The sequence below is a fragment of the Altererythrobacter epoxidivorans genome (assembly GCF_001281485.1).
Lineage (GTDB): Bacteria > Pseudomonadota > Alphaproteobacteria > Sphingomonadales > Sphingomonadaceae > Erythrobacter > Erythrobacter epoxidivorans.
In genome coordinates this window covers 335,473-560,303 of record NZ_CP012669.1, presented here as the reverse complement: position 1 = coordinate 560,303, position 224,831 = coordinate 335,473, and the positions used below count along the sequence as shown (strand labels likewise).

Sequence of the window (224,831 nt, the reverse complement as noted above, 5' to 3'; positions counted from 1 at the left end):
GCGGCTTCCTTCTTCGGAGCAGCCTTCTTGCCTTCGCCAACGTCGGTGATGCGCAGCAGGGTCATCTGCTGGCGGTGACCGGCCTTGCGGCGGTAGTTGTGGCGGCGACGCTTCTTGAAAACGACGACCTTCTCGCTCTTGGCCTGCGCGATGATCTCCGCCGAAACGGTGACCTTCGAAGCATCGGCGACATTGTCGCCTTCGCCAGCGAGCAGAACGTCGCCCAGCGTCACGGTATCGCCCGCTTCACCAGCGAGTTTTTCGACTGCGATCTTGTCTCCGGCGGCAACCCGGTATTGTTTGCCGCCCGTGCGCACTACTGCGAACATGGTGGTAATACTCTCAATCTAAAGCTGTGCCCCCTTCCCATGAAGAAGGCGCGCCCGACGCACCGCTTATCAGCGGGCTGCCGGAAAGATGGGTGCCGTTAAGGGAAAGGCGCTGGCAAGTCAACGCCGGAATCGGGCGTTTTTTGCAGCAACCCTATCTGGCGCCCTGCTGCAACGGTGCTATGGGAATGCGGATGGGAAGGCAATATCGTCCTGCGATTTTCGCAGCCTTGCTCGGCGCGTTCGCCGTGAGCGGCTGTGCGTCCGGTTCCGGCGACTACCCTTCGCTCGCAATCCGCGAAGCGGAACGCGTGCAGGGGACATTCCCTGTCGAAGGCGCTGATGGCGCCGCAACCACGCCTGCGGGACCGGCCCCGGTCGATGCCAGCACGCTGGAAAAGGCCGCGATTTGGCTCGACCAGGCAAAGGCATCGCATGCCCGCTTCCTGGAGGCTGTGCCGCAGGCGCAGCGCACGGTCGCGAATGCCGGCAGCGGTCCCGACAGCACCAGCTGGGGCAGCGCGCAAGTCGCCCTCGCCGATCTCGATTCGCACCGCAGCGATACCGCCATCGCGCTGGGCGATCTCGACCTTGCCTATGTCGATGCGACGCTATCCTTCGTGGAGCGTGAACAGATCGGGCAGATTCGCGAGAGTGTCGTCGCGCTGATTGGCGAGGAAGACGATGTCCTCGCCCGCCTGAGGGGGGCCATGCCGCAATGAACCTCGTTTGTGCCCAGTGCCCCGTCCGCGATAGCGCCGCCTGTTCGGTTCTCGAAGAAAAGGAGCGCGATGCCCTTTCCACAGTCGGGCGCACCCGTGTCCTGAAACGCGGCGAGATGCTGTTTGCAGCCGGCGATGACGAGGCAGCCTGCGCCACGCTGGTGAGCGGCGCGATGAAGATCGCCGCCGTGGACCGCGACGGTAACGAGCAGATCCTGTCGCTCGTCCATCCTTCGGGCTTCATCGGCGAGATGTTCACGCCATTTGCCCATCACGATGTCGTCGCGCTGACCGAAAGCCGCCTGTGCGTCTTCAGTCGCAAGGACATGGAACGCGCGATCGAGGATTATCCTGCCCTTGCCCGCGCCCTGCTCCGCCGCAGCCAGGAAGACCTGCACGCGGCACGGTCGATGATCGAGCTGACCGCGCATGGCAGCGCAGAGGCACGTCTTGCCGCCCTGCTCTACGATTTTGCCCGCGCAGCCAGTGATTCGCCCTGCCATCCGGCGGGGGAATTCGACCTGCCGCTGTCGCGCGGAGAGATCGCCAACATGCTCGGCCTGACGATAGAAACCGTCAGCCGCAAGCTGGGCGAACTGGAAGATGTCGGCGCCATCCGGCGCAAGGGCAAGCGCGGGATCGAAATCATCGACCCCGCGCACCTGCTCGCGCTGTCCGGGAAGGATGAGAACTAGACCGCGGCTATCGTCGTCACCGCGAGTCCTCTGGGAGTTTCAGCCCGGCAGGCCCGATCCTGTTCTGGTCAAGAACAAGCCGGACCGCATTGATCGATATCAAGCAGGCGAAATCATTCGGACCAGCGGGCAAGATCGCCGTGATCCTGTTCGCGCGGCTCGATCCAGTGCCAGCCGTCCGCGCGTTTTTCCCGCTTCCAGAACCACGCCGCGCTTTTGAGGTGGTCCATCATGAAGTCGGCCGCCTGGAAGGCGTCGCGCCGGTGCCTGGCCGCAGCTGCCACGAGCACGATTACCTCGCCCGGGGTCATCACCCCCACACGGTGCCATGCAAGCAGGCCGTCGAGCGCGAATCGCTCCATTGCTTGGGCGGCGAGGTTTTCCATCCCCGCCAGCGTCAGCGGTTCATAATGCGTCAGCTCCAGCGCAAGAGCGCCATCACCGCCGCGCACCTTGCCGAGGAAATTCACGATACCGCCCGATTGCGGGTTGGCTGCGTTGAAGGCGGCTAGCGCTTCGCCAGCCGACAGCCCCTTTTCCAGCAGGCGCACATCGACCGGGGTTTCGATAACGAGCCTAGCCACCGCTCACCGGGGGCAGCAGCGCGACTTCGTCGCCGTCCCTTGCCATCAGTTCGGTCTTGTCGGCCAGCACGCGGCCCGCGCAGGCGACATTGACGCGCGCCTCGCGCAATTGGTCGGCGACCTCCGCTCCCACCATATCGAGCAAACCGTTCCAGTCGAGCGGCGCCACGGCTTCCATCTCGTCCCGCCCGGCAAGTTCGCGCAGCGGGCCCAAGAAAACGATCGTCACGGCCATCTCAGCCCCCCGTCACCGACATGTGCCGTGGCTGCGCAGGATCGGCCCCACGTTCGGAAATATCGAAGTGGTGCCGCTCAGGCTTGATCCGCAGTGCCTCGTCCAGGGCCGCCTGCAGGTTTTCGTCCGGCGAATCGGAGCGCAATGCGGCGCGAAGGTCGACCCGCTCGCCTCCGCCGAGACAGGGATAAAGCTGGCCGGTTGCGGTCACGCGCAGGCGGTTACAACCGGCGCAGAAATTCTCGGTCAGTGGCGTGATGAAACCGAGCCTGCCGCCGGTCTCCGCAATATCGACATAGCGCGCCGGACCGCCGGTCGCATGGGCGCTTGTTGTCAAAGTCCAGCGGCTCTCCAATTCCTCGCGAACCTGCGACAGCGGCAGATAGTGATCGACCCGGTCGCCCTCGACCTCTCCCAGCGGCATGACCTCGATCAGCGTCGCATCGTGCCCTTCTGCATGCGCCCAGCCGACAAGATCGGCAATCTCGCGCTCGTTGATACCCTTTAAAGCGACGGCGTTGATCTTGACCGAAAGGCCGGCCTTTTTCGCTGCGCGTATCCCTTCGAGCACCTGTGGCAATGCATCGCGCCGCGACAATTGCGCGAATTTTTCCCGGTCGAGTGTGTCGAGCGACACGTTGATCCGCCGCACGCCAGCTGCGTAGAGCGCATCGGAATGATCGGCGAGCTGTGTGCCGTTGGTGGTCAGCGTCAGTTCGTCCAGACCGTCGCCGATCTTGCGGCCCAGCGCCTGGAACAGTTCGACGATGTCGCGCCGTACCAATGGTTCGCCGCCGGTGATCCTGATCTTGCTGACACCTCGGGCAATGAAGCCGAGCGACAGCTTGTAGAGCTCTTCCAGGCTCAGCACTTCCTTGCGCGGCAGGAACTGCATGCGTTCGGGCATGCAATAGGAACAGCGTAGGTCGCAGCGGTCCGTAACCGAAAGGCGCAAATAGGTGATGCTGCGCTGGAAACCATCGACGAGCGGCGCGCCTGCCAGCTCGTTGGCCCCTTCGGGTAACAGGACATCGCGCACCCTAGTCATGCGTGGGAAGATACTGCCCGGTGATGCCGGGTGCACCCCCTAAATATTCGACCAGTTTTCCGGTGGCCCGATCGCTGCCGCGGGCAATCACATTGACCCGCTTGGGCGCAAAAGCCCTGCCGAGATCGCGTGCGATCGCCCGGCGCCAGTCATCGTGGTCCTTTGGTGCGGGCGGAAGCACGACAACCAGTGCGGCGGCATCGCCGGACAGCAAGTCGCGGATGGGCTGGAGATGGCTCTCCTGGAACGCTGCTGCGGCATCGAGCGGCACGGCAGGCAGGTCGTCGATGGAATAGACCTCTGCCAAGCGGCTCACTTGCGCTCGCGGTGGAGGGTGATGCCGATCTTCTCGTTCGCCTCGGCAATGGCGAGCTTGACGATCTTGACCGTGACCGCCTCGACCCGCCTGTCCTGCACGAACAGCGTTTCGCAGATATGGTCCGCCACTGCTTCGATAAGCTTGAAGTGCACCCCTTCGGGCAGCGCGTCGGATGCCGCGAACTTCAGGTCCATGTAGTTCTTGCTGGCTTCCAGCGGCGTATCGGGGTCGTACCGGTCGGCCACCTGCATGCGCGCCCGGATCGTGATCCTTAGCGGCTGTGGCTTGCCGGTTTCTTCGGAATAGATCCCGGTGAGCACGTCGTGCTCGAAATCGGCCACTTCGAGGATGAGCGAATCGGTCATGCGAGGGCCTTAGCGCGGATTGCTCCAGCGTGCGAAAATTGCCGTCGGCAGCAATCGCCCGCTTTCTTCCTGCACCGACAGGTCGCCATGTTCGATTATGCCTGGCAGGCCGGCAAAGACCTCCTCCAGCAGTCCGCCAAGAGCGAGCGACGACATGCGCACGGCATAGACGGTCAGGAACAGGAAATTGCTGTCCGCATCGAGCAACTGGCGGCAGTCGGAAACGAGTCCGGGCAGCCCTTCCTCCAGACGCCAGACCTCGCCATCCGGCCCGCGCCCGAACTTGGGCGGATCGAGGATGATGCCGTCATAGCGCCGACCGCGACGCACCTCGCGCGCAGTGTATTTCATCGCGTCTTCGACCAGCCAGCGGATCGGGCGGTCGTCCAACCCTGCAATCGCGGCGTTCTCTCGCGCCTGGGCGACCGATTTCTTCGACGCATCGACATGGGTAACGCGGCCGTACCGGGACAGCGCCTGCGTGCCGACACCGGTATAGCCGAACAGGTTCATCGTTTCGGCATCGGTGCGGCTGCCAAGCTGTTCGCCCATCCAGCTCCAAACCGGGGCCATGTCGGGAAAGAAACCCAGATGCCTGAATGGGGTGCATTGCGCCGTGAAGCGAACCTCGTTGCCCCAGCCGAGCTCCCAGCCGTTGTCGGGCACAGGTTTCGAGAACTGCCAGCGGCCACCACCATCCTCGTCGCTGCCGGGCACGAATTCGCCATGCGCATCCCAGCTGTCGAGCCGCGGCGTCCACATGGCCTGCGGTTCGGGGCGGATGAAGCGGTAATCGCCATAGGCCTCGAACTTGCGGCCATGGCCGCTGTCGAGCAGGCGATAGGCATCCCAGCCCTCGCCCACCATCAGCACGGGATCGCGTTGCAGATCGGCCATCAGGCCGCCGGAGAAGCGTGTTCTGACACGAAATCGCGCACCGCGTTATAATCGCCGGAAAGCTCGGTATAGGCTTCCTCACGCGCGAAGAGGTCGCCGATCCGCGAAGGCAGCACGGGGCGCGAACCGGTCGCACGCTCCACCGCATCGCGGAACTTGGCCGGGTGGGCCGTCGCTAGCGTCACGATGGGGATTGCGGGATCGAGGTCGGACTGCTGCGCTGCATGCAGGCCGATCGCGGTGTGCGGGTCGATCGTCTGTGCTGCGTGCTCATGCGCCCAGCGGATCGCGCGCGCCATGTCGTCGGCATCGGCGCGGGCGCTTGTAAACAGGCCGGAGGCCCCTTCGCGCTGGGCATTGGTCAGCTGCATCGCCTTGGTCGCTTCGAAGGCGTGCATCTGTTCCGCCAGCGCAAGGCCGTCGCGGCCGCCCACGTCGAACAGCAACCGCTCGAAATTGGACGATACCTGGATATCCATCGACGGGGCCGCAGTCGGCGTGACATTGCCGGTCGAATAGTCGCCGCTCGACAATGCGCGGTGGAGGATGTCGTTCACATTGGTGGCGACGATCAGCTGCGCAATCGGCAGGCCCATCCTGGCCGCGACATAGCCCGCGAACACGTCGCCGAAATTGCCGGTCGGGACGCTGAAGGCGACTTGCCTGTGCGGAGCGCCAAGCTGCACCGCGCTGGCGAAATAATAGACTACCTGCGCCATCAGGCGGGCCCAGTTGATCGAGTTGACCGCACCGATGTTGAACCGGCTGGTCATGCTTTCATCGGCGAACATGCGCTTCACCATCGCCTGCGCATCGTCGAAGCTGCCGTCGATGGCGATGTTGTACACATTGGGCGCGCGAACCGTCGTCATCTGGCGGCGCTGAACATCGCTGACGCGGCCATTGGGGTGGAGCATGAAGATATCCACGCCCTCGCGCCCGGCGACCGCATCGATCGCGGCAGAACCGGTGTCGCCACTGGTCGCACCCACGATGGTCAAATTGCTTTTGCGCCGCGTAAGGAAGGTTTCGAACAGCAGGCCGAGCAATTGCAGCGCCACGTCCTTGAACGCGAGCGTCGGGCCATGGAAGAGCTCGAGCAGCCAGTTACGCTCGTCCAGCTGGGCAAGCGGCGTGACCGCATCATGCGCGAACCGGCCATAGGCCTGCCTGCACAGGTCGAGCAGTTCATCCTGCGTCAGGCTGTCGCCGACGAACGGCGTCATGATCCGGGCGGCAAGCTCGTGATAGGGCAGACCGGCCATAGCGGCGATCTCTTCACGGCTGAAACTCGGCCATTCGGCAGGCAGGTACAGCCCGCCATCGCTCGCGAGACCCGCGAGCGTGACGCCTTCGAAATCGAGCGTCGGCGCGCTCCCCCTGGTAGAGATATAGTCCATCAGGCCTCGGCGGTTAGCCTCGCACGCATCGCAGGGCAAGCAAGCACGGCTTGAGGGCGCTCAAGCCTGCTCTTTGATCCGCTTGCGAATGGCGAGGAAGTAGATGACCAGCGCCGTCAAAGCGAAGAAGAACCACTGGCCGGTATAGGCAAGGTGATTGTTGGGGACGTCCGCCGGATCGGGCGCAGCCACCTGCTGCAATCCGGCCTGCGGCGGGTTTGCGACGATGCGCGGCCCCGGTGCGATCATGCCGGTCACTTCGCCGCCATCCCATACGGGCGATTGCGGGTCCCGCGACCAGCCGATGACGACATCGGCGACCGCATCGGTTCCGGCGATGGCGCAGCTGGCATGGTGCGCCCATCCCTTTGCCCCCTTCGCGCTGGTACCGGCACGGGCGGTGATACCCGTTACCTTGTCGCAAGTGACGGTAGTCTGCCGGAAAAGGGACGCTTCGGCGTCTTCTGCATCGAGCGGGAAGGCGATGGTTTCGGTGGAACTGACAGCCGCCGCATATTGCGCCAGCAACGCCTTCTTCTCTTCAGCCCTGCCTAGCTGCCAGAAGCCGAGCGCGATCATGGTCGCGACAGCCGCGAACACGATGATCGTAGGAATGACGGGAAGCTGGCGAAGCGTCACTGCGTATCGTCTCCGGCGCTGGATGACGCGGCGTCGCTGCCGCCCGCCTCGCGCGCCTTGTTGTGATATTCGGCCTGCAGCAGCCACGCCTTGCTGACCCGCAATCCGCCGACGACCGCAAGCGCGGTGAAGGGTATCCAGATCAGGGCATGGACCCAGAACGGCGGCCTGACTGCAGCGTCCAGCCATAGCGCAAGGCCGACGACGACAGCCCCGATGATCAGCGTCAGGAACGCTGCCGGCCCGTCACCCACATTGAAGCGGGACAGGTCGAGACCGCAGCTGCGGCACCTTTCGGCAAACATTACCGGGCCATCGAATAGCGTGCGCGCCCCGCATTTGGGGCACAAACCGAAAAGGGCAGCCTCGGCCCCGGAAACCCCGGAGGCGGGCTGCCCCTTTTCGTTTGGCGGACTTTCGTCCGGACTCATCCGTGAACCGCTGCGCCCCAGCCGCCCCAAACATAGACGACAACGAAGAGGAACAGCCACACGACGTCGACGAAGTGCCAGTACCACGCAGCCGCTTCGAAGCCGAAGTGCTGGCGCGGGGTGAAGTGGCCCTTGTACGAACGAACCAGGCAGACGATCAGGAAGATCGTGCCGACCAGCACGTGGAAGCCGTGGAAACCGGTCGCCATGTAGAAGGCCGAACTGTAGGTGTTGCCGCCGAATTCGAAAGGTGCGTGGGCGTATTCGTAAGCCTGGATCGAGGTGAACACGAGGCCGAGAATGATCGTCGCCCAGAGGCCCTTCTTAAGGCCGTCACGATCGCCGTGGATCAGCGAGTGGTGCGCCCAGGTTACCGTGGTGCCCGAGCACAGCAGGATCAGCGTGTTGAGCAGCGGCAGCGAGAACGGATTGATGACCGCTTCGATCGCCGTCGGCGGGAACTGGCCGCCGACCACTTCGGAAATGGTGCTGGGGAACAGCGAGAAGTCGAACCAGCTCCAGAACCAGCCGACGAAGAACATCACTTCGGAGGCGATGAACAGGATCATGCCGTAACGCAGGTGCAGCTGCACGACCGGCGTGTGATCGCCGCGCTGCGCTTCCTTTACGATATTGCCGAACCAGCTGAAGAAGGTCGCGATCAGGCCCATGACGCCCAGACCGAGGACGATCTGCCATGCACTCGGGAAATCTTCCTGGTGCATGAACAGCACCATGCCCGTCGTGAAGGTCAGCGCGGAAAAAGCGCCGATCAGCGGCCAAACATCGGGTTCGAGAATGTGATAGTCGTGGTTGACTTTGCCGGCCATAACCTAGTTGTCCTGTTACCTGTTGCGCCTGCCCTTAATCGCGGTTTCTGCGCGGGTCCAGAGTGGATGCGCGCTTAGTTCGCAGATGCGTCCTTCGCGCGGTGGAAAGTGTAGCTGAGAGTGATCTGCTCGACGCCCTTCATATTGGGATCGTCGAGCGCCGCCGGATCGACATAATAGAGCACGGGCATGTGCACTTCCTGTCCCGGCTGCAGCGTCTGTTCGGTAAAGCAGAAACACTGGATCTTGTTGAAATACCTGCCGGCCTGCGCCGGTTCGACATTGTAGGTTGCCGTTCCGGTAATCGGCACGTCGCTGTCGTTACGTGCGACATAGGTCGTCATGTCGCGGATGCCGATCTGCACCGTATCGGTCGGCTGCGAGGGACGGAAGGTCCACGGCATGTCGCGCGCAACCGAAGCGTCGAAACGCACGGAAATCGTCTGGCCACCGGCGCTCTGCGCAAGTCGGGCGGCCACATCGGCGTCGCTTTCGCTCGCACGCTGGGTCGTTCCGCCGAACCCGGTCACGCGGCAGAACAGGTTGTAGAGCGGCACGGAGGCATAACCGAGGCCGAGCATCGCAAGCGCACCGAGAATGGCGAACATTGCGGTTCGTGCGTTCTTCCGGTCGAGCGTTGCGGTCGTCATCGTCCTAGTCCGTCATCTTCACGATGGTGATGGCATAGAACAAAACGACGAAGAACAGCAACACGCCGCCAAGCACGAGATTGCGGCTTTTCTGACGTTTCTTGAGTGCGGTTTCTTCTTCGGGGGTCATTGGATCAATCCTTGGGCGGCGGCAAGGCGGTCCGCCACAAGCAGGGCGAACAGCGCAAAGAGATAAAGGATGCTGAAGGCGAACAGGCGCTTTTCAGGCTTCATGCCATCGCCTTCGCTCGCCGTGCGGGTCGCGACAGGGATCGACAGCAGCAGGAATGCACCCGACAGGACCAGCGCGCTGATGCCGTATAGCGCGCCCGTGCCACCGATGAACCACGGCGCGGCGGCGACCGGCAGCAACAGCAGGGCATAGACGAGGATCTGGCGGCGGGTCGACCGTTCGCCCTTCACCACCGGCATCATGGGGATGCCGACGTTGGCGTAATCGGTCTTCACGAACAGCGCGAGCGCCCAGAAATGCGGCGGCGTCCACATGAAGATGATCGTGAACAGCAGGATCGGCATCAGGGTGATATCGCCCGTCACCGCGACCCAGCCGATCATCGGCGGAAAGGCCCCTGCCCCGCCGCCGATCACGATGTTCTGCGGCGTGCGCGGCTTGAGCCAGATCGTATAGACGACCGCATAGTAGAATATGGACAGGGCGAGAATGGCCGCGGCGAGCCAGCCCACGGCAAGGCCCATGACCCCGACCGAGGTCGCCGACAGCATGATGCCGAAATCGCGGGCATCGGTGCGGTTCATCCTACCATCGGGCAGAGGACGCGCCTTGGTCCGTTTCATCCCGGCGTCGATATCCGCTTCCCACCACTGGTTGAGCGCCGCCGCCCCGCCCGCGCCCAGCGCGATGCAGAGAATGGCCGCAAAACCGATGACGGGATGGATCGAACCCGGCGCAGCGAGCAGGCCGCACAGACCGGTAAAGATCACCAGGCTCATCACGCGCGGTTTTGTCAGCGCGTAGAAGTCGCGCCAGTCCGCCGGGAGCTGGATGGGTGTTGCCTGTGTCATGGAATCGGCGTGCATATAGAGGCTGGGTGCCCTCGCGCAAAGCCCCTTACTCGGGCCCTGTCGATCGGCCCCTTTCTCAGAGGCGCTGGAGCCAGTCGATCAGAAGGCGGTTGACCTCTTCTGGCCGTTCCTGCTGCGTCCAGTGGCCCACGCCGTCGAGGATGTGCCCTTCGACCTTGGGCGCCGACATGCGCATCATCCCAACCGGATCGGTCACGCCGCCGAAAAGAAAGGTCGCAGGGTCGCGCGAACCGCCGATGAACAGCGAAGGCTGTTCGATGCGCTTGTCCTTCCAGCCCTGAAGCCATTCGAAATCGCGCTCGTGATTGCGATAGCGGTTGAGCGGCCCGCGAAATCCCGAAGCCTTGAATTCGCCTTCGTAGAAATCGAGGTCCTCTTCGGTCAGCCAGTCGACCGGCTGCGGATCGGGCAGTCCTTCGAGGAAGGTCGCACCGTATGGCTTTTCCCAATAGGCGCCCGGCGGCACGTCGCCGCTGATCGAATACATCATGCGGTGAACCCAGTCGCGCGGATCCTTCTCCGCCTCGGCTTCGGCCACGCCCGGTTCCTGGAAGTATTCCTGGTAGAAGAACTTGCCTTGGCTGGTGAAATGTTCGCGGAAGACCTCCGTGAACGGCCGCTTGGGCACGCCTGCGAAGGGGACGGACAATCCGGCCACGGCGTGGAAATGTTCCGGATGGGTCAGCGCCGTGTTCCAGACGATCGGCGCGCCCCAGTCATGGCCCACGAGAATAGCGGGCTTGTCCGGCTGGAGGGACTGCTTCAGCCCGACGAGGTCGCCTGCGATCTTCTCCAGCGTGTAATCGGCAACCTCTGTCGGTTTGTCCGAACCGCCATAGCCGCGCACATCGATGGCGCAGGCGGTGAATCCAGCATCGGCCACCGGCCCGATCTGGTGCCGCCAGCTGTACCAGCTTTCCGGGAAGCCGTGGACCATGATGACCAGCGGGCCTTCGCCCTCAATGGCGCAGCGCAGCGAAACCTCGCCGGTGTCGATCATTCGCATCTCAGGCATCGTTTTCCTCGTCTCCAAATGCAAACGGCCGACCCTTGCGGGCCGGCCGGAAGCTGACAGTCCTGTCCCCGGCCTTATGCCGTGGCGGGACGGTGATCGTGGTAATCGTGGTGATCCTCGATCACGGGAAGCGTTTCGTACTGGTGGTACGGCGGCGGGCTGGACAGGGTCCATTCCAGCGTGGTCGCACCTTCGCCCCAGTAGTTCGCCGGAGCCTTCTTGCCGACGGTGTAGGCATAGACGAGGTTGGCGAAGAACAGCAGCATCGAAGCGGCCATGATGTAATAGCCGAGCGAGCTGATGTGGTTCCAGTATTCGTAGGCCGGGGTGTAGTCCGGATAACGGCGCGGCATGCCCTGGAGACCCAGGAAGTGCTGCGGGAAGAAGATCACGTTCACGCCGATGAAGAAGCCCCAGAAGTGGAGATGCGACAGCAGTTCGCTGTGCATGCGGCCGCTCATCTTCGGGAACCAGTAGTAGAACCCGGCGAACAGGGCGAACACAGCACCCATCGACAGCACGTAGTGGAAGTGCGCGACGACGAAGTAGGTGTCGTGCACGACGTCGTCGATGCCGCCGTTGGCGAGATAGACGCCAGTCACGCCGCCGACGGTGAAGAGGAAGATGAAGCCCAGCGCCCAAACCATCGGGCTCTTGAACTCGATCGAACCGCCCCACATCGTGGCAATCCAGCTGAAGATCTTCACGCCGGTCGGAACCGCGATGACCATGGTGGCGGCCGTGAAGTACATCTTCGTGTTTACGTCGAGGCCGGTGGTGTACATGTGGTGCGCCCACACGATGAAGCCGACGACGCCGATCGCAACCATGGCGTAGGCCATGCCGAGGTAGCCGAACACCGGCTTGCGGCTGAAGGTCGCCACGATCTGGCTGACGATGCCGAAACCGGGCAGGATCATGATGTACACTTCGGGGTGGCCGAAGAACCAGAACAGGTGCTGGTAGAGAACCGGATCACCACCGCCCGACGGATCGAAGAAGGTCGTGCCGAAGTTACGATCGGTCAGCAGCATGGTGATCGCGGCGGCAAGAACCGGCAACGCGAGCAGCAGCAGGAATGCGGTGACCAGCACCGACCATACGAACAGCGGCATCTTGTGCAGGGTCATGCCCGGCGCACGCATGTTGAAGATGGTGGTGATGAAGTTGGTCGCACCCAGGATCGAGCCCGCACCTGCAAGGTGGAGCGAGAAGATCGCGAAGTCGACGGCAGGACCGGTCGAACCATAGGTCGAAAGCGGCGCATAGACGGTCCAGCCCACGCCCGCGCCGTTACCGCCGGCACCGCCGGGGACGAACATCGAGAACAGGAGGCTGAGGAAACCGACGACGGTCAGCCAGAAAGAGATGTTGTTCATGCGCGGGAACGCCATGTCCGGCGCGCCGATCATCAGGGGAACGAACCAGTTGCCGAAGCCGCCGATGATGGCAGGCATGACCATGAAGAACACCATGATCAGGCCGTGGGCGGTAATGAACACGTTCCACATGTGATAGTTGGCGTCCATCGAGGTGCCGTCGCCGCCCAGCAGGTCGACCCAGAAACCGAGGATCTGGATACCTGGCTGCGCGAGTTCGGCACGCATGATGCCCGAAATCGCACCACCGATGATGCCCGCGAGGATCGCGAAAATCAGGTAGAGCGTGCCGATGTCCTTGTGGTTCGTGGACATGAACCAACGGGCGAAGAAGCCCGGCTTGTGGTCGGCATGATCGTGATGATCGTCATGGTGAGCCTGGAATTGGTCGGCGGTAGTGGCCATCGTTAGATCTCTCGGCTTCGTATATCAGTAATTGCTAATATCAGGGAGCGCCGCTGCGGGCAACGTCGCTCGCTCCGTCAACTTACTCTGCTGCTTCCGCTTCTGCGGCCGCTGCGACACCTTCGGCATCGCCTGCTGCAGCCGCATCGTCGGCAGAAGCTTCAACTTCGGCAGTTTCTTCACCGCCAACGGTGCCGCCCTGTGCGACGACCCAAGCTTCCCACTGGTCGCGCGGCAGGGCCTCGATCGCGATCGGCATGAAGCCGTGCTTGATGCCGCACAGTTCCGAACACTGGCCGTAATAAACGCCCGGCTCGTTGATGGTCAGCAGCTTTTCGTTCAGGCGGCCCGGTACGGCGTCCAGCTTGAACCAGAGCGAAGGCACTGCGAACGAGTGGATGACGTCTGCCGCAGTCGTCTGCAGGCGGATCGGCGTGTTCACCGGAAGGACCAGGCGATTGTCGACAGCGAGCTGCGGAGGTTCGCCATTCGCGATTGCGTCGGCTTCGGGCAGCATGTTCGAAATGATTTCGAAGTCGCCATTGTCGGGGAAATTATAGCCCCAGTACCACTGATAACCGGTCACCTTGACGGTCACGGCGTCTTCCGGCGGCGTTTCATACTGCTTTGCCAGCAGGCTGATTGAAGGCAGTGCGATCCCGATCAGGACCAGCACCGGAACGAGCGTCCAGACGACTTCGAGCAGCGTGTTGTGCGAAGTCTTCGAAGGAACCGGATTGGCGCGCTTGTTGAAACGCACGACCACGTAGATGAGCAGGCCCAGCACGAAGATGCTGATGGCGAACATGATCCAGACGAGGCCGGTGTGCAGGCCCAGCGCGGTGTCGCCGATCGGCGAGAACTGGGTTTGGACATCGAGCCCGCGATCGACCGGCATGCCCTTGCCCGGCGTCGGTGCCATGGCGGCGGGTGCCGCTGCAACCGCTTCGGCTGCGCCATCGGTCGCTGCACCTTCGGCGGCATCCTGTGCCAGCGCGAATTTCGGTGCAAATGCCGCAAGAATTGCGACTGCAATCGTGGCGAAGAGATAATGTGCCCGCTTGAGGGTATGACCCAGAATCATCAGTCTGACGCTTTCCGCTTCGTTTATGTCCCGTGCCCTTTGCATCCCCGAACGGAATTGCGCAAGGCAACCTTCCACACCCTAGCACATGGCCCGGGTTTGGGGCGCCCTATAGGCGCGCTTGCTCACGGCCTCAAGCGCTTCTAGGGAGATTTTTGCGCGGTTACCCGACAATCGCATCAGTTTTTGCAATATGAATGGAAATCCCAGACCATGACCGATGAAGAGGTGCTCTCAGAGTTCCGCGCCAGTGGCGCCCTGCTCGAGGGTCATTTCAAGCTCTCCTCCGGCCGCCACAGCGCGCATTACCTTCAGTGCGCACGCGTATTGATGAATGCGGAACGGGCCGGAAACCTTGCCCGCGCCCTTTGCCAGAAGATCCCGCGCGAGATTCGCAGCCAGATCGACGTCGTTGTCTCGCCAGCCATGGGCGGTCTCATCATCGGGCACGAGATGGGCCGCGCTCTGGGCAAGGATGCGATGTTCCTGGAACGGCCCGACGGCGTTTTCCACCTTCGACGCGGTTTCGCGCTCGAACCGGGTGCAAAGGTCCTGATGGTCGAAGACGTGGTCACCACCGGCCTGTCTAGCCGCGAAGCGATCGATGCGGTCGGCCGCGAGGGCGGTGAAGTCGTTGCCGAAGTCGCGCTGATCGACCGGTCGATGGGCGAAGCGGACCTCGGCGTTCCGTTCTTCCCCCTGATCGACATCAATTTCCCCAGCTATGCCGAGGACGAAGTGCCGGCAGACCTCGCAGCCGTGCCCGTCACCAAGCCGGGCAGCCGCAGCTGACATGAGCGAACGCCTGCGTCTGGGGGTCAATATCGATCACGTTGCGACCATTCGCAACGCGCGCGGCGGCGACCATCCCGATCCGGTGCGCGCGGCGGAAATCGTCGCCGCTGTCGGCGGTGACGGCATTACTGCCCACCTGCGCGAGGACCGGCGCCATATCAGGGACGAGGATCTCGCCCGGATCCAGGCGGCAACCGACCTGCCGCTCAACCTCGAGATGGCCGCGACCGAAGAAATGCTCGCGATTGCGCTGCGGCACAAACCGCACGCGGCGTGCATCGTCCCTGAAAAGCGCGAAGAACGCACGACCGAGGGCGGGCTGGACGCTGCCGGGCTGCACAACCAGCTGGCACCGATCGTCTCTCGCCTGTCGGACGAAGGGATCAGGGTCAGCCTGTTCATCGAGGCAAGCGAACGCCAGCTCGACGCCGCGCGAAAGCTGGCGGCACCGGTGGTGGAGTTTCACACCGGAGAATATGCCCATGCCGGGCTCGACGGGGACAAGGAGCGGGAAACGCGCGAATTGCAGCGCATCGCCGATATGTCGCGACTGGCGCGGGACATGGGGATCGAACCCCATGCAGGCCACGGCCTCACCTATGACAACGTCAAGCCCATCGCCGCCATTCGCGAGCTCGCCGAACTCAATATCGGCCACTACCTGGTCGGCGAGGCTGTGTTCGTGGGCCTCGAAGCCGCGGTTCGCCGGATGCGCGACCTGATGGACGAAGCTCGGGGCGGGACCCCGTCATGATCATCGGCCTCGGTTCCGACCTCTGCAATATAGAGCGTATACAGAACTCGCTCGACCGGTTCGGCGAACGGTTCGAAAATCGCGTCTTCACCGAAATCGAAATCGCGAAGGCGCGCCGACGCCCCTTCACCATCGCCGGCACCTACGCCAAGCGGTTCGCGGCCAAGGAAGCATTCAGCAAGGCGGTCGGCACCGGCTTTCGGCGTGGCGTCTTCATGAAGGATATCGGCGTCGTCAACGCCGCGTCGGGCGCACCCACGCTGGCGCTGTCAGGCGGGGCCGCAATTCGCCTTGCGGAATTGACCCCGGATGGCCATGAGGCGCTCATTCATCTCACCCTCACCGACGACCATCCATGGGCACAGGCCTACATCATTATTGAGGCCCGCCCCCTGTGAACAGCATAAGCGGCACCCCCGAATTGAGCACGACTGAGAAAAAAGACGACGAAAAGGTCAACTGGCTCGCGGAAGTGCGCGGGTTGCTGTGGATGCTGCTCGCCGTGCTGGCGTTTCACAGCCTCGTCGCCAAGCCGTTCTATATCCCTTCGACGTCGATGATGCCGACGCTTTATGTCGGCGACCGCCTGGTGGTGAGCAAATATCCCTATGGCTGGTCGTGGGCCTCTGCCAGCTTCCACATCCTGCCGCGCGGGGACTGGCGCATCCTGCCCGATACGCCCGAATATGGCGATATCGTGATCCCGGTCCATCCGGAACGGGACGAGGATTACATCAAGCGTGTCGTCGGCCTGCCTGGCGACCGGATCGAAGTGCGCGAAGGCAAGATCATCCTCAACGGCAAGGCCGTGCCGCAGGAAATCGTCCCGCCGGTCAAGATCCCGTTCGAGCCGGAGCTGGATTGCTCGGGCGCGCCGTGCCTCACCGCGTTCGAACAGTACCGCGTGCGCGAGGCAAATGGCGACCAGTATTACGAGCCGCCGACGTACCGCGAAACACTGCCCAACGGGGCAAGCTACCTGATCATCGATCACATGGACCAGTATCTGGACGACATGCCGGAAATCACGATTCCCGCTGGCCATGTCTTCGTGATGGGCGATAACCGCGACCATTCTGCTGACAGCCGCGCTTCCATCGGGGAAAAGGGTTTGGGCGGTCCCGTACCGCTCGAAAACATTGGCGGACGGGCCGAGTTCATCACCTTTTCCCTAGACGGTTCAACGACCTGGAACCCGGTGAGCTGGTTCACAAGCTTGCGCGGAGATCGCGCTTGGACCACTCTGCGCCCGGCAATTGCCGAAGGGGGCGCAACCAATGAGCGAGACTGACCACGATTCCGACAGGCGGATGGGCGCCAGCCCTACCCGTATCGGCAATGAACGCCTGAGGTTCGAAGCGGCGCGTGCGGCTATCTGGGCCGGGGTGATCGGCCTGTTCGTGCTGGTGATCTACCTCGCGCAGTCGCTGCTGGTAATTTTCGGCGCACTGGTCTTTGCTGCCATGATCGACGGGGGCGCGCGCCTGCTAGGCCGCGCATTGAAGATCGGCCGTACCTGGCGGGTTGCGATCGTCCTGATCCTGACCACCGCGTTCTTCGCATGGCTGGTGATGTTTGCCGGAGCGACGATATCCTCCGAAGCAGCCGCCTTCCCGTCGATCATCGAAAAACAGCTCATGCAGCTCTTCGCCTATCTCAGGTCGAATGGGCTCGATATCAGCGTTGTCGATTTCAAGAGCGTGGCAGGTTCGCTGACCAGCGGCGTCGGCACGGTGACCAAGGCGATCGGCGGCCTGTTCGGCGGGCTCACGACGATGGTGCTGATCATGATCATCGGCATCTATCTCGCGCTCGATCCGAATCTTTACGAGCGCGGCGTCGCATGGGTCGTGCCCGAGCGTCACCGCGATGCCTTCTACGACACGGTCAGCCACCAGGCTTACACCATGCGCAGGCTGCTGGCTGGTCGCCTTGTCGGAATGGTCGCAGAAGGTATTTTCACCTGGGCATTGCTGATGTTCTACGGCGTGCCGATGGCCGCCCTGCTCGGCCTGCTGACCGGCCTGCTCGCCTTCATCCCCAACATCGGCGCGCTGATTTCCGGCGTGCTCATGGTGCTGGTCGGGTTCTCGGGCGGGACCGAGATGGGCCTCTATACCATCTTCGTCTATTTCCTCGTCCAGAACTTCGACGGATATATCCTGATCCCGCTCATCGCGAAGAAGACGGTCGACCTCGCCCCTGCTCTTGTGCTGTCTGCACAGCTGATCTTCGGCGTGCTGTTCGGAATCCTGGGCCTTGCGCTGGCGGATCCGATGCTGGCCATGATCAAGGTCGGGCTGGAGCGCCGTGCAGCGCGGTTCGACGAAAGCGACAATGCCGAAAGGACCGCAGAACTTGGCGCGTAAATTCCTCTACCTGATCGCGATCATCATCGTCCTGGTCATCGCCGGGCTGATTGCCCTGCGCATCTGGTCGCGCGAACTGACCGAGATCGCTTTCGTGCCGAGCGCCGAATTCGTCGAACAGAGCCCGCTCGACGACAATGCATATCAGGACCCGGCGCTGTGGTATTCGCGCCCGGGCATCGGCATCGACGATCCTGCGCGCTGGCAACCCGCCATGGCCGACGGGTCCCGCGTCCTGCCGCAACCGGCCGACCAGGCCCCCGGCAATTTCGCGGTCTTCTTCATCCATCCCACCAGCTACGTGAACCGTAGCGCCTGGAACGCCCCGACCGGCGATGCCGAGGCAGAGCGTATTGCGCGTATCTATGTCCGCGGCATGGCGAGCCCGTTCAACAAGGCGAGCGAGATCTGGGCTCCCAAATACCGTCAAGCGACGATGGGCGCTTTCCTGACGGACAAGCCCGAAGGCCAGAAGGCTCTCGATGCGGCCTATGCCGATGTCAAACAGGCGTTCGAAGTGTTCAAGGCTTCGATCTCGGACGATACACCGGTCGTGCTGGTCGGCCACAGCCAGGGCTCGCTGCACCTGCTTCGCTTGCTCGACGAGGAAATCAAGGGAACGCCGATCGCCGACCGTCTTGTCGCGGTCTATGCCGCCGGCTGGCCTATTTCGGTCGAACACGACCTGCCCGAACTGGGCCTTCCGGCCTGCGCTTCGGCCAACCAGACCGGCTGCATCATGAGCTGGTCGACCTATGCCGAACCGGCCGACCCCAGTGACATGATCGAAGCGTTCGAAGGGACGACCGGGCTGGACGGGCAACCGCGCGCGGGTAGCCACATCCTGTGCACCAATCCGCTGACCGGCCGCGTCGGCGGCGAAGCTGCCGCTGACCGCAACCTCGGGGCGCTGGTTCCCGATGGCGATCTTTCGAACGGCAAGCTGGTGCCCGGCGCGGCGCCCGCACGGTGCGACGACCGCGGCATCCTGCTGATCGGCGAACCGCCGGAAATGGGCAATTACGTCCTGCCCGGCAATAACTACCACGTTTACGACATCCCGCTGTTCTGGTCGAACCTGCAGGCCGATGTCGCTGCGCGCAGGGCAGCATGGAACGCGGCGGAATAGTCACCGACAGCAAGATCGATTTCGCAGAGCGTCTGCCTGATGGTGGCGCTCTGCTCGGAATCGATCTCGGCACCAAGACCGTTGGAATTGCGACGTGCGACGCAGGCTGGCGCTTTGCCACTGCGGGCAAAACCATTGCGCGCGGCAAATGGGGTCGCGATCGTGAAGTGCTGGGCAAGCTGATCGAAGAGCGCAGCTTGGCCGGCGTCGTCATCGGATTGCCCCGCAACATGGACGGCAGCGAGGGACCGCGGTGCCAGGCGAGCCGTGCCTATGCCCGCAACCTCGCCGAGGCATTTGTCCTGCCCGTCCTGCTGTGGGACGAACGCTGGTCTACGCAGAGCGCGGAAGCAGCAATGATCGGGCAGGACATGAGCCGGGCGAAGCGCGCCGAAAAGATCGACAGCCACGCGGCTGCCGTCATCCTGCAGGGCGCGATCGATGCGCTGGCTGGCAGCGCATTCTAGGCGGCCAGCATCGCCCGCTTCCTGAGCGCAATCGCTTCAACCATCCTGCTCCCCGATCCCTCCGCCTCGCGCCACAAGGCATCGCGCTCTTCCGCACTTTCGCACAGCATCGACCGCGCTTCGTAGCTGGCGAGCCGCAGACGGTCGCTCGGATGCGAACGAGCGAAGTGCTCGGCAAGGTCGATCGCGTCTCCATGACCGGTTGCAACCGCGGCGCGCAGGAACGTCTCGGTCGAATTCGGGCTGAGCACGCGCGTCACGGTGCCGCTTTCGAGATCGAAGCCATATTGGTCGAACCACGACTGGGCGGGATCGATGTGCATTACGTTGAGCGATACCGACAGGCTTTCGGGCGGCAGTTGGCTGTGGATGTCGAGATGTGCCCGATAGAGCTGCACCTTGCCTTCGTGCAGGGCCGAACGCTCTATGAAGCGCAGCGGTACCTCCTCCCCTGCGAACCCCGCAACTCCGGCGTAATCATACTCGTAGTAATCGCTACGATAGCCGGGGCCGAGATAGCCTCCTGTCAGGAAGCTGAAATTGTGATCGTGCGGCACGCCGTAGACGAAGCTTTCCGCGCCGCTCGTGGCAAAGCAGTGATCGCTCGGCGAAGGCCAGATATTGGCCCTGAGGAAGACATTATCCTGCAAGGGGCTGAGGACGATCGCCTGCGGTCCGTATCCGCTCTCTATCGAAGTCTCGCGGTGCAAGGGTTTCAACTGCTCGATCAGGATGTCGCCAAGGAAGCGGCGGTTCGCCATCAACCGGCCGAGCCATCGGGCAACGCCTGACACGCTCGCATCGTCTGAAGGATCGAACCCGGCCCGCGCGATTGCGTCCACGGCATCGCCCAAGGTGCATGGTTGCTGCGGCTTCTGGTCGATTACGCGGGGCAAGGCGCTGTCTCCATCCGAGCAAGCTGCGGGTGTGCGGCGACAAGGCTGTCCGTGAGATTTTTCGCAGGGCCTGCGAGCCTTTCGTGGGGGGAATTGCCGATTTCGTGCAGCGCCGCGAAGCCCTGGACCGGATCGAGCGCGAGCGCGTGACGCACCGCCTCCCAGCGTAGGTGATCCGCAGCATCGGACGCTGCAAGGCGCGCAATCGTCGCCGCCGCATCGCTGCGGTTCATTGCGCCCAGCACGGCCAGAGCCATTTCCTGTCGGCTTGCCGACTTGTTGCCACATGCGCGCCGCAAGACGCGTCCGCTCGCGATGTCGACTGTAAAAGAGAGATCAGGCCTTTCGGGCACACGCGACAGCTGCAAGATCACGAGCCGACCTTCGACGCCCTCTATCTGCCGGGTCGACTTCGAGCCCCGCAGTTTGATCATGCTACCGGCGACGAGAGGTTCGCAAGTCTGGATAATTTGCTGGTTCTCGATGGAAACACGGCGTGCCTGCCCCTTCCCCGCAATCACGATTTCATGGATTTCGCGATCGACGAACATCGCCGTCGGCGCGCTATGCGCAGCTTCCATGGCTTCATAACCGAGCAGGCTGAGCGATGCCCCGTCGGTCGTAGCGATCTGCATCGTAACCAGCTTGTCGCTCTGACTGTGTCGAAACGGCACCTGCGCCAGCATTTCCTCCCGTAGCAACGTGCAAAACACGCTGACCCAGCGATCGACAAAGCTGCTTGCGACGCGAGGATCGCTCACCGTCCAGGCAAGGTTCGGCAACTCCTCGAGCGCAGCGCCTTGCGCGAATTTCTGCAGGTCCAGCAGGACTGCTTGGTTCTCTTCCCGCCAGCGAGCAATCGCTGTGTCCGCCGCATCGGCGCAGCGACGCTGCAAGGCCGGTGAGCCCTGCAACGCCGCGATCCTGTCATCGATATGCACAGGCCCTTCCCTCAGATGATCGAGGGCGGCGGCGCGATGTCGTAGATATAGACCATGATGTCGACGATCGTGTCGTCATAGCCGACCATCTCACGCAGGCTTCCGAACAGGCCGACGGAAGTTTCCAGCACCGGCAGGGTTGCAAGGTCGATCGATGGGATATTCATATGTTTTCCTCCACTTAGCGGGCGGTATCCACGCCGCCCGGGAAACGCACGATGCCCATCGGAAGCGTCTGAAAAAAATTAAAAAGTTGTAATATCGCGGCCCTATCCGCACAGGATCGCGCATGGCGAACGACCTGCCTCCTTTCGATCCCGAACAATCGGCGAGCTTCTTTTTCAGCCATGGCCATCCCGGATGGCTGGGCATGAAATATTCGGCGCATGGAGACGACTGGGTCCAGCTCGAACTTCCATGGCGCGAGGACCTGCTGGGCGAGGAGGATCGCCATATGCTGGCATCAGGCCCCATCATCAGCCTGCTCGACATGGCTTCGGGCATGAGCATCTGGACGAAAACGAAGAGGTTTACTCCTGTCGCGACGCTGGACCTGCGTGTCGATTACCAGCGTCCGGCGCGGGAACGCGCCTCGGTCTTCGGCAAGGTCGAGTGTTTCCGGACAACGCGCTCTGCCGCATTCGTTCGCGGCATCGCCCATGACGGCGATCCCGACGATCCCGTTGCCACCATGGCAGGGGTTTTCATGACCATCGCAAGGGATCCGCGCAGTGCCCGATAACAGCTCCGCAGCCCTGACCGCCTATGCCCGTTCGCTGGGCATCGAAGTATCGGACCACGAAGACGGCGTCCCGGTGCTGACTGTCGGGTTCGGCCCGGTGATCGAAGGGAGGCCGGGGGCGTTTCACGGCGGCGCGACCAGCGGATTGCTGGAAACGGCAGGCTATGCCGCCTTGCGCGCCCGGCTCGCCAGCGACGGCCGCGATCCACAGCTCAAACCGATCAACATAACGGTCCAGTTCCTGAGCGCGGGCAAGCAGAAGACCACCTACGCCAAGGGGCGGATCACCCGGCTCGGCCGACGCAATGCCAATGTTTCGGTAGAGGCGTGGCAGGACGACCGCGACCGCCCGATCGCCACCGCCATCATGAATGTGCTGATGGCCGACCGCGAGGGCTAGCGCCCCGCTTCCTGTAATTGCTGCTCAAGCTCCCGCGCCGCTTCTTCGATGGCGCGCGCCTGTTCGCGTTCGATCTCTCGCTGGTCGATTTGCGCCTGGCGCTGTTCGATCGCCCGTTCCAGCCTCTCGGGATCGATCCGGACACCCTCGTCGTCGAGAACGATGTCGAGCGGGATCCCGCTTTCGTCGCCCGAGAAGATGAGCTGCCCGTTGCGGACCTGCAGGCCGAACGGAATGTCCCCGAGTTCGGGCACATCCATCGGCTGCACGGGACCTTCCGGATCGGGCCGTTCTTCCGGCACCGGACCGTTCGCGCCGCTGAGGGCCGAACGCATGAAATCGCGCCAGATCCGCGCTGGCAGACCGCCGCCGCTGATGCCCTTCAACGGTGAATTGTCGTCGTTCCCGATCCACACGCCCACCACCAGGTCGCCTGCATAGCCGACGAACAGGGCGTCGCGATTGTCCTGCGTCGTACCGGTCTTGCCGAAATTCGGGACCGAGAGCATGGCTGCTCTTCCGGTCCCCTTGTTGATCGAAGCGCGCAGCAATTGTTCGACATACTGGTGCTTGCGCGATGACAGCGATTTTTCGCCGCTCGTCAGCCAGTCGAACCATCCGCGCTCTCCTTGGGGGAAGGCATGCGCCTTCACCGGGAAGGTATTTCCGGCAATCCCTGCATAGGCGCTGGTCAGTTCGAGCAAGGTCATGGTCGAGGTACCGAGCGCAAGGCTCGGATCCCCGCTCGGCAGCGGCGACGTCACACCGAGGTCGCGCGCCGTGTCGATGATCTTTTCGCCGCCGAGATCGTAGTAAAGTCGCACCGCTGCGACATTGCTGGACCGCGCGAAGGCATCTTCCAGCGTAATGCTGTCCGAATAGCGTCCGGCTGCGTTCTTCGGGCGATAGGCGCCTTCCGTGATCTCCGAATTGTCGATCAGGTCGTCGGGCTCCATCCCTGCCCGAATGGCCGCGACATAATCGAACAGCTTGAACGTGGAACCCGGCTGGCGCTTGGCCTGGGTGACGCGATTGAACGGCGATTTCGCGTAGTTCCTGCCGCCGATCATCGCCACCACTTCGCCATTCGGCCGCATCGCGACGAGCGCGATCTGCGCGTTGCCAAGCGGGGCATTGGCGACGACGCGGCTGGCAATTTTCTGCAGACGCGAATCGAGCGTCGTGGTGATCGTCTGGCGGGCATAGCCGCGCTCGAGTTCCTGGCGGGCGATCGGCAGCGCCCAGTCGGCGAAATAGGTGCCTGTCGGGACGTCGTTTCGCGCCCTGACATCGAGACGCGGCGCAGGCAGTCGCCGCGCTTCCTCTTCCGTCATGTATCCCGCCGCCACCATCGACCCGACGACCAGCTTCATGCGCTCACGCGCGAGGTCGTAATTCTTGGTGGGGGCAAGTCGCGAGGGCGCTTTCAGCAAGCCGGCGAGCATGGCCGCCTGTTCGGGACGCAATTTTTCAGGCTGGCGATAGAAATAGTGCAGGCTGGCTGCGCGAAGTCCGTATTGGTTGTCGCCGAAATAGGCATTCGACAGATAGCGTTCGAGGATTTCGTCTTTCGTCAGCCACGCTTCCAGCCAGAAAGCTATCAACATCTCGCGGCCCTTGCGGGTCAGAGTCTGTTCGCTGTCGAGGAAGGTGAACTTGGCGAGCTGCTGCGTGATCGTGCTGCCGCCCTGCGTCGATCCGCCGGTCAGGTTGGAAAGCGCCGCGCGCGCCAGGCCGCGCGGGTCGATACCCCAATGGTCATAGAAACGGCGGTCCTCGATGGCCAGGAATGCCTCGACCACGTGGTCGGGCAGTTTCTCGACCTCGACCGGCTCTTCCACCATCGCGCCGCTTCGCGCGATGGGCGTGCCGTCCGATGCCAGCAGGGTGATCTGGGGGGATGCGATCGGCTGGAGCGACTTCGACAGCGGAGCCGTCAGCGCCAGCCAGGCGATGATGAGGATGAATAGTGCGAAGATGGCCGCGACGATCCGCACCGCCCACCAGCGCTTGCGCCGTCCGCGCCAATGGGCGGGACGCCACCAGGGAAGCCTGCGCCTTTCCGTTTCGCCCAGATGGTCGTCGATCCGGTCCAGCCGGTCGTCCCAATCGGCGAACCGTTCGCTACGGTGCGTGGAACGCTCGTCGTCCCAGCCGCGGGGCCAATCATCGGCATCGTCCCACGCGCTGCCGTACGGCTCCTGCAGGGAATAGAATCCTGCATCCCCTTCGCCATCCGCACCCGAGTGCGCCGGGTTGCGGCGCGAAGATCGAAACCAATTGAACATAGCGCTGTGTTATCCGATTAACACAGTAATGGCGAGCGCTTTTCTGGAACCTGAACGGACCGGCACGGGCCGCAGGTTAATTCGCGGACTTCGCCGCGCCAGAGGGGAGATCCTCGCCGAAGACGCGCTGATAGTATTCGCCCACCAGGACACGTTCCGCCTCGTCGCACTTGTTGAGGAAGCTCAAACGGAATGCGAAACCGACCGAATTGAAGATCTCGGCATTCTGCGCCCAGGTCATCACGGTACGCGGGCTCATCACGGTCGAGATATCGCCATTCATGAAACCCTGGCGGGTCAGGTCTGCGACCTTGACCATGTCGGCAATGGTCTTTCCGTCGGTTTCCGGGCTCTTCGACTTGACGATCTTCTGCTCTACCTCGGGCTCGAGATAATTGAGCGCGACGACGATGTTCCAACGGTCCATCTGCGCCTGGTTGATCGCCTGCGTGCCGTGATAGAGGCCGCTCGTATCGCCGAGGCCGACCGTGTTTGAGGTCGCGAACAGGCGAAAGAACTTGTTCGGCGTGATGACTTTGTTCTGGTCGAGCAGGGTCAGTGCGCCCTGCGCTTCCAGCACGCGCTGGATCACGAACATGACGTCGGGGCGGCCGGCGTCGTATTCGTCGAAGGTCAGCGCGACGGGGTGCTGCAGCGCCCACGGCAGGATGCCTTCCTTGAATTCCGTGACCTGCAGGCCGTCGCGCAGCACGATCGCATCGCGACCGACAAGGTCGATACGGCTGATGTGCGCATCGAGATTGACGCGAACGCTGGGCCATTTGAGGCGCGCTGCAACCTGCTCGATATGGGTCGACTTACCCGTACCGTGATAGCCCTGGACCATGACCCGGCGATTGTGCGCGAAGCCGGCGAGGATCGCGAGCGTCGTATCCGGATCGAAGACATAGCCGTCGTCCTTTTCAGGAACGCGCTCGTCCGCGAGGCTGAATGCAGGGACCTGCCAGTCGATATCGATACCGAACGTGTCGCGCACGTCGAGCGTCGTGTCGGGGGCATCGAACAGCGTCTTGGCCGTTCCGTCGTAGTCGGATTCCATCAGGTTCTGAACCATGAAGCGACGCCTATACAGGTGCGGCACGCGCTGCAAGCATGCGAAGCGCAACATTTTCATTAGGCGCAATCACCCTATATTGCGGCAATGGCCGATCCGATCGAACTGTTGCGTGGCAAGCTGGTTGAACAGGTGCGCGGCGTCTTCAACGATATCGAAGGCGGTCAGCAGCCCGTTCCGGTGTCGGACGAAGCGCTGTTCGAGCGCGATTCCCCGATCCGGATGGTTCACGCCGATATCATCGGCATGATGGTCGGCGGCATTCGCGGCCTGCTGCTCCAGATGCTGCACCCGCACGCGTTGCAGGGCGTGCTCGACCACTCCAATTTCCGCTCCGACATGCATGGCCGGCTGCGCCGTACGGCTCGCTTCATCGCGGTGACGACCTTCGGGCACAGAGACGATGCACAAAGCGCGATTGAAAGGGTCAACGCGATCCATGCAAAAGTCGGCGGCACCCTGCCCGACGGATCCCCCTATTCGGCGACCGATCCCCGAACCCTCGCCTGGGTGCATGTCGCAGAAGCGACCAGTTTCCTTGCCGCCTACCTGCGTCACGTAAGGCCCGACATGCCGGGCCATGAGCAGGACGAATATTATCGCCAGTTTGCCGTGGTCGCGCGCGCATTGGGAGCAGATCCCGTTCCGCTGAACCGCGTCGAGGCCGAGCAGCTATTCAGGGAACTGCGGACCGATCTTCGGACATCGCCCGAAGCGCGCGAGATCGCGCAACTCGTCCTCACTCAAAAGCCGGAAGGGACACCGCCCGGCGTGCAGGCGATGCTAGGCGCGGAAGCGGTCGCCATCCTGCCGAGCTTCGCCCGGTCGATGCTCGGCCTGTCGCGCCCAGGGTTGGCCGCGTTTCCTGCAAGGGCAGCGACCTGGGGTGTCGGCAAGACGCTGCGCTGGGCATTTCGCCAGCGCTAGGCAAGCTTGTCAGGAAGTTCGAATATCCCGGCAAAACGCATGGCGGTTTCGCGGTCGCCTTCGATGACGAGCCCGGCGTCGCGCTCCAGCTCTTCGGCGGGCACCCCGGCATAGAACAGGCCAGCGAGTACAGGCGCAACCGGAACGCGGAAGATCGCTTTTGCTCCGCCGGGATCGCCGCGGGTGATGGGCAAGGCTCCATCGGCCAGCCGGGCCACGAAACCCTCGCCCGCTATCTCGAAGCCGATCGTCGCGCTCCATCCAGCAGCCTTTGCCGGGTCGAACATGGTCCGTAGCGAGAGCATCAGCGATACAGGAGAGAGCGGCAACAGAGGGTCATGCCCTGACGACATCGCGGCCCAGCGCCCCAGTTCCTGGATTGCCGGTTCGGCGCGATAGCCCCACTTGGTAAGTTCGTAGAGATGCGCGGGCACAGGGTCTGTGACCTTGCGCTTCACGACCACACCCGCCTCTTCGAGTGCAGTCAGGCGTTCTGTCAGCACTTTGGCCGAAATTCCGGGCAGGCTGGCGCGAAGGTCGGAAAATCGCCTTGGTCCGAGCATCAGTTCGCGCACGACGAGCATCGACCAACGCTCGCCCAGGAGTTCGAGCCCGAAGGCGGTTCCGCAGGCATCATTGTACCAGCGGCCATGCGACTTTGTCTTATTGGTTTCTTTTTGTAACTTCACGGTTGCTTTTAGTAACTGATTGCCTCAACACATACAAGCTTTCGAGTCGCACGATGAGAGGAGAGCATTGATGACAAAGATGATTTTCGTGAACCTTCCGGTTGCGGACCTCGCGAAATCCATGGCGTTCTATTCCGCCGTCGGCTTCACCAACGAACCCAAGTTCACCGACGAGACCGCGGCGGCCATGCAGCTTTCGGACACCATTGTCGTCATGCTGCTGACACATGACAAGTGGAAGGGATTCACGACCAAGTCGATCCCTGATGCACGCAAGAGTGCCCAGGTCATGCTGGCACTCAACAGCGAGAGCAAGGAAGAGGTCGACGATCTCGTCAGCAAGGCAGCAGCCGCGGGCGGAACTCCGGACTGCAACCCGCTGCAGGATTACGGCTTCATGTATGGCCGCAGCTTCGAAGACCCAGACGGTCATGTCTGGGAAACGTTCTGGATGGACGAGTCGGCAGTCGAAGGCGGACCGCCCGACATCGCCTGAACTCACAAGAAAGAGAGGAAAGAACCCATGTACATCAACGGATTCATCGTTCCCGTGCCCGAAGGCAACAAGCAGGCATATATCGACGTGGCAGAGAAGTTCTGGCCGCTGGCCAAGGAATTCGGCGCGCTCAGCCATGTCGAATGCTGGGAAGCCGATGTGAAGGACGGCAAGACCACCGATTTCCGCCGTGCGGTAAAGGCCGAAGAGGGAGAGAAGATCGTTTTCAGCTGGGTCGTATGGCCCGACAAGGAAACGGCCGAAGCCGCTGAAACCAAGATGGTGGAAGACCCGCGCATGGCCGATTTCGGCGAGATGCCGTTCGACGGCCCGCGCATGGTATATGGCAGCTTCGTACCCGTCGTCGAATTTCACGCCTAGGGCTCAGCCGAGGGAGAGCACGCATGGCCGACTTCACTTTCTTCACCAATCCGATGAGCCGCGGCCAGATCGTGCGCTGGGCACTTCACGAAGTGGGTGCCGACTATGCCACCGAACTGGTTGACTGGGAGGCAAAGCCGGCCGGCTTCCTCGAAGCCAACCCGATGGGAAAGGTGCCAACCCTCGTCCATCATGACGGCGATCACATCCATGTGGTCACCGAATGTCCGGCAATCTGCCATTACCTCGCCGAAACGCATGCCGCAGCGGACCTCCTTCCCCGGCAGCACGAGAAGGCGGACTATTATCGCCTGATGTTCTTTGCCGCAGGGCCGGTCGAGCAGGCCGTTACCAGCCGCGCGATGGGATGGAGCGTCGAAGACCCGCAGAAGGAAGGGATGCTCGGCTTCGGAAATTACGACCGCGCCATCGATACATTCGAAACCCTGCTTTCGGGGCGCGACTATGTGTGCGGCGACCGTTTCACCATGGCCGACGTCTATGTCGGCAGCCAGGTCGATTGGGGCATCAGTTTCGGCTCTATCCCCACGCGCAAGGTGTTCGAAGACTATGCGAACCGCCTGCGCGAACGCCCTGCCTACAAGGAAGCAAAGGCAATCGACATGAAACTGATCGCGGAGAAACAGGGATGAGCGCCGCTGCTCCCAAGGCGACCGTCTGCCTGTGGTTCGACAAGGATGCAGAAGAGGCCGCCCGCTTCTATTCCAGCATCTTCCCCGACAGCGAACTGGGCGAGATCCAGCGTGCGCCGTCCGACAACCCTTCGACCGGCGAAGGCGACGTCCTGCTCGCGACGCTGACCATTTGCGGCATTTCCTACATGCTGTTGAACGGCGGCCCCAACTTCGCCCCCGACGAAGCGTATTCGCTGCAGATCCACACCGACGACCAGGAAGAGACCGACCGGCTCTGGAACGCCATCGTCGGCAATGGCGGCCAGGAAAGCGCCTGCGGCTGGTGCAAGGACAAGTGGGGCGTCTGCTGGCAGATCACACCCCGCGTCCTGACTGAGGCACTGTCGACCGGCGGTGAAACTGCACAACGCGCCTTCGAAGCGATGATGACGATGCACAAGATCGACGTCGCTGCCATTAATGCCGCTGTCAAAGGGACCTAGTCCATGGGGCGAAGGATCATCGGTGCGGCCTTCCTCACGCTCGATGGCGTGATGCAGAGCCCCGGCGGGATCGAGGAAGATTTCACCGGTGAATTCGACCAGGGCGGCTGGGTGTTCAAGCTGGGTGACGAGGGGCTAGGCGAAACGCTGGGCCCGCTGTTTTCCGGCGATTACGGGCTGCTGCTGGGGCGACGAACCTACGACATCTTTGCCGCCTATTGGCCCTATGTCGGCGATGCGGACGGCGGACTGGGCATCGCATTCACCAACGCCGACAAATACGTCCTGACGAAGGGCGACCAGCCGCTCGAATGGGAAAACAGGCACCGGCTCCGCGGGATCGAGGACGTGGCAGCGCTCAAGGATACCGACGGTCCGGACCTGGTGATCCAGGGTTCGAGCACGCTCTACCCAGCCCTTCTCGAAGCCGGCTTGCTCGACGAGCTTACCACCATGACCTTCCCCGTCCTGCTCGGGAAGGGGAAGCGCTTGTTCGGCGAAGGTACGCCGGTTCGAATGCTGGAGGTGGCAGAGCACCGGATCACCGACAAAGGGACGGTTATCACCAAATACCTGCCAGCGGGCAGCCTCCCGCCATATCCCGACGACGCCCCCGGACAGAGCACCAGCGAACGCGAAGCCGTTCGCCAGCGTCTGATGAAATCGGGCCGCTGGTAGGACTGGCCGGTCCGGCCTAGCTGAGCGCGCTGGATTTCCGCAGGAGCTGGTAGGCTTCGACCACGCGGGTCAAACGTTTCTCGTACTTGCGATCCCCGCCGTTGCGGTCGGGGTGATAGCGCCTAACGAGTTCGGAATAGCGGCGGCGCAATCTGTGCCGGTCGATATCCAGGCCCAGCCCCATAGTCTCGAGCGCACGCGCCTCGTCGCGGCTGAACCTGCCATCCATTGCCATCACCGCTTCGCGCTGAGCGCGGCTCTTGATACCGTTTGCCCGCGCGCCGATTGCATCGAGCGGATCGTTGAAGTCCGCCCATCGCGGCATGCCGTCCACGCCCGCAGTCGGACGGAAACTGGGGCTTTCCGTGCGCCAGCCCGAAGCGGGAGATTGCGCGTTCAATATCTCTTCCGCGCTCATCCCTTCGAACCAGTCGTATCCTGCGTTGAATTCGCGCACGTGTTCGAGACAGAACCAGCGATATTCGCCCGGCCCGTCGAACCCGCCCGAGCGAAAACCCGGCGCGCGGAATTCGCCCGCCTCCCTGCATCCCGGTCGCTCGCAAATGCGATCGGAATCTTCGAACCGTCCGTGAAATCTGGATTGAGACACCCCATAAGGATGGGCATGGACAAGCGAGAAGGGAACCCCCAAAGCATGCAAATGGCCGGAACAATCGCACAGGAAATCGAAACGATACTGTCGGAAAACTTCGAGCCTTTGCTGCTCGAAGTCATCAATGACAGCGCCAGGCATCACGGCCATGCGGGCGACGACGGCAGCGGGGAATCGCACTTTACGGTCGTGATCGAGAGCGCGGCTTTTGCAGGCAAGTCGCGGCTGGACCGCCAGCGCATGGTGATCCGCGCCCTGGGCGACATCCCCGGCCAGCGCGTCCATGCCTTTGCCATTCGCGCACGTGCACCGGGCGAATAGATGATCGAACAGGTCATCACGCCGGTCACGCATGACCTTGGCCAGTTCGAGGTTCGCCGAGCCTTGCCGAAGCGCGAGCGGACAATGGTCGGCCCCTTCATCTTCGTCGATGAATTCGGCCCGGCTCAGCTCGATATCGGTTCAGCGATGGACGTGCGCCCGCATCCGCATATCAACCTCGCCACGGTAACCTGGCTGTTCGAAGGTGCGATCGAGCACCGCGACAGCCTGGGCAGCTTTGCCACCATTCGTCCCGGCCAGGTCAACCTGATGACTGCCGGACGCGGCATCGTCCATTCCGAGCGCAGCCCGGCCGAGGACAGGGCCACCGGACCGAAACTATACGGCATGCAGACATGGCTCGCCCTGCCCGATGGGCAGGAGGAGATCGATCCCGCGTTCGAAGCAATCACCGACCTGCCGGTGGTCGAGGACAGCTGTGCCAAGGCGATCGTCATCATGGGCGAGCTCTGGGGCAGGCGCGCTGCAACGACCACGCATGCCGGAACGATCTATGCCGAGATCCTGCTCGCCCCCACCGGCTCCATGCCGATAGAGGCAGAGGCCGACGAACGCGCGGTCATGCTCGTTGGCGGCGAGGCGAGTATCGATGGCACGCCGCTCGGACTATACGAGCTGACCGTCCTTGCACCTGGCCGCGAAATGGCCTTGTCGAGCGAGCGCGGCGGACGGATCATGCTGCTTGGCGGCGAAGCCTTCAGGACGCAGCGCCATGTGTGGTGGAACTTCGTCAGTTCCGACCGCGATCGCATCAGGCAGGCACGGGAAGACTGGAAAGCCGGCAATTTTCCGAAAGTGCCGGGTGACGAGGACGAATTCATTCCTATTCCCGACGGACAACCAAAAACGGTGAGCTATCCATGACCAACACGACCGAACAATTCGCTGACAAGGCAGTGTGGATTACGGGGGCGTCTTCCGGGATCGGCGCGGCTCTCGCACGTGAATTTGCGGCGCGCGGCGCCAATATCATCCTTTCGGGCCGCGACGAGGAACGCCTCGCAGAAGTCGCCGCCGATTGCTCTTCCAGCCTCGTCTTGCCCTTCGACGTTCGCAATGACGATGCCCTTGCCGGTGCAACCGAGAAGGCCATTGCATGGAAGGGCGGCGTCGACATCGCCTTCGCCAATGCGGGAATTTCGCAGCGCAGCCAGGCGCTGAAGACCGACATGCAGGTCTATCGCGACATTATCGATGTCGACCTGACCGCGCAGATCGCCTTCACGCAAGGGCTGATCGGGCACATGGCCGGGCGTGGCAGCGGTGCCCTCGCCTTCATCAGTTCGATCGCGGGCAAGGTCGGCGTGCCGATGCGCACCGCCTATTGCGCGGCCAAGTTCGGCCTTGCAGGTTATGCCGACGCCTTGCGCGCCGAACTTTCGCAGAAAGGCGTGTCGGTCCATGTCATTTTCCCCGGCTCGATCGCGACCGACGTCAGTCGCAACGCGCTGACTGCAGACGGGTCGAAACGCGGCCGGAGCGACGCGATCATCGATCGCGGAATTCGCCCGGGCGATGCTGCCAACACGATGATCGATGCCATGGCTGCCGGCGAACGCGAGATCATCGTCGCCGACGGCATGGAAAAAGCGATGGGCGAGATGCGGCGCACGCCCGACCAGCTCTTCGACCAGGTCGCGGCCATGGTGGCAGACGGTTACATCGAACGGATGGAATCCGAAGGCTGAGCTTGGCCTAGGCGCCCAGCCACTCGATATCGGCACCATGGGCGTGCGACCAGCCTAGCTGTACTTCTTCATCACCGCCCGGCCAGTATCGGACCTTCAGCACATGGCGGTGCACGGTGCGGTCCGCCTCGACCGAAACCCACGCCAGCGGTGTGTCCGCGCTCGCCCTCGCCCCTGCTTTTTCCATCGCAGCGACGATCCGCTGTTGCTGGTCCTTGGGCACATATTGCCAGACGATGGAGTGCATCAGCACCCGCGTGGTGCCTTCCGCCTGCGGCTTTGCCAGTTCGGCCTCGACGAAAGCGGCAGCATTCATTTTCAGAATGTCGGGCTTCTTATCGCTCGCCGCGCGGATGGCAGCCTCTATCCGTTCGAAGCGAACCGTATGTTCGGGCCAGATGTAGGCTTTCAGCCGTAGTGCCTGCGCCGGATCGGTGAGATCGACCGGCGCAACGTCGCACCCCTTGGCCGAAACGATTTCGATAGCCTCGTCCGGCGGCGGGTTGCCTTTCCATTCTGGCTTGAACGTCATCACGGGATTGGCCGGTCCGACCTCGACACCGCCGAGGTCATAGCCATATCGATCCAGCATCAGGTTGATCCCCGCGCTCGACCCGAGTTCCAGGCACTCGAACCTCGCCGGCAAGCCTTCTGACGCCAGCCAGAGCATCGCGGCGATAAAATTGGACGATCGCCCAGCTTCGTTCGTTTGCGGTGGTCCATCCAGCCACGGAAGCAGTTGCGCCTCGTGACCGAAGATCACCTGTTCAACGATATCGGTGTCGGCAGCGGGGATACCGCGATAGATCGGCATAAGTTCGGGCGCGTCGCCGGAAAGGTGCAGCGAATGGATGCCGCCGGCAACGCGCAGCGGGAGTGCATCGGCAAGCGGCGCCCCGTGCCAGCCGCGAATCCGCTCGATCAGTGCGTTGCTCCTCTCGCCTTCGACCACGGCAAGGATCGCGGCGACGATGCGCGCCGTAATCGGGGCTCCATTCGCCTCGCAATAGGCTACCTGATTGGTAAAGGCGGTGCGGACCGCCCCTTCGCCCGACGAATCCATGTCGACGAATTCGTATTTCGGCCGATCGTCGGAGGTGCCCATATCCATTGCCCTTTCGCTGCCCAGGTCTTAAGTGCCGCGGCGAAATGACCGACAACACATCAGACCAGCTGACGTTTGCCATTCCGAAGGGGCGCATCCTTGACGAAGCGCTGCCGGTGATGGCGCGCGCAGGCGTGGTGCCGGAAGACGGCTTCCACGACAAGGGCAACCGCTCGCTCAGCTTCGCGACCTCGCGTGCCGACATGCGCCTGATCCGCGTGCGGGCATTCGATGTTGCGACCTTTGTCGCGCACGGTGCGGCGCAGATCGGTATTGTCGGATCGGACGTGATCGAGGAATTCGATTATGCCGACCTCTATGCACCGGTCGATCTCGACATCGGTCACTGCCGCCTGTCTGTTGCCATGGTCGATGGCGACACCGGCGATGCCCAGAGCATGAGCCACCTGCGCGTCGCTACGAAATACCCAAACCTGACCCGCCGCCATTTCGAGCGGCAGGGCATCCAGGCCGAGTGCGTCAAGCTGAACGGTGCGATGGAGCTTGCCCCCTCGCTGGGCCTTGCGCGCCGGATCGTCGACCTCGTTTCGACCGGGCGGACGCTGGCAGAAAACGGTCTCGTCGAAACCGATCGCATCGTGGACATTTCCGCACGCCTCATCGTCAACCGCGCAGCGCTGAAAACCGATCCACGCGTCGGCGAACTGGTGAGTGCATTCCGCAACGCGATCGAGCAGAAGGCCGCCGCCTGATGCAACGCCTGCTTGCCACCGATCCCAATTTCGCCTCGCAATTCCGCAAGGTCGTGAACGACCGCCGCGAAAGCGATGCCGACGTTGCCATGCAGGTCACCGATATCCTGCGTGAAGTTCGCAACCGCGGCGATGCCGCGCTGAGCGAATTTTCCATGCGTTTCGACGGTCACGCGCTTACCCGCGACGACGACTGGATCATTTCGGCCGAACGCTGCCGCGAAGCATACGAAAATCTCGAGCCTGCACTGCGCGACGCGCTGGAACTCGCTGCCGCGCGCATCCGGGCCTATCACAAGGACCAGATCCCCGCTGATCGCGACTATGTCGATGGCGATGGCGTGCGCCAGGGCGCAATCTGGCGGCCGGTCGACGCTGCGGGACTTTATGTTCCGGGTGGGCGGGCAGCCTATCCTTCTTCTCTGTTGATGAACGCAATCCCGGCGAAAGTGGCCGGGGTCGAGCGGCTGGTAGTGACCACGCCGACGCTCAAGGGTGAAAGCAATCCCCTGGTCCTCGCCGCAGCACATATCGCCGGTGTCGACGAGATGTGGCGCGTCGGCGGTGCCCAGGCGGTCGCAGCGCTTGCCTATGGCACGCAGCGGATCAGCAAGGTCGATGTGATCACCGGTCCCGGCAATGCCTGGGTCGCAGAGGCCAAGCGCCAGCTTTACGGTGTGGTCGGCATCGACATGGTTGCAGGGCCCAGCGAAATTCTCGTCATCGCGGACAAGGACAACGATCCGGACTGGATCGCTGCCGACCTCCTCAGCCAGGCGGAGCATGACCCGTCCGCCCAGTCGATCCTCATCACCGATGACAAGTCCTTCGCCGCGCAGGTCGAAGACTGCATCGACCTGCAGCTGGCAACGCTCGCGACCGGCAAGACTGCTTCGGCAAGCTGGCAGGAACACGGCGTGGTCATCGTGGTCGATAAACTCGACGATGCAGCAGCGCTCGCAAACGAGCTGGCAGCAGAACACGTCGAACTGGCGGTTGCGAACCCCGAGCCGCTGCTCAAATCGATCCGCCATGCGGGCAGCATATTCATGGGCCGCGTCACGCCCGAGGCGATCGGCGATTACGTCGCTGGCCCGAACCACGTCCTGCCGACCGGGCGCCGAGCGCGCTTTGCCAGCGGCCTGTCAGTCCTCGATTTCATGAAGCGCACCAGCTTCATTTCACTGGGAGAGGATGCCCTCGAGAAGATCGGCCCGGCCGCCGTGGCTTTAGCCCATGCCGAAGGGCTTCCCGCACACGCAAAATCCGTTGAATTGAGACTCAAATGACCAACACCCAACCTCCCCAGCGTTCGCTGGCGCGCTCTGCTGCCCGTCTCTCGGCGGTCCAGGCGCTGTACCAGCAGCAGATGGAGGGAACCAAGCTCGCCCGCCTGCTCGATGAATTCCACCAGCACCGCCTGGGCAAGCAGATCGACGAAGACCAGTATGCCGACGCCGAGGTCGATTTCTTCGACGATATCGTTGCCGGTGTCGATGCGCGCCGCGACGAGATCGACAATACGCTGGTGAGCAAGCTCGCCGAAGGCTGGACCCTTGCACGGCTCGACAAGACCATGCTCCAGATCCTGCGCTGCGGCACCTACGAACTGATTGCCCGCGCCGATGTGCCCACCGGCACCGCGATCAACGAATATGTCGAGGTCGCCAAGGCGTTCTTCGACGATCGCGAAGCCAAATTCGTCAACGGCGTACTGGATGCCGTTGCCAAGGATGTGCGGTCATAAGCGAAAGCAGCTTCATCGAGGCGCTGCGCACACTGCCGCTCCACCCCGGTGCGCGTAATCTGGAAGACGACTGTGCGGTCCTGGAGATCGGCTCCGAAACACTCGTCCTGACCCATGACATGATGGCCGAAGGGACCCACTGGCTCCCCGGAGCCGACCCTTTCGACATCGCGTGGAAGCTCGTGGCCGTGAACCTTTCGGACCTTGCGGCAAAGGGCGCCGAGCCGCTCGGCGTGCTTCTGGGCCACTCGCTGGGTGAAGGCGACGATCGTTTCCTCGAAGGCTTGAATGCCGTTCTCGCCGAATATGACGTGCCGCTGCTGGGCGGAGACACGATCCGCGCCGAAGGCCCGCGCACGCTGGGCCTGACAGCGATCGGTCGCGCCACCCATACACCTGTCCCTTCACGCAGTGGCGCGCGGGATGGCGACCATATTTATGTCTCAGGCGAGCTCGGACGCGCCATGCTCGGCTTCGAAGCCCTCAAAGATGGGACTGGTGGGGATCACGAGGCATACAGCCGCCCCCGTCCCTTGCTCGATGAAGGCCGGGCTCTTGCACCTGTCGTTTCTGCCATGATGGACGTTTCGGACGGGCTCTTGCTCGATTGCTCGCGCATGGCTTGCGCCGCAGGTTCCGTTGCGTTCGAGCTCGACAGCGCGGCCATTCCGGTCGCCGCCCCCGCCCGCTTCGACGAATGCATTCGCTGGGGCGATGATTACGCATTGCTCTTCACGGCTGCGCCCGGGGTGAAGCTGCCCGTCTCCTCCACGAGGATCGGCAGTGTCCGGACGGCCGGACCGGGAGAGGCAAGGCTGACTATCGACGGGAAGCCGGTTTCCGGCACGCTCGGTTACCAACACTAAGCCGCTTCAAACCCACCAATACCGACGAAACGGGGGCCAAAGCGCGGTCTCCCGGCAAAGGGGCCTTGTCAGTCCAGTGCCATCCCTATAGCCATCGCATCACGTGCCTCCGTCCAAGGAGAGGCCGGATAATAATATTCCACGTTTGGAAGAGGGGATTGTTCGTGGATCTAGTTCTCATATCAATTGTGCTGGGCTTGCTCGCCGTCGTGTACGGCGTCTTCACCAGCAGCCAGGTTCTCGGCGCCAGTGCCGGGAACGAGAAGATGCAGGAAATTGCAGGCGCCATCCAGGAAGGCGCCAAGGCCTATCTGGGTCGCCAGTACCGCACCATCGCAATGGTCGGCGTGGTCGTTGCAGTGCTGGTCGGGGTTTTCCTCGGCCTGACGTCGGCCATCGGCTTCGTGATCGGCGCAGTCCTTTCCGGTGTCGCCGGCTATATCGGGATGAATATCTCGGTGAGGGCGAACGTCCGGACCGCAGCAGCTGCTGAAAAGGGCCTGCAGGACGGCCTGACCATGGCGTTCCGCGCCGGTGCGATTACCGGCCTTCTGGTCGCCGGTCTCGCCCTGCTCGCCATCGCGGTCTTCTATTACTACCTCACCCGCGTTCAGGGCATGGCGGTGAACGATCGTACAGTGATCGACGCGCTGGTCGCCCTCGCCTTCGGTGCTTCGCTGATTTCGATCTTCGCCCGTCTGGGCGGCGGTATCTTCACCAAGGCTGCCGACGTCGGCGCCGACCTCGTCGGCAAGGTCGAGGCCGGTATCCCCGAGGATGATCCACGCAACCCTGCGGTTATCGCCGACAACGTGGGCGATAACGTCGGAGACTGTGCCGGCATGGCTGCCGACCTTTTCGAAACCTATGTCGTGACCGTCGGTGCAACCATGGTGCTGATCGCGCTGCTGGTTAAGGGTGCAGGCGAAGCGCTCGCCCCGCTGATGGCGCTGCCGCTGTTCATCGGCGGTGTCTGCATCGTCGCTTCGATCATCGGTACCTACTTCGTGAAGCTGGGTAGCTCGAACAACGTCATGGGCGCGATGTACAAGGGTTTCGGCATCACTGCCGTTATCTCTGCATTCCTGATCTGGTTCGCCACCGACTATGCGCTCGGCGGCATGGAAACCGAGATCGGCGATAATGGCTACACCGGCCGCGCGCTGTTCTACTGCTCGTTCCTCGGTCTTGCCATTACCGGCCTGATCATCTGGATCACCGAGTATTACACCGGCACGAACTATCGTCCGGTGCGCTCGATCGCCAAGGCTTCCGAAACGGGCCACGGCACCAATGTGATCCAGGGTCTCGCAATCTCGCTCGAAGCGACTGCGCTGCCCACGCTGGTGATCGTTGCCGGTATCATCATCGCCTACCAGCTTGCCGGTCTGATCGGTATCGGCTTTGCCGCTACCGCGATGCTTGCACTCGCTGGCATGGTCGTCGCGCTCGACGCTTACGGTCCTGTCACCGACAATGCCGGTGGCATTGCAGAAATGGCGGGTCTCGACGAAAGCGTTCGTGAAAAGACCGACCTGCTCGACGCAGTCGGCAACACGACCAAGGCCGTGACCAAGGGTTACGCGATCGGTTCGGCAGGTCTTGCTGCGCTGGTTCTCTTTGCTGCCTATACGACCGACCTTCGAGAGTTCTTCCCGAATGTCACCGTCGATTTCAGCCTCGAGAATCCGTACGTGATCGTCGGCCTGCTGCTCGGCGCCCTGCTCCCGTACCTGTTCGGTGCGATGGGCATGACCGCCGTCGGCCGCGCTGCCGGTGACGTGGTCAAGGACGTTCGCGACCAGTTCGCCAACGATCCGGGCATCATGGCCGGCACCAGCCGTCCGAACTACGCCCGTACCGTCGACCTGGTGACCAAGGCTGCGATCAAGGAAATGATCATTCCGTCGCTGCTGCCGGTGCTCGCACCGATCGTGGTGTACTTCGTGATCAGCTGGATCGCCGGAGAGGCAAACGGCTTCGCGGCGCTCGGCGCACTGCTGCTCGGCGTGATCGTCGGCGGTCTCTTCGTGGCGCTTTCCATGACGGCCGGTGGCGGTGCATGGGACAATGCCAAGAAGTACATCGAAGACGGCAACCACGGCGGCAAGGGCTCTGACGCCCACCACGCTGCGGTGACCGGCGATACGGTCGGTGATCCCTACAAGGATACCGCCGGCCCCGCCGTGAACCCGATGATCAAGATCACCAACATTGTTGCGCTGCTGCTGCTCGCAACGCTGGCAGGCGGCCACGCCGCGATGTGATCCGAAAAATCCCCGTCTGCGGGATATGAAGCCCCGTCCGGAGCGATCCGGGCGGGGTTTTCCTTTGATCATGGTTAATGCGGTGCTTTCGCCGCGTTGAGCATTCCTTAGCTAGCGGCTGCTAACCCGCATTTCCGCGCACTCCTGCGCAAGTGCACAAGGGTTAACGGCGATCATGGCAACTGCGCCGCTCGCGATCTACGAAACAACCTCTGCCGAGGAGCTCTACGAGACCGCTCCCGAGCAGGAGCTCGCCCTGCGCGAAGAAGGAATCCATTTTCTTACGGCCGGGCAAGCTTCGTGCGAGAAGTTCGCCGCCGAATGGCAGGCTCTGGTCGCGCGAACAGGAGAACCCAATCCTTTCTTCGAACCGTGGTTCCTCTTGCCGTCGCTGGCGAGGTTGGATTCGAAGGGGCGCGTCGAGATAGCCGCCTATTACCTTGGTGGCGAACTCACCGCGCTTGCCCCTCTGACACTGAGCTCGAATTACTACGGCTACCCCCTGCCGCACTGGGAGGTATGGCTGCACCCCAATGCCTTTTGCGGGTCACCGTTGATCGCACGAGGATATGAGCGGCATTTCTGGCGAACGCTAACAGGCCAGTTGGGCCATGAACAGGATGGCGCCCTGTTCCTTCACCTGCCCCAGATTGCTGTCGACAGCCCGGGATACCGCGCGTTGCAGGCAGAGATTTCGTCGCATGACCGGCCTTTCGCTACGGTCGGCAGTGTCGAGCGCGCCATGCTGCGCTCCGACCTTTCTGCAGAGGAATATTTCGAAGACGCCATGCCGAACAAGAAGCGCAAGGAATTGCGGCGGCAGGCCAAGCGCCTCGGTGAGGAAGGGCCCGTGACCTTCGAGCAGCATAGCGACGATACCGATGTCGCAGCCTGGTCGGCTGAATTCCTGACACTGGAAGAGGCGGGCTGGAAGGGCGACGAAGGATCCTCCCTCGCGAGTGACGCGGCGACCGCAACCTTGTTCGAGGAGGCACTGGTCGGCGCAGCTGCCAGCGGCAAGCTCGAGCGACTGACAATGCGGATCGATGGCAGGCCGATTGCGATGCTCGCCAATTTCATCACCCCGCCCGGCGCCTTTAGCTTCAAGACCGCTTTCGATGAAAATTACGCGCGTTTCTCGCCCGGTGTCCTGTTGCAAAAGGAAAACCTCGCCCTGCTCGACCGGTCCGATATCGAATGGTGCGACAGTTGCGCCGCCGAAGGCCACCCCATGATCGAACGAATATGGCGCCAGAAACGCACGATCGCTTCGTGCAACGTCGCGCTGGGTGGGCCCTTGCGCCAGGCAATCGCGAAGCAATTGTTTCGCCGCGAAACCAGGGAGCGAAGCTGAACATGAACGCACCGACCACATTTGGCATCGACACCAGGACGCGGACAGAACCGGTATTTCCGGCAGAAGCCCGCTCGCAATTTTCGGCCAATTACCCCGAGGTCCCGCACAAGCTGCACCATACCCTCGACCGGCGTGAATTGCTGACGCTCGACGCCTTGGCCGAGTTGGCTGGCCGGATTCCCGAAACCTCGATCGAGTACAATCGCGGCGACCTACCGATCGGGATCGATGGCAAGCCGGGCGCGACCGGCATGAGCATTGAGGACACGATCCGCGAAATCGCCAAGGCGAACAGTTGGGCCGTGCTGAAGAACATCGAACAGGACGAACGCTATCGCGGCCTTCTGCTGAGCTTGCTGGCCGAGCTGAAACCGCAGATCGAGGCGAAGACCGGTGCGATGATGCGGCCGCAGGGCTTCATCTTCATTTCGAGCCCCAATGCGGTCACTCCCTATCATTTCGATCCCGAGCACAACATCCTGCTGCAGGTCACCGGATCGAAAGTCATGACGCAGTTCCCGGCCGGCGATCCGGCCTTCGCTCCTGACGAGATCCACGAAACCTATCACTCTGGCGGAGCACGCGAACTGGTCTGGAACGATGGCCTGATGAGCGGCGCGCGCGAGTTTCCTCTTGCGCCGGGCGAAGCAGTTTTCGTGCCGGTGATGGCGCCGCATTTCGTGCGCGTCGGTCCGGAAAGCTCGATCTCGCTCTCGATCACCTGGCGCAGCGACTGGAGCTTCGCCGAAGCGGACGCACGCGGATTCAATCGCGTACTGCGCGGCGCCGGAATGACCCCAAGGGCACCGGGTCGTTGGCCATCGGGCAATTACGCGAAGGCATTTACCTATCGGGCCATGCGAAAGGCTGGGCTGGTCGGATAACCGACACGGGATGAGATTGACGTTTCCGTAAAGTCGCAGCAAAGCGCTGCACATGAGTGAAACGCCAATCGATCCCCAACGTCTTGTCGACGGACTCGTCCGACTGCTGACGGTCGAGCAGAAATCCGATTTCGAGTTTACCGGCCGCCCGCAGAAGGATGGCGTCGGCCGGGTTTTCGGTGGCCAGGTGATCGCGCAGGCGCTTCAGGCGGCCAGCGCAACCGTCACCGATGGCAAGGAAGCGCACTCGCTTCATGCATATTTCCTGCGCGGAGGCGAAGAAGGACCGGAAATCGACCTCAGGGTAGAGGCCGACTTCGACGGACGCAGCTTCGCCAACCGCCGCGTGGTGGCTAGCCAGGGCGGCCGGCCAATCCTGAACCTGACAGCGAGCTTCCAGCAGCCCGAAGACGGTCTGGCCCACGACGAATATGAAATGCCCGATGTCGCAGCGCCGGAAGACCTGAAATCGGATCAGGAAATTCGTCGCAAGATCGTGGAGCATGCAGGCGACCGGATGAACGAGGCGCAAAAGGCGACTGTCACTCGCCCCCGCCCGATCGACATGCGCACGGCAGGCCGACTTCACTGGATGAACAGCGAGCCGAGCGAGCCGGTGGCATACACTTGGTTCCGCACCGTCGCACCGCTGCCCGACGATCCCGCAATCCACCGCGCCATTATCTCCTATGCCAGCGATTTTACGCTTCTCGGGACGAGCGCGCTGCCACACGGCCTCAGCTGGATGCGCGGCGAACTTGTGGGCGCTAGCCTCGACCACGCATTGTGGTTCCACCGCGAAGCACGCGCCGACGAATGGCTGCTCTATGCCACCGACAGTCCGTGGTCGGGTGGCGGACGCGGGTTCAACCGTGGACGCATCTTCAACCGAGATGGCCAGCTTGTCGCCAGCGTCGCGCAGGAAGGCATGATGCGCAAACGGATCAAGAAGGCAGACTGACGCCGCCCGCTTGCTTGTCGCGGCGCTTGGGCTAGTCTCCCTCGCGGAGAGGACAAGCGATGCAGATCACCCGCGAACCGGCGCTCAAATATACGCTGGAACCGTCGAACCATCCCTACCTTTCGGGGGCATGGACCCCCGTGCACGAGGAGGTGACGGTCGATCAGCTTGAGGTGATCGAGGGCGAAGTCCCAACCGACATCGACGGCATCTACCTTCGCAATACGGAAAATCCGGTCCACCAGCCGCTCGGTCGGCACCACCCTTTCGATGGCGATGCGATGGTCCACCAGGTCGATATTCGCGATGGCAAGGTGGCTTACCGCAACCGCTTCATCCGCACGCATTGCTTCATCGAGGAGCAGATCGCAGGGCAGTCGCTATGGGGCGGTCTGATGGACCCGCCGGGAACCGGTAAACGACCCGGCTTCGGCGCGCATGGCGGGCTGAAAGATACCGGCAGCACCGACATCGTGGTTCACGCAGGCGTGGCATACGCGACCTTTTACCAGTGCGGGGAGGCATGGATGCTCGACCCGGTCACGCTGGAAAATCTCGGCAAGGCACCGTGGGGTCCGATCGACGGCATCTCCGCCCATCCCAAAGTGGACGAGGCGACCGGCGAGATGATGTTCTTCAATTATTCGGTCCACGCCCCCTACATGCATTATGGCGTGGTCGATCGTGCGGGCAGGCTCGCCCACTACGTACCGATTCCGCTCCCCGGTCCGCGCCTGCCGCATGACATGGCGATCACTAAAAACTGGTCGATCCTGAACGACATGCCGCTGTTCTGGGATGAAGAGGCCCTGAAACGCGATATTCATGCGGCGCGCCTGCACGAAGGGCTGCCGAGCCGCTTCGCCCTGATCCCGCGACATGGGCAGCCGGAAGACATCCGCTGGTTCGAGGCCGAACCGACCTACGTGCTGCACTGGACCAATGCCTACGAAGCCAGGAATGAAGATGGTGAGGACGAGGTCGTGCTGGAGGGCTATCACCAATCCTGCCCCATGCCCGAACCGCTGCAGGAACATGGCCGCTATGCGCACATGATGGCCTATGTCGACGAGCACAGCTTCCAGTGCCGCCTGCACCGCTGGCGCTTCAACCTTTCGACGAGCGAGACGAGTGAAGAGCGCCTGTCCGACAGGATTGTCGAATTCGGGATGATCAATCCCGATTATGCCATGCGCCGCAACCGCTACACCTGGTCGACCACCAGCAAGCCCGGCTGGTTCCTGTTCAACGGTTATTGCCGCCATGACAGCGAAACAGGCGAGGAACAGCTCTACCAGCTTCCAGAAGGCGTCTATGCGAGCGAAAGCCCGGTGGTCCCCAAACAGGGAGCGACGAAAGAAGATCAGGCATATCTCGTCACCTTCCTGATCGACGAAAACAAGGGCACGAGCGAATTCGCTATCCTCGATGCAGGCGATATCGCCAAAGGCCCGATCTGTCGCCTCGCCCTGCCGCACAAGATTTCCAGTGGCGTGCATTCGACTTGGGTTGCACGGGAAATGCTTGGGTCCTGAAGAGCGAACCCACGCTTCTACAAGTGCGGACAGACCTCGGACGTTGCGGCATGAATTTCCCTTGCTGCGACATTTCATTTCGCAATTGCAAAATAAAACAAGCCAAAGCGCCAGATTTGCGCTATAGCGTCGTCAAATAGGCGACCGCAGTGCAAACCGACTGCGCGCCAGGAGCGCGGTTTTGGACGCGCCCGACGTTATCCCCCTGCCCGTCCGCCTGGTTTCGCGGCCCCACGAGTTCACATGCCTTTTGAAAATCTTGCGCCGGTAATCGGCGATGCCCTCAATGATCGGGGCTATACCACGCTTACTCCGGTGCAGACCGCAGCGATCGCTCCCGAATCGCAAGGCCGCGACCTCATCGTTTCCGCACAGACCGGCAGCGGCAAGACCGTTGCTTTCGGACTTGCCTTGTCGGACCAGATCCTGGCCGAAGTGCGCGGGACCCCACTGGTCGAAGCGCCGCTGGCACTGGTAATCGCGCCGACCCGCGAACTGGCCCTGCAGGTCAGCCGCGAGCTTGGCTGGCTGTACGAAAAGGCCGGGCTGCGCATCGCGACTTGCGTCGGCGGCATGGATCCGAGCAAGGAACGCCGCGCCCTGCGCACCGGACCGGCGATCGTCGTTGGCACGCCCGGGCGCCTGCGCGACCATCTTGAGCGTGGTGCCCTCGACCTTTCGGCACTCGTCGGTGTGGTGCTCGACGAAGCGGACGAGATGCTCGACATGGGTTTCCGCGAAGATCTCGAGGAGATCCTCGACGCGACGCCCGAAACGCGCCGCACGCTGCTGTTCTCGGCAACAATGCCGCGCGCCATCGTGCGCCTTGCCGAACGATACCAGCAGGATGCGCTGCGTCTTTCGCTGGTCGGCGAGGACCGTGGTCATGGCGACATTGCCTACCAGGCCATTTCCGTCGGTCCGTCGGAAATCGAGAACGCGGTCGTGAACCTGCTGCGTTTTCACGAGGCGGAAACCGCCATCTGTTTCTGCGCCACCCGTGAAAGCGTGCGCCGCCTGCACACCACCTTGCAGAACCGCGGCTTTGGCGTCGTCGCCCTGTCGGGTGAACATTCGCAGAGCGAGCGCAATCACGCCCTCCAGGCGCTGCGCGACCACCGCGCCCGCGTCTGCGTCGCTACCGACGTTGCCGCTCGCGGTATTGACCTTCCCTCGCTCAGCCTCGTGATCCACGTCGAAATCCCCCGCGATGCCGAAACCTTGCAGCACCGTTCCGGTCGTACCGGTCGTGCGGGCAAGAAGGGTACAGCCGCGATCATCGTGCCTTATAACCGCCGCCGCCGGGTCGAAGGCATGCTGCGCGGTGCGAATATCTCTGCCGACTGGATCGATGCGCCCACGCCCGAACAGATCGCGGCGAAGGATCGCACCCGCCTGATGGAAAAGCTGACGGAGCCGCGCGAATACGACGATGCAGATCGCGATCTGGCCGCGGACCTTATGAAACGGATGCCGCCGGAAGACATCGCCGCGACGCTCGTCAGCATGCATCGCGAACAGCTTCCCCAACCGGAGGAAATGCTCGCAAACACGCCGGATGGCCGTGAAAAGGCAAAGGCTGATCGCCATCGCCCCGGTTTCGAAGATGTCGTCTGGTTCAAGATGGGTATCGGCAGGCGCCAAAACGCCGAGCCGCGCTGGATTCTGCCGCTTATCTGTCGCCGCGGCCATGTTACCCGCAACGAAATCGGCGCGATCCGCATTGGCCAGCATGAAACGTGGTTCCAGATCCCATCTGCGCAAGCAGCCAAGTTCACCGACGCTCTCGGTCGCACCGCTTCCGCCGACGACGATCAGGATGCGATCGTGATCGAGGCATCGCCCGAGGGCCCGCGCATCGAAGCACGCGAAAACCGCAAGCATGGCGGCAACAAGGTCCATGCGAAACCGTTTCGCAAAGGCGGAGGCGACAAGGCTCGTCCGCCTTTCAAGCGCGACAACAATGACGGACCGAAGCCGGGCAAGAAGTTTGGCGGCAAGCCTCAAGCGAAGGGTAAGTTCAAAGGCAAGGCAGCAGGTCGACCAAAGTCTGGCGGACCGACTCGCTAAGCCCTTCCCGCCGGAGATTCGGACCGCCTGAGGCGCGTCCGTTAGCCCCCGGCGTGGTAGAAATCGTAGATCTTGCGCGCGACTGCGTCGCTGACACCCGGCGCGCGTTGCAGATCCTCGAGAGCGGCTGCGCGCACTTTGCTCGCCGTCCCGAAGTGCAGCAGCAAGGCGCGCTTGCGCGCCGGACCGATACCGGGGATTTCGTCGAGCGGTGATGCGCTGATCGCACGGCTGCGCTTGGCCCGGTGCGCGCCGATGACATAGCGGTGCACTTCGTCGCGCAGGTTCTGCAAATAGAACAGCAAAGGCGAATTGGTAGGCAGGGTCTTCTCGCGCCCGTCGGGGAAATGGAACACCTCGCGGCCATCGCGGCCATGATGCGGCCCCTTGGCGATGGCGATCAGTGGCACGTCCTCGATCCCCATTTCCTCCAGCGTGTCGCGCACAGACGACATCTGTCCCTTACCGCCGTCGATAAGTACGAGGTCCGGCCAGTTGTCGTGATGGGTGCCCCTGTCGGAAGCTGTAACGTCCTCGTCCCGCTCGCCTTCGGCCAGTTTCCGAAACCGGCGGCGCATTACCTCGCGCATCATGCCGAAATCGTCATTGGTCTGCGCTTCGCGGATGTTGAACTTGCGATACTGGTTCTTGATGAAGCCTTCCGGCCCCGCGACCACCATTGCGCCGACAGCCTTCGATCCCTGGATATGGCTGTTGTCGTAAACCTCGATCCTTTGCGGCAGCCCATCGAGTTCGAGAAATTCGGCAAGCTCGCGCTGGATTTTCGCCTTGGTCCCGCTTTCGGCCAGCCGCCGCTCGAGCGCTTCCACGGCGTTTCGCTGGGCTTGTTCCATCAGCTTGCGACGATCACCGCGTTGCGGAACCGAAAGGACGACCTTGCGCCCGGCAAGTTCCGATAGCGCCTGCTCCATCAATTCCGCTTCCGGCAATATTCGATCGACCAGTACCGTGGGCGGAGGCGGCACTTCCTCATAGAACTGGAGGATGACGTCGGAGAGGATCTCCGCCTCTTCGACATCCTTGGTGTGCGTAGGGAAGAACGCCCTGTGCCCCCAGTTCTGGCCACCGCGGATGAAGAAGGACTGGATCCCGACCTGCCCGCCCTTCGACGCCAGCGCGAATACGTCGGCATCGCCCACACCCTGCGCATTGATTGCCTGGCTGCCCTGGATGAAGGTCGCGGCTCTCAGCCGGTCGCGCAGAATGGCGGCAGTCTCGAAATCGAGATCCTCAGCCGCCTTGGCCATCTCGGTTTCGAGGTCTTGTTGCACCTTGCTCGACTTGCCGGCGAGAAAGTCCTTCGCCTGCCCGACAAGTGCCGAATAATCTTCCTTGCTGATCCGGTCGACGCACGGCGCGCTGCAACGCTTGATCTGGTAGAGCAGGCACGGGCGATCACGCCTGCTGAAGAAACTGTCTGTGCACGATCTCAGCAGGAACAGCTTCTGCAACGCGTTGATCGTGGTGTTGACGCTGCCCGCGCTGGCAAACGGGCCATAGTAATTGCCCTTGGCCCGGCGTGCGCCGCGATGTTTCATGATCCGCGGAAAGTCGTGCTCCGCCCGCAGCAGGATGAAGGGGAAGCTCTTGTCGTCGCGCAACAAGACGTTGAACGGCGGGCGGAAGCGCTTGACCAGCTGCGCCTCCAGCAGCAGCGCCTCGGCTTCCGAATTGGTGACGACGATTTCCATCGAGCGGCACTGGCTGACCATGCGCTGCAGGCGATTGGTAAGCTGCTTTACCTGCGTGTAATTCGCGACTCGTGCCTTCAGGCTGCGGGCCTTGCCCACGTAAAGGACTTCGCCCCGTGCATCGAGCATGCGGTAAACGCCGGGGCGTGGCTTCAGCGTCTTTACCGTCTCGCGGATGGCAGTGACGCCGGCCTCGAGATCGGGTTGCGCGCTGGCGACGGTATAGGTCGCCCGCTCCTCGTTGAAGCGTTCGGCTCCTCTTGGATCGTGGGGAGTGCCTGCCGGGGTGCGCGCCATGAAAGGCAGATAGGAGGTAGCACGCGCATACTCAATCACTTGCGCTTCCGCCGGATCCGGATCTTTCCTGAGAAGGACGGTCACGGTCCGACATTGCGTAACACGTGACCGTCCAGCGCATCCGCGCGGGTTTTCCCGGCGACTGTCGCCGCGGAACCCGAGTAGCCCCAACAATGCGAACCGAAGGGCTCAGATATCCGCTCGCCCGCCCGATGCACTCGCGCCAGTGTCCGGTAAAGTCCCCCGACTCCCCGACAAGTGGTTAAGGCAACGCCTAACGGGGGCTGGCGCGTATCACGCCCAACGTCAAAGCGCGCACCGATGCAGAAGTCCGGTCGGTTACTCCCAGCTTCTCAAATATCCGCGAGACATAGACGTCGACTGTCGATGCCGAGATGCCGAGGATCTGCCCAATTACGGCGTTGCTTTTGCCTCGCGCAATCCACTGCATGACCTCGTGTTCGCGCTGCGAAAGGCGCGGGTTTTCAAGGTCAGAAAGGCGGCTGAGCTGGAGGTGACGCTGGAAGGATATCTGGCCCAGTGCACTCACCTTCAACATTGATTCTGGCGTGATGCAGTCGTCGGAGACTGGCAGGCCGACGCCGATGAAGGTTCGCCGCGCACCCGGCCCATAGCAGGGCATCCCGATGCCGTCCCCTATCCCGAACCGCTCCAGTAATTCGAAATATTTCCTTTGCCGGCGCGACAGGCGGAGGATCCGGTCGATCTCGCTCCACCGGAATGCGCTGCCATGGCGCAGGGCTGCGCGCGGCAAGGGATCGACCAATGCCAGCCGCCCGGGGTAATGCCGCTCCCAGACCTTGGGGAATCCCAGGTTGAGCAGTCGTCGCCCAATCCGGGCATCGGCAGCGACCGGGTTCAGGAAATATGCGGCCCTGAAGCCGAGAGTCCCGATGACCTCAAGGAAGGCGGAGCGTATCTCCGCATCGCTTTTCGCCTCGGAAATTTTCAATGCTTCTGCCCAGAAGCGATCATTCACCGACGTCATGGAAGCCAGCGTCCTGCACCAAATTTCCGCGAGAGTGCGGAAAAACCCAGAAAAATCCGAGCGGTGCACCTGCGAAGTGAGTCGAGGCCAGCGCGCTGGTAGAACCGCAATTTATTATCGCCCTCGAACTGCAACAAGCGAAATCAGCGTGTCGGTCTCTTTATAACGCGCAAGGTCCGGCATCCGGCCCTTGCGCTGTCAGGTCTTGCAGGCAATGGGCAGTCCGTGAACGACAATTTCGATACGATAATACTTGGCGCAGGAGCTGCCGGATTGATGTGTGCCGCGCGTGCTGGCCAGAAAGGCGCGCGTGCACTCGTGCTCGAGAAGAGCGAGAAACCGGGCAAGAAAATCCTGATATCGGGCGGTGGCCGGTGCAATTTCACCAATATCGGTGCCGGACCCAACAACTATCTCAGTTCAAATCCGCATTTCGCCAAGAGCGCCCTCGCCCGCTACACCCCGCGCGATTTCCTCGATCTCGTCGAAAGCCACGGGATTGCCTGGCACGAAAAAACGCTGGGCCAGCTATTCTGCGACGGATCGGCGAAGCAGATCGTAGAGATGCTGCTGTCCGAATGCGCACGCTCGAATGAATTCGGCGGTGACGTCGAAATCCGTTGCGGCGAAGAAATCGCATCGGTCGTGCATTCAAATGGCACTTATACCGTCACAACGCAGAACGGCGCCTATTCCGCACCGGCATTGGTCATCGCAACGGGCGGGCCATCGATCCCCAAAATGGGTGCGACAGGTTTTGCCTATGAGCTTGCGCGCCAGTTCGGGATGAAAGTCGTCGAACCGCGCCCTGCCCTCGTCCCGCTGACACTCGGCGGAGAAGAGGTGCTGTTCCGCGAAATCTCCGGCGTTTCCGCCCCTGTCGTTGCGACCGCCAACAAGTCGAGCTTCGCAGAAGCCGCCCTCTTCACCCACAAGGGCCTGTCAGGACCGGCTATCCTCCAGGTCAGCTCCTACTGGCGGCCGGGCGATCCGATTACGATCGATTTCATGCCCGACAGGACCGAGGGATGGCTGGTCGAAGCCAAGCAGGCGAATCCGCGCGCAACCCTGAAATCCGTCCTTCGGGAGGCGTTGCCGGACAGGCTGGCCGAAATACTCGTCGATAAAATCGGCCTGCAGGGCGAACTCGGCAATCTCTCCGACAAGGCGCTTCGATCGGCGGAGACAAGGCTGTCGCGCTGGACCTTCACCCCGAACGGCAGCGAGGGATTTGCAAAGGCAGAGGTGACGGTTGGCGGGATCTCCACCGCCGAGCTCAGCTCCAAGACGATGGAATCGCGGAAGAATCCCGGCCTATATGCGATCGGAGAAGCCGTCGACGTCACCGGCTGGCTAGGAGGTTACAACTTCCAGTGGGCCTGGGCGAGTGGCGTCGCAGCGGGCGAGGCCATCGGCGCAATGGCGTGCAGCGGCGCAGAGTTACGCTAGGTAACCGGTTGACCTAGGCGGCAAGTTGACCGCCGCTCGTCCTCTGTTAGCTTCTGCAACATGGTATCGGGAAGACCCGGATCTGCACGCATCGGCCTTGAAAATTGCCCATACGTGTTTCGGCAGGAGAGGATATTGCGCTCGCCGCGCCCCATGCGGACAGCGCGAAAGGATTTCGATGCGCCAGTTACAGGGCATGGATGCCAGTTTCGTTGCGATGGAAACGCGCAACTCGCCGATGCACATCGGCTCAATCCTCATTTACAACCCTGAAACCGCGCCCGGCGGCTTCGTCCGGTTCAAGGACATCCTGAGCTTCTTCGAAAGCCGCCTGCAATTGAGCCGGACAGTCCGCCAGCGGATGGTGCGTGTGCCGTTCGATCTCGATTATCCTTACTGGATCGAGGATCCCGACTTCGATCTCGAATACCACGTCCGGCACGTCGCCCTGCCCAAGCCCGGCGACTGGCGGCAGTTGTGCATCCAGGCGGCGCGCATTTTCGCCCGACCGCTCGATCTCGACCGACCGCCGTGGGAATTCACCGTCGTGGAAGGGCTCGACAATATTCCCGGCGTTTCCAAGGGCAGCTATGCGATGGTGACCAAGGTCCACCACGCCGCAATCGACGGGATGAGCGGGATCGACCTGATGGAAGCGATGCACACGCTTCGGCCCGATGCCCCGCCGCCCGATACCGAGGACAAGTGGCAGCCGGAGAAGATTCCCAATCCTGCCGAACTGCTGGGCAAGAGCTACCTTCACGCGGTCACCAATCCGCTCAAGCAGCTGGAAGTTGCGGCCAAGGCTGCACCGGGCCTCGCGAAGACGATCAAGGGCCTGATCTCCAAGGAGTTCAACCTCAGCGGCGAAATGGTCGCGCCGAAGACCCGCTTCAACCGCGTGCTCTCGCCGCACCGCGTCGTCGAGGGACGCAGCTTCAAGCTCGACGATATCAAGACGATCCGCGCGCTTTCGCCCGGAAGCAAGGTCAATGACGTTTTCCTGACCATCATTGGCGGGGCGATGCGCAAATACCTGCTGTCGAAAGACGACCTTCCCGCCAAGACGCTGACCGCAATGGCCCCGATCTCGGTTCGCTCGAAGAACGAGAAGAACGACATGGGCAACCAGGTGGCGGCGATGATCGCACCGCTCGGAACGCATCTGGAGGATCCGACCGAGCGTTTCGCATTCGTCCACTCGCGCACGACCAATTCGAAGGCCTTGAGCGAGGCAATCGGCGCCCGGAACATGACCGAAATGAGCAAGGTCAGCCCTGCGCTCTACATGGCTCTCGGTGCGCAGTTCTACACGCGCCTCGGTCTCGCCAATCGCGGGGTCGGCCCGATTTTCTCGACCGTGGTCACCAATGTGCCTGGCCCGCCGGTCCCCATCTATTCGACCGGCGCGCGGCTCGAAAGCATGATGGGACTGCTTTGCCTCAACGACGGACTTGGCCTTGGCCACGTGGTCCAGAGCTATTGCGACGAGGCCACAATCGCGTTCACCGCCTGCCGTGAGGCAATGCCGGACCCGGAATTCTACGTCGAATGCATAGAGGAAAGCTTCGGCGAGCTGCTTGCCGCGGCCAAGGCGCTGGAAAGCTGCAAGAACGCGGACGCTCCGCAAGAAAAGGCCAAGGCACCGGCAGCGAAGAAACCGGCAGCGAAGCCGGCGGCCAAGAAAGCCGCTGCGACAAAGCCCGTTCCGCGGCCCAAGACCCAACCGAAGCCCCAACCCAAGCCAAAACCGAAGGCGAAATCCGCTGCCAAGGCGGACACAAAGCCAGCCAAGGCCGTTAAGCCCAAATCCGCAACCAAACCTGCCGCAAAGAGCGCAAAGCCGGCGGCACGGAAAACCACCAGAAAATCGTAAGGGAAGCACCAGTGGCGAGCATCGCGATGACACACGAAGAATTCGAACTCGAGAGCAGTCTCAGTCCGTCGCCCCCAAGCCCGCTCTGGACGATGTGCGAGGGCCGCGCATTCTTCGAACTCGGCGCGTTCTATTTGACGCGCCCCTTCCTTAGTCAGTTACCGAAGGGCGACGGGCATTCGGTCATGGTCCTGCCGGGCTTCATGGCATCGAACAGCTCGACGGCTCCGATGCGCCGCCTGCTGAAGGACCTGAATTACGATGCCCATGGCTGGAACAGCGGTCGTAACCTCAAGGTCGATCATGCGCTGCTGCATCGCCTCGAAACGCAACTCGCCAAGCTGAACGACGATAGCGGCGAAAAGGTCTCGCTCGTCGGCTGGAGCCTCGGCGGTGTCCTCGCCCGCGAGCTGGCCAAACTCCACTCGGACCGCGTGCGCTTCGTCATTTCGCTCGGCAGTCCGATTTCGGACGACCGCGCGCATACCAATGCTGCCAAACTGTTCGAGTTCTTCAACGGCAAGGAACCGGAAGTCATGGTTGGTGGCCGGTTCGAAGGATTGAACATCGCGCCCCCGGTACCCACGACCTCGATCCTGACCAAGACCGACGGAGTCGTCCACTGGCGCGGGTCGGTCCAACACCCGAGCAAGTCGCCGACCGAAAATATCGAGGTTTACGCCAGCCATTGCGGCCTCGGCGTCAATCCTTCGGTCATGGTCGCGGTTGCCGACAGGCTTGCCCAGTCGGAAGACGATTGGGCGCCTTTCGATCCGTCACCCGCACAGCAATGGATGTTCCCGAAAACGGGGTTCGGCGCCTGACCGCACCCCGTCAGAACATCTTGCGGATGTCGATACCCAGATAACGTCCGGTCGGGTCGATCAGGAACGGCTGGTAGCTGATCGGAACCGCGCCGGTTTCATCCGTCACCTTTCTCCGGCCGTCGAAGATGTTGTCGGCCCGGAACGACAGACGCAGGTTCTTCAGAAAACCTTCTTCCTTGTCGAAAACCTGCCCGAGGTCCGCAAATACGCGCAGGTCCAACGTCGCAAGATCGCTGAAGAACAGGTCGCTGCTACCCGGCAGTCCGGTGCCGTCGATTCGCGCCTTGCCGGTATAGCGGCCCGACAGGCGCATACCCTTGCCCTGGCGGAAGATGCCGACCTCGAGACTTGTCGAATGGCGTGCCTGGCCGGTCTCGCCGGTGGCATCGCCATCCAGCAGGTCCAGTTCGGGCAAGCCTTCCGCAATCAGCACGGTGTTTTCCAGCTCGAGAGTGTGGGACAGGTTCACGAAGTAACGACCGCGGCCGTCATCGCCGCGACCGAACATGGCTCCGCGACCGCCGCCGCGTCCGCCACTCGGTGCGCCGCCACCCGATGGAGCGGACGCCGCAGTCGTGCCGCCAGGTGCGCCCCGCCCCATGGCCGAGGGATCGAAACTGCAAAGCCTTTCGCGAAGCTGGGCCACGCGTGCGGGGTCGATCTTGCCGTCTTCACCGCGCAGGCGGGACACCATCTGCGAAGCGCGTTCGGCATCGAAGCCGGGAAAATCGACGGACAGATCGTCACCGCGATCGACCGCCTCAGCGAGGCGCATCAGCATGTCGGCACCGTCATCGGCGCAAACACGTTCGCGGAAACGCATGAAAGCTGCACGTTGCTCTTCGCTCGGCATGCCGCCTGCACCGAAACCCGGACCACGCCGCTGGCCCGCCTCGGGCGCGCTTTCCGCTGCAGCAGGTGCCGGACGCGATGGCGCTTCGCTCTCTGCCGCCTTTGCCTTGCCAAAGCTGCCGCGGGTGGTCAGGCCGAAAACCAGTCGCTCCGCCTTGCCGCGGGCAAAGGTTACCGGTCGGCGGTCGATCTGGACAAGCTGGCCCGTGTTATCGCGGGTTACGCGATCCGGAAAAGCCTGCTCGATGGCGGCGGTCAGCACCGGGAAGCTGCTGCTAACATTGCGTGACCGGTTACGGATATAATCGACTGAAAGCGATGTGCTTTCCCAGAAGGGAAGCTCCCAGGTCGCGTTGAACTTCCAGTCGCGCTGGCTTTCTTCGACCAGGTCGGGATTACCGCCCGAGATTACTGTCGCGAGCACGGTTTCACCGTTGACGAAGTCATACACCGGCACGTTCAGCGTCTCGACGACAGGGTTGCCGAGCTGCGAAATGCTGGGCGCGGAATCGGCCGCGATGTAGGTGCCCGACAGGGTTAGGCCGTCGGTCAGGCTCCAGGTCAGGCCAGCGCTCCAGTCATAGAGCATCCCGAAGTCGGAAAGGTCCTCGAACCCGGCGCCGAAATTTGCACTCAGATCACCGATTGCGCCCCAGGCGGCGCCCGCTTCGGCAATCGGCACAACGACGTTCACGCCGGAATTCAATCGCCTGCGCGTAACGGAGGAATCACTCAGCGTCCTCGTGTCGGAGCTGTCGATGCGCTTCCAGTCGAAGCCTGCATCGAAGGTTGCCGAAAGTTCGCCTGCAGGCAGGTCGGCAAGGCTGCCGCGAAGCGTAGCCTTGTTGACGGACGTATAGATCTTGCTGCCCGAAACATCGTAGCCGTTATAGGCATCCACGGGCAGAGCGCCGTCGAGCGCCAGGTCACCTGCGAGCGCAGCGTCCTGCAGCGCGGTAACATCGGCGCGGCGGTCGATTTCGGTCTTGGAGTCGGTGTAAACCGCGTCGCTCGTGACGGTCATCTGGAAGTCGCCGAGCGGCTTTGACCAGCTGGCTGCTGCGGAGAAGGAATCGCTGCTGGAGCGGCGTTCCAACGGGTCATTTGCGCCGAAGGTGCGGAATGCCTGTGCGTTGTTCGGATCGGTAAGGATCACCGAATTGAGGCCAGACAGGCTCGTGCTGTCCGAATGCTCGTACGTCGCATTGAGGCTGAGCGAAGATCCGCTGTCCATCAGCGCCTTGGCCCAGTTGCCCGTCAGTTCGAATTCAAAACTGCGTGGGACGAGCGTGCGGTAGTCGGCCGGATCGGGGTCGCCGGCGATGTCGGATTGCGTGCCTTCCGCCTGGAGAACGTCGCGCTCACCTTCGGTCAGCGCCGTTACCTCATTGGCGGAAATATTGACGTTGAACCGGCCGCCATCCTTGATCCGCAGCAGGGTCGCTTCCTGCTCGAAGGCATTGTAGCCACCGCGATCGGGTCCTTCGAATTCGAGTTCGATTTCGTTGCTGGCGAAGTTTTCCTTCAGGATCATGTTCACGACCCGGCGGTCAGGCGGATAGCCGAACTTCTGCGCCACTTCCTCCGGCATCACTTCGACCTTGGCGATCGCCTCGGGCGGGAAAGAACGCATTTCGCGGAAACTGCCGATGCGGATGCCGTTGAGCAGCAGGACAGGCGGCGCACCACCACCCCGCCCGCGGGACGAACCCGTCTGCGGGGAAATCGCTTCGAGAAGTTCCTGGATCGAGGTCGCACCAACGGCTGCGATATCTTCCTCGTTCAGTTCGAGGACGGGTGCCTGTTCGACCTGCAGCTGACCGCGCAGGCGTTCGCCAGTGACGACGATTGCGTTCGACGGAAGCGTATCGTCATCGACTGAGGAATCATCCGCAGTAGTCTGTGCGTACAGAGCAGGAGAGGAAAGAGACGCGAGCGCAGTACCCAGCGCTAATCGGGTTTGCCATTTCATGACCAGTGAAATCCTAGAAAGCCGTTCCTCGCACAAGCCTCTGAAAGGTATCGGATTGCATCAGGATGCGACGAACCGACACATCGACGAGGCCGCCGATCGTTTGTGCCCTAACGCACAAGACTTTCCTTTTATCCTCTCTGCCGCTATGGGCGCGCGACACAGTTCGACGAACAACATCAAACAAGGACCTACATGGCTAAAGAAGAACTCCTCGAAATGCGCGGCAAGGTGGTGGAATTGCTGCCGAACGCGATGTTCCGGGTTGAGCTCGAAAACGGCCACGAGGTGCTTGGGCACACCGCGGGCAAGATGCGCAAGAACCGCATTCGCGTACTCGTCGGTGACGAAGTTCTGTGCGAACTGACCCCGTACGACCTGACCAAGGCTCGTATCACCTATCGCTTCATGCCCGGCCGCGGCGGCCCCGGCCCGCAATAAGCGGCGGCGGGCTTGTCCGCGCCTTCCCTGATCCTCGCTTCGGCCAGCCCACGGCGGCGGGAGCTACTTGCGCGCCTGTCGGTCGAGCCGGCAGCGATCGCACCTGCCGATATCGACGAAACCCCTGCCAAGGGCGAACTGCCCCGCGACTATGCGAAACGCATGGCCCGCGAGAAGGCGCAGGCTGCCGCATCATCTGACGGTCACGTGCTGGCAGGGGATACGGTTGTCGCAGTCGGGCGGCGCATCCTTCCCAAGGCAGAGGACGAGGCAACTGCACGCCGCTGCCTGGAACTGTTGTCTGGCAGACGCCACCGTGTCCTGTCGGCGATCGCCCTTCTGTCACCCGATGGCACCCTGAGGGAACGCCTGAGCGAGACTGTCGTCGTGTTCAAACGCCTCTCGGATGATGAAATCTCGACCTATCTCGAAGGCGGGGAATGGCACGGCAAGGCAGGCGGTTATGCCATCCAGGGCGCAGCAGAGGGCCTGATCCGGCGGATCGACGGCAGCCACTCGGGCGTCGTCGGACTGCCGCTTTATGAAACACGATCATTGCTGAAAGCAGCAGGATTTCCCGTTGGCTGAGTGGATCGTCGAACAGGGGATCGGAGAGGAACGCGCTTTCCGGCTGAGTTACGACGGTATCGAAGAATTGCGCTTGCGCTGGACCGATGCCGGGCTTCAGGCAGGCGAAATCGACGATGCGATCTTGCTCGAACAACCGGCTCAAGGTGGCCGTGCCAGAGTGCGCTTCCCCTCGGGGCAGGAGGCTTTGGGCCGCAACATTCCGCGCTCGGCCAGTGTGGGTTCACCTGTAAGGATGGAAGTCACGCGGGAGCCCGTGGCAGAGCGCGGACGGCTGAAGCTGGCACAGGCCCGTCATTCGACTTCCGATCTTGCAGGCGCTCCTTCCCTCGCCGATCAGCTTGTCCGCGAAGGGCACGAGGTCGAACTCGCCACGATACCCTGGGCTCAAGCCGATTGGGACGCGCTTTGGCTCGATGCAGCGAGCCGCGAGGTCGATTTCGAAGGCGGCAAGCTGCTGCTGGCAGAAACACCGGCAATGACGCTGATCGACGTGGACACCACCAATTCCGACCCATCGGCCGCAACCCGCGCGATTGCCCGCACCTTGCGCCGGTTCGATCTCGGCGGAAATATCGGGATCGACTATCCAACCCTGTCGGCAAAGGCGGATCGCAAGCTGGTTGATGAGCAACTTGGCATGTTCCTCGAAGACTGGCCGCATGAACGCACGGCGATGAACGGCTTCGGGTTTGTCCAGATCATCCGCCGGCTGCAGCGCCCGTCGCTGCTCCATCGCATTGCCCGCAATCGCAAGGAGGCAGCAGCCCGCCTGCTGCTTCGCCGTGCCGAGTTGCTGGAGGGGGCCGGCATGATCGCGCTTTATGCCCAGGCGCCCGTTCTCGATTACCTCAGCAAAGACTGGCTCAACCAGTTGCGGCGGCGGACGGGCCGACAGATCGCGCTGCGTCCCGATGCGGGGATTGCCTTCGATGCTCCCCATGCCCAGATGGTGCCGCATGAGTAAGAACTGCCCGATCTGCAAGAAACCTCGCGCCGAGGAATTCACACCATTCTGTTCCAGCCGATGCCGCGACCGCGACCTCGCACAGTGGTTCGGCGACGGATATGCAGTCCCCGGACGCCCCGCCAGCCCAGATGAAATCGCGGGCGAGATCGTCCGGGAAGACCGCGACTAAACCAGAGGGCAATTTCGGCCAATTGGCCCTTGCCAAAGGGCGCGGGCTTCGCCATAGGCCCGCACTCCAATGCACGCCGATCCTTGTGAAGGGTCGCTTGATGCTGGAATGCCTCGGTAGCTCAGTTGGTAGAGCATGCGACTGAAAATCGCAGTGTCGGTGGTTCGAATCCGCCCCGAGGCACCACTTCCCCCAGGAATGTCCATTCGCCAGCCAGGCTGAACCTTTGCGCGACCGCGCCGCGAAGTGAATGGCGCTCGGTATTGCCAGACGAACCCGTTAGCCCTTCAATCGGGCAGGTTCAGGTAACGGCCTGCCTGATCGTATCGATGACGCTGGCATCCTCGATCGTCTGCGGCACGGTGACCTCCTTCCCGTTGATGATGTCGCGGAGGAGATTGCGCAGGATTTTGCCCGATCGCGTCTTGGGAAGGCCATCGACGAAGTAGATGCTGCGCGGGCTGGCGATCGGTCCGATATCGCCCCTAACCGATGCCACGAGCTCGCCATGAACCTTCTCAAGATCCTCGCAGCCGGGGCGCGTGACCACGAAGCCGACCGGCATTTCGCCTTTCAGATCGTCCGCTGCACCGACCACGGCGCATTCGACGACCTGCGGGTGGTTCGCGACGACCTCTTCCATCTGGCCGGTCGACAGGCGGTGACCTGCAACATTGATGATGTCGTCGGTCCGGCCCATGATGTGGATGAAGCCATCGGCGTCGATCATCCCAGCATCGCCGGTGGTGTAATTTCCGGGAAAATCGACGAAGCCTGCGGCGAACCGTTCGGGATTGTTCCAGAGTGACCGGAACGCTCCGGGTGGCAAAGGCTGTTCGATCAGCAGGTTGCCGACGGTGCCCGCACCCACTGGATTTCCGGCATCGTCGAGCACGCGGAACCTGTACCCCGGGACTGCGTGCCCCGCACTTCCTGCACGGATTTCGCTCTCGCCAAGCCCCAGGCAAGTCGCGATCGCCGGCCAACCGAGTTCGGTCTGCCACCAGTGGTCGATCACCGGTTTGCCCAGTTTGTTGGCTATCCAGAGCAGCGTATCGGGATCGGCCCGCTCGCCGGCGAGGAACAATGCACTCAGCGATGAAAGCGACGCACCATCGATGAATGTTCCGTCGGGATCCGACCGGCGAATGGCCCGAATGGCGGTGGGTGCGGTGAAGAGGACCTTCACCTGATGCTTGTCCACCAAGTTCCAGAAAATACCTGCATCGGGCGTGCCGACCGGTTTTCCTTCGAACAGGATGGTCGCGCATCCTTTCAGCAGCGGACCGTAAACGATGTAGCTGTGGCCGACGACCCAGCCGATATCCGAGGCGGCCCAATACGTATCGCCTGCCTCGACGCCGTAGATATTGCGCATCGACCAGTGGAGCACAGTTGCATGGCCGCCATTGTCGCGCACGACGCCCTTGGGCGTACCGGTCGTGCCGGACGTGTAGAGTATGTAGAGCGGATCGGACGAGGCGACGTCGACGCACCCGGCCGGTTCGGCGGCCGCAACGGCTTCGGCCCAATCGCGGTCCCGCCCGGGGACGAGATCGGCCAGCAATTCCTCGCGCTGGAAAATGATGGTGCCCGGCGGCTTGTGGCTCGCCAGGTCGAGCGCCTTGTCGAGCAAGGGCTTGTAAGCAATCGTTCGCCCCGGTTCGAAGCCGCATGATGCGCTGAGAACAAGTGCGGGCGTGCAATCTTCGATGCGCTTGGCAAGTTCGGGCGCTGCGAACCCGCCGAAAACGACCGAATGCACCGCGCCAATACGGGCGCAGGCAAGCATGGCGAACACCGCCTCCGGGATCATCGGCATGTAGATGATCACCCGGTCGCCCTTTCCCACACCGGCGGAGGCGATCATCCCTGCAGTGCGGGCGACATGGTCCTGCAATTCAGCAAAGGAATAGGACTGCGCGCGGCCCGTGAACGGGCTTTCGTAAATCAGGGCTTCGGCATCGCCGCGACCGGCTTCTACGTGGCGGTCCACGGCATTGTAACAGGTGTTCAGGACGCCATCGGGAAACCAGACGTCGCCTGCCTCGTCATGGGCGGTCTCGGGAAATGTGCTCCAGTGGAGCCCACGTGCCGCTTCGAGCCAGAATTTTCCGGGATCCCTTGCCGCGGTTGCTGCGACTTCGGTGAATGACATCGGAATTTTCTCCCTGTTCCTGACGACAGTTCAGGTGGCCACGAAGGACCGCCCGAACCTTTCGAGACCCTCTCCCTTAAGGGGGTCAGAAGCTGTACTTGGCGCCCAGTTGGACCTGCTGCAGGCTACCATCCTGCCCGGCTTCATTGGTACGCTCTGCATACATGTATTCCAGACCGATATCGAGTTTGGGCACCGGCGAATAGATCAGGTTAGCAAGTACGTTCCAGACCTCGTCGGTCGGGCTGCCACCGGTCAGCGCAACCGGATTGTCGGCCTTGAAATAGCTGCCGGCCAGGGTCGAACGGGCCTTGGGGCTCCACACATGGCGGAAGGCGGCAAAGCCCGAATAGGTGGCGATGGGATCGAGGTTGCCATCCGCATCGATGGCCGCATCGTTGACGATGTTGGCGCCCATGTAGCGGCCAAGACCCTCACCCACGGTACCCATGACGCGGAAGTCGTCGCCGCCGCTGCCGATCGGGAACTTGCCCGAAACGCTGAGGCCGTAGCCCAGTGCGCTGTCACCGCCGCTAGCCAGGATCGCGTCCGAAGCGGTCAACTGGCGAACAATGCCTGCAATTGTGAAGCCCTTGCCATCGTAGCGGGCGGTGATGTCAGGCAATTTGTCGTCGGTCGGCAGGATGCGGCCACCGGTGGAATTTGTCAGTGTCGTTTCCGGGTTCTCGACCGAAACGGAAAAGCCGCTGTTCGATTTGTACCGGATCAGGGGCTGCCGAACGAACACCGTTCCCGGCATAGTCCCGACGAAATCGACCGAATCCGGCAATGCGCCGACGTTCTGGAAGTTCGACCACGCCTGGCCGAAGGTCCATCCGTCATAGGTGATGAAGGCCTGGCGCATGCGCGGGCTGTAGCTGTTCGAAACGCGCTGGTCCCCGCCGGACGTGACCATGAAATCCATTTCGAGGTGCGTGCCCACCGACTTGTCGCCGACCGGTGTGCTGGTCTTTACGATCAGACGGCTCTGGCGGCCGTGGAAATGCGTGTCCCAACCGGAAGACGATCCTCCGACGGGGATCAGGCTGGGGATCAGGAAGTCCAGCCCTGCCGAACCGCTCGGCAATTCGCCGCCGCTCGTGCGTAGCGATTTTGCGTCCAGCTTGACGTAACCGCCCAGGCTGACGTTGGTATTGCCGACACGGAAACCGTTTCCGGCATCCTTTTCGACCTTGGCAACACGTTCCTGCGTTTCGGCCTGCTGCTGGGCGAGCTCTGCATTCTGAGCGCGGGTTTCTGCCACGGCAGCGCTCAACTGGCTTACCGTTTCACTCTGGGCTGCGTTCGCCTGCTGACCGGCCATCTGCTGTTGCAGCGACATGATCATCGCCTCGAGCCGGTCGAGCCGTTGATCGACCGTTTCCCTGTCCGATGCATGCGCCGCTGCCGGCACCATCATGGTCGCAGCCAGCAAGCCCGCGGTCAGGCGCATGCGCCGCTGTCCGGATGAAATCCTTGCCACTGAATGTCCCTCCCATAACATTTTCGTTGAGAGGAAAATCGCAGCATCGCGCGGGCTTATCTATGAGCGGATGGTCTATACTACTAAGGTCGTAGCGCATTCGATCAGTTGGTAGGATAATCACCAACACGAAAAACAAGCATCCGTAACCGATCAAGCGGAGAGGAAAACCCATGACCGACCAAGCCGTGCAACAAGAATGGGTCCGCATGCCCGCAGCCGCCGCCGACGGCGCCGCTTGCAATGCCTCGCAATACGAAGCGATGTACGCTCGTAGCATCGAGGACGCAGATGGCTTCTGGGCCGAACAGGCTGCGCGACTCGACTGGTTCGAAAAACCGACGAAGGTCGCCGACTGGTCATTCGATCCGGTCGACATCAAGTGGTTCGAGGATGGCAAGCTCAATATCTGCCACAACGCAGTCGACCGCCATGTCGATGCGGGGAATGGTAACCGCGTCGCACTGATTTTCGAGCCCGACGATCCCGAAGGCGAAGTCCGCCACATCACTTATGCCGAGTTGCAGGGCGAAGTCGTGCGCATGGCCAACTCGCTGAAGAAGCTCGGTGTGGCAAAGGGTGACCGCGTGACGATCTACATGCCGATGGTGCCCGAAGGCGCCTTCGCCATGCTCGCCTGCGCCCGTATCGGCGCAATCCACTCGGTGATCTTCGGCGGGTTTTCGCCCGACGCCATCGCCGGCCGCGTCGAGGACTGCGAAAGCGACTGGATCGTGACCGCGGACCAGGGCCTGCGCGGGTCGAAAAAAGTCCCGCTCAAGGCCAATGTCGATGCCGCTCTGGAGAAAGTCCCGGCCAAGGGTGTCCTTGTCGTCAGCCACACGGGTGCCGACGTGGCGATGACGGAAGGTCGCGACCACTGGTACCACGAATATTCGGCCGACGTTGCCGACGAATGCCCGTGCGAGCCGATGAATGCGGAAGATCCGCTGTTCATCCTCTACACCTCGGGATCGACCGGGAGCCCCAAGGGCGTCGTCCACACGACCGGCGGCTACTCGGTCTGGACCGAAACCACCTTCCGCTATGTGTTCGACTATCGGCCTGGCGAAATCTACTGGTGCACGGCCGATATTGGCTGGGTCACGGGGCACAGCTACATCGTTTACGGGCCGCTCCAGAACGGGGCCACCGCGCTCATGTTCGAAGGTGTTCCGAATTATCCCGACCACGACCGTTTCTGGGCGGTGTGCGAGAAGCACAAGGTCAATATCTTCTACACCGCGCCAACTGCCATTCGCGCCCTCATGCGCGAAGGCGAAGGCCATGTCGCAAAGCACGATCTTTCATCGCTGAGGGTCATGGGTTCGGTGGGTGAGCCGATCAATCCCGAGGCATGGCGCTGGTACCACGAAACCGTAGGCGGCGGGACCGTTCCAATTGTCGACACATGGTGGCAGACCGAAACCGGCGGGATCATGATCACCACCCTGCCCGGCGCACACGACATGAAGCCCGGCAGTGCCGGCAAGCCCTTCTTCGGCGTCTGCCCGCAACTTGTCGACAACGACGGGGCAGTCCTGGAAGGCGCAACCGAAGGCAATCTGTGCATCACGCGCAGTTGGCCGGGCCAGGCACGTACCGTTTATGGCGACCACGATCGCTTCATCCAGACCTATTTCAGCACCTACAAGGGCAAGTATTTCACAGGGGACGGATGCCGCCGCGACAAGGACGGATACTACTGGATCACCGGCCGTGTCGACGATGTGATCAACGTGTCCGGACACCGCATGGGCACGGCAGAAGTCGAAAGCGCGCTGGTCCTGCATGCCAAGGTTTCCGAAGCCGCGGTCGTGGGTTACCCGCACGACATCAAGGGCCAGGGCATCTATTGCTATGTCACGCTCAACGCCGGTGAAGAACACTCCGACGAGCTGATGGGTGAATTGCGGCAATGGGTGCGAAAGGAGATAGGCCCGATCGCTACGCCCGATCACCTGCATTTCACCCCTGCGCTCCCCAAGACGCGGAGCGGCAAGATCATGCGCCGCATCCTGCGCAAGATCGCGGAGAATGATTACGGTTCGCTCGGGGACACCTCCACGCTCGCGGATCCCGGCATTGTCGATACGCTGATCGACGGGCGCATGAACCGCTGACGCCGATGGCCCGCAGCATCCTCATCGCAGACGATCATCCGCTGATGCGCGGTGCAATCCGCGCTGCGGTAGAAAAAGTCTGGCCTTCCCACGAAGTCAGGGAAGTCAGCGATGTTGCGTCGGCACGCACCGAGATGGAAGCCGGCAATGTCGAACTGGCGACGCTCGACCTGCATATGCAGGATTCCAACGGGCTTGCCGCCCTGCTCGAACTGCGCAAGCTGTGTCCGGCCGTTCCGATCGTCGTCATTTCGGCGAGCGGGGACAGTCAGACCATTGCCAAGGCCCGCGAACTGGGCGCTTCGGGCTTCATCGCGAAAACGGCTTCACTTTCCGACATGACGCATAGCCTGCGACAGATCAGCGAAGGCGAACTGGTCTTTCCCGAGACTTCGCAAGAGAGCGACGCTGCCGCTTCAAGGCTCGCCAGCCTTACCCCGGCCCAGACCCGGATCTTGCGTTACCTTTCCGAAGGCTTGCTCAACAAGCAAATCGCCTACGAAATGGATATCAGCGAGGCGACCGTCAAAGCACATATCACGGCGATCTTCCGCCGCCTCGGCGTGACCAACAGGACGCAGGCAGTGCTCGTCGCCAAGGAACTCGATATAAACGAGCCGACATCAGGCCTCGATACGTAACAACGACCCGATCAGTGCCCGCAAGATGGCAGGGCTGGCAGGCTTGATCAGGCGATGCGCGCCGATTGTCTGGGCGGCGAGTTTCGTTTCCTCCGTTTCCTCTGCCGTAAGCAGGATGATCGGCGGAAGTGATCCGAATTTTTCTTCCAGGACAGGACACGCATTGTCTCCGGTCAATCCGTCGTCGAGGCGGTAATCGAGGACGATCAGAGACGGAGCGCAATCGGTCGGCGCCTCGTCCGGATGATGTGCCCCCACAGCATCCAGTCCCCATCGCTGGAGCAAGGCAACGATGCCTTCGCAGCTGGCCCTGTCGTTATCGATGCACAGAACGCGCGCGCCAGATGCGGGCATGGCCTGACCTCGCCCTTCCTCGACGCGCGTCTGCACTTCACCCGGCTCCACCACCGGCATGCGGAAGGAAAAAAAGCTGCCGACCCCCGGTTCGGATTCAACCACGACCTGTGTGCCGAGCATGGCGGCAATGCGTTTCACGATAGCAAGACCCAGGCCTAGCCCCTCGCTTTCGTGCTTGCGGTCAAGCTGGGTGAACTCTTCGAATATCCGGCCGAGGTCCTGTTGCGGTATTCCTGGCCCTTGGTCGGCCACGACGATCTGGACCTTTCCGCCGCGCCGCTTCCCACCGATCAGCACCTTGCCGGCATCGGTGTAGCGCACGGCATTGGTGACGAGGTTCTGGAGCACCGAAACGAACAGCCCGCGGTCGGTTTCGATCCATAGCCCGCACGGCTGGACAATCAGCTCGACACCCTTTGCCTCTGCCTGCACTTCGAACTCGTTGCGAATTTCGGCAAAGGCGAGATCCAGCGAGAAACGCGACTTTGCGACGTCGACCTTGCTTCCGTCGAGGCGCGAAATATCCAGCAGAGCGCGCAGCAGCCGGTCGGCGGTCCTGATCGAACGGTCGATCTGACCAAGCAACTGTTGCTCTCTTCCACGTTCTGTGTCGATTTCTTCGCTGAGGGCGCTGGCGAACAGTCTTGCCGCGTTCAGAGGCTGCACCAGGTCGTGGCTGGCGGCGGCGAGGAACCGCGTCTTGGACCTGGTCGCGGCTTCCAGCGCAGCGTTCGATTGGACAAGCTGCTCCGTGCGTTCGTACACCTTTGCCTCTAGCGCCTGTTCGGCGACACGGTCGGCGGTCACATCGGTATAGCTGGTGACATAGCCGCCATTTGGCGCGGGATTGCCGAGCACACGCAGGATGCGGCCATCCGAAAGAACGCGCTCCGTACTGTGACGACTGCCCTGGCGAAGGTACTCGAGCCGCTTCGATACCTCGGCATCGATCGTATCTTCGGGGAACCGCAACGACCGCATGTTGAAACGCAGCAAGTCGGCAATCGGGCGCCCTACTTCGACGAGTTCTTCGGGCAGATCGAACATCTCGACATAGCGGCTGTTCCACGCGACCAGACGCTGTTCGTTATCAACCACCGAGATGCCCTGGTCGATGTTCTCGATCGCGATCTGGAGCAGACCCGCACCGAATTGGAGGCGCTGCGTCGTTTCATCGAACATCGCGACCACATGTTCGAGCGATACGGATTCCCCCTCGAGCGTCGACTGGATCAGCGCCTTGGCCGAAGAACTGCCGATAATCGCGCTGATCATCCGCTCGCAGGCATTGCGCAAAGCGGCGTCGGCACGGTCGGCATCGCGGTAGTTCCGACCCGTCTCGAGCCTCAGGGCGTTGAGCGCCTCTCGCGTTCGTTCTTCGCCAACGAACTGTTCCATCAACAGCCGGAAATCCGCGACTTTTACCTCACGCGAGATGTCACCCGGATCGGGCAAGGCGGCCTGACGGTCAACGAAGGCGACGGCCTGCACCCTGTCGGACAGCGATGTTTCGCTGGTGAGCGAGAACAAGACGAACAGCGCCGTGTTGATGCCGAGGCTGATGATAGTGCCGGAAACCAGCGCATCGTCACCGATCAGGACGGGCAGACTTTCCGGCACGAATACCGGGAAAGCGAGCAGGACCATCCAGGCAACGAAGCCACCGAGCAACCCGGCGATCATGCCGGCCCGGTTCGCTCGCCGCCAGGAAAGGCCCAGCAAAAGACCCGGCGCAAATTGCGCCACGCCAGCAAAGGCGATCTCGCCAAGTCCGGCTAGGCTCAGGCTCTCGCTGGCTGCCCTGACATAGAAATAGGCGAATGCCAGCAGTCCGATAATTGTCAGACGGCGGACCATGATGAGGACCGGCCCCACGTTCTGGCGGTCGACGCTCTGCCGCAGCCTGTCCCTGAAGAACAGCGGCAGGATGAGGTCGTTCGTGATCATCCCGGACAGTGCAATGCTGGTGACGATGATCATGCCGGTCGACGCCGAAAAACCGCCGATGAAGGCAAGCATCGCCAACAGGTCGAAACCGAATGTCTGCGGCAGGCTGAGCACCAGCATGTCGGCCTGGCTTCCCGGCATCAGGAGCGAGCCTGCCACAGCAACGGGCACCACCGCAGCGCAAATGATCACGAGATACAGCGGGAACAGCCAGCGCATCGATCCGCGCAGGCGATCCTCCTGCGCTTCGACCACCAGCATGTGGAACTGGCGCGGCAGGCACAGCACCGCCATTGCCGCGAGGAAGGTAAGGGTCACGAACCGCGCATCTATCTGCGCGAACGAGAACGTATCGCCAGCGCGCTGGAGCGAGGTTTCCAGAGTGGCCTCGCTCAACAGCAGATAGGTCGCAAGCAACGCGACCGACCCGAGTGCCACCAGCTTGACCATTGCTTCGACCGCGATCGCGAGGACCATGCCGCGATTGTGCTGCGTAAGGTCGAGCCTTCCCGTTCCGAACAGGACAGCGAATGCTGCCATCGTCCCTGCCACGGCCATCACGATTTCATCGGCGTGGAGATATCGGGTTATGTCGGGCGAAAGCGCGACGAGCGTCTGGCTGACGGACTTGAGCTGCAGCGCCATGTAGGGAAGCGCGCCGAACAGTGCGATCAGCGTGACAAGTGCGGCCACCCAGGCGCTCTTGCCATAGCGTGCGGAAAGGAAGTCGGCGATCGAAGTGGAATGCTGCGTCTTGCCGATCTCGACGACCCGGCTCACGAAACCGGGAAAGAACAAGAACAGGACGATCGGACCGAGATAGATCGGGAGATACCTGAGCCCTGCACCAAGTGCCGTCCCGACCGCGCCGTAGAAAGTCCAGCTGGTGCAATAGACCGCCAGCGACAGCCCGAAAATTGCCCGGGAGTGCCGCCTTGCCCAATGGGTAATCGCAATGCGATCTCCCATGTGCGCAATCCAGAACAACAGCGCCGCATACGCGGCCGCGACCATGACCGGAATGGACCATGACGACATGCTCGGCCTCTCCCTCTCCCGCCGGGCAACCTAGCCATAAAACGAGGAAGGGGCGACAGTTTCCTGCCGCCCCTTCCCCGAGACCCTCACGAATGGAGGAGAGTTAGTGCGCGTGGGCCTCGCCCGCTCCGCGTGGAACGCGGATCGATTCCACCAGGGCATCGATTTCGGCAGGCGGAGCGGAAGTCATTTTGGATACGACGATCGCCACGATGAAGTTCAGCACCATGCCAACCACGCCGATGCCTTCAGGCGAAATGCCGAACAGCCAGTTTGCCGCCGTGTTCATCGCCGGATCCACCATCAGCTTGAAATAAGCGATGTAGATAAATGTGAAGGCCAGGCCCACGACCATACCTGCGATCGCGCCTTCCTTGTTCATCTTCTTGGAGAAGATCCCCATGAAGATTGCAGGGAACAGCGATGCCGCGGCCAAGCCGAACGCGAACGCAACCACCTGCGCCACCCATCCCGGAGGATAGATGCCGAGATAACCGGCCACCACGATGGCGGCCGTCGCTGCCAGACGCGCAGCAAGCAATTCCCCCTTTTCCGATATGTCCGGCTTAAAGGTCGATTTGAGCAGGTCGTGACTTACCGCCGTCGAAATGACGAGCAGCAGGCCCGCCGCAGTCGACAAGGCTGCCGCAAGGCCGCCTGCCGCAACCAGGGCAATCACCCACCCGGGAAGATTGGCGATCTCCGGATTGGCAAGGACCATGATGTCGCGGTCGACATAGACCTCGTTGGCATTGTCGGTGACCACCTCGTTGGAAACCACCTGCTGGCCGAGCGCACCGGTTTCACCGGTGTATTCGGGCGCACCCACGAAAGCGTCGCCAGCAGCAATCTGCATCACGCCGTCGTCGTTCTTATCGACCCAGGCGATCAGCTTGTTGGTTTCCCAGTTTTTGAACCAGGCGGGCGCTTCTTCGTAAGACGTCTGATTGATGCCGTCGTTGAAGTTCAGGCGGGCAAAGGCGGCAACCGCGGGCGCGGTCGTGTAGAGCAGTGCGATGAAGATCAGCGCCCAGCCGGCCGACTTGCGAGCGTCGGAAGCCTTGGGAACGGTGAAGAACCGTACGATGACGTGCGGCAGGCCGGCAGTACCGATCATCAGAGCTGCGGTGATGCAGAACACGTCGATCATCGATTTGCTGCCGCTCGTGAAGGCGCCGAAGCCCATCATCTGCAAGCTCTCGTCGAGTTTTTCGAGAACGTACATTCCGGACCCGTCGTTCACCATCGAACCGAGGCCGAGCTGCGGCACGGGGTTACCGGTGATCATTAGCGAGATGAAGATCGCAGGGACGAGATAGGCGAAGATCAGCACGCAATATTGCGCGACCTGGGTGTAAGTGATCCCCTTCATCCCGCCGAGAACGGCGTAAACGAACACGATCGCCATGCCGATGATGACGCCCATCGTCACGTCCACCTCGAGGAAACGCGAAAACACGATCCCCACGCCGCGCATCTGCCCGGCGATATAGGTGAAACTGATGAAGATGAGGCAGATCACTGCAACCGTGCGCGCCACGTTCGAATAGTAACGCGTGCCGATGAAGTCGGGCACGGTAAACTGGCCGAACTTGCGCAGGTAAGGCGCAAGCAGGAGCGCGAGCATGACGTACCCGCCGGTCCAGCCCATCAGATAGACCGAGCCGTCATAGCCCATGAATGCGATCAGGCCCGCCATGGAAAGGAACGACGCAGCGCTCATCCAATCGGCAGCCGTTGCCATTCCGTTGACGACAGGATTGACCCCGCCGCCTGCGACATAGAACTCTTTCGTCGAACCGGCGCGCGACCAGATCGCAATGCCGATGTAGAGCGCGAAGCTGATACCGACGAAGATGTAGATCAGAGTTTGTGTTTCCATTTCACCCTCCTCAGTCGTCGAGATCGAATTCGCGTTCGATCTTCTTCATCTTCCACGTGTAGTAGAAGATCAGACCGATGAAGACGTAGATCGAACCCTGCTGGGCAAACCAGAAGCCGAGCGGAAAACCGCCGATCATGAACTGGTCGAGGAATGGCCGGAACAGGATCCCGGCGCCGAAAGACACCACGAACCAGATGGCCATGAGAGTGACGAGCAAGCGTATATTGGCTTTCCAATATGCTCCTGCGGCAGTGTTTTTGGGTTCTTCGTCAGACATGTTGAACCTCCCCCTCCAATGCGATTGTTGATGCCGCAGATGCTCCACGGTCCATCATCCAGACTAGAGAGTGACCGCCGCTTTCACAGCGCGACTTTGGTCTAATGCTTGGCGAGGTTCAGCGACGCAGAAGGTCCATTATTGGCGCTTGCTGGCGACCTGCGCTGGCCAGTTGTGCAAGCAGCAATTCGCCGCACGCCACGGCATCCGTCAGACCGTCGTGTGCTCGATAGGTCGGGAGGCCGTATTGCGATCTCAGCTTGCCGAGGCGCAGGCCGTCATGCGCGCGCTGCTTCTGCACCCAGCGCATTTCCAGCTGCATGGTGCAAATGAAGGGAGCGACCAGCGGCGCGCCATAGAGTTTGCGCGATGCGGCATCGAGGAAGCCGGCCTCGATCTCGGCGAAATGCGCGACGAGAACCCGCCCGGTACAAAGCTTCAATATCTGCGCGAACGCCTCTTCCAGCGGCAAGGCTTTTGCCGCTTCGTCGTCGGTGATGCGATGCACGACAACTGCGTCGGCGTTGAGTCCCCTATCTGGCCTGATGCGAATGCGGCTGGCGCTGTTCGCCCCGATCAGTCCGCCAAAGATCTCGATGCTGCCCGATTCGAGGATGCTGTCGGTTTTTGCGTCCAGCCCGTCCGTTTCGAGATCGATCGCTGTCAGCGGCGCATTGCCGACCGGCTGGCTCAGATCGGGCAAACCGGCGGCATAGAAGTCGGCGAGCGGTCCGGGCGGCGCTGCCTTGGCCGCTTTCTCGAATACGCGAACCAGCTTGGGTCCGGGACCGCCGAGCAAATTGCCCAGCATGTCAGGTCAGGCCGCCTGCGAGGTCGGACCGCAGCTTGTCGAGCTGGCCGCGGATGAGCTTGAAGGCATCGCGCAGGTGTTCGCGGTCGAACCGCGACAGTTCGCCCGGGTCGAGCTTGTTCGATGGCCTCTCGCCGCGGCATATCTGTGCGGCCTGATGGCGGAAGCGAACGTCCCGCACGAATTCGAAGCAGGCGGCAAGGTCGCGTGCAGCCTCCGGATCGAGCGATCCGCTCGCAGCAGCAGCCTCCAGCCGCTCTATCGTACTCGTCGCCTCTATACCGCCAGCTATGGCGTGGGTCCTGGCGAGGTCGATGATCGGAGTGATCGCCTGTGATTTGAGGTCGAGCACCTTCCCCTCGACCGCGTCCTTTTCGAGCAGGAAGTTGCGAAAGAAGCCGAGCGGAACCGCAGTCACGGCAGCTGCCCGGGCAACGAAGGAAAGAAAGATCCTGTTCTTCGCTGCAGCCCGGAACGTCTCCTGCCGCATCTCATCAACCAGCGCCGCTTCGCCCGCCACGGCGCGCATGTCGAAGAAAATTCCGCTTTCGAGGATCGCCTGCGGATCAGGGCTATCGATCCACCCCCTGAACCGATCGATCCATTCCGGCGCGGTACGGCGATATTCGGGGTTCGAAGCCATGATATCGCCGGGACAATAGCGATATCCCGCGCTCTCCAGCCCATCGGCCAAGCGCCGTCCGAGTTCGGCGAAGTAGTCGTCATGCTCCTCGCGAACAAAACCTTCCCCGAACACGAAGCCGTTGTCCTGGTCGGAACCGAGCGACAGTTCGTGACGCGCAAGGGAACCAAAACAAACGAGGGCATAGGGAACGGGCGGCGGCCCGAGTTCCTGCTCGACGAGGTCGAGCAATCGCTTGTGCGACACCTCGCCGATTGCGCTGATGTAACGGGCAACCGGATCGGCATCGACTCCCGCCTCTACCAGGCCGGCGACCGCACGGGGCAAGTGGCTCGTTGCTTCGAACAGTTCCGTCTGGCTGCGCGCCATCTGCACTTCGCGTGCGAGGTGAAAGGTGTTCGAACCCAGCTGCGCAAGAATGTCGGACGAGGATACAATTCCGGACAATCGCCCGGCATTGTCGACCACGGGCAAGTGCCGGATATGATGCGATGTCATTGCCAGCAAGGCATTGAGGACAGTCTGGCTTTCGCCGATCGTAATCGGATCTGGCGTCATGACCCGGTTCACAGGAGTGCCTCCATCGAGGCCCGGAGCAAGAACACGGCGCCGCAAATCCTTGTCCGTCAGGATGCCGACCAGCGCGTCTGCCTGCAGAATGGGTAGGACCGAAACGTCCTTCTCAGCCATCAACCGCGCCGCATCGCCGATGGCTAGATCGGGGCTGCAATGGACGACCTCCCGGCGAGACATGACCGATGCTAACGGAACATGGACACCAAATCCGCTACCGCCCTCCTGCCCACCTTGCGGACCGTCCTCGCGAAGCGAACCCACCGCCCGCCGCAATCGCGCGGCTTCGTCGATGTCGAAGAAATGCCGGAATTGCTCGTTTGCGTCGCGCAGCTTGTGAAACGCATCATCGGGTAGGCGGTAAAGGAGCGTATCCTCGCAGGCGATCGCCTCGTTCTGGGCCGGACCACGACGGATAAGCGAGGGATAACCGAAGCAATCCCTTTCACCCAGCCTCGCATGGAGTTCGGTCCCGCCGAGCCTTAGTTCGACGCTGCCCGACCGGATGATCGAAAGATGCCGATTGTCATCTCCCGCCTGCGTTACGGGTGCCCCGCGCCGAAAATAGGCAATTTCCATCCGGACCGCGACCGAATGGCGCGCAGCATCGTCGAGGAAGGCGAAAGCTGGCACCTCGCGAAGGAAGTCATCGACCTCGTGGATTAGCGCCGGATCTATCGACATCGCTCTACCTTCTACGCACCATCGGGCAGGTCAAGGCAGAGGATAGTCGCATATCGCGCGAATTACAGGCGGCTAGCCACCGCGCCACGCCCGGAATGACGGGTAACCCGGCTGGTCCTTTTCGATCTTCTCTATCGTGGTCGCGATCAGGTGACCGACGAGTTCATCGGAAATCGCAATCTCGCCTGCCGCAATCATCGAGGCGAGCCGGGCATTCCTCGCCGCCAGATCCCCCTCGCTTCCGACAAGCCTGGAAAGGCGCTCGCTTTCAGCGGCATCGGTGCGCGGCCCGTCGACCAGTTCGCGCTGTGCAATGCTGAGCGCATTTGCTGCTACCTTTTGGGGGAAGCCTGCCGCGAGCCCTTCCTGAAGGGCCTTGGACACTTCTTCGATGATGAGCGGCGGCGGCGGGTTATCCTGCATGGCGAAGTTTCTCCCACTGCGGGTGTTCGGGCGCGAGCAATCGCATCAGGTCGAATTCCGTTTCAGAGGCACGCCGCGCGATCACCGCGCTTTCGACGGTACGGTTCCCCTCCATGAATGCCTTTGCAACACCTGCACACATTGTTCCCCAGTTCATGGTCTGGAAGACTTCCCAGGCGTGCAAGTCGGCGGGATCGACCGGGGTTCCGCCTGCCTCCGCATATCCGGCAAGTAAGTCCTCCCTCGACCCGAAACCGCCCACGGGCAGGTCCGGCCGCTGAAACCGCCAGCTGGTGACGCAAAGCCATGACAGGTCGTATGCAGCGGGCCCTATCAGCGCGAGTTCCCAATCAAGCACCGCGCGGATCCCCTCCGGCCCGACCACCAGATTGCCGTTGCGGAAGTCGCCGTGGAGGAGGACGTGATCGCCGCCCGTCTTCAGGTTTTCCTTGAGCCAGCGAAGCGCAAATTCGAACACTGGCCGTTCGCGCCCGGTGTCGCGGTAACGCGCTTCGAGTGCCTCAAGCGCCTGGGCCGCGCTCTCTTCACGCAGTCCCAGCGTTTCGTAACCCTTGGCCCGATGCAACCGGGCGAGAATTTCGCCGCAGCGACGCGCCATGCCTTTACGGGCCTTTTCAAGCTCCGGCAGTTTGAGAACCCTCACGCCGACGGTTTCTCCGTCGACCCGCTCCATCGCGTAACCATCCCCCCCGGCCGACCCTTCCGGCAGTTCGAAAGCGACCATCGGTACGGGAATATCCTGCAGCCTTGCGAGCCGCGCGATCGACGCTTCCTTGGCCACGCTTTCGAGACCCTGCGAACTGAACCGCCTGCCCGGAGGCTGGCGGCGCAGAACCAGGCGCTGTGTCTCGCCATTCTCCAGCACGAGGTCGAACGCCCAGGTTTCCTTGCTCGCACCGCCAGACAGCCGCTTCAGGTTTCCGACCGACTGCGCGGGCATCCCGGCCTCGCATGCGGCTGCAAGGATCGCGTCCCCGAGGATGTCGAGCGACTGGTCGTTCAAGGCCGGCACCTGTGCCGAATATCAAACATGATTTCTCTCCCGTGCCGGACCGGCCCGATGAAGGCTAGCAAGCCTGCCGCCCGGTTCAAGCAGCGGCAGCAAAAAAGTTTCAAAAACGCACTTACCATGCGCCGTCATTCAGTTATGACTATGGGCAAGACGGCCACAAGGCCGCGAATTCATGCAAGGGAGAGTTACACGTGGATTTCACGATTCCCGCCGACCTTCAGGCCTATCTCGACGAGTTGGACGCTTTCATCGCTGCCGAAATAAGGCCGCTCGAACAGCAGGACGACAACATCCGTTTCTTCGATCATCGCCGCGAATGGGCGCGGACCGATTTCGAAAATGGCGGCCTGCCTCGCCACGAATGGGAAGACCTGCTGCGCGAGGCGCGCAAGCGTGCTGACAAGGCCGGGCACTGGCGCTTTTCGGCCCCCAAGAAATACGGCGGCAAGGACGGCAGCAACCTTTGGATGGCGGTGATCCGCGACCATTTCGCCCGAATGGGCCTCGGCCTCCATAACGACCTCCAGAACGAACATTCGATCGTCGGCAACTTCCCCTTCGTCGCCATGTTCGAACATTTCGGCACCGAGGAACAGAAGCAGGAATTCATCCTAGGCGGCTTCGAAGGCACGCGCCGCGTCGCCTTCGGCCTGACCGAACCGCATCACGGTTCCGACGCGACGCATATGGAAACAAAAGCGGTGCGCGAAACCCGTGACGGGGTCGATGGCTGGCGGATCGACGGCGAGAAGATGTGGATCACCGGCATGCATGTGGCGACCCATTGCGCCATGTTCGCCCGCACCAGCGGAGAGGATGGCGATGCCCGCGGCATCACCTGCTTCCTCGTTCCCAACCCCACGCCGGGTCTCGAGATCGAAGAGTGGCTGTGGACCTTCAACATGCCGACCGATCATCCGCGGCTCAGCGTCAACAATGTCTGGGTACCTGACGAAGCAATTCTGGGGCGCGAGGGATACGGCCTCGCACTGGCGCAAAGCTTCGTACACCAGAACCGCATCCGGCAGGCGGCAAGCAGCCTCGGCGCAGCGCAGTTCTGTGTCGATGAAAGCGTCAGATATGCGCGCGAGCGCAAGCCGTTCGGGGAGGAACTGGCCCGCAACCAGGCGATCCAGTTCCCGCTGGTCGAACTCAACACCCAATGCGAAATGCTGCGCCTGCTGATCTACAAGACTGCGTGGGAGATGGACAACATGCCGCACGAGGAGATCGAGAAGACGATCTCCGACAAGGTCAGCATGTGCAACTACTGGGCCAACCGGCTTGTCTGCCAGGCCGCCGACCGCGCGATGCAGGTGCATGGCGGCATAGGATATTCGCGGCACAAACCGTTCGAGCACATCTATCGCCACCACCGGCGCTACCGGATCACCGAGGGTGCGGAGGAAATCCAGATGCGCAAGGTCGCCGCCTATCTCTTCGGCTATCTCGGCCCCAAGAAGGGGATGTATGGCTGAAACCCGCCGCCCCGGGCGGTTCGGTTATGCCGGTGAAAGGTTGGCCGATAGGTAGCCCGCGAGGTGGCTGTAATGCGGCCAAAGGGCAGTAGCACCACGCGACTGGCCAAAACATCGTTCGATCACCGCACCACTGCCGCCTTCTCGAGCCAGGGTCGCGAGTTCCGGCCCATGAGGATCGTCGACGAAGCGGCTGTCCTCCAGGTGCCATAGCCACGCATCGAAACCGGCAGCAATCGCGCTTGCTGGCCGTTCCTGGGCCATCAGCGCGCTTGCCGTATCGAGCCATCGCTGGGGGATCTTCTGGGTTCCGTCCATCGCGATCTGCGACAGTCGGTGACGCAGTGCAGGATCGGCAAAGCGGGTCAGCAATTCGTCCGCGTAGGCGGAAAGGTCTTGCCCGGCCGAGGGAATGATCGTCGCCATTGCCTCTTCACGCATCAGGTGGTCAGCCAGAGCGCGAAGCTGCGGATCGGCAACGGCTTCGTGGACGAATTCATGGCCGGCACGAAGTCCGCAATAGGCCAGCAGCGAATGCGCGCCGTTCAGCATCCGAAGCTTTGCGGTTTCATAAGGCGCGACATCGTCGACGATCTGCGCCCCATGATCTTCCCAAGTCGGTCGGGGGCCCGCAAAATTGTCCTCGATCACCCACTGGCTGAATCGCTCGGTGAAGACCGCCCCTGCATCTTCCATGCCGAGTACATTCTCCAGATAAGTGAGATCCTCTTTACCGGTGCGTGGAACGATCCGGTCGATCATTGTCGACGGCACGCGGCAATGATCTGCAAACCAATCGACAAGATCGGGTTTTTCCGCTTCGAGCCATTGGCGCATCAGCGCTTCGAGCACATGGCCGTTGTCGGCAAGATTGTCGCAGCAAAGGAGGGTAATGCCGGGTAACCCCGCCTGCTTTCGCAGCTCAAGTCCACGGGCCAGCAACGGATAGAAGCTTGCTTGCGCCAACTCGAGGTCGAGTTGGTCGCCCTCTCCTCTCGCATAGCCCTTTTCTGTCACTGTGAAGCTCACGATCTTGCAGGCCTGATCGGCGATACGTGACATGACCTCCTCTGCCTGTTCAGGTGCGAACAGCACTTCGGCAACCGATCCGATCAGCCGCGTCGACGCACTGTCGCCGCTCCGTTCGGTCAGGGTGTAAAGGCCGTCTTGGGGGGTGAGCTGGTCCGCGACGGAGCGCGACCGCATCGAGACGCCACTGATCAACCAGTCACGCTCGCCCGCGCTCATCGCAAGGTCGGTGTACCATGCCATATGGGCACGGTGAAATGCGCCGATACCGAAGTGGACGATCCCTATCGACTGGTCGTCCCGATCATAGGAATATCGCGCTACATTCTCTGGCAATTCCCCGGCCGTCAGGGAGTTCAACCTCACAGGCGATACGCCTTCTTCACCAGGTTGTAGGCGAGGTCCTGCGCAACCTCTGCAGCTTCCCAGTCTTCGATACGATGTTCAGCCACGAGCTGTGCGAGGAATCCGCAGTCGATCCGGCGTGCAACATCGTGCCGCGCCGGTATGGACAGGAAGGCCCGCGTATCGTCGTTGAAGCCTACCGTGTTGTAGAAACCGGCGGTCTCCGTCGTCATCAGGCGGAACCGGCGCATCCCTTCCGGACTGTCATGGAACCACCACGCCGGGCCGAGCTTGAGGCACGGATAATGACCTGCGAGCGGCGCCAGTTCGCGTGCGTAGCTGCTTTCATCCAGGGTGAAGAGGATGATCGAAAGGTCCGCCTCATTGCCGAACCGGTCGAGCAAGGGTTGCAGAGCGTGGACGTAGTCGGTTCGCGTCGGAATGTCTGCTCCCTTGTCTCGCCCGAAGTTTTCGAACAGCCAGCGATTGTGGTTGCGGAAACTGCCCGGGTGGATCTGCATCACGAGTCCGTCGTCGAGACTCATGGCAGCCATTTCGGTAAGCATCTGGCCACGAAACAGCTCTGCATCCTGCGAAGACGCATTGCCCGATTTCACCCTGTCGAACAGCGCCGCAGCCTCCGAAGCGGAAAGGTTGGCTGTCGTCGCGGTCGGATGCCCGTGATCGGTGGATGTTGCCCCCATTTTGGCAAAGAATGCGCGGCGCTTGCGATGGGCAGCCAGGTAGCCCGACCAGCTTTGCGTATCTTCGCCGGTCAGGTCTGCAAAGGTGGCGAGGTTCTGCGCGAAACCTTCGAAATCGGGATCGACCACAGGGTCCGGGCGGTAAGCTGTGATAACCCGGCCGTTCCATCCGCTTTCGCGGATCGCCTTGTGATGCGAGAGCGTGTCGATCGGGCTTTCGGTCGTCGCGAGGACCTCCAGCCCATAGCGGTCGAACAATGCGCGCGGCCGAAACGCGTCTGTCTGCAACGCCTCGGTGATCGTGTCGAAATAGAAGTCTGCGGTCGAGCCATCGAGGCGCACATCGATCCCGAATGCCTCGGCAAACACCCAGTCCAGCCACATGCGCGAAGGCGTGCCCCGGAACAGGTAATAGTTCTCGGCCAATATCCTCCAGGACTCCCTCGGGTCGGCGTCGCGACCGGCAATACCGAGCGCATCGAGCGAGATGCCCTGCGAATAGAGCATCCGGAACAGGTAATGATCGGGGTGCAGGAGCAGTTCGGTCGCATTGCCGAACGGTTCGTTCGTCGCGAACCATTCCGGATCGGTATGCCCGTGTGGCGAGATGATCTGCAGACCGGCAACTTCGCCATACAGCTGGCGCGCGATCGATCGCACCCCCGGATCGGCCGGAAAAAGCCGGTCGGGGTCTAAGTGAAGTGGGCGGCTCATTCTCTCTCCATTCGGAATATCCGAGCAAGGCAGATTGTTCTGTCGATAAGGTTATGGTAACCGGTGTCAAAGAGAGTATCTGCCGCGTCGGATGCCTTAAATCAAGCGCGCCGGAGCGGGCATACGAAAGCAGACCGCAAAAATGTCGGATCAGGAAGTACTTGCAGTCAAAAGTGGCCCTTTTGCCTGGAAAATCCACCCACGCGATAACGTGGCCGTCGCTTTGGCGGACCTGAGCAGCGGGCAGCATGTCGAAGTTGCGGGTGCCATCGTCCGATTGGTCGACCCGGTCCCGCGCGGACACAAGTTCGCGCTCGCGCCGATCGGACAAGGCGATGCAGTCCTGCGCTACGGCGAACAGATCGGCCTTGCGACCCGGCAGATCGAAACGGGCGAACACGTCCACTCGCACAATCTGAAGACAGCGCTGTCGGGCGAAGTGTCTTACGCATCGTTCGACAGGAAGCATGACGAAGGGGTCGGTGATGCTCCGCTCGGGACATGGCTCGGTTACCGCCGCGACGATGGCCGTTACGCGACCCGCAATGAAATCTGGGTTTTGCCCACTGTCGGCTGCGTCTCCCCGCTCGTTGAGATGGTCGCACGCGAAGCGTCCGCAATGCATGCGGGGCATGTCGACGGCATCGTCGGTTTCGGGCACCCGCATGGCTGCTCGCAACTTGGCGACGACCTTTCCGGAACGCGTGCCGTGCTCGCCGCGCTTTGCGACAATCCCAACGCCGGCGCCGTCGTCCTCGTTGGCCTGGGATGCGAGAGCAACCAGCTAGACCAGCTCGTCGAAGCCGTCCCCGAGCGCAGCCGCGCCAAATTGCGCACCATGCGTGCGCAGGAAGTCGGCGACGAGAGGGAAGCGCTCCATTCTCTGATTGCACAACTGGTCGACGAGATCGGCAGACAGTCCCGGGTCGAGGCGCCCGCTTCGGCTCTTTGCGTCGGCCTGAAGTGCGGAGGTTCGGATGCACTTTCCGGCCTTACCGCCAACCCCCTGCTGGGCAGGTTCAGCAATCGTGTCGATGCGAGCGACGGTCGATTGATCCTCACCGAAATCCCCGAAATCTTCGGTGCCGAGAGGGCTCTTTTCGCGCGGAGCGATACTCCGGAAATACTCGCAAGCGCAGGTGCATTGCTCAATCGCTTCAAGCGTTATTTCCTCGAACAGGGACAGCCAGTTTCCGAAAACCCCTCACCCGGGAATATCGCGGGCGGGATCACGACGCTCGAGGAAAAATCCCTCGGAGCGGTACAGAAAGCGGGTCAAGCGCGACTGAGCGACGTCATCGATTACGGCGGCGTGGCCTCGAAACCGGGTGTGACCCTGCTCGAAGCACCCGGCAATGATGCGGTCTCATCGACCGCACTGGCAGCCGCCGGTGCGACGATGATCCTTTTCACGACAGGTCGCGGGACGCCGCTCGGCTTTCCCGTTCCCACGGTCAAGGTTTCGTCGAACTCGCAGCTTGCCAATAACAAGAGCGGCTGGATCGATTTCGATGCCGGCAGGATGCTGGCGGAAGATCCCGACGCCGTGGCAGACGACTTCGCCGCTTACCTGCTCGAGGTTGCCAGCGGGAAGGAGACCAGCGCCGAGCGTTCGGGCCAGCGCGTGATCTCGATCTGGAAGCGCGGCGTAACGCTCTGATCATTCTGCCAGCACCCCGGGCAACCACAGCGACAGGCCTGGGATGTAGGTGATCAGCATCAGCGCCGCGATCAGCGTAAAATAGAACGGCCAGATCGTCTTCACCAAGGTGGTCACGGGGATCTTGCCCACGGCAGAGCCCACGAACAGGACCGAACCCACCGGCGGTGTCACGAGACCGATGCCCAGATTGAGCATCATGATGATCCCGAAGTGGACCGGATCGACGCCGACCCCCATTGCGACCGGCAGGAAGATCGGCGTGGTAATCACGATCAGCGGGGCCATGTCCATGAAGGTCCCCAATGCCAGCAGCATGATGTTGATGATGAGCAGCGTCAGTAGCGGATTCTCGGTAATGAACCCGATCAGCGATGCCAGCGCGGCGGGCACTTCGAGCAATGCGAGGGCAAAGCCGAAAGCGGTCGCCGCGGCGATGATGAACAGCACCATCGACGCCGTCCGCACCGATTTCTGGGCAGCTTCCCAGAATGCCGTCCAGCCGAGGCTGCGATAAACGAGCACACCGACCAGGATGGTATAGATAACGGCGATGGCCGAGCTTTCGGTCGGGGTGAAAATGCCGCTCAGGATGCCGCCCATGATGATTACTGCGGTAAGCAAGCCGGGAATGGCAAACACCGCAGCCCGCATGAATTCACGCCAACCCGGGAAAGCGCCATATGGCAAGGCGCGCCTCCGCGCGACGATCCAGGCGGTCGCCATCAGCATCAGGCCGGTGAGCAGGCCCGGGATTACGCCTGCGACGAACAGGTCACCGATCGAAACGCCGATGCCCGATGCCGCCGAATAGATGATCATGTTGTGGGACGGCGGGATGAGAAGGCCCACGATTGCCGCCGTGACAGTCACGTTCACCGCATAATCGCCGGGATAGCCCTTGTCCTTCATCAGCGGGACCATGCTCGACCCGATGGCCGAGGCGCTGGCAATGGCAGAACCGGAAACCGCGCCGAACATCATCGACGCGCCGACATCGACCAGTCCGAGGCCGCCGCGCACGCGCCCGACGGCGGCATCGGCCACCCTGACCAGTCGTTCCGCGATACCTGCGCGATACATGAGGTCGCCGGCGAAGATGAAGAACGGGATCGCCATGAGCGTAAAGACGCTGATCCCTGCTGCCACCCTCTGCACGGCGACGATGGGCGGTATCCCCATCACCCCGAAGCAAGAAAGCGCGGATCCGAGCAGGGCGTAACCGACCGGTACACCCAGCGCGAGCAGGAGGAATAGGACCCCGAAGAGGACGAGCAGTTCCATTATGCTTCCTCCTCATGGGCCGGATAGGGCGCGCCGCTGAAAACCCTTGGCAAGGCGAACAGCGCCATCAGCAATCCGGATACCGGCATCGGGAAATAAGCCACCGACCGGCTGATGCCGAGCGATGGTACGACATTTTCCCTTACCAGCCAGCAAAGCTGTGCACCGTAAACGAGCAATACGAGGCCGAGCACCATGACGATGGCCGCGACCAGTCTGCGTGCAGGCGCTGCACGGTCGCCGAGCTTTTCCTCGAGCAGGGCAATGCGGATGTGGAAGCCTTCGTAAACGCCGGCTGCCGCAGCAAACATGACGTACCAGATCATCAGGATCAGGGACGCCTGTTCGGTCCAGGAGGGGCTGGAATTGAGGACGAAGCGCCCGAACACCTGCCAGCCGATAATCGCTGTCATGGCCACGAGGCCAAGGGCTCCGAGTTTCACCAGCAACATGCTGATCCTGTGGGCCATCTTACTGCCCTCCCATCGCGGTAATCCGCTCTACAATCGACTGTTGCTGCGGCGTGGTTATGAATTCGCTCCAGACCGGTTTCATCAGGTCGGCAAACGGCTGCTTGTCGACCGAATTGACGACGACATCGGAGGCCGCAATCGCAGCTTTCGCCTCTTCGACCTTGGCGTCCCAGAGCTCCCGCATCTTGATCACCGATTCCTTGGCCGTCCGAGCGACGAGGTCTCGATCGGATGCATCGAGGCGATCCCAGCTTGCCTTGCTCATCACCAGCGCTTCAGGCGTCAGCAGGTGTTCGGTCAGGCTGAAATAATTGATCGCCTCGTAATGGCGTTCGCTAACGAGGGTCGGCCAGTTGTTCTCTGCCCCGTCAATCACGCCCTGCGTCAACGACTGGTAGATCTCGCCAAAAGAGATCGGCACTGCGTTGGCACCCAGTGCATTGACCATCGCCACGTAAAGATCGGATGCAGGCACGCGCAGCTTCATCCCCTTCATGTCGGAAGGGGAATTGATGGGCCGCGCCTTGTTGTAAAAGCTGCGTGCGCCGGAATCGTAAAAGCACAGTCCGACCAGCCCATGCGGTTCCAGCGAGGCAAGCACTTCGTCGCCAATCTCGCTGTCCACTACGCGCCGCATGTGATCGACCGAATCGAACACGAAAGGCAGCGAAAGCGGTAGCGTCATCGGCTCCATCGAATTGAGCGGAGCAAGGTTGACGCGGTTGAGGTCGAGCCCGCCGAAGCTGGTGATCTCCAGCGTGTCAGTCTCGCTGCCGAGCTGGCCGCCGGCATAAAGCTTGATGCCCAGCCGTCCGCCCGTCCGTTCAGCCAGCAGTTCGCCCATGTAGGACACAGCCTTGCTGGTCGGATAATCTACCGGATGCGCATCGGCACTGGTCAGCAACCCGGACATGCGCCGTTCGCAGCCGCCGAGCATACCCATTGCACCTATGGCAGCGGTGCCTGCCAGGAATCCTCTTCGCCCTATCCGGCCTGTCATTTTCATTGTCTTGCGCCCTCTCCTGCCGCGCACTCTAGTCCGCCAGGGCGGTAAAGCGAAAGTCGCGAAAACGTGCTTCGCCCGGTCCGGCAGCGTAGAGCCCCGGACGCAGCATCAGGAAGCCGCCGCGAACATTGTGGTGATAGCCGGACACTTCCATCCCGCGGTCGAACCGGTGCCAAGTCCGGCCGCCGTCTCCGCTGGTGTCGAATGTCACGATATGCTCACGATTGGTCACCCGCATCCGCATCCGCCGACCATGGGGATTGGCAGGCCGTGCGCGTTCGATACCGTATTGGTGGGTGACGAAACGTTCGCCGTCGAAGCCGAGGCCGCAATATAGCTTGTCGTCGTAGAACAGGATCAGGCCCGCCCTGCCACCATGCGCGCATTCGATATCGCATTCGAACACGTAGCTGCGATCGCCAGCCGTAATCAGCAATGGCGAACCGGAAGAGGGTGCTTCGCCCTTGCCCGCAAGGTGCAGCGTGTTGTCGCTGATGCGGATGCGATCCTGCTCGTCGTGGTCGGGGCGGAAGAACGCCCATTTCGAACCGAGCTCGAGCGGTCCGGAAAAATCGTCCGACAGCGCCATGCCATGCGGCTGCACCTCGCCACCTTTTGGTTTTGCGATCGGCGCGGACAGATCGCCGCCGGTCATTTCGAACCAGCCGTCGTCGGTGAAGCGAACCGGATCGAGCAGGCACTGGCGGCCAAGGGTCCAGAAATCATTCTCGAAACCGTGATAGAGCGACCACCAGCTCTTGTCGGGTGCCTGCACGAGCGATGCATGGCCCCGCGACCACCAGGCCTCCGCAACCGAATTGGTCCGGACGATCGGGTTGGCGGGATGATGTTCCCACGGGCCGTGCAAGGACCTCGACCGAGCCGCGATTACCATGTGCCCTGTCGGTGGACCTGCTGTCCCACCGACAGCGGTGATCATGTAAAACCAGTCGCCGATGTGGTGGATTTTGGGCCCTTCGGGAGAAAATCCTTCGACAATCCAGTCGGACGGATAGCGCCACGGATCGTAAACATGTTCGACTTCGCCGGCGAGCGAGAGATTGTCGTCCGAAAGACGCACCCGATCGCCGCCGGACAGGAACAGCCAGCGACTGCCATCTTCGGCAACCGCATGGCATGGATCGATATGATTGGGCAGGCCCAGCGAAATCGGCTCGCTCCACGGTCCCTCGATATCGGTCGCCCAGCTGACAAAGATGTCATTGCTCGGCTGCGCCTTCACCGGAATATAGAGCAGGTACCTGCCACGATCCTTGTGCAGGCTAGGCGCCCAGACCGACCCGATGTTGTTGTGCAGAGCCGCCTCAAGCGGCCGCCAGTTGACCAGGTCGCGCGAGTGCCAGATCGTTAGCCCGGGATAGGCATCGAAGGTGGAGAAGGTGAGATAGTAATCCTCTCCATCCTGCAAGATTGCCGGATCGGGCCTGTCGCCCGAAACAACCGGGTTGAGGAACGTCCCATTGCCGAGGTCGGAGATACGCTGGTTGTCGAAACCGCGCGCATAGGTGCTTGGCGTTGCGTTCTGCGAGATCGCGCCGGACTGATCGGACTTGGCAACAGCCACGCCGGGCAGCGTGCCTGCCAGGCCGAGCGCGCCTGCTCCGCGAAAGAAGTCCCTGCGATCGGCCTTCATGCGAAGCCGATCGACCGGGTCCAGTTGCGCCAGAGCTCCGGCCAGATTGCGACCGGCTTGCCGATCGCCTTGCGCAGGCCAAAACCATGACCGCCATGTTCGAACAGGTGCGTTTCGACGGAGATTCCCTTCGCCTTCAGCGCAGCGCGCAACAGCAAGGCATTTTCCACCGGGACCACATCATCGTCTTCCGCGTGAAGGATGAAGAATGGTGGCGCATCCTCCGGAACATTCTTGTCCGGGGAATGCGCCTTTACGAGGTCGGAGGGAGGAGCCGACCCCAGCAATTTCTCTCGCGATCCGGGATGGGCGGGTCCGCTGGCCATCGAAATGACCGGATAGATGGGTGCCGCGCAGAACGGTTTCGCGCCTAGTTCGTCGGCTTCATCCGTCCTGGTATATGTTTTCGCTGCGAAACGCGTGCCGAGGTCGGCGCAAAGATGGCCACCAGCGGAAAAGCCCATCGCGGCTACGCGCTCGGGATCGACAGCGAACTGTGCATGGCGGTGGCGAATCAGGCGCATGGCGCGCTGAGCGTCCGACAGGCAGACGTCGGGACCGGCGGCCCAGCCGTCATAGGGCAAACGATAAAAAAGGACGAAGGCGGTAAAGCCGCGCGCCGTCAGCCAGCGCGCCATCTCATAACCTTCCTTGTCGACGACGACATGCTTGTAGCCGCCGCCCGGGATCAGGAGCACCGCCGCACCGTTCGGCCTGTCGGGGCGAAAAACCGCCATGCGAGGAACGGTGATCCCCAGCACCGCACGGTCGGTAACCAGCGCATCGGTCGATCGCTCGGTGGTCTTTTCAACGGGTGGGCTCGAAGGAAACCCGGGCGCCCCATCCGGCCAGAGATCGATCGTCTCGGTCGGTTGGGGCAACCCGGGCGGGAGAAGCCCGTCTGCCATGGGAGGTGCGGTTTGCGCCGCTGCGCTGCCGGCCCCCAGGGCTGAAATAAGCAGGCCCGCGGTAAGTACCGATCTGCGATCGCTATTCATTCCGCGGGCCCTTCATTATTCATTCGATCGAAAGCCCGATCACATTTCGATACGGGCACCGACCATGATGATCCGACCGAAGTGGTTGTTTTCGTAGTTCCGGCGAGCGAACTCGTCGGTCCAGCGATAACGATACTGGTCGGTCAGGTTGTTGCCGTCGATCAGCAGCTCGACCTTGTCGGTCAGCTTGTAACGGATCGACGCATCCAGGTTGAAGGTCGAGTCGAAGCCTTCGAGGAAGTTGCCGTTGCCGCTGTTGCCGGTGTTGTAGTCGCTACGATATGCGCCCGAGACGCGAACCGAGAAGCGGCCGTTGTCGTAGTACACCGTACCGTTGGCCGAATACTTCGACACACCCGGGAAGCTTGCATCGTAAAGCGTGCCGCCGAAGTTCACTTCCTGGTTGCTGTCGACGTAAGTGACGTTGCCAAGGACACCGAAGTCCGAAAGCGCACCCGAGGTGAAGGCAGAGAACGGCAGGTTGAGGCCGAGCTCTACGCCCTTGATCGTGGCGCCTTCGCCATTGGTGGTGGTGCGGAATTCGAACTCGCGGTTCGGATCGGTTCCGTTGACGATGGCGTCATAGACCGGCGTACCCGAAGTAAGAAGCGAGTTCGGCAAGCCGCTCTGTGCCCAGGTGATCTGCAGCGATTCGCCAACCGGGAAGCTCTGCACGTCCTTGATGAAACCGGCCAGCGAGACGATCGCACCCGGAGCGAAGTAGTATTCGAGCGAAACGTCGTAGTTCCATGCACGATACGGATCGATGAACGGGTTGCCCGACGTGATGCGGAAGTTGAACTGGTCGACCGAACCGCCCGGCGTCAGGTTGCCGAGCGAAGGTCGGGTGACCACCTGCGCAATCGCACCGCGGATGATGAAATCATCGCTCGGGAAGATGTTCAGGTTCACCGCCGGCAGGAAGTCGTCATAGTCCCGCTTGATGGTGACATACTGACCGCTCACGAAGCCCTGCGATGTCTGCTTCGTCTTGGCATAGCGGACACCGAAGTTACCCGTCATGCGAACCGGGGTTTCGATCTCGAAATCGGTCTGGAAGAAGCCACCCATGGTCTTCTCGCGCACACCGCGTTCGTCGCCCTGTTGGGTCGTTGCGGTGCGGTTGTAGAGATCGAGGAATGCCGTCGTCGCATCGAGATCCGGAACCACCCATGCGTTGGTGTTGCCGCTGGGCTGACCGGCATCGCCGAGCTCGAACAGCTCAGCGAGGTCGGATGTAACGGGCGCGCCATAGGCACCGGTCGCACAGGTGAAGGCCGAACAATACTGGCTGTCACGACGCGCGCTGGTGGTGAAGTAATCGAACTGACGGAAGAACGGACCAGTCGAAATCTTCAGGCCGTCAACCGGTTCCCACTCGAGATCGAGCGATACGGTCTTGAACTTGTTTTCGACCGAGCTCGGACGATCGCGGAATTCGGCGAGCTGGAAGTTCGTCGGATCGGTGACGTCCGTGTTGAAGACCAGCAGCGGGAAATCCATGTTGGAATAATCGTAGCTGTAGTCGCCGTCGCGATCGTCGAAGATGATCGTGGTTTCGACCGGAATGGTGGCATCCGACTTGGAGAAACCGCCCTGCAGCGTGGCAGTGAAGGTGTCGCCGAAGCTCTGCTCGAGGCGGCCCGAAATCTGGTAGAAATCGGTTTCGCTTTCGCGGTGGTAACGCTCGTTGCGGATCCAGGCATTGGTCAGATCGGCCGAGATGACGTTGTTGTCCCCGTCGATCGTGTAGTTGGAAAGGTCGATGTTGCGCTCGTTGGAACGCAGCAGGACTTCACCCCAGTATTCGTCGCGATCTTCCTTGAAGTTCGAATACAGCGCATCGATTTCGATGTCGGTGCTGTCGCTCGGGCGGAACTGGATAGCTGCGGTCGCGCCAAGGCGCTCACGGTCGTGGTTCACCAGGCCGTAGCGTGGGATACGCGGGTGGAAGGCATTGCGCACTTCGACACAGCCGACATCGGCCGGGCTGGTGGTGCAGTTGACGCCGTCGACCGAACGGAAGGTGGCATTGTTTGCCCAGCGGACCGAGTTGTTGCCGAGTTCGGGCGTTTCGTATTTCGACCATGCAGCCGATGCCGAAAGTCCGAAGGTCTCGTCGGCATTGTTCCATGCGAACAGGCCGGCGATGCGCGGCGAAATGTCGTCGTTCAGGTCGTTGTAGCGACCCTGCACGGTGGCAACGACCTTCGTCCCTGCACCATATGCCAGCGGGTTGCCGGTGTTGAGGTCGATGACCGCACCAAGCGAACCTTCATCGAGCGATGCCGACGCCGTCTTGTTGACGACGATCGAGTTGAACAGCTCGGATGCGAAGACGTTGAAGTCGAACGCGCGATCGCGGTTGAACGATGCACCGTCGACCGAGGTCGCGATCGTTTCCATGCCGTTGACGCGGACACGCGTGAACTGGGCACCGAGGCCGCGAACAGTGATCTGGCGACCTTCGCCTGCATCGCGTTCAATCGCGACACCGGGAATGCGCTGAAGCGATTCCGCGAGGTTGGTGTCCGGGAATTTTGCGATGTCTTCAGCGACGATCACGTCGACCTGGCCAACCGCTTCGCGCTTCGCTGCGACAGCAGCGTTCAGCGATTCGCGGAAGCCGGAAACGATGATGACGTTTTCATCGTATTCGCCCACGCCGTCTTCAGCGACGGTGCCGGCTGCATCCGCATCCTGCGCCATGGCGACTGCGGGCATGAACACGACGCTGCTTGCGAGCAGCGCAGACTTGAAACGGGAAACTCGAAATACCTGTGACACGAAACCTACTCCCCTACGATGTTTCGGGAGGAGTGACACCGGTTTCCTTCGCAGTCGTAAAGCTACTGCGCCGCGCCACCATCATGTCCTCCCCCGATTTTGGTAACCGGTGTCATTATTGGTTGCCACGCTCCGGTCATTCTGTCAAGAAACTAGGAAATAAATCGGGAGAGTAACGGAAATGCGTGGTTTTTTTGCAGTTTGGGCAGCATTGGCTCTCCTGGTTGTGTCCGCACCACAACAAGTTTTCGCCCATCCGGCAGATCCGACGCAGGGCGGCAACGGCGGCCGCATCGTCAAGGTAACCACCTTGGCGAAGGATGGCCCGGGCAGTCTTGCGGCCGCGCTGGCCGAAAAAGGCAAGCGCGTGATCGTGTTCGAAGTGGGCGGCGCCATCGACCTTGAACGGTCCAGCCTCTCGATCGCCGAACCCTATGTTACGATCGCGGGGCAGACGGCCCCTTCCCCCGGCATCACGCTCTTGCGCGGCGGGATCGACGTCAAAACCCATGACGTGAAGCTCCAGCATCTGCGCGTGATCACGGGCGCCGATGGCCAGGCCAAGCGTAGCGGCTGGGAAGCCGACGCCTTCTCGACCGCAGCCGCAGCCCGCGTGGTGATCGAAAATTGCACCTTCATGTGGGCGATCGACGAAAACATGTCGGCATCGGGCCCACGATTCACCGGCAACACTGTCGAGGAATGGCGTGCCGGAACCAGTCACGACATCGTTTTCCGTCTCAACCTCGCAGCTGAAGGTCTCGCCGATTCGAGCCACCCCAAGGGCGAACATTCGAAAGGCTCGCTGGTCCACGACAATGCGACCGGGATCGTGTTCGATCGCAATATCTGGGCCCACAATGTCGAACGCAGCCCGCTCGTCAAAGGCGGCGCCCAGGTCCTCATGGTCAATAACGTCATCTATAACCCGCAGCACCGGGCCGTGCATTACAACCTGATGGATCTCGAGTGGGCGGGACATGAGCCTGTGACCGGCGAAATTACCGCAGTCGGCAATGTCATGCGCGGCGGAAACGACACGGACGACGGCTTGCCCTTCCTGATGCTCGGCGGTGTGGGCGACCTCGCCTGGTACAGCCGCGACAACCGGGCGGTCGATCGTCACGGCAACCCTCTCCCGATGTTTGGCCGTTATGGCGAAACAGGCGCTGAACTGATCGAATCCGAAGCCCCTCTCGCATCGCTTGATGGATATGACATTCTTGCGAGCGGCGATGTCGAAACCACCGTGCTTGCCACGGCCGGCGCGCGTCCCTGGGATCGCGGCGCCGAGGAAATTCGCGTACTATTCTTCATTGCAGAGGGCCGCGGCGATATCATCGACGATGAAAGCGAAGTCGGTGGCTATCCCGTTATCGAAAGCAGCGCTGCACCCTTCGATGCCAAGGCATGGGACCTCGCCACCATGACCCCGAAATCGCGGGTCTATCCGGGTCAGAAGGCAGGGGCACAAGAGCATCTTTCGCCGCGCGATCGGCTGATGCGCACGAGCGGCCAGTGATGCGTTTCCTCCTTGCCTCGCTCGTCGCCGCTATCACTTCGGCATGCGCGGCATCGGCCACTCCACCACCTGGAACGACGGCTTCGGCAGCGCCGCCCATGGTGGTGGTGAACGAGCGGGACGTCATGGTTCGAGAGGCCCCGCCGCATGGCGCCATCGGCATGTCCACCGCATACCGGATCAGCGATGTGGCCCCTCAGCCACGGACGATGGAGTTCCGTCGCCGCGTTTTGGACGTGGGCGCTGCGGTCGGAGAACATCCGATCTCGCATGATGAAGTCTATTACGTCACGTCCGGCACGGGCGTCGTGGTGTCCGATGGGGTCGAAGCGGAACTCTCGGCCGGCATGGCGGCCTATCTTTACGAAAATGCCGTAGTCGGTATCCGCCAAACGGGTGACGAACCCCTCTCGATCATCATCGCCTATCCCGTTTCGCGCTGAACTGTGCGCAGCGCTCAGCTGCCGGGCTGGATATAGGGCACGCGCGAGAACAGTTCGCGCTCCCACGCTCTCGGGTTGCTCTCGACCCGACTGACGTTGTCGAACACCATCGTATTGCGACTTGCCAGGTCATAGGTGGGCCAACCCGGATTGCCGGTGCGCGCAAAACGCACGAATGCATCCATCACACTGTCACTCATCGCCTGTTGCGCTGCGGTCGGAGCGACAACGGTGCCGAAGGACAAGGCAATGTCGTCCGTATGTTGCGCGTCCTCGAAGTCGAGCTGGTAGACCCAGGTGCGATCCGCCGCAGGTGACCCGGCGCTTGCCCGGGCTTCAGCTTCTTCGACCTGCCCGCGCCAGCTGCGCGCGGCGGTCACGATCCGGTGGAACAGCTCCAGCGCGGCGGCATCCGGATAGCGTTCGCGGAACTGGGCCACGACCCAATCGGGTTCGATATCGACGCGCATCTGCGGCGCGATCCGTTCCGCAAGGTTGTCCATCGTCAGTCCGGCGATGGGCGGCTTCTCGGTCGAATAGAATGCCCGCGTTTCCATCACCGTATTGCCCAGCATCATCGGGATGTGGTTCGATTGCGGCGCTGCGTCCGGCCAGAACGGATGCCGCAGCAGGTTCCGCATATCGAGCACAGGCCCCATGTACACACCTCCGCCAAGGATGGGGTCGGTCGCGGACATGGCAGCAATCAATTGCTCGACCGGGGCGGTGGCCGGATCGACGCCTTCACCGAGCGCGGCAAGGAAAGCCTCTGCGCGTTTCGCGGCGTTCAACGGGCCGCTGGCGGTAACCTGCTGACCGCTCATCGTGATGGCCTTGTGAAACAGACCTGCTGCAGCAGGCATCGCCATCAGCGTCGCAATCTTCGCCCCGCCGCCCGATTGCCCGAAGACGGTGACATTGCGAGGGTCTCCACCGAAAGCAGCGATGTTGCGCTGAACCCATTGCAGTGCAGCCACAAGGTCCAGCTGACCGTTGTTGCCGCTGTCGGGGTAGCGTTCGGGCAAGTAGAGGTAACCGAGAGCATTCAGCCGGTGATTGACCGTGACGACCACGACATCGCCGCGCTTTGCCAGTTTCGCTCCGTCATTTACCGGATCGCCCACGGAACCGTTCGAATATGCGCCGCCGTGGAAATAGACCATTACGGGAAGCGGCTCGCCATCGGTGCGCGGCGTCCAGACATTCAGGAAATGGCAGTCCTCGATTTCTGGTGAATATCGGTCGGACGGCTGCGGACATGCCGGGATGGCGCTCCACCTGCCCGTTAACTGCTCCGCCGAAGTTACCGGTACAGGTGGTTGGAAGCGGTTAGCCCGGGCATATCGGATCAGTGGGTAGGACCATGCACCATCGCAACTGCGCGCCTCGTACCAGCCGTCAGGCGCGTCTACCGGTCCATGGCAGAGCGGCATTGCCAGATCGTGAGCCAGGGCTGGAAATGACGCCGCGATGCCGCCTGCAATGCCGGCGCCGATCAGTGTACGCCGGTCAATCCCATTAGCGACTGACATCGGCACCTGCAGGGTCGAACGCGTCGAGTTCCGCTCTCGAAACCGACAGATTATCGCCGACAATCCCGTGCTTCATGGCTGCGAGAGAGAGGCCGGTCTTCGCCATCTCCTGGGCGCTGCCACCCTCGAGCCATCGCAGCAGGACGCCTGCGGCAAAGGCATCCCCCGTCCCAATCCTGTCGATGACCGGATCGATGCGCACCTCATCAGTCTGCCAATGGCTTTCGCGAAGGTCGATGCGTGCGGCCAGTCGCTGGGCAGTCGAGCTTTCGACATGGCGCGCAGTCGATGCGATCAGTTCGAGATTGTCGAACGCAGCGAATGCGGCCTCTGCCGCTTCCCTGCGCCGATCCGGCCCTTCGCCCGAAAAGTCCTGCCCCAACAAGAGCGAGATGTCCCTGTGATTGCCGATCAGGACAGTCGCCTGCGACACGAGGTCGGTCAGGATCGTGCGTGGATCGCTGTCCCATCCTTCCCACAGGTTCGAACGATAATTTCCGTCGAAACAGATCGGTACCTCTTGCTCGCGCGCCGCTTTTACGGCTGCGCGAGCGAGCGCGACGCCCGAGGGCCCCAGTGCAGGGGTAATTCCGGAAAGATGAAGCAGGCCTGCGCCATCGAGGATTTGCGACCAGTCGAAATCGTCCGGAGAGGCATTCACGAATGCGCTTCCGGCGCGGTCATAGGTAACGCGGCCGCCGATCGGTCCGGACGGCGGCTCGAAGAAATAGAGCCCCAGACGCCCCTGCACGCTGACGCAAAAACGCGTGTCGACGCCCGCTTCACCAAGCGCGGCACGCGCACGTCGGCCAAGCGGGTTGTCGGGCAAAATACTCGCCATGCGCGTAGCCTGGCCGAGTCCGGCGAGCGCAATCGCGACGTTGGCTTCGGCCCCACCCACATCGAGCGCAAGCGCGTCGGTCCGGGCGAGCGGTGTTCCCGATGGCGGCGAAAGACGCAGCAGCATCTCGCCGAAACAGACGACCGGCTTGAGCCCGGCCCCGGCGCTCATCGTGCGAGCCACCCGCCGTCAACCGCGAGGATGTGGCCCTGGACATAATCCGCAGCCTTGCTGGACAGGAATACCGCCGCACCACCGATATCCGCAGGGTCACCCCAGCGCCCTTCGGGAATACGTTCCATGATCTGGCGATTGCGGGTCTCGTCAGCCTGCAAGGCAGCGGTGTTGTTCGTCGCGATGTAGCCGGGGGCGATGGCGTTCACGTTGATGCCCTTGGGAGCCCACTCGTTTGCGAGCAGCTTCGTCAGACCGCCTACACCGCTCTTGGAAGCGGTGTAGCTGGGGACCCTGATCCCGCCCTGGAACGTCAGCATCGATGCGATGTTGACGATCTTGCCGCGATCGCCGTCCTGGCTCGACCAGCCGACCATGTGCCGGCCGACAGCCTGCGTCAGGAAGAAAAGCGACTTGAGGTTGGTATCGACCACCGCGTCCCAGTCTTCCTCCGAGAAATCGAGCGCATCTTCGCGCCGGATGATCCCGGCATTGTTGACGAGGATATCCACGCGGCCGAGCTGATCGACAGCTTCGGCGACGACATCGCCCACCGGTTCGATCGAGGAGAGGTCTGCCTTGATCTGTATCGCCTTGCGACCGGTGTCGCTCACCATCTTTTCGGTTTCGGCTGCCGCGCTCCGCCCGACGAGCGCAACGTCGGCGCCGGCCTTCGCCAGCGCCAGGGCAATCCCCTGCCCGATTCCGGTGTTGGCACCGGTCACGATCGCCTTGCGACCCGACAGGTCGAATGGACTGGAAGTCATCTGTCTCTCCCGCTCATTGCGCCGGGGTTACCCCGGTCGCTCAGCCCGTGATCCCGCGAAGGTATTCGCTGATCGCCTCGTCCTGCGAATTGGCATAGAACAGTTCGGAGAATTTTTCGCCAGCGACTGCTGCCTTGAGCAGGTCCTGATCGACGTTCTTGAGTACGGTCAGCATGTCGTTGCACGATGCCGCCTTAAGGTCCTTCAGGATGCCGCGGTTCTTGGCCATGACCTCGGCGCGTTCCTTGGGGTAACCGGCACCGCCTTCATTCTCGAAGATCTTGCGATAGCAGTCCTGCAGGTTCAGTTCGGCCGCCCAGCCGAAGCCCTTGGCATAAGGCATCGACATGCAGTTACCATCGTTGATCTGGCTGAACAGGAACGCGTCGGTCGGATCGATCACGAGACCGCAGAAAACGCCCGGCATCGAGTTGCACGCCAGCATCGAACCCATGCCCGTGCCGCATCCGGTGACCACGAAATCGGCCGCCTTGGAATTGAGCAGGATACCGGCGAGCAGGCCATTCATCACATAGGTCAGCGATGCATCGTCTTCTGCCGAATACATCCCGTAGTGATGAACTTCATGGCCGAACGATCCAGCGACCGAGCTCAACGCGTCATGGATGATCTCTGCCTTGGCGGCCTGGCTGTTCTCGATGATCAGGGCAACTTTCATAAAAACCTCTCTTCGGCCGTCAACGGCACTTTCAATCTCGAATTTCGCGGTGTCCAATGCAATTTAGGAAACCGGTGTCATTTACTGACATAGCGGCAAAAGCGGGGCGAGTTCAACCACGCAATGCAATTAATCCTTCGCGGGCGATGCGACCGAAGACCGATGAACCAGTTGCGCGGGGAATATCGCCTTCTCGGCCTCGTCGTTCGATGGATCGACAATCTTCAGCGCGGCCGCCTTCGCCATCTGGCGAATCGGCCAGCCGACCGTCGTCATCGGAGGCCAGATATGAGCCGCGATCGGGGAATCGTCGAACCCAATGATCGAAAGGTCGGCAGGAATGGAAATCGCTCGCGCCCGAGCCGCATGCATTGCACCAGCGGCCATTTCGTCATTGCTGGAAAAGATCGCGGTCGGGCGGGGTTCTTGCGAGAGCAGTTCTTCGGCAGCCGATATGCCTGAATTGAACCGATAGGTGCCCTGCGCCATGTAACCTTTCGGCACCTCCAGCCCGTGCCGCTTCATCGCACCAAGGAAACCTTCGCGGCGCTCCTTGGCGGAGCGGAAACCTTCCGGCCCCTGGATGATGGCAATCCTCGTGTGCCCCTGCCCCACCAAATAATCGACCGCGCTTTCGACCATTTCTCGATCATTCGATGCGACCATGTGATGATCGTCATCGAGGGCGGCGGAACCCATTCGCACATATGCGCATCCGACTTCCTCGCACAGGGCGGCAAGCTCGTCGTTTTCCGAGATCGGCGGAAGCAGCAGGACGCCGTAGAGTCGCTGCTGCTCGAGGAAATTGCGAATGTCGTCGAGCATTTCGGGAGAGTGCCGATCGACCGGGCGGACCACCAGCGCAAACTCCGTATCCCGAATTGCGTCGAGCACGCCCTCCTGGAAATTGAGCACCGTCTGCGCGTTCGGATTGTCGTGCAACAGCCCGATCAGGAAGTTGCGACGCAGGGCCAGAGCACGCGCCTGGGGGTTCGGAACATAGCCGAGTTCAGCGATGACGGATTCGATCTTCTCGCGCGTATCCTGCTTGATCAGCGGCGAACGATTGATGACCCTGCTGACGGTCTTCTTGGACACGCCGGCGACACGCGCGACATCGTTGATCGTCGGTGCCTTGCCCTGTTTTGCCATGCGTTGCCCACCACTCCCTTCAAGCTTGCCCGCGTTCTAGTCGGCATTCGCAGGAATGCAAAAATCTACAAACATTCGCCCCTGACCTGTCCGCAAAAATCATTTTGACACCGGTTACCTTTTTCGTCAAAGACACTTTCCAGAGGGGATTTTTGCGAGGGGTTCGGGTTTGGTTGCCGCGGTTCAAGACATTGCTGATGCCTTCGTCCAGGCGCGGCGAACCGGCGAAGCCATTGCGACATATCCGGGGCCGAAACCTGCCGATCTGGCGGCTGCCTACGCCATCCAGGACGCAGCGCTTTCCATTTGGGACCGCACTGTCGGGGGATGGAAAGTCGGCAAGATCAATCCCCCTTCCGACGCGCTGCTTGGCGCGAACCGCCTGATCGGACCGGCCTTCACCGACCAGATTTTCGAAGAAGGCGATCCGAAAGCGCATTTCACCATTTTTCGTGGCGGCTTTGCCGCGGCAGAGGCGGAATTCATGTTGCGCCTCGCGCCCAAGGACGGCCCCTTGCCGACAAATCGCGAAGAGGCGATGGAATGGGTCGACGAGGTGCGCATTGGGATCGAACTCGCGTCATCGCCATATGCAAACATCAATGTGGACGGCCCATGCGTGACTGTTTCCGACCATGGGAACAACGCCGGTCTTCTGCTGGGAAAGCCAGTGCCGAAAGCCATCTGGCCAAAGCTCGACGAGATCGAGGTTTCTCTCGAAATCGAAGGCGAGATTGCTGGCAGAGCGACCACCGCGACAATGCTGGATGGCCCGTTCGGTGCGGTCGCCTTCCTGCTCGGCAATCTGACGAAGCGTAACATTCCGCTCGAGGCAGGCTGGTGGGTATCAAGCGGCGCCATCACCGGCGTTCACGACGTCAAACTTGGCGACAAGGTCGTGGCACGCTTTGCAGGGCTCGGCGAAGCATCGCTCATCGTAGAATAGCCAGCGGGCTTTCAGCTTCGAATTGACGGGGACATTGCGGGAGTTCCATCCCGCATATCCGGCGCATCCCCGTCCCAACAACGGCGGATCGCGGCTTCGCGCAAGCAACGAACGCAGCAATCTTGCCCGTTTTCAAAAATACGGTATGCTTCCCTCAACGAGCGCAGAATCAGCGCCGATGGGAGAGTATGGTATGGCCTGGGATTTCGAAACCGATCCCGAGTTTCAGGAGAAACTCGACTGGATGGAAGAATTCGTTCGGGAGAAAGTCGAGCCGCTCGGAATGCTCGGCATCCACCCCTACGACGTCAAGAATCCCAAGCGTAACAAATTGGTCCGCCCCCTCCAGCAAGAGGTGAAGGACAAGGGGCTTTGGGCCTGCCATCTCGGCCCAGAACTCGGCGGACAAGGATATGGCCAGGTAAAGCTGGGCCTGATGAACGAGATCCTTGGCGGCGCCACTTTCGCACCGATCGTGTTCGGCTGCCAGGCACCCGATACCGGCAATGCCGAGATCATCGCACACTACGGCACACCCGAACAGAAAGAGCGGTATCTTGAGCCGCTGCTGGAAAACGAAATCGTTTCCGCCTTCTCGATGACCGAGCCGCAGGGTGGCTCGGACCCGACGAACTTCGTTACCAAGGCTGAACTCGACGGCAATCACTGGAAGATCAACGGTGAGAAGTGGTTCTCCACCAATGGCAAGTGGGCAGACTTCCTGATCGTGATGGCGGTGACCGATCCCGACGCCGAACGGCACAAGCGGATGAGCATGTTCATCGTGCCGGTCGATACGCCCGGGGTGGAAATCATCCGCAACGTCGGCGTCTATGGCCAGCAAGACGGGTCGGAAAGCTACGTTCGCTATACCGACGTCCGTGTACCGGCCGATCACCTGCTCGGCGAACAGGGCGGTGCATTCGCCATTTCACAGACCCGCCTCGGCGGTGGCCGCGTCCACCATGCAATGCGGACGGTCGGCAATTGCAAGCGCCTGCTCGATGCCATGAGCCGCCGTGCAGTCAGCCGTAAGACTCGCACAGGCGTCATCGCCGATTACCAGTCGGTCCAGATGCAGATCGCCGACAGCTACATCGAGCTAGAGCAGTTCAAGCTGTTCGTGCTCAAGACGGCATGGATGATCGACAAGTACCAGGACTATCGCAAGGTTCGCAAGGACATCGCCGCGATCAAGGCCCTGATGCCAAAGGTTTATCACGACATCGCCTCGCGCTGTATTCACATCCACGGTTCGCTCGGCGTTTCGAACGAAATGCCCTTCGTCGGCGGGCTGATCGGCTCGATGGTCATGGGCATCGCTGATGGTCCGACCGAAGTGCACAAGGTTACCGTCGCGAAGCAGCACCTGCGAAAATATCGCGATGTCGAAGATCCGATGTTCCCCGAATATTCGCTGATCCACCGCCGCGAAGCGGCCAAGGCGATGTACGATCCGCTGGGCGAACTAAGTAACGCGATGGAGCCCGCCGAATGACGGCCGCCACCATGGGCGCGACGCCGGTCAACGAAAGCGAAATCCCGCCGATCAGCGCTCGTACGCGGCACGCCTACGGCTTCGGTGCGGTTTCGATCGGCGTCAAGAACGCTGCATTCTCGACCTACCTCCTGCTGTTCTACAACCAGGTGATAGGCGTTCCGGCTGCGATCGTTTCGACCGCGATCGCCCTGACGCTGCTAGTGGATGCGTTCGCAGATCCTTTCATCGGGCGTTGGTCCGACATCACGCGGTCGCGCCTCGGCAGAAGGCATCCTTTCATTTTCGGGGCGGCAATCCCGACGACCTTCTTCTTCGTGCTCGCCTGGTTCCCGCCATCCGGGCTGACCGATTTCCAAATGGGTGTCTGGATCTTCGCCCTCGCATCGCTGACCCGTGCATCGATCAGCTGCTTCGAGATTCCGAGCAGCGCGATGAACCCTGAGCTCACATCAGATTACGCAACCAGAACCAAGCTGTTTTCGCTGCGCTATTGGTACGGGTATGCGGGAACCTTCGGGTTTACCGCTTTCAGTCTTGCCGCGTTCTTCGTGGCGACAGAGGATTATCCGATCGGCCAGCTCAACCCTGAAGGATACGTCAAGTTCGCCATGACCGGCGGCGCGCTGATCTTCATCGCAATCCTGGTCTGCGCGTTCGGCACTCGCAACCGCATTCCCTACATGCGGCAAAGCGAAGAGCCGGAGGGAGGGAGCGGCGTGAGCAATCACGTGAAGGAAATGCTGACCGCATTTTCGCACAAGGGCTTCCTCGCGATTTTCGGCTTCGGCGTATTCAAATACACCGCAATCGGCCTCTACAGCGCCACAACGCTCTATTTCAGCACCTATGTGTTCGACTTGTCCGCAAAACAGATCGCGCTGCTGACGTTCGATTCTTTGATAGCGGCGACGATCGCTGCTCCGCTGGCGCCCTATTTCTCGCGCAAGCTGGGCAAGCGGAACACGTCGATGATCATGGCCTTGCTTGGCATTTGTCTCGGGATATCGCCGCTGATTCTGACGTATCTCGGGCTATTCTTCCCGGTCGGCCATCCCATGCTGGTGCCGACCCTGTTCCTGATCGGCGCATCCTACGGAGCTATGATCGCGATTTCGCTGATCAACACCAGTTCGATGCTCGCAGACGTGGTCGAAGATCATGCAGTCAAATCGGGCAAGCACAGTGCGGGCGTGTTCTTTTCCGCGTCCAGCTTCATGCAACAGTGTTCGTCGGGCCTCGGCATTTTCAGCGCGGGCCTGATCCTGACGTGGTCGGGTTTCCCGGAAAAGGTCGATCCGTCAGCGGTAACCCTAGCGATGGAGCAGAGCCTGCTGATCCACTACATCCCCGTATCCCTGGGGCTATGGATAATCGGCTGCCTTTTCCTGTTGTTTTACCCTATCACCGAACAGATCCATCGCGACAACGTGGAGCGCCTGCGCGCGCTGGAAGCGGAAGCCCGCGAGCAAACGGTTCGTGACAGCGCGCTGGGTGCACCGGCACGCTGATCGAATATTGAAGGAGTGGAGAGAATGGCAACGCAGACTGAACTGCAACCGGCCGATACGACGGACGCATTCCGCGAGGAAGTGCGGCAATTCCTGGCGGATAATTTCCCCGAGGAACTGAAGGGCAAAGGCAATGCCCTCGCAGGCGTCGAAGGACCGACGGCAGAAACCGAACCACAGCGCAAATGGCGCGAGGCGATGGGCGCGAGGGGATGGGGCACGCCCACCTGGCCCAAGGAGTATGGCGGCGGCGGGCTGAACCGCAAACAGGCCGCGATCCTCAACGAGGAACTGGCCAAGGCCGGTGCCTATAACCCGATCGGCGGCATGGGCGTGATGATGTTCGGCCCGACCCTGCTCGAATACGGCAGCGAAGAGCAGAAGAAGGAACATATCCCTCCGATCTGCCGCGGCGAAGTCCGCTGGTGCCAGGGCTATTCCGAACCCAATGCCGGTTCCGACCTTGCTAACCTTCAGACCACGGCGGAGGACAAGGGCGACCATTACCTCGTCAACGGCCAGAAAACATGGACAAGCGGCGGCCAGTGGGCGGACAAGTGCTTCTGCCTCGTCCGCACTGATCGAAGCGACAAGCATCGCGGGATCAGCTTCCTGCTGATCGACATGGATTCGCCGGGCGTCGAAGTTCGCCCGATCCAGATGATCAGCGGCATGAGCCCGTTCTGCGAAACCTTTTTCACCGATGTGAAGGTGCCGAAGGAAAACCTGGTCGGCGAAGAAGGCCAGGGCTGGACGATCGGCAAGCGCCTGTTGCAGCACGAACGGACGAACCTGTCGGGCGGCGGCAGCATGGCGCGCCTGATGGGCCAGAGCGTGTCCGACGTCGCCAAGAAGTACCTCGAACTCGATGATGGCGGCGAGATTGCCGACAAGGTCATGCGTGACCGGATCGCCGATTTCGAGATTCGCTGGGGCTCGTTCCTGATGACCGCGCGCCGTGCGACCGAAGAGTCGAAAGCGGCTGGCGGCGTCTCGGAAATCAGCTCGGTGCTGAAGAAGTTGGGCACCAAGCTCGGGCAGGAACGCGCCGAAATGCTGATCGAGATCATGGGGCTGCAGGGCCTCGGCTGGGAGGGCGAAGGCTTCTCCGAAAGCGAACTGGCAGGCGTGCGCGCCTGGCTGTTCGGCAAGGCCACCACGATCTACGGCGGTTCGACCGAAATTCAGAACAACATCATCGCCAAGCGCGTGCTTGGCATGCTCGACCACCAGTAAGAGGGGCGCGAGGAAAATGGCAGTTCTCAACGAAGAACAGGAAATGCTGCGCGACATGGCGCGCGAATGGGCCACCAATGAAAGCCCTGTGACCGAATTCCGCAAGGTTCGCGCAAGCGGCGAACCCGAGGCATTCGATCGCGGCGCTTTCGGCAACATGGCCGAAATGGGCTGGACCGGGGTCATCATCCCCGAAGAGCACGGTGGTTCGGACTTCGGCTGGCTTTCGGCCGGTCTGGTGGTCGAGGAACTGGGCAAGACGCTGACGGCAAGTCCGCTGATCCAGACCACGATCGCAGCTGCTGCAATCGTGCTTGGCGGCAGTGACGAGCAAAAGGCGAAATACCTGCCCAAGCTCGCCAGCGGGGAGATGATCGGAACGCTCGCCATCGATGAAGGTGCGCGTCACGATCCTTCGAAGATCGCGACCAGCGTTTCGGGCGGCAAGATTTCGGGCACGAAGGCCTTCGTCCACGAAGCGCATGGCGCCGATTTGTTCGTGGTCGCTTCGACCGACGGACTCTATCTTGTCGAAAAGGGCGATGGCGTTTCTCTGTCGACCCGCAAGCTGACCGACCAGCGCAGCCATGCCGACGTCACCTTCGACGGTGCCTCGGCAGACAAGCTGGCAGGTGGCGGCGACAGCCTGCTCGACGATGTGCTCGACAGGGCACGCATCCTCACCGCTTGCGAGATGCTGGGCATGGCGCAGCAGGTGTTCGACACCACGCTCGATTACCTGAAGCAGCGCGTCCAGTTCAACCAGGTGCTGGCGACCTTCCAGTCGCTCCAGCACCGGATGGCGGACCTCTTCGGCGATCTTGCCATGATGCGCTCGGCCGTCGAAGGCGGGTTGCAGGCGCTCGACAGCGGATTTGGCGTCGCCCGTGCGGCAACCATCGCCAAGGCGGAAGCGAACCGGGTGCTCCACACGATGAGCCGCGAGGGTGTGCAGCTTCATGGCGGTATCGGGATGACCGATGAGTATGACATCGGCTTCTACCTGAAGCGTGCCCGCGTCCTCGAGGCGAGCTTTGGCAGCACGTCTTACCTCAAGAACCGCTTCGCCAAGCTCGGCGGCTATTGATCGCTTGGATCCGCTCGAGGATCCCGATGGAATGACAGTGGCAGCCAGCGCACAACAACGTGCGCTGGCTGAACACGCGCGTTTCGTCGACGAAAACCTGCCACGGAACTTTCGCGCCAACTTCATCCACGGCGTCCTTGGGATGACCGGTTTCCGGCTCATCTATGCGCCGACCATCATTCCCGCATACCTGCTGCTTCTGACCGGAAGCACTGCTGCGGTCGGCCTTGGCGCAGCCTTGCTGCAGCTCGGCGCGACGATCAGCCCCATTGCCAGCGGCGCGCGGATCGAACACCGCAGCCACATCCTGCCCTACGCCATACGCGTCGGTTCGATGATGCGCCTCATGATCCTGTGCCTCGCGCTCGCAGGCTGGTTCCTGACCGGCAGCTGGCTGCTGTTTGCAACCTTCGCCAGTTTCCTCCTGCTCGGCTTCTTCACCGGCGCACAGCGCGTCGCCTTCCAGATGCTGATGAGCAAACTCATCCCGATCAGGCAACGCGGCAGATTGCAGGGTTATCGCAACTTCGCAGGCGGACTGATTGCCGCCGTGCTGGCCTGGGTTGCCGGCAATTACTTCATTGCAGACGAGTGGCTGGGCAACGGTTACGCGACCACTTTCCTGTTCGCCTTCCTGCTGACGAGTGCAGGTCTGGTCGTCCTGAAGACCATGATCCGCGAACCGGCAGCGCCCGTTTCGCGGCCGCAGATGCCCATGCTCGAACGCATGCGCCAGTTTCCCGAACTACTCGAAGACCGAGCTTTCGCAGGTTTCCTTGTGGTGCAGAGCTTTGCCACTCTGGCACGGGTCGGCGGGCCGTTCTGGACGGTCTATGCCGGTACCCTGCTCGGCCTCGACGGCGCACTGATCGGCGGGCTCAGTTTCCTGTTCCTGGGATCGGATACGGTCTCGAACATCTTCTGGGGGCCAATGGGCGACCGGTTCGGTTTCAAGATCGTCTATGTTTCGGCGCTGGTGAGTACGATTGCGGGCGTCGTCCTGTTGATCCTGGCGAACACCGCCCTGCCCGTTTACATCGCCTTCGTGTGCCTTGGCGTGGGTGCATCGGGATGGATGCTCGCCTCGACCACCATGGTCCTCGAATTCGGCAAGCAGGAAGATACGCCGATGCGCCTGGCCTTCGTCACGACGGTCGAGGGTGCAATCGCCGCTATCGGGCCGATCGCCGCCGGCGTTCTGATCGGGATCACGGGGTTCATCCCGCTATTCGTCATCGTCCTGACAGCACTGATCGCAGCGCTGGCCGTGCTGGTATTCAAGGTGGATGAGCCGCGCCACAGGGCGCCCTCCTGACAATTCCGACGAAAGTCAGGCTTCGGGGGCCAGGCCCTCTGTCAGCGCCGAAACGTAAGTTTCGATAGCCATTTCGCGATTGTCGAAACGCTGCGCCCAGCGGCGGGCTTCATAAGCGCCGTTCAATGTCGACATGATCAACTGGCTGGCGATCAGCGGGTCGATCGGGCGGACCGATCCGTCTGCCACCCCATCGATCAGCATCCCTGCAAAACGACGCGCAAGACGGTTCGAACGGGTCACCACGTCGACCTTGTGTTCGCTATCGAGGGCTTGCAGCGCGGTCGTGCGAAGCAGCGGCATCTCGTCGAAGAACTGGACCTCGAGCAAGCCGTTGAGCACGCTGGACAGCTGGACCCAGCAATCTCCGTCGACATCCTGTCCTGCCATCTGGACCGCCGACAAGCGGTCATAGCTGCGCTGGAAGCATGCCAGGACGAGATCGTCCTTGGCATCGTGATGGTGATAGAAGCTGCCCTTGGTCACGTTCAGCATTTCCGCAATGCGGTTGACCGATGCGCCGCGATAACCGCGCTGGTTGATCATGATCGTCGCGGCGCGCAGGAATTCGTCGTTCTGGGTCGGCGTCCCTGCCGGATCGGTGCCCCAGTCATTCCCGGCAAGCGGCATCGGCTGCCACCGTCCCCGTTCAGCCGGGATGCCGTTGACGAGGATGTCGATCATGCGTTGTTCGACCCGCGGGAAGTCCAGCGTCGAATAGCGTAGCGACCAGACCGGCCACCACATCATCGCTTCGAGCAGGATGTGCGCACGGGCCGAGAACAGCGAACGCTCGTTCGTGTCCTTTGCTTCGCCGAAGAACTGGCGGATCGTTTCGACAATCCCGGCATAGCGGGCCAGCAATGGTTCCTGCCGTTCCGGGTTCAGGGTCCTGATTTCCGAAAGCGCCGTCACCAGCCCGCGCTCTCCGCGACGGATGCGCGTCCGCAGCTCGACATGTTGCGCCACATATTTCGCAATTCTTGCGGCAGGTGTGTCTTCGGCCAGCGCTTCCTGCGCCATCCGTTCCATCAGTTCCAGCGTTTCGTCATAGACCGCGACGACGAGCTGGTCCTTGCGCGAGAAATAATAGGTGATGCTGGTTGCGTTTAGACCGATGGCCTGCGCCACTTCCGACAAGGTCGTCGCCTGCACACCGGCGTCATTGATCAGCACCGACGCCGCATGCACGATCGCCTGGCGCTTCTCGCCGAATTTCTTCGTGCTCGCGGTTTTACTTGCCATCGGCTCCCCCATGAACCTGCACTACACCAGCAAATGCACACCTGCCAATGCCGCAACCGGCAACATCATCAGAACATCGACAGAAGATCCTTCTTCAGGATTTTGCCATTCGCATTTCGCGGTAGTGTGTCCTTCGTAAAGACGATCCGTACCGGCACCTTGAACTTGGCCAGACGGTCGGCAACCCACTGCTGGAGTTCCGCTTCCGTCGCGCTGGTTCCAGGCGCGAGATGGACCACCGCAGCGGGCTCTTCGCCCAGTTGCGTATGCGGAAGTCCGATCAGCGCCGCGTCTGTCACCGCAGGGTGGTCGTAGAGTACGTTCTCGACCTCCGACGAGTAGATGTTTTCGCCGCCGCGGATCACCATGTCCTTGGCACGGTCGACGATGTAGCAGAATCCCTCGTCGTCCAGACGGGCCAGGTCTCCGGTGCGGACCCATCCGTCGATGAAGGTTGCTTCAGTCGCTTCGGGATTGTGCCAGTACCCCTTCACCACCATCGGGCCCCGCGCCCACAGTTCCCCGACCTCGCCGGTCGGCATTTCCTGCGTGCCGTCCTCGTTCATGATCTTGAGGTCGGCGACTGCCACAGGCGGGCCGCAGCTATCGGGACGGTTGAGGTAATCCTCGCTCGAATGGCCGGTCACCGTGGCCATGGTTTCGGTCATCCCCCAGCCATTGCCCGGGAGCGCGCCAAATACTTCGCGGATCTTGCGCACGAGTTCGGGCGCGGACGGAGCACCGCCGTAGGCAATCGCTTCTATGCTCGAAAGATCATAGTTCTTGCGTTCGGGGTGCTCGATCAACTGCCACGCGATCGTCGGAACGCCGCCAGTCGAATTGACCTTCTCGCGCTCGATGATCTGGAACGCCTTCACCGGGTCCCACTTGTGCATGAAAATCAGCGTATTTCCGGCAGCGACATTACCCATCAGTCCGGCCGAACAGGCGGTGACGTGGAAGAGCGGGATTACGGTCAGCCCGACCTTCGGCGTCGGTTCGGGAATTTCCTCCCCACGGCGAAGGACCGCGCAAGCCGCATTGTAGCCGCTCGACAGGATATTGGTGCAAAGGTTGCGATGCGTGCCAAGCGCGCCTTTGGGCTTGCCGGTCGTGCCGCTGGTGTAAAAAATCGTGGCGTCGTCTTCGGGCGCAATTTCTACTTCAGGCAGGTCGCGCGAAGGGAGGCTTGCATACTCCATCGGCTTGCCGATGACGGATTCGAGCGCTTCGGCGCCACTAAGCGAGCCTTCCGCCCGTGTGACGAACACCGTCTCGAGATCGGGACAGTCGGCGCGGTTTTCCGAGACGCGCTCCCACCGCTCCTCGTCGCATACGAGTAGCTTGGTCCCCGAATTTGCAAGGCCGTAGGCAAGCTCAGGCCCAGTCCACCACGCATTGAGGGGGACGCAAATCGCCCCGATCGTGACAGCCGCAAAGAATGCCACCGGCCATTCGGGCAGGTTGCGCATCGCGACAGCAACACGGTCGCCCTTCTTCACCCCGCGGGCCTGGAATTCATGCGCCAGCGTAGCGACTGCGCGGAACCAGGCATCATAGGTCACGCGTTCGTCTTCGTAGACCGTGAACTCACGATCACCATGCATCCGGCCGACCATGGCGATCGCGCGCAGGTTCGGCGGAGCATTCTTCCAGACACGGGTCGGTATCCCGCGAATGTCGATTGTCTCCATTTCGAACCGCTGACCGGGAGCCGTCAGAATTTCGCGGCATTGATCGCGCGAGATCACGGGCCAGCCGGCAGGAGCTGTCCAGCCGATCGCGGAGGCGAGACTGCCTGTCTCGGATTTCGTCTGCGTCGCCATGATCAGAGTACCTCGAACAGGCCCGCAGCGCCCATCCCGCCACCGACGCACATCGTGACGACGACGTATTTCTCGCCGCGACGCTTCCCTTCAATCAGCGCGTGGCCGACGCAGCGGGCACCCGTCATACCGAAGGGGTGGCCGATCGAGATCGAGCCGCCATTCACGTTCAGTTTTTCGTCGGGGATGCCGAGCTTGTCGCGGCAGTAGAGCACCTGCACGGCAAAGGCCTCGTTGAGCTCCCACAGGCCGATATCGTCCATGCCGAGGTCGAACCGCTGGAGCAGCTTCGGAATGGCGAATACGGGTCCGATACCCATTTCATCAGGCTTGGTGCCCGCGACCGCCATGCCGACGTAGCGGCCCAGCGGCTGGAGGCCGCGCTGTTCGGCGACCTTCGCTTCCATGAGGACGCTGGCCGACGAACCATCCGCCAACTGGCTCGCGTTGCCTGCTGTTACGGTGTGCCCTTCGCCCATCACCGGATCGAGCGATGCGAGCCCTTCGAGGGTCGTGTTGGGGCGGTTACAGTCGTCCATCGAAATGGTGACCTCGCGCTGCGAAATCTTGCCGGTTTCCTTGTCCTTCACCGCCATGGTGGTGCTGACTTCGATGATTTCGTCAGCGAGCTTGCCCGATTGCTGGGCTGCGGCAGTGCGCTGCTGCGACTGGAGCGAATATTCGTCCTGCGCTTCGCGGCTGATGCCATAGCGCTTGGCGACGACTTCGGCGGTGCCGATCATCGGCATGAAGATATCGGGATGCATTTTGAGCAGTTCTTCGTCGCGCTGGGGCGGCTGGCCACCACCGGAGCGTAGCGAGGTGATCGATTCGACCCCGCCAGCGACACAGATATCCATGCGATCGACGATGATCTGCTTTGCTGCGGTTGCAATGGACATCAGGCCCGAAGAACACTGCCTGTCCATCGTCATGCCTGAAACTTCGACCGGGAGACCGGCGCGAAGCGCGATCTGGCGGCCCATGTTGAAGCCTTGCGCCCCGCCCTGGCTGGCCGCGCCGATGATCACATCGTCGATCTCTCCACCCGAAAGACCTGCGCGCTCGACCGCAGCTTCTACCGACCACGCACCCAGTTGGACCGGGTGAGTCGCGTTGAACGCCCCACGCATGGATTTGGCGAGCGGCGTACGTGCCGTCGATACGATAACTGCGTCGCGCATGGCGATATGTCCTCTTCCCAAATTTGACCTGATTTTCTTATGTGGCAATTTAGGCAGATGCAGGGCCGCGTGACAAGCCGGAAGATTGAATCTTAGAAATTGAGGTATGAGGGTTCACTCACACGCAATTTCGTATAATAGCTGGTTTCAGAACAGAAGGTATGGCCCGCAAAGGGCACCTGTACGGGAGTGGACATGGTTGATCTGAGCGACCCGGCCGGACTCGGCTTCGATTGCGAGCGGCTGAAGCGAATCGATAGCTTCGTTGAAAAGAATTACATCGACAGTGGTCGGCTGAAAAATGCCCAGGTTCTCGTCGCGCGCGAAGGCAAGCCGGTTCATTTCGCACAGTTCGGCACCCTGCGCGAAGATGGCACGCCGATCCGCGAGGATGCCCTGTTCCGCATCGCCAGCATGACCAAGCCGGTCACTTCGATCGCCTTCATGCAGCTTGTCGAACGCTGCGAAGTCGCGGTTGACGATCCGGTATCGCGCGTTCTTCCCGAATTCGCGAAGCTGGGCGCCTACAATGGCGGCGGTGGTGCCTTGCCCTTCATGCCGATGCAGCGTGGGAAGCCGATGCGTTTCGTCGACCTGCTGACGCACATGTCCGGCCTGACTTACGGCTTCCAGAACCGCAGCAGCATCGATGCCGCCTATCGCAAGGCCGAACTCGACCTGTCGCGCGGCAATCTTACCTCCGACGAATATATCGCGACCTTGTCTCGGATCCCGCTGGAATTCGAACCCGGCAGCAGATGGAACTATTCGGTTTCCACCGACGTGCTCGGCGTCGCGGTGGAGCGGATATCCGGAATGCGGCTGGGAGAATACTTCCAGAAATATATCTTCGAACCGCTCGGCATGGTCGATAGCGGTTTCTCGGTCGATCGCAGCAAGGCCGACCGGCTGGCCGATGCCTATGGCTATCGCCCCGGCAAGGAACCGCGACAGGTCGACGATGCAACCACCAGCAAGCTGTTCGACGATGCCAAGTTCCAGTCCGGAGGCGGCGGTCTTATTTCCACCATCGCCGACTATCACCGCTTCTGCGCGATGCTGGTCAACAAGGGCGAACTGGACGGTGCGCGCATCATCGCGCCCAAGACGCTCGACCTGATGACTGCGAACCACCTGCCTGGCGGGGCAGATCTCACCGAAATGAGCCAGAGCCTTTTCAGCGAGGCGAACAATTCCGGCACCGGCTTCGGCCTCGGTTTCGCCACGGTCATCGATCCGGCAAAGACGCTGATGCCCGCCAGCAAGGGTGAATTCTACTGGGGCGGTGCCTATTCGACTGCCTTCTTCGTCGACCCGCTCGAAAAGATAACGATGGTCTTCATGACCCAGCTTTATCCGTCATCCACCTATCCGATCCGCCGCCAGCTCAAGACGCTGATCTACTCGGCATTGAACGACAGCTACGCCTGAAGGAGCCCGCAATGACTTCCCCCATTCGCACCGAACGCCACGACAACGTCCTGGTCATCATCTCCGACAATCCTCCGGTCAATGCGCTCGGCCAGGCCGTGCGCCAGGGCCTCGCCGACGGCATCGAACAGGCGCTGTCCGACGACGGCGTCGAAGCGGTGGTGATCCGTTGTGATGGACGCACCTTCTTTGCCGGCGCGGACATCACGGAATTTGGCAAGCCGCCGATGGGACCCAGCCTTCCCGATGCGCTCGACAAGCTCGAAGCCAGCAACAAGCCGGTCGTGGCGGCGATCCACGGTACAGCGCTGGGCGGCGGGTGCGAAGTCGCGCTCGCATGCCATTACCGCGTTGCCGTGCCGAGCGCGAAGATCGGCCTGCCCGAAGTCAAGCTGGGCCTCATTCCCGGTGCCGCTGGCACCCAGCGCCTGCCACGGCTCGTCGGGGCGGAAGCCGCCCTTCCCCTCGTCGCGGTCGGCAATCCGATTTCCGCCAAGAAAGCGAAAGACATCGGCCTGGTCGATGAAATCGTCGGCGAGGACAGCCTCGAAGCCGACGCAATTGCTTTCGCCAAGTCCAGGATCGGCCAGCCCGTACCGCGCGCGAGCGAAGGCACCGCGAACCAGGACGGCGTGCGCAATCCTGACATCTTTGACGAGTTTCGCGCCAAGAACGGCCGCAAGATGCGCGGTTTCGACGCGCCCAACGCCGCCATCGAAGCGGTCAAGGCAGCGGGCGAGCTTTCCTATGTGGACGGGGTGAAGAAAGAGCGCGAGCTGTTCGGCAAGCTGATGACCGGCACGCAATCGAAGGCGATGCGCCACTACTTCTTCGCCGAACGCGCCGCCAACAAGATCGACGATGTACCGGCAGATACCCCGCTGATCCCGATCAAGAAGGTCGGCGTGATCGGCGCTGGCACGATGGGCGGCGGTATCACGATGAACTTCCTGTCGGCGGGCATCCCCGTGACCATCTTGGAAATGCAGCAGGACGCGCTGGACCGCGGCACCGGCGTCATGCGCAAGAATTACGAGAATACTGCGAAGCGCGGCCGCATGACGATGGAACAGGTCGAAGGCGCGATGGGCCTTCTCACCCCGACGCTCGACTACGCCGATCTGGCCGACTGCGACCTTGTGATCGAGGCGGTCTATGAAAACATGGACGTTAAGAAAGAGGTCTTCGCCAAGCTTGACGAGGTGGTGAAGCAAGGTGCGATCCTCGCTTCAAACACCAGCTATCTCAACATTGACGAGATCGCGACCGCGACCAAGCGGCCCGGCTATGTCATCGGTCTGCACTTCTTCTCGCCTGCCAACGTGATGAAGCTGCTCGAAGTCGTGCGGGGCGAGAAAACCCGCGACGACGTGCTCGCCACTTCGATGAAACTGGCCAAGAAGATCGGCAAGGTCGCGGCAGTTTCGGGCGTTTGCCCGGGCTTCATCGGCAACCGCATGCTCTCGCAGCGCCAGCAACAGGCCAACAAGCTGATTATGGAAGGCGCGAATTACTGGGACGTCGATGACGTCCTGCTCGAATTCGGTTTCCCGATGGGGCCGTTCCAGATGGGCGACCTCGCCGGTATCGACATCGGCTGGCACCGCGATCCGAGCAAGGTCACGACAGTCCGCGAGGCGCTGTGTGCAGTCGGTCGCTTCGGCCAGAAAGCTGGCAAGGGCTTTTACGACTATGACGAATCCCGCAACCGCACGCCTTCGGACGAAGTGAAGAAAATCATCGCCGACTTCGCGGAAAAGGAAGGCACGCCCCAGCGTGAAATCTCCAAGGACGAAATCCGCGAGCGACTGCTCTATCCGATGGTGAACGAAGGCGCGAAGATCCTCGACGAGAAGATGGCGCAGCGCGCAAGCGACATCGATGTCGTCTGGATCAATGGTTACGGCTGGCCGCTCTACACCGGCGGCCCCATGTTCTGGGCGGACACTATCGGCCTCGACACGGTGGTCGCGGGCCTCGAAAAACATGACCTCGAAGTCAGTGACTACTTGCGTAACAAGGCAAAAGCTGGCGAAACCTTCAACTAGGCCGCCCAAAAGGTCGTGATGAAAGGACGGGTATCCGGCGATAAAGCCGGAACCCGCGGGGAGAGAATTTGATGGCAAGCCAAGCACCGGCGCAATCGCCGGCCACCTCCGTTCCGTTTCAGGAGGTATCGCCGCGGGCGCGCCAGCTGACGCTGTTCCTGCTCACCGCGACCTATTTCTTCAGCTACATGGATCGCCAGATCCTTGCGATCCTGCTGGAGGACATCAAGGCCGACCTGCTCCTTTCGGATACGCAGTTGGGCCTTCTGTCCGGCTTTGCCTTCGCGATCTTCTATGCGACGCTGGGCATCCCGGTTGCGGCGCTTGCCGACCGCATGAACCGGGTCAACATCATCTCGATTGCGCTTGCGCTCTGGAGCGGCATGACGGCTGCTTGCGGCCTCGCGCAGAACTTCGCCCACCTCCTGCTCGCCCGTATCGGCGTCGGCATCGGCGAGGCTGGTTCCAGCCCGCCCAGTCACTCGATCATTGCCGACCTCTATCCGGCCGAAAAGCGCGCACTTGCGCTTTCGATCTATTCGCTTGGCGTCACTCTCGGCGCAGCAGCCGGACAGATATTCGGCGGTAACCTCACCTATTTCTTCGACTGGCGGACGGCCTTCATCGCGATCGGATTGCCGGGCGTGGCACTCGCCATATTGGTGAAGCTGTTCGCCACCGAACCGATGCGTCGTGCAGAACCGGGCGCAGTAGAAAGCGAAGAAACACCCTCTGTCTGGGAAGGCTTCCGCACGATCTTTGCCAATCGCGCCGCCGTCTGGCTGGTGGCCGGCGTAACGCTGACCTCGATGATCGGCTATGCGCTGACCGGCTGGACCCCCGCATACCTGATACGCTCGTTCGGGCTCAACACCTTGCAGGTCGGCAACATCGTTGCCCCCTTGCTTGCCATTGCCGGTGTCGCCAGCGGCCTGGGGAGTGGGTGGCTCGCCAACCGGCTTTCCGAAAAATACGGTATGCAGGCACAGCCCCTGATGGTGGCCGCGCTCAAGACGATCGCCCTGCCCTTCCTGATCCTGTTTTACGTTGTCGACAGCGCGTGGATGGCCGTCGGGATCTACTTCGTCGCCGTGCTTTTCCAGTCCTGCTATCTCGGTCCGACATTCGCCATGATCCAGACCCTCGCTCCCATGCGAATGCGAGCCGTCTGGGCAGCGGTGACCCTCCTGATCATCAACCTCATAGGGCTCGGACTTGGGCCGACGATGGTTGGCGTCCTGTCGGATATCTTCGCTGCGGATTATGGGGAGCAATCGTTGAAGCAGGCGCTTCTCGTGATCGCGTGTTTCACTCCGGCAGCGATCTTCTGTTACTGGCGTGCAGGCGTCGCCCTGCGCGTCATGGCGGCAAAGAAAGCCGCCGCCTGATTGGCGCGGTCCGCCAGGGACCGCGCCTCCACTCAGACTACTTGCCGATGGTCCGGATGCTTGCTTCCGGATCGTCGACTACACGCGGTTCCAGGTCGAGCTCCATCACCATGCGTGACTTCGCCGAATAGGGCTTCCATTCCGGTAGAAGATCGCTCGACGGCGTGCCCGTCTTGGCAAAGCTGATCCAGGCATCGCTCATCATCTCAGCCATCTTCGCCGGATCATCCCCTGTGCCGACGAGGGCCGCACTTTCCACGGCATTGTCGAACATCAATGGGATATCGAGCGTGTGCGGTGACTTCAGCACCCCTCCACCGACAGGCGTTTCCCATGTCAGGCGATAGACATAGACGGGCGCAGTGGCCGTCCGCGACTGTTGGTCCGCCAGCAGATATGTCCCCTGCACGAACCGCGCACCCATCGCGTTGGCCGCAATATGCGACGGCGAATAATCCGGATGCATCTTGCGATATGCTGCAACGGCCGCGACAGCATCCGGGCCCATCATTGCAGACATCCCGGCAAGCTGCGCCTCGTCGATCCGACCAAACCACGGCTGCGAAGCAACGAAGAGCGTCATCTCGTCCTTGTTGTAACCGATCATCAGGGGAATCCCGCGGCTTTGCTCCGGCGCGGCAGGCACAAACGGATCGCGCGGCAGGATCGTACCATCCGCAATCGGGCCAAGGCTTGGCCCGCGGCCAAAGCCTGAATTGGGCGGCGTCGCCTTGCGCACGGCAATCAGCAGCTCTTCGGCCGGAAGCGTGCGAAGCTCATCCACGGTTGAAACACCCGCAGCCTCTAGGATGTCCTCGGCAAAGGATGCAGCTTCATCCGGCTTGCCCGAAGTAACCCCGGGTCCGGACTGCACCACCGCCTTGTGAAAAAGCCCCTTTGCCGATGGCATCGCCATCAGGTGACTGACCTTCGATCCTCCGCCGGACTCGCCCATGATCGTGACATTGCCGGGATCGCCGCCAAAGGCTGCAATATTGTCTCGCACCCATTCGAGCGATCGCACGAGATCGAGATTGCCGACATTCCCCGACGCAGCAAAATCGTCTCCGAATTTATCGGCGAGGTTGAGATAGCCGAACGCGTTCAGCCGGTGGTTGACCGTCACCACGACTACGTCACCCTTCTCAGCCAGGTTCCGTCCGTTGTAGGCAGGCCATCCGCCCGATCCATAAGCATAGCCGCCGCCGTGGAACCAGACCATGACCGGGCGCTTCCCGCTCGATGCGTCGGGAGTCCAGACGTTCAGGAACAGGCAGTCCTCATTGTCGATCTTTGCCTCGGTCGCGGTCGGGAAAATCCCCTGCATCTGCCGCGTGAGGTCGGTTTCGTTGGGGCCACTGGGTGTATAGAGCTGCATGCAGGGCGCACCCATGCCGGTGGCATCCCCGATACCGCTCCATGCCTCAGGGGTTTGTGGAGGCTGGAAGCGCAGCTCCCCCGTTGGGGGCGCGGCATAACGGATCCCGAGGAAGGCATCCACGCCCCCTTCTTCCAGACCCTGGACCTTGCCGCTTTTCGTCTCGACGATCGGCGTGACCACTTGCGCAAATGCACCGCCCGCAAGGGTCGTCGCGATAGCCGCAAGGCCGACACATAATTTCCTGCTGTTTTTCATCACCTTCTCCCCGATTGGCGTCCTGTCATGCAGGAAACTCTTCAAAAACAGAGAAGCGGCTTTGCTAACGAGGCGCAAGAGCATTTTTTAAATATGCGGTATGCAACTTATTTCCGTTTCAATCGTAACCGGATCAGACAGCCGCCCGAAGTCGAAAACGAGACTTGAGCGTGACCAAGGAAAACTCTCCCAAGCCAAAAATGCGCTGACGAGCCGGCGAGAACCGCGGTTTTTGTGACACAGATTGTAACATTAATGCGCAAATCCGCGGAAACCTTGGGCAAAAGACCTTGACAGAAGAGGCAATAAAATCGCACTTTTTCGACTTCTGGGTATGTCCAAAGAATGACACCCTGGGAGAGGAGAGGAAAATGAGGAAACTGAGTTTGCGCCATACGTGCGCCCTGCCAGCCCTTGCGGCCGGTATTTTCGCTGCAAATCCGGCCATCGCACAGGACGCTGAAGAGGGCGCTGCTCCGCAGCCTCGTTCAGAGATCGTCGTTACCGGTTCGCTTATCCGCGGCACTCCGGAAGACGCCGCGCTGCCGGTCGACGTGGTCTCGACCGAAGAACTGCAGAACAAGGGTATCACCTCCCCGCTCGAACTGATCAAGGAACTCCCCTCGGTCGGCTCGGTGCTCGGCGATACCAACCAGTTCTCCGCCGCCGCCCAGGGCTTCCAGGGTAACGGCTCGATCAACCTTCGCGGCCTTGGCGCCACCCGCACCCTCGTTCTCCTGAACGGCAAGCGCACGATCCAGGCACCGGGCGACGGCTTCAGCGATACCAACCTCATCCCGCTGTTCGCGCTCGAGCGCGTCGAAATCCTGAAGGACGGCGCAGCCGCCACCTACGGTTCGGATGCCATCGGCGGTGTTGCCAACTTCATCACCCGCAAGAACTTTGATGGTGTTGAAATCGCTGGCGATTACACCTTCATCGACGGTTCCGATAACAACTACAACGTGAGTGCGCTGATCGGTAAGAACTTCGGCAGCGTGAACCTGCTGGTTGGCGCAGGCTGGCAGCACCGCTCCGAACTCGCCACGACCAAGCGTGATTACACGAGCCAGACCTATGACGTGAATGCGTCGGGCTATTCGGCTCTTGCGACGCCGGGCCTGTTCGCTGTCACGTATTCGGGCACGGGCACGACCTTGCGGCCTGACCTTGGATGTAACGACCTCGGCGGTTTCCAGACCGGCGCAGTCTGCCGCTTCACCTACATTCCGTTCGACAACATCACTGAAGATGAAGATCGCTATCAGGTCTATGCACAGGCAGAAGCCGATCTTTCCGACACGGCTCGCTGGCATGCCGGCGCGCTCTGGGCGAAGACCGATCTCGAAAGCCTGAACTATTCGCCGGCCTTCCCGCCGACGCAGGGCCCGAAGGGTTCGGGCTTCGTGAGCGCATTCAGCACTTCGCCCAACAACCCTGCAGTCGCGGCATTCCTCGCCCAGCAGGGCTTGCCGCAATCGGGCGGTGCAAACGGCACCGTACTCGCGGTCACGAATGTCTATTACCGTCCGTTCGGCTTCATCGGGAATCCGGTGGATCCGGAACGCGGCTCGGGCACCGGTCTTGCGAAGAACAACGCATGGCGGGTCAACACCGGCTTCGAATTCGATGTCGGCGATAACCTCGTGCTCAACCTCGACGGCACCTACTGGCGCTCGTCTCGCAAGTTCTACTCACCCGGTATCGTCGGTTCGCGTCTCCAGGCTGCCCTGAACGGTTTCGGCGGCGAAAACTGCGAAGGCACGACGGCTGGCGCCAATGGCTGCCAGTGGTTCAACCCGTTCGTCCTGGCAGGACCGTCCAACCCGACGCTCGGAATTACGAATCCGTACTATGTCCCGGGTTACGAGAACGATCCTGACCTCGTCCGCTGGCTTCAGGTTCCGAACGGCACCTTCCAGCGCGAAGAGCAGTTCATCGTCGATGCCGTCCTTGCTGGCGGCACGGGCTTCGAACTGCCCGGCGGTGAAGTCGCTTTCGCTATCGGTGCCCAGTACCGTAAGAACAACTTCATCAGCCGTCCGCTGCGCGATGAATCGAACCTCGACGTGAACCCGTGTTTCATCGAAGGCGATCAGAGCTGCGTCGGCACGCCGACCGAAGGCGTGGGTCCGTTCATCTTCCTCGGCGGCACCCGTCCGACGAGCTTGAGCCAGAGCGTCTACGCAATCTTCACCGAATTGCAGTTCCCGATCCTCGACACTCTCGAGGTTTCGGCTGCCATCCGCTACGAAGATTACGGTTCGCCGATCGGTTCGACCATCAACCCGAAGGCTGCGCTTCGCTTCGAAGCAACCGACTGGCTCACGCTTCGTGGCTCGATCGGTACGACCTTCCGCGGTCCGCTCGCCAGCAACGTCGACGATAACTTCGTCACCGCGCTGCAGGGCCTGACGGCAGCTGGTGGTAACTACAAGTCGGTCGACATCTACGGCAATCCGGCGCTCGATCCTGAAACCGCGCTTACCTACAATATCGGTTTCATCATCGACACCGGCGCATTCACCTTCAGTGCCGACTACTGGACCTACGATTTCAAGGACCAGATCGTCATCACTCCGGCTGATGCGATTGCCAGCTTTGTCGGTAACGGACAGACGAGCGGTACCGCCGCAGTCGATTGTTCCAGCGAACTGGTCGACCTGATCACGTTCTCCGGCAACGCCTGTGTCCAGGGAACCACCACCGGCCTCGATATCGCCCGTGTCCGCACGCAGTATGTCAATGGTCCGGACGTTACCGTCCGCGGCATCGACTTTGCAGCGAACTACGACATCGATGCAGGCTTCGGCGTGGTTTCGATTGGCGGTAACGCCACCTGGAACATCGAGTACACCACGGACGACTTCTACGTGAACGATATCCTGGTGACCGAATCGTACGACGCTGTCGGCTTCGGCAACTACTTCCGCGATCCGGGCACGCTGCCCGAATGGCGTGCCAATGCCTACCTCAACGTCAACACCGGCGGTCTGAACGCACGCTATTCGATCAACTACATCGACGGCGTGACGGACGAGCGCTGCACGGGCGATCCGTGCTTCGCAATCTCGGGTGTTCCGGCGGGTAGCAGCTTCGGCCGCGAAAGCGGAAGCTACATGCAGCACGACTTCGTGCTCAACTACACGCTTCCGGTCCAGTTCGCCGATATCCAGCTGACCGCTGCGGCGCTGAACCTGTTCGACGAAGAGCCTGCAGACGCTTACCTGCCGCTGGGTTACAACCCCTTCATCGGCAATGCGATCGGTCGTAACTTCCGTCTCGGCATCCGTACGCGCTTCTAAGCGCCCCTGGATAGCAAACGAAAAGAAGGGCCCGGGATCTCAGGATCCCGGGCCCTTCCTTTTGTGCCGACGGTGTCTGATGCGCGTCGAATGGAGCGTCGGAGAATTCCACGGTAGCGGGTAAGCTTGGCGCCTTTTCATCTCTTCAGAAACAAGTGGGGGAGCCGGCATTCCCCAATGACCGACTCCCCCTTGGGTCGGGCAGCCACAAAGCCGCCCATTCGCTTCGGAGAGGTTAGAAGCGAACCTTGCCACCCAGTTTGAATGTCCGCCCCAGTGCGCTGCCGATATACGGATCGTAGCTGTATTCGAGGCGCGCCGCCGGTGGGTCTTTGTCGAAGATATTTTCGACCCCGCCGGTCAGCTGGAAGTTCACGCCAGCCATGTCGATGTCGAACGACGCTAGCAGGTCATGCTGGCTGTAGTCGCCGACCTCCCTGCCGAAATTGGTGTCCCCGAATTCGGGAGTGGAAGCACACGGCCCGGTGGCGGGGCAGCGGTTGTCTGTCACACCCTGGATGTAGAGCACGTTGTAGGTCAGGTTGAGCTTGCCGATGCCGAATGTCGCAAAGGCATTGCCGCGCCACTGCGAAACAGTGCCCGGTGCCCGGTTGTAATTGGCAAAGCCGGCAGCATCGTAACCGGTGCTGAAAGTCAGGCCTTCGTATTCGAAGTCGCTGTATTTGTATTTCAGCACATGGGTTGCGTTGGCCCCTGCATTGAGGCGCACCCCGCCCAGGTCACCGCGATAGTTCAGGCCGAAGTCGAGGCCGCTGATCGTGGCTTTCGGACCATTCACCACGCGGGTCTGGATACGCGAGATATCGAGCCCGATAGTGCTTGAATCGCAAATGCCGCCCTGGAACACCACGAACTGCGTGAACGGGCTGCTGCAATCGACCGACTGCTGTCCGTCGGTACCGCCGGGCGCAACCGCCGCGGCGATTGCCTGGATCGGCAGATCGACGAAGAGGTCCTTCAGTTCATACGTCCAGTAATCGACGGAGAAGGAGAAGCCGCCGCCTTCGAGCATGGCACCGATATTGTAGGTCAGGCCCGATTCCGGCTTGAGGTTCGGGTTACCGAAGTTGTCGGTCGCCTTGTAATTGTTGCCGAGCACATCGATCCCGGCAACGGCGCTCGGTCCGCCCGGCGTAAGATCGCCGGGAAGCGGACCACGGAAAGTCGTACCGATGGAACCGCGCATCGCGAACCAGTCGGTCAGCTGCCACCGGGCCGATACCTTGGGATCGAAGGTCGAGCCAACCGAGCCGCCATAATCTTCGAGGCGAACCGCACCATTGATTTCGAGACCGTCGACCGGCTCGATTTCGACTTCGGCAAATACTGCATAGATGTCCTGCGAAAGGTCGGCCGCCGGGTACTGGCCCAGGAAGGTGAATGCACCAACCGGGAAGTTCGCATCATCGGGATCATCGAGGCAGGTGAAATCGCCTTCGATCGCGCATGGATATGCATCGGGATCGCTGAACTTGTTGAGCGGCCGCGAAACGAAGTGGTTGTTACGGAACTGGCCGCCGACAGCGTATTTTACCGGCAGGCCAAGATCGAATTCGCCGCTCACCACCAGGTCGACGATGAATTGCTCCTCGAAAGCCTTGGTGCCGTTCTTCGCGCGCAGCCATTCTATCAGCTCCGGATCATTCTCGAGCCCGGGAACATAGGCCGGATTGACCAGGCCGAGCGCCGGATTGCCCGGTCGCGCGTTCGTGAACGGGTTGAAGTACATGCACCCGTTGGCACCGGCGACAGTGCCTTCGCAGTTTTCGCCGCCAAAACCGTTGAGGGCGCGCTGCAGTCGATCGCTCACGATGTCGTAGGAATATGCCTTGCGGTGACTGCGCAGGTAGGTGGCATAAAGTTCGGCCTGCAGATTGTCGCCGAGTTCTTTCTCGAAGCCCGCCGTGATGCGCCAGGCATTGTTATAGGCCCCGCCCTGTCCTGCACCGCGTTCGTCGAGCGGGTTTCCGGTCAGGCCGAACGGACGGTTGAACAGGATGCTCGCATACCCAGAGGCGTAGGGGAATGAACCTCCCGGAGCCGTGGGATCAAAGGTCTGCTGCAGGAAGGTTGCGTAGCCGGGATTGGAAGCCGGAACGAAGAATGCCTGCGCCGTGCCCGGGCCGCGCGGACCCTGCGTCGGCGGATAGCTGGGCGAATAACCCAGCTCCGGCACGTCGGTATGCGAATAAAGCGCATCGGCCACGAAGCGCAGCGTATCCGACAAATCGACGTCCATCTTGGCATAGGCCTGATAACGGTTCTCCTCTTCGATCAGGTTGACGAAGGGGATGTAGGAATAGCGACAGACCGGAAATACCGACGCGCCCGACGGGAAGATGCCGTCGATACCGCCAAGCGATTCACAAGCGTCCAGCAAGCGTCCATCGACCCCGAGGCCGAGTGACCTGCCTGCCGTTCCCTGGCTGATCGGGCCGAGCTTGGGAATGTAGGTCCCGACATCGTTCAGGAACGACCAGCCCGACGGATTGTCCGCATATGATTGCTGGGTGAAGCTACGCTCAACCGTCGCGAGTTCGGAACGGTGCTGATAGCCGAAACCAGCCATGAGGTTGGCCGAGCCAAGGTTCTTCCCGACCAGGATGCTGGCCTGGTAATTGTCGTCCGATCCGTTGACGAATTGCCAGTTGCCCGAAATCTCCACGCCGTCGAAATTGCGACGCGTAACGAAGTTCGCGACCCCGGCGATGGCATCGGAGCCGTAAGTTGTGGCGGCGCCATCCTTCAGCACTTCGACCCGTTCGAGAGCAAACATCGGAATGAGGTTCGTGTCGCTGGCCCCATCGCCCGGTTCAGGGAAGAACCGGCGGCCATTCATCAGGACCAGAGTGCGCTCGCGGCCGAGGCTGCGAAGGTTGATCGAACCTACGCCCTGGCTGCCGCCGGCAGCATACTGGTTGGATTCGCCAAGCGTAATGCCGACCGACGGGAGAGTGCGGACGAATTCGAGCGGACTGTCGATACCGCGCTGGTCGAGCTCTTCGGTTCGGAAGACATCGACCGGCAGCGCCCCGTCCTCCGACTGACCGCCGATATAGCTACCGGTGACGATGATTTCTGCATCGTCCGCGTTATCTGAAGCGGAGCCATCATCCTGCGCAAGCGCGGTACCGCCAGCGAACGTCGCCAACGGCATCGCCAGCATGGATCCGATCAGGAACCTTGTCTTGAATTTCATGGCATCTCTCCCCTTGGTGCGATGCAGATCTCAGCTGCAAACGCTTGTGTTTTCATCGATTATTGCTGTGGTGGGCCATCAGGATACTCGCGCGAGTCCACCATCTTGGGCCCGTCCGACGTGAAAGCGGCTGTTTCCCCGCCATTCGCGTAAGGCTTCCAATCGAAACCGCCCGCGCATTCGAGTGAGCGCGCACCGGCCGCCGATTTGGCAAAGGCGACCCAGCATGAGTTCATGCCCTGCGCCAGTTGCCGATCGCGATCGTCGGCACGTTTGCCGCCCCAACTCGACCGGTCGATTGAATCGAACGCGAACATCAGTTCGGCTGAATGGATCGGCCCCTGTTTCCATTCGTCGCTGCGGAATGCAGGGACATGCTCGAAACGATAGAGATAGGCTGGCGCACCGCTGTCGCCGGAGAGGCTGGCCAGCGTGCGGGCGCCATTGAAGCCCTTCTCGCCCGAGTTCGTGCCGACCATGACCGGCACGTCGAATTCCTTGCCCGCTTTCAAGGCCGCGATCGTTGAGACCGGTTTGAAATCCGGATCGCTGGTGAAGAAAAAGCCTGCGCGTAGCGGCATGGATGCAGCAAAAGTCTGTGCCGATATCGCTCGCAGACCGTCCGCATCCACGCCTTCGTCGACGCCAATGGACTTGAGCGCGTCGACCGCCATCTTGCTCGCTTCGGCAGGGTCACGGTCGGGAAGCAGCAAGCTACCCGATTGCACGATAGCCTTGTCGAACAGTCCTTCCGCCGATGGCAGCGAGAGGAGATTGACCACGATACCGCCACCGGCCGATTGCCCCGCAATCGTGACGTTATCCGGGTTGCCGCCAAATGATGCGATGTTGTCGCGAACCCATTCGAGAGCAGCCACGCTGTCTTGGAGGGCGTAGTTGCCTTTCGGCTCATCGGAATGTTCTACTGCGAGCGCCGGGTGAACGAAATTTGCCAGCGCCCCCAGGCGATAATTCACACCGACGGTGATCACACCCTGTTTCGCATTCGCGGTGCCGTCGTACGAACCGAGGTGTCCTGCACCGAGGAAGAATGCCCCGCCATGAAACCAGACCATGACCGGTGCATCCTTCACGCCTTCGGGAGCGTAGATGGTGAGGTAAAGGCAGTCTTCCGATTGTGCGCCGTTCACACCGCCGAAGTTCGCAATCGTGGTGTCGAGATCGACCGGCTGGGTGCAAGGCGCATCGTGAGCCGATGCTGCCCTTTCTCCCGGCCACGGCTTCACCGGATGCGGAGGGCGCCAGCGCAGGTCACCGACCGGCGGCGCCGCATAGGGGATTCCTCGAAACACAAGTATGCCGTTTTCGCGGGAGCCGGACAGCTTGCCCGCATCCACTTCGACGACCGCCGAATCGACTTCTGGCGGCATCTGCGAATAGGCAGCTGATGCTGTAAATACGGACGCAAATGCGCCGAAAAGTGCCCATGACGGACGTTTCAAATTCTCTCTCCCTCTTCCCACAGACGAAGGAGTATCGCGAAATTAACAATCTAACAAGTAGTGTTTTTGAAGTCGGGGTATGAGCTGAGGGTGAGAGTGGTCCAAGACCGCGCAGAATGGACAAAGGCGCGTTCGGTGCGCTAGTCATTCAGCATGCAACTGACGCGGTCCCAATTGTTCGATCAGATCTGGCAGGAGCCGATGGGCAAGGTTGCAGAAACCTATGGCCTCACCGGAAACGGCCTCGCAAAGATTTGCGACCGGCTGAATATCCCGCGCCCCAGCCGTACTCATTGGACACGGGGTCAGGATGCCCGGGAGAGGCGCCCGGCATTGCCGCCCCCTCCGATCGGCCTGAGCGAGGCGGTCGCCATTGGCGAAAGGCAAGCCCGTCAATCACCCGGAATGCGCAAGCGCATGGACAGCGAAAGCCGGCGTGACCAGATACTCGACGCGAGCGCTTCAATCGCCCTCGAGGAAGGTTTGTCTGCGCTGACCGTCAGGCGCATCGCTCGCGATCTGGGGATCAGCGAGACACAGGTGAATAACTGCGTAGGTGGCAGGAATGACCTGCTGAGCGCCCTCGCCCGCCGCGAGATAGCCCGGCAGGAAAGTCGCAGGCGCAACCGTGTCGGTCGCAATTCCGACAGGCACACGCGAATCGTGCTTTCGACGATCGGATATCTGCACGAAGCCCAGCAGCGCGGCCCTCTATTGCAGATGTTGTTGCGCAATCCGGAAGTGAAAGCCTCGCTTCGCGAGGAGCGCCGCGCTCAGGTGGAAACCGGTCGCGCACCGATCCTCCGCCACCTTACGGGCACAGGTGCGATGAGTATGGAGTCGGCCAGGGCGACCACTGCTGCGCTAACCGGCGTGTCGCTCAAGGCTGGCGGTATCGTCGCATCACGCCGTGCCCCGCTTGCGATGGTGGAGCAGCTTTGCCTTACCGTCATGATGGCTGGTGTCGTCAGCGATGAAGAACTGATGGCCGCGGGATCCGGTCAGTCCTGATCGACCTCCATCGCAGCCACGGCTGCGGATACCAGGCGCGAGCAGGTCTGCTCGGCAACCTCCGATGAAACCTGGTCCTCGCGCACCATTTTTGCGAGCGATTCAGGGATCGCCGCCAGCAGCTCCAGCAGCACAAAAGATTCCCTCGGACCAAGGTTCAGGTTCTGCGAAACATCTCTGGCAAGGTGGTGGAGCACGCGCCTGAATAGCCGCGAGCTTTCCTCGCTCAGCGGACTGTCCTGTTTACGCTCGCGAAGGATCAGGGATGCGATAGGGCCGCGCTCGACGAGATGCGCGAGGTAAGAGAGGAAGATGGTATCGATCCGGCGCCCGAAATCGGGTTCTCCGGCTTCGGTTACCTCGATCAGGGTTTGCAGTTCGGACACGCGGCGGCGGAACAGTTCGTCGACAATTTGCGGGACGCCATCGTAATAGGTGTACAACAGGCTCCGGCTGACACCGACTTCCGCAGCGATGTCGTTGAAAGAGATCGTGGCAGCACCGGACTGAAGCATGATCCGCTCAGCTGCGGCGAGCACTTGCTCACCCCGGTCCTGATCCTCGCGCCGCTCTTCCATCATGTCCGTTTGGCCTCGCGCTGTTCGAATGACAAGGCGGGAGACCCCGGTTTGCCACTTCCCTCGCAATGAAAAAGGGCGCGGAATGTAGCCGCGCCCCTGATCAGTGCAGGCTGGTCGGCCTATTCGGCAGCCTCGGCCACTGCTTCGCTCTGGCGAAACATCATGTGGTCGTAATTGGTGCGATAGAACATGTCCTTCACATGCTCGTCGAAGCCATCGAGCGATGCCTCGAACTTGCCCAGCGGATCGCGTGTGCCCTCCGGATGCGGATAGTCGCTGGAGAACAGGTACAGCTCGGGCGCGCTATCGCGGATCATCCGGCCCACATCCTCGTTCGGGAACGGCGTGAAGCGCACTGCCCGCTTGATGTATTCCGAAGGCATCATGTCCATCGCCTGCAGGTACTGGTCCGTCTTGTTGAAGGAATACCAGCCGTGGTCGAGCATGCGGAGGAATTCGGGCACCCAGCCCGCACCGCTTTCGATCACCCCGCCGCGAAGGTCGGGGAAACGCTGGAAGACGCCGTCATAGACCATCGCCGTCAGGAATTCCTGCGGGGCATACCAGAGGCAGAGGAAGTCGGCGAAACGCAGGTTTTCGCCCCCGCCGTGGAGGTCGGCGGCGCGTTCCCGTCCATTGTTCATGAACTTGCTCGGCTGGCGCTTTGTGCCGGGGCCGATGTGCAACATGAAGGGAATGCGATTGTCCTGGAGGAACTGCCAGAACGGATCGAAATCCGGATGGCCGGGGCTCTTGTCGCCGGCCGGACCGGAACTGAACATCACCGCGCCCGCACCTGCCGCAACAGCGCGCTTGGCTTCCGCAAGACCGCGTTCTGGATCGTCGAGCGGCGTGAAGGCGACACAGATCATCCGCGGATCGGCATTGCAAAAATCCTGCTGTGCCATGTTGAGCGCACGAGCCGCTGCATAGCGCTGGTCATCGTTTGCAGCCTTGGTAATCGCGCCGAGCCCGAAGGTCGGGAAGACGAGCTGGCTCTGGAAACCCAACCAGTCCAGCGCCTCCACACGTTCTTCCTTGTCGAAACCGCCGTAGCCCAGCCAACCTTTCGCACCTTCGATCGGGTTCTCGGCCGCCTTTGCGCGCGCTTCGGGGTCGTTTTTTCGCGCTTTTGCGAGATCGATCATCTTGGTGATCCGTTCCCCGCCTTCGCGCTTCGAATACACCTCGGAATAGATCTCCTTGTACTCGCCCTCCAGATAGGGGGCGAGCCAGTTCTGTGTCTCCATAGTGTGCGCATCGGCGTCGTTGACGATCCGGCCGTTCGTATAGGTCATCCGTGATTCTCCTTCCGTTTGAACCGAACATCTCACACTATTTGTTAGATTGTCAATCTTTTCGAAAAAGCGGTTTGACCCTTGCGTTAAGCGCACCGGCTCGAACAACCTGCCGCGTAGAACCGACGCGCGTGAAGCGGTTTTCCGCCAGGCTTGCCACGAGATTGAAAGAATCCGCTTTTCTTCATTTGAATATTGAGTATGCCAGTTACCGGGAGAGTTAGTCATCGATCTGGTAGAACTTCTGACTCCGCGAAACGCGGGTAACGGTCATTGGTCCGGGGCGCCCGGCCCCGCCATGGGGCCACGCATGTTCGGCGGGCAGGCCCTTGCACAGGCACTGCTGGCAGCGAGCGACCAGGAAACCGGCGGAAGGCTTGCCCATTCGCTTCATGCCTATTTCCTGAAAGCGGGCAGCGCGGTGGATCCTGTCGATTATTCGGTTTCGCAATTATCCGAAGGGCGCAGCTTCGCGACGAGGAGGGTGGAGGCCAGCCAGGGCGAAACGCTGATCTTCAGCATGATCGCATCGTTCCACGCACCCGAAATAGGGTTCGAACATACGACGCCTTCGCCCTTTCCCCTCGACATCGACGCAGCATTGCAGTCGCTGGAAGCGTGGGTGGAGCACAACGTACAGGCGTCGGAATCCCCGATCCTGGACCGGCTGCGTCATCGTCCGATAGAGATCGTGCCGCTGGACCCGGGATCCTTGTTCGGCACCCGTGCACGCGAGCCGATCACCGCATCGTGGATGCGCCTTCGCGATCCGGCCAAGGCTGACCCGGCAATGCAGCGCGCGCTGCTCGCCTACGCTTCTGACATGATGTTCCTGCGCAATGCCCTGCTGCCACACGGCGTCCGTCCGGGGAGCCGCGAGGTCCAGGCTGCCAGCCTCGACCATGCAATCTGGTTCCATGAAACGCCCGATTTCGACCAGTGGCACCTGTTCGTTACGTCCAGTCCGTGGGCCGGTGGAGCACGGGGGCTGAACCGCGGACACTTCTATCGCGAGGATGGAACCATGGTCGCTAGCGTGGCCCAGGAGAGCCTGATGAGGCCCAAGGGCGACGCGCTCGAACGGATCGAAAGCCAGAAGAATGCCTGAAGCAGTTCCCGAACCCGATTTCGATGTAGCCTCGCTCCGCAAATGGATGGTGTCCGAACTCGGGTCCGGCATCACGATCGACAGCGTCGAGAAATTCCCGGGCGGCCAGTCCAACCCGACCTACCGCGTCGACACGAGCGAAGGCGCGATGGTCCTGAGGCGCAAGCCTTTCGGCAAGCTGCTTCCCTCTGCCCATGCGGTGGAACGCGAGTACCGGCTGATCGATGCGCTCCATCCCACCCCCGTCCCGGTCGCACGCCCCATCGCCCTGTGCGAGGATGCAGAAGTAATAGGCGCGCCGTTCTACCTGATGGAGATGGTACAGGGGCGCACGTTCTGGGCAGGCGCCCTTCCCGACTGCGATCCGGCCGAACGTGGCGCGATCTATCGCGAGATGATCGAGGCACTTGCGAGCTTGCATGCTGTCGATCCCGAACAGGTCGGGCTTGGCGATTATGGCGCGCCTGGCAATTATTTCGCCCGCCAGGTGGGACGTTGGACCAAGCAGTACCGGGCCGCCCAGACTGACGACATCCCCGAAGTCGAGCGCCTGATCGAATGGCTTCCCGCAACGCTGCCACAACAGGACCGCGTGTCGATCATCCATGGCGATTATCGTATCGACAACATGATCTTCGCCCCCGATCGCCCCGAGATTCTCGCCCTGATCGATTGGGAATTGTCGACGCTTGGCGATCCGCTGGCCGACTTTGCCTATCTCGCGATGAACTGGGCGATGCCCCATGGGGAGCGCGGGGCGCAGCTCGGCGGGCTGGACCTGCCGGCGCTTGGAATTCCGACGCTGGAAGAGGCGACCGAACATTATTGCTCGCTTACCGGGCGCAGCTCGGTGCCGGACCTGAACTGGTTCTTTGCCTACAACCTGTTCCGGCTTGTCGGCATCATCCAGGGTATCAAGAAGCGCGCAATCGAAGGCAATGCTTCGAGTGCCAATGCCGAGGCCGCAGCCGCACGTATCGTGCCTTTGGCGCAGCAGGCCTGCGCCTTCGCCGATCGCGCCAGGATCTGAAATTCGAGAGGAGAAGGAAACATGTCGCTTTTCGACCTGACCGGAAAGGTCGCCATCGTCACTGGATCGAGCAAGGGGATCGGCAAGGCGATCGCGGAAGAGCTTGCCGCACAGGGCGCCCGCGTCGTCATTTCGAGCCGCAAGCAGGAGGTTTGCGACGAGGTTGCCGCTGCGATCAACGCCGAGCACGGCGAAGGAAGCGCCATCGCCATAGCGGCCAGCATTTCCGACAAGGCGCAGCTTGCCGACTTGTTTGCCCGCTCGCGCGAGCAGCTTGGCCCGGTCGATATCCTCGTCTGCAATGCCGCGACCAATCCCTATTACGGTTCGATGGATGGCATAGAGGACGACCAGTTCCGCAAGGTGCTGGACAACAATATCCTGTCCAACCACTGGCTGATCCAGCTCGCCCTTCCCGACATGCGCGAGCGCAAGGACGGAGCGATCATCGTGATCAGTTCAATCGGAGGTCTGCGCGGTTCGCCCACCATCGGGGCCTATAACGTTTCAAAGGCAGCCGACTTCCAGCTGGTGCGCAATTATGCGGTCGAGAACGGGCAGCACGGCGTGCGCGTGAATGCGATCGCACCCGGCCTGGTCAAAACCGACTTCGCCCGCGCCCTCTGGGAAAATCCCAAGGCGCTGGAAATGACCGAGGCTCGGCTGCCGATGCGGCGCATTGGCGAGCCTCGCGATATCGCCGGAGCTGCGGTTTACCTGGCATCGCCGGCAGCCAAATGGACGACCGGGCAAATGGTCGTAGTCGACGGAGGAGCCACGATATGAGCGAACGTTTTTCCGGCAAGGTCGCAATCGTGACCGGTGCCGCTTCCGGCATCGGCAAGGCGACTGCACTTCGGTTTGCGAAAGAGGGGGCGAAGGTCGTCCTGTTCGACAAGACCGATGGCGTTCATGAAGTCGCCGGACAGATCAATCAGGCGGGCGGTCAGGCCTATGCCATGACCGGTGACGCAGGCGACGAAGGCGATGTCGAAGCACTCGTCAAGGAAGCGCTTTCACGGTTCGGCGGCCTCAACGTGTTCTTTGCCAATGCGGGCATTACCGGCGGAGTGCGCGGCGGATATTTCGACGCCACGCCGGAACACTGGGCAGAGGTGCTACGCGTCAACCTCATCGGCCCGTTCCTTGCGGTCAAGCATTCCGCCACGGCGATAGAGGGCAGCGGTGGCGGCGCCATTGTCTGTACCGCGTCTGTCGCCGGCCTTCGTTCGGGCGCTGGCCCGGCCCAGTATTCCGCCAGCAAGGCAGGCGTCATCAACCTCGTCCAGACGGCGGCCCAGCAGCTTGCCGGAACCGGGGTTCGCGTGAACGCAGTCCTCCCGGGACTGACCGAAACGGGCATGACCAAGCCGATGTACGACGGTGCCAGAGCCGCCGGAAAATCGCACATGATCGGCCAGCTGAACCCGATGCTGCGGGGCGGCGAGCCCGAAGAGATAGCGGCTGCAGTGCTGTTCCTGGCGAGCGAGGACGCAAGCTACGTCAATGGCCAGGCACTGGCCGTGGACGGCGGCCTGTCGTCCTCCCATCCGACTTCCCGCCCTCCCGGCGATCCCAACCGTCCCAGCTCATGAGGTTCAAATGACCGACACTGAAAACCCCGCCCTTTTCACCTTCATCAAGCTTACGGTGAAGGACCTGGACGCGATGACCAGGTTCTTCGTCGATGGCTTCGGCATGAAGCACGTCGATACGGTCGACACCCCCGGGTTCAGCGAACACATGATGGCTGGCAAGAAAGGGTCGGCGACGATTGTCCTGTTCCACTGGAAGGACGGGCGCGAAATCGAGATCGGCAATGGCTGGGGGCCGGTCGGGATGATCACCCGCGATGTCGACAGCGATGTCGGCCGTGCGGTCGCAGCGGGCGCCACGCAGAAGGGCGAAACTGTCGCCTTCGGCAAGGCACGCATCGCATTCGTTCTGACCCCGGAAGGTCACGAAATCGAGATGATGCAGCTCGGCTGATCAGGAACGGTGGGCTTGCCCGCCGCCTAAACCGCCAGTTGGCCAAGCAGATTGGTCAGGCGCTGCTCGCTCCAGGCCGCATGCCCTTCGTATTGCTCGCGCAATTGGCTGTCCTGCGTCCAGTTCCGGAGTTGCAGAAGCGCACTTTTTTCGATGTGGCTGAGCTGGCGCCAGTCAGAGAAGAGGTGCTCGACCTTGGCGCTGCCCAACCCAATATCGCGCCGCCGCCCGTCTTTCTGGACTCGGACAATCTAGCTTTTGCCACCGTTCTTGCCGATAACAAGCCAGAGGCCGTCACCGTCACCATAGCGCCCCGGCTCCCTTGCCGCCTTCACCGCCGTTGCTGTTAGCTTGCCCATGCCATGCGCCTCCAAGGCATTTACCCACACTCTTTCCCACATCGTAGCGCGGCTGGCGCGGAACGGCAAGGTTCGGATAGGTTCGAGAAACGCCCTAAACCGCTAGGTTTTAAGAGATTTATCGGGAGAGGAGGGGCGCCCAGAAAAGGGTAGGTGGCGGAGCAGGAGGGATTCGAACCCTCGATACGGGGTTACCGTATACACACTTTCCAGGCGTGCGCCTTCGACCACTCGGCCACTGCTCCGCACACTTGCCGCCGCGCGCTTTGCGTGCGCAGGTCGGACAAGAGAGCCGCCCCTAGCGACGTAGCGGAGCCTGCGCAAGGCAGAGAGCGACCCGGACGCAGCGCATCGCCGATTTTTGTGCTATATCGGCTCGTGCGAGCGGTGCTGCGCGGTTAGGCATCCCCTGGCGAACGCCGCACGCGAGGCCCCTTTCCGCCCCCAAAAACGCGTGGAAAGGGGCTTTCGATTCAGCCCGCGCCGTGGCACCACCCCTCCCATGAACAAATCGCTGATTTCGCTCGCCGCCGCGCTCGCGCTCGCATCACCAGCCTTTGCCGTAGGAGAGGAAGAGGAAAAACCGGCCCCCTCCCCTGGCGAAATCGTCGAGAAAGCTGCGGCGTCAGACTGGGTGCCGATCGCGCCGGAAGACCTGATGGTCATGACACTCGCCCCCGATGCAGAAGGCAATCCGCGCGAGGTCGTGATCCAGCTAATGCCAGCTCCTTTCAGCCAGGGATGGATCGAAAACATCAAGACCCTCACCCGCAGCGGATATTACGACGGCCTCTCCGTAATCCGCGTTCAGGACAATTACGTCACGCAGTGGGGCGACCCTTCCGGGGACGAAGAAGGCGCCAAGCCGCTGCCCGAGGGGCTGAAGGTGATGGGGGAGGACGAGTATGTTTCGGCAATCACCGGAGACGACCTCCTGGCACGTACCCGCTATCCCGATCCCTACGCGGGCTGGACCGCACTACTTGGCGGTTGGCCGACAGGGCTAAGGATGCAGACTTCGCACACACTTGAATACCAAGCTTGGCCCACACACTGCTACGGCATGGTCGGTGTCGCGCGCGGAATGTCGCCCAACACCGGCGACGGCAGCTCGCTCTACACAGTGATCGGCCACGCACCGCGCCAGCTTGATCGCAATATCGCGCTCGCCGGACGCGTCATCGAAGGCATGGAACACCTGTCTTCGCTTCCCCGCGGCAAGGGTACGCTCGGTTTCTATGAGGATGCCGAGGCAGACAAACGCACGTCGATCCTGTCGGTTCGCATCGCCAGCGACATGCCGTCAGGAGAGCAGCCGCAGTTCGAATATCTTTCGACCGAGAGCGAGATTTTCGCCGACTATGCCGACGCTCGCGCCAACCGGCGTGACCCGTTCTTCATCGTTCCAGCAGGCGGCGTGGACATTTGCAATATCCCGGTGCCGATCCGCCGCGTGAAGGGCGAGTGACGGAAGAGGTCGCCGCGCACGTTGCCCTCACGCGCTGGCAGGGGGAACGCGGAACATACCACCTGGTTACTTTTGCAGGCGAACCCGCCGAAACGATCGCCATGCACGAGCGATTGCAACGCCTCGAATTCGGGTCTCGCCGGGGCTTTGGCTCGGTCAAGGTGATCGCGCAGATCGGGGATACGCGGTGGAAGACTTCGGTCTTCCCGCAGAGGGCGCGATCGGAATGGATCCTGCTTGTCAGCAAGAAGGTGATGAGGGAAGAAGACCTAGCCGAGGGCGATGACCTGTCGGTGACGCTGGAACTGCTCTAGCCGACCAGGGTCGGCCAATTTCTTGCGGCGCGGGACCTCAAGCTGCCTTGATAGCCGACTCGTCAGTCTCGAGGTCGATCGCCGACCTACGAACATCCGCGATGAAGCTGTTCGCTTTCTCTCGCAGGTCCTTCGCATGGGCATCGAGCGCGTTCGCACTATCGACGACATCATCGGCAGCCGATCCGGTCTGATCGCTCGCATTGCGCAAGGCCTTCAGCTGTGTCTCGACTTCCATCGAGCCAGACGCAACCGTATCGATATTGCGCGCAAGCGCCTCGCCCGAAGCCGATTGCTGGTCCACCGCGCTCGCAATGGCGACTGCGGCCTGTTCCAGATCGCCAATGCTCTTCACGATATTGGTCAGGTCGCTGACGCTCGATTGCGTGGAATTCTGGATCGCTGCGATCTTCTCGGTCACGTTGCTGGTCGCACGGCTGGTTTGCATGGCCAGCTCCTTGACCTCGCTTGCGACCACGGCAAATCCGCGGCCCGCCTCGCCGCCGCGGGCAGCTTCGATCGAAGCGTTCAGCGCGAGCAGGTTCGTGCGCTGCGCGATCGTCTGGATCACCTCGACGATTTCGCCCACCTCGAGCGCGGCCTGCGACAGCTCCGTCATTTTCGAGTTTGCGTCTCCGACCATCCCGCTGGCATGACGAGCCAGTTCCGCCGAAGCCGACGCCTGGCGATTGATCTCGCTGATAGAGAGCGCGAATTCATCGGTCGCTGCAGCAGCCGCAGTGATGTTCTCGGTCGCCTCTTTCATGGCTTCACTCGCGTCTTTCGCCTGATCATGCGAATTGTCTGCGAGATCGACCATCTGACGCGACGTCGCCTTCAACTGATCCGACGCTGCCGAAACTGCGGTAATAAGGTCGCCTACCGAGATCTCGAAACCATTCGCGAGATCTTCAAGCAGCTGGCCCTTTTCCTTGCGCAAATGGCGCATCTGGTCACTCAGCGCCTTCTGCTCCTCGAGTTTGCTTTCTGCCTCCCGAGCACGCGCATCTGTCAGGTTTCGCAGTTCGAGCGAACTGGAGCGGAACACGGCTAGCGCCCGTGCCATCGCGCCGATCTCGTCCTTGCGTCCACGCCCGGGGATCGATGTGTCGATCTTGCCATCGGCGATCTCTTCCATCGAATTGGTGATACCGGAAATCATGCCGACCACGTGGCGGTTGAGTACACGCGCACCGATCAGCGAAACGGCGACAGCGATGATCACGAATATGATATCGACGATCAGCACCTTGTCGATGCCGTTGAACAAGTCCCTCGCCGCAGGTGCGAGCGTTCCGCGGAGCGAGCGCGCGTATTCTGCAATCTCGGCACGTAGCTGGAGCAGTTCGGTCTCGAATGCGGCGACTTTCGATGCGCTGGGATTATTTGAAATCTCTTCCCAGCGCGCGTTGAGCGACACGAGCTTATCGTCGAACCGTGCGACGATGCCATGCGTCTCGGGCGGCATTGCGTCGCTGATCCAACTGCGGGTGTAGGCAATGTTTTCCTGCGCAGTCGCAAGCGCCGGGGCCACTTCATCCAGCGCGCCGCGAGCGTTTTCTTCACGGAAGTCGCGGATGGCGGTGGCCGCATCGTCGATGTCCATGACCGCATGGGTTGTGCGCACTTCCAGGCCTGCGACATCGGCGACAAGGCGTCCGGCGCCCGAGTAATAGGCCACGGTTGCAATGACCATCGAGGCGATGAGGAGGATGATCGCTGCCGAAGCGATCCCGGCAGCATTCATCTTTGCCGCGAGGGAAAAGCGATCGAGCCAGTGCGGGGTTTCGGATTCCTGATGTGCGTCGACCGACGCAGAAGCGGGTGCGGCATCCCGAGAGATGTCGAAGTCGAAATTATGCGCGGTCAAAACTCTTCACCTTCCCGTCGTGCCTTGCGATTTTTCGCATGGGCACACAGCTCAAGTTCCATTTCCGGGATGTGACTAAGCGATATAGTTTAAACGCCAGTAAACTTTGGCGAGGTCGGATCAGACCTTTTGCATCAGTTCGATGCGGTTCCCGAAGGGATCAGAGACGTCTCCGCGCCTGTAGCCATCGAGCGGCTTGCCCGGAGTGAAAGGATAACCGTTCTCTTCGAGCTTGGTTACCAGCGAGGGCAAATCGTCGACCAGTAGCGCTGGATGGGCGCGCTGCGCCGGCATGAAGTCGTGTTCGACACCGCAATGGATATGCGCATTGCCACTGGTGAACCAGCAACCGCCATTGATAGCGAGATGGGCAGGCTTGCGAATTTCTTCCATGCCCAGGACATCGACGAAAAATTCGCGCGCTTCGTATTCGCCGCCATGGGGCATGGCGAGCTGAACGTGATCGATACCGATAACTTTCATGGGTTCGGCTGTATCAGACGCGTTCCGCCTGCGCCACGGCATCGCTCGCTCGCATCGCGCTCAGGATACGGGTGAGGTGCGCCAGATCCTGAACCTCGACATCAATCTCGTAGGTCGTGAACGGATGGTCGAGTTGGACCTGTTCCAGGCTGGTGACGTTCGCGACGTTCTGCGCGAAAATGCCTGCCATTTCGGCAAGCGTACCCGGGCGATCGTAGATCGTGACGCGCAACCGCCCTGTAGCACCCTGCGAACGCTTGCCCCACGACAGGTCGAGCCAGTCATTGTCGATCCCGCTCGCCAGTTCGAGGCAATCGATGGCGTGCACTTCGACGCCCTCGTCCTTCTTGCGCAGGCCTACGATCCGGTCACCCGGAACAGGGTGACAGCAGGTCGCCAGCTTGAAACCGACACCAGCCGTAAGTCCGCGGATCGAAATCGCGTGGTCGCGGCGGGACCAGTCATGATTGTCCGGCAGGTCGGACGTGCTTCCGGGGACCAGCGCCTCCATGACTTCGCGATCGGTCAGCTTGGCCGCGCCGACTGCGAACATCAGGTCTTCCTCGTCTTCCATCTCGAGACGCTTTACCGCTTCGCGCACCGCCTTCTTGCCGATCTTGGCAGGGACGCGGCCGGCAATTTCGTCGAACAGCTTGCGGCCGATTTCGGCGACTTCGGCGTGTTCCTTCAACCGCACGGCGCGGCGGATCGAGGCTCTCGCCTTCCCGGTCACGACGAACCCCAGCCATGACAGCTGCGGTTCCGCATTCTTGCCCTTGATGATCTCGACCACGTCGCCGTTGTTGAGAGGCGTGCGCAGCGGCATGTGCCGACCGTTGATCTTTGCCCCCACTGTCTGCGCGCCGAGGTCGGTATGTACCGCGAAGGCAAAATCGACCGGCGTTGCGCCCTTGGGAAGCTGGAACAAGCTGCCCTTTGGCGTGAAGGCAAATATGCGATCCTGGTAGATCGCCATGCGTGTGTGCTCGAGCAGTTCCTCGGCGTCGTGGCTGGCATCGACGATTTCAATGAGGTCACGCAACCAGCCGACCTGCCCGTCCGGCCGGTCTCCCTGCTTGTAAGCCCAATGCGCAGCCAGGCCGAACTCGTTGCGCTGGTGCATTTCGCGGGTACGGATCTGGACCTCAACTCGCATCGAATTTTCGTACATCAGCGAGGTGTGTAGCGAGCGATAACCGTTCGATTTGGGGGTCGAGATATAGTCCTTGAACCTGCCCGGTAGCGCCTGCCAGGTGGTGTGAAGCACCCCCATGGCGGCATAGCAGTCAGCTTCGGTATCGCACACGACACGGAATGCCATGATGTCGGTGACCTGTTCGAAGCTGACATGACGCTCCGCCATCTTGCGCCAGATCGAATAAGGATGCTTCTCGCGACCCGAAACTTCGACCTGCAGGCCCGCTTCTGCCAGCGCCTGCTTGATCGCGAGCGCGATCGCATCCACCTGACCGCCGTCCTGGCTGCGAAGTTCTTCGAGCCGCTTGGTGATCGTATGGAACGCTTCGGGCTCCAACTGCTCGAAAGCGAGCAGCTGCATTTCGCGCATGTATTCGTACATGCCCACACGCTCTGCCAGCGGGGCATAGATATCCATCGTCTCGCGCGCGATGCGCCGGCGCTTGTCGGGTGACTTGATGAAATGGAGCGTGCGCATGTTGTGCAGCCGGTCCGCCAGCTTCACCAGCAGGACGCGAATATCCTCGCTCATTGCAAGGAGGAATTTGCGCAGGTTCTCCGCGGCCCGCTCGTTCTCGGGCATGGCCTCGATCTTCGACAGCTTGGTCACGCCATCAACCAGCTGCGCTACCTCGGTCCCGAAATTGGCTTCGATATCGTCGATCGTCGCCAGCGTATCCTCCACCGTATCGTGAAGGAGCGCGGTAATGATCGTTTCCTGATCGAGCTGTAGATCGGTCATCAGGCCGGCGACTTCGACCGGATGACTGAAATAGGGATCGCCGCTGGCGCGCTTCTGCGTGCCGTGTTTCTGGACTGTATAGACGTAGGCGCGATTCAGCACCGCCTCATCGGCGTCGGGGTCATAGCCCAGGACCCGTTCCACAAGTTCGTACTGTCGCAGCATCACCGGAAATGTGCGGTTTCGCGCAGCTTATTGCAATCGCAAAAGCCACGAATTGGCAACCAGTTGCAATTAATGGCCCCTTCAAGGGCATCAGGCATCCGGGGGAAGGGTTATGAAGCGAGCAGTCGCTGCGCTAATAGGATTTTTGGCACTCACGCTGGGGGCTTGCGCGCAAAAACCGGCGCTAACCCCGCAAAGCGCGATGTGCGATTTCCGGACGATCCCGCTCGATATTCCCGTGCCAGGCCAGTCAAATGCCGAAGACCCAATGCGGTTGGAACTGGAGAATAGCCTGCGGGCCTATCCCTCGCGCATGCCCAATTCGACCAAGCCGCCGATGATGCTGTCGTTTTCGGGCGGAAGCGAGCACGGTGCCTATGGCGCGGGGATCCTTGCCGGTTGGGGCGGGACCGGCGACCTCCCTGATTTCCAGGTGGTGACCGGGGTTTCGACCGGTTCGATCCTTTCGACCTTTGCATTCGTCAACGAACCGGAAAAGGCGGTTGCCGGATACACAATCAATTCGGAAAGCGAACTGGCCGACGTTTATGCCAAGCCGAAGGACGGAAAGCCCGATCTCGCAAACTTCGAAACGCTCGTAAAATACGGCTCTTTCGCCAATCTCGACCCGTTGAAGGAACGGCTGGGCCAGTTCATCACCGACGATGTCCTGTTGCGTGTCGCGACCAAGCACGACGGCGGCGCGCGCCTCCTGATAGGAGCGACCGATCTGGATAGCGGCAGGCCGGTCGCATTCGATCTCGGTGACATGGCGACCCGCTATATCGCGAGCCAGGTCAGCGGCGACGGTAAGGCCGGCCAGTGGAAAAGCTGCTATATCGCGGCGATCCTGGCGAGCTCTTCAGCGCCGTTGGCCGCGCCCCCTGTCTTCATCGACAACACCATGTATGTCGATGGGGGGATGCGTTTCGGCATGTTTGGAGATCCGACGGCGCTGGTCCAGATGGCCCATTGGCGCGGAGATGCACCCGACCTCAAGATCGAAGACGACATCTATGTGCCCGCCCCGATCACCTATGCCATTATCGACGGAACGCTCGACCTGCCGACACCTTCGTGTCCAAAGGCGGATGCCTCCCTTTGCACCAAGGACAACCCGATGGGCGGCAAGGAAGGAGTGCACAAGGACTGGAACATCATGTCGCTGGCGATGGCGAGCGAAAGGGTGCTGGTGAACCAGGTCTATCGCTTTTCCGCGCTTCAACTCGAAGACGATGCCTGCGAGGAATCCGGGTGCTTCAACTTCCTGAGGATCGAGGATGATGTCGCAGACTTCGACTTCACCTATCTCGACCCTGCGAAGTCAGCGCCGGAAACGCTGACCTGCAACCAGTGGCAGCAAATCGATATCGAAACCGATGACCCGATCGAATTCCAGAAACGCTATATGCGCTGCCTGATCTCGTACGGAAAAGCCAAGGTTGGCGAGGCGGGCTGGGGCAGCTGAGCCCAACCCGCCCTCACGTCGGTTACCCTTCGTAGCCGACGATCTTGTCGACCTTGCCGCGGGTATAGCTGTGATAGCCGTCACGCGTTTCTGCGTAGAGCTTGGTCGCGATAGGGCGACCCCAGCTTCCCGTGTCCCAAAGCGCAGTGAACAGCGGCGACACGAACTTGTTGCGACCCACGCGGGCCAGGAACTTCTGGGCCTGCGGAATTGCCGGATCATATTCGTTGCGCAAGGCAGCTTCGAGCCACAGGAACAGCACTTCATTGTTCCCGGTGGCAGAAAGCTCGAGCCGGTCGTTCAGCGCGGCAAGTTGGGCGTCATCCAGCTCCTTCGGCAGCTTCTCGAGGAACCGGCGCTGTTCTGCGGCTGTCCAGCCCTTCCAAGCTTTCGTTTCGGGCAGCGTGCCGTCCTTCGCATAAGCGGCAGCCGCTGAATCGACCGCAGCAAATGCAGCCGCATCGGGCTGTGCAGCGTTGGCGGGAATGCCGGTGCCATAGACCCATTCGTCGAGCATCAGCGCCTTCTCCAGCTCCGCATCGCCCTTGATCAGGTTCTCGCGCAGGTCGGCAAGGAACATCTCCGAAGTGATCGGCTGAAACGCGTGATTGTCGAACCATGCGGTCAGCCACGCGTCGAACTTCTCGCGGCCGACAGTCTGTTCGACAGTGCGAAGAAAGACCGTGCCCTTGTCATAGATCGCTTCGCCAGCGGTTTCGAACGGGCTGATTTCGGCGGGCGTACGCATGGCGGTATTGGGATTGTCCGAACCATTGGTCTCGACCATTTCAGCGAGACCAGCATAACTCAGCGCATATTCCTGTTCGGCCCGGGCCTTGCCATACACTTCTTCGCTGATGCGGCTTTCGATGTAGCTCGTGACGCCTTCGTTGAGCCAGCCGTCACGCCAGCTCGCATAGGTGGTCAGGTTGCCCGACCAGCTGTGGGCCAGCTCGTGTGCGACCAGCCCGTTGTTCGAGCGATCGCCCGCGATGAAGGTCGGCGTAAGGAAGGTCATCACCGGATTTTCCATCCCGCCATACGGGAAGGATGGCGGCAGCACGATCATGTCGTAACGGCCCCAGCGATAATCGCCGAACAGCTTGCTACCTGCGTCGATCAGTTCCTCGGTATCGCCCACTTCCTTGGCAGCCGCCTCCAGCGTCTCGGGCTCTGCCCAGACACCGGAACGGGGACCGATTTCGGCGAATTCGATATTACCGGCAGCAACGGCGATCAGGTACGGCGGAACGGACTTGTCCATGACAAAGCTGTGCGCCCTGGTTCCATTGCCAAGATCTTCAGGCTCGCCCTGCTTGATACCGCTCATCACTACATTGAGCGCTTCGGGAGCGACGATGCGCGCTTCCCACGTCTGTCGGATGCCCGGGCTATCCTGCGTGGGGATCCAGCTGCGGTTGAGGATCGCCTGACCCTGGCTGAACAGGAACGGCTGCTTCTTACCGGCAGTCTGTTCCGGTGCCAGCCACTGCAGGGCCTCTGCATAGGGCGCGCTGGCATAGGTGATCAGGATACGTTCGGGCGCCGTGACCGCACCATCGGTTTCTGCAAAACTGATCTTAAGCGGCGCGCCCTTCTCGGCTACGCTTTCGCCCAGTTCCCATGCGAGCTCTACGCCCTCGCCATCGGTCACATGCGTGATCGAAAGACCATTGCTGTCGAGGACGATTTCCTTCGCTCCTTCAGCGGCAACGACATCGAGCGTCGCGGTGCCCTCGACCAGTTTCTTGTCGAAGTTCAACACAAGGTCCAGCGCCACATGGCTCACGCGCGCTTCCTGCGGACGGGCATAGGTGAACTCGTCGAACGCCTGTTCGCTCGTCAGGATCGGTGCGACAACGGGTGCAGCGTCCTCACCAGCCATCGGGTTGCAGGAAACGAGCAGCAAGGCTGCCAGCGGTGCGAGATAACGCATCGGGAAACTCTCCAAAAATTCCATCGGCCTGCGAACCGTCGGCCCGCGTTCATGTCGACATCCTATATCGACCCTGAACTCTTGCGCCACCCTGAAGCGATGCATTCGTTTGCCTTCTGGTGAATTCGCGACACTTGGTCTATGTGAACGTTATCAGAAGACATAAGCGTTCCCGGGAGAAAGAAATGAAGTCGCTCAGCACGGCTATTGCCGCAACCGCATTGGCCCTCGCCGCACCGGCGCTTGCTCAAGACCTGCCGGCGGCAGGCGAGCAAGCCACAGCCGACCGCGATCTACTCTTCTCGGACGAATTCAACGGCGAAGAGCTCGACCGCGCGAAGTGGGGCGTCATCGGCGCCGACTTCTGGGTCAATGACGAGCAACAGGTTTACGTCGATTCGAAGGCGACGATCGCAATCCTCGACGACATGTCGGGCGCCGACGGCGGCGTCCTGATGCTACGTCCTGTCTTCAAGCCGGGGATCGACCCGAACAAGAATCGCCTTGCCGATTTCCTTTCGGGGCGGGTCGAAAGCAAGGACAAGTTCGATTTCACTTATGGCCGCGCAGAAGCTCGCATCCGAATGCCCGATGCAGTCGGCGTCTGGCCGGCCTTCTGGCTGCTTGGAAACGGGAAATGGCCCGACACCGGCGAGATCGACATCATGGAATATGTCGGCGAGAAAGACTGGACCGGCGTTGCCCTGCACGGCCCCGGTTATTCAGGCGAAACGCCGCTGGTGAACAAGTTCTTCTTCCCCGAAGGCGTCGATGTCACGCAGTGGCATAACTACGCCGTCGAGTGGACAGAGAACCAGATCGACTTCATCGTCGACGGCCATGTGACCTATCGCGTCACGCGCCCGATGGTCGAACATTATGGAAAGTGGCGCTTCGATACGCCTAAATATCTGATCCTGAATTTCGCGCTCGGTGGTGCCTATCCGGTCAAGACCAACGGCATCAAGGAACCCTATACGGGTGTGCCGCAGGCAACCGTCGATCAGATTAAGACGGGCAACGTCGCGATGCTCGTCGATTGGGTTCGCGTCTATGCGCCGGAGGGCATGAGCAAGGAGTGATCAGCTCCAGGTCGCTTCTGGCGGCAGGCTCATGAGGATGGCATCGACATTGCCGCCGGTGCGCAGTCCGAACAGAGTGCCACGATCGTAAACGAGGTTGAATTCGGCGTAGCGTCCGCGCCATTCGAGCTGGCGCTGCTTGTCTGCGTTGGTCCATTGGGTCTCGACGCGGCGGCGAACGATCTTCGGGAAGATGCCCAGGAACGCCTCGCCCACATCGCGGGTGAACTGGAAGTTCCGCTCGAATGCGTCGGGATCGGCGCATTCCATGTGGTCATAGAATATCCCGCCTACGCCGCGATGGACACCGCGGTGCGGGATGTAGAAATAATCGTCCGCCCATTTCTTGAACCGGTCGTAATAGGTCGGATTGTGAAGTGCACAGGCGGCGCGAAATGCCGCATGGAAATCGGCCGTGTCTTCCTCATACGGAATCGGCGGATTGAGATCCGCACCACCGCCAAACCAGGCGGCTTGGGTCGTAAGGAATCGCGTGTTCATGTGCACGGCGGGAACATGTGGATTGGCCATATGGGCAACCAGGCTGATGCCGGTCGCGGTAAATCCGGGGTTCTCCGGGCTGGCACCATTGATCGTGCCGGCAAATTCCTTGCTGAAACTGCCCCTGACCGTCGAGACGTTCACCCCGACCTTTTCAAAGACCTTGCCCTTCATCAGGCCCTGCACGCCGCCACCCGGATTGTCATTGCCGTCTTCGTCGCGCTGCCAGGGACGATATTCGAAACTCGCATTGGAACCCGCTTCGCGCTCGATCGCCTCGAACTCGTTGCAGATGCGTGTGCGCAGGCTTTCGAACCATTCTTTCGCGCGGTCGGTTTCATGGGTCCAGTCAGTCATGACACCCCCTTGCCAAAGCACATGAGTCGCGGCAAGGGAGAGCCATGGTTCCCCTTTCGTTCGCAGGCGAGGAAATGTTCCTCATCGACGGTCGCGCGCTTTACTGGCCGCGTGAGCGAACGCTGCTGCTGGCCGACCTTCACCTTGAAAAAGCAAGCTTTTTTGCAGGGCACGGGCAAATGCTGCCGCCATACGACAGCCGCGAAACGCTGGAGCGCATCGCCAATGCGGTCAAGCAGACAGGCGCGCGCCGGGTCATCACGCTGGGCGACAACTTTCACGACAGCGACGGAACCAGCCGGCTCGAACCCTATGCGGCCGGCATGCTCGAAGCATTGACGCGCTCGCTCGACTGGGTCTGGATTACCGGCAACCACGACGAAGAGATGCACCGCGCTTTTGGTGGAGCCCTCGTCGACGAGATGGAACTAGGCGGCGTGTTGCTCAGGCATATCGCTCGAAAGGGCGAAACACGGCCAGAGCTTTCCGGCCATTTCCATCCCAAGGTTCGCGTCAGGATCCGCGATCGCCACATCAGCCGGCCATGCGGCGTCGTGAGCAGGTCCACCGACGGAGCCGACCGGATGATCATGCCGGCATTCGGCGCATTGACCGGCGGCATGGACGCGGCATCCCCCCAGATCCTGCGCGCCTTGCAACCTGCGCGCGAAATAGAAGCGGTGCTTCCGGCGAAGGGAAAGCTCGTCAAATTCCCGCTTTGGCGCGATGCCGCGTAGCCACTAGCGTTTAAGAGCGATTGTCCCTACATAGCGGCCACGATTCATGGCTATTACAGGAGAACACACATAGCCCGTCCACCCCGGCGTTCGATGGCCCCGCCAGTAAAAAGCGGCCCTCGCTATGACGAATTCATTCAATCCGACAAGGTTCGCGTGATCGATCACGAAGGTGAGAACCTTGGCGTGATGTACACCCGCGAAGCGATGGAACAGGCCAACGACCTGGGTCTCAACCTGGTGGAGGTATCGCCAAACGCGGACCCGCCGGTGGCAAAGTTCCTCGACGTCGGCAAATACCGTTACGAGGCTCAGAAGAAGGCCAACGCCGCACGCAAGACCCAGAAGACGCAGGAGATCAAGGAGATCAAGATGCGTCCCAACATCGACACGCACGATTACGACGTGAAGATGCGCAACGTGGTCAAGTTCATCGAGAATGGCGACAAGGTGAAGGTCACCCTGCGTTTCCGCGGCCGTGAAATGGCGCACCAGGAACTCGGCATGAACCTGCTGAACCGTGTGCGCGACGATGTCGAGGAAATCGCCAAGGTCGAGGCATTCCCGCGCCTTGAAGGGCGTCAGATGCTGATGGTTCTCGCTCCGAAGTAAGGCAGCTTGATCCATTAATAAAAAAGGGCGCGCCAGACGGTGCGCCCTTTTTGTATCGGCACGCCAAATAGTCAGACCATCGACGCAGTGCCCAGTTCAGAAAGCCGAGCAATTCTCGGCGCCGATACTCGCCAAGGCTGTCATGGGCAGCTAGGTCCTCAGGTGGGGAGGATTTACGCGAAGTGACAGCACGCCGCATCGGAATGATCACGGGGCTCGTCGCCCTGCTCTTCACAATATTCACCGCACCGCCAGCCGGCATGCCAGCCGAGGCATGGATCATCGCCGGGCTTGTGGTGATGATGGCTGCCTGGTGGATGACAGAGGCTGTCCCGCTGGCCGTCACGGCGCTCCTCCCGTTCGTGGTCCTGCCTTTCGCCGGCGCGCTCGACGCAAAAGAGACGGCGAGCGCGTACTATTCACCGATCATCTTCCTCCTGCTCGGCGGCGCCTTCATCGCACTCGCCATCGAACGTACAGGTCTCCACCGCCGGCTGGCGCTGTTCCTGCTCGATACGATCGGAAAAGGTGGCAGCGAATTTCGGCTGCTGCTGGCCTTCATGGCCGCCGCAGCAGTGTTGTCGATGCTGATCTCCAACACTTCAACCGCCCTCATCATGATGCCCGTCGCACTCGCGGTTCTCGCCGGTGGCGAAGGCCATCTGGCAGACGAAGGCGCGACCGACCGCCAGGAAGGTCTCTCGGGTGCCTTGCCGATGGGCATCGCCTTTGCTGCCAGTATCGGCGGTCTCGGAACGCTTGTGGGTTCGCCCACAAACGCCATCGCAGTTGGCCTGATCGACGAACTGCTGGGCCTTAGGATCAGCTTTGCCATGTGGAGCATGTTCGGCCTTCCGGTCGTGCTGATCGGCGTGCCCGTCGCAGCCTGGATCGTCGGGCGGGTACAGTCGATCGGTTCACATCCTTTCGACCTGGCAGCGGCGCATGACGCGGTCGAAAGCCACGGCCCGTGGACCACGGCGGAAAAACGCCTCGTCCCGATTATCGCCATCACATTCATACTTTGGATGGGCCAGCCATGGCTGGCACCGCTGCTGCCTGACGGTTCGCTGACCGAAGGGACCGTGGCAATCGCGGCGAGCCTCGCACTGTTCATCCTACCGGATGGAAGCGGCCGCCCGCTGCTCAACTGGGATGAAGCAGATCGCGCGCCTTGGGGGGTGCTGCTGATGTTCGGTGGCGGCCTGGCGCTCGCCGCGGGCATGGGGTCATCGGGGCTGGCAGACTGGATCGGTCAGCAGCTTCTGCCACTCGAAGTGCTGCCCCCTATCGCCATCGCAGTCATTGCCGTCGTGCTGGTGATCGTAATCACCGAATTTGCGAGCAATGTCGCAACTGCGTCTGGCATCATCCCCGTCGTCGCCGCACTCGCCGCTGCTCTCGGAGCGGACCCAGTCCTGCTCGTCATGCCCGCCGCGCTCGCTGCCAGCTGGGGCTTCATGTTACCGGCTGGAACAGGCCCGAATGCCATCGCCTGGTCGACCGGACGCATCCGCATCGGGCGCATGGTCGGGGCCGGTCTGGCACTCGACATCATCGGCACATTCCTCATCGTCGGAGTGGTCTTTGCGGTCGAGCTTGCGAGTTGATCGGGCGCGTTTCGAGGCCCGGCTTGAACTCGGCAAAGTCCGCCGATATTCAATGAGGTGTGATCCGGCGACGGCGGAGAAGCGTTCCTGCGGAGGTTAGGAGCGGGTGCCCCGGCCGCCCCATCTGCTCCTGCCTTCCTGGGGGCGTTTTACGAGGAAGGTCAGCCTGTAATGACTGATGTCATCGATCCCAACGAAGCACCGCGCCGCACTTCGAAGCCTGCCAGGACGAGCATCGGCGGACACGAATTGAAGCCTTCGACGCTGATGATGGGATACGGGTACGATCCCGTGCTGTCGGAAGGATCGCTCAAACCGCCGATCTTCCTGACCTCGACCTTCGCCTTCCCCAGCGCTGCCGACGGAAAGCACCACTTCGAAGGCATCACCGGCAAGCGTCCGGGCGGCGCCGATGGACTGGTTTATTCGCGTTTCAACGGGCCCAACCAGGAAATCCTGGAAGACAGGCTGGGGATCTGGGACGGCGCGGAGGATGCCTTAGCCTTTTCGAGCGGCATGACCGCGATCTGCGTGCTGATGATGGCCTATGTCAGCCAGGGCGATGTCATCGTCCATTCCGGACCGCTCTATGCCGCATCCGAAGGCTTCGTTTCGAAGGTGCTCAGCAAGTTCGGGGTTACTTACGTCGATTTCCCCGCCGGTGCATCTGGCGAGCAGATGCAAGCGGTGCTGGAGAAGGCCAGGGAGCAGGCCGAAAGCCAGGGCGGCAAGGTCGCGATGATCTATCTCGAAAGTCCGGCCAACCCGACCAATGCCCTCGTCGATATCGAAGCCATGCGAAAGGCACGCGATACAGTGCTGTCGGCCGATTGCCCGATTGCCATCGACAACACCTTCCTCGGTCCCTTGTGGCAGCGCCCGCTCGATCACGGGGCCGATATCGTCGTCTATTCGCTGACCAAATATGTGGGCGGTCATTCCGACCTCGTCGCCGGAAGTATCGCGGGTGCGCGCAAGTGGATGGACCCGGTTCGCATGCTCCGCAACACGATGGGAGGCATTTGCGATCCCAACACGGCGTGGATGCTGCTGCGCTCGCTCGAGACGGTCGAGCTTCGCATGCAGCGAGCAGGAGAGAACGCGGCCAAGGTATGCGAATTCCTGCGCCAGCATCCCAAGGTCGAAAGGCTCGCCTATCTCGGCTTCATCAGCGATGCGCGCCAGCAGGACATCTTCGATCGGCATTGCACCGGGGCCGGCAGCACATTCTCGCTGTTCATCAAAGGCGGGGAAGCTGAAAGCTTCCGTTTCCTCGACAACCTGAGCATCGCCAAACTTGCGGTCAGCCTTGGCGGGACAGAGACACTCGCCAGCCATCCGGCGGCAATGACACACCTTTCCGTGCCGGACGAACGGAAGGCGGCACTCGGCATAACCGACAACCTCGTTCGCATTTCAATCGGCATCGAGGATCCCGATGACCTTATCGCCGATTTCGAACAGGCACTGGCAAAGGTGTGATGCAACGCCTAGCCTCGGGCATCTATTCCTGAGGCGGAGTGAAGCATGAGTGATCGCAAACCGGTATTCCTGGTCCTGGGTGCAGGTGCCGGGATCGGCGGACAGGTGGCAGCGCGATTTGCGCTTGGCGGATACCATGCCGTGCTAGCCCGCCGCAGCGACGAAGCCGGTCTGAAGCGGCTTGTCGGGCAGATCGAGGACGCCGGAGGCGAAGCCAGCGGAATGCTGGTCGACGCATCGGTCGACGGCACGATCGAAAATCTGGTCGAGCGGGTCGAAAACGAGATCGGCCCAATCGAATGCGCGCTCTACAACCTGGGCGCGCAGATCGGAAACCGCTCGCTGGCGAATACGCCGCACCGGACGTTCGAACTGGGCTGGCGTCTTGGATGTTTCGGCCTATTCCGCCTCGCGCACGCCTTGCTCCCCCGGATGGTAGAGCGCGGTCGCGGGACCATGCTGGTGACGAGCGCGACGGCTGCTGTTCGCGGAAACGAAGGGCAGCACAGCCACGCTGCCGCAATGGGTGGACGGCGGATGCTGTGCCAGACGCTCAACGCAGAATTCGCACGCCAGGGGATCCATATCGCGCACATCGTGATTGACGGGGCGGTCGATGCACCTGACACCCTCGGCAAGATGCTCGGCAATTCGTTCGAGGATTTCAAGGCGGCGAAAGGCGACGACGGCGTCGTGGACCCTGCTGCTCTTGCTGAAACTTATTGGCATCTGGCGCACCAGCCGCGCAGCTGCTGGAGCCACGAAATCGACCTGAGGCCCTGGACCGACACCCCGTGGTGGAACGACAACCCTCAGTCGGCGATCAACCGTAACTGATAACTCTCAGGCCAGCAGTGTCCGCACAAAGCGGGGACCGAGGCTATCGAGCACCTCTGCCTCGGCAACCAGTCGCTGGTTTCCGGTGCCAAAGTTCTTGTGGTCGAACCAGAACGGGCGGCACGAGGTGAAATAGAGTAGTGGCCGGTCCTCGTTGCTCGTGTTTGCGCAGCCGTAGTGGATGGTTCGAAAATCCCACACCAAGGCCGAACCAAGGGGCACATCGATAGATGCTGGCGATATGCCGTCCCGCGAACCGGTGCGATGGCTCCCGGGATAAAAGGCGGTCCTGCCATTGGCCTCGCCGGTGTCGACCAAGGGAATGGCAATCGTCAGCACGGTCGGCGGAAGCAGCGGATCCACTCCGGTTTCCGGAAAAAGAGGGTCGGTATCGCGGTGGACGTGCTGATCAGGGCACCCGCCGTGCGCCATCATCATCCCGAACGCTTCGTGCACCCATGCCGACCCGAGCGCACTTTCCAGCAACGCCTCGACTGCCGCGTTATCGAGCAATCCCAAATCGAGAAGGCCGTGGCCCAGCATAACAGGGGCAATAAAACGCCCCTCTCCGTTTCGCAGCACGTCGGTCAGGTTCGCGGGATCGGCGAATTCCGGGTGGCCGGCGAAGACCACATCCCTAGCGGCAATCAGAGTGTCGCGTGTCCAAACTTCATCGAGCCGGACGACGCCGTCCTCGCGCAGGATTGATGCAGCAGCCTCCGTGTCCCCTGCGGGAGCGGAGCGCAGGCTGCTCATCCACGCCACTCGCGGCGTTCTTCTGCGGTCTTCAGCACTTCATAGGCAAGTTGCAGCTTCTGGAATTCTGCAGCAGCCGCCTTGTCACCCGGCTTTACGTCCGGGTGCACTGTCTTGGCTTTTTCCCGCCACGCCTTCTTGATCATGACGAAGTCAGCATCCGCTTCGAGTTCAAGGACATCAAGCGCGCGCATTTCGTCAGCACTGCGCGATCCATCACCCGAACCGGCCCAGCCGTAATGAGACGCCTCCGCATAGCCGGAACTTTCCTGCCGTTCGGCCTTGGCGCGCTCTTCCTTCTCGGCCTTGTCCAATCCTTCGAAATAGTCCCACTTGGAATTATATTCGGCTGCGTGCTTCTGGCAGAAATACCAGCGGTCGGGACTGTTCGGAGCTTTTGGTGCGGGGCAATCGCCCGGCTCGTCGCAACTATGACGATCGCAAATGCGGACATTCGTCGCTTCGCGCGATGAGCCATAGCCGCGCCAGCGGGGGAATCCCCAGTCGTTGGACCTGCGTGCCTTAGCCACGGGCACCGATGCGATTTTTCTCGCTCAAAGTCGTTCGTCCGACGGTCATGTCACTCAGTCTAGGGATCGTTGCCTATTTTTGAAAGACGTGGGATCCAGTTGCTGTTTGAAATGTTGCAATGCAACAGATTATTCATATATCGCCCGTAACGGCGTTCGACGAGACCGACATGAGCAAGCAACTCGCCCTTTCCAGTGCCTTCGCCACCCTCGCCATGGCTGCGATGGTGCTCACGCACACGCCCAGCCGGTTCGACCGGCAGGAAAGCGAGGGCTATGGTCCGGTGCAGGCCGAGCTATCCTTGCCCGACCTGCCCCAGCCGTCTTTCATTCGCTGATCAGTTCACGACCACGCTGACCGCGCGGCGGTTCTGCGCCCATGCAGCTTCGTTCGATGCAAGAGCGATCGGGCGTTCCTTGCCATAGCTGACGGTGCGGACGCGTGCTGCATCCACGCCGAGGCCGACAAGGTAGTTCTTCGCTGCGTTTGCACGGCGTTCACCCAGCGCGAGGTTGTATTCGCGCGTGCCACGTTCATCGGCATGACCTTCGATCGTGATCGAAATCTGCGGATAGCGCGCCAGGTACTGCGCCTGGGTCTGCAGTGCAGCAGCGTCGGCGCTGTCGATGTTATAGCGGTCGGTGTCGAAGTAGATCACGTTCTGACCGTTCACGGCGTTTTCGAAATGCGCCTGCGAACCCAGCGACGGACCGGTCGGTGTAGTCGGGGTAGTGGTCGGCGTTTCGGTTTCCACCGGCGGAGGCGGAAGATCCTCCGGAGCCTTCTTCGAGCATGCGGCAAGGCCGATGCTGCTGGCGAGAAGGATGGCGCTGGCGACACGAGTGTTCATGCAAATTTCCTTTCCCATTGGGCCGCAAGATCAGGGGTGCGCGCCCGATGATATACATTCAACGCATTCAGGGGAGAAGCGGTCCCCAGGCCGGGTCAGACGCATCGACCGGCGTCGGCAGTTTCCTTTCATTACGACCAGTCAGATCGACCTGGTAGAGGTTGGAGCGGCCCGAGTTGCGCTCGGTCCGGAAGAACTGGATGATGCGGCCATTGGGGGCCCAGGTCGGGGCCTCGTCCTGCCAGCCGCTGGTCAACACGCGCATGTTACGACCTGCAGGCGTCATGACGGCAATATTGAAATCGCCGGCAATGCGGGTGAAGGCGATCTGGTCTCCGCGCGGGCTCCATTCCGGCGTGGCACATCGGCCACCCGAAAAGCTGATCCGCTGCTGGTTCGACCCGTCGGCATCCATCACATAGCATTGCTGGCTGCCCGAACGGTCGCTTTCGAACACGATCTTGCGGCCGTCGGGCGAATAGGACCCGCCGATATCGATACCGGGCGTGTCGGTCAGGCGGACGCTGCGCCCACCGCTCGCCGGGACGCGGTAGATGTCCGTATTGCCCGAGACAGCCATCGAATAGAGGATGCTGTTGCCATCGGGGCTCCAGCGCGGAGCGAACGTCGGATTGGTGCTTTGCGTGACCAGCACCTGCTTCCCCGTACCGATGTCATAGACATAGATGCGCGGATTGCCGTCGACATAGGACAGGTACAGCAGCCGCTTGTAGTCGGGCGAATATCGCGGCGTGAGCGCTGTCGCGCTGCCGAGCGTCAGGAAGCGATGGTTCGCGCCGTCGCTGTCCATGATGGCGAGACGTTTGACGCGCTTATCCTTCGGACCGACTTCCGCGATATAGGCGATGCGGCTGTCGAAGAAGGGGCTTTCGCCGGTGAGGCGCGAGTAGATCAGATCCGAACATTTGTGCGCGGCGCGGCGCCAGTCCGCCGGCGGAACCACCCAGCCCTCGCGCACCAGTTCGCTTTGTAGGGCCACGTCGTAGAGATAGCAGCCGAACAGCAAGCGACCGTCGCTGCGTTCGCGGACATAGCCATGCACCAGCATTTCGGCCCCGCGTCCGCTCCATGTGGAGAAGCTGGGAGCCGTGATCTGGGCAAAGCTCGGCTGAGGCAGGCTGTCGGGGCCGGTGGGCTTGAACAGGCCATTGTTGCGCAGATTGGCGGTGATGACGCGGGCGACTTCGCGGCCGAGTGCCGCGGTCCCATCCTTGTTCGCCGCGGTCGGCTGATCGCGGTCGGTCGCGAAACCTGGGATGGCGATACCAAGGTCCTGCCAATCGCTTTCATCCGTAACGGTGAAAGTCAGCCCGCCTTCTTCGCTCGCCTCCCCAAGCGTTTCGACCTCGCCGCCCTCCGGCGCGGGTGAGCCCAGGTCCTGGTTCTGCGCAGCGACCGGCGCGGCAACCATAGCGAGTGCGAAAAGCAAATATTTCATCGTGACAGGTTCCTATCGAAGCGAGCGCCGCGGATCGACTTCCATGCGTTATAGTATTCTGCAGGCAGGTCGAACGGAGCTGCCTGTACGACTGCCCGAATTGCGCGCTCAGCATGGAGGCTCGCCTGCGGGCGGTTTGAATCGTTGATGCCGGACTGGCGCAGGACACGCGGCGTACCCTTGAGCGAGCCGTCTTCGTTGAGGTCGAAGGCAAGCTCGGTGACCAGCAGTTCGGCGTCGAGGCCGGACGGCGCGTTCCAGTGCGGCTTGATCTGGCGCGAGATAGCCTGGATCAGGCTCGCCTTCGCGCTGGCGCCTATCTGCGATGCCGGAATGCGGGTTTCGTCGGTCTTGGTCGAACTGCCTGCCCCGCCAAGGAAATTGTCACCGATGCGCGAACCGCCACCCGTGCTCGGCGACGGGGTGCTGCGCGGCTTGGGCTTGGGCTGAGGTTGCGTAGCTGTCCTGCGCGGCGCGGTGATCGGCGGCGTTTCCTGGCGCGGCGCAGCGCTGGGTTGCGGCGCAGGTTCGATTACAGGGGGCTGCGGCTGCTCGGCCAGCGTGGGAGCGATCGCCGCCTGGCTTTCGGGCACGGGATCGGGCGCAGTGGCCTCCAGTCCGACGTCTTCCGCGAGACTGACGGTCATGCGCTCCGGAATGTCGAGCACTTCGTCACGGACAGGCTGGAGCAGGAGCGCGGCGACCAGCAACAGGTGCAGGCCCAGCGCAATTGCCAGACCATAGCGCTCCTCTTTGCGAAACGTGGTCGCTTCCATCGATCCAGAGCTATTCTTCGTCGGATGAACCGCTGCTGACAGGTGTAGCTGCACCTTTGGCATTGGTTATCAGCGAAATGGAATTGAAGCCGGCGCGGTTAAGTTCGCCCATGACCGCCATCACACGGCCGTAATCGAGCGCCTTGTCGCCCCTGAGGACGATGATCGGCCCCTTGCCGTCAGCCCCGCGATCGATGGTTTCGAGAGCCTGCGGCAGTCCGCCGACAGGCACGCGGGCGTCGTCGATGAAGACGTATCCCTCGCCATCAATGCTGATCGTAACTTGGTCGGGCGTCTGGTCGACCGGATTGGCATTGCTGTCGGGCAGTTCGATCGGTACGCCCGAGGCGAGCAGGGGCGCCGTGACCATGAAGATGATCAGCAGTACCAGCATGACGTCGACGAATGGCGTGACGTTGATCTCCGCCATCGGCGCACGCCGCGAACGGCGGCCGCCCCTGCCCGAATTCATCAGGCCCATCGCCATCAGGACTTGTCCAGTTCGCGGCTGAGACCTGCATGGAACCGGTCGGCGAAACGCTGCATCCGTGCTTCATAACGGTTCACGCGGTGGCTGAAACGGTTGTAGGCGATGACGGCAGGGATAGCGGCAAACAGGCCGATCGCGGTGGCAAACAGCGCTTCCGAAATACCCGGAGCAACAACTGCCAGCGACGAGCTTTCCTGCATCCCGATCTGGAAGAAGCTGTTCATGATGCCCCAAACGGTACCGAACAGGCCCACAAAGGGCGCTACGGAACCAGTGGTGGCGAGGAAGTTGAGCCGGTCGGCAATATCGTCGGCTTCCTGGGCGACACGGCTTTCCATCGCACTAGCCAGACGGTGGCGAACGCCGTCACGATCGATCGCAGTGCCTTTGGTCGAACGTTGCCATTCGTCCATCCCGGCACCCGCGACACGCGCAATCGGAAGTTCCGCCCGGGCGCGCTTGCCCAGCATCCGCTCGTGGTCCTGGCTCTCCCAGAACTCCTCCTCGTAACGGCGCGACTTGCGTTCCATCGAACCCATCCGCAGCGAGAAGGAGACGATGATCATCCAGACCCAGATGCTGGCAAGCAGCAGACCGGTCATCACTGCCTGAACGACGATGTCCGCCTGCAGGAACAGGTCGAGGGGATTGAGACGGCTCGATGCGCCGACGGACAGGAGGGAAAGCGTGGGGGTCATTCGAAATTGTCTTCCATGAAACGCGTGAAGGCATCGCGCCATTCTTCGGGTTGCCGCGTCGGTCGTCCATCGGGAGCAACGAAACCGACGCGAAAATGTGCCTCTGCCAGCAGTTCGTCGCCGCGAAAGGCCTTCTGGTGCATCCGGCAACTGGCTGCGCGCAGATCGGTGCAGGTCGTTTCGATCAGCACATCGTCATCCAGCTTGGCCGGGCGCAGATATTTGAGGTTCACTTCCGACACGGCATAGGCGCCCAGACCCCGCTCGATCGCATCGCGCTGGTCGATTTCGAGCATGCGGACCAGATCGCTGCGGGCGCGCTCGAACCAGCGCAGGTAATTGGCGTGATAGGTAATGCCGGACAGATCGGTATCCTCGTAATAGACGCGCACCGCATACAGGTGGCGCGATCCATCGAAGCATCCGCCTGGAAGGTTGGGTTTAGTCATCCGCTGCGCGCTTTAGCGGAGGCGAGAGTCCTGCCGCAAGCCAATCCGACCAAGCGAGTCTGCAGTGCGACGAATTACGTGCGCTTGACCAGCATCGGGCCGAGCGGATGCCCGCCGAAGATGTGGACGTGGAGGTGCGGCACTTCCTGGTGGCCATGCCCGCCGATATTGGCGAGCAGCCTGTAACCGGGCTCCACCAGCCCCTTCGCGCGGGCGACCTCGCCCACGGCGCGGACGAAACCGCCGATTTCCTCGTCCGATGCCTTGGCCGAAAAATCGTCCCAGCTGACATAGCGACCCTTGGGGATCACCAGCGTGTGAATTTCCGCCTGCGGATTGATGTCTTCGAAAGCGTAGGCCCAATCGTCTTCGTAAACCTTGGTCGAAGGGATCTCTCCGCGAAGAATCTTCGCAAAGATATTCTCATCGTCATAAGGCTTGGTCGCGTCGATCGGCATCAGCTGCTCCTTGAAGCTTTTTCATCGATCCCCGACACACCGTCGCGACGGTCGAGTTCGGCCATGACCTCGTCCAGCTTGATCCGCCTCGCCTGCAAGAGAACGAGAAGGTGGAACAGCAGGTCCGCGCTTTCGGCGACGACATCCTCGCGCCCGCCCGAGAGCGAGGCGATGACCGTTTCTACTGCTTCCTCGCCAAGCTTCTGGGCGATTTTCTCGATCCCCTTGGCGTTGAGGCTGGCGACATAGCTGCTGTCGGGCGAAGCATTCCACCGTTCGGCAATGACCTGTTCGAGGCGCTGGAGTGTGTCCATGATCAGACCTTGGTTCAAACGCCGCGCGCAGGCAAGCCGGCGGCTCGCAACGCTTCGTGCGCTTCGGCGATGGTGTAGGTGCCGAAATGGAAGATGCTGGCCGCAAGGACCGCGCTTGCATGACCTTCGGTCACGCCTTCGACGAGATGGCCGAGCGTGCCCACACCTCCGCTGGCGACAACCGGCACATCGACTGCATCGGCGATGGTGCGCGTCAGGGCGAGGTCATAGCCCGCCTGCGTCCCGTCGCCGTCCATGCTGGTGACGAGCAGTTCGCCCGCGCCGAGTTTCGCCAGCTTCACGGCGTGTTCGACCGCGTCGATGCCGGTTTCCTTGCGCCCGCCATGGGTGAAGATTTCCCAGCGATCCGGTTCTCCCGAAGCGCTGACGCGTCGTGCATCGATGCTGGCGACGCAGCACTGGCTGCCCATTTTCTGCGCGATATCGGCCACAACTTCGGGGCGTGAAACCGCAGCCGAATTGACCGCCACCTTGTCTGCTCCGGCGAGCAAGAGCGCCCGGGCATCGTCAACCGTCCGCACGCCGCCGCCCACTGTCAGCGGCATGAAGCAGACTTCTGCCGTCCGACGCACGATGTCGAGCAGGGTCCCGCGCCCTTCATGGCTGGCGGAAATATCGAGGAAACATAGCTCGTCCGCGCCCGCCGCGTCATAGGCCTTCGCCTGTTCGACCGGATCGCCGGCATCCTTGAGATCGACGAAATTGACGCCCTTGACCACGCGCCCATCGGCGACGTCGAGACAGGGGATGACGCGGATGCGGACGGTCATCGCTTTGTCGCCTGTTCAACATCAATCATCACGCAACCTCCCGGAGGGCATTCGTCCGGTGCAACCGCTCCCCCTGCCAGTTTGATTTGTTCCGCCACTTGCGATTGATAGGCCTGCCCCGACAGCCAAAACAGCGCGAAGGCCATATTGAAATAAAGGGCCTCGGCAGCCCAGAACTTGTCCGGCGACTTTTCCTTGGTCAGCCCGAATTTGCCCAGCCCGGTTCTGCCCCGCCGCCAATCCACGATGGCGACGACAAGCACGACGAACGCCGCGATCAGGGCAAGGTCCGAATATGTCATGCCCCCCGCGCACCCATCGCGATCGCTGCCGCGAGGTCCAGCCGCCCTTCGTAGAGCGCACGCCCGGTAATCACCCCTTCGATCCCTTCGTGGGCGTGCAGCGCCAGCACATGGATATCGTCCAGACCCTTCACCCCGCCGCTGGCGATCACCGGAATATCGACGCGGCGCGCAAGATCGACCGTTGCGTCGATGTTGACGCCCTTCAGCAAGCCGTCGCGTCCGATATCGGTGAACAGCAGAGCGGCGACGCCTGCATCCTCGAACCGGCGGGCAAGGTCGACCACGGGCACGTCGGACACATCGGCCCAGCCCTCGGTTGCGACCATGCCGTCCTTCGCATCCACGGCGACGACGATGCCGCCCTCGTATTCGCGCGCCATATCCTTGACGAATTCGGGATCCTTCAGCGCAGCAGAGCCCATCACCACACGGGCAACGCCAAGGTCGAACCAGCCCTCCACCGCCTCGCGCGTGCGAATGCCGCCGCCCAGCTGAACGTATCCGGGGAATGCCTCGACGATGGCTTCAACCGCTTCGCGATTTTCGGCACGGCCGGCAAAACTTCCGTCGAGATCGACCACGTGGAGGTGCTGTGCCCCGGCTTCGGCGAACAGCAGCGCCTGCGCCGCCGGATTGTCGCCATAGACGGTGGCGCGGCCCATATCGCCTTCGGCAAGGCGCACGACCTCGCCGCCCTTGAGGTCGATGGCAGGAAAAACGATCACGGTTTCCACTCCAGGAAGCGTTCGAGCATGGCAAGGCCATATGCCTGGCTCTTTTCAGGATGGAACTGCACCCCGATCATGTTGTCTTTCGCAACAGCGGCCACCAGCCCTTCGCCGTGGTCCGTCATGGCCGCCACGTCGTGACCTTCGCTCGCGGCGAAGTGATAAGAATGGAGGAAATAGGCCTCGCCTTCCTCCAGCACCGGATGATTGCGCGCATGCGGCAGCAGGGCAACGTCGTTCCAGCCCATGTGCGGCACCTTGATCGACGGGTCGGTCGGCTCGATCAGCTTCACATCGCCCGCTATCCAGCCGAGCCCGCGCGTGGTGCCGTGTTCCAGCCCCCGCGTCGCAAGCAATTGCATGCCGACGCAGATGCCGAGGAACGGCACGCCATCGTGCAATACGCGCTGCTCCAGCGCCTCCGTCATGCCGGAGATCGCTCGCAGCCCTTCCGCACACGCCTTGAAACTGCCGACGCCGGGCAGGACGATGCGCTGCGCGCCGCGGACGAGGTTGGGATCGTCGGTCACCGCAACATGGTGAGCGCCAGCCGCCTTAAGTGCGTTGTAAACCGAATGGAGATTGCCCGCGCCGTAATCGATCAGGGCCAAGGCTTCCGACATATCAGCCGCCCAATTGCCCCTTGGTGCTGGGGATCGCCCCGCCCTTGCGCGGATCCTTCTCCACCGCCACGCGCATCGCCCGGGCAAAGCCCTTGTAGATGCTCTCGCAAATATGGTGGTTGTTGGTGCCGTAGAGCAGTTCGATATGCAGCGTGATGCCTGCCGTCTGCGCGACTGACTGGAACCAGTGTTCGATCAACTCGGTATCCCATTCGCCCAGCTTTTCTTGGGTGAATCCGGCTTTCCAGGCGAGATACGGACGACCCGATATGTCGAGCGCAACGCGCGACAAAGTTTCGTCCATCGGAGAATAGGCTGCGCCGTAACGACCGATGCCGCCCTTGTCGCCCAGGGCCTCGGTCAGCGCCTGGCCCAGCGCGAGCGCGCTGTCTTCGGTGGTGTGATGCTGGTCGACATGCAGGTCGCCATCGACCTTCATGGTCACGTCGATCAGCGAATGCTTGGCAAACTGTTCGACCATGTGATCGAGGAAGCCGATGCCGGTCGAGACATCGTATTGCCCGGTGCCGTCGAGATTGACCTCGACCTCGATGGCGGTTTCCGCCGTTTTCCGCTCGATCCTGCCTTTGCGCATGTGTGGCGCTATAAGCGCTTGGGTGCGCCGTGCAAGCACTCGAATTGCGCAATAATGTCCCCCGGCATCAAGCGATTGTTGCTTGACCAGCGCAGTCGGCAGCGCCACCTAGGCGGCATGAGCGACGATACGCCCGACAGCCTGATCCCCTATGACGAAATCGTGCAGGAAGCGCTGCGCGCCGTGGTCGGCCGCGTCCTGGGCGAAATCCAGTCGACCGGCGGCGAACTGCCGGGCATCCACCACTTCTACATTACCTTCAAGACCGGCGCCGCAGGGGTTTCGATCCCCCCGCATTTGCGCGAGCGATTCCCCGATGAGATGACGATCGTGCTCCAGAACAAGTTCTGGGACCTCGAAGTTGGGGAAGAAGGTTTCTCGGTCGGGCTGAGCTTCAACAAGGTTCCGGCCAAGCTGAGCATTCCCTTTGCCGCGATCACCGCATTCGTCGATCCGGCAGTCGATTTCGGGCTGCAGTTCCAGGCAACCGCCGGGGACATGGCACCCGAGGCGCATGACGACGCCGAAAACGACTCTTCGGAACGCGGAGAGGGCGCAGACGTTAAGGGTAGCGAAGACGGCTCGAACGTCGTCACGGTCGATTTCGGCCGCAAGAAGTAACGCGGCGCCTTTCCCGGTGCCGACCACAGGCAGGGGCATCATGGGCAAGAAGACTCTCGGCGAGAAAACCAGCGACAAGGCGAGCAAGCTGGCCAAACCGGTTGCGAAGAAGATTGCCCCGCGCCCCGGCGGCATGCCCGGACCCAGCACCAACCCGGCCACCAACATCCTGATTGCCGACATCGCGCTTCGCGGCGCTGGCCGGTTGATGCGCAACAGCCTCCAGAAAGGGATGCTTCGCGCCGGCTACAGCAAGCAGACCGCCAGCGACATGATCAACAATCGCACGATGCTCAGCAGCCTTATCCTCTACGGTGCCAGCAAGGTGGCGACCCGCTCGATCCCGGGTGCGCTCGCTATCGGCGGTGGTTTGCTCGCCAAGACGCTCTACGACCGGGGGCTATCGCGCCGTGAAGCGCGCCGCAGCGGGACCAAGCAGTTGGAAGAAATGTCGGACGACGAGTGATCGTCCCGCGCCCTGCCAAGGGTTGATAAAATGCGGTGCATGAGCCAACAGCGCACATGCCCGAAAACGACCATCTCCATCGCCGCGGACTCATGTTCATTCTTTCCTCGCCGTCGGGCGCAGGCAAGACGACCATCTCGCATCGCCTGCTGACGGCAGACGACGAAATCGAGCTTTCGGTTTCGGCGACTACCCGCCCCAAGCGTGAAGGTGAGGTCGACGGAGTCGACTATCACTTCGTCAGCGAAAGCCAGTTCGACCGGATGGTAGATGAAGACGACTTCTACGAATGGGCACATGTGTTCGGCCATCGCTACGGCACGCCGAAGGGTTATATCCGCAAAGGTCTGAAAGAAGGGCGCGATTTCCTGTTCGATATCGACTGGCAGGGCACCCAGCAGTTGAAGCAGAAGGACGACCAGGACGTAGTCACCGTCTTCATCCTGCCACCCAGCCTGCCCGAACTTCGCCGACGGCTCGAGAGCCGGGCGACCGACAGTGCCGATGTGATCGACGGGCGCATGAACCGCGCCCGCGACGAGATCAGCCACTGGGCCGAATATGACTACGTCGTCGTCAATGACGATGTCGACGAATGCTTCGTCAAGGTCCGCGAGATCCTCCATGCCGAGCGGATGCGCCGAACCCGCCAGACCGGACTGATCCCCTTCGTCCGCCAGCTGATGGAATAGGGCCGATCGCTCTCAACCAAAACAAAAGGCCGCCGGATCGCTCCGACGGCCTTTTCTGTATCGCCAGGTCGCTTTCAGTACGCGCTCAGCCGCCCGACGGATCGACGAAATTGCCCGCGCCGATATTGGCGTTGACCACGCCGCCATCGATCGGGATCGTGGTGCCGACGACATAGTCCCCTGCCCGGCTGAGCAGGTAGATCGCGCCTGCTGCCATGTCTTCCGTCACGCCGACGCGCTTCGACGGAATACCCTTGGCAGATGCGTCCGGATTATCGCGCGCCGCCCGGTTCATCGCGCTCGGGAAGGCACCCGGGCCAATGCCGTTCACGACGATGTTGTCGCCGATCAGTTCAGCGGCGATGCGACGGGTCATGTGGATGAGACCCGCCTTCGACGCCTGATAGGGATAGGTCGGCCACGGGTTCGACTTCATCCCGTCGATCGATGCGATCATCAGCACCTTCGCAGGGCGTTCCGGCGTACCGGCTGCCTTGAGCAGGCCATGCAACTTCTGCGTCAGGAAGAACGGCGTCTTGACGTTCAGGTCCATCGTGCGGTCCCAGCCCGCTTCGGTGAACTCGTCGAACGGCTCGCCCCATGCAGCCCCGGCATTGTTGACGAGGAGATCGAGCTTGTCTTCGCGCCTGGCAAGTTCGTCAGCCAGCCTCTGGATGCCATCCATCTGGCTGAGATCGGCCGGAATGCCGATGACCTTCTCGCCCAGCTCCGCGCAGGTTTCCTCGATCTCGTGCACCTTGCGCGCACTGATGTACACGCGCTCGCAGCCAGCTTCGAGCAGGCCTTCGACGATCATCTTGCCGATACCGCGAGAACCGCCGGTCACCAGGGCGACACGGCCCTGGAGGCCGAAGAGATCCTTCAAATTCATCATTGTCCGATCTCCCTCAATAACCGCTCAGTTCGGCCACGCGGTTCGCATGGTAATACTGGTCGCCGAGGAATTCCTGCAGCGCACGGTCGCGTTTCATATAGAGGCCGATGTCGTATTCATCGGTCATGCCGATGCCGCCATGCATCTGCACGCCCTCACGAACAGCGAGGCCCGCAGTCTTCGAAACCTTCGCCTTGGCAACCGAAGCCATGAGGTCCGAACGTTCGCTGCCGGCATCGAGCAACTGCTGCGCCTTGATGACAACTGCACGCGCGATTTCGACTTCGGAATAGAGGTGAGCGGCACGGTGCTGCAGAGCCTGGAATTCGCCGATCAGGCGACCGAACTGCTTGCGCTGCTTGATGTAATCGATGGTCATGTCCATCGCACCGCGGGCAACGCCGACACCTTCTGCAGCGGCGCCGACGCGGCCAGCCATCAGCATGGCATTCAGCACTTCGCGGCCACCGTCGACTTCGCCGATCACGGCATCGCCGTCGAGCTCGACACCGTCAAAGGTCGTGTGGGTCGCCATCGAGCTGTCGACGAGGCGGACCGCATCGTGACTCATGCCCGATGCATCCTTCGGCACTGCGAACAGCGTGATACCGTCATTGTCGCCATCGCTGCCCGAGGTGCGAGCGGCAACAACGAGCATGTCGGCGCTCGCGCCCTGGATCACGAAATCCTTCTTGCCCGAAAGCTTGAAGCCGTTTCCGGACCGCTCCGCTTTCGTCGATACGGTTTCGGGGCGGTGCTTCACGCCTTCGTCGATTGCGACAGCGAAGACGCTGTCACCCGAAAGCAAACCCGGCAGGTAACGGCCGCGCAAGTCGTCGCTGGCGTGCTTGAGCGCAGTTGCCGCCAGGACCGAGCTGGTCAGGAAAGGCGACGGCGTAAGGTTACGGCCGATCTCTTCCATGACGATGCCGGCTTCGACATTGCCCATGCCCATACCGCCGTCGGCTTCGTCGACCATGATGCCGGTAAAGCCCATTTCGGCAAACTGCTTCCACAATTCATGGCCGAAACCATCCTTGCAATCGCGGTCGCGCCAGTGGCGAAGCTGTTTCGAAATTGCACCTTCTTCGCCCATGAACTGATTGGCGGTTTCCGCCAGCATGGCCTGATCTTCGTCGTGATAAAGTGGCATCGGTCAGGCTCCCGGCAGGTCAAGAATGCGCTTGGAAATAACGTTGAGCATCACCTCGCTGGTGCCGCCCTCGATCGAATTGGCCTTGGTACGGAGCCAGTTGCGCGCAGGCTTGCCGCCGCTGGTTTCATCGCTGTCCCATTCGAGGCTCTGCGAACCGCCAGCCGACATCATCAGTTCGTGACGACGCTTGTTGAGCTCGGTCCCGGCGTATTTCATCATGTTCGGCTGCGCGGGGTGCGCCTTGCCGATCTTGATTTCATCGAGAAACTTCTCGCCCATCGCGGCAAACGCCAGCGTGTCGACATCGAACTGCGCGATTTCGGCGCGGAGGATTGGGTCGAGCGTGCCGAGCTGGCGGGTCAGCGCAGCGCCGATACCAGCACCGCGTTCGCTGCTGTCTGCACCCGAGATCATCTCGCGCTCGTGGCCAAGCAGGTACTTCGCAACGTCCCAGCCGCGATTGATTTCGCCGACATAGGCGGGGATCCCCTCGCCATAGCTCTTGGGCACCTTCACATCGTCGAAGAAGGTTTCGCAGAACGGGCTGTTGCCGCTGATGAGCAGGATCGGCTTGGTCGAGACGCCAGCCGTTTCCATGTCATAGAGCATGAAGGTGATGCCCTGGTACTTGTTCTCCTTGTCCGTCCGGACGAGGCAGAAGATCCAGTCGGCCTTGTCGGCATAGCTGGTCCAGATTTTCTGGCCGTTCACGATCCAGTGATCGCCCTTGTCTTCGCCATAGGTCTGCAAGCTGACGAGGTCCGAACCCGAACCCGGCTCCGAATAGCCCTGGCACCAGCGGATTTCGCCGCGGGCGATTTCGTTGAGGAAGCGCAGCTTCTGTTCCTCGGTTCCGAAATGCAGCAGTGCCGGGCCAAGCATCCAGATGCCGAAGCTCGAAAGCGGCGGACGCGCATTGATCCGCGCCATCTCTTCACGCAGCACCTTGGCCTGCGGAGGAGTAAGGCCTGCACCGCCATATTCCTTGGGCCACGCAGGAACGGTGTAACCCTTGTCGCGGCACGCCTCGAACCATGCCTTTTGTGCATCGCTCTTGAAGGTAGCTTTGCGGCCACCCCAGTAAACGTCGCCATCGTCACGGACGGGTTCGCGCATTTCGGGTGGGCAATTGGCTTCGAGCCATTCGCGTGTTTCCTGGCGGAAGGCCTCCAGATCGGACATTTCCGACTCTCCTCTCAGTGTCTTGGTTGACGCTTACGTTAGGGTGATTCGCCCCCTTGTCGCAAGCGCAACTCTTCCTGACAGCCATTCCGTAGCGTCAGACTCATGCGCGTTGACCTCAGCGCTGGTTCGCTTACGCTTACGTCAAGTGCCAGGGAGAGGCTTCATGACCAGATTCGCAGTGCGATTCGAAAAATCGGTTTGCGCCGGATGAGCGCAAATGCCGGACCTCTGCCTCTGCGCCTGAAACTGGCGCACGGTTTCGGAGCTGTAGCTTTCGGGGTCAAGGATAACGGCTTCAGCTTCTTCCTGCTGCTCTATTACAACCAGGTCCTGGGCATGGATGCAGGCATGGTCAGCATTGCGCTGCTGATCGCCCTGCTGGTCGATGGCGTAATCGATCCGATCATCGGCAATCTGACCGACCGGACTTATACCCGCTGGGGCCGCCGCCTGCCGTGGCTCTATGCGGCGCCGATCCCGCTGGCATTTGCGTGGATCGCATTGTGGTCACCGCCCGGAGGCGAACAGCCCACCTTCCTCGGCTTGCTTGCAATCGCCATCACTGTCCGCATCCTCCTGTCGGCCTGCGAAGTTCCGTCGGTGTCGCTCGTCCCCGAGCTTACCTCCGACTATGACGAGCGCACCACGCTGTTCCGTTATCGCTATCTGTCGGGCTGGTCCGGCGGCCTGCTGATGATGATCCTCGCCTATTCGGTTTTCATGCCGGGTGCGGAAGGCCTGCTGAAAGCCGATGGCTATGTGACCTTCGGCATCTTCGGTGCCGTGCTGATGGTCGTGTCGGTCATCGGCTCGGCCATCGGGCAGCACAGCTATGTGGCCAAACTGCCCGAGCACAAGCCCGAACCCTTCAGCATGAAGTCAGCCTTCTCCGAGATCAGGGAAGCGTTCAGCGAGAGGGCATTCCTGATCTTCGCTGTGGGCGGACTTGCTGCCTATGTCAGCCAGGGCATGACGTTCTCCATGACGAACTACCTCAACGTATTCGTCTGGCAGCTCGACCAGGCCGCGCTCTCCGCCTATCCCTGGATGCTGTTCGTCTCGGTCGTCCTGATGTTCTTCATCGTCAGCCCGATGCATCGCCGGTTCGGCAAGCCGAAGAGCGCCGCCATCGGCGCGATCGGCAGCGTCGCCCTCTTCATGGTCCCTTACACGCTGCTGCTGGTCGGCATGTGGCCGCAGCCCGGCTCGCTGGAGTCGACCACCATCTATTTCGGCTTCCATCTCGTCGCCAATACGCTGGGTATCGTGGTGATGATCAGCGCATCGTCGATGATCGCCGAAATCGTCGAGAAGCACTACGAAAGCACAGGCCGCAGGTCGGAAGGCGCATTCTATTCGGGCAACTGGCTGGTGCAGAAATGCGCGACCGGGCTCGGCATCTTCATTTCGGGCCAGATCATTTCTGCATCGCAGCTTGCACGCGATTCAGCACCGGGATCGGTGCCGCAGGATGTCATCCAGACGATGATCGTGCTCTACGCAATCGCAGCGGTGATCCTCGCGATCGTCTCTGCCTACTGGCTCGGACGGTTCCCGATCGGTCGTGAGGAACACGAACAGCGCGTCGCCGCGATCAATGCCGCAGCACGGGCAGACCCGGACGCACACAATCTCGTACCTTGACGGTGCGCAAATCAGAACTTGGCGCGAAGTGGTAGCTCTGCCACGCTCGCGCGCAACAGAACAGAGATAGACAGGAGAAAGAAGACATGGATTTCGAACCCACAGAACGCCAGGCCTATTGGCGGGACCGCGTAAAGAACTTCATCGAAGCGCACGTTCGCCCCGCCGTTCCGACCTACAAGCAGCAGGATGCCGAGGGCGATCGCTGGAAAGTTATCCCTGTCGTTGAGGAACTGAAGGCCAAGGCCAAGGCCGAAGGCATCTGGAACCTGTTCATGCCGCCGCGCAACGACGGCCATCATCACGTCGATGAAACCTACGAATTCGAAGGCCCTGGCCTGACCAACCTCGAATACGCGCTGTGCGCAGAGGAAATGGGCCGCATTGGCTTCGCATCGGAAGTCTTCAACTGCTCGGCTCCCGACACCGGCAACATGGAAGTGTTCCATCGTTACGGCACGCGCGAACAGAAGGAAGAGTGGCTGACGCCGATCATGAACGGCGAAATCCGTTCGGCCTTCCTCATGACCGAGCCCTATACTGCCTCGTCCGACGCGACGAACATCGAAACCCATATCGAGCGCGACGGCGACGAATATGTCATCAACGGTCGCAAGTGGTGGTCCTCGGGCCTCGGCGATCCGCGCTGCAAGGTCTCGATCGTCATGGGCAAGAGCGATTTCAGCGCCGGCCGCCACGCCGCGCAATCGATGATCCTCGTCCCCAATGATGCGCCGGGCGTAAACGTGATCCGCCACCTGCCGGTGTTCGGTTACGATGATGCGCCGCACGGCCACATGGAAGTCGAACTGAAGAACGTTCGCGTTCCCGTGACGAACATGTTGCTGGGCGAAGGCCGCGGTTTCGAGATCGCGCAGGGCCGCCTCGGGCCGGGCCGTATCCACCACTGCATGCGCACCATCGGCGTTGCGGAAGAAGCGCTGGAGAAGATGTGCAAGCGCCTGCAGGAGCGTGAAGCCTTCGGCAAGCCGATCTACAAGCATTCGGTCTGGGAAGAGCGTGTTGCACGTGCCCGTATCGACATCGACATGACCCGCCTGCTCTGCCTCAAGGCGGCAGACATGATGGACAAGGTCGGCAACAAGAACGCCAAGCAGGAAATCGCCATGATCAAGGTGCAGGCACCGAACATGGCGCTGCGCATCATCGACGATGCCATCCAGGCCCATGGCGGCGGCGGCGTGTCTGAAGACTACGGCCTTGCCAGCGCCTACGCCCACCAGCGTACGCTCCGCCTTGCCGATGGTCCGGACGAAGTGCACGCACGTTCGATCGCTCGCATGGAGTTCGCCAAGCACATGCCGCAGGCAGGTCCGACGGCCAATGCACTGCGTGATGGCAAGGCACCGACCATGGGCAATGACAACCTGTCGTCGGGCGACATGGGAGTTGCACGCTGATGGCCAAGGCAGCAATTCTTGAAGAAGTAGGGAAACTGACGATCGGCGAGGTAACACTCGCCGATCCCGGCCCCCACGAGGTTCTGATCGACACGAAGGCGTGCGGCCTTTGCCATTCGGACCTGCACTTCATCGACGGTGCCTATCCGCACGCCCTGCCCGCCATTCCCGGCCACGAGGCCGCAGGTGTGGTGCGCGCGGTCGGCAGCGAAGTTAAGACCGTGAAGCCGGGCGACCATGTGGTCTCCTGCCTGTCGGCATTTTGCGGCCATTGCGAGTTCTGCGTCACCGGGCGCATGGCGCTGTGCATGGGCGCCGATACCCGCCGCGGTCCCGATGCGCCTGCGCGCATCATGCGCGCCGACGGCAGCGCTCCGGTCAACCAGATGCTTAACCTGTCGGCATTTTCGGAGCAGATGCTGATCCACGAAAATGCCTGCGTCGCAATCGACAAGGACATGCCGCTCGATCGTGCAGCCATCATCGGCTGTGCCGTAACGACCGGTGCAGGGACGATTTTCAACGCCGCCAAGGTCGTACCGGGCGAAGCCGTTGCCGTGATCGGCTGCGGCGGCGTCGGCCTCGCTGCGATCAATGCCGCGCGCATTGCCGGCGCGGGCAAGGTGATCGCGGTCGACCCGATCCCAGAAAAGCGTGAACTGGCCAAGGTTCTGGGCGCGACCCATACCGTCGATGCCATGGCGCCAGACGCGGCAAAGCAGATCATCGCGATCTCCGAAGGCGGCGTCCATTACGGCATAGAAGCGGTTGGCCGCCAGGCCTCCGCAGACCTCGCAGTCGCTTCGCTCCGCCGCGGCGGCACTGCCATCATCCTCGGCATGATGCCGCTCGACTGCAAGGTCGGCCTCGGTGCCATGGACCTGCTTTCGGGCAAGAAGCTGCAGGGCGCGATCATGGGCATGAACCATTTCCCGGTCGACCTGCCGCGCCTCGTCGATTTCTATATGCGCGGCCTGCTGGACCTCGACACGATCATCGCCGAGCGCATCCCGCTTGACGAGATCAACTCGGGCTTCGACAAGATGCGCGATGGCCATTCGGCCCGTAGCGTGGTGGTGTTCGACTGATGAGCGAAGGTCCGCAGATCGATTTCGACAAGGAGATGGTCGGCACCATCGAGGTGCCCGAGAATGACCGGCTCGACCTCGACAGGCTGACCGACTGGTTCGAGGCCAATGTGGAAGGCTTCGCTGGCCCCCTGAGCTATTCCAAGTTCAAGGGCGGCCAGTCGAACCCGACCTATCGCATCGACACCCCTGGGGCGTCCTACGTTCTTCGGCGCCAGCCGTTCGGGAAGCTCCTCCCGAGCGCGCACGCCGTCGACCGCGAATACAAGGCGATGACCGGCCTTTATCCGACCGGTTTCCCCGTGCCGCAGACGTTCGGCCTGTGCGAAGATCCCGATGTGATCGGGGCGAAGTTCTTCGTCATGAGCATGGCGGACGGGCGCAGCCTCTGGAACGGCGGCCTGCCCGATTCCTCGCCCGAGGACCGGCGCGAGATCTACAACGCCATGATCGATACGATGGCGGATCTCCACCTGAAAAAGCCCGACGAAATCGGGCTCGGGGATTTCGGCAAGCCAAATGATTATTGTGCGCGCCAGATCAGCCGGTGGACCAAGCAGTACAAGCTGTCCGAAACCGAACACCAGCCGAAGATGGAGCGGCTGATCGAATGGCTGCCGCAAACCATTCCGCCGCAGTACGAAAGCTCGGTCGTTCACGGCGATTACCGCCTCGACAACATGATCTTCCACAAGACCGAGAACCGCGTGATCGCCGTGCTCGACTGGGAACTGTCGACGCTGGGCGATCCGATCGCCGATTTCAGCTATCTCATGCTGAACTGGCACAACCCGTCAGACGGCCGTGCAGGCCTGCTCGACCTCGATCTGGAAGCGCTGGGCATCCCGACACAGGAAGAAGCCGTCGAACGCTACGTCGCTCGCACCGGCTATCCGGTTCCGCCGATGGACTGGTATTTTGCCTATAACCTGTTCCGGCTGGCCGGGATCATGCAAGGCATCAAGAAACGCGTGATCGACGGCACGGCATCGTCGGCACATGCCAAATCGATGAGCGAGCGGGTGACCCCGCTGATCGAGCGTGCTTACGACTTCGCGAAAGCTGCAGGGATGCCCGACTGATCGGGCATCCCCAAGCACTTGCCAGCCTAGAACTTCCTGTCCCAGCGCAGCACGACACCGGCATCGTCCGGTTCCGATGCGTAGTGCCCCGGGTCCTTGCGATAGAACAGGCTCGCTGCGGCATTCCCTGACATCAACGTGCCGCGCCAGGCGAGCTCACCCATGATCTCGCGGCCGTCGGGCGCGAGGTTGAGGTGCTGCGTGCCGTAGATCGGGCTTTCGGTCGCGTAGTCATAAGCGACCGGAAGGACGAGGTTGAAACCGCCATCCTCGATCCGCAGGGACTGGCTGACCCGCAGGCCGAGGCTGTCGTTCGCGCTGAACATTCCCTGCCGCGCAAGATCGATCGACCAGGCATTGCTCCATAGGGTCGATCCGCCGCCGATGATCGAGCCGGCTCGCGGTGAGGTCATGCCCCCGCGCAACGCAGCACCGGCCCTCCACCCCGATCCGAGATCGCGGCGAATGTCGAAGTCGATGAACGCGCTATCGGCACCGGTGACGCCAAGGAAATCACCAAAATAACCGCCGAGTACGGTGCCGTCCTCGTTCTTCCACGTCATTCCGAGCGATGCCTGCAGCGGCCCGAATTCACGGTCCACCGCAAGGCCGATGCTCCGGCTCGGGCGGTGTTCGCGCACACCGAAAGCAACCTCGCCGGCAAAGCGATAATCGCCCAGCCACTGGTCACCCTTCTCGGCATGGAGGGTCAGGCCCCACGGACCTGTCTTGTGCCGCAAGGCCAGCGACATGTCGCTGCTGCTGAAACGCCCCTCTTCGCCTGTTGCGGACGGGGCCACCAGGAATGCCGGCTTGAGGTTCGTCCTGCCACTTCCCTGCAATTGCGCGACCAGCCCGCTTGCCCCCTGGGCAATGCCCACGCCGAGCTGGAGGTCAGGTGACACACGTGCCGCAACGCTCGCCGCCAGGAACTTGGCCCGGTCTGCATCATCCTTGGTCAGGCGCAGCGCATCGGTCCATTCGAGACCGCCCGCCCTTGGCCCCTTGCCCGTGGTGAAGGAAACCGAATAGGCCGCCGTTTCGACGGCAGAAAACTGCACTTCGCGGCTCACTGCATCCTGCAGGCGGGGCGCGATCTGGGCGCCCTGCATGCGGCTGCCGATGTCGTAGCCGAAGGCCCGGTCAAACCTGTCGGTGATGAGGGTCTTGAGACCCTGCGCGACAAGAGCGTCGCCCATCGCCGTCGAACCGATTGCAACGTCGTCAATAGTAGCGACTGCAGTCTGGCTGCCTGCGAGTGTCGTGCGACCTTGAGGCTGGAATGCCTCGCGGATGTTCATGATGCCCTGGCCGTAAACGTCGTCCGGTCCAGCCTCACCCACGTCCTGCGCGGTCGTCATCAGCAGCTCGATGATCTCTGGCGCCGTCAAGTTCGGAAAGGCCTGCGCTATCAGCGCGACAGCGCCAGAAACCTGGGGAGCGGAAAAGCTCGTTCCCGAGATCAACCATCCCGATCCATCGAAAACGACGTAGACGTCCTCGCCAAGTGCGGCGATGTAGTGCGAGCGGTATCCGGTCGCGCCATTGCTGAAGTCCGACGCGACACCATTCTCATTCACCGATCCAACGATGATCACATTCGTCCCCGAAGTGGCAAAGCTGCCTGAAGCGAACGGGTCCGGAAATCTATCCCCGTCGTTACCCGAAGAAATAACGACCACGACATCGTTGGCTGCAGCGTAACGGATCGCGTCGATTTCATTTGAAGATGGGGCCGAGCCGCCAAGCGACATGTTGATCACGACCGCACCATGGTCGACCGCATAACGAATGCCGTCAGAGACATCCCCGAAGTTACAGTCGTCCGCAGCGCAGGTGCCAGGATCGTCGGAGCGAATGGCCAGGATCGTCGCGTCATAGGCAATGCCGACATTGCCGGAATTGTTGTTGTCCGCTGCAGCAACCAGCGAAACGAGCGTCCCGTGGTTGTCCTCTTCCTGGAAGGTCGTGTTGCCGTTGATGCCCGTCGACAAGGGGGAAATCCGGCCTGCAAATTCCGCATTGGCCTGGTCGATCCCGCTGTCGATCACGGCGATGACCTGACCTGATCCCGTCGCACCCGCGACCCACGCGCTTGGCGCACCGTGAAAGGCCGGGCCATCGGATCGGCGAAATTCGGGAGTGTTGTAGCCGATCGTGTCGGTGGGAAGCTGAGGCTGCACATAATTGCCGGTCGTGGGTGTCGGCGTAGGTGTCGGCGTGGGCGTAGGTGTCGGCGTTGGCGATGGGGTCGGTGTCGGGACCGGAGTTGGACTTGGCGAAGGCGTCGGCGTCGAAATAGGACGCGGAGTGCTGTTCGTACCACCCCCGCCGCCGCCACAAGCGGTGAGCAGACCGCACACTGCGGCTCCGACAAAAAAATTACGGCACGCCAACTGGCCTACGACAAATTTCATGAATGCGACCTCGAATACCCTGGAATTACTGCGGCAGCCTTATAACCAAGTGTCTTCTAGTGCCAAATAATGAATGCCTGCTTGCGACGCTTGCGGGGCGCGGCTAGCAGCCGAGCCAACCGAATTCTGGGTTAGGAGCCGAAATGTCGACCGATCTTGAACTTGCGATCGAGAGTGCGTGGGAAAACCGCGCGGATATCACGACCGGCAGCATGGATGTACGCGAAGCGGTCGGAACCGCCATTTCGATGCTCGACAGCGGCGAAGCCCGCGTTGCCGAACCGGACGGCAATGGCGGCTGGAAGGTCAACCAATGGCTGAAGAAGGCTGTGCTCCTAAGCTTCCGGCTCCATGAAAATCGCGTAATGGAAGGCGGATCCGCCGGCCAGCCCGCATATGACAAGGTGCCGAGCAAGTTTGCCGGTTGGGGCGAGACCCGTTTTTCGGAGTCCGGTATCCGCGTGGTACCCGGCGCGATCGCCCGCCGCGGCTCGTACATCGCACCTGGCTGCGTCCTGATGCCGAGCTTCGTCAACATTGGCGCCTATGTCGGTGCAGGAACCATGGTCGACACCTGGGGCTCGATCGGATCGTGCGCACAGATCGGCGAAAACTGCCACATCTCTGCAGGTACCGGCATCGGTGGCGTCCTCGAACCGATGCAGGCAAACCCGACCATAATCGGTGACAACTGCTTCATCGGTGCGCGCAGCGAAATCGTCGAAGGCGTGATCGTCGGTGAAGGCTGCGTGGTCGCCATGGGCGTCTTCATCACCCAATCGACCAAGATCGTCTATCGCGACACGGGCGAAGTGATCCGCGGACATATCCCGCCCTATTCGGTCGTCGTCCCCGGCACCCTGCCCGATCCCAACGGCGGGCCGTCGCTCGCCTGTGCAGTGATCGTCAAAACGGTCGACGCCCAGACCCGCTCCAAGACCGGGATCAACGAGCTTCTGCGCGACTGAGATTCCTGCCTATCCGGAACATTCACCGGAAGACCCCGTTGAGTTCGCAAATCTGCGAAATATTCTCAATTCAACGGGAGCATAGAAATGGAAAATCAGGGACGAGAGATCCACGTCACCGAAACCGAGGCTAGCGCCGGCTCGAAAGAGGGCGTGGTGCGCTGGGTTCTGATCATCGGAACCTTGCTGGCAGTCGTGGTACTTTCGCTGATCTGGATCGGCGGGGCCATGACTCAGGGCGATATCGAGGAAGAAGCGACCGCGACCGGCATCGCCGCCAGCCAGGAAAGCGGCGAAGGAACCGATTCAATCGTCAGCGACCGCGTTCCGGAAGCTGGCGAAGTAGGCGGCAGTGCCGATGTGGACACCCCGCTCGCTACGGTCGAAAACGAAACCGAATAGGCCCTGCGCTACGAGATCGGGGGAACATGCGTTTCCCCCGCTCATTCTTCTCCTGAGAACGAAATCAGGAGCGTAATATGAGCAATTCCAACAGCTTCCGGACCAGCGAATATGTGAAGTGGAACTGGGGCAACGGCGAAGGCTGTGGCCAGGTCAAGGAACGCTTCGAGCGCGAAGTAACCCGAACGCTTGATGGCAGCGAGGTCACCCGCAACGGTTGCGAGAACGACCCTGCCTATCTGATCAAGCAGGACGACGGCGCCGAAGTGCTCAAGCTCGGTTCGGAGCTGGAATCGGCCTGATGAAAGCAAATTCGAAAGCCCAGCAAAAGGCGGCAGGGGCCGCGCTCGCTGCCAAGCGCGGCGACCAGATGGTCTCTGACCTGCAAGGCGCCTCCAGGGACATGTACGATAGCATGTCCGAGGAGGAACTGGAGGAGATGGCGTCGACTTCTCGCGAAGACCTGCCTGAAACCGCCGACTAGTCGGCAGCTCCGATCAGTGTTTCATAAGGAGCAGCATCGCGCTGGCTCGCTGCATAACGCTCGGCCTCGCGCATGGCGCGCAGGATATTGCGTGACGCAATCATCTCGAGTTCGGCCTGCGAATATCCGCGCTTCGCAAGCTCGGTGAACAATGCCGGATAGCCGGTAACGTCTTCCATGCCGACAGGGCCGCTGCGCATACCGTCATAGTCGCCGCCGATGCCGATATGGGCGACGCCAGCAACCTTCTTAATGTGGTCGATGTGGTCTGCCATGTCGGAAATGGTTGCGTCGGGTGTGGGATGCGCTTCATCCCAAGCCTTGAGCATCGCCTCTGCCTTGTCGGGCTGCCCCTGCCACAGCGCCTTCAGGCGGGCCTCTTCGGCAGAGCGGTCTGCAAACCACTGGCGTTGCGCCTCGCTCAAATAGGCCGGCAGGGCGACGACCATGACGACGCCGCCGTTTTCGGGCAGGCGGTCAAGCACGCTGTCAGGCACGTTGCGGGCATGACCATTGATGGCCCGGGCGCCCGAATGGCTGAAGATCACCGGCGCTTTCGCGACGTCGAGTGCGTCGTTCATCACCTCTTCGCTGACATGGCTGAGGTCGACCAGCATGCCGATACGGTTCATCTCGCGCACGACATCCTTGCCGAAATCGGTCAGGCCGCCATGGGTGGGCGCATCGGTAGCGCTGTCCGCCCAGGGGATCGTCTTCGAGTGCGTGAGCGTCATGTAGCGCACACCGAGATCGTACATCTGGCGCAGGACTGCCAGGCTCGATCCAATCGAATGCCCGCCTTCCATACCCATCAACGAGGCTATGCGGCCGTTCGCCATGGCGCTTTCCACCTGGTCTGCCGTGAGGGCGAACTGCAAGTCATCGGGATAGCGGGCAACCATCCGCTTGGTCACGTCGATCTGTTCGAGCGTCGTCTGCACCGCTTCGGGTTCGGGCAGCGAGGCGCTGACATAAACCGACCAGAACTGTGCGCCGAGCTTGCCTTCGCGGGCGCGCGGCAGGTCGGTGTGCATCCCGCCCCCGCTCCAGCCGTTACCGGGCACATCGGTCGTATCGTGGAAGTCGAAGTCGGCGAGCACGTTCTTGTAGCGGTCGCGTAGCTGGCCGGGGACGTCGTTATGTCCATCGAAAACCGGCGCTGCGTCGAGAGCCGCTGCCGCCACCTGTTCCGGCGTTTCCTGAGCGGCAAGGCCCGTCGTTCCCGCAGCCATGGCTGCGACGGCGAGGGCCAAAGGCGCAAGCGTCGATTTCATCAAATTGTCTCCAGCTGACTAAAAGTTGCTCGCGCCTTAGACCGGCGCACAAGCGAAACGTCAATCGGCTGTCTGGCTGCGCAATCGCGCAAACTGTCGATCACTGGTCGATCGACTGGTCGCGAAGAACCGGCGGGTTTTTCGCGAAGGATTGGTCGGCGGCGCGCATCTGCGACCCGCGCCGCCAGGACCGGTAAGACTTAGCTGAGGTGCTTGGAAACCGCAGCGGTCATCTTGAACATCGAGATCTGCTGCTTGCCGATCACGGCGCCCAGCTTGTCGTCGGGATTGATCTGGCGCTTGTCCTTCGAATCCTGAAGGTTGTGTGCCTTGATGTATTCCCAGACCTTCGAGGTCACCTGGGCGCGGGTCATCGGACCCTTGCCTACGACGTTCTCGAGTTCCGGCGAGAGATTCACCGGCTTTTGTAGTGCGTTGTTGCCAGCCATGGTCAGTTCCTTTCCTATTTATGGCCGTTGATCATCATATTTCGTCATCGACCCAGTCGTCGTCTTCTTCGTCCGACTTGGTGTAGTGGGCGACCAGCGCAGCGCTGGCGATGACTTGCCCCTCCATAGCTGAAAGCAGATCTTCCCTGCCCGCCCCTGGCATCAGGGTCAGCGGCAGTTCGAGTGCGAACAGCTGGAATACGAAGTGATGGGTTTCTCCGTCCGGCAGGTCGGGAAGCATCCATTCCGAATTACCGTGAGAATTCTTGCCCGCCCGCGGCGGCACCTCGCCTTCGAGCAGCTTGCCGCGCTGTCCGGCGAGACCCCAGACCAGCCAGTGGCATGCAGGCGCAGGGCCGTTGGAGCTTGCATCCTCCACGATAATGACAAGCTCTTGCGTGCCAGGCGGGGGCGCAGTCCATTCCAGCGGCGGTGCAACGGCATCTTCTTCGTCGGCGGTGAAGCTGGGGTCGAGCTCTTCGCCGTTACGGAATGCCGGGCTCGTGAGGGTGAAGCCTCCGCGACCGTGTGCACGTTCGGTTCCGACCTTCGCCAGGGCCAAACCCGCATGGCGGGCAGCAGGCGGCAAAGCCGAATTGAACCAGTCGGGCACGCTATTCACGGATACACTCTCCTCGTTGAACGGAGGAACGGTGCTAGGCCTTTCGCCCTGCCGTTACGAGGCAGGGAATCGGTCTTTGCACCGGTTTTCCCCCGTGAGAGAGGCAAATCACCGCATTTTCAGACATAAACAGGCCCGAAAGCGCCCAAGAGCGCCCTAATCTCACCTTGAAACAGCTTTGGCGCCGCTTGCGAACCAAACGGATCAAAGTCCGTCGGGCACAGTCTCGAAAGCCGGGATGTCGCCAAGTTCGACCCAGTCCTGCTTGCTCTTCGTATAGAGGTGGAAAGCGGGTTTGATCGTCGAGGTATCGTCCAGCGTACCTGCCTTGACGAAAACCATGCCGGGTTGCTGCGACACCTTGCTCACTACCGGCGAACCGCATTGCGGGCAGAACATCCGCAACACCGGCTGCCCGCTGTCGCCAGTGTCTTCATAGGTCTTAAGCTCACCCGTCATGGAGAAGTTGCTGGCCGGCACGCCGATGATCACCGACAAGGAACTGCCGGCCTGTTTCTGGCAGTTCTTGCAATGACAGGTCAGGGACATCGCCGGTTCGCCTTCGATCTCGTAGCGCACCTGCCCGCACAGGCAGCCTCCAGTCATGCTCATCTTCACTCTCCCACCGTTCTCGCGCAGCGCGCTCTATTGCCGGTCAGCCAGCCATCTTGTCCCGTCTCAGAAGGAACACCAGGAACCCGAGCGTAAACAGCATGTCCCCGATCAGGATAGCGGCAATCAGGCTATCGCCATTCTCCACGAAACCTTCGGGTGCGAGTAACCCGACCACGCCGGCCTTGCCGATCACGCCCGCCCACAGCGTCGGCGCAAAGCGCAAAGGATCGCGCGAGACAAGATAATAGATCACCCCGAATGCGAAGACGAGGAGGCCCACGATACGGGCATCGACCGTTGCGCCAGGCGTTATCATTCCAGCCAGCCCGATAAGGAGGTTGTAGGTCGCCGCAGCGAGAAAGAACCAGCGCCAGGCGCGCGATACTTCACCCAGGTTCGTCATCAGGGATTCTCCGGTCCGTCAAAAGATTGTTTGTCCGTATATCCGCAACCTTCCAGCTGCCGGTCGCCGAGAGTGATCGTGGCCGTAAAAGGATAGGTGCGGTCGCTCATTCCGTCGTTGCATTCACCCGGCGTGACGGCGACCTGGATCACCTCGCCGGACACTTCGCCAGAAAAGCCGAGGCCGTTGTTGCCTGAAAACCGGGTGATGGGCACGGTTTCGCCGTCGATGTTGTCGGGCGTCGACCAGGTGAGCGTTCCGTCTGCGATCTTCGCCCCCCAGAAGGGCTCGTTACCCAGCAGGCTGATCTTTTCACCTTCGGCAATCCCATCGAACGCTTCCACATCCTCACCGCCCTGGGATGCCCCCGTGCAGCCAGCCAGGGCAGCCACTGCGGCAAGGAGGGCGATTTTTCGACATGCGATGATCATGCTCATTCCTCAGGATGGGATTGAAGCAACGCTAAGCTGTTGGGCGTGGCCGGACAAGCGCGCTCGGAACATTTCGCCAGCCTTGGCCGTTGATCGGCCAAACACAGATTCAATTCGGAGTATCGACCATGAAGCCGACGCCCGCGATTTTGGGCGCGATCACGCTCGCCATCACCGCCGGGACCGCACTCGGCATGTCGACGCCGACCGATCCGCTGACCAATTATTCCGACACGCTTTCCACCTTGCCGCAGCACGCGATGGAAAGCCGGTCTTCTGACGCCGCGCGCAAGATGATCGCCCCGCGCGACCAGTATCCGCTCGAGACGCCCGATGGCGTGGTCGAAGTGTCTGAGCTCGCCTATCATGGTCGCCTGCGCAACAGAATGCGCGAACAGCCGCTGTATGGCGCGACAAGCGAAGCCGAAGCTTTCGCCATGGAGCAGAACCTCTCTACCGCCGAATATCGCCGATACGAGCGCAGCGCAGCACTCGATGCACAGCAACCGGACCTGTCAGCGACCGGCGATCGCGCCGTACAGCGCGCTTCCACACAGCAGAACCTGCCGCAGAATTTCGTACCGTTGGAAAGCGGGATTTTCGAGAACACTGGAAGCGTCCGTGCTGGAGCGGAGCCGGAAGAAGCCAATCGACGCGACCGCTTTGCGCGGCGTGACGCGGACCTCGCCGGCAAGGCGCGGACGATAAACGTGCAGGCCGAACTCGCCCTTCGTGACTGAGCGGTCCGTCGCCACGAACGACGTTCACGAACAGCTTTGGCAGTAGCGCAGCGCCGAACCGCTATGCTAATCATCGGCCATGTTCGCAGAGTACAGCATGGCTGGCCAATTGACGCTCGCCACCTTCATGGTCCTTCTGACCGTGATGGTGCATGGCGTCGGGCTGGTGGTCCTCACTCGCGTCCTGCGGATCGAGCAACACGAAGAACGCGCTGCCCATTATTCTCCCCTTTCAACCCGGGGAATCGCCTTCACCTTCGCATTGGTGATCGGCCTCTTCGCAATTCACGGGCTCGAAATCTGGCTGTACGCCGCGCTGTATCTGCTCGGCGGAGCGCAGCCCGATCTCCATCAAGCGGTCTATTTCAGCACAATCACCTACGGAACGATCGGCTATGACGACGAGGGTCTGCCGCGTGCCTGGCAACTGGTGGCGGCTATCGAGGGCATCAATGGCGTGATCCTGCTCGGCTGGTCGACAGCCTTCTTCGTCGCTCTGGTAGCACGGATGGGCAGGCGCTAGGGCGTTCCACACAAACGGTACACAGCGGGACAGAAGATGACCGACAGCGACGAAGAGTATGTTTACGACGAAGAAAGCGGCGAATGGATGCCGCAGTCCGAATTCGATGCGAAGCAGGCCGCTGCCAGCGCAGTCGAGGTTCGCGACGCTGTCGGAAATATCCTCGCCGATGGCGACCAGGTCACCCTGATCAAGGACCTGGAGGTCAAGGGCGCAGGCCAGACGCTGAAACAGGGCACGCTGATCAAGTCGATCCGCCTGACCGGAGACCCGCAGGAAATCGACTGCAAGTATCCCGGGATCAAGGGATTGGTGCTGCGCGCGGAATTCGTCCGCAAGCGTTGAGCCAGACCGGCCGGCCCAATCAGCCGGGCGGAGACCAGTTGTGGCTCAGCAGCTTGACCGTGACCTTGCCTGTGGCGGCGAGTGTACCGTCGGCATCGTGCATCGGCACTTCGGCGAAGTAGGTTGCGCTGCCCTTGCGCTCAAGGTCTGCCAGCAAGCCTGCGATCTCTGCCTCCGACAGGCCGAATTCGGCGGTGACGTCGCTGGCGGCCATGCGATGGAAATCGACCGCGATATCCTTGATGATCGGAAAAAAGCGCGAGGTGTCGAGCACCGAGATGCCAGGTCCGGCCGCAACCGCTTCCGCCAGCACGCAAAACGCACCGAGATACATGACATCGACGTGGTTAGCATTGGGTTCGAGCGGCATCAGCAGCTTCGAATAGCCGCGCCGTTCCTCGATCCGGCGCATTCCGGTCCGGTCGACGAATGGCACCTTGTAGGCGGGTTTTTCCTGTGCGGTCATGCGGTCGCTCCTCTCTCCTGGGCGAGATAGTGCGCCAACATGCGCGGCAAGGAAAGGCGCGATCAGATGTTGCTTTGTTCGGGCGGCACACCGCGGGGCAATTGGGCCGCGCAATGCGGGTCCTTTGCCAGCTCGACATGGGCACCGATGCCATAGCTGGTCATGCTGATAGAGCCGAGCGAATGGCCCTGCAGCAACTGTTCTATCCCGCTGCCCTCCTCCGCCGCGATTCCGGCCATGTAAAGCAGCGGCAGGAAATGGTCGGGAGTGGGCACCGCCATCGCATAATCGGGATGTTCGGTTACCTTCAGGATATCGCCCGGCGCACTGGCCAGCTGCTGCGCGACGGCATCGTCGAACCGGCGGCCCCAGTCGGTGCCATCGTCCGGCTTGTCCCATTGCACGCGGCGCAGATTGTGGACGACATTGCCGCTGCCGAGGACCATGACGCCTTTCTCTCGCAAGGGCGCGAGTGCACGTCCCAGGTCGAAGTGATATTGTGCAGGCTGCGTCGCGTTGAGCGACAGCTGCACCACCGGCACATCGGCATCGGGATACATGTGCTTCAGCACCGACCAGGTGCCATGGTCGAGACCCCATTGATCCTGGTCGAGGCCCATCCATTGCGGCTTCACCAGTTCCTGGATCTCTCCGGCGAGGTCGGGGTCTCCCGGGGCAGGATATTCGACGTCGAACAGTTCCTGCGGGAAGCCGTAAAAGTCATGGATCGTGCGCGGGCGCGCCATCGCCGTCACGGCCGTAGCACCGAAATACCAGTGCGCCGAAATCGCCAGTATCGCCTTCGGTCGCGGCAAGTGTTCGCCGAAGGCCGCCCACCCTTGCGTATAGCCATTGCTTTCCAGCGTATTCATCGGGCTGCCATGGCCGATGAAAAGAGCTGGTGTCCGGGGCATGCGTGTCTCCTTCAACGGCAGGGCCGACAGCCTTACGCGACCACCGACGAGAGACGCCCGAGATGGGTGCGAATCCTACTGGATGGAACACATGGAACACTGTCCTGTGCCAAGAAAATCTCGCCTGCCGCCAGCAAGCCGTAGCGGCAAGCCGGTTACAGGGCGAACCCGCATGTAGGAAAGGGAGGAAACCGCCCCCGGCTATCGCGCCGGCAGGCGGTCTTGCGCCAGCCTAGCTCGCAGCTTCGGCTTCTGCCTCGCGCTGTTCGGCCTTCTCGCGCTCGACCTTCTCGCGCTGGACCGCAACGGCCCGGGCCTGGTCGGCAAGACCGCGCCAGGTCTTTTCGGCGCGCAGTTCGCGTTCGCGGACATTGGCCAGCGTCGCATTCGCGGCAGCCTTGGCCGCCTGGTCCGCGCGTTCGCAGTAGAAATCATAAGTAGCAGCCATCGTATTCTCCGCGAATTGGGTTGAAGGAAAAACGGGCGCTGCGACCAACCGCAACGCCCGCCGTATTTCGTCAGTCGGCAGCCGAAAGGTTGACGGCGCTTTCCTTGCCGTTGCGGCCGGTTTCGACTTCGTAGTTGAGGCGCTGTTCCTTATCGAGCGTCTGCATCCCGGCAGCCTGGACCGCAGTGATGTGGACGAAGCTGTCTGCAGAACCGTCGTCGGGCTGGATGAAGCCATAACCCTTGTCGGCGTTGAAGAATTTGACGGTGCCAGTCTTGGCCATATGTGTGTCCCTTTCAAAGAACATGTCGTTATCCGCCGCACGACCTGTGCGCCGGTAGTGCACTGCCGCCCCATGGCGACAAAGCGAATGCGCATCGTCCGAAGAAAGGAAGTCGTCGTCTGGTTTTCGCCGGGGCCAGAAAGGCAAGCGGCGTCGTCAAAAGCCGAAGTCCGTCGCAAATTTCGACGTCATCGCGGACCTTCTAGCACGCCTTGTGTCATTCACCTAATCCCGCCTTCCTCGCACGCGGGTCAGTGCGCATGGGGTGCCGGAACCCGTCGCCGCCCACACGAGTTGTCGATGGCATGAAACGCAAGCTCCTGATCGCCGCAATCGCCCTCCCCCTCACCCTCGGCCTTGCCGCATGTGTCGGCACGCCCGGTCCCGTCGGCAATGCCAGCGTGCCGCAACCGGCCAAGCCGGTCGAACTGCCTGCCTACCTCGGCAAATGGTACGAATACGGCCGCTACGAAGCATCCTTCCAGAAGGGATGCGAGGGCGTGACGGCGGAATATTCGCTGCGCGACGACGACCGGATCAAGGTGGTCAATTCATGCTACCAAGGGTCGCTGGACGGCGAATTTCGCCAGTCCACCGGCAAGGCGAAGATCGTCGAGGATAGCCAGGGTGCAAAGCTGAAGGTCAGCTTTTTCGGGCCGTTCTATGGCGATTACTGGGTACTGGACCACGGGCCCACGGGCGCCGACGGGCTGTATGACTGGTCGATCGTGGGCGAGCCGAGCGGCCGGTATCTGTGGATGCTGACCCGCGAGGCGCAGCCCGATGCGGCAACGCGTGCCCTGCTTGAAAGCAGGGTCAGGGAACTCGGTTATGACTGGGGGCTGGTCCGGCTGACGCAGCAGCCGGACAGCTGAGGCATTCTGCCCTAGGGCTTCCGCTTACGACATGACCTTGTCGGGTCGCGGATCGTGCCCGTGGCGTTCGCTCTTGCCGAAATGACGCGTCAGGCGCTGGGCCAGCGTGTTCGCCGCCTTGCGCGCCGCATCGTCGACCTTGGCCGCGTGTTCCGTCACGCCGATCGCACGGCCGCCGCGGGGGCGTGCCTCGATCGTGCAGGCCTTGTCATCGCCGCCATGCTTGGGTCCGTTCTCGTCGCGCACATGGATCTCGATCCGGGTGAGGCGTTCCTCGAAACGGGATAGCTTGTCGCGCACCGCAGCCTCGATACGGTCGGCCACGTTTTCGGTGCCCATGACGCTGCTGTCGGAATTGAACTGGACCTGCATATGCGATCTCCTCTCGGTTGTTGTTCTCACTTACCGAGATGGGTTCTGGCAGCCGGATTTCCAGCAAAATCGGCGCGAAATCGACGCAAATCCGCTTCGCTTCGGCGCATGGGGTGGAGGTCGCATCGGCTATCGCGAGATCGTCGCTGGCCACACCACGCTGAGGGAATTCAGGGGGCTGGTGGAGGAGCTTGTTCCGGCGGGTTAGATCGCTGTGGCAACATTGCTAGTTGCCTCTATTCGACTCCCCTTCGGGCTTCCGCACGATCAGCTTGACCTCGACCAGCCCCTCCGGCTCGTAAAGCGCACTCACCCCGATGGCGGTCCATGCCGGGAATGGCGCCTTGATGTATTCGTTCTTCACGTCCGCGAATTCGTAGATCTGCGCGGCCATGTCGGTGTGGAAGGTCTGCACCTCCAGCACGTCGTCCCAGTCCGCGCCGAGCCGCTCCAGCGTGCGCCCGAGCTGCCCGAACACGCGGTGGAAGGATGGCTTCATCCCCTCGTCCCCCTCTTGCGGGACAGCCACGACGCCCGACAGCCAGATCGTGTCGCCGTGGATCACGGCATCGGAATAGCCGACCTGTTCCTGGAAGGCGCGCGCCTCTGCATCCTCCGGCATCAACGTCTGCTTGGGTTCGCCCGCCTGTGCCGACACGGTCATGGCGGCGAAGACGGGGATGGCGGCGGCTGCTACTAAAGCTCGGCGGATCATGTGCGTTCTCTCCCTGTTAGATACGGGCATGAGACTGCACAGCACGCTCGACCTGCGCAAGTGCAAAGCACCGCTCCAAGCGAACTCGGGGCATTGGCAGAGGAGCTGGTTCCGGCAGATTAACTGCGAGGATCGATCGAGAACGCGGTCCTATATGTGGTCTTGAATAGGTCTCATTTCTCAATAGCCCTCACAAACTCGGCAGCCATTCGTCGCCATAGTCGTCGTAATAATAGAGCTCGTCGAGCCACCAGCGCCCGTCCCTCTTTACGAAGACGAATTCGTGAAGGGCCTCGAAATCGTTATCGTTGGTGTGGAGCATCCTGACCATGCGGCGGCCACCGTCCGCGCGCTCCTCCAGTATTTCGGAGCGTTCGGGATCGTAACCCGGGTCGCTGCTGAAGGTAATCCCCTGGTGGTCCTTCTCCGGCCCGCAATAAAGGTCGATCAGGCGGCGATAGGCTTTCTCTGGCGCGTCAAAGTCCCTGGTCGCTTCGTAGTAACGGCTGGCGAAATCGTTCCATGCCGTGTGATCGCGCAGATATGCCGCGACGATTTCCTTCGGCTCGGTCGGCAGCGGATCGGTATAGGCCGGAGGTTCGGGTTGCGGACCGGCGGCCCCCTGCGCCGCAGCGGGGGCACCAGCCAGCGCCAGCGCGGCGAAGAAGGCCTTGCGAAGTTTCGACATCAATTCGCCGCCAGCGCTTCCGCCTTCAGCCGTCCATGCTCGCACCACGCGGCGAGCGAGGGGCTGAACTCGGCCGCCACCTTTGCGTCATAACGGGCGAGGTCTTCCTTGCGGAATACCCCTTCCCAGCGCTTGTTCGTGCCCTTGTTGATGAAGGTGTTGCCGCCGCCTTTCCAGACATTGTCTGCTGTCGGCATCAATGCGGAGGATGTTTTCTTCATCGCGTCGAAACCTGCCGCCTCGACCAGTTCGGGCCACAGCGCTTCGGAAATATCGATATCGAGGAAGTCGGCGATGCGGCGCATCTCTCCCTCGCGGTCGGCCTTGAGGTCGTTGAAATGCACCAGCAGGACATTGGGCTCGTCCCGGGCCTCCCAGAAGCTTTTCTCCATTTCGAAATAGCCAGCGCCGGGATCGCCCTGGTGATCTTCCGGCCCGTCGACCCACTGGGTGAAATGCGCGACCGGATCCTGCGGCGAGAATTCATAGCTGTCGCCGTCGCCGAACTTGGGATCCTCGTTGCTCAGTTCGGCAAAGCGGGCGATCGATTCCGCGGTGTAATGGGACTTGTGATTGAAAAAACTCATCGCTGCATCGCGCCCGTCGCGTGCGACGTGGATATATTTGACCCCTTCGTAAAAGGGCAGGGCATCGAACGGCAGGTGGGACTTCAGGAACCTGCGGTGGGTCTGGCTTTCGGCGAGGCCCAGCATTGCGCCGGGCGGCGGCATGCGGAAGTCGGGCCAGGGCGAGGAATCCTGCACCGCGAAAGGCTCGGCGCTACCGAACACCAGCATTCCCACGATGCGCTGGGTCCAGGTGGTCCCGCATTTCGGATAGGTCGAAATGACGATATCGTCGGAGCGGACCGGAAAATCGTCCCAGAAACGGCTGTCGAAGGCGCGATTGCGCACTTCGCGCGTGGCAGGACGGATGAGGCGTGCGGTTGTCGGCATGAGCAAATCTCCCCTTTTGCATGCTTGTCGCAGGCGGGAGCCTGACCGCCCCCGCCGCAATGCGCACCCGCCTGGTTTGCCCGTCTGCTATCTCGCCCTTTTTTTTGCGGACTTGTTTTGTAGGCCGGTTTTGTGGGCCTATTTTGCCGGGAGGTAAAGATCGCCGCCCTCGCGGTACTTTTCGGCCATTTCACGCATCCCCTGCAGCGCAGCCTGGCGGCTTGCCTCGGCGGCTTCTGCACCGGACTGCCCGCTTTCGAGGAAAGTGTCGGCGCCCTGGTTCTGCTTGCCGGCGAAGTCGCGCACTTCCTGGCTGATCTTCATGCTGCAGAACTTCGGACCACACATGCTGCAGAAATGCGCGGTCTTGGCGCCTTCTGCCGGCAGCGTCTGGTCGTGGTAGTTCTCTGCCGTGTCGGGATCGAGGCTGAGGTTGAACTGGTCGCGCCAGCGGAACTCGAAGCGAGCTTTTGACAGCGCGTCGTCGCGCACCTTGGCTGCCGGATGCCCCTTGGCAAGGTCGGCAGCATGAGCGGCGAGCTTGTAGGTTACGACGCCCACCTTCACGTCGTCGCGGTCGGGCAGGCCGAGGTGTTCCTTCGGCGTGACGTAGCAGAGCATCGCCGTGCCGTACCAGCCGATCTGCGCCGCGCCGATGCCGCTGGTGATGTGGTCGTAACCCGGCGCGATATCGGTCACGAGCGGCCCGAGTGTGTAGAAGGGCGCTTCGCCGCACACTTCCAGCTGCTTGTCCATATTCTCCTTGATCTTGTGCATGGGCACATGGCCCGGCCCTTCGATCATCACCTGCACATCCTGCTTCCACGCGCGGTGGGTCAGCTCGCCCAGCGTGTAGAGCTCGGCAAACTGCGCCTCGTCATTGGCGTCGGCAATGCTGCCCGGACGCAGGCCGTCGCCCAGCGAATAGGCGATGTCATAGGCCTTCATGATCTCGGTGATCTCGTCGAACTTCTCGTAAAGGAAGCTCTCCTTGTGATGCGCGAGGCACCATTTCGCCATGATGCTGCCACCGCGCGACACGATGCCGGTGACGCGGTTGGCGGCGAGCGGGACATAGGGCAGGCGCACGCCCGCATGGATGGTGAAATAGTCGACGCCCTGTTCGGCCTGTTCGATCAGCGTGTCGCGGAAGATTTCCCACGTCAGGTCTTCGGCAATGCCGCCGACCTTCTCCAGCGCCTGGTAGATCGGCACTGTACCGATCGGAACGGGCGAGTTGCGGATGATCCATTCGCGCGTGTCGTGGATGTTGCGGCCCGTGGAGAGGTCCATGACCGTGTCCGCGCCCCAGCGGATCGACCAGACCATCTTGTCGACCTCGGATGCGACGTCGGACGCCACGGCGGAATTGCCGATATTGGCGTTGATCTTGACCAGGAAGTTCCGGCCGATCGCCATCGGTTCGCTTTCGGGGTGGTTGATGTTGTTGGGGATGATCGCCCTGCCCCGCGCCACTTCGTCGCGGACGAATTCGGGCGTGATGACATCAGGGATCTGCGCGCCCCAGCTCTGCGCGCCTTCGCGATTGGCGGCGATCAGTTCCTTCGCCATTTCACGGCCCAGGTTCTCGCGCTCCGCCACATATTCCATTTCGGGCGTGATGATACCGCGGCGCGCATAGTGCATCTGCGTGACGTTCTGCCCGGCCTTGGCGCGAAGCGGGCGCTTCACGACATTGGGGAACGCAGGGACGCCGCCCGAACGGTCGGGGCCGAGCTGGCCGTTGTCTTCCGGTTTTACCTCGCGTGCGTCGTATTCCTCGACATCTCCGCGCGCCATGATCCAGTCCCGGCGCAGCGCAGGAAGGCCCGCCTGGATGTCGATATTGGCTGCGGGATCGGTGTATGGGCCGGAGGTGTCGTAAACGCGGACCGAAGGCTCATCGCCCTCGAGGTCGATTTCGCGCATGGCGACGCGGATACCGCTGCCGGTGCGCGCGCCGACATGGACCTTGCGGCTGCCGCGAATGGGGCCGGTGGTCACGCCGATTTCCAGCTTCGAATTGATGTCGGCCATCAGTAGTCTCTCCTGGGCAAGTCGGGAGAGCGGTTTGCTGGCCGGGTTTCGGGTGCGACCAGTCCACTCCCTACGCCCGTGTTAGCAGGTTCAGGTTCAACGGGTCGGCGGACTTCAACCGCCCTCTCAGCCTCATGGCTCCCCGGGGATGGGCAGGAGATAGACCGTGCCGAGCCTAACGTCTAGGGCCGCCAGCGTGACACAGCTCTTTCGCCTCGATTGCAGCGCCGCAGATGTTGCCCGGCGCTTCGGTGCGCGGCAGGGCGAGGATCCGTGGTGCGGCGGCTATGTCGCGCCGCTCAGTTTCGCGCCTGTCATCACGGCAGGGCGCGAGTTCATCGCCGGACCGCGACCATCGGGCGGCAGGCTGCAGCCGAGAATAACCCCGCGGCTGTGGGGCGTTTTGCCCCCGCCCAATTCGGACGACCCGACGCGGCGGATCTCGACCGTTCGAAACGTGGACAGCCCTTTCTGGATCGGGAACCTCAGGAACAGCGAATTCCGCTGCCTTGTTCCTGCGACCGCCTTCATGGCGTGGGGGGACGGCACCGATTACGAGGGGCGTCGGCTGAGACACTGGTTCGCGCCCGAAGGCCAGCAAGTCTTCGCCATGGCAGCGGTGTGGAAGGACGAGGAAGTGCCCGCCTTTGCCCTGCTCACCCGGCAAGCCACGGGAGCGCCGCGAGCCGCAGGCTGCAAGGTCGAGCCGGTGAGCCTGCCAGACGACGAACGCGCCCGGCAGGACTGGTTGCACGGAAACTGGAACGCGGCACGCGCAGTCGTCGAGCGCACGCCGACCGTCCTGAGAGAACTGGACCCGCCCCTTTCCTGAAGGAGCGCGTGCGCCCTAGGCGAACTCGAGCCCCTTATACTCGCCCGATTTTCGCCATGCGTCGATGTGGTTGAAGTAACCCATTGCGCCTGCCGGATGGCCGACCGAGTATTTCGCAGCCTCGCCGAAGCCTTCGCCCTCGTTGTTGTAATATCCGGGCGTGCACCCGGTATCGCCCAGTCGGGCGCCAAGGCCGGTCAGCAGCAGGTCCACCCACGCCTTCTCCGCCTCTGCGCTCGCTTCCACCGTCTGTGCGCCGCGGCGCTCAGCCTCGGAAACGACCGCCGCGATCGTATCGGCATGATCGACGATATTGTGCGGTACGTTGGCAATCATGTTCGCCGCCTGTGTCGGCTGGACCATGAAGGCGTTGGGGAAGCCGTGCATGTGCAACCCGTGCAGCGTCTTCATCCCGCCGTCCCAGTGCTGGGACAGGGTTTCTCCGTCCCGTCCGGTGACCTGGAAACCCGCGCGCGAGGCATATTCTGTCCCCACTTCGAAGCCCGAGGCGTAGATGATGCAGTCGACCTCGTATTCGACGCCGTTGGCGACCACGCCTTTTTCGGTGATCCGCTCCACGCCCTTGCCGTCGGTATCGACCAGGCGGCAGCCGGGCTCGTTGTACGCCTGCAGGTATTCGTCGTGGAAGCACGGGCGCTTGCACAGCTGGCGATACCATGCCTGCAGTTTCTTGCCCGCTTCGCCGCCGACGATGGCCTCAGCGCGCGCGCGGATTTCCGACATCTTCTGGTTATCGGCATCCTCGTAAGCTGCCATGACATTGGCCGGAGTCCGTTCTTCGGGCGGCAGGTTCATGATTTCCTTGCGGATACGGTGGCCAAGGTCGGTCCAGCCGTCCTGGACCAGGTCCTCTGCGGCAAATCCGCCTGCAAGATTGCCGACGAAGTTTTCCTGCCATTTCTTCTGCCAGCCCGGTTCGGCCACGCCATCAAACCATTCGCGTTCGAGCGGCTTGTTATTGCGCACATCGACCGATGACGGGGTGCGCTGGAACACCAGCAATTCCTTTGCATCGCGGGCCAGATGCGGGACGCACTGAACGGCCGTCGCGCCGGTACCGATGATTGCGACCCGCTTGTCCGCCAGCTTGCTTAAAGGCGCGCCTTCGGGATTGCCGCCGGTATAGGCATAATCCCAGCGGCTGGTGTGAAACGCCTTGCCCTTGAAATTCTCGATACCCGGCAGCCCGGGCAGCTTCGCGACATGCAGCGGCCCTGTGCCCATGCCGACATATTTGGCGGTGAATTCGTCGCCGCGGTCGGTCCGCACGATCCAGACCTTGCGCGCGTCGTCCCATTCAAGGTCGCTCACCTGCGTGTGGAACAGCGCGTTGTCGTAAAGGCCGTACTGCTTGCCGATGCGCGAACAATGCTCGCGGATTTCCGGCGCATGGGCGTACTTTTCGGTCGGCATGTGCCCGGTTTCCTCGAGCAGCGGCATGTAGATCATGCTGGCGGTGTCGCACTGCGCGCCGGGGTAGCGGTTCCAGTACCAGGTGCCGCCGAAGTCGCCGCCTTTTTCGAGGATGCGGACATCGTCGATGCCTGCGTCCTTCAGCCGCGCGCCCACGACCAGCCCTGCAAATCCGCCGCCGATGAAGGCGAAGGTTACGTGATCGGTGACCGGCTCGCGTTCGACCCGTGGGGTATAGGGATCGGTAGCGAGATCGGAAAACTCCGTTTCCAGCCGGCGATATTGCGCCGACCCGTCGGCACGCAGCCTCTTGTCACGCTCTTCCGCATATTTCGCGCGGAGCGCCTGTTTGTCGACAACCTGAGCGGCATGCTCTCCCATCAATCCCTCTCCATACCTTATTTTCAATTTGATTCGATAATGCGCTCAAATCGCGTATCGGGCAAGAGGGATCGTCAGGGCGTCACGACATACCCTGTCAGGGAAAACGGGGGAGAATGGAAGTTAGCCGCTAATTCGCCGTAGCCTGGAGATCGCGGAGGGTCTTCAAACCTCCCGACACGAAGTCTCGGACGATCGGCCCCTGATCCTCCAGCTTGCCGCCGATCCTCCCTGCCCGCCATTGATGGCAAACGAGTTCGGCGGGACCGAGCATCAGCGACTGGATTGTCGCGGGCGGGAGCATGGGCAGCCGTCCTTCGGCGAGGTGCGGCATTGCCCAGACCATGACCGGCTTTTCGATCTCGACGGCAAGTTCGGCCCATAGTCCGCTGTTCCGTGACAGCCATTCGGAATGCGAGAATTGGCTGATGAGGCGGAAATGGCGCTGCGGATCGCGCGCCTGGTGGTCGATCGCAGCCTTCGCCCCTTCTCCCATCGCGTCGCAGGGATCGCCATCATGCGCCAGGATGCTCGCGCCAACATGGCCGAGGTAATCCTTACGCTCTCGAACGAAGATCGCCTCCACTACTCCGTCTTTCGACCCGAAATGGTGGAAGATGCTGCCGTTCGACACGCCCGACCGCTCGACCAGGTCCTTCATCGACACGTTCTGGTGCCCCGCCTCGATCACCAGATCGGTGGCGGCTTCCAGCACCCTGTCGCGTGTCGTCCTGCTTCGTGCCTGAACCATGGGTCGCATCTGACGCAATCGAACCGTCCTGTCACTCTAGATTTAATTTCTAGATTGATGCTCTAGACTGCTGCTCTATTTTTGGCTAGAGGGTGATTCGTCCGCGGCACAGATCGCGGTGGGGCGCATGTTTTTCGAAAGTGAGGAGAGACTTATGTTGAAGATCAAGAATGCCCGCACCGCTCTCGGTGCGATCGCCATGGGGCTTACGATTTCGTCGGTTGCCCTGACTGCAGTTCCGGCACAGGCCGGTGCGCTCAGCTTTCTCAAGAAGGTGGTGAAGCGCGAAGTGAACCGCGCCGCTGACAAGGCGCTGGCCGATGTCGCTGGCGAGGAAAGCGGTGCACCGCAGGCCGGGACCGAACCCAAGCTGCCCGAATTCAACCGGGAAAAAGGCACCACTGTGCCGACTGCCGATGATGTGCAGGCCCCGCAGGACGATGAAGAAGCGCTGCTTCTGCCTGCCGTCCAGGCCTACACCAGCGTTCAGGGCCCCTACCAGCAGCGCAGCAAGATGACGCAGAACGGGACCACGGTCGAAACCGCCAGCGAAGTGCAGGCGCCCGACACCCAGCGTCCGCAACGCGCCAAGCTGAAACAGAACGGCACCCGTGTCGCTACCGCCGGCGAGGTTCAGGCACCCATCGTCCCGCAGGCCGGCACGACGCCGAAACTGCCCGAATTCCGCCGCGAGAAGGGCACCACCGTTGCCACTGCCGACGATGTAAAGCCGCGCGACTGACCCTGTCGCCAGTCACCTTGCAGCGGGCGATGCGACCTTCCCGCCGCAAGGAAAGAGCCCCGGGATGCGGTTTCGTACCGCGCCCCGGGGCTCGATCTATCATGGCAAAGTTCAGCCGAGGCGCATCATGCCCGCGGTCGTCAGTATCACGCCCAGAACCAGCGTCGTCACCGTCCAGAACCGGTGCACCGCAGCCAGGTTCTTGAGCCACATCTGCATGTAGAGATCGCAGATTGCCATCACGACGAGCGCTTCGAACATCATCAGCCCGCCGACGGCTTTCATCACCATCGTCAGCAGGTCGCCCGACACCCACGGATTGACGAGGTAGATCGTCGCGCCGACGAACAGCTCGACGAAACCGCTCAGCAACTGCAGTGCCGGCGAATGCTCGATTTCCTTGATCATCTTGAGCCACAGGCCCGGCTGGCGCAGCGCACCGATCGACACAGAGATGGCAAACAGGCCAAGCAGCGTCGCGGTCCAGGCAGTGATATCGATGGCAATCGTCATACGTGTTCCCTCCCCTAGGGTATCCTTCGTGCGGCCGACCTATACGGCTTCGGCCATGTCGCCGCCGGTGCGCACTTTCCCGCCTTCACCGCCATAGACGAACTCGGCCCCGTCGAGGTCGATCGCCGGTATCTGTTCGCGTTCGAGCCAGTAATCCTGGTTGTGGCGCCACTCGGGCTTGTCCCCACGCTTCGGCATGCGGTCGAGCCCGCGCATCAGGTAGCCCGGATTGAAGTTGTCGGATTCGATCCACGGCAATAGTGCCATGTCCTTGTCCTCGGGTCGCAGCGCGACTTCGACGCTGGCCGCATCCTTGTCCTTCATGTGATTGAGCAGGTCGCAGACGAAATCGCCCATCATGTCGACGCGCAGGGTCCAGCTGGCGCGGAAATATCCGAACACCCAGGCCATGTTGGGCACGCCCGTGAACATCATCCCGCGATAGGTGACCGTGTCGTTCCAGTTCACCTGCGCGCCATCGACGAAGAATGGGATGTCGCCCATCACCTTCAGCTGGAAACCGGTACAGGCAACGATCAGGTCGGCTTCTATCTCCTCGCCCGAGGCGGTGCGGACGCCCTTGGCGGTGAAGCTGTCGATAGTATCGGTCACTACCGTCAGCTTGCCATCGACCGCCGCGCGGAAAACGTCACCTTCGGGACAGAAGGCGAGCCGCTGCTGCCACGGACGGTACTTCGGCGTGAAATGCGGTTCGAACTGGAAGTCCGGCTTGCCGGTAAAGGCGCGGACGAGTTCCTTCAGCTCTTCGAACACCGTGTCGGGTTCGTCGATGCAGCGCTGCGTCAGCATGTTCTGGTCGTACATGATCTGCTGGCGCACCACGCGGTGTACGGTCGGCTCGTCGACGCCGACTTCGCGCAGCCTGTCGGCCAGCTCGTTCTTGTTCTCGCTGCAGAAGAAATAGGTCGGGGACCGCTGCAGCATGGTGACGTGTGCTGCCTTTTCGGCAAACGCTGGAACGACAGTCGCCGCCGTTGCACCCGAACCGATCACCAGGACGCGCTTGGCCTCGTAATCGTAATCCGGATCCCACAGCTGCGCGTGGACGAAGTCGCCTTCGAAGCTGTCGAGCCCCTTCCCCTTCCATTCCGGCGGAATGTAGGGAACTTCGTGGTCGTAATAGCCCTGACACATCCACAGGAAGTTGCAGGTAAAGACCTGCGTCGATCCGTCGGAAAGCCGCTCTGCCTCGATCGTCCAGAGATTGGTCTCGCGCGAGAAAGAGCATTTCTCGATCCGGTGACCGTAACGGATGTTCTCGCCAATCCCGTTTTCCTCGATCACCTCGCCCATGTACTTGAGGATTTCCTCGGCACTGGCGATCGGCGCGCCCACCCACGGCTTGAAACGATAGCCGAATGTATAGAGGTCGCTATCCGAGCGGACGCCGGGATATTTGTGCGTTTCCCAGGTCCCGCCGAAGGTATCCTTCATTTCGAGGATGGCATAGCTCGCCCACGGGCACTGGTCCTGCAGGTGATAGGCGGATCCGATGCCGGATATGCCTGCGCCGACGATCACGACGTCGACATGCTGGCTCTGGCTGGGCGAAATGGATTTTTCCGGAGCATTCATTGGGCGGTCCTCTCTCGATCATTCCATTTATTGGCCGGATGCTGCCACGAATCATTGACCGAGATCAATTGTGCGCCGCACACTTGCCGCCTGCCGAACTCTCGCTACGAATACTGCCCGAAGAGGAGAGAGTTTGATGGCATTTCGAATGACCGAAATGGTGGGCTGCGAATTCCCGCTGTTTGCATTTTCCCATTGCCGCGACGTGGTGGCGGCGGCGAGCCGCGCCGGTGGCTTCGGCGTGCTGGGGGCGGTCAGCTACACCCCCGAACAGCTCGAACAGGAACTGCGCTGGATCGACGATCACGTCGATGGCAAACCCTATGGCGTCGACGTCCTGATCCCCGAGGTGCAGGCGGTCGACAAGAAGATCAGCGCGGATGACATCATCGCCATGATCCCTTCGCAGTATCGCGACTTCACGCGCCAGATCCTGCGCGAGGCAGGGATGGCCGAAGACATCGCCGATCCGCAGGGCGGCTCGCAAAGCCCCAATACCTCGCTCGGTCAGGAACTGCTCGAAGTCAGCTTCAACCACCCTGTCCGCCTGATCGCCAATGCGCTGGGCACGGCACCGCCCGAAATGATCGCGGCGGGCAAGAAACACGGCATTCCCGTCGCCGCACTGGTCGGTGCGAAAGAACACGCGATGAAGCAGATCGATGCAGGCGTGGACATTATCGTCGCACAGGGCGGCGAAGGTGGCGGCCATTGCGGCGAAGTTTCGACCATCGTCCTGATCCCCGAAGTGCTGCAGGCGATCGAGGAAGCCGGTTCGGACATTCCCGTGCTTGCCGCAGGGGGCATCATGAACGGCCGGCAGATGGCCGGCATGATGGCGATGGGCGCGGCAGGTGCATGGTGCGGCAGCGTCTGGCTTGCCTCGCCAGAGGCGGAAACGACGGAGGTTTTCCGCGAGAAGATGGTTGCAGCGACCAGCAGGGACACGATCCGCAGCAAGTATCGCACCGGAAAGTACAGTCGCCAGCTTCGTTCAGCCTGGCACGCGATGTGGGAAGATGCGGGCCTTGCAGCCCTGCCCATGCCGCTGATGAGCCTGCTGTCGGAGCCCGTCCTGCGCGCGCTCGACAAGGCTTCCGTCAATGGCAATCCCAAGGCGCAGGAGCTCAGCTCGTACTGGGTCGGGCAAGGCGTCGGGCTGGTGCGCGAAATACGCGGCACCGGCGCGATCGTGCAGGATTTCAAGGAAGAATTCGCGGCAGGCTTCGAAACGCTTGCCGCCAATTTCGACTGATTCGGCTCAGCCCTGCTTGCGGCCCCTGTCGGTCGGGATGACGGCCGCGGTGAAGCGCGAAATGCAGACCAGCTTGCCCGCTTCGTCCTCGATGCGGATCGACCAGATCTGCGTCGTGCGACCGATATTGAAGGGCGTAGCCGTCGCGATCACATAACCATCGAAGGCGGGGCGGCAATGGTTGGCGTTGATTTCGAGGCCGACCGCAGCCGATGTCGAACGGTCGACGCAATGGGTGGCCGCAACCGATCCGATGGTTTCGGCAAGCACTACCGACGCACCGCCATGCAGGCGGCCGAACGGTTGGTGCGTCCGCTGGTCGACCGGCATGCGCGCCTTTATCCAGTCGTCACCAACCTCGGTGAACTCGATCCCGACATGGCCTTGCAGGCCGACATCGCTGAAGGTGTTCAGGTCTTCGATCGAAGGGCGTTCGCCGCCCCACCAGATGCTCTTTTCGCTCATGGGCAGTCACCTGCCGCAAGTGGCAGGGACTGTCCATCAGGTATCGCGTCAGGGTTTCCTTCCAGCCCGGTTAGCTTGCCTTCTTGGCCGCGATCCAGCGGTCGATCTTCTGCTCGAGGATCGACAGTGGCAGCGATCCTGTATCGAGCACCTGGGCGTGGAATTCCTTGATGTCGAAATCGTCGCCAAGTTTGCTTTCGGCACGCGTGCGCAATTCCTGGATCTTGAGCGCCCCGACCTTGTAAGCCAGCGCCTGACCGGGGATGGCGATATAGCGTTCGATCTCTGCGGTCGCGTCGGTCACGCCCTTGGACGAATTGGCGAGCATGTAATCGATCGCCTGCTGGCGCGACCAGCCCTTGGAATGGATCCCGGTATCGACGACCAGGCGGATAGCGCGCAGCATCTCGTCGTCGAGCGTGCCGTAATGGGCGATAGGATCCTCGAACAGGCCCATCTCGTATCCCAGCGTTTCGGCATAGAGCGCCCAGCCTTCGACATAGGCGGTGTTGCCGCCAAAGCGCATGAAGGACGGCAGCGCCTCGTTTTCCTGCGCCAGGCTGATCTGGAAGTGATGGCCCGGTGCCCCTTCGTGCAGGTACAGCGTCACGTTCTGCGTGATCGGCCGGCTCGGCAGGTCGTAGGCATTGAAGTAGAAGATGCCGGGTCGCGAACCGTCGGGCGCGCCCTGGCTATAGGAACCGCCAGCCTCGAACTTCTCGCGGAAGGGTTCGTAGGGGCGGATTTCGAGCGGCGTCTTGGGCAGCAGCGAGAAGAGATCGCCGATATCCTTGTCGACCTCGCGCCCGATACGGTAATATTCCTCGGTCAGCGCCTCGCGGCTTGCGGGCCAGAACTTGGGGTCCTTGCGGACATAGTCGAAGAACTCGTTGAGCGTCCCTTCGAAGCCCATCTTCTCCTTCACGCCTTCCATCTCGCCGCGGATGCGGGCGACTTCCGACAGGCCGAGATTGTGCAGGTAATCCGCGCTCAGCGGCAGGGTCGTCGATTCCTCGATCAGGCGATCGTAGAGGGCAGCGCCTCCCTTCATCTGGGTGAGGCCGTAACTGTCGCGCGCGACCGGCAGGTAATCGTCCTTCAGGAAGTCGCGCAGGCGGCGATTGGCGCGGTAAACCTGCTGCAACGAAGTGCGGTATTCTTCGGTCAACCGCGCCTTGTCTGCATCGGAAATATCTTCCGGCATTTCCGTGATTGGCGTCCAGAAAGGCGATTCCTCGACCTTGATCGCGAGCTGCGTGTCGAGCTGTTCGATCATGTTGGAAACGGTCATCTTGGTTTCGAGCACGCCGCTATCCATGCCTTCGCGGAAACGCCCAATCGCGCGGTCGATGATGCGCGCATAGTCGGCGTGGCGACCGATAGCGTTCTCGTAATCCTTAACTGTCTTGAACGGTGCCAGACCCTGTCCGCTTTCGATGGTCGGGTAATAGGTATGGAGGCCGAAGAAGTGGTTCATCGGACGCACCTCGCTGACGGCGAGGATGTCAGGCGCGAAGCTCTTCAGCGCCTCTCGCTGCGAGAACTCGAAAACGTCATAGGCCAGCCGGTCGGTCTCGCTCAGCGCAGAGCGGTCGATCTCGCCCAGCGCCGCGAGGTTCTTCTCGGCAAGCGCCTTCGACGCCGCCGTCAGTTCGTCGGTATAGTAATCGCCGATCCGGTCCGCCTGGCTGAGATCGCCGCGCGACATCGCACCGAGCGGGCTGAGGGCAAGCTCTGCCTCGTCCGCGCTCTCGAACACCGCGAACAGGGCATCGTGCTGCGCCGCCGCACGCTCGGCCGGACTCAGCTCGGGCACACTGGCAACCGGCGTATCTGCCATCGGAGTGGTGGCACAGGCGGCGAGTGAGAGCGCACTCGATGCAAGAATCGCGGAGCGGAAAATTTTCATGAACATATCCCTGTTGATCGGCACACCGACTAATCCGTAGCGGCGCCTTGTCGCAACAAGGTTCTACCAAAGCCTGCCACCGCCCGATCAAACGCATGAACCGGATACAAAGACGACTTTCCAAATTGGAAAGTTTTAACTTGCCGAATCGGAAAGCCATGCTTATCAGTTTCCAATATGGAAAGTGAGGACGTCGAAATGACCGAGTTTGATACCAACGCGAAGGCTGCGCTCGACGCGGTCAATTCTTCCCAAGCCAGGCTCGCTGAACGCATGCGATGGCCGCTCTGGCGTCACGCGGCATCGGGCGTCCTGATGGTGCTGCTGCTGGCTGGCATCACCTTGCCCAGCGGCGCGAGCATCGCGGTAAGTGGCCTCGTCCTGCTGCTCGTCTTTGCGATCGTTCGCGACGACAAGAAGCGTTACGGGATGTTCGTCAGCGGTTATCAGAAAGGGCGCACCGGCTGGATTATTGCGATCCAGATCGCGATTACCCTAGGCGCCATGTTCTACGTGCTGAACCATATTGCGGATCCGCTGGGATCGCCGGTCTTCTATGTCGTTGCAGCGGCGCTATTCGTCGGGTCGACCGCGCTCAGCTACGCATGGGAAGTCGTTTATCGGGCTGACCTGACAGGTGGCAGGGCATGAGCGCCAAGCTGGACAATGTGCTGCATGCGCCTGCGCGCCTGCAGATCGCGGCGATCCTGAGCCGCGCCAACGAGGCCGAGTTTGCGACGATCAAGGACATCGTCGACGTGAGCGATTCCGTCCTGTCCAAGCACCTGTCCGCTCTCAGTGACGCTGGATACATCAAGCTGAAGAAGGCTGCACGGGACGGCAGGCAACGGACATGGGCGTCGCTTACATCGTCGGGACGCAAGGCATTCGCTGCGCACATGCGCGCTCTCAAGGACCTCATGGATAGCGCGGAACAGGCAGTCTCGGCTGAGTAGCGCTCAGAAGGTGTATCCTATGCCGAGCGCGCCGAAAAACTGGTCGGCGCTACCGCGAATGCTGGTGTAGGGCGTATCCTTTGCATCGCCCACCAGCCGCGAATATCCGCCGACTGCAACGATCGCGAGCCCGCCGTTCTGCAAATCTCCGTCGAGATCGAAGGCAAGCAGCAGATTGGTCCCGACGCTGTTGAGCCCGCCTTTCGCCGAAAATTCGGGCAGGCCGCTATCGAGGTTCTGCTGTGGACTGACCGAATAGTAGTAATCCGCGTAGTTATCGTCGACGAATTCGGCCCCGATCGAAAGCGATGCGGCAGTGCCGCGGCTGAGCGGGGTGAAATAGGTCACACCCGGTTCGATCACCATACCGTCATGCGCGCCAGCGACGTCCCATCGCGCATCGAGATTGAGCGACAGGCTGTCATAGGGGTTGAGCACCTTGGGGAAGCTGATGCCGGTGGCGACGCCGAGCTCCACTGCGCGGTCGAGCTTGCCCGCCAGCTTCACTACCTCATCCTTGATCTGGTCGGCCCGGTCGTTGCGCAAGCGGACCGACGGGCCGAAGGCGATGTTGGGTCCGTCGCTCCGGTCGGGGATGAAATCGAGCGCGAGGCCGGCCGGACGCGGGCTGATACCGACACCGGCCACCTTGCCCTGCACCAGCGGCGCAGGCGACAGCACGTAATCGTCCGATCCATCATAACTCGGGCCCAGCGCGACACCGAAACCGATGCTGATCCAGTTGTCGTCATAGACGGTGTCGGGCGCGAAGCCTTGCTGCTCGGCCGCGTCTGCAGCCGTCTCGACAGCGTCCTGGTCCTGGGCCACGGCCGGCATGGCGGCGAGCATGGCGAGCGAAGCGGCAGCGCCGCTGAAAAGATATTTCACGTGAAGATTCCTCATGACCTCAGCCTCTCAACCTGTAACAAGGCCAAGGTGTTCCGGGAATTCCCGGTCGGGATGGAAATTCAAAGGGGTCGCTCGCCGATGAGGCTTCACTTCAATCGTTGGAAAACTGCGCTCGCGGCTGCGACGCTCTTGCTTACACATGGGCTTGCTGCGGCTGCCACTTTGCCGGATCCCCATGCCAAATTGGTCGAGCAGATTGCCGGCGAAGACATGGCAGAGCGGACGTTCCAGTCTCAGCTTGACGGTGCATTTCGTGCGGCCCTGTCGAGCGATGCCGACGTGCAGGACATCGAAGCCGCCTGCCCTGGCTTTATCGACGGCATGACGGCAGCCAATCGCCCGATCCTGTGGCAGGCGCACGTCGAAGATTACCGGTGGTACCGCGAGAAGCTCGGCACTCTCTTCCGTGACAAGCTGAGCAAGCAGGACGCCGCATCGCTGAGCAATTTCTTCGCGTCCGATCTGGGGCAGAAGTTCCTTGCCACGATCATCGCCGAACAGCGCTACGACAACACCATTGCCGAAGCGATGAGCAGCGAGGACGGCCAGGCAAGCGTCGAAAGCATGCTGAAGGATCACCGTGCCAGCAGCGTGAATACGTTGATGGCGCTGGAACCGATCGACCGGAAGGCGATCGGCAACATCTTCACCACCGAACAATGGGCGATACGCTTTGGCCAGTTGCAGCCGGACATCATCGCCTTGATGAATGAAATGGCCGAGCGCGATTTCACTGCCGAACAGGATGCCGCGATGGATGTCGCGATCGACAGCTTCATCGAAAAACACCTGGGTGATTGCGAAGGGTTCTGACGCCCCGCAGTCAAGGTGATTGCCCCCCTGCCCCCACTCGCCTACGACCGTTATCGATGAACGGGCGCATGGTCGATTTGGCAATTGTCGGTGGCGGCCTGGCTGGTGGCCTGATCGCGCTCGCCCTGCACCGTAAGCGTCCCGATCTGCGTCTCGCGCTGCTGGAACGTGGCGAGACGCTGGGGGGAAACCACAGGTGGAGCTGGTTCGACAGCGATCTTTCAGCCGAAGGCCGCGCCCTGCTCAAACCGATTCGCAAGGTCGAATGGGACAAGGGCTACGAGGTCGAATTCCCGCGCTATCGACGCACCCTATCGACGCCCTACCGCTCGCTGGCCAGCGCCGACTATCACGCCGGCCTGATGCGCCTTTTGCCGCCGGACGCGATCAGGCTGAAGACAGCTGTGGCACGTCTCGATGCAGAGGGCGTGACATGCGAGGGCGGCGAACGGATACCGGCACGCGCGGTCATCGATTGCCGCGATTTCGAGCCCGGCGAACACCTTTCGGGCGGATGGCAGATATTCCTAGGCCGGCACATGCGCACGGCAGAGCCGCACGGCCTTGAACGGCCGGTCATCATGGATGCGAGCGTCGACCAGGTGGCACCTGCCGGAAATGGCGGCGCCTACCGCTTCGTCTATGTCCTGCCGCTGGGCGCAGACGAGCTGTTCATCGAGGATACCTATTACGCGGACGACCCGCAGCTCGACCGCAGCGCATTGTCGTCGCGGATCGACCAGTATTGCCGCAGGCATGGCTGGGCCGGCGAGTTGATCGGCCATGAAACAGGCATCCTGCCGGTGGTCACGGGTGGGAATTTCGCTGCCTATCTCGATGCCGGTCGCGAGCCGGGCGTGGCACGAGCGGGCGTGCGCGGCGGATTCTGGCACCCCCTCACCAGCTATACGCTGCCGACCGCGGTCGAAAATGCGCTGGCCATCGCGGCTGAAGCCGACCTGACAGGGCACCACCTCGCGGCGTTCTGCGATGCCCGTGCCCGCAGGCACTGGCGACAAACCGGCTTCTACCGCCAGCTTGGCCGGATGCTGTTCCAGGCGGCGGAACCGCATCGCCGAGTAAACATTTTCGAGAGGTTCTACACGCTCTCGGGGTCACTGATCGAAAGATTCTACGCGGCGCGCTCGACCTTCCTCGACCGATTGCGCATACTGGTCGGCAAGCCGCCCGTCCCCATCGGGCGCGCAATCAGCGCGCTTGCAGCCAGCGGCAAACCGCTGATCCGGAAATGAAAAGCAATGACTACTGACACATCCCCCTCGTTCCTTCCCAAAGTCGATGTCGCCGGCAATCCGGTCGAAACGCACCTCTATGACGGCAAGACCGCCTGCGTGATCGGTTCCGGCTTTGGCGGCATGGCCCTCGCCATCCGGCTGCAATCGGCAGGCATTGCCACGACCGTGATCGAGGCTCGCGACAAGCCGGGCGGCCGCGCCTATTTCTGGGAAAAGGACGGATTCACCTTCGATGGCGGCCCCACGGTCGTAACCGATCCCGATTGCCTGAAGGAGCTGTGGCGGCTGTCAGGTCACGACATGGGCGAAGACGTCGAATTGATGAAGGTCATGCCGTTCTATCGCCTCAACTGGCCCGACGGTACCAATTTCGATTACTCGAACGACGAGGACCAGCTGTTCTCGGAAATCGCCAAGCTCAATCCGGAAGATGTCGCAGGTTACCAGCAATTCCTCGACTATTCGGCAGGGGTTTACGAGGAGGGTTACGTCAAGCTCGGCCATGTGCCGTTTCTCGACTTCAAGTCGATGATCAAGGCGGCTCCGGCCCTTGCCAAGAAGCAGGCGTGGCGCAGCGTCTATTCGATGGTGTCGAGCTTCGTGAAGAGCGAGAAGCTGCGCGAGGCACTCTCTTTCCATACGCTGCTGGTCGGCGGCAATCCGATGAAGACCAGCGCGATCTACGCCCTGATCCACAAGCTTGAGAAGGATGGCGGCGTGTGGTGGACACGCGGCGGCACGAACCGCCTCATCGCCGGGATGGTCCGCCATTTCGAACGGCTGGGCGGCACGATGCGGGTCGGCGATCCGGTGGTCGAGGTGCACACGATCGGCAATCGTGCGACCGATGTCGAAACGCAGAGCGGTTGGAAGCAACGCTTCGATGCGGTCGCTTCGAACGCCGACATCATGCACTCCTACCGCGATCTTCTCGGCAAGACGAAGCGCGGCCAGAGCTATTCGCATTCGCTGGCGAAGAAGAGCTTCAGCCCTTCACTGTTCGTGGTCCATTTCGGGCTGGAAGGCACCTGGCCCGGCATCCCGCACCACATGATCCTGTTCGGTCCGCGCTATAAGGGCCTGCTCGAAGATATTTACGAACACGGCGTCCTGCCGCAGGATTTCTCCATCTACCTGCACCATCCCACCGTCACCGATCCGTCCATGGCGCCGAAGGGCAAGAGCACTTTCTATGCGCTCGTCCCCGTCGCGCACATGGGCAAGCTGGCGGTGGATTGGGAACAGATCGGCCCGATGCTGGAAAAGCGCATCCTCGACGAGGTCGGCCGCAGGCTGATCCCCGACATCCACGACCGCATCGTGACCAAGTTCCACTATGCGCCGAAGGATTTCAGCCTCGATCTAAACGCGCATCTCGGCAGCGCCTTCAGCCTCGAACCCGTGCTGACGCAGAGCGCGTGGTTCCGCGGCCACAACCGCGACGATGTGATCGACAATTTCTACCTCGTCGGCGCGGGCACGCACCCGGGCGCAGGCATTCCGGGCGTTGTCGGCAGCGCCAAGGCAACCGCAGGATTGATGCTGAAGGATTTGGCGGTAAAGGCGGCCGGATGACCAGCACCATGAAACGCCTCGCCGTCTATTGCGGATCGGCTTCGCCCGAAGATCCGCGCTATCTCGAACTAGCCGCCCATGTCGGGTCTGCCCTGGCAGAGCGCGGCATCGGCGTGGTTTATGGCGGCGGCAGGCTGGGCCTGATGGGCGCGGTCGCGAAGGGCGCGCTCGATGCAGGCGGTGAAGTGATCGGCGTCATCCCCGACGCGCTCGCCAATTCCGAAGTCGCCAATCACGACTGCACCGAACTTTACACCGTTTCCGGAATGCACGAGCGCAAGCAGCGCTTTACCGACCTGTCGGACGGTTTCGTGACCATCCCCGGCGGTGTCGGCACGATGGATGAATTGTGGGAGGCAATGAGCTGGGCGCAGCTCGGCTATCACCAGAAGCCGGTAGGCCTGCTCAACGCATTTGGTTTCTACGACGAATTGATCGCTTTCAATGCCAAGATGGCGCAGGTCGGTTTCGTCCGCCCGGCCCATCAGGGCATCCTGATCGCGGCGGACACCATGCCCGACCTGCTTGAAAAAATGGCAAGCTACGAGCCGCACACCCCGATCTTCCGCATGAAGGCCGATGACCTCTAACGGCGCACGTCCCCGACCGCCGCGCAAGATCGGCCCCCGCCTGCTGGCCCCTTCGCGCATCCTGCGCCCGACCATACGCCGCGCCGGCGGCGGGCGAGATCGCGGCGCGCTGGTCGTGAAAAGTTATGACATGATCGCGGCGGGTTCGAAGAGCTTTGCCAGCGCCAGCTTGCTGTTCGACAAGGCAACCCGCGAACGCGTCTGGATGCTCTATGCCTGGTGCCGCCGCTGCGACGACATTGCCGACGGGCAGGAACTGGGCGGGACGCTGGGCAGCCAGTCCAATCTCGCCGACAGGGTCAAGGCAATCCGCGTGCTCACGCGACGCGCGCTCGATGGGGAACCCACAGCCGACGTAGCATTCGACGCCTTCGGGCAAGTGGCGAGCGAATGCGGGCTGACCATGGAAATGGCAGAAGACGTCATCATGGGCTTCGAACTGGATGCTGCAGGCTGGCGACCCCGGACCGAGGCCGATCTTGCCCGCTACTGTTACCACGTTGCCGGCGCAGTCGGCGTCATGATGGCGCAGGTCATGGGCGTGCCGAGCGGGGACAGCGAAACGCTCGACCGCGCATGCGATCTCGGCCTTGCCTTCCAGCTTGCCAATATCGCCCGCGACCTCGACGAAGACGATGCTGCCGATCGCTGCTACCTTCCGATGGAGTGGCTGGCAGAACAGGATATCGAGCCGGGCCAGCTGATGAAGCCGCATCATCGCTGGGAAGTGGCCGAACTCGCCAACAGGCTCGTCGTGCGGATGGACCGCCACCTGAAGATGGCACGTCTCGGCACAGTCGGGCTGCCGTTCCGCAGCCGCTGGGCGATCCTGTCCGCTGCCAATATCTATGGCGAGATCGGCTACACCGTCCGTCGGCGCGGCCGCGAGGCGTGGAACCAGCGCGTCGTGGTTTCGAGCTGGGACAAGCTGCGCATGATCGCCAGTGCATTCTTCGAAGCGCTTCGAAACACGCCGCGTCCGCCTGACGACGCGCCCGAATGGACGCGCGGCGATATCCTGATCGACGTGCGGATGGCGGGTGCCATAGCTCCGCCACCCATGACACCGCTGCCCGACGAGGCCTGAGACGGTAAAATCAGCCGCGCCAAAGCTTGCGATGCGAAGCGCCAGCGCCTAGCCACAGCGCCATGAGAGGAATCCCCATTTTCGCAGGCCTTGCGCTTGCTTCCGCCGCGCCGCTTGCTGCCGATGTCAGCGTCAGCCAGGAGCAGGCGGTAATCGCCGGTGCCAACGCGTTCATGGACGCGATCGCCAATTCGGACCGCTCGGCTCTCGCCGAACATATCATCCCCGAAGCGGTGATTTTTGTGCATAACGAAACCGATCCCGCCAAGCCGCGCGTCGATATCATCCCCGTCACAAAGCACCTCGAAAACTGGGGCAAGCGTTCCGCCGATTACGAAGAATCGATGCGTTACGATCACGTGCTGGTCAGTGGCGACATGGCGCAAGTCTGGGGGCCGTACTCCTTCACTTGGAACGGCAAGCTGACGCATTGCGGCGTGAACTCGCTTTCGATGGTGAAAATGGACGACGGCAGCTGGAAAGTCGGAAATGTCAGCTTCACCATGGTCGCACCCGATAGGTGCGCGGCGGTGGGCGTAAACTGGTTGCCCGCAGAATGATGAAGAAGCTTCTCATCGCCAATCGCGGCGAGATCGCCTGCCGCATCATCCGCACCGCGCGCGAAATGGGGATCGCCACGGTCGCGGTCTATTCGGACGCCGATGCCAAGGCGCTGCATGTGCGGCAAGCCGACGAGGCGGTGCATATTGGGCCCTCGCCCGCTGCCGCGAGCTATCTCGTTGGCGAGAAGATCATCGCTGCGGCCAAGCAGACCGGCGCCGAAGCCATCCACCCTGGCTACGGCTTTCTGTCGGAGAACGCCGGTTTCGCGCAGGCGGTGATCGACGCGGGCCTGATCTGGGTCGGGCCGAAGCCGTCGAGCATCGAGGCGATGGGTCTCAAGGACGCGGCCAAAAAGCTTATGCGCGCGGCAGGTGTCCCCGTGACGCCGGGCTATGAAGGCGAGGACCAGTCGGTTGAGCGCCTCAAGCAAGAAGCCGACGCCATCGGCTACCCAGTCCTCATCAAGGCGGTCGCGGGCGGCGGCGGCAAGGGGATGCGCAAGGTCGACGCGGCGGCGGACTTCGAAGCCGCGCTGGAAAGCTGCCGGCGCGAAGCCAAGGCCAGCTTCTCCAACGACGAGGTGCTGCTCGAAAAGTGGATCACCTCGCCCCGCCATATCGAGGTGCAGGTCTTCGGCGACAGCCACGGCAATGTCGTCCACCTGTTCGAACGCGACTGCTCGCTCCAGCGCCGCCACCAGAAGGTGATAGAGGAAGCCCCTGCGCCGGGCATGGACGAAGCGACCCGCGAGGAAATCTGCGCCGCCGCCGTGCGCGCGGCGAAAGCGGTCGATTACGAGGGCGCGGGCACGATCGAGTTCATCGCCGATGCCAGCGAGGGCCTGCGCGCCGACCGCATCTTCTTCATGGAAATGAACACGCGGCTGCAGGTCGAACACCCAGTGACCGAGGAAATCACCGGGGTGGACCTGGTTGAATGGCAGCTCCGCGTCGCCAGCGGCGAGCCGATCCCGCTGAAGCAGGACGAGCTCTTCATCGACGGCCATGCGATCGAGGCGCGCCTCTATGCCGAAGACACGGTTGCGGGGTTCCTGCCATCGACGGGACGCCTCGAACATTTCGATCTCGGCGTTGAAGGCAGGATCGAAACTGGCGTTGAGGAAGGCGACATGATCTCGCCCTTCTACGATCCGATGGTCGCCAAGCTGGTCGTGTGGGGCGAGAACCGCAGCGAAGCCATCGACCAGCTCGCCGAAATCGCCGAGGGAGTCGAAATCTGGCCGGTCAAGACCAACGCCGCATTCATCGCCAACTGCCTGCGCGATGCGGATTTTGAAGAGGCCAAGCTCGACACTGGCTTCATCGAAGCCAAGATCGAAACCCTGGTTACCAGCGACGTTGCCAACGAAACGATCTGGCAGAATGCGGCCGATTTCATCGCGCTGGCAGAGACAGAGGAACACGAGGACCTGCCCATCGGCCTGCGTCTGAATGCCCAAGGTGTGCTGACGACCACGCTCACGCACAAGGGCGAGACAAGAAAGGTGAGCGCAGCGCAAGCAATGGCGGAAGATGTGGCCACCGGTTTTGTCGATGCCGCGAGGGCAGTTGTATTCGCCGATGGGCAAAGCTTCGTCTTCGAGCGGCAGGTACGCGGCTCGGGACATCATTCCGCAGCCGACGGCGCGATCCTCGCGCCGATGCCGGGCAAGGTCATCGCGGTCGATGTGGCCGAGGGCGATGCGGTCACCGCTGGCCAGCGCCTGATGGTGCTGGAGGCGATGAAGATGGAGCACGCGCTCACCGCCCCCTTCGACGGGACCGTCACCGAACTTTCCGCCAGCGCGGGGAGCCAGGTGCAGGTCGAGGCGGTGCTGTGCGTGGTGGAGCCGGCGGAGGACTAATTCGCCGCGCAGTCGCTTTCGCGCGCGCCTTCGATTTCATCCTCGAGCGGACGCTCGCCGCCCGAGATAAAATGCATGAGCGCCCCGCCGAGGCCGGTCGGGGTCATTTCGTGCCCGCCATCGAAACCGTGGAAGACCACCGGCCTCCCCAGCACCGCGAGCCGCGCGGTCATGGCGCAGGCGGTGCGCCGGTAGGGCTGGCGCTCGTCGGACCGGCCATGCGCGAGAAATACCGCCGGTCCGCCCCCCTCGCCCGCATCGACCACGAAAACGCCGGGCGACAGCGCCGCCACCGTGCGGAACCGGTCGGGATGCGCGAGGCCTAGAGACAGCGCATAGCTTCCGCCATGCGAAAAGCCGAGCAGGCCAACCTTCGCCGGATCAATTTTCCCCTCCCCTGCCAGCCGGTCGAGCAGCGCGATGATCCGATCGCGGTCGTTGCCGAAACGGGGCTTTGGCCAATCGCCGCGCGCTGCGGGTCTGCCCGCCTCGTAATCGTTGAAAAAGCGGTCGATCGCCTGGAAATTTCCGCCATACCGCGGGGACAGTGCGAGGATCGCAAAGTCTTGCGCATCGGCAGCGGGCCTCAGCGCCTCCAGAAAATCCTCTCCCTTGCCGCCAGTACCCGGCAGCAGCACCAGCAAGGGAAGCGCCCCCTCTTTCGCCGGGCTGTAGAAATGCGCCCCGCGTTCCAGTTGGACGGGTTTCGCCTGCCCCGGCTCCGCTCCGATTGGTGCGAGCGGCACCAGTAGCCACGCGGCCATCGCTAGCCTAAGGGTTGCTGGGAAAGGCATTGGTGGGAGGATAGCAGCTGACCTGGGAAAGGGAACTCGAAGAACTGCGCCGTCGCGAAGGGTTGGCGGAGCAGATGGGCGGGCCAGAGAAGGTCGGCCGCCAGCACTCGCGCGGCAAGATGGACGCCCGTGCGCGGCTCGCGGCGCTGGTGGACCCCGGCTCCTTCCGCGAGATCGGCAAAATCGCGGGGCGCGGCTCTTACGACGAGGACGGCGAACTGACCGGCGTGCTGCCTGCCCCCTTCCTGTTCGGCAAGGCCACGATAGGCGGGCGCCCCGTGGTCGCCACGGCCGACGATTTCACCATTCGCGGCGGCGCGGCAGACGCCGGGATCAGCCGCAAGATGGTGCAGGCGGAAAAGATGGCGCACGAAATGAAGCTGCCCATCATCCGCATGATCGACGGCACCGGCGGCGGCGGATCGGTCAAGACGCTGGAGCAGATCGGCGCGACCTATATCCCGGCGGTCCCGGGCTGGGGCGATGTGGTCGAAAACCTCGACACAGTGCCGGTGGTGGCGTTGGCGCTTGGTCCGACAGCGGGCCTCGGCGCTGCGCGCACGGTCGCCAGCCACTATTCGATCATGGTGAAGGGCCTCAGCCAGATCTTCGCCGCCGGACCCGCCGTGGTCGATGGCCTTGGCGAAAGTTACAAGGGCTCGACCGACCACCAGCAGGCCAAGGAAGATCTCGGCGGCAGCGGCATCCACACCCGTAACGGCGTGGTCGATGACGAGGTCGGCAGCGAGGCGGAGGCCTTTGCCCGCGCGCGCCATTTCCTTTCCTTCATGCCCGAGCACGTCGGCCAGCTTGCCCGCCGAGCCGAGTGCAGCGACCCGGCCGACCGCCGCGAGGAAGCGCTGCTCAGCCTCGTCCCGCGCGAGGACAAGCAGGTCTATTCGATGCGCCGCGCGCTCGATCTCGTCTTCGACAAGGGCACCGTGTTCGAAATCGGCCGCATGTGGGGCCGCGCCTGCATCACCGCCCTCGCCCGGCTCGACGGGTGGCCGGTTGCGGTCCTCGCCAGCGATCCTTCCTACCTCGGCGGGAGCTGGGATGCGAAATCGAGCGAGAAGGTCGAGCGCTTCGTCAAACTGGCCGACCAGTTCCGCCTGCCCATCGTCCACATGGTGGACAATCCCGGTTTCATGATCGGGCGAGAGGCGGAAATGGCGGGCACGATCCGTTACGGCGTGCAGGCGATGAACGCGGTGTACAAGGCGACCGTCCCGCTCGCGAGCATCGTGATGCGCCGTGCCTATGGCATTGCCGGCAGCGCCATGTCGAATGCAGAGCGGTACCAGTACCGCTATTGCTGGCCATCGGGCGACTGGGGATCGCTGCCCATCGCGGGCGGACTGGAAGTTGCCTACAAGTCGGAGATCGAAGCCGCCGAAGATCCTGCTGCCGAGCTGGAAGCGATCAGGGAAAGGCTCGGCAAGGTTACATCGCCCTTCCGCAGCGCCGAACGCTTCAATGTCGAGGATATCATCGACCCGCGCGATACGCGTCCGCTGCTGTGCGAATTCGCCGACCTCGCCTGGCGCAGGCTGGCGAGCGACGCCTAGTCGTCTTCGTCGTCAGGCTCGGGCGGTCCGAACAGGCGGCCCCCTTCGGAATAGAGAACGAAAGCAAGGCTGGTGAGCGCCGCGACCAGCAGCGCCGTCGCCAGCGGACGGGCACTGCCGTCATAGGCGTAGCCGATCGTCGCACCGAGCAGCGCCCCTGTCGTCATGCGCAGGAAGCTTTGCGCGCTGGAGGCGGCACCTGCGATATGCTTGAATGGCTGCATCGCGATCGAACCGAAGTTCGCGCCGATGAAGCCAAGCAGGCTCATGTTGGCAGCCATCAGCGGAACGAAGGTCCACAAATCCTCGTCGGGCTGGTGCGCGAACCAGTATTGCAGGCCGGCAACCACGATGAACAGGAACAGCGCGGTATGGCTCACCCGCCGTGCGCCGAATTTTTCGACGATGCGGCTGTTGGTCCAGTTGGCGATGGCCATGCAGCCTGCGCAGAGCGCGAACAGCAGCGGGAACATATCGCCCGCACCGAAGGCTTCGCCGATCAGCTGCTGCGAGGAATTGATGAAGCCGAACAGCGCGCCGAACACCAGCGAGCTTGCCAGAGTGTAGCCGATGGTTTTGCGCAACGAGACGGCCCGCACCATGTTGCGCGCAATGTTGGACACTACGATTTCCTGCCGGTCTTCCTCGTGCAATGTTTCGGGCAGGCGGAAATAGACCCATGCCGTCATCGCCGATCCCAGCACCGCCATCGATGCGAAGATCCAGCGCCAGTCTCCGAACAGCAGCAGCACGCCCTGCCCGATGCTGGGCGCGACCGCCGGGACGAGCAGGAAAATGACGAAGATCAGGCTCATCAACCGCGCCATGCGGTCTCCGCCCACGCGGTCACGGATGATCGCAGGGGGAAGCGCGATGATACCGGCGGCAAAGAACCCCTGCACCGCACGCAGGACCAGCAATTGATCGAAACTCGCCGCGGCTGCGCAGGCGAGCGAAAGCAGTATGTAACAGCCGAGGGCGACGAACAGCACCGGCCGCCTGCCGTATCGGTCGGCGAATGCGCCCGGGATCAGTGTGCCGAGACCACCAGCGAGGAGGTAGATGCCGACCACGAACTGGCGATCGTTGCCCGGGATTGCGAAACTTTGCGCAAGGCTGTCGAGCGCGGGCAATATGGCGTCGATGCCGAAGGCGTTACACGCCATCAGCAATGCCATCATCCAGATGAGTTCGCGCTCTCCGATGGTTTTGCCCTGGGCCGCCTTGGCCGCGGGACGCTCACCAGCGCTCAATTGATCTCTTCGCACTTGCACAAGACGGCGGTTGGCGAAATTGGTTCCGGTTTGCAACCCGACAACTTATTGTCTCGCCCATGCGTGACGCGAAAGACACGGCTGCGACGGAGGATGACGGGGCAGAGGCCGCCATGGGCCTGCGCAAGATCATCCATGTCGACATGGATGCTTTCTTCGCCAGCGTCGAACAGCGCGACAATCCCGAATTGCAGAGTAAACCGATCGCGGTCGGCGGTTCGGGCGGGCGCGGGGTCGTAGCCGCCGCGAGTTACGAAGCGCGCAAGTTCGGGGTCCGCAGCGCCATGCCGAGTGTGACCGCGAAGCGCCTGTGCCCCGACCTAATCTTCGTTCGACACCGCTTCGATGCCTACAAGGAAGCGTCGCGCACGATCCGGCGGATTTTCGAACACTACACGCCGCATGTAGAGCCGCTGAGCCTCGACGAGGCCTATCTCGACGTAACCGACGACCTGCTCGGTATCGGTTCTGCGACCCGCATCGCGCAGCTGATCCGGCAGGAGATCAAGGCGAAGACACGGCTTACCGCCAGTGCCGGCGTGTCCTACAACAAGTTCCTCGCCAAGATTGCCAGCGACCAGAACAAGCCGAACGGCATGTGCGTCATCCGGCCTGGAGAGGGTGCCGACTTCGTCGCGCAGCTTCCCGTCAGGCGTTTCCACGGTGTTGGCCCCAAGGGCGCCGAGAAGATGGCGAAACTGGGCATCGAGACAGGCGGCGACCTGGCAGCAAAGGACATTGAATTCCTTCGCGCGAATTTCGGTAGCATGGGCGATTACCTGTTTCGTGCTGCGCGCGGGATCGACCTCAGACCCGTGCGCGCCCATCGTGAGCGCAAGTCTGTCGGCGGCGAGCGGACATTCAGCGAGGATATTTCATCCGGCCCCGCCCTGCGCGAAACGCTGGAGAACATCATCGATATCGTCTGGGACAGTATCGAACGCTCCCAAGCCAAGGGGCGGACGGTCACGCTCAAGATGAAGTACACCGACTTCCAGACGATGACGCGCGCGAAAACGGTCGATCATCCGGTCGCAGACAAGGCCGAGTTTTCCGCCCTTGCCCGCACATTGCTGGACGAGGTGCTGCCGCTACCCATGCCGATCCGGCTGATGGGCCTTACGCTGTCAAAGCTGGAAGGGAAGGAAAGCGCCGAACCGCCCCGCGACGATGCGCAGCTTTCGCTGCTTTAGGTTCCGCGGATTTCGCGGCGCCTCTCCCGATAAAGGGCAAGCCTGCTGCGGGTGAGGTGCCCCAGCGGTTCTGGCAGGGAATGCGGCGGGAAGAAGCGCGCCTCCACGATCTCGCGCTGGTCCGCCACCGGGCGAACATCAGCAGTTGCGCAGAACAGGTGCGCTGTATGAGGCGACCCGGAAATCTCTTCTTCGATCACGCCCAGCGCGGTGATGTTTCGCAGGGCTATGCCGACCTCTTCCTGCACCTCGCGCCGGGCTGCCTGCTCCGGTGTTTCCCCCCGACCGATACCGCCACCTGGCAAGGTCCAGACCCGCGGGCCATAGCTCGTCTGGAGCAGCAGGATCGCGCCCTGCAGGTCGGTAATCACGACCGAACACCCTGCGATCGGCTTCTTGCGCAGCCGGCGCACGACGTGGCGCGCACGGTGGGCAAGTGGCATGATCGCGCGGTGCAGAGGCTTGGGGATCAGGCGAAGCATGTGACCGGCTGGGTTGCTGCGGCAAGGAAGCGGGCGACCGGCAAATCGTTTTCGCCCGCGGCTGCGGCTTCGAACAGAGTGCGCTTCTCTGCCGATCCGCCGAGTGTGAAGACGATCTCGTCGCTGTCGAGCAGGCTAGGCATCGTCAGCGTGATACGATCGAACGGCGCTTCTGGTGGAAGCGGATCGGGCGTCAACCGGCGCATTCGCTGCGGATCGTCGGCCTTGGGGTCGGTATTGGGGAATAGCGAGGCGATATGCCCGTCCGCACCCATGCCCAGCCATGCGAGCGAAAAATGCGGCACCTCTTCCATGATGGTCAAAGTCGCGACTTCTGCGCCTACAGCTTCGAACAAGTCGCGGATCTTGCCGGTGTTCGATGCCGGGTGGTCTTCCGCAACGATGCGATCGTCCCCCGGCCAGACGACCAGCCGTGTGAAATCGAGTTTGCGGCCTGTCAGTTCGCGAAATACCGGAAACGGCGTCGAGCCACCAGGCACGGTGATCGCCACCGGGCCATCGGTGGCCGCAAGTGCGCCCGCAATGCGCGCCTCGAGCCAGTCGGCCATTGCGGCGGGATCCGCGCCTTCGATCATGGTGATTTTCCCCATGACCTGAGTGTAGCAAAAGGGCCGCTCCCGCCAAAGCGGAAACGGCCCCCCGGAGGAAACTCTCCGTATCTTTTCGTTACTTAAGGGTCTGACGCAGGAACCAGGCCCGTTCTTCCGCCATGTCGGTCCAGTCGTCGATCAGGCCGTCGGTGGCGTTGTCACCAGCCTGCTCGGCCAGGTCCTTCATGCCTTTCAATCGCTTCACCATCGCTACGTTGTCGTCGAGCAGTTCCTTGACCATCGCATCGGCGGTCAGAGTTACATCGTCCTGGTCCTTGACCTGGGTGTGCTTGGCCACCGAACCGATCGAGGTGAGGGTGTATTCGTCGTTCTTGCGAACGCGCTCTCCGATCACATCAATCTGGTCGCGGATCTCGATTGCCTGCTCGTCGAACAGCAGGTGCAGGTCGCGGAAGTTCGATCCCGCCACATGCCAGTGAAAATTCTTCGTCTTGAAGAACAGCGCCATGTGATCGGCCAGCAGGCCGTTGAGTTCACCAATAAGCGCGGTTTTCGCATTGCTGCCGTTGTCGGCCATAATTTCCTCCATTGTTTCCGTTCACGAAATCAACGGAGGAGGATGGGGCTGGTTTCACGCAGTATCGCTATCGCGATGATCGCGAAAATCGATCACTAGATAAGCTGACGAGCGGACAATCCGATCATTATTGCGGCAATTGCAAGCACGATTGCAAAAACCACACGTAGGGTCCGGAGCGGTAGTCTGGTCTCGAGTTCGCTGCCCATGGACCATCCAAGCGCAAGCGCGGCAGCCCCGCCTATCGCCCCGCCCAGTCCCGCCATCGGAGCGAGCACGCTGGCCGCTGCGAGTGCAAAGATGGCGAAGCGCGCAGCATCGCCGAACTGGCGGACGAGCAACACCAACCCGATCGCGAACAGCGACCGCGTGGGCTCTTTCGGATCAGCCGGAGCCGCTGGCCAGAAGAGCTCGATGGCGGCAGCAGCCAATGCGAAGGCGACGAGCATGTGCTGCGCCCGGTCAGGCATCATGGCCGCCAGCCACGCACCTGACACCGCCATGGCCGCTGCCGAGATCGCGCTGACGACCGCACCCACTCCCAGAAGAGCGGCCGACTGGCCCAGACGGTCCGACAATCGTGCGACCAGAAGCTGGTCCCTTCCGCCAAGGGCGATCACGAATACTGCGATCATGGGGATGAGAAACGACGCCATATTGCTTCCTCTATCCACTCCCGTTGCGCCGCGCCACGCATGGCTTTGGATCATCCCCGGTCCACGCCATTGCATTCGCTGTTGCGCAAACGCGAAGCTGTCCTAAAGTCGGTTTCAACGAGAAACGAAAAATGGAGAGGCGAGGATGAAACTCGAACAGGGCATGGCAGCCGTCGTAACCGGAGGCGCTTCGGGATTGGGTCGGGCTAGCGCAAAGGCGCTGGCAGACGCCGGGCTCAAGGTCGCGATCTTCGACATCAACGACGAAGCCGGTGAAGAACACGCTGCGGCAATCGGCGGAACCTTCCACCATGTGAACATCATGGACGAACAATCGGTGCAGGACGGCTTCGATGCCGCGCGCGCTGCCAACGGACAGGAACGCGTGACTGTCCACTGTGCCATGGCCTCGAAGCGCGGGAAGACGATCGGTTTCGACAAGGAAACGGGCGGCTACAAGCGCTTGTCGACTGAAGACTATGCGTTCGGCGCAGAAGGCATACTGGTCGCCAGCTATCGCATCGCCAGCATCTCGGCCCTTGGGATGGCGAACGCCGAACCGCTCAACGACGATGGCGAGCGCGGCTCGATCACGCTCACCGCCAGCGTTGCTGCGCAGGATGGTCAGATCGGGCAGGTCATCTATGGCAGTTGCAAGGCCGGTGTGAACGGACTGGTCCTGCCGATGGCTCGCGACCTGATGGACCTCGGCATACGGGTGAACTCCGTCATGCCGGGCATTTTCGCAACGCCGCTCATGCTGGGCATGAAGGACCGCAACCCGGCGATGTGGGCGCAGCTCAACGCATCGGTTCCCTTCCCCAAGCGCCTGGGCGAGCCTGAAGAATTCGCCTCGTTGATCCTCGAGATTGCGCGCAACAGCTATATCAACGGACACCAGTTCCGCCTCGACGGCGCGATCCGGATGCCGCCGAAGTAATCGGGGAAGAGAGGAACTGCCATGGAACTGGAATTCGGCCCCGAACTCGAAAGCTTTCGCACAGGAGTGTGCGAATTTCTCGACACCGCCCCTACCCCTGAAATTCGCGAGGCCGGGCGCAAGCTGACCAGCGTTTTCGCACCGTTCGAACAGGTAATGGCATGGCACCGCATTCTCTACGAACGCGGCTGGGCGGCGCCGAACTGGCCAAAGGAATTTGGCGGCACCGGCTGGTCGGTCGAACAAAAGTACATCTTTGCCGAGGAATATCGCCGCCGCGACCTTCCGCCCCTGCTGCCGCAAGGCCTAGCGATGGTCGGGCCGCTGTTGATCGACATCGGTACCGAGGAACACCGCGAGAAATATCTCCCCGGCATCCTCAAGGGCGAAGATTTCTGGGCGCAGGGCTATTCCGAACCCAATTCCGGCTCGGACCTCGCCTCCCTCAGTTGCCGCGCGGACGCCGATGGCGACGATTACATCATCAACGGCAGCAAGATCTGGACGACCTACGCCCACCACGCGAACCGCATGTTCATGCTGGTGCGCACCGACAGCAGCGGCAAGAAGCAACAAGGCATCACCTTCCTGCTGCTGGACCGGATCGACTATCCCGGGATGGAAGTGCGCCCCATCATCGGGCTGGATGGCGAACCCGAACAGTGCGAAGTGTTCTTCGACAATGTTCGCGTACCGCAATCCGGGCGGGTTGGCGCCGAAAACGACGGCTGGACCGTTGCCAAGCACCTGTTGAAGCATGAACGCGGCGGAGGCGCTCAAAGCCCGACTCTGCGGCGCGGGCTGGAACGCATCCGCGAAGCGGCAAAGACCACTCCCAGCGGTTTCGGCACCATGTTGTCGGAGGACCCGGTCTTCCTGCGTGACATGGGCGAACTGGAAGCCGACATCGCCAGCTTCGAGCATTTCGAAAAGCTTGGCGTCAGCGGACATCCGCTGTCCCACGACCCGTCCTATCCATCGATGAACAAGACGATGAATTCGGAACTGACCCAGCAGGTCAGCATCATGATGACGCGGGTTTCCGGCACCGAAGGCCTGCCGCGACAGAACGAGGCATTGCGCGTGGGCGCAAATGTAGAGGCCCTGGGCAGCGACCTCGACCTCGTTGCCATGCCCTATTACCTCAACAGCCGTGCGACCTCGATCTACGCCGGTTCGAACGAGGTGCAGCGCGACCTGATCGCCCGCACCGCCGGAATGGAGGGCTGATCGCATGGATTTCACCTTCACCGACGAACAGCAGATGCTGCGCGACAGCGTTTCTGCCTTCCTCAATCGCAGCTATGATTTCGATGCCCGCCAGAAAATCGTGAAGGGATCAGAAGGCTGGTCGCGCGACGTCTGGTCGCAGCTAGCCGAACTGGGCCTGCTGGCGCTACCCGTACCGGAAGAGGCCGGTGGGCTCGGCGGCGGGCCGGTCGAACTTGTCGCGATCGCAGAGCCTTTTGGCGCGCATCTTCTGGCAGAACCTTACGCTGCCAACGCCCTGATGGTCGCCCCGCTGCTCGCCGCTGCCGAAGGCAATGATATGGCGAGTGACTGGCTCGAAAAGGTCGTGAGCGGGGAAGCGCTGGGCGCGCTTGCCTATGAGGAAGGACACGGCACGGCCGACCCGTCGCATATCCTCACGAAAGCGGAACGCCGCGGCGAAGGCTTTGTCATCAATGGTGAGAAACGGCTCGTAATCGGCGGCCGCGATGCAGACCTACTTTTGGTAGTGGCCCTGTTGGACGAGCAGCCAGCCGTCTTCACAGTCGCCCCGAGTGCAGACGGTGTAACATTGACCGACTATGCCACCATAGACGGGCGCCGCGCAGCCAATATCCGTTTTGACGCTGTTGAATTGCCGGGCGATGCTCTTTTGCTGGATAATGCGAGCCAGGCCCTGCAGTCGATGCTCGATCTCGCGATGCTCGGGCTGTGCGCGGAAAGCGTCGGCGCGATGGGCGCGCTGATGAAGCAGACCGCCGAATATGCCATGACGCGCAAGCAGTTCGGCGTGCCGATCGCGACTTTCCAGGCCGTGGCTCACCGGCTTGCCGACATGAAGATCGCTTATTCGAAGGCACGCGCGACGTTGCTTTATATCGCAGCCCTGATGGAAGGCGGGCGCGAGACGCGGCGCGACATGGCCATCCTCAAGGGTCAGACCGGCAAGCTGGGCCGCATGGTAGGCGAAGCCGCTATCCAGACGCATGGCGGTGTTGGCATGACCGATGAACTGAGCGTCGGCCACCTGCACAAGCGGATCCTTGCCAATGATGCGATGCTGGGCGGGAGCGAATACCACCTTCGGGTGCTCGGCAACCTGGCTGCGGCATAAGCGAGGAATAGAAACGCGCCAACGTCCGGCCAGGCTGGAGCGGGTGAAGGGAATCGAACCCTCGTCGTCAGCTTGGGAAGCTGCTGCTCTACCATTGAGCTACACCCGCGATGCCGTGTGCGAACCGGCGCTTGGCATGAAGGCACAAGGCCGGTCAACGAAAGACGCAGGACCTGCCCCAAAAAGTTGGAGCCGCCGCCCGCAATGGACGACGGCTCCTCCCCCTCTCGCAGAAGGGTAATCCCGCCGGATCAGAACGTGAAGGCGACGCCCGCGCTCACGACCCAGGGATCGAGTTCGTGCTTGGTCTTGAGGGCCAGCGTGTTGCCTTCGTAGAAACTGGCAGTCGTGTCGATGAAGTACTTCTTGGCATCGACGGTCAGTGCCATCTTGTCGTTGATCGCGAAGTCCGCACCTGCCTGCAGGGCAAAGCCGAATTCATTCGACAGGTCCACGTCGGTCACATCGAGCGCCCGTGCGGTTTCGCCCGGCTTGTCCTGAAGCCATAGGAAGTAGGCAACACCGGCGCCGACATAGGGCCGGAAGGCTGCGTCGCCGAGGTGATACTTGGCGGTGAAGGTTGCCGGGATCACACGGGCGTTCGACACCATTTCGGCGCCAGCCAGCGCGCCCGTTCCGTCGACGTCATGCTGGGTGAAGCAGCAGATTGTTTCGAGAGAGACGTTGTTGGAGAAGAAGTATTCGATGGCGACGGTCGGTACGACGTTGTCGTTCGCTTCCGTATCGTAGGGATCGGTGATTCCAGCGGCAGTTGCGCCAAGCGTCGTGCCGGTGTCGACCGATTGCACCTTGGTGATGTTCCCGTCGGGTGCGACATAGGTGCCGAGCACCTTGACCTGCACCTTGCCAGCCATGTCTTCGGCGGCAGCGGGGCTTGCGAGCAAAGCCAGCGCCGTGACGCCAGCAGCCAGGATCGCTTTCATCTAAATCTTCCTTTGCGCCGTAGTGGTCGCCCTTTGCGACCGAGGATTTTTACGACGTCGGCAGCCTGATAGGCGCGCCAGCGGCACAGCTTCATTGATTTGCATCAAAGACAATCGAGCCTCCGCACCAGATTGGGATCCAACCTAATCCACCGCGCGCGAGGCAAGGGATGATCCAGCCGGCATATCTCGAGACATTTCTGCGCAAGACGCTGGGCGTCGACCCGGGCTCGCAAGTCGCTGACGAGCTGCGCAAGCTGGCGAGCACGATCAATGTCCAGCGCGGCTGCATGGCACCGATCGATCATTCACGCGCCATGCTGGTCTATGTGGCGCATGGCGCGACGAAACTGGTCGCCTCCGCATCGCGCGATCGCGAACAGATCGTCGCATTCCATTTCGGCGGCGACCTCATCTCAGTGCCCGAAAACGGATTGCATGCCTTCGGCCTGACCGCGCTGATCGAATCGACCCTGATCGTCTTCCCGCTCAACGCCATGATCGACTGCGCCCAAGGCGAACGCAGCGTCATGCGCTTGCTCCTCGAACGTGCGCAGACCGCACTCTACCGCTGCCGCGACAAGGCGGTCGGCCTGGGACGCAAGAATGCGCAGGAGCGACTTGCAGCATTCCTGATCGGCATGACCGAGCGAATCGAGAGCGTGCAGGACGATAGCTGCGTCATCGACCTGCCCATGTCCCGCCGCGACATCGGGGACAGCCTGGGGCTGACGATCGAAACGGTCAGCAGGCAATTCAGCGAGTTGCGCAACGCCGGGCTGATCGAGACGGAAGGGCGGTCACGCGTCCTCCTGCGCGACCCGGGCGCCCTGGCGCGACGGGCCGGGCATATATGAGGCATTCTGCATGAATTTCGCAAAATTGATCTGCATCAATGTGCATCGGTGGGTGGCGCACTACCCTGCCGCCATCTTGGAAGGGGCTTAATCACATGGAAGCTGTACTTGGCAGGATCGGGCTGTGGTTCCTGATCCTCCTGCTCGCAATCGTCGCGGTTCTCGGCGCACAAGACGCCGGTTTTGCCGCTCATGCCACCATCATCGCCATACTCGCATTCGTCATGATCTGGGTATCGGCGGGCAGTTACGATCCGTTGGCCAGGGCGCAATCCCTGTTCAGGATGCCGGATGACGACGCCCGGTATGATGACGATCCGATCCGCTGGGGCATGATCGCGACGATGTTCTGGGGCACCGCAGGATTTGCGGCCGGCCTGTTCATTGCGACGCAGATGGTCTTCCCGCAGCTCAATTTCGAGCCCTACCTCAATTTCGGCCGCCTGCGCCCGCTGCACACGAGTGCGGTGATTTTCGCATTCGGCGGTAACGCGCTGATCGCGACGAGTTTCTACGTAGTTCAGCGCACCTGCCGCGCGCAGCTCGCCTTCCCGAAGCTCGCCCGGTTCGTGTTCTGGGGTTACCAGCTCTTCATCGTACTGGCTGCCACCGGCTACCTGCTGGGTGTCACGCAGTCGAAGGAATACGCAGAGCCTGAATGGTACGTCGACCTGTGGCTGACCATCGTCTGGGTCGCCTATCTCGTCGTTTTCGTCGCCACGATCCTGAGGCGCAAGGAACCCCACATCTACGTGGCCAACTGGTTCTACCTAGCCTTCATCCTGACGATCGCCATGCTGCATGTCGTCAACAACCTAGCCATGCCGGTCAGCCTACTCGGCTCGCGCAGCTACAGCGCCTTTGCCGGTGTCCAGGACGCGCTGACCCAGTGGTGGTACGGCCATAACGCGGTCGGTTTCTTCCTGACCGCAGGCTTCCTGGCGATGATGTACTATTTCGTTCCGAAGCAGGCAGAACGTCCGGTCTATTCGTATCGCCTGTCGATCATCCACTTCTGGGCGCTGATCTTCCTCTACATCTGGGCAGGTCCGCACCACCTCCATTACACCGCGCTGCCCGACTGGGCGCAGACGCTGGGCATGGTCTTCTCGATCATGCTGTGGATGCCGAGCTGGGGCGGCATGATCAACGGCCTGATGACGCTGAACGGCGCCTGGGACAAGATCCGTACCGACCCGATCATCCGCATGATGGTCATCGCCCTCGCCTTCTACGGCATGAGCACGTTCGAAGGCCCGATGATGAGCATCAAGTGGGTCAATTCGCTCTCGCATTATACCGACTGGACCATCGGGCACGTTCACTCGGGTGCGCTCGGCTGGAACGGCATGATCACCTTCGCCTGCGTGTACTACCTCGTACCGCGGCTGTGGAAGCGCCAGCGGATGTACTCGCTGCGCATGATCAACTGGCACTTCTGGCTCGCCACCGCAGGCATCGTTTTCTACGCTGCCAGCATGTGGGTTGCCGGTGTGACCCAGGGCCTGATGTGGGCTGAATACGGCCCCGACGGCTACCTGGTGAACAGCTTCGCCGACACCGTCGCCGCGCTGAAGCCGATGTTCGCACTGCGTGCCTTCGGCGGGCTTCTCTACCTCAGTGGCTTCGTCATCATGATCGTCAACGTGTGGCAGACCCTCAAGGGCAACCTGCGCGAAGAGGCGCCGATGACCGAAACGCCTCACGACGAGGAAGCGGACCGCCCGCTCCCCGCCCACACCGTTCCTGCCGAGTAGGATAACCAGCCATGAGCATTACAGAGCAACACAAGAAGCTGGAACGCAACATTACGCTGATGGCGGCGGCGACGCTCGTCACCGTGGCAATCGGCGGCCTGGTCGAAATCGCACCGCTGTTCTGGATCGATAACACGATCGAGGAAGTGGAAGGCGTAAGGCCCTATTCGCCGCTCGAACTGGCAGGGCGCGACATCTACATCCGCGAAGGGTGTTATGTCTGCCACAGCCAGATGATCCGTCCGTTCCGGGACGAGGTCGAACGGTATGGCCACTACAGCCTTGCTGCTGAATCGATGTACGACCATCCGTTCCAGTGGGGTTCGAAGCGTACCGGGCCCGACCTTGCACGCGTGGGCGGACGCTATTCCGACGAATGGCATGTCCAGCACCTCGAGAACCCGCAGGCCGTGGTCCCCGAAAGCATCATGCCGCAGTACGGCTTCCTGCGTGAAAACCCGCTCAAGGTCGCCGATCCTGCGGCGAACCTGACCGCACTGCGCAGGGTCGGCGTGCCCTATACCGACGATGACATCGAGAAGGCCGCGGGCGACCTCGCCGCGCAGGCTGATCCCGATGCCGATGCCGGCGATCTGGCCGAACGCTATCCCAAGACGCAGATCCGCGATTTCGACGGCAATCCGGACAAGGTTTCCGAAATGGATGCCCTGATCGCCTATCTCCAGATGCTCGGCACGCTGGTCGATGTGAACAGTGCAGCGGCGCAGGAAGTGCTCGCCCAGGAGAAGGGCCGGTGAGCTACGAAACCCTGCGCCATTTCGCCGACAGCTACGGCTTGATCGCAATGGTCGCTGTCTTCCTTGGTCTGTGCCTGTGGCCCTTCCGGCCCGGTGCAAAGCGCCATGCGAGCGATGCAGCGAACTCTATTTTCGAGGGACATGACGATGGCGAATGATCCATCCAGCAACAAGAAGGTCGACCAAGCGACCGGCACCGAGTTCGTCGGCCATGAATGGGACGGCATCGAAGAACTGAACACGCCGCTGCCACGCTGGTGGCTATGGACCTTCTACATCACAATCGTGTGGGCGATCATCTACACGGTCCTGTATCCCGCGTACCCAATGCTGACCAAGGCCAGCGAAGGTTACCTGGGCTGGACCAGCCGCGGTCAGCTTGCCGAAGAGATGAGCCTGGCCGACCAGGCCCGCATGACCGTGGGCGAGCGCATCGCTGCGGTCGATACGGTCAAGCTGTCGGGCAATCCCGAACTCATGCAGCAGGCCGTCGCCGGCGGCGCAGCAGCCTTCAAGGTCAACTGCGTCCAGTGTCACGGTTCCGGCGCAGCCGGCAACCAGGAACTCGGCTACCCCAACCTCAACGACGACGACTGGTTGTGGGGCGGCGACATGCGCGAGATCGAATACACGATCACCAAGGGCATCCGCCAGGAAGGCGCAGACGAGCGCCAGGGCGCCATGCCGGCATTCGCCGGAATGTTCGACGATGCCCAGATGGCAGCGCTGGTCGCGCATGTCCGCTCGCTGAGCGGCATGCAGAAAGGCAGCGCAGCAGGCGCCCAGCTTTTCGCCGAGAACTGCGCCGTCTGTCACGGTGAAAACGGCGGCGGTAATCGTGAACTCGGTGCGCCGCGCCTGAACGATGCCATCTGGCTTCGCGGCAGCAGCCCCGATGCCATTCGCGCACAGATCCTTAACCCGAAGATGGGCGCCATGCCCGCATGGGGCGAGCGTCTCGATCCGGTCACCATCAAGATGCTGACCGCCTATGTCCATTCGCTCGGGGGAGGCGAAGACTTCGTGGAAACTGCTGGCGAGGCTGATGCCGCACCGGCGGACGAAGCCGATGTCCGACCCTGACGGACGGGAGCCCGCCGACGGGCGCAAGCCAGGCGACGACCGTAACTGGACGGTCGTCGTCGAGGGAGGGGTAGCAAAGACCAACGACCCGGTTTCGAGCGCGGTCGCGGAACCTGGCGCGGCGACAAACCGGCATGAGCCCCACGAGCCGCCGCGCACCACGCTTCCGGAAACGCTCTACGAGAAGCGCAAGCAGGTCCACAACAAGCGGATCGACGGGCCATTCCGGCGCTTCAAGTGGTTCGTCATGCTGGTCACGCTCTCGATCTATTACGTGACCCCGTGGCTGCGCTGGGATCGCGGTCCCTTCGCGCCCGACCAGGCGGTTCTGATCGATCTCGCCAACCGCCGCTTCTACATGTTCTCGATCGAGATCTGGCCTCACGAATTCTATTTCGTCGCCGGGATGTTGATCATGGCCGGTATCGGCCTGTTCCTGGTCACCAGCGCGGTTGGCCGTGCATGGTGCGGCTATGCCTGCCCGCAGACGGTCTGGACCGACGTTTTCCAGCATATCGATCGGCTCGTCGACGGCGATCGCAACGCGCGCATGCGCCTAGACAAGGCACCATGGACCATCGGCAAGGTCACGCGCCGGGCCTTCAAATGGTCGATCTACCTCGCGATTTCGTTCGCCACCGGCGGTGCCTGGATTCTCTATTTCGCAGACGCCCCGACGCTGCTGCGCGAGTTCTTCTCCGGTGAAGCGGCGCCGGTCGCCTACGGCACAGTCCTGATCCTGACCGGCACCACCTTCACGCTTGGCGGCTTCATGCGCGAGCAGGTGTGCATCTACATGTGCCCGTGGCCGCGCATCCAGACGGCTATGCTCGACGAGAAATCGCTGATCGTCACCTACAAGGACTGGCGCGGCGAACCGCGTGGCAGCGTGAAAAAAGCGCAGAAAAACCCGGAGAAATTCGGCGACTGCATCGACTGTACCGAATGCGTCCAGGTCTGCCCGACGGGGATCGACATCCGCGAAGGTCCGCAGATCGGCTGCATCACCTGCGCGCTGTGCATCGATGCCTGCGACCGCGTGATGAAGGATATCGGTCGTCCGCGCGGGTTGATCGATTACGCCACGCTCGAGGCCTGCGAGGCAGAGGCTGCAGGCGCACCGCCCCAGCCCGCCTGGAAGGCTCTCCTGCGTCCGCGGACGCTGGTCTATTTCGCCATCTGGGGCGCGATCGGCCTGACACTGCTGTTCGCACTCGGCACAAGGAACCGCACGGACCTGACTGTCTCGCCCGACCGCAATCCGCCGTTTATGCTGATGAGCGATGGGTCGGTCCGCAACTCCTACACGTTGAAACTGCGCAACATGGCCAGCCGTCCGCGTGAAATGGAGGTTGCTGTCGAAGGATTGCCGGGCGCGGTCATGTGGACCGATACGATCGCTCGCGAAGATGCCGCTACCAAGCAGACCTTCACTGTTTCGGCAGACCAGATTCGAACCGTGCGCGCTTATGTTATAGTGCCCGCACAGACCAAGGCGCAGGACTTCTCTTTCCGCCTCACTTCGCTTGACGAACAAGGCGAAAGCGACGTCGTGGAAACCGGATTTACCGCGCCCGGAGGCGAATGATGCGAAAGCAATTTACCGGCAAGCACATGTTCCTGGTGCTGTTCATCGGGTTCGGCATCGTGATGGCCGTGAACTTCACCATGGCCGCTCTCGCCGCGCGCAGTTTCTCCGGCACGGTGGTCGAAAACTCATACGTGGCGAGCCAGGATTACAACGACTGGCTGGCAGAAGCCGAAAAGCAGAAGGCACTGGGCTGGAGCGCGTCGGTCAGCCGCGGTGGGAACGGCAGGCTTGTGGTCGCCACGCAAGGCGTGCCTGACGGCGCTATTGTCGAAGCTGAACTGCGCCGCCCCGTCGGAGAGCACGAAAACGCCAGTCTCGCTTTCGAACGGGCGAGCGACACCGACTTCGTCTCGAATGACGAGGTGGCTGGCGGCCGCTGGATCGTGAGGCTCAAGATCACGCATGGTGACGACACTTGGGCGAGTGAGGAGCCGCTGGCGTGAACGCGCCGCTACGCCTTGACGATATTCAGGACGGAGTGCTGGTCGACACGCGCTTTACCGTGCCGAGCATGCGATGCGCAGGATGCATTGCCAAGATTGAGCGCGGCCTGGGCGAGATGGACGGTGTCGAGGCCGCACGGGTTAATTTCTCTGCCAAGCGCGTGGCCGTCCGCCACGATCCCTCGCTGAGCGAAGACGACATCGTGACCGCGCTGGAGCGCCTCGGCTTCGAAGCGCAAGCGGTTGCCGCCAACCCCCTCGCCCAGGACGACAAGGAATCGAAGGCATTGCTGCGCGCAACTGCCGTGGCAGGCTTCGGCATGATGAACATCATGCTGCTGTCGGTGAGCGTTTGGTCCGGAGCGGGCGGGATCACCCGCGATGTGTTCCACTGGCTATCAGCGCTGATCGCGCTGCCCGTGATCGCCTATTCCGGCAGGCCCTTCTTCTCCTCGGCCGCAATGGCGCTGAAATATCGCCGCACCAATATGGACGTGCCCATTTCCATCGGCGTCCTGCTGGCAACGGGCATGAGCATCTACGAAACCGCGACCGGCGGCGCACACGCCTATTTCGACGGCGCGGTCATGTTGCTGTTTTTCCTGCTAGCCGGACGCGCGCTGGATTCGACCATGCGCAACCGAACCCGCGCAGGGATCGGGGCACTGCTTTCGCGCATGGGCAAATCTGCCTCCGTTGTCCAGGGCGATGGATCGACCCAGCGGCTCGCTGCAGAGGACCTCGAACCCGGCATGGTCATGCTGGTTGCAGCGGGTGAGGCTCTGGCCGCAGACGGCGTGATCGAACAGGGCAGCAGCTCGGTCGACAACGCGATGCTGACGGGCGAGAGCGCGCCAGAACAGGTGTCGATCGGTGCCACGATCCACGCAGGCGCGATCAACCTCGGAAACGTGATCCACGTGCGCGCCATCGCGACGGGCGCAGATACCGTAATCGCTGAAATCGCGAGATTGATGGACGAAGCTGGCCAGTCGCGCAGCCGCTATGTCCGCATCGCCGACCGTGCATCGCGGCTTTATGCTCCCGCGGTCCATTCGCTCGCTGCGCTCGCCTTTATCGGCTGGATGATTGCCGGGGCTGGCTGGCATCAGTCCATGCTCATCGCGATCGCAGTGCTCATCATAACCTGCCCCTGCGCGATGGGGCTTGCAGTGCCTGCCGCACAGGTCGTCGCTTCCGGAGCGCTGATCCGCAAGGGGTTCCTGGTCAAGGACGGCAGCGCGCTCGAGCGCCTGGCGGAAGTGGATATCGCCCTGTTCGACAAGACGGGCACGCTTACCCTTGGCGAACCGCGCCCCGACCTGGGCGATTTGCCTGAAGAAGCTCAGGCCGTCGCGCTCGCGCTCGCGCAAACCAGTCGCCATCCCTTGAGCAAGGGGCTCGTCGCAGCCATCTCGGCAAATGGCGTGAAGCCCGCCATGCTGGACAATGTGGCGGAAGAGGCTGGACGTGGCGTTTCCGCCCGAGCCGGCGAAAAGCTCGTTTCACTGACCCGGCCCGAAGATGTCTCTACCGGGCTCGCAAGTCTCCTGACATTTGGCGACGAGCGCTGGACGATCCGTTTCAGCGACGCCAAGCGCAGCGACCTCGGCGCGGCACTGGCGGAACTCGAAAGGCTCGGCCTTCAGAGCCGGATCATCTCAGGCGACAGGCGCGCTCCGGTCGAGGCGCTGGCGAACGAACTTTCGCTTCCCTTCGATGCCGGGCTTAAGCCGCAGGACAAGCTCGACGTGCTGGCAGGCCTTGCAGAACGCGGTCACAAACCGCTGATGATTGGCGATGGCCTGAACGATGGCCCTGCCCTTGCAGCAGCACACGCTTCGATCGCGCCCGGGACAGCGAGCGATGCCAGCCAGCAAGCGGCCGATGCCGTGTTTATTGGCGAACGGCTCATGCCGGTTGCTCTCGGCATCAAGGTCGCGCGTCGCTGCATGCAGATCGTGCGCCAGAACTTCGGCTTTGCCATCGCCTACAACGTCTGTGCCGTGCCGCTGGCATTGGCGGGTCTCGTTACGCCGCTGGTAGCCGCAATAGCCATGTCGTTAAGCTCTCTCGTCGTCGTCGGCAATTCCCTGCGACTTGCCGGAGCCGCGAAGTGACCGGACTTACCTTCCTCATCCCGATCGCGCTCGGCATGGGCCTGCTTGGTCTGGGCGCCTTTTTCTGGGCCATGAAGAACAACCAGTTCGAGGATCTCGACGGTGCGGCGCACCGCATCCTGATCGACGACGAGGATGACGAATTGTGAAGAGCCTCATCTTCGGCATTGCGACGATGATCCCGGTGCTGACCGGTCCCCTGCCCGCACCGGAAAATGCGCTGAGGGTCGCACTGTGCAATGGCGGATCGATCGAAATTCCGCTTGGCGATCGGGACGACGAAGCCCCGGCACCGTGCGAAACCAAGGGTTGTCATGCGGGCAATTGCCGCAAACAATTTGATTCAGCGCAAAGACGCAAGGGCTGATCGCATCCATCAGGCTACGCATGTGGCCTTATCATCCCGACCTACTCGCAACGCCCGTTCCGCGTTACACCAGCTATCCCACCGCTGCCGAATTCGGCGAGGTGCCACCCGGCGTCTATCGCGATGCGCTGGAGCGAACGAGCGGCGACATTTCGCTCTATGTCCACATCCCGTTTTGCGAGAAAATCTGCTATTATTGCGGCTGTAATACGGGTGCTGCCGGAAGGCGGCATCGCCTGGAAAGCTATCTCGCCGCCCTGCATAAAGAGATCGATACGGTCGCCGGACTTGTCGGCGGCAAGACCCGCGTCAAGCGCGTGGCATTTGGCGGCGGTAGTCCCAATGCGATCTCTCCCGAAGAGTTCGAACAGCTCGTCGAAGCTCTTACCACAGCGTTCGCGATCGAGGATCCGGTCTGGTCGATCGAACTCGATCCGCGCGGCATGACCGATAAATGGGCGCGCACCATCGGGCGCGTGGGTATCCAGCGTGCAAGCCTGGGTGTGCAGACCTTCGCATTGCATTGTCAGCAGGCGATCGGGCGGGTGCAGAGCGAAGACCTGATCGTCCATACCGTCGACCGGCTACGCGGTGCCGGGGTATCCTCGCTCAATTTCGACCTGATGTACGGCCTCCCCGGCCAGACGCGCGAAGACTTGGTCGACAGCCTGCAGCGCACCCGCGTGCTCGGCGCAGATCGCGTCGCCCTGTTCGGTTACGCCCATGTTCCGCACATCGTGCCGCGCCAGAAGGTCATCGACGCCTCCGCCCTTCCCGATCAGGAAGAAAGGTTCGCGATGGCAGAGCTTGGGTACATCTATCTTGCGACCCACGGCTACACGCCAGTCGGCTTCGACCACTTTGCCCGCCCGGGCGGCGATCCAATTGCCCACGCCGCGATGGAAGGTAAGCTGCACCGCAATTTCCAGGGCTTTACCGACGATGACGCGCCGGTGCTGATAGGCCTCGGATCGTCCTCGATCAGCAGCTTTCCCGACCTGCTCGTCCAGAACGAGAAGAACAGCGGGCGATACCGGATGATGGCATCGCAGGGGCAG

The 224,831-nt window shown here is 61.8% G+C and carries 224 protein-coding genes, 3 tRNA genes and 1 riboswitch (2 of these 228 only partly in view); of the genes, 114 read left to right on the top strand and 113 right to left on the bottom strand.

Annotated elements, in window-relative coordinates; all coding sequences use genetic code 11:
* Nucleotides 1–329: the 5' portion of a 50S ribosomal protein L21 gene (gene rplU, locus AMC99_RS02835; RefSeq protein ID WP_061922521.1), read on the bottom strand. Its footprint begins 151 nt before the window's first position; 329 of the gene's 480 nt are visible here — the first part of the coding sequence; it begins with the start codon at nt 327–329; the stop codon falls past the left edge of the window.
* 194 nt (nt 330–523) lie between these two features.
* Here rplU and AMC99_RS02830 point away from each other — a divergent pair, with 194 nt between their 5' ends.
* Entirely contained in the window at nt 524–1,051 is a 528-nt protein-coding gene (locus AMC99_RS02830; RefSeq protein ID WP_061922518.1) for a hypothetical protein, read from the top strand.
* Nucleotides 1,048–1,746 (top strand): Crp/Fnr family transcriptional regulator, encoded by a 699-nt coding sequence (locus AMC99_RS02825; RefSeq protein WP_061922515.1) that lies wholly within the window; start codon nt 1,048–1,050, stop codon nt 1,744–1,746. The genes AMC99_RS02830 and AMC99_RS02825 overlap by 4 nt, the downstream gene beginning before the upstream one ends.
* Before the next feature lie 113 nt (nt 1,747–1,859).
* On the opposite strand, the gene AMC99_RS02820 is transcribed toward AMC99_RS02825, so the two are convergent.
* From AMC99_RS02820 to coxB, 16 genes are all read right to left on the bottom strand, one after another.
* Nucleotides 1,860–2,330 (bottom strand): molybdenum cofactor biosynthesis protein MoaE, encoded by a 471-nt coding sequence (locus tag AMC99_RS02820; protein ID WP_061922512.1) that lies wholly within the window; start codon nt 2,328–2,330, stop codon nt 1,860–1,862.
* Nucleotides 2,323–2,565, bottom strand: coding sequence for a MoaD/ThiS family protein (locus tag AMC99_RS02815; RefSeq protein WP_061922510.1), 243 nt, complete (start codon nt 2,563–2,565; stop codon nt 2,323–2,325). Before AMC99_RS02815 ends, AMC99_RS02820 begins: the two co-directional genes overlap by 8 nt.
* 1 nt (nt 2,566) lies before the next feature.
* The gene (gene moaA / locus AMC99_RS02810) at nt 2,567–3,613 is read right to left on the bottom strand and encodes a GTP 3',8-cyclase MoaA (RefSeq protein WP_061922507.1); all 1,047 of its coding nucleotides are present in this window, start codon (nt 3,611–3,613) and stop codon (nt 2,567–2,569) included.
* Entirely contained in the window at nt 3,606–3,929 is a 324-nt protein-coding gene (locus AMC99_RS02805; RefSeq protein ID WP_061922504.1) for a Rossmann fold domain-containing protein, read from the bottom strand. The genes moaA and AMC99_RS02805 overlap by 8 nt, the downstream gene beginning before the upstream one ends.
* Nucleotides 3,926–4,297 carry a dihydroneopterin aldolase gene (locus AMC99_RS02800; RefSeq protein ID WP_061922503.1) on the bottom strand — a complete coding sequence of 124 codons (372 nt, stop codon included), beginning with the start codon at nt 4,295–4,297 and terminating at the stop codon, nt 3,926–3,928. Before AMC99_RS02800 ends, AMC99_RS02805 begins: the two co-directional genes overlap by 4 nt.
* A 9-nt stretch (nt 4,298–4,306) precedes the next feature.
* The gene (locus AMC99_RS02795) at nt 4,307–5,194 is read right to left on the bottom strand and encodes an RsmD family RNA methyltransferase (protein ID WP_061922500.1); all 888 of its coding nucleotides are present in this window, start codon (nt 5,192–5,194) and stop codon (nt 4,307–4,309) included.
* Nucleotides 5,194–6,594: a threonine synthase gene (thrC, locus tag AMC99_RS02790; RefSeq protein WP_061922497.1), complete on the bottom strand. Its 1,401-nt coding sequence runs from the start codon at nt 6,592–6,594 to the stop codon at nt 5,194–5,196. Before thrC ends, AMC99_RS02795 begins: the two co-directional genes overlap by 1 nt.
* A 60-nt stretch (nt 6,595–6,654) precedes the next feature.
* Nucleotides 6,655–7,233, bottom strand: a complete 579-nt coding sequence (locus tag AMC99_RS02785) for an SURF1 family cytochrome oxidase biogenesis protein (RefSeq protein WP_232301487.1) — start codon at nt 7,231–7,233, stop codon at nt 6,655–6,657.
* On the bottom strand, nt 7,230–7,664 hold the full coding sequence (locus AMC99_RS02780) for a DUF983 domain-containing protein (protein WP_061922494.1): 435 nt from the start codon (nt 7,662–7,664) through the stop codon (nt 7,230–7,232). Before AMC99_RS02780 ends, AMC99_RS02785 begins: the two co-directional genes overlap by 4 nt.
* The gene (locus AMC99_RS02775) at nt 7,661–8,494 is read right to left on the bottom strand and encodes a cytochrome c oxidase subunit 3 (RefSeq protein WP_061922491.1); all 834 of its coding nucleotides are present in this window, start codon (nt 8,492–8,494) and stop codon (nt 7,661–7,663) included. The genes AMC99_RS02780 and AMC99_RS02775 overlap by 4 nt, the downstream gene beginning before the upstream one ends.
* Nucleotides 8,495–8,568: 74 nt before the next feature.
* The gene (locus tag AMC99_RS02770; protein ID WP_061922489.1) at nt 8,569–9,144 is read right to left on the bottom strand and encodes a cytochrome c oxidase assembly protein; all 576 of its coding nucleotides are present in this window, start codon (nt 9,142–9,144) and stop codon (nt 8,569–8,571) included.
* 4 nt (nt 9,145–9,148) lie between these two features.
* The gene (locus AMC99_RS14255; protein WP_061922485.1) at nt 9,149–9,274 is read right to left on the bottom strand and encodes a hypothetical protein; all 126 of its coding nucleotides are present in this window, start codon (nt 9,272–9,274) and stop codon (nt 9,149–9,151) included.
* Nucleotides 9,271–10,188 (bottom strand): heme o synthase, encoded by a 918-nt coding sequence (locus AMC99_RS02760; RefSeq protein ID WP_061927619.1) that lies wholly within the window; start codon nt 10,186–10,188, stop codon nt 9,271–9,273. The genes AMC99_RS14255 and AMC99_RS02760 overlap by 4 nt, the downstream gene beginning before the upstream one ends.
* Nucleotides 10,189–10,264: 76 nt before the next feature.
* On the bottom strand, nt 10,265–11,209 hold the full coding sequence (locus AMC99_RS02755) for an alpha/beta fold hydrolase (RefSeq protein WP_232301486.1): 945 nt from the start codon (nt 11,207–11,209) through the stop codon (nt 10,265–10,267).
* Between the two features lie 89 nt (nt 11,210–11,298).
* On the bottom strand, nt 11,299–13,008 hold the full coding sequence (ctaD, locus tag AMC99_RS02750; protein WP_061922478.1) for a cytochrome c oxidase subunit I: 1,710 nt from the start codon (nt 13,006–13,008) through the stop codon (nt 11,299–11,301).
* An 82-nt stretch (nt 13,009–13,090) separates the two neighbouring features.
* Nucleotides 13,091–14,092, bottom strand: coding sequence for a cytochrome c oxidase subunit II (gene coxB, locus AMC99_RS02745; RefSeq protein WP_061922475.1), 1,002 nt, complete (start codon nt 14,090–14,092; stop codon nt 13,091–13,093).
* 213 nt (nt 14,093–14,305) lie between these two features.
* Here coxB and pyrE point away from each other — a divergent pair, with 213 nt between their 5' ends.
* The 7 genes from pyrE to ruvX are packed head-to-tail and all read left to right on the top strand — an operon-like array spanning nt 14,306 to nt 19,606.
* Nucleotides 14,306–14,884 carry an orotate phosphoribosyltransferase gene (gene pyrE / locus AMC99_RS02740; protein WP_061922472.1) on the top strand — a complete coding sequence of 193 codons (579 nt, stop codon included), beginning with the start codon at nt 14,306–14,308 and terminating at the stop codon, nt 14,882–14,884.
* Nucleotide 14,885: 1 nt separating this feature from the next.
* A complete protein-coding gene (locus tag AMC99_RS02735) occupies nt 14,886–15,641 on the top strand; it encodes a pyridoxine 5'-phosphate synthase (protein WP_061922469.1) in 756 nt (251 codons plus the stop codon).
* A complete protein-coding gene (acpS, locus tag AMC99_RS02730; RefSeq protein WP_061922465.1) occupies nt 15,638–16,039 on the top strand; it encodes a holo-ACP synthase in 402 nt (133 codons plus the stop codon). The genes AMC99_RS02735 and acpS overlap by 4 nt, the downstream gene beginning before the upstream one ends.
* A 23-nt stretch (nt 16,040–16,062) precedes the next feature.
* Nucleotides 16,063–16,932 carry a signal peptidase I gene (gene lepB, locus AMC99_RS02725; protein ID WP_232301485.1) on the top strand — a complete coding sequence of 290 codons (870 nt, stop codon included), beginning with the start codon at nt 16,063–16,065 and terminating at the stop codon, nt 16,930–16,932.
* A complete protein-coding gene (locus tag AMC99_RS02720) occupies nt 16,919–18,010 on the top strand; it encodes an AI-2E family transporter (protein ID WP_061922460.1) in 1,092 nt (363 codons plus the stop codon). The genes lepB and AMC99_RS02720 overlap by 14 nt, the downstream gene beginning before the upstream one ends.
* Entirely contained in the window at nt 18,000–19,139 is a 1,140-nt protein-coding gene (locus AMC99_RS02715; RefSeq protein WP_061927617.1) for a DUF3089 domain-containing protein, read from the top strand. The genes AMC99_RS02720 and AMC99_RS02715 overlap by 11 nt, the downstream gene beginning before the upstream one ends.
* Nucleotides 19,121–19,606, top strand: coding sequence for a Holliday junction resolvase RuvX (gene ruvX, locus AMC99_RS02710; RefSeq protein WP_061922456.1), 486 nt, complete (start codon nt 19,121–19,123; stop codon nt 19,604–19,606). The genes AMC99_RS02715 and ruvX overlap by 19 nt, the downstream gene beginning before the upstream one ends.
* Here ruvX and AMC99_RS02705 read toward each other — a convergent pair.
* The 3 genes from AMC99_RS02705 to AMC99_RS13935 are packed head-to-tail and all read right to left on the bottom strand — an operon-like array spanning nt 19,603 to nt 21,610.
* Complete coding sequence (locus AMC99_RS02705; protein WP_198143561.1) at nt 19,603–20,502, bottom strand: transposase; 900 nt, start codon at nt 20,500–20,502, stop codon at nt 19,603–19,605. The genes ruvX and AMC99_RS02705 overlap by 4 nt on opposite strands.
* Nucleotides 20,490–21,443, bottom strand: a complete 954-nt coding sequence (locus tag AMC99_RS02700) for a hypothetical protein (RefSeq protein ID WP_061922453.1) — start codon at nt 21,441–21,443, stop codon at nt 20,490–20,492. Before AMC99_RS02700 ends, AMC99_RS02705 begins: the two co-directional genes overlap by 13 nt.
* Nucleotides 21,444–21,454: 11 nt before the next feature.
* Nucleotides 21,455–21,610: a hypothetical protein gene (locus tag AMC99_RS13935; protein ID WP_157058233.1), complete on the bottom strand. Its 156-nt coding sequence runs from the start codon at nt 21,608–21,610 to the stop codon at nt 21,455–21,457.
* Nucleotides 21,611–21,732: 122 nt separating this feature from the next.
* On the opposite strand from AMC99_RS13935, the gene AMC99_RS02695 reads away from it, so the two are divergent.
* Together AMC99_RS02695 and AMC99_RS02690 are read left to right on the top strand one after the other, a co-directional pair.
* Entirely contained in the window at nt 21,733–22,185 is a 453-nt protein-coding gene (locus tag AMC99_RS02695) for a PaaI family thioesterase (RefSeq protein ID WP_061922450.1), read from the top strand.
* Nucleotides 22,175–22,585 (top strand): PaaI family thioesterase, encoded by a 411-nt coding sequence (locus tag AMC99_RS02690; protein ID WP_198143560.1) that lies wholly within the window; start codon nt 22,175–22,177, stop codon nt 22,583–22,585. Before AMC99_RS02695 ends, AMC99_RS02690 begins: the two co-directional genes overlap by 11 nt.
* On the opposite strand, the gene AMC99_RS02685 is transcribed toward AMC99_RS02690, so the two are convergent.
* Nucleotides 22,582–24,873, bottom strand: coding sequence for a transglycosylase domain-containing protein (locus AMC99_RS02685; protein ID WP_061922447.1), 2,292 nt, complete (start codon nt 24,871–24,873; stop codon nt 22,582–22,584). The genes AMC99_RS02690 and AMC99_RS02685 overlap by 4 nt on opposite strands.
* Nucleotides 24,874–24,949: 76 nt before the next feature.
* Nucleotides 24,950–25,948 carry an AAA family ATPase gene (locus AMC99_RS02680; protein ID WP_232301484.1) on the bottom strand — a complete coding sequence of 333 codons (999 nt, stop codon included), beginning with the start codon at nt 25,946–25,948 and terminating at the stop codon, nt 24,950–24,952.
* Between the two features lie 87 nt (nt 25,949–26,035).
* On the opposite strand from AMC99_RS02680, the gene AMC99_RS02675 reads away from it, so the two are divergent.
* The gene (locus AMC99_RS02675) at nt 26,036–26,875 is read left to right on the top strand and encodes an oxygenase MpaB family protein (RefSeq protein WP_061922444.1); all 840 of its coding nucleotides are present in this window, start codon (nt 26,036–26,038) and stop codon (nt 26,873–26,875) included.
* On the opposite strand, the gene AMC99_RS02670 is transcribed toward AMC99_RS02675, so the two are convergent.
* Nucleotides 26,872–27,564 carry a winged helix-turn-helix transcriptional regulator gene (locus AMC99_RS02670; protein ID WP_061922439.1) on the bottom strand — a complete coding sequence of 231 codons (693 nt, stop codon included), beginning with the start codon at nt 27,562–27,564 and terminating at the stop codon, nt 26,872–26,874. The genes AMC99_RS02675 and AMC99_RS02670 overlap by 4 nt on opposite strands.
* A 70-nt stretch (nt 27,565–27,634) precedes the next feature.
* Between AMC99_RS02670 and AMC99_RS02665 the strand changes: the two genes are divergently transcribed.
* The 5 genes from AMC99_RS02665 to AMC99_RS02645 are packed head-to-tail and all read left to right on the top strand — an operon-like array spanning nt 27,635 to nt 30,257.
* Nucleotides 27,635–28,060 (top strand): VOC family protein, encoded by a 426-nt coding sequence (locus tag AMC99_RS02665; protein ID WP_061922435.1) that lies wholly within the window; start codon nt 27,635–27,637, stop codon nt 28,058–28,060.
* A 27-nt stretch (nt 28,061–28,087) separates the two neighbouring features.
* Nucleotides 28,088–28,441: a DUF1428 domain-containing protein gene (locus AMC99_RS02660; RefSeq protein WP_061922433.1), complete on the top strand. Its 354-nt coding sequence runs from the start codon at nt 28,088–28,090 to the stop codon at nt 28,439–28,441.
* Nucleotides 28,442–28,464: 23 nt separating this feature from the next.
* Complete coding sequence (locus AMC99_RS02655; protein WP_061922430.1) at nt 28,465–29,094, top strand: glutathione S-transferase family protein; 630 nt, start codon at nt 28,465–28,467, stop codon at nt 29,092–29,094.
* Complete coding sequence (locus AMC99_RS02650; protein WP_061922429.1) at nt 29,091–29,579, top strand: VOC family protein; 489 nt, start codon at nt 29,091–29,093, stop codon at nt 29,577–29,579. Before AMC99_RS02655 ends, AMC99_RS02650 begins: the two co-directional genes overlap by 4 nt.
* A 3-nt stretch (nt 29,580–29,582) precedes the next feature.
* Nucleotides 29,583–30,257, top strand: coding sequence for a dihydrofolate reductase family protein (locus AMC99_RS02645; RefSeq protein WP_061922428.1), 675 nt, complete (start codon nt 29,583–29,585; stop codon nt 30,255–30,257).
* Nucleotides 30,258–30,273: 16 nt separating this feature from the next.
* Here the strand turns inward: AMC99_RS02645 and AMC99_RS02640 are convergent, their stop codons facing one another.
* Complete coding sequence (locus tag AMC99_RS02640) at nt 30,274–30,867, bottom strand: J domain-containing protein (protein WP_061927611.1); 594 nt, start codon at nt 30,865–30,867, stop codon at nt 30,274–30,276.
* 51 nt (nt 30,868–30,918) lie between these two features.
* Between AMC99_RS02640 and AMC99_RS02635 the strand changes: the two genes are divergently transcribed.
* The 3 genes from AMC99_RS02635 to AMC99_RS02625 are packed head-to-tail and all read left to right on the top strand — an operon-like array spanning nt 30,919 to nt 32,900.
* Nucleotides 30,919–31,191, top strand: a complete 273-nt coding sequence (locus AMC99_RS02635) for a BolA family protein (protein ID WP_061922426.1) — start codon at nt 30,919–30,921, stop codon at nt 31,189–31,191.
* On the top strand, nt 31,192–32,076 hold the full coding sequence (locus AMC99_RS02630) for a pirin family protein (RefSeq protein WP_061922424.1): 885 nt from the start codon (nt 31,192–31,194) through the stop codon (nt 32,074–32,076).
* Complete coding sequence (locus AMC99_RS02625) at nt 32,073–32,900, top strand: SDR family NAD(P)-dependent oxidoreductase (RefSeq protein ID WP_061922421.1); 828 nt, start codon at nt 32,073–32,075, stop codon at nt 32,898–32,900. The genes AMC99_RS02630 and AMC99_RS02625 overlap by 4 nt, the downstream gene beginning before the upstream one ends.
* Before the next feature lie 7 nt (nt 32,901–32,907).
* Here the strand turns inward: AMC99_RS02625 and AMC99_RS02620 are convergent, their stop codons facing one another.
* Entirely contained in the window at nt 32,908–34,011 is a 1,104-nt protein-coding gene (locus AMC99_RS02620; protein ID WP_232301483.1) for a DUF2332 domain-containing protein, read from the bottom strand.
* A gap of 38 nt (nt 34,012–34,049) precedes the next feature.
* Between AMC99_RS02620 and hisG the strand changes: the two genes are divergently transcribed.
* From hisG to AMC99_RS02570, 10 genes are all read left to right on the top strand, one after another.
* Nucleotides 34,050–34,718, top strand: coding sequence for an ATP phosphoribosyltransferase (hisG, locus tag AMC99_RS02615; protein WP_061922419.1), 669 nt, complete (start codon nt 34,050–34,052; stop codon nt 34,716–34,718).
* Entirely contained in the window at nt 34,718–36,007 is a 1,290-nt protein-coding gene (hisD, locus tag AMC99_RS02610; RefSeq protein ID WP_061922416.1) for a histidinol dehydrogenase, read from the top strand. The genes hisG and hisD overlap by 1 nt, the downstream gene beginning before the upstream one ends.
* A complete protein-coding gene (gene nusB, locus AMC99_RS02605; RefSeq protein ID WP_061922414.1) occupies nt 36,004–36,465 on the top strand; it encodes a transcription antitermination factor NusB in 462 nt (153 codons plus the stop codon). The genes hisD and nusB overlap by 4 nt, the downstream gene beginning before the upstream one ends.
* Complete coding sequence (thiL, locus tag AMC99_RS02600) at nt 36,462–37,331, top strand: thiamine-phosphate kinase (protein WP_061922411.1); 870 nt, start codon at nt 36,462–36,464, stop codon at nt 37,329–37,331. The genes nusB and thiL overlap by 4 nt, the downstream gene beginning before the upstream one ends.
* A gap of 164 nt (nt 37,332–37,495) precedes the next feature.
* Nucleotides 37,496–39,598, top strand: coding sequence for a sodium-translocating pyrophosphatase (locus tag AMC99_RS02595; RefSeq protein ID WP_061927607.1), 2,103 nt, complete (start codon nt 37,496–37,498; stop codon nt 39,596–39,598).
* 175 nt (nt 39,599–39,773) lie between these two features.
* Complete coding sequence (locus AMC99_RS02590) at nt 39,774–40,952, top strand: GNAT family N-acetyltransferase (protein ID WP_083440060.1); 1,179 nt, start codon at nt 39,774–39,776, stop codon at nt 40,950–40,952.
* Nucleotides 40,953–40,954: 2 nt separating this feature from the next.
* Nucleotides 40,955–41,839: a cupin domain-containing protein gene (locus tag AMC99_RS02585; RefSeq protein WP_061922408.1), complete on the top strand. Its 885-nt coding sequence runs from the start codon at nt 40,955–40,957 to the stop codon at nt 41,837–41,839.
* Between the two features lie 52 nt (nt 41,840–41,891).
* Nucleotides 41,892–42,800: an acyl-CoA thioesterase gene (locus tag AMC99_RS02580; RefSeq protein WP_061922405.1), complete on the top strand. Its 909-nt coding sequence runs from the start codon at nt 41,892–41,894 to the stop codon at nt 42,798–42,800.
* Between the two features lie 59 nt (nt 42,801–42,859).
* Nucleotides 42,860–44,335, top strand: coding sequence for a carotenoid oxygenase family protein (locus tag AMC99_RS02575; protein WP_061922404.1), 1,476 nt, complete (start codon nt 42,860–42,862; stop codon nt 44,333–44,335).
* Nucleotides 44,336–44,578: 243 nt separating this feature from the next.
* Nucleotides 44,579–46,405, top strand: a complete 1,827-nt coding sequence (locus AMC99_RS02570) for a DEAD/DEAH box helicase (protein ID WP_061922401.1) — start codon at nt 44,579–44,581, stop codon at nt 46,403–46,405.
* 41 nt (nt 46,406–46,446) lie between these two features.
* Here AMC99_RS02570 and uvrC read toward each other — a convergent pair whose 3' ends face one another.
* Together uvrC and AMC99_RS02560 are read right to left on the bottom strand one after the other, a co-directional pair.
* Entirely contained in the window at nt 46,447–48,414 is a 1,968-nt protein-coding gene (uvrC, locus tag AMC99_RS02565) for an excinuclease ABC subunit UvrC (protein ID WP_061927603.1), read from the bottom strand.
* Between the two features lie 274 nt (nt 48,415–48,688).
* A complete protein-coding gene (locus tag AMC99_RS02560; RefSeq protein ID WP_061922398.1) occupies nt 48,689–49,423 on the bottom strand; it encodes a helix-turn-helix transcriptional regulator in 735 nt (244 codons plus the stop codon).
* A gap of 276 nt (nt 49,424–49,699) precedes the next feature.
* Here AMC99_RS02560 and AMC99_RS02555 point away from each other — a divergent pair, with 276 nt between their 5' ends.
* The 3 genes from AMC99_RS02555 (at nt 49,700) to AMC99_RS02545 (ending at nt 53,572) form a co-directional block, all read left to right on the top strand.
* Nucleotides 49,700–50,872 (top strand): BaiN/RdsA family NAD(P)/FAD-dependent oxidoreductase, encoded by a 1,173-nt coding sequence (locus AMC99_RS02555; RefSeq protein WP_061927601.1) that lies wholly within the window; start codon nt 49,700–49,702, stop codon nt 50,870–50,872.
* 178 nt (nt 50,873–51,050) lie between these two features.
* Entirely contained in the window at nt 51,051–52,748 is a 1,698-nt protein-coding gene (locus AMC99_RS02550) for a WS/DGAT/MGAT family O-acyltransferase (protein ID WP_232301482.1), read from the top strand.
* A gap of 11 nt (nt 52,749–52,759) precedes the next feature.
* Nucleotides 52,760–53,572, top strand: a complete 813-nt coding sequence (locus tag AMC99_RS02545) for an esterase/lipase family protein (protein WP_232301481.1) — start codon at nt 52,760–52,762, stop codon at nt 53,570–53,572.
* 10 nt (nt 53,573–53,582) lie between these two features.
* On the opposite strand, the gene AMC99_RS02540 is transcribed toward AMC99_RS02545, so the two are convergent.
* Nucleotides 53,583–56,399, bottom strand: coding sequence for a TonB-dependent receptor (locus tag AMC99_RS02540; RefSeq protein ID WP_061922392.1), 2,817 nt, complete (start codon nt 56,397–56,399; stop codon nt 53,583–53,585).
* Nucleotides 56,400–56,594: 195 nt separating this feature from the next.
* Between AMC99_RS02540 and infA the strand changes: the two genes are divergently transcribed.
* The 5 genes from infA to AMC99_RS02515 all read left to right on the top strand — a co-directional run bounded on the left by infA (nt 56,595) and on the right by AMC99_RS02515 (nt 58,753).
* Complete coding sequence (gene infA, locus AMC99_RS02535) at nt 56,595–56,840, top strand: translation initiation factor IF-1 (RefSeq protein WP_047806247.1); 246 nt, start codon at nt 56,595–56,597, stop codon at nt 56,838–56,840.
* A gap of 12 nt (nt 56,841–56,852) precedes the next feature.
* A complete protein-coding gene (locus AMC99_RS02530) occupies nt 56,853–57,428 on the top strand; it encodes a Maf family protein (protein ID WP_061922390.1) in 576 nt (191 codons plus the stop codon).
* Complete coding sequence (locus tag AMC99_RS02525; RefSeq protein WP_061922387.1) at nt 57,421–58,395, top strand: ribonuclease E/G; 975 nt, start codon at nt 57,421–57,423, stop codon at nt 58,393–58,395. Before AMC99_RS02530 ends, AMC99_RS02525 begins: the two co-directional genes overlap by 8 nt.
* Nucleotides 58,388–58,567, top strand: coding sequence for a DNA gyrase inhibitor YacG (locus tag AMC99_RS02520; RefSeq protein ID WP_061922385.1), 180 nt, complete (start codon nt 58,388–58,390; stop codon nt 58,565–58,567). The genes AMC99_RS02525 and AMC99_RS02520 overlap by 8 nt, the downstream gene beginning before the upstream one ends.
* A gap of 110 nt (nt 58,568–58,677) precedes the next feature.
* Nucleotides 58,678–58,753 (top strand) — tRNA-Phe (locus tag AMC99_RS02515).
* Between the two features lie 115 nt (nt 58,754–58,868).
* Here the strand turns inward: AMC99_RS02515 and AMC99_RS02510 are convergent.
* Together AMC99_RS02510 and AMC99_RS02505 are read right to left on the bottom strand one after the other, a co-directional pair.
* The gene (locus AMC99_RS02510) at nt 58,869–60,725 is read right to left on the bottom strand and encodes an AMP-binding protein (protein WP_061922381.1); all 1,857 of its coding nucleotides are present in this window, start codon (nt 60,723–60,725) and stop codon (nt 58,869–58,871) included.
* An 85-nt stretch (nt 60,726–60,810) separates the two neighbouring features.
* A complete protein-coding gene (locus AMC99_RS02505) occupies nt 60,811–62,208 on the bottom strand; it encodes a DcaP family trimeric outer membrane transporter (protein ID WP_232301480.1) in 1,398 nt (465 codons plus the stop codon).
* 209 nt (nt 62,209–62,417) lie between these two features.
* On the opposite strand from AMC99_RS02505, the gene acs reads away from it, so the two are divergent.
* Entirely contained in the window at nt 62,418–64,331 is a 1,914-nt protein-coding gene (acs, locus tag AMC99_RS02500) for an acetate--CoA ligase (protein WP_420805560.1), read from the top strand.
* A 5-nt stretch (nt 64,332–64,336) separates the two neighbouring features.
* Nucleotides 64,337–64,972 carry a response regulator gene (locus AMC99_RS02495; RefSeq protein ID WP_061922376.1) on the top strand — a complete coding sequence of 212 codons (636 nt, stop codon included), beginning with the start codon at nt 64,337–64,339 and terminating at the stop codon, nt 64,970–64,972.
* Here AMC99_RS02495 and AMC99_RS02490 read toward each other — a convergent pair.
* From AMC99_RS02490 to AMC99_RS02460, 7 genes are all read right to left on the bottom strand, one after another.
* The gene (locus AMC99_RS02490; protein WP_061922374.1) at nt 64,955–68,314 is read right to left on the bottom strand and encodes a PAS-domain containing protein; all 3,360 of its coding nucleotides are present in this window, start codon (nt 68,312–68,314) and stop codon (nt 64,955–64,957) included. The two genes, AMC99_RS02495 and AMC99_RS02490, sit on opposite strands and share 18 nt — an antisense overlap.
* A 103-nt stretch (nt 68,315–68,417) precedes the next feature.
* Nucleotides 68,418–70,196, bottom strand: coding sequence for a sodium:solute symporter family protein (locus tag AMC99_RS02485; protein WP_061922371.1), 1,779 nt, complete (start codon nt 70,194–70,196; stop codon nt 68,418–68,420).
* A gap of 10 nt (nt 70,197–70,206) precedes the next feature.
* Nucleotides 70,207–70,476 carry a DUF4212 domain-containing protein gene (locus AMC99_RS02480; RefSeq protein WP_061922368.1) on the bottom strand — a complete coding sequence of 90 codons (270 nt, stop codon included), beginning with the start codon at nt 70,474–70,476 and terminating at the stop codon, nt 70,207–70,209.
* A 118-nt stretch (nt 70,477–70,594) separates the two neighbouring features.
* Entirely contained in the window at nt 70,595–71,287 is a 693-nt protein-coding gene (locus tag AMC99_RS02475) for an exonuclease domain-containing protein (protein WP_061922365.1), read from the bottom strand.
* A gap of 1 nt (nt 71,288) precedes the next feature.
* Entirely contained in the window at nt 71,289–73,187 is a 1,899-nt protein-coding gene (locus tag AMC99_RS02470; RefSeq protein WP_061922362.1) for a putative nucleotidyltransferase substrate binding domain-containing protein, read from the bottom strand.
* Between the two features lie 72 nt (nt 73,188–73,259).
* A complete protein-coding gene (locus AMC99_RS02465; RefSeq protein ID WP_061922359.1) occupies nt 73,260–73,610 on the bottom strand; it encodes a DUF6285 domain-containing protein in 351 nt (116 codons plus the stop codon).
* The gene (locus AMC99_RS02460) at nt 73,600–74,634 is read right to left on the bottom strand and encodes a phosphotransferase family protein (protein ID WP_157058232.1); all 1,035 of its coding nucleotides are present in this window, start codon (nt 74,632–74,634) and stop codon (nt 73,600–73,602) included. Before AMC99_RS02460 ends, AMC99_RS02465 begins: the two co-directional genes overlap by 11 nt.
* Nucleotides 74,635–74,834: 200 nt before the next feature.
* Here AMC99_RS02460 and AMC99_RS02455 point away from each other — a divergent pair, with 200 nt between their 5' ends.
* Nucleotides 74,835–76,121 (top strand): acyl-CoA dehydrogenase family protein, encoded by a 1,287-nt coding sequence (locus tag AMC99_RS02455; RefSeq protein WP_061922354.1) that lies wholly within the window; start codon nt 74,835–74,837, stop codon nt 76,119–76,121.
* A gap of 24 nt (nt 76,122–76,145) precedes the next feature.
* On the opposite strand, the gene AMC99_RS02450 is transcribed toward AMC99_RS02455, so the two are convergent.
* Entirely contained in the window at nt 76,146–77,486 is a 1,341-nt protein-coding gene (locus AMC99_RS02450) for a mannitol dehydrogenase family protein (protein ID WP_061927593.1), read from the bottom strand.
* A gap of 26 nt (nt 77,487–77,512) precedes the next feature.
* Nucleotides 77,513–78,913 (bottom strand): glucuronate isomerase, encoded by a 1,401-nt coding sequence (gene uxaC, locus AMC99_RS02445; RefSeq protein WP_061922351.1) that lies wholly within the window; start codon nt 78,911–78,913, stop codon nt 77,513–77,515.
* A 211-nt stretch (nt 78,914–79,124) separates the two neighbouring features.
* On the opposite strand from uxaC, the gene AMC99_RS02440 reads away from it, so the two are divergent.
* Nucleotides 79,125–80,573: a UxaA family hydrolase gene (locus AMC99_RS02440; protein WP_338021452.1), complete on the top strand. Its 1,449-nt coding sequence runs from the start codon at nt 79,125–79,127 to the stop codon at nt 80,571–80,573.
* On the opposite strand, the gene AMC99_RS02435 is transcribed toward AMC99_RS02440, so the two are convergent.
* Genes AMC99_RS02435 through AMC99_RS02410 form a run of 6 tightly spaced genes read right to left on the bottom strand, consistent with a single transcriptional unit; the run spans nt 80,574 to nt 88,775 of the window.
* Complete coding sequence (locus AMC99_RS02435) at nt 80,574–81,857, bottom strand: TRAP transporter large permease (RefSeq protein WP_061922345.1); 1,284 nt, start codon at nt 81,855–81,857, stop codon at nt 80,574–80,576.
* On the bottom strand, nt 81,857–82,327 hold the full coding sequence (locus AMC99_RS02430) for a TRAP transporter small permease (protein ID WP_061922342.1): 471 nt from the start codon (nt 82,325–82,327) through the stop codon (nt 81,857–81,859). Before AMC99_RS02430 ends, AMC99_RS02435 begins: the two co-directional genes overlap by 1 nt.
* Before the next feature lies 1 nt (nt 82,328).
* Entirely contained in the window at nt 82,329–83,336 is a 1,008-nt protein-coding gene (locus AMC99_RS02425; RefSeq protein ID WP_232301479.1) for a TRAP transporter substrate-binding protein, read from the bottom strand.
* A gap of 28 nt (nt 83,337–83,364) precedes the next feature.
* Nucleotides 83,365–84,990 carry a family 43 glycosylhydrolase gene (locus AMC99_RS02420; protein ID WP_061922339.1) on the bottom strand — a complete coding sequence of 542 codons (1,626 nt, stop codon included), beginning with the start codon at nt 84,988–84,990 and terminating at the stop codon, nt 83,365–83,367.
* Nucleotides 84,987–85,988, bottom strand: a complete 1,002-nt coding sequence (locus tag AMC99_RS02415) for an alpha/beta hydrolase (RefSeq protein WP_061922336.1) — start codon at nt 85,986–85,988, stop codon at nt 84,987–84,989. Before AMC99_RS02415 ends, AMC99_RS02420 begins: the two co-directional genes overlap by 4 nt.
* 39 nt (nt 85,989–86,027) lie before the next feature.
* A complete protein-coding gene (locus AMC99_RS02410) occupies nt 86,028–88,775 on the bottom strand; it encodes a TonB-dependent receptor (protein ID WP_061922334.1) in 2,748 nt (915 codons plus the stop codon).
* A 226-nt stretch (nt 88,776–89,001) separates the two neighbouring features.
* On the opposite strand from AMC99_RS02410, the gene AMC99_RS02405 reads away from it, so the two are divergent.
* On the top strand, nt 89,002–90,297 hold the full coding sequence (locus tag AMC99_RS02405) for a pectate lyase (protein ID WP_338021451.1): 1,296 nt from the start codon (nt 89,002–89,004) through the stop codon (nt 90,295–90,297).
* A 98-nt stretch (nt 90,298–90,395) separates the two neighbouring features.
* On the top strand, nt 90,396–90,740 hold the full coding sequence (locus tag AMC99_RS02400; RefSeq protein WP_061927589.1) for a cupin domain-containing protein: 345 nt from the start codon (nt 90,396–90,398) through the stop codon (nt 90,738–90,740).
* Nucleotides 90,741–90,754: 14 nt separating this feature from the next.
* Here AMC99_RS02400 and AMC99_RS02395 read toward each other — a convergent pair whose 3' ends face one another.
* The 5 genes from AMC99_RS02395 to AMC99_RS02375 all read right to left on the bottom strand — a co-directional run bounded on the left by AMC99_RS02395 (nt 90,755) and on the right by AMC99_RS02375 (nt 95,885).
* Nucleotides 90,755–92,272 (bottom strand): carboxylesterase/lipase family protein, encoded by a 1,518-nt coding sequence (locus AMC99_RS02395; RefSeq protein ID WP_061922328.1) that lies wholly within the window; start codon nt 92,270–92,272, stop codon nt 90,755–90,757.
* Nucleotides 92,259–93,284 carry a sugar kinase gene (locus tag AMC99_RS02390; protein ID WP_061922324.1) on the bottom strand — a complete coding sequence of 342 codons (1,026 nt, stop codon included), beginning with the start codon at nt 93,282–93,284 and terminating at the stop codon, nt 92,259–92,261. Before AMC99_RS02390 ends, AMC99_RS02395 begins: the two co-directional genes overlap by 14 nt.
* A complete protein-coding gene (gene kduD / locus AMC99_RS02385; RefSeq protein WP_061922321.1) occupies nt 93,281–94,054 on the bottom strand; it encodes a 2-dehydro-3-deoxy-D-gluconate 5-dehydrogenase KduD in 774 nt (257 codons plus the stop codon). Before kduD ends, AMC99_RS02390 begins: the two co-directional genes overlap by 4 nt.
* A gap of 40 nt (nt 94,055–94,094) precedes the next feature.
* The gene (locus tag AMC99_RS02380; RefSeq protein ID WP_061922318.1) at nt 94,095–94,733 is read right to left on the bottom strand and encodes an RpiB/LacA/LacB family sugar-phosphate isomerase; all 639 of its coding nucleotides are present in this window, start codon (nt 94,731–94,733) and stop codon (nt 94,095–94,097) included.
* Nucleotides 94,734–94,862: 129 nt separating this feature from the next.
* Nucleotides 94,863–95,885: a LacI family DNA-binding transcriptional regulator gene (locus AMC99_RS02375; RefSeq protein ID WP_061922315.1), complete on the bottom strand. Its 1,023-nt coding sequence runs from the start codon at nt 95,883–95,885 to the stop codon at nt 94,863–94,865.
* A 169-nt stretch (nt 95,886–96,054) separates the two neighbouring features.
* Between AMC99_RS02375 and AMC99_RS02370 the strand changes: the two genes are divergently transcribed.
* The 6 genes from AMC99_RS02370 to AMC99_RS02345 all read left to right on the top strand — a co-directional run bounded on the left by AMC99_RS02370 (nt 96,055) and on the right by AMC99_RS02345 (nt 103,478).
* Nucleotides 96,055–96,831 (top strand): 2-keto-4-pentenoate hydratase, encoded by a 777-nt coding sequence (locus AMC99_RS02370; protein ID WP_061922312.1) that lies wholly within the window; start codon nt 96,055–96,057, stop codon nt 96,829–96,831.
* A 193-nt stretch (nt 96,832–97,024) separates the two neighbouring features.
* On the top strand, nt 97,025–98,329 hold the full coding sequence (locus AMC99_RS02365; RefSeq protein WP_061927587.1) for an acyl-CoA dehydrogenase family protein: 1,305 nt from the start codon (nt 97,025–97,027) through the stop codon (nt 98,327–98,329).
* A complete protein-coding gene (locus AMC99_RS02360) occupies nt 98,326–99,840 on the top strand; it encodes an MFS transporter (protein ID WP_232301478.1) in 1,515 nt (504 codons plus the stop codon). The genes AMC99_RS02365 and AMC99_RS02360 overlap by 4 nt, the downstream gene beginning before the upstream one ends.
* Before the next feature lie 24 nt (nt 99,841–99,864).
* Nucleotides 99,865–101,076 carry an acyl-CoA dehydrogenase family protein gene (locus AMC99_RS02355; protein ID WP_061922309.1) on the top strand — a complete coding sequence of 404 codons (1,212 nt, stop codon included), beginning with the start codon at nt 99,865–99,867 and terminating at the stop codon, nt 101,074–101,076.
* A gap of 16 nt (nt 101,077–101,092) precedes the next feature.
* Nucleotides 101,093–102,163 (top strand): acyl-CoA dehydrogenase family protein, encoded by a 1,071-nt coding sequence (locus tag AMC99_RS02350; protein ID WP_061922306.1) that lies wholly within the window; start codon nt 101,093–101,095, stop codon nt 102,161–102,163.
* Nucleotides 102,164–102,194: 31 nt separating this feature from the next.
* Nucleotides 102,195–103,478: an MFS transporter gene (locus AMC99_RS02345; protein WP_061927583.1), complete on the top strand. Its 1,284-nt coding sequence runs from the start codon at nt 102,195–102,197 to the stop codon at nt 103,476–103,478.
* A gap of 15 nt (nt 103,479–103,493) precedes the next feature.
* Here the strand turns inward: AMC99_RS02345 and AMC99_RS02340 are convergent, their stop codons facing one another.
* The 3 genes from AMC99_RS02340 to AMC99_RS02330 form a co-directional block, all read right to left on the bottom strand.
* A complete protein-coding gene (locus AMC99_RS02340) occupies nt 103,494–104,723 on the bottom strand; it encodes a TetR/AcrR family transcriptional regulator (protein ID WP_083440191.1) in 1,230 nt (409 codons plus the stop codon).
* 68 nt (nt 104,724–104,791) lie between these two features.
* On the bottom strand, nt 104,792–106,549 hold the full coding sequence (locus AMC99_RS02335; protein ID WP_061922300.1) for a class I adenylate-forming enzyme family protein: 1,758 nt from the start codon (nt 106,547–106,549) through the stop codon (nt 104,792–104,794).
* A 2-nt stretch (nt 106,550–106,551) separates the two neighbouring features.
* Nucleotides 106,552–107,733 carry an acetyl-CoA C-acyltransferase gene (locus tag AMC99_RS02330; RefSeq protein WP_061922297.1) on the bottom strand — a complete coding sequence of 394 codons (1,182 nt, stop codon included), beginning with the start codon at nt 107,731–107,733 and terminating at the stop codon, nt 106,552–106,554.
* 195 nt (nt 107,734–107,928) lie between these two features.
* Here AMC99_RS02330 and AMC99_RS02325 point away from each other — a divergent pair, with 195 nt between their 5' ends.
* The 3 genes from AMC99_RS02325 to AMC99_RS02315 all read left to right on the top strand — a co-directional run bounded on the left by AMC99_RS02325 (nt 107,929) and on the right by AMC99_RS02315 (nt 112,600).
* On the top strand, nt 107,929–109,164 hold the full coding sequence (locus AMC99_RS02325) for a serine hydrolase domain-containing protein (protein ID WP_061922294.1): 1,236 nt from the start codon (nt 107,929–107,931) through the stop codon (nt 109,162–109,164).
* Nucleotides 109,165–109,175: 11 nt separating this feature from the next.
* The gene (locus AMC99_RS02320) at nt 109,176–111,212 is read left to right on the top strand and encodes a 3-hydroxyacyl-CoA dehydrogenase NAD-binding domain-containing protein (protein ID WP_061922289.1); all 2,037 of its coding nucleotides are present in this window, start codon (nt 109,176–109,178) and stop codon (nt 111,210–111,212) included.
* A gap of 71 nt (nt 111,213–111,283) precedes the next feature.
* Nucleotides 111,284–112,600 (top strand): spinster family MFS transporter, encoded by a 1,317-nt coding sequence (locus AMC99_RS02315; RefSeq protein ID WP_061922286.1) that lies wholly within the window; start codon nt 111,284–111,286, stop codon nt 112,598–112,600.
* 37 nt (nt 112,601–112,637) lie between these two features.
* Here the strand turns inward: AMC99_RS02315 and AMC99_RS02310 are convergent, their stop codons facing one another.
* Nucleotides 112,638–114,236: a carboxylesterase/lipase family protein gene (locus tag AMC99_RS02310; RefSeq protein ID WP_061927581.1), complete on the bottom strand. Its 1,599-nt coding sequence runs from the start codon at nt 114,234–114,236 to the stop codon at nt 112,638–112,640.
* A gap of 371 nt (nt 114,237–114,607) precedes the next feature.
* Between AMC99_RS02310 and AMC99_RS02305 the strand changes: the two genes are divergently transcribed.
* Nucleotides 114,608–117,541, top strand: coding sequence for a TonB-dependent receptor (locus AMC99_RS02305; RefSeq protein ID WP_083440055.1), 2,934 nt, complete (start codon nt 114,608–114,610; stop codon nt 117,539–117,541).
* A 235-nt stretch (nt 117,542–117,776) separates the two neighbouring features.
* Here AMC99_RS02305 and AMC99_RS02300 read toward each other — a convergent pair whose 3' ends face one another.
* Both AMC99_RS02300 and AMC99_RS02295 read right to left on the bottom strand, forming a co-directional pair.
* The gene (locus tag AMC99_RS02300) at nt 117,777–120,761 is read right to left on the bottom strand and encodes a TonB-dependent receptor domain-containing protein (protein WP_061922282.1); all 2,985 of its coding nucleotides are present in this window, start codon (nt 120,759–120,761) and stop codon (nt 117,777–117,779) included.
* A 59-nt stretch (nt 120,762–120,820) separates the two neighbouring features.
* Nucleotides 120,821–122,224, bottom strand: coding sequence for a carboxylesterase/lipase family protein (locus AMC99_RS02295; RefSeq protein WP_232301477.1), 1,404 nt, complete (start codon nt 122,222–122,224; stop codon nt 120,821–120,823).
* A 153-nt stretch (nt 122,225–122,377) separates the two neighbouring features.
* On the opposite strand from AMC99_RS02295, the gene AMC99_RS02290 reads away from it, so the two are divergent.
* Nucleotides 122,378–123,235: a TetR/AcrR family transcriptional regulator gene (locus AMC99_RS02290; RefSeq protein WP_061922278.1), complete on the top strand. Its 858-nt coding sequence runs from the start codon at nt 122,378–122,380 to the stop codon at nt 123,233–123,235.
* Here AMC99_RS02290 and AMC99_RS02285 read toward each other — a convergent pair.
* Nucleotides 123,226–123,816, bottom strand: a complete 591-nt coding sequence (locus AMC99_RS02285; RefSeq protein ID WP_061922275.1) for a TetR/AcrR family transcriptional regulator — start codon at nt 123,814–123,816, stop codon at nt 123,226–123,228. The genes AMC99_RS02290 and AMC99_RS02285 overlap by 10 nt on opposite strands.
* A gap of 119 nt (nt 123,817–123,935) precedes the next feature.
* Nucleotides 123,936–125,114 carry an amidohydrolase family protein gene (locus tag AMC99_RS02280; RefSeq protein ID WP_061922272.1) on the bottom strand — a complete coding sequence of 393 codons (1,179 nt, stop codon included), beginning with the start codon at nt 125,112–125,114 and terminating at the stop codon, nt 123,936–123,938.
* Between the two features lie 298 nt (nt 125,115–125,412).
* Here AMC99_RS02280 and AMC99_RS02275 point away from each other — a divergent pair, with 298 nt between their 5' ends.
* The 6 genes from AMC99_RS02275 to AMC99_RS14290 are packed head-to-tail and all read left to right on the top strand — an operon-like array spanning nt 125,413 to nt 129,591.
* The gene (locus AMC99_RS02275; protein WP_061922269.1) at nt 125,413–126,222 is read left to right on the top strand and encodes an acyl-CoA thioesterase; all 810 of its coding nucleotides are present in this window, start codon (nt 125,413–125,415) and stop codon (nt 126,220–126,222) included.
* A complete protein-coding gene (locus AMC99_RS02270) occupies nt 126,215–127,252 on the top strand; it encodes a phosphotransferase family protein (protein WP_061922266.1) in 1,038 nt (345 codons plus the stop codon). The genes AMC99_RS02275 and AMC99_RS02270 overlap by 8 nt, the downstream gene beginning before the upstream one ends.
* Nucleotides 127,253–127,273: 21 nt before the next feature.
* Nucleotides 127,274–128,038, top strand: a complete 765-nt coding sequence (locus AMC99_RS02265; protein ID WP_061922264.1) for an SDR family NAD(P)-dependent oxidoreductase — start codon at nt 127,274–127,276, stop codon at nt 128,036–128,038.
* Entirely contained in the window at nt 128,035–128,847 is an 813-nt protein-coding gene (locus AMC99_RS02260) for an SDR family NAD(P)-dependent oxidoreductase (RefSeq protein ID WP_061922261.1), read from the top strand. Before AMC99_RS02265 ends, AMC99_RS02260 begins: the two co-directional genes overlap by 4 nt.
* 7 nt (nt 128,848–128,854) lie before the next feature.
* On the top strand, nt 128,855–129,241 hold the full coding sequence (locus AMC99_RS02255; RefSeq protein ID WP_061922258.1) for a VOC family protein: 387 nt from the start codon (nt 128,855–128,857) through the stop codon (nt 129,239–129,241).
* 38 nt (nt 129,242–129,279) lie between these two features.
* Nucleotides 129,280–129,591, top strand: coding sequence for a hypothetical protein (locus AMC99_RS14290; RefSeq protein ID WP_338021450.1), 312 nt, complete (start codon nt 129,280–129,282; stop codon nt 129,589–129,591).
* 163 nt (nt 129,592–129,754) lie between these two features.
* Here the strand turns inward: AMC99_RS14290 and AMC99_RS02245 are convergent.
* A tRNA-Ser gene (locus AMC99_RS02245) sits at nt 129,755–129,845 on the bottom strand.
* 257 nt (nt 129,846–130,102) lie between these two features.
* Between AMC99_RS02245 and AMC99_RS02240 the strand changes: the two genes are divergently transcribed.
* Together AMC99_RS02240 and AMC99_RS02235 are read left to right on the top strand one after the other, a co-directional pair.
* Nucleotides 130,103–131,068, top strand: coding sequence for a peptidylprolyl isomerase (locus AMC99_RS02240; protein WP_061922253.1), 966 nt, complete (start codon nt 130,103–130,105; stop codon nt 131,066–131,068).
* Nucleotides 131,065–131,382 (top strand): DUF1905 domain-containing protein, encoded by a 318-nt coding sequence (locus AMC99_RS02235; protein WP_061922249.1) that lies wholly within the window; start codon nt 131,065–131,067, stop codon nt 131,380–131,382. Before AMC99_RS02240 ends, AMC99_RS02235 begins: the two co-directional genes overlap by 4 nt.
* A gap of 37 nt (nt 131,383–131,419) precedes the next feature.
* Here the strand turns inward: AMC99_RS02235 and AMC99_RS02230 are convergent, their stop codons facing one another.
* The 3 genes from AMC99_RS02230 to AMC99_RS02220 all read right to left on the bottom strand — a co-directional run bounded on the left by AMC99_RS02230 (nt 131,420) and on the right by AMC99_RS02220 (nt 135,839).
* On the bottom strand, nt 131,420–133,252 hold the full coding sequence (locus AMC99_RS02230) for a methyl-accepting chemotaxis protein (RefSeq protein WP_061922246.1): 1,833 nt from the start codon (nt 133,250–133,252) through the stop codon (nt 131,420–131,422).
* A 120-nt stretch (nt 133,253–133,372) separates the two neighbouring features.
* The gene (locus tag AMC99_RS02225) at nt 133,373–133,735 is read right to left on the bottom strand and encodes a VOC family protein (RefSeq protein ID WP_061922243.1); all 363 of its coding nucleotides are present in this window, start codon (nt 133,733–133,735) and stop codon (nt 133,373–133,375) included.
* A 13-nt stretch (nt 133,736–133,748) separates the two neighbouring features.
* Complete coding sequence (locus tag AMC99_RS02220) at nt 133,749–135,839, bottom strand: RelA/SpoT family protein (protein WP_061922240.1); 2,091 nt, start codon at nt 135,837–135,839, stop codon at nt 133,749–133,751.
* 202 nt (nt 135,840–136,041) lie between these two features.
* Here AMC99_RS02220 and AMC99_RS02215 point away from each other — a divergent pair, with 202 nt between their 5' ends.
* The gene (locus tag AMC99_RS02215; RefSeq protein ID WP_061922237.1) at nt 136,042–137,307 is read left to right on the top strand and encodes a patatin-like phospholipase family protein; all 1,266 of its coding nucleotides are present in this window, start codon (nt 136,042–136,044) and stop codon (nt 137,305–137,307) included.
* 22 nt (nt 137,308–137,329) lie between these two features.
* Here AMC99_RS02215 and AMC99_RS02210 read toward each other — a convergent pair whose 3' ends face one another.
* Nucleotides 137,330–139,267 carry a M1 family metallopeptidase gene (locus AMC99_RS02210; RefSeq protein WP_232301476.1) on the bottom strand — a complete coding sequence of 646 codons (1,938 nt, stop codon included), beginning with the start codon at nt 139,265–139,267 and terminating at the stop codon, nt 137,330–137,332.
* Nucleotides 139,268–139,362: 95 nt separating this feature from the next.
* On the opposite strand from AMC99_RS02210, the gene AMC99_RS02205 reads away from it, so the two are divergent.
* Nucleotides 139,363–140,325: a family 16 glycosylhydrolase gene (locus AMC99_RS02205; protein ID WP_157058231.1), complete on the top strand. Its 963-nt coding sequence runs from the start codon at nt 139,363–139,365 to the stop codon at nt 140,323–140,325.
* On the opposite strand, the gene hemF is transcribed toward AMC99_RS02205, so the two are convergent.
* Nucleotides 140,326–141,183: an oxygen-dependent coproporphyrinogen oxidase gene (gene hemF, locus AMC99_RS02200; RefSeq protein ID WP_061922231.1), complete on the bottom strand. Its 858-nt coding sequence runs from the start codon at nt 141,181–141,183 to the stop codon at nt 140,326–140,328.
* Between the two features lie 44 nt (nt 141,184–141,227).
* Here hemF and pdeM point away from each other — a divergent pair, with 44 nt between their 5' ends.
* From pdeM to AMC99_RS02175, 5 genes are all read left to right on the top strand, one after another.
* Nucleotides 141,228–141,920 (top strand): ligase-associated DNA damage response endonuclease PdeM, encoded by a 693-nt coding sequence (gene pdeM / locus AMC99_RS02195; RefSeq protein WP_061922228.1) that lies wholly within the window; start codon nt 141,228–141,230, stop codon nt 141,918–141,920.
* A 93-nt stretch (nt 141,921–142,013) separates the two neighbouring features.
* On the top strand, nt 142,014–142,532 hold the full coding sequence (gene infC, locus AMC99_RS02190) for a translation initiation factor IF-3 (RefSeq protein WP_061922225.1): 519 nt from the start codon (nt 142,014–142,016) through the stop codon (nt 142,530–142,532).
* 182 nt (nt 142,533–142,714) lie between these two features.
* Nucleotides 142,715–144,142: an SLC13 family permease gene (locus AMC99_RS02185; protein WP_232301474.1), complete on the top strand. Its 1,428-nt coding sequence runs from the start codon at nt 142,715–142,717 to the stop codon at nt 144,140–144,142.
* Nucleotides 144,143–144,313: 171 nt separating this feature from the next.
* On the top strand, nt 144,314–145,624 hold the full coding sequence (locus AMC99_RS02180; protein ID WP_061922220.1) for a cystathionine gamma-synthase family protein: 1,311 nt from the start codon (nt 144,314–144,316) through the stop codon (nt 145,622–145,624).
* 45 nt (nt 145,625–145,669) lie between these two features.
* Complete coding sequence (locus tag AMC99_RS02175; RefSeq protein ID WP_061922217.1) at nt 145,670–146,461, top strand: SDR family NAD(P)-dependent oxidoreductase; 792 nt, start codon at nt 145,670–145,672, stop codon at nt 146,459–146,461.
* Between the two features lie 6 nt (nt 146,462–146,467).
* On the opposite strand, the gene AMC99_RS02170 is transcribed toward AMC99_RS02175, so the two are convergent.
* Both AMC99_RS02170 and AMC99_RS02165 read right to left on the bottom strand, forming a co-directional pair.
* A complete protein-coding gene (locus AMC99_RS02170; RefSeq protein ID WP_061922213.1) occupies nt 146,468–147,217 on the bottom strand; it encodes a phytanoyl-CoA dioxygenase family protein in 750 nt (249 codons plus the stop codon).
* Nucleotides 147,214–147,747 carry a J domain-containing protein gene (locus AMC99_RS02165; protein ID WP_061922210.1) on the bottom strand — a complete coding sequence of 178 codons (534 nt, stop codon included), beginning with the start codon at nt 147,745–147,747 and terminating at the stop codon, nt 147,214–147,216. The genes AMC99_RS02170 and AMC99_RS02165 overlap by 4 nt, the downstream gene beginning before the upstream one ends.
* 119 nt (nt 147,748–147,866) lie before the next feature.
* Between AMC99_RS02165 and AMC99_RS02160 the strand changes: the two genes are divergently transcribed.
* Nucleotides 147,867–148,085, top strand: coding sequence for a hypothetical protein (locus tag AMC99_RS02160; protein WP_061922207.1), 219 nt, complete (start codon nt 147,867–147,869; stop codon nt 148,083–148,085).
* On the opposite strand, the gene pal is transcribed toward AMC99_RS02160, so the two are convergent.
* The 13 genes from pal to hisB form a co-directional block, all read right to left on the bottom strand.
* Complete coding sequence (pal, locus tag AMC99_RS02155; protein WP_061922204.1) at nt 148,086–148,598, bottom strand: peptidoglycan-associated lipoprotein Pal; 513 nt, start codon at nt 148,596–148,598, stop codon at nt 148,086–148,088. It lies immediately after the preceding gene.
* 67 nt (nt 148,599–148,665) lie between these two features.
* On the bottom strand, nt 148,666–150,057 hold the full coding sequence (gene tolB, locus AMC99_RS02150) for a Tol-Pal system beta propeller repeat protein TolB (protein WP_061922201.1): 1,392 nt from the start codon (nt 150,055–150,057) through the stop codon (nt 148,666–148,668).
* Entirely contained in the window at nt 150,054–150,833 is a 780-nt protein-coding gene (locus AMC99_RS02145) for an energy transducer TonB (RefSeq protein ID WP_061922198.1), read from the bottom strand. Before AMC99_RS02145 ends, tolB begins: the two co-directional genes overlap by 4 nt.
* Nucleotides 150,834–150,843: 10 nt before the next feature.
* Nucleotides 150,844–151,320 (bottom strand): ExbD/TolR family protein, encoded by a 477-nt coding sequence (locus AMC99_RS02140; RefSeq protein WP_061922195.1) that lies wholly within the window; start codon nt 151,318–151,320, stop codon nt 150,844–150,846.
* A complete protein-coding gene (gene tolQ / locus AMC99_RS02135; protein WP_061922192.1) occupies nt 151,320–152,021 on the bottom strand; it encodes a protein TolQ in 702 nt (233 codons plus the stop codon). Before tolQ ends, AMC99_RS02140 begins: the two co-directional genes overlap by 1 nt.
* Nucleotides 152,018–152,470, bottom strand: coding sequence for a YbgC/FadM family acyl-CoA thioesterase (locus AMC99_RS02130; RefSeq protein ID WP_061922189.1), 453 nt, complete (start codon nt 152,468–152,470; stop codon nt 152,018–152,020). The genes tolQ and AMC99_RS02130 overlap by 4 nt, the downstream gene beginning before the upstream one ends.
* Nucleotides 152,471–152,544: 74 nt before the next feature.
* Nucleotides 152,545–152,928 carry a histidine triad nucleotide-binding protein gene (locus AMC99_RS02125; RefSeq protein ID WP_061922186.1) on the bottom strand — a complete coding sequence of 128 codons (384 nt, stop codon included), beginning with the start codon at nt 152,926–152,928 and terminating at the stop codon, nt 152,545–152,547.
* The gene (locus AMC99_RS02120; protein WP_061927573.1) at nt 152,928–153,242 is read right to left on the bottom strand and encodes a phosphoribosyl-ATP diphosphatase; all 315 of its coding nucleotides are present in this window, start codon (nt 153,240–153,242) and stop codon (nt 152,928–152,930) included. Before AMC99_RS02120 ends, AMC99_RS02125 begins: the two co-directional genes overlap by 1 nt.
* A 14-nt stretch (nt 153,243–153,256) precedes the next feature.
* The gene (gene hisF, locus AMC99_RS02115; protein WP_061922183.1) at nt 153,257–154,033 is read right to left on the bottom strand and encodes an imidazole glycerol phosphate synthase subunit HisF; all 777 of its coding nucleotides are present in this window, start codon (nt 154,031–154,033) and stop codon (nt 153,257–153,259) included.
* On the bottom strand, nt 154,030–154,335 hold the full coding sequence (locus AMC99_RS02110; protein WP_061922180.1) for a hypothetical protein: 306 nt from the start codon (nt 154,333–154,335) through the stop codon (nt 154,030–154,032). The genes hisF and AMC99_RS02110 overlap by 4 nt, the downstream gene beginning before the upstream one ends.
* Entirely contained in the window at nt 154,332–155,063 is a 732-nt protein-coding gene (gene hisA, locus AMC99_RS02105; RefSeq protein WP_061927571.1) for a 1-(5-phosphoribosyl)-5-[(5-phosphoribosylamino)methylideneamino]imidazole-4-carboxamide isomerase, read from the bottom strand. Before hisA ends, AMC99_RS02110 begins: the two co-directional genes overlap by 4 nt.
* Nucleotides 155,060–155,689, bottom strand: a complete 630-nt coding sequence (hisH, locus tag AMC99_RS02100) for an imidazole glycerol phosphate synthase subunit HisH (RefSeq protein ID WP_061922177.1) — start codon at nt 155,687–155,689, stop codon at nt 155,060–155,062. Before hisH ends, hisA begins: the two co-directional genes overlap by 4 nt.
* Before the next feature lies 1 nt (nt 155,690).
* Nucleotides 155,691–156,284, bottom strand: coding sequence for an imidazoleglycerol-phosphate dehydratase HisB (gene hisB / locus AMC99_RS02095; RefSeq protein WP_061922174.1), 594 nt, complete (start codon nt 156,282–156,284; stop codon nt 155,691–155,693).
* Between the two features lie 117 nt (nt 156,285–156,401).
* Here hisB and AMC99_RS02090 point away from each other — a divergent pair, with 117 nt between their 5' ends.
* From AMC99_RS02090 to gmk, 3 genes are read left to right on the top strand one after another with little or no spacing between them, the layout of a single operon-like run.
* The gene (locus AMC99_RS02090; RefSeq protein ID WP_061927569.1) at nt 156,402–156,905 is read left to right on the top strand and encodes an SspB family protein; all 504 of its coding nucleotides are present in this window, start codon (nt 156,402–156,404) and stop codon (nt 156,903–156,905) included.
* 40 nt (nt 156,906–156,945) lie between these two features.
* The gene (locus AMC99_RS02085; protein ID WP_061927567.1) at nt 156,946–157,371 is read left to right on the top strand and encodes a hypothetical protein; all 426 of its coding nucleotides are present in this window, start codon (nt 156,946–156,948) and stop codon (nt 157,369–157,371) included.
* 56 nt (nt 157,372–157,427) lie between these two features.
* A complete protein-coding gene (gmk, locus tag AMC99_RS02080; RefSeq protein ID WP_061922171.1) occupies nt 157,428–158,063 on the top strand; it encodes a guanylate kinase in 636 nt (211 codons plus the stop codon).
* 85 nt (nt 158,064–158,148) lie between these two features.
* On the opposite strand, the gene AMC99_RS02075 is transcribed toward gmk, so the two are convergent.
* The 3 genes from AMC99_RS02075 to AMC99_RS02065 are packed head-to-tail and all read right to left on the bottom strand — an operon-like array spanning nt 158,149 to nt 161,296.
* Nucleotides 158,149–158,955 carry an SDR family oxidoreductase gene (locus AMC99_RS02075; protein ID WP_061927564.1) on the bottom strand — a complete coding sequence of 269 codons (807 nt, stop codon included), beginning with the start codon at nt 158,953–158,955 and terminating at the stop codon, nt 158,149–158,151.
* A 16-nt stretch (nt 158,956–158,971) separates the two neighbouring features.
* Nucleotides 158,972–160,111, bottom strand: coding sequence for an acyl-CoA dehydrogenase family protein (locus AMC99_RS02070; protein ID WP_061922168.1), 1,140 nt, complete (start codon nt 160,109–160,111; stop codon nt 158,972–158,974).
* A gap of 3 nt (nt 160,112–160,114) precedes the next feature.
* Entirely contained in the window at nt 160,115–161,296 is a 1,182-nt protein-coding gene (locus tag AMC99_RS02065) for an acyl-CoA dehydrogenase family protein (RefSeq protein ID WP_061922164.1), read from the bottom strand.
* A gap of 210 nt (nt 161,297–161,506) precedes the next feature.
* On the opposite strand from AMC99_RS02065, the gene AMC99_RS02060 reads away from it, so the two are divergent.
* The 4 genes from AMC99_RS02060 (at nt 161,507) to AMC99_RS02045 (ending at nt 166,534) form a co-directional block, all read left to right on the top strand.
* Nucleotides 161,507–162,943 carry an MFS transporter gene (locus AMC99_RS02060; RefSeq protein ID WP_061922161.1) on the top strand — a complete coding sequence of 479 codons (1,437 nt, stop codon included), beginning with the start codon at nt 161,507–161,509 and terminating at the stop codon, nt 162,941–162,943.
* 86 nt (nt 162,944–163,029) lie between these two features.
* The gene (locus tag AMC99_RS02055) at nt 163,030–164,364 is read left to right on the top strand and encodes an acyl-CoA dehydrogenase family protein (protein WP_061922157.1); all 1,335 of its coding nucleotides are present in this window, start codon (nt 163,030–163,032) and stop codon (nt 164,362–164,364) included.
* A complete protein-coding gene (locus tag AMC99_RS02050; protein ID WP_061922153.1) occupies nt 164,364–165,452 on the top strand; it encodes a Zn-dependent alcohol dehydrogenase in 1,089 nt (362 codons plus the stop codon). The genes AMC99_RS02055 and AMC99_RS02050 overlap by 1 nt, the downstream gene beginning before the upstream one ends.
* A complete protein-coding gene (locus AMC99_RS02045) occupies nt 165,452–166,534 on the top strand; it encodes a phosphotransferase family protein (RefSeq protein ID WP_061922150.1) in 1,083 nt (360 codons plus the stop codon). Before AMC99_RS02050 ends, AMC99_RS02045 begins: the two co-directional genes overlap by 1 nt.
* A gap of 26 nt (nt 166,535–166,560) precedes the next feature.
* On the opposite strand, the gene AMC99_RS02040 is transcribed toward AMC99_RS02045, so the two are convergent.
* Nucleotides 166,561–168,717 (bottom strand): S8 family peptidase, encoded by a 2,157-nt coding sequence (locus AMC99_RS02040; protein WP_061922146.1) that lies wholly within the window; start codon nt 168,715–168,717, stop codon nt 166,561–166,563.
* Nucleotides 168,718–169,094: 377 nt separating this feature from the next.
* Between AMC99_RS02040 and dapD the strand changes: the two genes are divergently transcribed.
* From dapD to AMC99_RS02020, 4 genes are all read left to right on the top strand, one after another.
* On the top strand, nt 169,095–169,919 hold the full coding sequence (gene dapD / locus AMC99_RS02035; protein ID WP_061922143.1) for a 2,3,4,5-tetrahydropyridine-2,6-dicarboxylate N-succinyltransferase: 825 nt from the start codon (nt 169,095–169,097) through the stop codon (nt 169,917–169,919).
* A gap of 87 nt (nt 169,920–170,006) precedes the next feature.
* Nucleotides 170,007–170,321 (top strand): hypothetical protein, encoded by a 315-nt coding sequence (locus AMC99_RS02030; protein ID WP_061922140.1) that lies wholly within the window; start codon nt 170,007–170,009, stop codon nt 170,319–170,321.
* Between the two features lie 77 nt (nt 170,322–170,398).
* A complete protein-coding gene (locus tag AMC99_RS02025; RefSeq protein WP_061922137.1) occupies nt 170,399–170,623 on the top strand; it encodes a hypervirulence associated TUDOR domain-containing protein in 225 nt (74 codons plus the stop codon).
* Nucleotides 170,623–170,805, top strand: coding sequence for a DUF3008 family protein (locus AMC99_RS02020; protein WP_083440051.1), 183 nt, complete (start codon nt 170,623–170,625; stop codon nt 170,803–170,805). The genes AMC99_RS02025 and AMC99_RS02020 overlap by 1 nt, the downstream gene beginning before the upstream one ends.
* Here AMC99_RS02020 and AMC99_RS02015 read toward each other — a convergent pair.
* From AMC99_RS02015 to AMC99_RS01990, 6 genes are all read right to left on the bottom strand, one after another.
* Nucleotides 170,802–172,079 (bottom strand): dipeptidase, encoded by a 1,278-nt coding sequence (locus AMC99_RS02015; protein ID WP_061922134.1) that lies wholly within the window; start codon nt 172,077–172,079, stop codon nt 170,802–170,804. The two genes, AMC99_RS02020 and AMC99_RS02015, sit on opposite strands and share 4 nt — an antisense overlap.
* Before the next feature lie 200 nt (nt 172,080–172,279).
* Complete coding sequence (locus AMC99_RS02010) at nt 172,280–172,528, bottom strand: SWIB/MDM2 domain-containing protein (RefSeq protein ID WP_061922131.1); 249 nt, start codon at nt 172,526–172,528, stop codon at nt 172,280–172,282.
* A 34-nt stretch (nt 172,529–172,562) separates the two neighbouring features.
* Nucleotides 172,563–173,150 carry a YbhB/YbcL family Raf kinase inhibitor-like protein gene (locus AMC99_RS02005; RefSeq protein ID WP_232301473.1) on the bottom strand — a complete coding sequence of 196 codons (588 nt, stop codon included), beginning with the start codon at nt 173,148–173,150 and terminating at the stop codon, nt 172,563–172,565.
* A 204-nt stretch (nt 173,151–173,354) separates the two neighbouring features.
* On the bottom strand, nt 173,355–173,762 hold the full coding sequence (locus AMC99_RS02000) for a GFA family protein (protein ID WP_061927559.1): 408 nt from the start codon (nt 173,760–173,762) through the stop codon (nt 173,355–173,357).
* Nucleotides 173,763–173,805: 43 nt separating this feature from the next.
* Entirely contained in the window at nt 173,806–174,168 is a 363-nt protein-coding gene (locus tag AMC99_RS01995; protein WP_061922128.1) for a hypothetical protein, read from the bottom strand.
* Nucleotides 174,168–174,599: a COG3650 family protein gene (locus tag AMC99_RS01990; protein ID WP_232301472.1), complete on the bottom strand. Its 432-nt coding sequence runs from the start codon at nt 174,597–174,599 to the stop codon at nt 174,168–174,170. The genes AMC99_RS01995 and AMC99_RS01990 overlap by 1 nt, the downstream gene beginning before the upstream one ends.
* 128 nt (nt 174,600–174,727) lie before the next feature.
* Here AMC99_RS01990 and AMC99_RS01985 point away from each other — a divergent pair, with 128 nt between their 5' ends.
* The 3 genes from AMC99_RS01985 (at nt 174,728) to AMC99_RS01975 (ending at nt 176,207) form a co-directional block, all read left to right on the top strand.
* The gene (locus AMC99_RS01985) at nt 174,728–175,339 is read left to right on the top strand and encodes a hypothetical protein (protein WP_061922125.1); all 612 of its coding nucleotides are present in this window, start codon (nt 174,728–174,730) and stop codon (nt 175,337–175,339) included.
* A gap of 79 nt (nt 175,340–175,418) precedes the next feature.
* The gene (locus AMC99_RS01980) at nt 175,419–175,862 is read left to right on the top strand and encodes an ion channel (protein WP_061922121.1); all 444 of its coding nucleotides are present in this window, start codon (nt 175,419–175,421) and stop codon (nt 175,860–175,862) included.
* A 36-nt stretch (nt 175,863–175,898) separates the two neighbouring features.
* Nucleotides 175,899–176,207 carry an alkylphosphonate utilization protein gene (locus AMC99_RS01975; RefSeq protein ID WP_061922118.1) on the top strand — a complete coding sequence of 103 codons (309 nt, stop codon included), beginning with the start codon at nt 175,899–175,901 and terminating at the stop codon, nt 176,205–176,207.
* Between the two features lie 19 nt (nt 176,208–176,226).
* Here AMC99_RS01975 and AMC99_RS01970 read toward each other — a convergent pair whose 3' ends face one another.
* The 4 genes from AMC99_RS01970 to AMC99_RS01955 form a co-directional block, all read right to left on the bottom strand.
* Nucleotides 176,227–176,673, bottom strand: coding sequence for a PaaI family thioesterase (locus AMC99_RS01970; RefSeq protein WP_061922115.1), 447 nt, complete (start codon nt 176,671–176,673; stop codon nt 176,227–176,229).
* Nucleotides 176,674–176,735: 62 nt separating this feature from the next.
* Entirely contained in the window at nt 176,736–177,587 is an 852-nt protein-coding gene (gene ygiD, locus AMC99_RS01965) for a 4,5-DOPA-extradiol-dioxygenase (protein WP_061922113.1), read from the bottom strand.
* A gap of 232 nt (nt 177,588–177,819) precedes the next feature.
* Complete coding sequence (locus tag AMC99_RS01960; protein WP_061922110.1) at nt 177,820–178,035, bottom strand: hypothetical protein; 216 nt, start codon at nt 178,033–178,035, stop codon at nt 177,820–177,822.
* A gap of 70 nt (nt 178,036–178,105) precedes the next feature.
* Nucleotides 178,106–178,318: a cold-shock protein gene (locus AMC99_RS01955; RefSeq protein WP_061922107.1), complete on the bottom strand. Its 213-nt coding sequence runs from the start codon at nt 178,316–178,318 to the stop codon at nt 178,106–178,108.
* A gap of 305 nt (nt 178,319–178,623) precedes the next feature.
* On the opposite strand from AMC99_RS01955, the gene AMC99_RS01950 reads away from it, so the two are divergent.
* A complete protein-coding gene (locus AMC99_RS01950; RefSeq protein ID WP_061922104.1) occupies nt 178,624–179,193 on the top strand; it encodes a lipocalin family protein in 570 nt (189 codons plus the stop codon).
* Between the two features lie 24 nt (nt 179,194–179,217).
* Here the strand turns inward: AMC99_RS01950 and AMC99_RS01945 are convergent, their stop codons facing one another.
* The 5 genes from AMC99_RS01945 to thiC all read right to left on the bottom strand — a co-directional run bounded on the left by AMC99_RS01945 (nt 179,218) and on the right by thiC (nt 183,961).
* Nucleotides 179,218–179,565, bottom strand: a complete 348-nt coding sequence (locus AMC99_RS01945; RefSeq protein WP_061922101.1) for an HPF/RaiA family ribosome-associated protein — start codon at nt 179,563–179,565, stop codon at nt 179,218–179,220.
* A 226-nt stretch (nt 179,566–179,791) separates the two neighbouring features.
* Nucleotides 179,792–180,280: a RidA family protein gene (locus AMC99_RS01940; RefSeq protein ID WP_061922098.1), complete on the bottom strand. Its 489-nt coding sequence runs from the start codon at nt 180,278–180,280 to the stop codon at nt 179,792–179,794.
* Between the two features lie 190 nt (nt 180,281–180,470).
* Nucleotides 180,471–180,968 carry a hypothetical protein gene (locus tag AMC99_RS01935; protein ID WP_061922095.1) on the bottom strand — a complete coding sequence of 166 codons (498 nt, stop codon included), beginning with the start codon at nt 180,966–180,968 and terminating at the stop codon, nt 180,471–180,473.
* Nucleotides 180,968–181,924, bottom strand: a complete 957-nt coding sequence (locus tag AMC99_RS01930; RefSeq protein WP_061922091.1) for a sulfotransferase domain-containing protein — start codon at nt 181,922–181,924, stop codon at nt 180,968–180,970. Before AMC99_RS01930 ends, AMC99_RS01935 begins: the two co-directional genes overlap by 1 nt.
* Before the next feature lie 138 nt (nt 181,925–182,062).
* Nucleotides 182,063–183,961 (bottom strand): phosphomethylpyrimidine synthase ThiC, encoded by a 1,899-nt coding sequence (gene thiC, locus AMC99_RS01925; protein ID WP_061922087.1) that lies wholly within the window; start codon nt 183,959–183,961, stop codon nt 182,063–182,065.
* 49 nt (nt 183,962–184,010) lie between these two features.
* A riboswitch (TPP riboswitch) is annotated at nt 184,011–184,116 on the bottom strand.
* A gap of 41 nt (nt 184,117–184,157) precedes the next feature.
* Here thiC and AMC99_RS01920 point away from each other — a divergent pair.
* Nucleotides 184,158–184,793 (top strand): SOS response-associated peptidase family protein, encoded by a 636-nt coding sequence (locus AMC99_RS01920; protein ID WP_061922084.1) that lies wholly within the window; start codon nt 184,158–184,160, stop codon nt 184,791–184,793.
* A 15-nt stretch (nt 184,794–184,808) separates the two neighbouring features.
* Here AMC99_RS01920 and AMC99_RS01915 read toward each other — a convergent pair whose 3' ends face one another.
* Nucleotides 184,809–186,608 (bottom strand): flavin-containing monooxygenase, encoded by a 1,800-nt coding sequence (locus AMC99_RS01915; RefSeq protein WP_061922081.1) that lies wholly within the window; start codon nt 186,606–186,608, stop codon nt 184,809–184,811.
* Between the two features lie 130 nt (nt 186,609–186,738).
* Entirely contained in the window at nt 186,739–187,359 is a 621-nt protein-coding gene (locus AMC99_RS01910) for a TetR/AcrR family transcriptional regulator (protein ID WP_061922078.1), read from the bottom strand.
* 154 nt (nt 187,360–187,513) lie between these two features.
* Here AMC99_RS01910 and AMC99_RS01905 point away from each other — a divergent pair, with 154 nt between their 5' ends.
* Nucleotides 187,514–188,101 (top strand): hypothetical protein, encoded by a 588-nt coding sequence (locus AMC99_RS01905; RefSeq protein ID WP_061922075.1) that lies wholly within the window; start codon nt 187,514–187,516, stop codon nt 188,099–188,101.
* A 111-nt stretch (nt 188,102–188,212) separates the two neighbouring features.
* Here the strand turns inward: AMC99_RS01905 and AMC99_RS01900 are convergent, their stop codons facing one another.
* Together AMC99_RS01900 and AMC99_RS01895 are read right to left on the bottom strand one after the other, a co-directional pair.
* Nucleotides 188,213–188,614 (bottom strand): hypothetical protein, encoded by a 402-nt coding sequence (locus AMC99_RS01900; RefSeq protein WP_061922072.1) that lies wholly within the window; start codon nt 188,612–188,614, stop codon nt 188,213–188,215.
* A gap of 39 nt (nt 188,615–188,653) precedes the next feature.
* Nucleotides 188,654–190,210, bottom strand: a complete 1,557-nt coding sequence (locus tag AMC99_RS01895; protein ID WP_061922069.1) for a flavin-containing monooxygenase — start codon at nt 190,208–190,210, stop codon at nt 188,654–188,656.
* 136 nt (nt 190,211–190,346) lie between these two features.
* Between AMC99_RS01895 and AMC99_RS01890 the strand changes: the two genes are divergently transcribed.
* Nucleotides 190,347–191,465, top strand: a complete 1,119-nt coding sequence (locus AMC99_RS01890) for an NAD(P)H-dependent flavin oxidoreductase (RefSeq protein ID WP_061922066.1) — start codon at nt 190,347–190,349, stop codon at nt 191,463–191,465.
* 6 nt (nt 191,466–191,471) lie between these two features.
* On the opposite strand, the gene AMC99_RS01885 is transcribed toward AMC99_RS01890, so the two are convergent.
* Together AMC99_RS01885 and AMC99_RS01880 are read right to left on the bottom strand one after the other, a co-directional pair.
* Nucleotides 191,472–191,930, bottom strand: a complete 459-nt coding sequence (locus AMC99_RS01885; RefSeq protein WP_061922063.1) for a hotdog fold thioesterase — start codon at nt 191,928–191,930, stop codon at nt 191,472–191,474.
* 70 nt (nt 191,931–192,000) lie between these two features.
* The gene (locus AMC99_RS01880) at nt 192,001–193,839 is read right to left on the bottom strand and encodes a DUF885 domain-containing protein (RefSeq protein ID WP_061927556.1); all 1,839 of its coding nucleotides are present in this window, start codon (nt 193,837–193,839) and stop codon (nt 192,001–192,003) included.
* 198 nt (nt 193,840–194,037) lie between these two features.
* Between AMC99_RS01880 and AMC99_RS01875 the strand changes: the two genes are divergently transcribed.
* On the top strand, nt 194,038–194,490 hold the full coding sequence (locus AMC99_RS01875) for a hypothetical protein (RefSeq protein ID WP_157058229.1): 453 nt from the start codon (nt 194,038–194,040) through the stop codon (nt 194,488–194,490).
* Nucleotides 194,487–194,795, top strand: a complete 309-nt coding sequence (locus AMC99_RS01870; protein ID WP_061922058.1) for a transcriptional regulator — start codon at nt 194,487–194,489, stop codon at nt 194,793–194,795. Before AMC99_RS01875 ends, AMC99_RS01870 begins: the two co-directional genes overlap by 4 nt.
* 3 nt (nt 194,796–194,798) lie before the next feature.
* On the opposite strand, the gene AMC99_RS01865 is transcribed toward AMC99_RS01870, so the two are convergent.
* On the bottom strand, nt 194,799–195,683 hold the full coding sequence (locus AMC99_RS01865; RefSeq protein ID WP_232301471.1) for a MipA/OmpV family protein: 885 nt from the start codon (nt 195,681–195,683) through the stop codon (nt 194,799–194,801).
* Between the two features lie 204 nt (nt 195,684–195,887).
* On the opposite strand from AMC99_RS01865, the gene AMC99_RS01860 reads away from it, so the two are divergent.
* The 7 genes from AMC99_RS01860 (at nt 195,888) to AMC99_RS01830 (ending at nt 203,453) form a co-directional block, all read left to right on the top strand.
* Nucleotides 195,888–196,517 carry a hypothetical protein gene (locus AMC99_RS01860; protein WP_157058228.1) on the top strand — a complete coding sequence of 210 codons (630 nt, stop codon included), beginning with the start codon at nt 195,888–195,890 and terminating at the stop codon, nt 196,515–196,517.
* 56 nt (nt 196,518–196,573) lie between these two features.
* The gene (crtY, locus tag AMC99_RS01855; protein WP_061922050.1) at nt 196,574–197,770 is read left to right on the top strand and encodes a lycopene beta-cyclase CrtY; all 1,197 of its coding nucleotides are present in this window, start codon (nt 196,574–196,576) and stop codon (nt 197,768–197,770) included.
* A 123-nt stretch (nt 197,771–197,893) separates the two neighbouring features.
* Nucleotides 197,894–199,348 (top strand): phytoene desaturase, encoded by a 1,455-nt coding sequence (locus AMC99_RS01850; RefSeq protein WP_061927554.1) that lies wholly within the window; start codon nt 197,894–197,896, stop codon nt 199,346–199,348.
* Nucleotides 199,349–199,356: 8 nt separating this feature from the next.
* Nucleotides 199,357–199,938, top strand: coding sequence for an LOG family protein (locus AMC99_RS01845; protein ID WP_061927552.1), 582 nt, complete (start codon nt 199,357–199,359; stop codon nt 199,936–199,938).
* Nucleotides 199,928–201,025 (top strand): phytoene/squalene synthase family protein, encoded by a 1,098-nt coding sequence (locus AMC99_RS01840; RefSeq protein ID WP_061922049.1) that lies wholly within the window; start codon nt 199,928–199,930, stop codon nt 201,023–201,025. The genes AMC99_RS01845 and AMC99_RS01840 overlap by 11 nt, the downstream gene beginning before the upstream one ends.
* Nucleotides 201,026–201,087: 62 nt before the next feature.
* Entirely contained in the window at nt 201,088–201,585 is a 498-nt protein-coding gene (locus AMC99_RS01835) for a Cif family virulence factor (protein ID WP_061922046.1), read from the top strand.
* Nucleotides 201,582–203,453 (top strand): acetyl/propionyl/methylcrotonyl-CoA carboxylase subunit alpha, encoded by a 1,872-nt coding sequence (locus AMC99_RS01830; protein WP_061922043.1) that lies wholly within the window; start codon nt 201,582–201,584, stop codon nt 203,451–203,453. Before AMC99_RS01835 ends, AMC99_RS01830 begins: the two co-directional genes overlap by 4 nt.
* Here the strand turns inward: AMC99_RS01830 and AMC99_RS01825 are convergent.
* The gene (locus AMC99_RS01825) at nt 203,450–204,217 is read right to left on the bottom strand and encodes an alpha/beta hydrolase (RefSeq protein ID WP_061922041.1); all 768 of its coding nucleotides are present in this window, start codon (nt 204,215–204,217) and stop codon (nt 203,450–203,452) included. The genes AMC99_RS01830 and AMC99_RS01825 overlap by 4 nt on opposite strands.
* A gap of 104 nt (nt 204,218–204,321) precedes the next feature.
* On the opposite strand from AMC99_RS01825, the gene AMC99_RS01820 reads away from it, so the two are divergent.
* Nucleotides 204,322–205,815 (top strand): acyl-CoA carboxylase subunit beta, encoded by a 1,494-nt coding sequence (locus AMC99_RS01820; protein WP_420805556.1) that lies wholly within the window; start codon nt 204,322–204,324, stop codon nt 205,813–205,815.
* On the opposite strand, the gene AMC99_RS01815 is transcribed toward AMC99_RS01820, so the two are convergent.
* Complete coding sequence (locus AMC99_RS01815) at nt 205,812–207,068, bottom strand: multidrug effflux MFS transporter (RefSeq protein WP_061922035.1); 1,257 nt, start codon at nt 207,066–207,068, stop codon at nt 205,812–205,814. The two genes, AMC99_RS01820 and AMC99_RS01815, sit on opposite strands and share 4 nt — an antisense overlap.
* 80 nt (nt 207,069–207,148) lie before the next feature.
* Between AMC99_RS01815 and dinB the strand changes: the two genes are divergently transcribed.
* Nucleotides 207,149–208,282, top strand: coding sequence for a DNA polymerase IV (gene dinB, locus AMC99_RS01810; RefSeq protein WP_061922033.1), 1,134 nt, complete (start codon nt 207,149–207,151; stop codon nt 208,280–208,282).
* Here the strand turns inward: dinB and AMC99_RS01805 are convergent.
* From AMC99_RS01805 to AMC99_RS01790, 4 genes are all read right to left on the bottom strand, one after another.
* Complete coding sequence (locus AMC99_RS01805; RefSeq protein WP_061922030.1) at nt 208,279–208,764, bottom strand: NUDIX hydrolase; 486 nt, start codon at nt 208,762–208,764, stop codon at nt 208,279–208,281. The genes dinB and AMC99_RS01805 overlap by 4 nt on opposite strands.
* Nucleotides 208,752–209,375 (bottom strand): 6-phosphogluconolactonase, encoded by a 624-nt coding sequence (locus AMC99_RS01800; RefSeq protein ID WP_061922027.1) that lies wholly within the window; start codon nt 209,373–209,375, stop codon nt 208,752–208,754. Before AMC99_RS01800 ends, AMC99_RS01805 begins: the two co-directional genes overlap by 13 nt.
* Nucleotides 209,376–209,451: 76 nt before the next feature.
* Nucleotides 209,452–209,913 (bottom strand): Dps family protein, encoded by a 462-nt coding sequence (locus AMC99_RS01795; protein WP_061922024.1) that lies wholly within the window; start codon nt 209,911–209,913, stop codon nt 209,452–209,454.
* 95 nt (nt 209,914–210,008) lie between these two features.
* Nucleotides 210,009–210,569: a hypothetical protein gene (locus AMC99_RS01790; protein WP_061922021.1), complete on the bottom strand. Its 561-nt coding sequence runs from the start codon at nt 210,567–210,569 to the stop codon at nt 210,009–210,011.
* A gap of 145 nt (nt 210,570–210,714) precedes the next feature.
* Between AMC99_RS01790 and AMC99_RS01785 the strand changes: the two genes are divergently transcribed.
* From AMC99_RS01785 to AMC99_RS01775, 3 genes are read left to right on the top strand one after another with little or no spacing between them, the layout of a single operon-like run.
* The gene (locus AMC99_RS01785; RefSeq protein ID WP_061922019.1) at nt 210,715–211,509 is read left to right on the top strand and encodes an SDR family oxidoreductase; all 795 of its coding nucleotides are present in this window, start codon (nt 210,715–210,717) and stop codon (nt 211,507–211,509) included.
* A gap of 21 nt (nt 211,510–211,530) precedes the next feature.
* Entirely contained in the window at nt 211,531–212,739 is a 1,209-nt protein-coding gene (locus AMC99_RS01780; protein ID WP_061922017.1) for an acyl-CoA dehydrogenase family protein, read from the top strand.
* Nucleotides 212,740–212,743: 4 nt separating this feature from the next.
* Nucleotides 212,744–213,853, top strand: coding sequence for an acyl-CoA dehydrogenase family protein (locus AMC99_RS01775; protein WP_061922009.1), 1,110 nt, complete (start codon nt 212,744–212,746; stop codon nt 213,851–213,853).
* Nucleotides 213,854–213,888: 35 nt separating this feature from the next.
* Here the strand turns inward: AMC99_RS01775 and AMC99_RS01770 are convergent.
* Nucleotides 213,889–213,962, bottom strand: a tRNA-Gly gene (locus AMC99_RS01770).
* A 142-nt stretch (nt 213,963–214,104) separates the two neighbouring features.
* On the bottom strand, nt 214,105–214,797 hold the full coding sequence (locus AMC99_RS01765; RefSeq protein ID WP_061922006.1) for an OmpW/AlkL family protein: 693 nt from the start codon (nt 214,795–214,797) through the stop codon (nt 214,105–214,107).
* Between the two features lie 170 nt (nt 214,798–214,967).
* Between AMC99_RS01765 and AMC99_RS01760 the strand changes: the two genes are divergently transcribed.
* From AMC99_RS01760 to hemN, 11 genes are all read left to right on the top strand, one after another.
* Nucleotides 214,968–215,654 (top strand): helix-turn-helix domain-containing protein, encoded by a 687-nt coding sequence (locus AMC99_RS01760; protein WP_061922003.1) that lies wholly within the window; start codon nt 214,968–214,970, stop codon nt 215,652–215,654.
* 95 nt (nt 215,655–215,749) lie between these two features.
* Nucleotides 215,750–217,411, top strand: coding sequence for a cytochrome-c oxidase, cbb3-type subunit I (gene ccoN / locus AMC99_RS01755; RefSeq protein ID WP_061922000.1), 1,662 nt, complete (start codon nt 215,750–215,752; stop codon nt 217,409–217,411).
* Between the two features lie 11 nt (nt 217,412–217,422).
* Nucleotides 217,423–218,169, top strand: coding sequence for a cytochrome-c oxidase, cbb3-type subunit II (gene ccoO, locus AMC99_RS01750; protein WP_061921998.1), 747 nt, complete (start codon nt 217,423–217,425; stop codon nt 218,167–218,169).
* Nucleotides 218,166–218,327, top strand: coding sequence for a CcoQ/FixQ family Cbb3-type cytochrome c oxidase assembly chaperone (locus tag AMC99_RS01745; protein ID WP_061921995.1), 162 nt, complete (start codon nt 218,166–218,168; stop codon nt 218,325–218,327). Before ccoO ends, AMC99_RS01745 begins: the two co-directional genes overlap by 4 nt.
* A complete protein-coding gene (gene ccoP / locus AMC99_RS01740; protein ID WP_061921992.1) occupies nt 218,317–219,252 on the top strand; it encodes a cytochrome-c oxidase, cbb3-type subunit III in 936 nt (311 codons plus the stop codon). Before AMC99_RS01745 ends, ccoP begins: the two co-directional genes overlap by 11 nt.
* Entirely contained in the window at nt 219,239–220,840 is a 1,602-nt protein-coding gene (ccoG, locus tag AMC99_RS01735; protein WP_061927548.1) for a cytochrome c oxidase accessory protein CcoG, read from the top strand. The genes ccoP and ccoG overlap by 14 nt, the downstream gene beginning before the upstream one ends.
* Complete coding sequence (locus AMC99_RS01730; protein ID WP_232301470.1) at nt 220,837–221,286, top strand: FixH family protein; 450 nt, start codon at nt 220,837–220,839, stop codon at nt 221,284–221,286. The genes ccoG and AMC99_RS01730 overlap by 4 nt, the downstream gene beginning before the upstream one ends.
* A 68-nt stretch (nt 221,287–221,354) precedes the next feature.
* Nucleotides 221,355–223,406: a heavy metal translocating P-type ATPase gene (locus AMC99_RS01725; protein WP_083440188.1), complete on the top strand. Its 2,052-nt coding sequence runs from the start codon at nt 221,355–221,357 to the stop codon at nt 223,404–223,406.
* A complete protein-coding gene (ccoS, locus tag AMC99_RS01720) occupies nt 223,403–223,555 on the top strand; it encodes a cbb3-type cytochrome oxidase assembly protein CcoS (RefSeq protein WP_061921980.1) in 153 nt (50 codons plus the stop codon). Before AMC99_RS01725 ends, ccoS begins: the two co-directional genes overlap by 4 nt.
* Nucleotides 223,552–223,773 (top strand): hypothetical protein, encoded by a 222-nt coding sequence (locus tag AMC99_RS01715; protein ID WP_232301469.1) that lies wholly within the window; start codon nt 223,552–223,554, stop codon nt 223,771–223,773. The genes ccoS and AMC99_RS01715 overlap by 4 nt, the downstream gene beginning before the upstream one ends.
* 20 nt (nt 223,774–223,793) lie before the next feature.
* On the top strand, nt 223,794–224,831 hold the 5' portion of the coding sequence (hemN, locus tag AMC99_RS01710) for an oxygen-independent coproporphyrinogen III oxidase (RefSeq protein WP_061921977.1). 276 nt of this gene lie beyond the right edge of the window; only the first 1,038 of its 1,314 coding nucleotides appear in the window; it begins with the start codon at nt 223,794–223,796; its stop codon lies off the right edge, out of view.

What these genes read in the sequence shown, in the direction of transcription:
- AMC99_RS02360 (WP_232301478.1), top strand. Translation starts at nt 98,326, where the DNA reads ATGACGGCCGCCACCATGGGCGCGACGCCGGTCAACGAAAGCGAAATC.
- moaA (WP_061922507.1), bottom strand. Translation starts at nt 3,613, where the DNA reads ATGACTAGGGTGCGCGATGTCCTGTTACCCGAAGGGGCCAACGAGCTG.
- AMC99_RS02145 (WP_061922198.1), bottom strand. Translation starts at nt 150,833, where the DNA reads ATGGAAGCGACCACGTTTCGCAAAGAGGAGCGCTATGGTCTGGCAATT.
- AMC99_RS01895 (WP_061922069.1), bottom strand. Translation starts at nt 190,210, where the DNA reads ATGAATGCTCCGGAAAAATCCATTTCGCCCAGCCAGAGCCAGCATGTC.
- AMC99_RS02430 (WP_061922342.1), bottom strand. Translation starts at nt 82,327, where the DNA reads ATGGCCCACAGGATCAGCATGTTGCTGGTGAAACTCGGAGCCCTTGGC.
- AMC99_RS01725 (WP_083440188.1), top strand. Translation starts at nt 221,355, where the DNA reads ATGCGATGCGCAGGATGCATTGCCAAGATTGAGCGCGGCCTGGGCGAG.
- AMC99_RS14255 (WP_061922485.1), bottom strand. Translation starts at nt 9,274, where the DNA reads ATGACCCCCGAAGAAGAAACCGCACTCAAGAAACGTCAGAAAAGCCGC.
- AMC99_RS02390 (WP_061922324.1), bottom strand. Translation starts at nt 93,284, where the DNA reads ATGAGCGCCGGGGCCGGGCTCAAGCCGGTCGTCTGTTTCGGCGAGATG.
- AMC99_RS02590 (WP_083440060.1), top strand. Translation starts at nt 39,774, where the DNA reads ATGGCAACTGCGCCGCTCGCGATCTACGAAACAACCTCTGCCGAGGAG.
- AMC99_RS02130 (WP_061922189.1), bottom strand. Translation starts at nt 152,470, where the DNA reads ATGACTAAACCCAACCTTCCAGGCGGATGCTTCGATGGATCGCGCCAC.
- infA (WP_047806247.1), top strand. Translation starts at nt 56,595, where the DNA reads ATGGCTAAAGAAGAACTCCTCGAAATGCGCGGCAAGGTGGTGGAATTG.
- ruvX (WP_061922456.1), top strand. Translation starts at nt 19,121, where the DNA reads ATGGAACGCGGCGGAATAGTCACCGACAGCAAGATCGATTTCGCAGAG.
- AMC99_RS02325 (WP_061922294.1), top strand. Translation starts at nt 107,929, where the DNA reads ATGGTTGATCTGAGCGACCCGGCCGGACTCGGCTTCGATTGCGAGCGG.
- AMC99_RS13935 (WP_157058233.1), bottom strand. Translation starts at nt 21,610, where the DNA reads ATGAATATCCCATCGATCGACCTTGCAACCCTGCCGGTGCTGGAAACT.
- AMC99_RS01830 (WP_061922043.1), top strand. Translation starts at nt 201,582, where the DNA reads ATGATGAAGAAGCTTCTCATCGCCAATCGCGGCGAGATCGCCTGCCGC.
- AMC99_RS02660 (WP_061922433.1), top strand. Translation starts at nt 28,088, where the DNA reads ATGTACATCAACGGATTCATCGTTCCCGTGCCCGAAGGCAACAAGCAG.
- AMC99_RS02795 (WP_061922500.1), bottom strand. Translation starts at nt 5,194, where the DNA reads ATGGCCGATCTGCAACGCGATCCCGTGCTGATGGTGGGCGAGGGCTGG.
- AMC99_RS01775 (WP_061922009.1), top strand. Translation starts at nt 212,744, where the DNA reads ATGGATTTCACCTTCACCGACGAACAGCAGATGCTGCGCGACAGCGTT.
- AMC99_RS02170 (WP_061922213.1), bottom strand. Translation starts at nt 147,217, where the DNA reads ATGAGCAGCCTGCGCTCCGCTCCCGCAGGGGACACGGAGGCTGCTGCA.
- AMC99_RS02375 (WP_061922315.1), bottom strand. Translation starts at nt 95,885, where the DNA reads ATGGCAAAACAGGGCAAGGCACCGACGATCAACGATGTCGCGCGTGTC.
- AMC99_RS02290 (WP_061922278.1), top strand. Translation starts at nt 122,378, where the DNA reads ATGCAACTGACGCGGTCCCAATTGTTCGATCAGATCTGGCAGGAGCCG.
- AMC99_RS02060 (WP_061922161.1), top strand. Translation starts at nt 161,507, where the DNA reads ATGAGCGCAAATGCCGGACCTCTGCCTCTGCGCCTGAAACTGGCGCAC.
- AMC99_RS01950 (WP_061922104.1), top strand. Translation starts at nt 178,624, where the DNA reads ATGAAACGCAAGCTCCTGATCGCCGCAATCGCCCTCCCCCTCACCCTC.
- ccoP (WP_061921992.1), top strand. Translation starts at nt 218,317, where the DNA reads ATGGCGAATGATCCATCCAGCAACAAGAAGGTCGACCAAGCGACCGGC.
- AMC99_RS02475 (WP_061922365.1), bottom strand. Translation starts at nt 71,287, where the DNA reads ATGCTGGGCAATTTGCTCGGCGGTCCCGGACCCAAGCTGGTTCGCGTA.
- hisG (WP_061922419.1), top strand. Translation starts at nt 34,050, where the DNA reads ATGACCGACAACACATCAGACCAGCTGACGTTTGCCATTCCGAAGGGG.
- AMC99_RS02585 (WP_061922408.1), top strand. Translation starts at nt 40,955, where the DNA reads ATGAACGCACCGACCACATTTGGCATCGACACCAGGACGCGGACAGAA.
- AMC99_RS02735 (WP_061922469.1), top strand. Translation starts at nt 14,886, where the DNA reads ATGAGCGAACGCCTGCGTCTGGGGGTCAATATCGATCACGTTGCGACC.
- AMC99_RS01905 (WP_061922075.1), top strand. Translation starts at nt 187,514, where the DNA reads ATGTTGAAGATCAAGAATGCCCGCACCGCTCTCGGTGCGATCGCCATG.
- AMC99_RS02055 (WP_061922157.1), top strand. Translation starts at nt 163,030, where the DNA reads ATGGATTTCGAACCCACAGAACGCCAGGCCTATTGGCGGGACCGCGTA.
- AMC99_RS01995 (WP_061922128.1), bottom strand. Translation starts at nt 174,168, where the DNA reads ATGACGAACCTGGGTGAAGTATCGCGCGCCTGGCGCTGGTTCTTTCTC.
- AMC99_RS02275 (WP_061922269.1), top strand. Translation starts at nt 125,413, where the DNA reads ATGGGGCCACGCATGTTCGGCGGGCAGGCCCTTGCACAGGCACTGCTG.
- AMC99_RS02620 (WP_232301483.1), bottom strand. Translation starts at nt 34,011, where the DNA reads ATGGATATGGGCACCTCCGACGATCGGCCGAAATACGAATTCGTCGAC.
- AMC99_RS02315 (WP_061922286.1), top strand. Translation starts at nt 111,284, where the DNA reads ATGGCAAGCCAAGCACCGGCGCAATCGCCGGCCACCTCCGTTCCGTTT.
- dinB (WP_061922033.1), top strand. Translation starts at nt 207,149, where the DNA reads ATGCGTGACGCGAAAGACACGGCTGCGACGGAGGATGACGGGGCAGAG.
- AMC99_RS02280 (WP_061922272.1), bottom strand. Translation starts at nt 125,114, where the DNA reads ATGACCTATACGAACGGCCGGATCGTCAACGACGCCGATGCGCACACT.
- AMC99_RS01940 (WP_061922098.1), bottom strand. Translation starts at nt 180,280, where the DNA reads ATGATCCGCCGAGCTTTAGTAGCAGCCGCCGCCATCCCCGTCTTCGCC.
- AMC99_RS02225 (WP_061922243.1), bottom strand. Translation starts at nt 133,735, where the DNA reads ATGAAAGTTATCGGTATCGATCACGTTCAGCTCGCCATGCCCCATGGC.
- AMC99_RS02260 (WP_061922261.1), top strand. Translation starts at nt 128,035, where the DNA reads ATGAGCGAACGTTTTTCCGGCAAGGTCGCAATCGTGACCGGTGCCGCT.
- AMC99_RS02220 (WP_061922240.1), bottom strand. Translation starts at nt 135,839, where the DNA reads ATGCTGCGACAGTACGAACTTGTGGAACGGGTCCTGGGCTATGACCCC.
- AMC99_RS02400 (WP_061927589.1), top strand. Translation starts at nt 90,396, where the DNA reads ATGGTGGTGGTGAACGAGCGGGACGTCATGGTTCGAGAGGCCCCGCCG.
- AMC99_RS01825 (WP_061922041.1), bottom strand. Translation starts at nt 204,217, where the DNA reads ATGGCCGCGTGGCTACTGGTGCCGCTCGCACCAATCGGAGCGGAGCCG.
- acs (WP_420805560.1), top strand. Translation starts at nt 62,418, where the DNA reads ATGCCCGCAGCCGCCGCCGACGGCGCCGCTTGCAATGCCTCGCAATAC.
- AMC99_RS02680 (WP_232301484.1), bottom strand. Translation starts at nt 25,948, where the DNA reads ATGGTTCAGAACCTGATGGAATCCGACTACGACGGAACGGCCAAGACG.
- AMC99_RS01980 (WP_061922121.1), top strand. Translation starts at nt 175,419, where the DNA reads ATGTTCGCAGAGTACAGCATGGCTGGCCAATTGACGCTCGCCACCTTC.
- AMC99_RS02485 (WP_061922371.1), bottom strand. Translation starts at nt 70,196, where the DNA reads ATGGAAACACAAACTCTGATCTACATCTTCGTCGGTATCAGCTTCGCG.
- AMC99_RS02010 (WP_061922131.1), bottom strand. Translation starts at nt 172,528, where the DNA reads ATGGCTGGCAACAACGCACTACAAAAGCCGGTGAATCTCTCGCCGGAA.
- thrC (WP_061922497.1), bottom strand. Translation starts at nt 6,594, where the DNA reads ATGGACTATATCTCTACCAGGGGGAGCGCGCCGACGCTCGATTTCGAA.
- AMC99_RS01890 (WP_061922066.1), top strand. Translation starts at nt 190,347, where the DNA reads ATGGCATTTCGAATGACCGAAATGGTGGGCTGCGAATTCCCGCTGTTT.
- AMC99_RS02675 (WP_061922444.1), top strand. Translation starts at nt 26,036, where the DNA reads ATGGCCGATCCGATCGAACTGTTGCGTGGCAAGCTGGTTGAACAGGTG.
- ccoN (WP_061922000.1), top strand. Translation starts at nt 215,750, where the DNA reads ATGGAAGCTGTACTTGGCAGGATCGGGCTGTGGTTCCTGATCCTCCTG.
- AMC99_RS01835 (WP_061922046.1), top strand. Translation starts at nt 201,088, where the DNA reads ATGAGAGGAATCCCCATTTTCGCAGGCCTTGCGCTTGCTTCCGCCGCG.
- hisF (WP_061922183.1), bottom strand. Translation starts at nt 154,033, where the DNA reads ATGACCGTCCGCATCCGCGTCATCCCCTGTCTCGACGTCGCCGATGGG.
- AMC99_RS02495 (WP_061922376.1), top strand. Translation starts at nt 64,337, where the DNA reads ATGGCCCGCAGCATCCTCATCGCAGACGATCATCCGCTGATGCGCGGT.
- AMC99_RS01975 (WP_061922118.1), top strand. Translation starts at nt 175,899, where the DNA reads ATGACCGACAGCGACGAAGAGTATGTTTACGACGAAGAAAGCGGCGAA.
- kduD (WP_061922321.1), bottom strand. Translation starts at nt 94,054, where the DNA reads ATGACTTCCAGTCCATTCGACCTGTCGGGTCGCAAGGCGATCGTGACC.
- uxaC (WP_061922351.1), bottom strand. Translation starts at nt 78,913, where the DNA reads ATGAGCCGCCCACTTCACTTAGACCCCGACCGGCTTTTTCCGGCCGAT.
- ctaD (WP_061922478.1), bottom strand. Translation starts at nt 13,008, where the DNA reads ATGGCCACTACCGCCGACCAATTCCAGGCTCACCATGACGATCATCAC.
- AMC99_RS02580 (WP_061922405.1), top strand. Translation starts at nt 41,892, where the DNA reads ATGAGTGAAACGCCAATCGATCCCCAACGTCTTGTCGACGGACTCGTC.
- AMC99_RS02540 (WP_061922392.1), bottom strand. Translation starts at nt 56,399, where the DNA reads ATGAAATGGCAAACCCGATTAGCGCTGGGTACTGCGCTCGCGTCTCTT.
- AMC99_RS01795 (WP_061922024.1), bottom strand. Translation starts at nt 209,913, where the DNA reads ATGGCCGACAACGGCAGCAATGCGAAAACCGCGCTTATTGGTGAACTC.
- hisH (WP_061922177.1), bottom strand. Translation starts at nt 155,689, where the DNA reads ATGTCGGAAGCCTTGGCCCTGATCGATTACGGCGCGGGCAATCTCCAT.
- AMC99_RS02125 (WP_061922186.1), bottom strand. Translation starts at nt 152,928, where the DNA reads ATGCCGATCGACGCGACCAAGCCTTATGACGATGAGAATATCTTTGCG.
- AMC99_RS02775 (WP_061922491.1), bottom strand. Translation starts at nt 8,494, where the DNA reads ATGGCCGGCAAAGTCAACCACGACTATCACATTCTCGAACCCGATGTT.
- AMC99_RS01990 (WP_232301472.1), bottom strand. Translation starts at nt 174,599, where the DNA reads ATGATCATCGCATGTCGAAAAATCGCCCTCCTTGCCGCAGTGGCTGCC.
- AMC99_RS02050 (WP_061922153.1), top strand. Translation starts at nt 164,364, where the DNA reads ATGGCCAAGGCAGCAATTCTTGAAGAAGTAGGGAAACTGACGATCGGC.
- AMC99_RS01955 (WP_061922107.1), bottom strand. Translation starts at nt 178,318, where the DNA reads ATGGCCAAGACTGGCACCGTCAAATTCTTCAACGCCGACAAGGGTTAT.
- ygiD (WP_061922113.1), bottom strand. Translation starts at nt 177,587, where the DNA reads ATGCCCCGGACACCAGCTCTTTTCATCGGCCATGGCAGCCCGATGAAT.
- AMC99_RS02020 (WP_083440051.1), top strand. Translation starts at nt 170,623, where the DNA reads ATGAAAGCAAATTCGAAAGCCCAGCAAAAGGCGGCAGGGGCCGCGCTC.
- AMC99_RS02340 (WP_083440191.1), bottom strand. Translation starts at nt 104,723, where the DNA reads ATGGCAAGTAAAACCGCGAGCACGAAGAAATTCGGCGAGAAGCGCCAG.
- AMC99_RS02300 (WP_061922282.1), bottom strand. Translation starts at nt 120,761, where the DNA reads ATGAAATTCAAGACAAGGTTCCTGATCGGATCCATGCTGGCGATGCCG.
- AMC99_RS02630 (WP_061922424.1), top strand. Translation starts at nt 31,192, where the DNA reads ATGATCGAACAGGTCATCACGCCGGTCACGCATGACCTTGGCCAGTTC.
- AMC99_RS02175 (WP_061922217.1), top strand. Translation starts at nt 145,670, where the DNA reads ATGAGTGATCGCAAACCGGTATTCCTGGTCCTGGGTGCAGGTGCCGGG.
- AMC99_RS02685 (WP_061922447.1), bottom strand. Translation starts at nt 24,873, where the DNA reads ATGTTCAATTGGTTTCGATCTTCGCGCCGCAACCCGGCGCACTCGGGT.
- AMC99_RS01935 (WP_061922095.1), bottom strand. Translation starts at nt 180,968, where the DNA reads ATGTCGAAACTTCGCAAGGCCTTCTTCGCCGCGCTGGCGCTGGCTGGT.
- AMC99_RS02760 (WP_061927619.1), bottom strand. Translation starts at nt 10,188, where the DNA reads ATGACACAGGCAACACCCATCCAGCTCCCGGCGGACTGGCGCGACTTC.
- AMC99_RS02465 (WP_061922359.1), bottom strand. Translation starts at nt 73,610, where the DNA reads ATGCAGGATAACCCGCCGCCGCCGCTCATCATCGAAGAAGTGTCCAAG.
- AMC99_RS02645 (WP_061922428.1), top strand. Translation starts at nt 29,583, where the DNA reads ATGGGGCGAAGGATCATCGGTGCGGCCTTCCTCACGCTCGATGGCGTG.
- AMC99_RS02355 (WP_061922309.1), top strand. Translation starts at nt 99,865, where the DNA reads ATGGCAACGCAGACTGAACTGCAACCGGCCGATACGACGGACGCATTC.
- AMC99_RS02550 (WP_232301482.1), top strand. Translation starts at nt 51,051, where the DNA reads ATGCGCCAGTTACAGGGCATGGATGCCAGTTTCGTTGCGATGGAAACG.
- AMC99_RS02480 (WP_061922368.1), bottom strand. Translation starts at nt 70,476, where the DNA reads ATGTCTGACGAAGAACCCAAAAACACTGCCGCAGGAGCATATTGGAAA.
- thiC (WP_061922087.1), bottom strand. Translation starts at nt 183,961, where the DNA reads ATGGCCGACATCAATTCGAAGCTGGAAATCGGCGTGACCACCGGCCCC.
- AMC99_RS01870 (WP_061922058.1), top strand. Translation starts at nt 194,487, where the DNA reads ATGAGCGCCAAGCTGGACAATGTGCTGCATGCGCCTGCGCGCCTGCAG.
- AMC99_RS01945 (WP_061922101.1), bottom strand. Translation starts at nt 179,565, where the DNA reads ATGCAGGTCCAGTTCAATTCCGACAGCAGCGTCATGGGCACCGAAAAC.
- AMC99_RS02030 (WP_061922140.1), top strand. Translation starts at nt 170,007, where the DNA reads ATGGAAAATCAGGGACGAGAGATCCACGTCACCGAAACCGAGGCTAGC.
- pyrE (WP_061922472.1), top strand. Translation starts at nt 14,306, where the DNA reads ATGACCGATGAAGAGGTGCTCTCAGAGTTCCGCGCCAGTGGCGCCCTG.
- AMC99_RS02180 (WP_061922220.1), top strand. Translation starts at nt 144,314, where the DNA reads ATGACTGATGTCATCGATCCCAACGAAGCACCGCGCCGCACTTCGAAG.
- acpS (WP_061922465.1), top strand. Translation starts at nt 15,638, where the DNA reads ATGATCATCGGCCTCGGTTCCGACCTCTGCAATATAGAGCGTATACAG.
- ccoG (WP_061927548.1), top strand. Translation starts at nt 219,239, where the DNA reads ATGTCCGACCCTGACGGACGGGAGCCCGCCGACGGGCGCAAGCCAGGC.
- ccoO (WP_061921998.1), top strand. Translation starts at nt 217,423, where the DNA reads ATGAGCATTACAGAGCAACACAAGAAGCTGGAACGCAACATTACGCTG.
- AMC99_RS02090 (WP_061927569.1), top strand. Translation starts at nt 156,402, where the DNA reads ATGAGCGACGATACGCCCGACAGCCTGATCCCCTATGACGAAATCGTG.
- AMC99_RS02380 (WP_061922318.1), bottom strand. Translation starts at nt 94,733, where the DNA reads ATGAAAGTTGCCCTGATCATCGAGAACAGCCAGGCCGCCAAGGCAGAG.
- AMC99_RS02780 (WP_061922494.1), bottom strand. Translation starts at nt 7,664, where the DNA reads ATGAGTCCGGACGAAAGTCCGCCAAACGAAAAGGGGCAGCCCGCCTCC.
- tolQ (WP_061922192.1), bottom strand. Translation starts at nt 152,021, where the DNA reads ATGACCCCCACGCTTTCCCTCCTGTCCGTCGGCGCATCGAGCCGTCTC.
- AMC99_RS02560 (WP_061922398.1), bottom strand. Translation starts at nt 49,423, where the DNA reads ATGACGTCGGTGAATGATCGCTTCTGGGCAGAAGCATTGAAAATTTCC.
- AMC99_RS01785 (WP_061922019.1), top strand. Translation starts at nt 210,715, where the DNA reads ATGAAACTCGAACAGGGCATGGCAGCCGTCGTAACCGGAGGCGCTTCG.
- AMC99_RS02365 (WP_061927587.1), top strand. Translation starts at nt 97,025, where the DNA reads ATGGCCTGGGATTTCGAAACCGATCCCGAGTTTCAGGAGAAACTCGAC.
- AMC99_RS01880 (WP_061927556.1), bottom strand. Translation starts at nt 193,839, where the DNA reads ATGAAAATTTTCCGCTCCGCGATTCTTGCATCGAGTGCGCTCTCACTC.
- AMC99_RS02075 (WP_061927564.1), bottom strand. Translation starts at nt 158,955, where the DNA reads ATGAATTTGAAGGATCTCTTCGGCCTCCAGGGCCGTGTCGCCCTGGTG.
- infC (WP_061922225.1), top strand. Translation starts at nt 142,014, where the DNA reads ATGGCCCCGCCAGTAAAAAGCGGCCCTCGCTATGACGAATTCATTCAA.
- AMC99_RS02085 (WP_061927567.1), top strand. Translation starts at nt 156,946, where the DNA reads ATGGGCAAGAAGACTCTCGGCGAGAAAACCAGCGACAAGGCGAGCAAG.
- AMC99_RS01910 (WP_061922078.1), bottom strand. Translation starts at nt 187,359, where the DNA reads ATGGTTCAGGCACGAAGCAGGACGACACGCGACAGGGTGCTGGAAGCC.
- AMC99_RS02625 (WP_061922421.1), top strand. Translation starts at nt 32,073, where the DNA reads ATGACCAACACGACCGAACAATTCGCTGACAAGGCAGTGTGGATTACG.
- AMC99_RS02110 (WP_061922180.1), bottom strand. Translation starts at nt 154,335, where the DNA reads ATGACATATTCGGACCTTGCCCTGATCGCGGCGTTCGTCGTGCTTGTC.
- AMC99_RS02270 (WP_061922266.1), top strand. Translation starts at nt 126,215, where the DNA reads ATGCCTGAAGCAGTTCCCGAACCCGATTTCGATGTAGCCTCGCTCCGC.
- AMC99_RS02215 (WP_061922237.1), top strand. Translation starts at nt 136,042, where the DNA reads ATGTGCGATTTCCGGACGATCCCGCTCGATATTCCCGTGCCAGGCCAG.
- AMC99_RS01760 (WP_061922003.1), top strand. Translation starts at nt 214,968, where the DNA reads ATGATCCAGCCGGCATATCTCGAGACATTTCTGCGCAAGACGCTGGGC.
- pdeM (WP_061922228.1), top strand. Translation starts at nt 141,228, where the DNA reads ATGGTTCCCCTTTCGTTCGCAGGCGAGGAAATGTTCCTCATCGACGGT.
- AMC99_RS01960 (WP_061922110.1), bottom strand. Translation starts at nt 178,035, where the DNA reads ATGGCTGCTACTTATGATTTCTACTGCGAACGCGCGGACCAGGCGGCC.
- nusB (WP_061922414.1), top strand. Translation starts at nt 36,004, where the DNA reads ATGACCAACACCCAACCTCCCCAGCGTTCGCTGGCGCGCTCTGCTGCC.
- AMC99_RS02305 (WP_083440055.1), top strand. Translation starts at nt 114,608, where the DNA reads ATGAGGAAACTGAGTTTGCGCCATACGTGCGCCCTGCCAGCCCTTGCG.
- AMC99_RS02770 (WP_061922489.1), bottom strand. Translation starts at nt 9,144, where the DNA reads ATGACGACCGCAACGCTCGACCGGAAGAACGCACGAACCGCAATGTTC.
- AMC99_RS02070 (WP_061922168.1), bottom strand. Translation starts at nt 160,111, where the DNA reads ATGCCACTTTATCACGACGAAGATCAGGCCATGCTGGCGGAAACCGCC.
- AMC99_RS01875 (WP_157058229.1), top strand. Translation starts at nt 194,038, where the DNA reads ATGACCGAGTTTGATACCAACGCGAAGGCTGCGCTCGACGCGGTCAAT.
- AMC99_RS02160 (WP_061922207.1), top strand. Translation starts at nt 147,867, where the DNA reads ATGCAACAGATTATTCATATATCGCCCGTAACGGCGTTCGACGAGACC.
- AMC99_RS01780 (WP_061922017.1), top strand. Translation starts at nt 211,531, where the DNA reads ATGGAACTGGAATTCGGCCCCGAACTCGAAAGCTTTCGCACAGGAGTG.
- AMC99_RS02570 (WP_061922401.1), top strand. Translation starts at nt 44,579, where the DNA reads ATGCCTTTTGAAAATCTTGCGCCGGTAATCGGCGATGCCCTCAATGAT.
- AMC99_RS02025 (WP_061922137.1), top strand. Translation starts at nt 170,399, where the DNA reads ATGAGCAATTCCAACAGCTTCCGGACCAGCGAATATGTGAAGTGGAAC.
- AMC99_RS02825 (WP_061922515.1), top strand. Translation starts at nt 1,048, where the DNA reads ATGAACCTCGTTTGTGCCCAGTGCCCCGTCCGCGATAGCGCCGCCTGT.
- AMC99_RS01885 (WP_061922063.1), bottom strand. Translation starts at nt 191,930, where the DNA reads ATGAGCGAAAAGAGCATCTGGTGGGGCGGCGAACGCCCTTCGATCGAA.
- AMC99_RS02395 (WP_061922328.1), bottom strand. Translation starts at nt 92,272, where the DNA reads ATGTCAGTCGCTAATGGGATTGACCGGCGTACACTGATCGGCGCCGGC.
- AMC99_RS02665 (WP_061922435.1), top strand. Translation starts at nt 27,635, where the DNA reads ATGACAAAGATGATTTTCGTGAACCTTCCGGTTGCGGACCTCGCGAAA.
- AMC99_RS02240 (WP_061922253.1), top strand. Translation starts at nt 130,103, where the DNA reads ATGAACAAATCGCTGATTTCGCTCGCCGCCGCGCTCGCGCTCGCATCA.
- AMC99_RS01845 (WP_061927552.1), top strand. Translation starts at nt 199,357, where the DNA reads ATGAAACGCCTCGCCGTCTATTGCGGATCGGCTTCGCCCGAAGATCCG.
- AMC99_RS02800 (WP_061922503.1), bottom strand. Translation starts at nt 4,297, where the DNA reads ATGACCGATTCGCTCATCCTCGAAGTGGCCGATTTCGAGCACGACGTG.
- AMC99_RS01790 (WP_061922021.1), bottom strand. Translation starts at nt 210,569, where the DNA reads ATGGCGTCGTTTCTCATCCCCATGATCGCAGTATTCGTGATCGCCCTT.
- coxB (WP_061922475.1), bottom strand. Translation starts at nt 14,092, where the DNA reads ATGATTCTGGGTCATACCCTCAAGCGGGCACATTATCTCTTCGCCACG.
- pal (WP_061922204.1), bottom strand. Translation starts at nt 148,598, where the DNA reads ATGAACACTCGTGTCGCCAGCGCCATCCTTCTCGCCAGCAGCATCGGC.
- hisD (WP_061922416.1), top strand. Translation starts at nt 34,718, where the DNA reads ATGCAACGCCTGCTTGCCACCGATCCCAATTTCGCCTCGCAATTCCGC.
- AMC99_RS01840 (WP_061922049.1), top strand. Translation starts at nt 199,928, where the DNA reads ATGACCTCTAACGGCGCACGTCCCCGACCGCCGCGCAAGATCGGCCCC.
- AMC99_RS02695 (WP_061922450.1), top strand. Translation starts at nt 21,733, where the DNA reads ATGGCGAACGACCTGCCTCCTTTCGATCCCGAACAATCGGCGAGCTTC.
- AMC99_RS01800 (WP_061922027.1), bottom strand. Translation starts at nt 209,375, where the DNA reads ATGGGGAAAATCACCATGATCGAAGGCGCGGATCCCGCCGCAATGGCC.
- AMC99_RS01765 (WP_061922006.1), bottom strand. Translation starts at nt 214,797, where the DNA reads ATGAAAGCGATCCTGGCTGCTGGCGTCACGGCGCTGGCTTTGCTCGCA.
- AMC99_RS02310 (WP_061927581.1), bottom strand. Translation starts at nt 114,236, where the DNA reads ATGAAAAACAGCAGGAAATTATGTGTCGGCCTTGCGGCTATCGCGACG.
- AMC99_RS02635 (WP_061922426.1), top strand. Translation starts at nt 30,919, where the DNA reads ATGGCCGGAACAATCGCACAGGAAATCGAAACGATACTGTCGGAAAAC.
- AMC99_RS01850 (WP_061927554.1), top strand. Translation starts at nt 197,894, where the DNA reads ATGGCCCTCGCCATCCGGCTGCAATCGGCAGGCATTGCCACGACCGTG.
- AMC99_RS02655 (WP_061922430.1), top strand. Translation starts at nt 28,465, where the DNA reads ATGGCCGACTTCACTTTCTTCACCAATCCGATGAGCCGCGGCCAGATC.
- AMC99_RS02320 (WP_061922289.1), top strand. Translation starts at nt 109,176, where the DNA reads ATGACTTCCCCCATTCGCACCGAACGCCACGACAACGTCCTGGTCATC.
- AMC99_RS02015 (WP_061922134.1), bottom strand. Translation starts at nt 172,079, where the DNA reads ATGAAATCGACGCTTGCGCCTTTGGCCCTCGCCGTCGCAGCCATGGCT.
- AMC99_RS02350 (WP_061922306.1), top strand. Translation starts at nt 101,093, where the DNA reads ATGGCAGTTCTCAACGAAGAACAGGAAATGCTGCGCGACATGGCGCGC.
- AMC99_RS01970 (WP_061922115.1), bottom strand. Translation starts at nt 176,673, where the DNA reads ATGACCGCACAGGAAAAACCCGCCTACAAGGTGCCATTCGTCGACCGG.
- AMC99_RS02435 (WP_061922345.1), bottom strand. Translation starts at nt 81,857, where the DNA reads ATGGAACTGCTCGTCCTCTTCGGGGTCCTATTCCTCCTGCTCGCGCTG.
- AMC99_RS02470 (WP_061922362.1), bottom strand. Translation starts at nt 73,187, where the DNA reads ATGTCGATAGATCCGGCGCTAATCCACGAGGTCGATGACTTCCTTCGC.
- AMC99_RS02345 (WP_061927583.1), top strand. Translation starts at nt 102,195, where the DNA reads ATGACAGTGGCAGCCAGCGCACAACAACGTGCGCTGGCTGAACACGCG.
- AMC99_RS01900 (WP_061922072.1), bottom strand. Translation starts at nt 188,614, where the DNA reads ATGACGATTGCCATCGATATCACTGCCTGGACCGCGACGCTGCTTGGC.
- uvrC (WP_061927603.1), bottom strand. Translation starts at nt 48,414, where the DNA reads ATGGCGCGCACCCCGGCAGGCACTCCCCACGATCCAAGAGGAGCCGAA.
- AMC99_RS02510 (WP_061922381.1), bottom strand. Translation starts at nt 60,725, where the DNA reads ATGTCATTCACCGAAGTCGCAGCAACCGCGGCAAGGGATCCCGGAAAA.
- AMC99_RS02520 (WP_061922385.1), top strand. Translation starts at nt 58,388, where the DNA reads ATGAGTAAGAACTGCCCGATCTGCAAGAAACCTCGCGCCGAGGAATTC.
- AMC99_RS02000 (WP_061927559.1), bottom strand. Translation starts at nt 173,762, where the DNA reads ATGAGCATGACTGGAGGCTGCCTGTGCGGGCAGGTGCGCTACGAGATC.
- AMC99_RS02255 (WP_061922258.1), top strand. Translation starts at nt 128,855, where the DNA reads ATGACCGACACTGAAAACCCCGCCCTTTTCACCTTCATCAAGCTTACG.
- AMC99_RS01930 (WP_061922091.1), bottom strand. Translation starts at nt 181,924, where the DNA reads ATGCCGACAACCGCACGCCTCATCCGTCCTGCCACGCGCGAAGTGCGC.
- AMC99_RS02285 (WP_061922275.1), bottom strand. Translation starts at nt 123,816, where the DNA reads ATGATGGAAGAGCGGCGCGAGGATCAGGACCGGGGTGAGCAAGTGCTC.
- AMC99_RS02490 (WP_061922374.1), bottom strand. Translation starts at nt 68,314, where the DNA reads ATGTCGTCATGGTCCATTCCGGTCATGGTCGCGGCCGCGTATGCGGCG.
- AMC99_RS02210 (WP_232301476.1), bottom strand. Translation starts at nt 139,267, where the DNA reads ATGGAATTTTTGGAGAGTTTCCCGATGCGTTATCTCGCACCGCTGGCA.
- gmk (WP_061922171.1), top strand. Translation starts at nt 157,428, where the DNA reads ATGCCCGAAAACGACCATCTCCATCGCCGCGGACTCATGTTCATTCTT.
- AMC99_RS02755 (WP_232301486.1), bottom strand. Translation starts at nt 11,209, where the DNA reads ATGATCGACACCGGCGAGGTTTCGCTGCGCTGCGCCATTGAGGGCGAA.
- AMC99_RS01820 (WP_420805556.1), top strand. Translation starts at nt 204,322, where the DNA reads ATGGGCGGGCCAGAGAAGGTCGGCCGCCAGCACTCGCGCGGCAAGATG.
- dapD (WP_061922143.1), top strand. Translation starts at nt 169,095, where the DNA reads ATGTCGACCGATCTTGAACTTGCGATCGAGAGTGCGTGGGAAAACCGC.
- AMC99_RS02425 (WP_232301479.1), bottom strand. Translation starts at nt 83,336, where the DNA reads ATGAAAATGACAGGCCGGATAGGGCGAAGAGGATTCCTGGCAGGCACC.
- AMC99_RS02650 (WP_061922429.1), top strand. Translation starts at nt 29,091, where the DNA reads ATGAGCGCCGCTGCTCCCAAGGCGACCGTCTGCCTGTGGTTCGACAAG.
- AMC99_RS02720 (WP_061922460.1), top strand. Translation starts at nt 16,919, where the DNA reads ATGAGCGAGACTGACCACGATTCCGACAGGCGGATGGGCGCCAGCCCT.
- AMC99_RS02335 (WP_061922300.1), bottom strand. Translation starts at nt 106,549, where the DNA reads ATGGCGACGCAGACGAAATCCGAGACAGGCAGTCTCGCCTCCGCGATC.
- AMC99_RS02045 (WP_061922150.1), top strand. Translation starts at nt 165,452, where the DNA reads ATGAGCGAAGGTCCGCAGATCGATTTCGACAAGGAGATGGTCGGCACC.
- AMC99_RS01915 (WP_061922081.1), bottom strand. Translation starts at nt 186,608, where the DNA reads ATGGGAGAGCATGCCGCTCAGGTTGTCGACAAACAGGCGCTCCGCGCG.
- AMC99_RS01730 (WP_232301470.1), top strand. Translation starts at nt 220,837, where the DNA reads ATGATGCGAAAGCAATTTACCGGCAAGCACATGTTCCTGGTGCTGTTC.
- AMC99_RS02555 (WP_061927601.1), top strand. Translation starts at nt 49,700, where the DNA reads ATGTGTGCCGCGCGTGCTGGCCAGAAAGGCGCGCGTGCACTCGTGCTC.
- AMC99_RS02415 (WP_061922336.1), bottom strand. Translation starts at nt 85,988, where the DNA reads ATGAATAGCGATCGCAGATCGGTACTTACCGCGGGCCTGCTTATTTCA.
- AMC99_RS01985 (WP_061922125.1), top strand. Translation starts at nt 174,728, where the DNA reads ATGAAGCCGACGCCCGCGATTTTGGGCGCGATCACGCTCGCCATCACC.
- AMC99_RS02420 (WP_061922339.1), bottom strand. Translation starts at nt 84,990, where the DNA reads ATGAAGGCCGATCGCAGGGACTTCTTTCGCGGAGCAGGCGCGCTCGGC.
- AMC99_RS02065 (WP_061922164.1), bottom strand. Translation starts at nt 161,296, where the DNA reads ATGTCCGATCTGGAGGCCTTCCGCCAGGAAACACGCGAATGGCTCGAA.
- AMC99_RS02330 (WP_061922297.1), bottom strand. Translation starts at nt 107,733, where the DNA reads ATGCGCGACGCAGTTATCGTATCGACGGCACGTACGCCGCTCGCCAAA.
- crtY (WP_061922050.1), top strand. Translation starts at nt 196,574, where the DNA reads ATGAACGGGCGCATGGTCGATTTGGCAATTGTCGGTGGCGGCCTGGCT.
- tolB (WP_061922201.1), bottom strand. Translation starts at nt 150,057, where the DNA reads ATGAAATATTTGCTTTTCGCACTCGCTATGGTTGCCGCGCCGGTCGCT.
- AMC99_RS02830 (WP_061922518.1), top strand. Translation starts at nt 524, where the DNA reads ATGGGAAGGCAATATCGTCCTGCGATTTTCGCAGCCTTGCTCGGCGCG.
- AMC99_RS02575 (WP_061922404.1), top strand. Translation starts at nt 42,860, where the DNA reads ATGCAGATCACCCGCGAACCGGCGCTCAAATATACGCTGGAACCGTCG.
- hisB (WP_061922174.1), bottom strand. Translation starts at nt 156,284, where the DNA reads ATGCGCAAAGGCAGGATCGAGCGGAAAACGGCGGAAACCGCCATCGAG.
- AMC99_RS02120 (WP_061927573.1), bottom strand. Translation starts at nt 153,242, where the DNA reads ATGGACACACTCCAGCGCCTCGAACAGGTCATTGCCGAACGGTGGAAT.
- AMC99_RS02815 (WP_061922510.1), bottom strand. Translation starts at nt 2,565, where the DNA reads ATGGCCGTGACGATCGTTTTCTTGGGCCCGCTGCGCGAACTTGCCGGG.
- AMC99_RS01805 (WP_061922030.1), bottom strand. Translation starts at nt 208,764, where the DNA reads ATGCTTCGCCTGATCCCCAAGCCTCTGCACCGCGCGATCATGCCACTT.
- AMC99_RS02140 (WP_061922195.1), bottom strand. Translation starts at nt 151,320, where the DNA reads ATGGCGATGGGCCTGATGAATTCGGGCAGGGGCGGCCGCCGTTCGCGG.
- AMC99_RS02265 (WP_061922264.1), top strand. Translation starts at nt 127,274, where the DNA reads ATGTCGCTTTTCGACCTGACCGGAAAGGTCGCCATCGTCACTGGATCG.
- hemF (WP_061922231.1), bottom strand. Translation starts at nt 141,183, where the DNA reads ATGACTGACTGGACCCATGAAACCGACCGCGCGAAAGAATGGTTCGAA.